Here is a 209,392-nt window from a genome sequence, read left to right as displayed (position 1 = left end):
TAACCTTACCCCGAAGGATAAGATCCGCTCGACTTGCATGTATTAGGCACGCCGCCAGCGTTCGTCCTGAGCCAGGATCAAACTCTCCATAAAAGATGGATTGGTTTGAGCGACCCGAAGGTCGATCAGCATTCCATCAAGGCAGCGGATTGGCTTGCGTGTACAACCGCGAGGTTGGACATGCAGCATTCCGCTACTTCGAAGGAGCTTGTTCAGCTCATTCTAAAAACTAGCTATAAAACATATCGCTCATTGTTCAGTTTTCAAGGAACAAGTGATGATTGATTCGAACGACTGACAAGACGTTCATCATTCATCAAGTGATGATTGATTTATAGGAAGTTCATCATTCATCAAACGATGATTGGCTTGAACGCTTACTAGATCAATCAGCATTCATCCAGTTCTTTATCGCTTTTCCGTATCGCTCTCGCGACCGGAATTAGAATATACCATACGCCTCTAAATGATTGCAACACCTTTTTTATAACAACTTTCGTTTTTTTGAATAAGCAGAATTAAACACTCCTGCAAGGACTGATAGGAATCAGCTTCTATAGCAGCTATAATAGATGCATAATCGTGCTATTAGTTGGAGGTAATCCGAATGGATTTTATGTTGGAACGACTAGAAAACAAGGTCGAGTTTTTTCAAGCTTACGATCTTCCGACGCTGGAGAAGCAAATTGCAGCGCAGATCGATAATAATAAGGCGATGCTTCTGGATGTCTATTCGGTAACCCACCAGGTGATTTTCGACCCGCGCGCAGAGAAAATGCTCTACTCCGCTGTCGTCCATTTCAAAGCCAAATAGGCATTCATCAGTTCATATAAGGAGCGTACCCCATATGTCATTGAAGCAGCATGTATTAAGCACAATCAATGAGCACAGCGATGCTTTCAAAACCATTTCTCGATATATTGGAGAACATCCGGAACTCGGCAATGCTGAATTTCTAGCCGCTGCCAAGCTTACTGAAGAACTAGAACGACATGGTTTCTCCGTTGAACGAGGCGTCCTAGACATCGAGACTTCATTCCTCGCAACCTACACCACAGGTAAACCGGGGCCTACAATAGCTTTCCTCGCCGAGTACGATGCCCTGCCTGAAGTAAGCCATGCGTGCGGCCATCATTTAATTTGCATGATGAGCATCGGAGCAGCCGTCGGCCTCAGATCCGTCATCGATGAGATCGGCGGAACGATCCGCGTGTACGGAACGCCAGCGGAAGAAACCAACGGAGCCAAAGTAACGATGGCTGCGGCAGGAATGTTTGACGATTGCGATTTTGCCCTGATGGCGCACCCCTACCATTCCTTCGAGAAATCGGGTTCATCCTTAGCGATGGACGCACTTCATTTCGAGTTTTTCGGTAAGAATGCCCATGCCGCAGCGAATCCGCATGAAGGCATTAACGCGCTCGATGCTGTATTGCAGCTGTTCAATTCGATTAACGCCCTGCGCCAGCAATCTCGCAGCGATGCACGGATTCATGGCATTATTGATCATGGCGGAACAGCGCCGAATGTGATTCCCGACTATGCATCGGCGAAATTTTACGCCCGATCGGCTACTCGCGCTTACACGAACGAGTTGGTTGAGAAGCTGAAACGCTGCGCCGAAGGAGCTGCCTTACAAACAGGCTGCACGTGGCAATGGAATAACTACCAGTATTCCTACGATGAGCTTCTAACGAACGAAACGTTATCGGATGTATTCACATCGAATCTGATCGCTGGAGGTATTGTGCCTGAAGAAATTACGGTGGGCAAAGACCACGGTTCGCTCGATCTAGGCAATGTGTCTCTGCGGTGCCCAGCCATTCATCCTTATGTCAAAATCGTAGAAGAGCGGCTCATTCTTCATACGGTGGAATTCCGTAACGCTGCGATGACGGAGCGTGCGCTGGAACTGATGATCTTCGGTGCCAAGATGCTCGCTGCCACCGCTTATGACGTGTGCACCTCGCCTGAGCTGCTGTCCAGGATACGGGAAGAGTTTAACCATTCGGTTGGCGGACAAACGCGATGACCCATTAACACCTCCTTCTATATAAAAAAGCGCCGCGCGATCTGAACGATCACGCAGCGCTTTCTTTGTATTTACGTACAGCGGCTATATCCGCATGTACCGCAGGTTTTGCATCCTTCGATATGAACTAGCGTTGCTCCGCCGCAGGACGGACACAGATCTCTCGGATGAGCTTCCGATGGCTTGGCGGAATAACCTCCTGCCATAGGCAGCACTTTAAGCTGCTGCGTTGGAGCGCTGACCGCTTCAACTTCTTCCGCGGAAGCCGCTTCTTCTCCGCTGCCTGCAATATGCAGTTCCAACGATTTGGCGACTGCGTCCGCAATCGATTCAACTCGGTTCGCACCGAAGCCAATCGCGCCAGAACCGCCGATCCCTTTCAGATGCTTGATGAGCAATTGAACTTTGTTGCCGTGATCGCCGTAACGCAAGAAGAGCGAACATACGCGGCCAAGCGCTTCGGCCATCGCAAAGACATCCGACCCCGCTTTACCCACATTCAAGAAGATTTCAACTGGCGTTCCATCCAGATCATTGATCGTAATATATGCCATGCCAAAAGGCGTATTGATCTTATACGTTGCGCCGCGCAAAATAGCCGGACGGCGTTTGTATTGCTTATCGATGACCGGCTCAGCCTTAGCAGGCTCCAGCGCGGATGCCACGGCAGTCTCCGCTGCAAGCTTGAATGCGGCAGTGGCTGCATCGGATGCCGGCTCCTCGACCGCGGCAACGACTTCCGCCTCTTTATTCTTATCAGTCTCTTCAGCAGTCGCAGTGGAGAGTACCTGCACATCGCGGCTGCCGTCGCGATAGATCGTGACGCCCTTACAGCCTAGCTCGAATGCAAGCTCATACAGACGACCAGTCTCTTCAACGGTGAAATCATTCGGGCAGTTCGCTGTCTTCGAGATCGAGCTGTCCACCCAGCGTTGAATCGCCGCTTGTACGCGGATATGGTCTTCCGCGGACAGACTCATCGAAGTGACGAAGTAATCCGGAAGTTCATGGCCTGGATTCGCGTCTTTCCATGCTTGTGCGATCGGAACGTATTGCTTGTCGAAGCCCAGACGGCTTTGGCGATAGTATTCAAAAGCAAAGTAAGGCTCAATGCCGGTAGACGTGCCGACCATTGTACCCGTGCTGCCAGTCGGGGCCTGGGTCAGAATGGTCACGTTGCGGATCCCCCGCTGTTTCACCGCTTCATCCAACTCCGGATTCGCTTCGATCATGTGCTTCATGAAGCCGCTCTGAACGAATTTGTCTGCTTCGAACGCTTCGAATGAGCCCTTCTCGGCTGCAATTTCCGTAGAGGCCAAATAGGATTCACGCGCGATAAATCCGTATAGCTTATCCAGGAACTCCAACGATTCCGGACTGCCGTAGCGAACCTCTAATTTAATCATCAGTTCCGCTAGACCCATCGAGCCAAGGCCTACTCGGCGCTCGCGCTTCTGGTTCTTCTCGTTCTCTTCGAAGTGATAAGGCGTAGCGTCAATAACATTGTCCAAGAAACGAACGGAGTAGCGCGTCACCTTCGCCAGCTCATCCCAAGCGACGTCATGCTTCTCCTCATCATAGAACTTCGACAGGTTGATAGCGGACAAATTGCACACGCCCCAAGCCGGAAGTCCCTGCTCGCCGCACGGATTCGTCGCAATGAGCGGGTTGAAGTACCAGCTATTGGACATTTGGTTGTAGTGCTCCATGAACACGACGCCCGGTTCTGCCGACTTCCACGCAGACTCAATAATGGTGTGCCAAATATCGCGGGCACGCACGGTTTTGTAATGGATGACGCGACGGCCTTGATTACGCCATTTCTCCAGATCGCCATCCCATAACTCATCGTAGCCGGGTTCTTTGGTATCCGGGAAAACAAGCTCCCAGTCCAGATCTTCCTTCACCGCTCGCATAAAGTCGTTGCTTACGCACACGGACAGATTCGCATTCGTAATCTGACCCATCGTCTGCTTCACGGTAATGAAGTCCAGCACATCCGGATGCCAGTCGTGAATCATGAGCATGAGCGCGCCGCGGCGGCTGCCGCCCTGCTCGATCAGTCCCGTCGTGTAGCTGAACAATCCGCCCCAGGAAACAGCACCGCTAGATGAACCGTTGACGCCTGCGACAACGGCACGGCGTGGACGAAGCGAGGACAGATTAATGCCTACGCCGCCTCCGCGGGCCATGATCTCCGTCATTTCGGTCAATGTCTCCATTATGCCGCCCCGGCTGTCTTTAGGAGACGGAATCACATAACAGTTAAACAAGGTCAGTTCATCGCTTGCGCCTGCGCCTGCTGCGATACGTCCGCCCGGAACGAGCTTCCAGTCATCCAAGATGTAACGGAATCGTTCCTGCCATAACTGTTGTTTCTCTTCCGTCTCTTCAACGGCGGAGATGGCCTTGGACAATCGATTCCACATCTCATCCGGCGTACGTTCGACTGTGAGCGTCAACTTCTCGACCGGCGAATTGACGCTCTCCCCGCTGCGCAGAAGCACAGTTACCTCATTCGCTGAACGCGCGATGACTTCGCCGACTTCCTTCGTCGGGAATTTCGGATCGTCCTTCGTCAGCACCAGCACCGTATCCCCTATTTTGACCGACTCCGGCGAAGCATGCTTCCATGCATAACGGTCCAAAAATATTTTTTCACTTAAACCTTCTAAACGGCTGCCGCTCATCGTTCCCATGTGCGATCGCTCCTCCCCATAAGCTACATTCACTATATCTTGTGTCTAAATAGCATTTTACCACACCATATATGGACGTAAATAGTGAAAAACAGCCTTTTGGGACAAACTATGGACTAGCTGCTTCATCTAGCGCCCGCTTGCTATGGTTTTCGCATGTTTACCAGATTCCAGCAGTGCCTCGCCTTTTTTCATGCGGCCTTCTTATGAATTGTGACAGGCAAGGTCATACTAGTACAACGAAGTTAATCCCTTCCTTGGAAAGGAGTTCCTCTATGACACAAACCAGCAATGATCGAAAAGGGGATCAGCCTTCCTCCATTGTAGCCCGTAAGCTGAACAATCACGTTGACATTCATTTCGACCGGACTTGGTTCAACGAGCTGCAACAGCGGCTGGACCGTAACGGGCCTTGGGATGATTGGACCATGTATCAGCTGGCCGTCGAAGCCGAGCAGTCCAAGCTGATTGGAAGCTTCGATGACCTGCAATGTATGCGGACACTGCCAACGCTCGAACCGATGCCTCATCAGATCAGTACCGCGCGTAAGGTACTGCACGAGATGAGCGGCCGGGCGATTCTAGCCGATGAGGTCGGACTTGGCAAGACGATCGAAGCCGGTCTCATTCTGAAAGAATATATGATGCGCGGACTTGTCAGCCGGGTGCTCATTCTAGTGCCCGCTTCGCTCGTTCTGCAATGGGTACGCGAGCTCAACCAGAAGTTCGGCATTCCTGCGATTGCCCAAAAGAAAGAGCATTCCTGGCAAAATGAAGTCGTCGTCGCGTCCATCGATACAGCCAAACGCGATCCGCATCGCGATATTCTGCTGAACCATGATTACGATATGCTTATCATCGACGAAGCGCACAAACTGAAGAACAAGAAAACGACCAACTATCAGTTTGTGAACCAGCTCCGCAAAAAATATTGTTTGCTCCTGACGGCTACACCGGTTCAGAACGATCTGGATGAACTGTATAACCTCATCACGCTGCTGAAACCGGGCCAGCTCGGCGGCCAGAGCGATTTTGCCGCGAATTTCGTCGTGGATAAGCGGGTGCCGAAAAATGAAGACCGGCTTCAGGAAGCGCTCTCGAGCGTAATGGTCCGCAATCGGCGCGGCGACGGAGGGATTCAATTCACGAAGCGGATCGTCAAGAACATTCCGCTGCCGCTGTCAACCGAGGAACAAGCACTCTATGATGCCGTTACCGGATTCGTTCGCGACCGTTATAACGAAAGCAACGGCGACTGGACGAGCATGCTTGCCCTGGTTACGTTGCAGCGGGAAGTATGTTCAAGCCGTGATGCCGTGTTCGTAACGCTCGTCAATCTGTTCAAAAAGACGGCTGAGGATTCACCGCTCCGGGCGAAAATATGGGAGCTCGTCGAATTCATCCGTAACATCCAAGCTAACACGAAAGCCGAAAAAACGATGGAGCTTATCCGGGAAATGGACGATAAGGTGATCATCTTCACCGAATATCGGGCCACGCAGGAGTATCTGCTCAATTATTTCCGCTCCCATAATCTCATAGCCGTTCCTTATCGAGGCGGCATGAATCGCGGCAAGAAGGACTGGATGATGGATCTGTTCCGCGGACGCGCCCAAGTGCTCATTGCGACCGAAGCCGGCGGCGAGGGCATCAATCTGCAGTTCTGCCACCATATTATTAACTTCGATCTGCCATGGAATCCGATGCGAGTCGAGCAAAGGATCGGCCGCGTTCATCGATTGGGCCAGCAGAACGACGTAAAAATCTATAATCTGTGCACGCTCGGCACCATTGAGGAGCATATCGTCAGCCTGCTCCATGAGAAGATCAATCTGTTCGAGCTTGTCATCGGCGGTCTTGACCATATTCTCGAACGCTTCGAGAAGGAAGACACGCTGGAACAGCGGCTCAGTAAAGCGATGCTCGAAGCAGGGGATTCTACAGACCTGCGCAAACGTATCAGCGATCTTGGCGACCAGTTGAGCCATCTGCGCACGCAAGTTGCAGAGGAGGACCCTATACCAGAGACGCCGATCGGCGCGATTTTGGACGCCGTCGGACAAACCGTGGAGGTGCGGCCATGAACGAACGGCAGGTGCACAAGTTTGTTGGGCGGTATCTGGATGCGACGGACAGCCGGATCATCGAGAAGTCACCGGCACATTATATCGCCAAGCTGTCTCCGCATGCCGACCGGGACTTGACGAATCGTCCTTTCTATTGGAGCTTTGTCGAGCGGACGGGCGCCGAGCCGGAGACGATGACGATGCTGCTGATCACCGACAAAAAGAAATACGAAACGCAGACGGAAGAAGCCAACTCGCCTGCTGCCGGTCCGACTGCGCAAGGAGGAATCGGCGCTGCTGCCGATGCGGCCATCGGTCGTTCGATGGGATTCGTGCATGGAACGCTCAATCCTACCGGCCGGATGCCGCGGGAAGAGCTGCATTTTGGCTCCCGGAAGTTGGAGCAGCTGTTCGCTTCGGCCAAATTAGGCGGCAGCTATGTGTGTCTATTCCAGGAGCCCGAGCGCAAAAGCGCCCATCCTCTGCAATCGACAGCTTATACCGCGTGGCTCGGATTAAATATGAAAGTCGAATTCGCCTGCGACATGAAACGCGAAGAATTCCATTCGCTCGGCATTTCGCTCGCAACGGGTCAATGTGTCGAAGGGTTCCATGACTCTTTATCCACCTTGCGGATGACCCCTCGCTTACCGCCCAATGTGCATACCGCCAAGAATGCCATTACCTTCAATAAGGCTGCCACGATCGGCGAACAGGCATTGGAACGAAAACTGAAGGCCTACGACTATGCCTGGGCGCAAGGCGCTTCGAAGCGGCTTGAGGAAGAATTGGCGACGGTGCAGCATTATTACGAACCGCTCATAGCCGCGGCTGAGGACGATGAAATCCGAGCCGCCATGCAAGAGCAATTCGAACGCCGGCAGGCCGAAATTCGTTGGCAGTATGAACCGCGCGTGACGGTTTCCGCCATAAACTGCGGTATTTTCTATTTGGCCGGAATTGGGTAACGACAAGAAGAAGGGATTTGACCGCTAATTCGCATCATTGCGGCAAAAAAAGAACGGGGCTTGTCCCAATCTGTGCGACAGGTTCCAACAGCCTTCTTCTCTTCCGTACCGTACAATAACGTTACTCAATCTTGAGGAAGTGCAGGTGAACGCCATGCTCCGATCATTTTCGCTAATCAAGTTCCTAACTGTCTTGCTGCTAACGTGCAGTTTGCTTCCCGTCTCAGTCACGGCGGCCACGCCTACGAATGCGACTGCGCCATCGGCTTTGGAGAACCAAGTGCAAACATGGGTGGAACAGTTAGGCAAACAGCAAGGCTTCACGGCTTGGAAGCAGTCTACAACGTCGATCACTCCGATCGGCCCAGGCCAGCACGGATGGCTCGTTACTTTGCGGGATAAGGCCGCAAAACCGGTCGGGTATTTGATCGTCCACGCCAAAGAGGACGGCGGCTTCCAATTGAGCGAATACGGAAGCGGCAGCCATCCTGCTTATGATCCAAATACGCTGTATCAATCCATGATACAGCAGGGACTTATCTCTTCTTATGCAGACGCCCTGCTACACCCGCTGAAGCTTGAGCGACTCTATATGAATCCGCTGTTAGCGGTCTGGAAGTGGGATTCGCCTGATGGACAAACCTATTATCTAGACGCTTGGACCGGTGAAGCGTTGCCGATCGATGATAAACAGTGGTTGTCTGCAGGCGTGAAGCTTAAGAAACTTACCGCCGACGGTTCTTCCGCGCCATCTGCTGCCAAGTCAATCTCACTTGTACGAATGAATCCGACTTTCGATGCTTACGAGCAGATGCCTTGGCTGACGAAAAAGCCGTTGGAAACAAATAAAGTGAATCAGTTGACCCAGCTTCTCGATAGACAAGCTAAGATCCGATTCACTTCAGAGCTGTATGACCGCACTGTTCTGTTCGTCTGGCCGGCAATTGGCTATCATCAGTGGAATGATCAAAAGCTGTATGTGGCGTTCGACCAGTATGGCATGCGCTATGTCGCCTTGGCGGATATTCAGAGTCAAGGTTTATTTTTCAACGAGTAGATCGTGCTGCTGTTCCAGCTCATGCGTCTTTCTCGTCCTGCCTTTCCACCACAATGCGATTCCGATCGGCGCCATGCCGAACCATCTCGTCAGCCAAGGTTCCCTAGCGGCCTTGGCTGCTTGGCGTTTCTGCTTACGCTGCTCTCCCGGAGTGTCCATGTACGTAACAAGCTGCTGCGTCACATATTTGATTAAATCATCGCGTCCTGCCATCGTTATCCCTCCTAAACCATATCGGTTATGCCCACTACTTCCTAGTGTCTCCGGAAGGGGAAAGCTTCAAACATGCATGAATTAACAGCGTCTGAGCCACGATATAAAAAGCCATGACCTGTTATGGAGGTATTGAATGAATATGTTCTTGCATCGCTTGAGACGATCACGATGGCTACGGCAACTACGGCCCTTGCTGACCGCTGTAACCTTGCTCTCGATGGTCGGCCATGCTGTTCCAGCTTCTGCATCTCATGCTGTTTCTTTGACTATGCTGCCTGCAGCCGAGGAAGCGTCTAATGAGGCCGTCGACAATCAACGGCTTGACGATCCCCGTTACAGCCGCGCCCTTCCAAGCGCCGAGGTACTCATTGATATCGGACATGGCGGTGTTGATGGCGGCGCAGTCTACCAAGATACGTTGGAGAAAGACATTAATCTGGCGATCGGCAAAAAGCTGTACCTGTTGCTCCGTTCCAGCGGCATTCGCGCGATCCTGAATCGGGATGGCGACTACGCCTTAAGTGACGATAACCGTTGGCACGGAAGCCGTTCCAGGCATCAGCGCGACTTATCCCAAAGGTCCCAGCTGAGCAAAGAGATTGATACCGCGCTCGTGGTCAGCCTCCATGTGAACTGGTCCTCGAGCGAACGCGTGCACGGTCCGCTCGTCCTTCATCAGCCGGAGGGGCAAAGCACCCTGCTGGCCAGCTGCATTCAACTCGCCTTGAATGAGCAGCAGCATAAACATGCGGTTCCGAGATTGGGAAAACCATTTTACCTGCTGAAAGTCGTTCAGTCTCCGGCTGTCATCGTCGAGATGGGTTACATCAGTAACGGGCATGACCGCGCGATGCTGACCAATCCCCGAACCCAGCTGGCCGTCGCGGACGCTATCGCATCAGGGGTGAGGAATTATATCCTTCTCCGTTGAAGGGATCAGCATCTCGGACAAACGGACGAAGACCGCTTTCTCCGATAGTTGAGGAATCGAATCTCGCAAGGCTGCGGCCGTCTTCTTCCCCGGAGGACCGACATGGCCGATCGCAACGCATGCTTCATGGGAAGATAAATATTTCTCGAGCACCCCGATCTGGCGGCTGATATGCTGAGCCGTATAGATATCATCCAGGAAGACATCGTTGGAGAGCAAATGAACGCCCAATTCCGCGGCCAGCTTCGGGATCACCGACTTCCCCGTAGTCCGGCTGTCGAGGAAAAACATGCCATGGTCGCGCACGACAGACAACACGTTGCGCATAACTCGCTCGTCCGCAGTCGCCTTAGACCCCATATGATTATTCATGCCGATCGCATAGGGAACTTCCGCAATCGCAGCCTCCACACGATTGCGGATCTCCGCGTCGGATAGGTCGGTCGTAATCGCGCCAGGGCCAAGCCACTCCTTCTTGCCGCGGTTCGGTTCCATTGGCATATGCACGATAACGTCCAGCCCCCGCTTGTGCGCGAGCTCCGCATCTTTTTTCGTCGTGGGCATAAAAGGCATAACAGCTGCAGTAAACCGGATTGGCAACTTGAACATCTCCTCCGTACCGGTCATCCCGTTGCCGAAGTCGTCGATAACGACCGCAACCTGACGATTCTCCGCCGGTTTCGCATCCCCTGCTAGCACCGATGCATCCGAACCCACTCCCCACACGAGCAGACTGAACGCCCCAATAGCAGCCCATTTTGCCTTCAGACTCATATCGTTCTCCCCTTTGCTGCATGATGATGGTCTCATTGTGTGTGCAGTCGCAGGAAAATATCCGTCTGCGCCCTGCTTCTTCCCGCGTCTAAAATGTTGGGAACGAAGGCGAAACGGCTATCTTCATCTCACCACATAGCGATCCGCGTCTCGCTCTAAGAAATACAAGCTGATTGATAAACGTGAAACTATAAATTTTTGTAGTTGCGCAAAACAAATAACCCTTTCGACCATAAAGGTCAAAAGGGCATCCGTATATGGATGTATGAACATTAGGCAATATAGGCGTTAATCTTGCGATACTTCCGAGACTGCCGTCAGATCCGTTCGCGGCGCCGAAAATGGTTCGTATAGATATGTACGGCTTAACTTTACGACCCGCCGATTATGTCTGCGGATTAGGACCGTACTCTCATCCCAAGCGACGACAATACCAATCACATCATTCATCTCCAGCCCATCGCGTACGACGCGAATTTTCGTTCCGTCCTGACGGTAGGCATTCAACTGCTCGTCGTTAATCATTACGGCTCACCTTCCTCTCGATACAAGGTGAAGCGGCTGACGCCGTCAATCATGGCCAGCGCGTTTCATTCCGGAGAAATACAAGATGATTGATAAGCGTGAAACTTATAAAGTTCTTGTATTTAGAAAAAAGCCCCATGTGCCTAGTATCGGCAATCCATGAGGCCTTGACATTATCCTGCTCTGATAACTGCTGGCTGATACTTAGCCTACATGTTCCTTGGAATCATTCGTCTCATACCATTCGTCCAAGACGCGGGATGACATGACGCGGCTAACGATATATTCGGCCTGCTTCGCCGAGAATTGCTCGTTCCAGGCAATCTCCAACTCTTCGCACAGGTTAACGATCGTAAGCAGTTCCGACCAGGCAACATAGCGCTTGTACCAGAAAAATTGCGGGTGTTCAATCATATAAGGATAAAGATCATCAAACTCGGTATGTTTACAATCGAGCGCACGCTCGAAATGAACTTTCGCGGCGGACAGCTTAGACTGCAAATACTCTACTGAAAATTTCCCCATGTTCTTGCGCCTCCCCTCAGTTCTCAAAAACATTATAAAGGATATCGCCCGATCAGGAAAGAGATTTGACGTGGTACATTTTTGCTAGGCTAGGATTCGAAGCGAATGACGCCATCCTCGAGCGATGCGATACGGACCAAAGACTCCACCCGGATCCCTTGTTCCCGAATCGTTCTTGCTCCTGCCTGGAATGCTTTCTCCACCACGATGCCGACGCCGGCCAGCTTAGCTCCAGAGCGCTCGATGATCTTGATCAAGCCTCTGGCGGCATCTCCATTCGCGATGATATCGTCGATGAACAGCACGGTGTCATCCGCTTGCAGGAATTGACGCGACACCATAATATCCGTTACAATGCCTTTGGTAAAAGAAGGAACTCGCTCCGTATACGCGTCCGGATCGGCGATCAGCGTCTTCTTCCTTCTCGCAAACACAAGCGGTACGCCGAGCGACAATGCCGTCGTGAATGCCACGGGGATACCCGAAGATTCCACAGTGATGACCTTCGTTATACCAGACTCCGCGAACAACCGCGCAAATTCCTTGCCCATATCAACCGTCAATTCCGGATCCACTTGGTGATTCAATAATCCGTCTAGCTTCAGCACCTCATTGTTCATGATGGAAGCTTCTTGTAAAATGCGATCTTTCAGTTGATCCATTGCTTTCCCTCCACGGAAAACCTTTTTCCGATAAGTTACCATAGGTGAGGCAGCCTGCGCAACAGCGAAACAGGATATTGATCACCTTGGCGAGTGAAACTTTTTATGAAAACCTGCGTCAAACCATACAATGGTGGCTAATGAGTGGATAAGGAAAATGATGTTTCTTATCTGTCTAAAAATCGAGGTGATCGTTCTATGCCAACCCGTATACACATCGCCGCCTATACCCTGGTCCTATCAAGTTTCTTGCTAGTACCGATACTGTCCGGTTGCAGCCAGACGGTAGAAGCGCCTTCCCTTTCGACCCTGCCGGGCGCTGCTTCTTCCGCTGCTCAGTCTTCAGATGCCGACAGTCCTCAAAAATCGTATACCGCCGCACAATCCGGCAATATTCCTGTTACGAATGCGATCGCTGACGAGGAGCACCCCAAATCAGCTACAGCCGGCACCCAGTCCGATTCGGCAGCTGATAGCAACGCCGATGCCGCAGATTCGTCCGTCGGTCAAATCGAAGCGCTATGGGATCCGGATAATCCCCAACTACATAACATTGCACTGGCAGAAACCGAAGAAGCGCTTGATCTCAAGGTCGGCGAACCACTTGATGAATATGTCCTCCAGGATGAGGAAGAATCATTGTCCGTACGTGAATATGACGGCTTTGCCATTGGTCTGAGCGAGAACGATACGGTGCAATATGTCGAGGTATTCGCTCGCGCCGTATCTCCTGGATTAAGCGGTCTGCGCATCGGCGACCAGGCTGAGGCGGCGCTTAAGCTGCTCGGCAAGCCGACGACGCAAACCGCGAACGTTCTTACCTACAAGGCCGGCAGCACGCTGTTGAAGCTCGATCTGGATCCGGAATCGGACAGTATTCTGTCCATGAAGCTGTTCTATGACAATTCGCGCGCTTAATCCCATCACCTCAACCCCAATTCCACCCTTTCCTTACCAAACGTTAACTTACGCACACGTCCGATAACTTGTCATGCCTGTCCGTACTCCAACATACCTATGGATATAGACTATAAGAAGCTGGAGTCGGAAAGGCAGGACGAGCAGGATGAGAAGAACCGGAGTCGTCATACAAATCGCTTTCACTTATATGGGGACAATAGTCGGAGCTGGTTTCGCAACCGGTCAAGAAATATTGCAATTCTTCACCCGATTCGGCTATTGGGGAGCAGCCTTGATCGTTGTCTCCACCATGATGTTCATCTGGCTGGGCACCAAAATGATGCTGATCGCTCATGATGTATCGGCCAGATCCTATGAAGATGTGAACAAAGTTTTGTTCGGTGAGCGCTTTGGCCAATGGGTGAGCCGCTTTATGCTGGTCGTCCTTTTTGGCGTTACGGCCGTCATGCTTGCAGGAGCTGGCTCCATCTTCAATGAACATTGGAACATCTCTTATCAAACCGGGCTGCTCATTACGCTGGTGGCTTGTTTCTTGCTGCTGCGCAAAGGCATGAACGCGATTCTGACCGTCAACTCCATTGTCGTGCCCGCGATGCTCATCTTCACCGTTCTCATTATCATCGATACGCTGCGCGTTCCCGGCTCCGACCGGTGGCTGATCCTCTCTTCGGATTTGTCCCCGCTCGCCGCTTGGACTTCCCCCTTCTTGTACACTGCCTTCAATCTCTCGATGTCTCAGGCTGTCCTCGTACCGCTCGGGGCCGGCACCAAGGATCGAAAAGCCATCATCTACGGTTCGTGGGCCGGCGGCATCGGAATTGGCTTCATGCTCTTGGTCGGCCATATTGCCTTGTCAGTCTATATGCCAGGCATTCAGCAGTTCGCGATTCCGATGGGCGCGATTGCCCGGGAGCTCGGCAGCAGCGTGCAATGGATCTATATCTTCCTGATCTTCTCCGAGATCTTCACGACCTTGATCGCGAATATCTATGGATTGGCGCTGCAGATCGTCGAATCGGTGAAATTGTCCAAAAGCATGGTCATTCTGTTGATTCTCATCATCTGCTATCTGCTAAGCCAAATCGGGTTCGGCCCCTTGTTATCAACGCTGTACCCGCTGTTCGGCTTGATCAGTCTCGGCTGGCTGGTTTTGCTGATGAAATTCCGCAAATCTTGAGCTGCAAGCTCACAGCTTCGCTGATGCGAATGGCTGCGCTATGCCAGCGTAATTAACTTCGCAGCAGGAAGCTTCTCCATGATCCGATCCCGTACATGGTCATGGCAGGTCAATAAGATAATCTGCCTGCCCGCTGACATTTCCCTTACTACATCTATGGCATTGTCGAGCCGCGAACGGTCAAAGTTGACGAATAGATCATCCAGAATCATAGGCAAACCGACGGTAGCAGCCGCTTCGTCCGCAAGCGCGAACCTCATGGCCAGATAAACCTGTTCAGCCGTCCCGCGGCTGAGGTGAATACTATCGATCCGCAGATGATCGGAAGTCTCCAGGATGATGGATTGCTCTTCCGACAGCAATCCGATTCTCGAATACTTACCGCCTGACAACAGCTGAATCCAGCGGGAGGCTTGACGGAGGACAGCCGGTTGGCGTTGCTCTTCCATCGTCTGCTTGGTGCGCTTTATTAAGGTCAGCGCGGCCGAGCCGATAATATAGCGCGTTATCATATCGTCCAGCGAGGCAAGCGCTTGCTCACGGTCATCGGTTAGTTTGCGTTTCTGCTCATCCTTGATCAGTTGGGCTAACTCAAGCCGGTAACGTCCCAGCTTCTCCATCCGCGTCCGTTCTTGCTGCTGCTCTGAACGCGAGTGTTCCTCGCACTCGTCTCGTCGGTTGGCAAGCTCGGCATAACTATAGCGCTTATACCATATCCCAAGCTCCGCCAGTTGCTCTTGCGAATGTCCCGCGCCGATCTCGACCTCCAAGCGGTGCATCTCGCGTTCCACTTCCCGCAGCCGGTTCGCCCCATCCATGGCTTGATGGAACTCCAACTCGCTTCCTGCTTGTGCGGCTGAGAGCCACTCCTCCCGCTGCTGCAGCGACGCTGTGTATTGGCGATCCAGCAATTGTGATTGGCTATCCCATTCTTCAATCTGCTGGCGCACAAGGTCGGCTTCGCGGCTTGCAGCGGCAGAACGCCCCGCTTCGACATGTAACAGATGCAGAACGGTCACCGCATCCTTACCCGCTTGTTCTACCTCGACTCCGGAATAAGCAGCGATGTCGCCGACTGCATCCTCAAACTCAATAATCTGCTGTTCGATCGCGGATCGTTTGCGTTCAAGCCGATCGGCAGCCAGCTGTCTGGCGCGTGCTTGTTCAATCATCTCCATTGTTTCAAGCGTTCCTTCCGGAGATAAATCCTCATCCAGTTCCCAATGACGCAGCCGCTGCTGCCAAGTGAAGTTCAGCGCCGCTTCGCGTTCCTCGACCTGCCACAGGTTCGCCTTCACCTCATTTGCCTGTTCACGCAACCGGATTGCTCTGCCTTCAAGCTCTTCATAGCGCTCACGTTGGCGCATCTCGTATCGCAGTTCACTTTGCCTAGCGTCAACGGCCGCAACCAACCGCTCCCGGACGAATAACCGCTGTTCCTGCGTGCCTGCTGCGGCGATTTCTGCCATCCCTTGGTTCATGGACTCGACTGCATGGTTCCGCTCGGATGGACGTCCTCGCGAACCGCGGCTCCGCGACGGCAAAGTCACAAAAGAGGCCGCTGCTTCCATCTCCGAGGACGCATGTTCATTTCGTCTCTGTGCATGGAATAAAGCGTTGATGAGCGGATCTGGATCCGCAACGAGCGCCCCCAACGCTGAGGTGAGACGCGTTCTGGCAGCGCTCGGGTTCGAGGCGACATTCAGCTGCCGACCATCACTCGGCGGGCTAGACTTGGATGTTCGTGACCCGAGATGTCTCCAGGCGGCAATTACCGCCGAGATTACTCCCGCAGCACCGGTTATCGTCGCAGCAAGGCCCTGATCCGCGACAACCAATCCCAGGCTAAGAAAAATGAATGCCGACGCAGCCAGCCAGAGGCGGATCGAAGCAGTTTTGCCGGCAACGGATCCTATCTCCGGCTTGGCCTCCTGACGCTGATCGGTCCGAACCTGCTCCACCTCCCACTCCCTCCATGCATCCTCGAATGCGCGGTATGCTGAGGTGAGCGACTCTACCGTTAGCGGCAGCAGCTCAAACTCCGCATGGACCTTCTGGCCCTTTTGTTGCTGCAGCGAATCCATCTGCTGTTCCAGCTCCCGCAGTTGGGGCGCTAAGCTTCGCAGCTCCGCAGCGCCGGTTTCTTGCGCTTTGGTCAGCTGAAGCAGCTCTTCCCGCCACTTGCGAACTGCTTCCCGATCCGCCACCGTCATCTGGCATGCCGCCACTTGCTCCGGCGTCCAGCCAGGGCCAATACGTTGAATGACCTGCAGGCTTCGTTCCAGCTGTTCCTCCAGGTCGGCCGTGAGCTCTTGCCGTTCGAATCGGAGGTTCTGAATATGCTCGGCTGACAAGACCAGGCGGCCAAGCTCATCATAACGGTCCAGCAAGGCTTCCTCATAGGCAAGTCCTGCCAGCTTGTGCTCAGCTTTCAGTTTCGCGGCTTGGCTGTGCAGGAGTTCGGCATGCAGACGTTCATGTTCGGCTACGTGAGCGTCCCACCTGCCACGAAGATCCTCGGGTAACGCAGACCAACGTTCAAGCGTACGATACTCCAGGCGAAGCGCTTCGAGTTTCAGCCAAGATGGATGCAGCTCGCAAGCCCTCGCGAGTAGGGCAGCCTCAGCCTTTCGTTCAGGCAGCATTAGTTCCGCCTGTTGCTGCTCCTGTTCGAGACTGGAGATCGTATCCAATAAAGCGCGATACCGTTCGATTCCATCCTCCAGACTTCTTAGCTCCGCTTCAAGCTCCTCTAACCTCTTGAGTGTCCTGTTCATCGGATGCGTACTTCCGCGCGGCCGGAATAGAGAATCCAGCTGGGCAGCGAGCTGCTTCTCGGTCTGCGCGACCGCCGCACCGCCGTTCCAGCTGGCATGATATAGCTGTTTGCCGAGCTCATCGCCTTCCAGCATACCGATCGCTGCAAGCTCGGAGAGCGTGATGGAGAACAACTGACGGTAGACGCGCTCATTCAATCCGCCAAGATACTGCCTTTCCCATTCCTCCTGGGTGAGGAGCTCGGTCGTCATCGCCTGTTCGCCGTCGTATTCAGTTGCCTGCCTTCTTAACGTAATCTTGCCGGATTGGGAAGCATAGCGTTCAAGGACGTAATGACTGCCAGTCCCCTGCGCGAAAAACAGTCTGCCGCCATGCTTGCCGCCGTTCACCGGTTCCTGCCGTTCTGCCGGATTCGCCCTCGTCGCAAACCCGTATAGCATACTCCGGATATAGGAGAGCAGCGTACTCTTCCCCGCTTCATTCGGCCCGTAGATAACGACGACCTGATCATTCAGCTCGCACTTAAAATCGTGCCACTTGCCAAAACCGTCAATATGTATGCCCGTCCACTTCATGACCGCTGTTCCTCCTTCGAGGATTGTTCGCGGTCCGTTTGCCGCTGATCATCGGCAAGCATGCCGCAGGCCATCTCCCCGGCCGTATTCAGCAGCTGGGCAAGCTGTTCCTCGGAATAACCGCGTACAAGGCGACGCAGCCTTGCATTCGACATCAGCGGCGCTGTTGCTTCATCCAGCACTTGTTGGCGCAGTTCATGGTGTTGTGACAGATCAAGCAGCATTCGGTACACCTCGCCGGCAAAGCTGTCTTCTTCCGCCAAAGTCTCGAGTTGAAGCTCTGCGCCTGTACGGACTTCCAATGAAGTCACCCATACCCAATCTCCGGCGGTCCCTCTGTCCGAATCGTAGGCTAATTGTTCCCTCAGACCTTCTAAGAGTTCCTTGCCGAACGTCGCCTCCATCAGCTTCGCATGTAAACCGCTTCGTCCGACGAGTCGGACACGTATCATTAACCGGCAGCCTGCATGCTCCATGACAGCAGCGCCGATCGCCGCCTCCATTGCATCGAGGAGCCCCTGTTCCGACTTCTGGCCTGTAAGATCGACGCTCACCGTCTCGAATCGGACGGTATCCAGCGGGATAAAAGCCAACTGCGTCTGCTGCTGCGGTGTGACGTCAACCAGATAGCAGCCTTTCGCGCCGGTCTCTTTGGCATGGCGCCCTTGCGTATTCCCTGAATAGACCACATAAGGGTCCTGATGCATGATATGGCGGTTATGGATATGCCCCAGCGCCCAATAATGGAATCCGGAGCCGACGAGCTCGGTTAGCGAGCAAGGCGAATACGGATCATGCGAAGCATCTCCGTCCACATTCGCATGCAGCAGACCGATTTGATAGGTCTCATTGCCGAGCGCCTGATAACGCTTGGCTAAATTCTCGGAAACTGCCCGATTCGCATAGGAAATCCCGTGGACATATGCGGCAAGCTCGCCTGTTCGCGTATAAGCCGGCTTAACGGTTACCTCGTCGGCACCGTAAATATGCACATTAGGCGGCCATGCCAGATTCGCTCGCGAACCGGACAGATGGTCGTGATTCCCATGGATGACAAATAGCTGCACGCCATATGCGTGCAGCCTCTCCCATTCGCGCTGCAGCGTCAGCTGCGCCCGCAGCGAACGATCCGCGCCGTCATATAAATCGCCGGCGATCACGACAAAGTCGACCTGATGCGCGATCGCCGCTTCGGTGAGCTTCTTGGCAGACTCGATAGTCGCATCGGCAAGCGCCTCCCTTACATAATCGGGCGCTTCCGATAACCCTCGGAATGGACTGTCAATATGCAGATCGGCAGCGTGTATAAATCGGAATCGTATACCCACACGCGAGCACCTCCTGCACGTTATGATTCTGGTTTCAATTCAACATAGACTTGCTTCAGCTGCGAGATGACGCGCTGCAGCGAATAAACCTTCTTCGCCTTATTCCAGGCATGGCGAGCCATGTTGTAACGGAATACGGGGTCGGTAATAACCTTCTCGAGCGCCTCGCTCAGCGCAGCCGGATCTTCAGGCGGTACGAGCAAGCCGTTAACCCCGTCGTCGATCTGCTCTGCAATGCCGCCTACATTCGTCCCGATCAGCGCAAGCCAGCAGAGCGCCGCCTCGGCGAATACCGAACCGAATGCCTCCGCCCGGGACGGCAGGACGAACACATCGAAGAACGGCATGAACTCTTCCGGATGAAGCATATAGCCATAAAAAATAATATCATCGTATAAGTCCAGCTGCAGCGCAAGCTGCTCCAGTTCGGGGCGGATCGGCCCGTCACCAATGATATGCAGCACGAAAGGATGTCCCTTCCGCTTCAAATCCGCACAGGCATGCAGCAGAATATCAAGTCCTTTGGCAGGAACAAGGCGGCATACGGTAATTAGTTGAACGACCTCGTTCTCATGGGAGATCGGCTTGAATCGCTTCTCGTCGAATCCGTTCGGTATGACCTTAATTCGATCCACATCTTCCATATACGGCTTCAGATATTGCCGGAACGAATCGGATACGGTCAGAATCTTGTCTGCCTTCACTTCCAGCTCCCGGTAGATCGAGGTTAGAAACCGATGTTCCGGGCTGCCTTCTTCAATCTTGCCGTTCAAGATCAACTCCCGCTCATAACTGGAGTGGATCGTCATGGCCAGCGGCGTATCTGGATACAGCTGCTTCATGACTAGTCCGGCAATCGGATGATGCGCATGGATAAGGTCGAATCGCTTCGTCATTCTCAGCTTCGTCCACCAGACGTAATCCTTATAAGTCTGCAAATACTTATCCACGATCGGATGCCCTTCGAACGCCTTGGGATCAAACGTCTCAAACACAATCTCTTCCTGACCTTTGCCGCGCACGCGCTTGGGCAAAGAGAACAGCTCCATCGGCCAGCCGATCTTGTTGAATCGTTCTTGAATGTAAGGGATCATCGATGAGACCCCGCCGGGCTGCTCTGGTGGAAAAAACAGCGCTTGTAATATCCGCATACGCGTCCTCCTAAACGACAGATGGTTTGCCACCTGCCTCAAACATGATATAATAGAACATATGTTTCTGTAAAGCTAGCTTATGATGTTAGCGAATACTAGATTGGGAGATACCACCATGACTACTTTGCAATGGCTCGCCGGCCATGCTGGACGAACCTTCGCGACCGGAGGCGTCATGACGCTGGTCATGATGATGCTCTTCATGGCCATCCGCCTGCACCGGATGTATCGGCGCAACGGAATCTATCGGCTGCTGATCGGGGTTCTGCCCGTAATACTGATCCAACAGGGCATGCTGCTCGCCCAGCACACATCAAGCTTGTCTTCCTACCCTGATCTGCAGCTCATACAATCGCTATTAGGCCTGCTCTCATTCATCATTATAAACTTTGTGTTCATGAAATTGTATACTCAGCCGTCTTCCAGATTAAAACGGCAGCCCTTCATCCTGCTCGGAATCGGCATGTTCCTGGCAGCCGGGTTCGGATTGCTGCTCAATCCAACCTCTCTTGCGGCGGATAGCAGTCCCGAATGGCACCCGACGCTTATACTCGATCTGTATGGCATTGCCGTCATTCTCGCCATACTGTTGAACAGCCGGGGCATCGAGCAGCGGCTCAACTATTCCGCGAGCCTGATCGTCTATTTTTTCTACCATCTGACCGGGTTAGCCGAACGCTATGTGTTCGAGGGCTCGTCGCCATTCGTCCTTATGCTGAGCCAATGGTTGCCTGTCATCTATTATACGCTGCTCTTCCTTCTCTTGTTCGAATGGGTCGTGGAGCGACTGATGACAACCTTCCATTCATCGATTACGGATGGCTTAACTTCGCTGTATAATAGGCGGCATTTCAACAAGAAAGCCGAGCAGGCACTTCGTGAGATCGGACGAATTGGCATTATCTTTTGCGATATCGACAATTTCAAGCGGCTTAACGATACGCATGGCCACCACAAAGCAGACGGCGTCTTGAAACAAGTAGCCGAGATTCTGAAGGAAGAGACTAGCGGAATCGGCATCGCCGGCAGATACGGCGGCGAGGAATTGCTCGCCCTGGTGGTCGGTGAAGAGACGAAGCCCGAAACTGTCGCCGAAGCGATCCGAGCCAGGATCGAGAAGGAAACGATCGTCACCGTCAGCATCGGCGTCTGCAGCGGCTTGCAAGACACATCTGTGGAAGAGATCGTCAAACGAGCCGATGAAGCGATGTACCAATCCAAGACGACCGGCAAGAATAAAGTAACGCAGCACCACGCTTCCGCGAAGACACGCTCCAAGACGAAAGCATCCGCGAAATCTTCGGCTGAGAGCCACAAACTTTAGCTCAAGCGTCAGCATCTTTAAGTAAGACTGACATAGCCAAAAAGCCGCAGACACAGGGTCTGCGGCTTTTTGGCATACAACGATCATTAATCTGGAATGAAACGCACAGATCGCCATCATAGACGCTGCTGCTCGCTGTTTCACCTTATTTATCTCGATTTGTATGGAACAGGGTCAGTCTGTCCCGCCTCGGCAAACCCCTTCAAGCGAAGACGGCAGCTGTCGCATTCGCCGCAGGCCTCTTCTTCCCCATTGTAGCAAGAGGTTGTGAGCTCATAAGGAACGCCCATTCGCGTGCCTTCACGAACGATATCCGCCTTGGACAGCAGGATCAACGGGGTCTCGATGGTGATCGGCTTGCCTTCTACGCCGACTTTGGTCGCAAGCGCCATGACCTCTTGCACTTTATCGATAAACTCCGGACGACAATCCGGGTACCCGCTATAATCGAGCGCATTCACGCCGATATAGATCGCTTCTGCACCAACTGCTTCTGCGTAGGAGGTTGCGATGGACAGGAACATCAGATTGCGGCCGGGCACATAGGTGATCGGAATTTCGCTCTCTTCGATCTCCCCTTGCACATCTACTTTGGGTACCGCTATGTTATCATCGGTCAACGCGCTGCCGCCAAACTCGCGCAAAAAGCCGAGTTTGATCTCTTTGAATCGTTCGGCAACCCCGTAGAATTCCGCGACTTTACGCGCATTCGTAAGCTCGATGCGATGGCGCTGGCCGTAATCGAATGTAATCGGGTATAGTTCATAGCCTGATTCGCGTGCGAATCCCATGCACGTAGTGCTGTCCAGGCCGCCGCTTAGTATAATGACCGCTTTCTTCGCTTGTGATGTCATCCTAAATGTCACTCCTCACTTAAACGCCCCGCTTGGCAGGGTCCCAAATAATCTTGTGCAGCTGCATATTCAACTTAATGCCCGGCCTGCCGGCTGCCAGGATTTTCTCTACAAGCTTCGCTGGCGGCATGCTCTCCCATACCGGCGAGAACAGCGGCACGGCAGCTGTCGGATATTTGTCCAGCACCTCTAACGCGGCTTCAAAATCGCGGTCGGAAGCAATGACAAACTTCACTTCATCCTGCGGCCGAAGGAGCGCAAAATTGTCGTGCAGCATCGCATCGTTCTCCCCGGAGTCGGGCAGCTTATAGTCCATGACGTATCTGGCCTTGGGTGAAGCGATGCTGTTAAGGAACGGTGCCAAATCAATCGCGCCATTCGTCTCCACATGCACATCGGTAATGCGCTCGATCGCACATAATGCTTCAAGCAGCGCGCCGGATCGTGTGCCGTAGAGCAGCGGCTCTCCGCCAGTCATACAGATATGGGTGGCTTTATAATCCTGTTCCACCTTCTGCACGATCTCGCCGATCGTCATCGTGAATTCCGCTTCAGCCGGCGGATAGCTGTACTTCGTATCGCACCACACACAGCGCAGGTTGCAGCCGAATAAACGCACAAAAACGGTCGGATAGCCAGCGCGGGTCCCCTCGCCTTCGACCGTTTCGAATATTTCGACCATCGGCAGACGAATCGTACGCGGGTCCTTCGTCTCTTGCCGAATTTTAGCTTGCGTCATCTTCCGCCTCCATGAGCGCCCGGGTCACCGCAGCATAGCTGGTTGGCGTCTCCCACAGCCGCGCTTCCTCCAGCCGTACATTCGGAGCATAGCCTTCCTCGCGAAGGGCTGTGTCTACCTGCTCATAGATCCATACGACCATATTCTCGGCAGTCGTGTTCATCGGCGGGAGTACCTCATTCAAGTAACGGTGATCCAATCGGTCGATCACCCGTTCTTTGGCAATCCGCTTTATATCGGAGAAATCAATGGCGAGCCCGCGATGATCCGTCTTACCGGACATGACAAGCTGCAGCTTGTACGTATGGCCGTGCATGCTCTTGCATTTTCCGTCATATAAGTGCAGATGATGCGCGCTGTCGAACGTAAATTCTTTGGACACGAGCACCCGTCGATTATGATAGCGCAATTCATGAGCTTGAATGTCAGTGCCAAGCTGTTGAATATGCTTCGGTATTTCGTATGTCACGTTAATCACACCTCGTCCATCCTAGGAAGTAGGCTCATTATAGCATGGTTCATCGCGTCAGGGCTACCCGCAACCATTACCTGCTCTTCCTCCTGCCCGGTCTGATTCATAACCGCTCCGATAATCGGGCATAGTAATACAGCTGTGCATGCACTCAATTTGACACTCGGAGGGTTGAAACATGAAAAGGCAAATTGCAGCTGCTTTACTAGCAACCAGTCTCCTTCTTGTACCCGTGACAGCCTCTGCAACATCCGCGACTGATACGGGAGCTAACCGCAATACGCAAACGTATGGTACCGATAATGCGCATAGGCTCAACACCTATGACACGGGCGCGAACTATTATCGTATCAATGCTGCCCAAGACGATGACGGCACCGATTGGGGATGGCTAGGTCTACTTGGTCTGTTAGGACTCGCCGGGATGCGGGGACGTAACCGGGATCGAGATCGGGAGCGCGCTTAACTCCTTATTAACCGCAACAAACGTTAAAAGCCCTTGACCGAATTGGTCAAGGGCTTCCTTCGCAAGCAATGAAAATTAGATCCGTAGCCGGCCGCTCATTATCGTCACAGCTTGTCCAAGCAACGTAACGTTCTCACCATCAACCCGAACACGAAGTTCGCCTCCTCGCGGAGATGCCTGATAAGCGAGAAATTCGTTCTTCCTCAGTCGTTTCTCCCAGTAGGAGGCCAACAGGCAGTGAGCCGATCCGGTTACAGGATCTTCATCGATCCCGATCGATGGGAGGAATACGCGCGATACGAAATCATACGGGCTTCCAAGCTGACTTGCGCCGCGGCTCGTCACGATAACGGCTTGGACAGGCAGCTGAGCGATGAGCGCTAGATCCGGTACCAAGGTTCGAACGGTTGTCTCGCTGTCGACCTCTACCATATAACCCATTCGACTAAGCGATACATAACGTGGAATAAGGCCTAAAGCTTGAATCAGCTCTTCCGGCGCTACCGCCGGCTCTCCTCGCTCAATCGGAAAATGGAGCGTGATCCCCTCGTCCGAATACCGTGCGGTTAACAGACCGCTTCTTGTGTGGAACCTGCCTTCGACTTGCCGATCAAGAAGCCCGTGCTCCCATACGAAATGTGCGGAGGCCAATGTGGCGTGTCCGCAAAGATCCACTTCGGTAGAAGGCGTGAACCAACGGAGACTATATCCGTCCTCACGCTTTACTAGAAAGGCGGTCTCCGACAGATTCATCTCTTGCGCGACAGCTTGCATCCAATCATCCGGCCGTTCTTCCTCCAACAGACAAACAGCGGCCGGATTTCCTTTGAACGGATCGGACGCAAACGCATCGATGATGGCCATTAATGCTGACATCGGCGCTTTCCCTCCTTGCATTATTCGCTCACATTCAGTGCGGTTGGTTGTACCGCTTGTTTGGTCCGTTTGCGCCGATTCACGACGACTATGCCCAGACTGACAAGCAATAGAGCGACCAAGACGACCGCATGCAGCTTCTCGGACAATAGGATTGCCGATTGGATGACGCCGAAGACAGGGATGAGGAACAGGTACATCGAGACGCTGCCGACACGATTGTATTTCATGACATTGTTCCACAGCATGAAGCCCGCCGCCGACACGATCGCCAAGTGAAGCAACATAAACGCCGAAGCCACATGAAAGTGAAAAGGCGCGATGCCGGTCTGCCACGCCGAAATCAGCAGCAGCACGACGCCGCCAATGAGCATTTGATAGCCATTAATATAGGATACGCTGTACAGTCCGGCACCTTTGCGCGACAGCAGATTAGCTGCGGCCGAGCAGAAGGCGGACAGAATAAGCAGAATCTCACCAAGCGAGAAAATAAATCCGCCTGAAGCCGAATTCGATAAACCCAGCACCAGTAAGCCTGTAAAACCGATCAACAAACCTGTCGTCTTGGTACCGTTCAGCTTGTCATCCGGGTAGACGATATGCGCCAATACGATCTGGAAGAACGAGATCGTTCCGGCGATAACCGCGCCAACGATCCCTTGGCTCATCGCCATCCCCGCATAGAAGAACGTGTACTGCAACACCGTCTGCAATACGGCGATCGGCATCAATGTTCGCATACTGCCTCGCTGATAACCGAGCGACTCCCGGCGAACGAGCATAAAAAGAAGAATGAGCAGCCCTGCCAGCGTAAATCGGTAGCCGGCAAACAAAAGCTGCTCGAACGTATCATTACGGCCTATCTGAAGCTCGTAATAGCTCCATTTGATAAAAGGATAAGCGCTGCCCCACAGCAAGGTTGCCAAGCCGGAGGCGGCTAATACACCCAGAGGGGGCCGATAAAACTGAGCTGCTGTCATAATCGTAAAAGTCTTACTCCTTCAGTTTATCTTCTATTGGGATAAGCAGGTCAACGGGCTCTTCCTCCAAATGCTCATCGATGTAAAAAATCTCGAGCGACACGGCATTGTCCCGTTTGACCAAACGCTGGTCGTTCATCCATGCAAACAAGGTCTCGTACCCTTCCCCGATCCGTTTGTTCGTACATCGTACCATAGCGTACGTTCGCTCCGGTATGGTGAATTGCACCATCCCTTCGGGGACCGTTGACATGTGGGCTACCTCGTAGCAAGCCCAGTACGTCGCGAACACCTCATTGCCGAAATACGGACTGTGCATCGCCGTCGAGAGCACTTCGCCGTTAATCTCATGCCTGCGGGAAAGGAAATCGCTCTGTAATCGAATGGCTTCATCCGGAAACGTTGAATAAGGTCCGCAGTAGCTGATTCCGACCAAGTTGATGGCGGGCTTAGTTACCACTGCACAATTGTTCATCGCGATAGACCTCCCTGAGCGTTGTAAGCGAGCACGCTGGCCGGCAAGCAGCCATCTTGCGAATGCTTCACCCGACTTTAAGTGTACCATGAGATGCAGCCGCGCGGGTAACATTTTCTGGAACTACATATATGCCCGCCGGTTACGAAACGAATGCGAATCGCCCCATAGATTTACAGTTCAATCCGCTCGTAATGCTCGACCACCGGGAACGGATCGTAATAGTGATGAAGCAGCTTCCGCCACTGCTGATACTGCTCCGACTGGCGGAAGCCTATCTCGTGATCCTCCAAGGTCTCCCACCAGACCAGCAAGATATATTGACCCTCCTGCTCGAGACATCGCTGCAGCTCATGCTTGATATAACCTTTCATCGAGGAAATAATGGCGGAAGCCTGCTTGAACGTGGGAACGAAGGTAGCCACCAATTCGGGCCTCACCTTCAGGATTGCAACTTCTAGTATCATCGTGTGCCTCGCTTATTGGTTAGACTTGTCCGTAATAGAGCTCGGTCGTATAGTGGAACGGCACCCGTCCCTCTGTCTGATGCTGGTCGAACAATCCGTACAGCTCGCGGATAAATGGTTCATAGTGCGACGTGCCCGGACTTGGCGTATAGGAAGATGAGGCAGCGCGGCCAAGCAGTTGTTCACGCGATATGAACTGCTCGTGCGGGAATTCAACCTTGTTGTACACTCGTTCGCGGAAAAATCGCCGAAAGTCGTCATCCGTCAGCTTCATGTGACCGACATCCTTATAATCCGGCGCGTATCGATGCAGTAACGCCTCATACTCAACTGCGAACGGCGAGCCAATCGTATCGCGTTTGTTCCAGACGAGCGCGACCGCTCCATCCGGCTTCACAATCCGTTGGAATTCCCGTTTCGTCAACTCCGCATCGAACCAATGGAACGCTTGCGCGCAAAAGATGGCAGACACGGACGAGTCGGGCAAGGTTGAATGCTCGGCCGAGCCATCCACGGATTGATAGCGGCCCTTGCGCACGTTCACCGCTTCGGCCTCCGCGGCCTGACGCATCTTCTCATTCGGCTCTACGCCGTACACCGTAAGGCCTCGTGCCAAGAGCAGCCGCGTGAAGATCCCTGTTCCCGAACCGATATCCGCGATCGGCGTCTCAGGCGCCAATCGGAACTGATCGATGACATAATCGATTAATGGGTCCGGATACGTCGGCCTGAATTTGACATAATCGTCGACTCGGTTGGAAAACCGGCTTTTGCTATCCATTTGCGTCCTCCTCCTTACCGCTCAACTCTGATCCTTATGCCTCGCGGCAAAAATCCACGACTTCCCGATAGGACAGATTACCGCCGAAAATATCCAGCGCGCTGCCGATCGTAATCCCGAGTCTACCGCCTGTCAAGGAGCGGAAACGTTCCAGATCCTCAATCGACCTCGCTCCGCCCGCGTACGTTGTCGGTATTGTAACCGAATCGGCCAGCAGCGTTACCAGGCTCTCGAGAATTCCGGTCCGTTTGCCTTCGACATCGACCGCATGAACCAGATACTCGTCGCAATATTGCTCGAGCTCGCGCAGGTTGTCCGAATTCACCTCGAAGCTGCTGAACGTCTTCCACTGATTGGTAACGACATACCACCGGCCGTCCTTCTGCTTGCAGCTAAGATCGATGACGAGACGGTCCTTGCCCACGACTTCGGCTATTCGATTCAGCCGGTCCATATCAAGGATGCCGTCATGGAAAATATGCGACGTTACGACGACATGCGAAGCGCCGGCTTCCAAGTAACGCCATGCGTTATCCGCCGTAATCCCGCCGCCGACCTGCAAGCCGCCTGGGTATTCCTTCAACGCCGCCAGCGCCGCCTCTTCATTGCCGCCGCCCAGCATGATGACGTGCCCGCCGCGCAGTCCGTCCCGTTTAAACATGGCCGCATAATAGCTTGAGTCATGCTCGGAGACGAAGTTCTCGACGACTCCGCCCTCCGCTGCCGCGGCTGTCAGCGTCTCTCCGACAATCTGCTTTACTTTGCCGCCGTGCAAGTCAATACAAGGTCTGAATTCCATTCTACTGTACCTCTTTCTCCTCATTCTTCGTTGCCGCTGCGGATGATGCAAGCTCTTAAGCTAATCGCCGCTTCCGATAATCGCGGCTTCGCCTACAGCTTGTACGTTACGCGTTTCACGATCATCCGGTACAAGCCAAATCCAATCGCTGCGCCAATCGTGTTGAGCAACAGATCGTCTATATCTAAGCTGCCCCGTTTGCTCACCAGCTGAAGGCTTTCAAGCACGATCAGCACGCCCATAAATTGAAGCACAAAGCGCAGCCACGTCTGTTTCCACAAGACGGGCACAGCCAGTCCGAAAGGAACGAACACCGCTATGTTGCCGATGACGTTGATCGCCCACGTGCGAAGATCGAAATGGTCCGCATGCTTAAAATACATCTTGATCGTGTGAAACGGGATCAAATTATAATGATAGGATGTCGTATCCAAATTCATCCGGCCAAAGCCGATAAACATCCAATACAACAGTAACACGGTATAAGCGGTAATGATCCATGCTGTCCCGCGCCTCATCGATTCTCGCCGCCTCCTTTACTGGGACGGACATGCCTTCGATCGTTGTATCCATTCTTGCGCTATTCGTTAAAGGCCCTATCCCTTGTCCACCTTATCGATATGCCGCAATCCAGCCGCTCATGCCTTTCGCGCCTTGATTAAATGAACTTCTGCAGGCAGATCAAATCGAGCCAACGGTCGAATTTATACGCGACCTCTTTATAATGGGCGACTTGCTCGTAACCATGGTTAGCGAAAATGCGCAAGCTCCCTTCATTGCTGCTGCAGATCGAAGCGACCAGCGAATGCATCCCCTGCTCCTTGGCTATCTGCTCGATGAACGGAATAGCCGCCTTGCCGATTCCCCGTCCTGTTGAAGTCGGCTCCAAATAAATCGTCACCTCGCCGGTCACTTTGAAGGCTGCTTTCTTCTTATGCTGCGTAATGAGGACATACCCCGCGTATTCCCCGTCATCCATGATGACATAGGAACGGTAGAGTTCGGAGGCCGGCTCGATCAGTTGGCGCATCTGCTCCGTCGTATACAGCTCCAGGTCATAAGAGACCGTCGTGTGCGCGACATAGTGATTATACGTGCGTGTTACCTGCTCCAAATACTGTTCATCGTAGGTTACGAATGTCAACTTCCCCATCATGATGTCACCTTTCCTGGCCATACGCCTAACAAAAATCTAATATTTTTTACTGCAAATTCCTAACGCTTCCTCTTTATACTTGGCGTTGCCTTGCAAACTTGTATACAGGTTGCGCAGCTTAGGCTGCCAATACACATAATATTACTATACGAAAGGTGCGACCACTATGATTTTCCGCAAATTTGTACAGATTAAGAGTCTCGCTCTCGTAAGCCTCATCGTAACCTCGCTCCTATTCATCGCCGTGATCGGCAGCATGGCCGCCGTCAATTATGTGAGCGGCAAGCGAACTTATATGAGCGAGATGACTCGGATCGGAACCACCCTCAGCGGGCAGATGGATGCGAATAACGCCCTGCTCAACGATGCTCATAAACTAGTCGAAGCGAACAAAACCGACGAGATGCTGTTCACCGCGCTGAAACGCCAATTCCAAGCGATGACGCATAACACCAGCGCTTCCAACGCCTACATGATGTTGACCGACAAAATCGAGAAAGACGGCAAAACGTATTTGACAACGATACAAGATGCCAGCGAGCCGCCAGGTACGTTATACGAAATGCCTCCGATCTTCCTTGCTGGTTATGACGAGGTGATAGCGGGCAACTCCACCCTGACCGCGCCGTATACGGACCAGAATGGCATGTGGATCACCTATCTGGCGCCCGTAATCGACGACAAAGGCGAAGTGCTTGCGCTGTTCGGCTTGGATTTTGACTACGATCAGGTCGAGCATGACCTTCAGATGAAGCTATTGAACGCTGTCGGTATCGGTCTAATTGCAGCAGCCATAGCCGTTGCGCTTATGTTATGGCTCATTCGCTCCGCGATCAAGCCGCTTCGTACGCTTGCCCATGTTTCGAAGCAAGCCGCTTCCGGAGATTTGACGGTATCGATACCGGTTAAAGGGCAGAATGAGATCGCTCAAGCCGCGCAATCGTTCAATCAAATGATTCACGAACTCGGCCAGCTTACCGCGCACATTAAAGAGACATCAGGCGAAGTCTCCCGCTCCGCAACCGATCTGCAGCAGAGCGCGGAACAGACCGCATTGGCCACGCAGGAGATTGCCGAATCGATTCAGGAAGTAGCAGGCGGATCCGAGACTCAGCTGCAAAGCTCGCAAGATTGCCAGCGGGCCATGACCGAGATGGCTGTAGGCATTCAGCGAATTGCCGAATCTTCATCCGTCGTCTCCGACCTGGCCGCCGAGACCAGCTATAATGCGAGCGAAGGTCAAGCCGTCATGCGTTCCACCGTTGCCCAGATGCAGGCAATCGAACAGAATCTGGTCGAATCCGTCGAAGCGATTAACAATGTCGCCCAGCTCGGCAGCCGCATTAACGAGATTCTGGCGATGATTAGCGATGTTGCGAATCAGACGAATCTGCTCGCATTGAATGCTTCGATCGAGGCCGCCCGCGCGGGCGAACATGGCAGAGGATTCGCAGTCGTGGCGACGGAAATCCGCAAGCTTGCCGAACGTTCCAAGGAGTCGTCCGAGCAGATCTCCGCCATTCTCAAAAATACGGAAACGAGCATCAAGGAGTCTGTCGTTTCCTTGACGCACACGACGACGGAAGCGCGCGCAGGATCCGATATCGCGCACCAAGCCGGCGAAACGTTCCGAACGATCGTCGAATCGATCCGCCAGGTATCCGAACAAGTGCAGGAAGTCTCTGCGGCTTCCGAAGAGATGTCGGCCAGCAGCGAAGAGATCGCCGCTTCGTTGATGGAGCTTGAGCGTATCGCCTCCGGCTCCTCCATGAACGCCACGCGCGTCGCTGCCTCCTCGGAACAGCAGTTGGCTACGATGGAAGAGGTCGCGAGTTCGTCCGATCATCTGCGTCACCTAGCCGATCAGTTAAATCATGCCGTAGGCCGTTTCAAAGTCTAGTCTTAGTAAGCAATCACCGTTAGAATACACCCGGATCCCGGAGCACTTGCCAGTGGACGATCGGCTGACCATCGGAAGCGATCGACATCGTCCCTGTATAAATGTGCGCCTGATCCGGGTTTTCTTGATAATGCCGGAGGACGGCGTGATGTATGTGCGAGGAATGAAGGGAGGCTAGTTCTGCTATTTCATGCCACCCGAGCTCCCCCTCATCCGAGGCGACGACCTGATCATGCTTCACGCGGCCAAAATAAATAAACTGCTGGCGGATCTCGTCTTCCTTCAGCCGCAGCAGCACATATCGAAGTTGCAGGTTCTCCAAGTCGGATGCGGCAAGGCCAGTCTCTTCTTCAATCTCCCGCAAGCATGCCGCATAAGGATCATTCAGTTCCTCCGGCTCCAAATGTCCGCCGATGGCACTATAGAAGGGCACTGTCTGCCGCTGCCAGCGCGAACCGCGCTTGTGCATGAGCAGTATCTTCGTGCCATGGAAGAGAAAGGCCGCTGCCATCTGCCTTGTTCGAATCGCCATTACGAAACTGCCTCCCCGCCGCTTTCTATCACTCGATCTCCCTTGGTGGTCGGATTCGAGATGACGAGAAATTCGACCGGCAGCTGCGAGCGGTTATGGATGCAATGACATAAACCCCGTTGCACTTCGATGCCTTCCTGGGCATTCAGCGTTATCTCCTCTCCTTCGATCTCCATGACCGCCTCACCATGCAGTACAAAGAAAAATTGCGTCGCTTCCCGATGATAGTGACGGACCTCCTGCGTTCCTGGCGGCATCAGCTCATGGATGACACTCTGTTGCAGGCGCTGCACCATTACCCAGCCGTCGCAGTCCGCTCCCCATTTGTAATGTTCGGCATTATGTTTGCTGATCTTCATCTCGTTCACCCTTCTTCACGTCGTTAAGCTGGATCGTTAATATAGCCGCTGCTCGTAGCTTTCTCTCAGACCATCGGCAACTTGCTGCTCCCGAATGCCTGCATCGTTCACATGGTCGGCAATGATTCTTGCCGGTATGGGCAAGTCCGCCTGATCAAGCCATTCCTGCGGGTTCCATATCGCGGAACGAATGAATGCTTTACCGCAATGCATATAACACTCTTTCACCTTCACGCCGATGCCGAGTTTCGGTACTTTGTCATGCGCGGCCGTCGCTGCCATAAGCGATGGATCTTGCGTCAGACAGGCCTCCCCGTTAATACGAAGCACTTCCTGAAGCCCCGGGATAAGAAAGATCAGACCAATATGAGGATTCGATAACAGATTAAGATACGTATCCATTCGACGATTGCCGGGACGTTCAGGGATGACGAGATATTGCTCATCCACCACGTGCACGAAGCCCGGCGCGTCTCCTCGAGGCGAGACATCGCAAGCGCCGGATGCATCCGGGGTCGCCGCGAACAAGAGCGGGGACTGTGCGATAAAATGCCGGCAGTGTGCATCCAACCGATGAATCACTTTTCGCTGTACGATTGCATTGGGATGACCGAGCAATTCGCGGAGTTCCGCTTCGGATTCGATACGCTGCTGGAATGGACCCATTACGACTCGCCTCCTTCCAGCTCCTGCAGGAGCGGCCAATCCGCCCGCCAGTTCTTGCTACTTACTCGTTGCCGATAGTAGTCCCGGTTAAGGAATAACGGACTCTGGCGCAGCTTCAGCGCGAATAAGTCTTCTAGTCCATAAGGAGCGCAGAAGTGAATACGATCTTCTTCGTCGATTCTCGCGCCTATCGCGGTAGCCGTCTCCGGCCAGCGGCTCAGCGCATCTTCAAGCGAGTCGTACGGCGCATCATCGTTGCGCAGATGCATTCGCGCTTGATTTTTGACCGACCAGCTCGGTCGTCCCGTCGCTTGGATCAACCGCTGCTCGTAAGCAAGATCGCGCTCTTCCCCGAGTTGGTCGCGATTATAATAGACGACATCGATATCGGTATGCTTGTCCCTTGCGTCGTATCCGTGCAGAACATCCCATGCATAGTTCCGAATGTAGCCTGCGCTGATATAGGCTTCTTCAGGAACAATCTCCCGCACCAAGCGCAAATCTGCCATCAATCGCGGGTTCGCTTCTATCAGGGATATTAGCCGCTGCTCTTGCATCTTCATCTCTCCTTCTCCAAGCCCTCTTACTAGACTGCATTTTTTTGTAATATTCGAAATACTATCATAGCTCGTAACATTTGGAAACCGGCTGCCCAAGGACGTTTAGGCAAAAAATAAAAACAGCCCCTTCGCTGAACCACGGATGCATGGTATGCGAGGGAGCTGCCTGATTACGCCTTAAGGCGTCTATACAATTATAACTTCGATCGCTTTCTCCTTCAGTTGCGCAAGCGTAAGCTCGTCGATGCCGCGATCCGTGATCAGCGTATGGATCTCCTGCAGATTAGCGACATGGGTGAACGCCTGTACCCCGAACTTGCTGGCATCCGCAAGCAAGTAGACATGATCGGCCATGCCGACCATCTTGCTCTTCACGCGCGCCTGCAGCTCGTGGGACTCGCTGATCCCCCGCTCCATATGCACGCCTTTGCAAGACAGGAAAGCTTTGTCGACATGATAGCTCTCGAGCGACCGCTCGGCGAGCGGCCCGACGAACGATAAGGAGCGCTGCGCCAGTTGGCCGCCCGCCGCGATCACTTGAATCTTCTCTTTGGTGCTGAGCTCGGTGGCAACCCGGATCGAGTTGGTCAATACCGTAAGCGGCATATCCGGCAGACTCGCCGCCATGTACCAAGCCGTCGTGCTGGCGTCCAGCAGAATGCGATCTTTCGGCGAGATACAATTGACCGCTTCGGCGGCAATCCTTCTCTTCTCATCGGCGTGGATGATCTCACGCTCTGCGTACGGGGTTTCGCTATGCTGTTCCTTCACGCTGACCGCACCGCCGTGCGAACGCCGCAGCTTGCCCGTCGCCTCTAACTTATCCAGATCACGCCGGATCGTCTCTTCGGTCACTTGACAGATCTCGCTGAGTTCGGTGACTCGAATGCTGCCGCGTTCATTGACCAGCTGCACAATTCGCTCATATCGTTCTGCTACGAGCATCGCTTCATCAACCTCTCTTCCCCCTGCCTGCTGTCTCACGCGGCATGTTCGTTGCCTGCGCATGCCATAACGCTAGCTCAAGCGTACACTAAGCAAGCGGATGAGCCATGACCGACATAAGCGCGTTCTCCGCCTGCGTGGCATCCAACCGGCTGTATTGGACAACGACAGGGATATCGCTAATAAGTTCTATCGCATAGGGAACACCGACAGGAATCGATTCCCCGTTCTTGGCTAATGAGCTTGTGCGGACATGCTTCGTTCTCCGTCCGGGTATCACGACCAGAATATCCTCAATCGGTTCGCGGTCCTCGAAAAAAATCGTCAGCTTCAACAGCGCTTCTTCCGAAGAACAGTTCAATACGCAGATCGATTCATGGCTAAGGAGCGTGCCCGCGCTAGTCGGTGGGATATATCCATCCGGAATAATCCAGTGTTTCATGCCTTTCGCTTGCTTCATCGCTTAATTCCTCCCGTATAATAGCATAAGAAAATGGCTTAGGCATAGATGAGGTTGTTTTTATTTTTGTTAACATCAGTTTAACATCTTTGAATATGTTTGAATATATTTATTTACTGCTATTTTACATTGAAAATCAGATCTGAACGATAAATAAGAGCGGTAACCGCATCGGTCACCGCCTTGCATCCACAGATTCAGCTGTAAAAAATCAAATTGATTCCTCCCTGATCCAGAATGGAGGAAATGCGGTCCCGCAGCAAGGAGCCTTCGCCGATATCCCATCTGGCTCTCAAATAGGTAATCGCCTCGCGTCGCAGATCGTCGTACTTCTGTTTCTCCTTCTTATGCTCCTTCGTAACATGACCGGAATAGATGAAGGATGAGATCGCCACGAGCAAGAAAAAGGTTGAGGCGGTGCTGCTGCCCAAATAACTGATAAGCTCAAAGACGTTCACGTTCGATACCAGACTAAGCTTGTACAGCCAGACCAAGATGATAATGGCCACGCCGCTGTTGATGATGGCCAGCAAGATCTGCATCCTTTTTAGGCCATCGACTTTTCCTTTGCGCTTAATGACTTCATGAATAACGCCTTTGGCATCTTCGGCAATCGGCAACGCCTCGATTTGCTCGCGTATAGATGGCATATCCATCACCTCAATGGATATATATGCGGCTTGGCCGAAAGCTGAACCGCTCTTTGACGTTATTCCATTTTCGTATTGCGAAGCACCATATGAATATGATCTTCCCACACGCCATTAATACGCAAGTACTTGATGGCCCGGCCTTCCTCATAAAAGCCTAACTTCGCAACGACGCGCAGCGATGGTTCATTGTGCGGCATAATATTGGCTTCGATCCGGTACAAGCCCATTTCCGTGAAAGCATGCTCGATCAGCGCTTGCAGCGCCTCCGTCATAAGACCTTGATTGGCCAGCTCCCCATCGATCCGGTAACCGAGATAACAGGATTGGAACGCACCGCGAACGATATTGCTCAGTGTAGCCGTCCCGATCACCGTCTCTGGCGCATCCTTGTGGAATAACCAGAGTCTAACCTGCGTCCCCACCGCCTCAAGCCGCTGGTCAATGCCCAGCAGCTCTTCATGATGCTCCATCGTATAGAAGCTATCGTCCCGTTTAATCTCCCACGCTTCCAGAAACTCGCGGTTCCGATGATAATAATCACGTACAGCATCTGCAGCCGAACCATCGAGACTGCGAAGAATCAGGCGTTTCGTTGTCAGTGTAGTCGTCATGACGTTCTCCCTTTATCTTATTGTTTATCAATGACATTCAGGCTACTTCAATCGTTTGACGAATCGGATGCCGTTATTGCGATAGCCCAAATGCTGATACATGCCGTGCGCACGCTGCCGCTCCGGCTTATTGCCGCTCGTAAGCATCATATCGCCGGCGCCTCTTTCCCGGCCCCAGCCTTCGGCGAAAGCCATTAACGCTTTCCCGATCCCCCGGCCCTGCATAGATTGCTTCGTCACGATTAGCGCAACCTGCGCGGTCGGATTGTCATATTCCATGTTCCAACATAATCGCAGGGCGATCAGCCCAGCTACTTCTCCGGATGCATGCGCGACATAGACGTGAAGCGAGTCGTGTGCTTGTATATGACCGAGCCGTCTGGCTACTGCTTCGTGCTCCGAAGGATATCCCAGATCCGCCATAAGCGCCGCGACGCCGGCCAAGTCCACCTCTTCATAAGGTTTAATGGAGATCATCGTAGTCCTCCCGCTTGTTCTGCTGCTTGATTATTTCTTTGAGCTCCCGTACTTCTTCCAATAGTTCTCTAACATAGTGCGTGTTCTTGGAGTTGTCAATCCCTACCTTGACGACCAGCGCGCCAAGAATGAAATAGATAATGATCATGGCGAGAACACCCAAGTCTGATCACTCCTTTGCTCGATAACGAGATTCGGACGAATCGAACCGCCTATTGATTATACATTCCTCACAGTAAATACAGGATATATTTTCCATAACCAATTAGAACACGAGGTGCATTCCGCCCTGTTCGTCCTGTTATGGTATAATGATGCGATTACGATTTTCAGACGAAAAGGAGTATCTTGCATCGTGCGTGCCTCATTACCTAAATCCTTCATTAATCAAATGCAGCATCTGCTTGGACATGAGACGGAGCGTTTCCTCCAAAGCTACGATGAGCCTCGGACATACGGACTGCGCCTCAACCCGCTTAAGTACGATCAGCACGAAGAGCTGCTAGGCGAGCTCACCTCGCTGTTCACCCTAAGCCCGATCCGCTGGTGCAGCAACGGCTACTATTACGAAGAATCTGCAAGGCCAGGCAAGCATCCCTACCATGATGCCGGGCTCTACTATATTCAAGAACCGTCCGCGATGACGGCCGCCGCGCTGCTCGATCCGCAGCCGGGCGAAGTCATCCTGGATCTTGCGGCAGCCCCAGGCGGCAAAACCACGCAAATCGCAGGCGCCATGAAAGGCCAAGGCCTGTTGATCGCCAACGAAATCCATCCGGCGCGCGCCAAGATCTTAAGCGAGAACGTGGAACGGTTCGGCATCGCGAATGCCATCGTCACGAATGCCGCTCCCGACGAGCTGAGCCGCCGCTTCCCCGCCTTTTTCGACCGGATCATGCTGGATGCGCCTTGCTCCGGCGAAGGGATGTTCCGCAAAGACGAACAAGCCATTGCCGAATGGTCGCCTGAACATGTGGCGATGTGCGCCGCTCGTCAAACTGATATTCTGGAGCATGCGGCGATCATGCTGAAGCCGGGTGGACGTCTCGTCTATTCGACCTGCACGTTCAACCGCTCGGAGAACGAAGAGGCCATCGCAGCCTTCTGTCAGCAGCATCCGGAATTCTCCGTCGTGGAGACGGAGCGGGTGTGGCCGCATCTCGTCAGGGGCGAGGGGCATTTTGTTGCCGTGCTGCGCAAATCTGCCGAGGCGAACGATGCGCTGCCAGCCACGAGTGAAACGCGAGCTAAGAAATCAGGCAAAGCCAAACGATCGGAAAGCAAAGAACGGCCATCTTCCGATATGGCGTTCGTCCAAGCATTCGCAGCCGAATCGCTCCCCGGCGGGCTTCCCATCGGTCCCGGTGAAACGGTTCGTTACGGCGAAGCGCTCTATTGGCTGCCTCAAGGAGCAGGCAGCAGCTTAATCGCGGCAGCTGATCTGAACGGACTGAAGGTCCCGCGTCCGGGCTTGCATCTAGGGGATATGAAGAAGAACCGGTTCGAGCCAGCCCATGCGCTCGCGCTGGCCATCTCAGCCAACCATGCAGCATGGGTACAGTCCTATGCGGCGGAAGCGCCGGAAGTTCACGCCTATTTGCGCGGCGAGACGCTGCCTGCTGAATCGGGTCATACCGGCTGGGGGATCGTAGCCGTAAACGGTCTGCCCCTCGGATGGGGCAAAGCAAGCGGCGGGATCGTGAAGAACCATCTGCCCAAAGGTCTGCGCCGCTTCAAATAACCTGCGCAGCCATCATGAACGGTTAGCAGCCCACCCTTCGTCTCCAGACGAACGCGGCAATGGCATATGGACATTCGCCTAATTATGTTCGCACCCGGGCTAATGTCCAATCGCCAACGGCGGTATGGCATATATTATCGTATACCGAGTGCCGAGAGATGAGACAAAGGAAAGCAACACGGCGTCGGAAATTTCTTATATGGGAGGAATTTCAATGTCCGGTGTACACGGTGGAGGCTTCTCAAGCGCAGGTTTGATCTTGGTACTGTTCATTCTGCTGGTAATCGTAACTAAAGGCGTACTGTACTAATCAACACCTTGCCATCGCAGTGCAAAAGCCGAAGGGGATCTCCCCTTCGGCTTTTCGCATTCAAACGGCTATGACCACGCATAACCGCGCAGCGCTTGCGCAACGCCGTTCTCTTCATTCGATGACGTGATAACGTTCGCGGCCGCCTTGACCGCTTCGGGCGAGTTGGCAACGGCTACGCCAAGTCCGGCGAAGGTCAGCATGCCGACATCGTTGTAGTAGTTCCCGATCGCCATAACACGGCTCGGGTCAACGCCTCTAAGGTCGGCCAGCTGCTTCAATGCCGACGACTTGCTCGCGAGCGGATGCTGGACGTCGATGAAGAAATCTCCGCTGCGGATGTGGTTCAGCCCATGCGACCAACTATTCCATGCGTTTTCCACTTCATCCATGACATCCTGTGTGCCGAATACGGTAAACTTCACGAGCCCTTGCGGCAGCGGGGAACCGAACGGTCCTAAGATCGGTTTAACATTGAACTGGCTGTACATGGCTTCCGCCGATGGTCCGATAGATTCCGTCATCAGCTCGAACGCCGTATTGATATCAAAATGATGCCCGCCCTCGCGGCAGTAGGCGATGAACCGCTGTAATTCATCGGGTAACAGATCGTACTGGTGAAGCACCGCCTTGCGGGCAGCATCCACCGTAGCGGCGCCATTGTGCGTAATAATCGTGCCGGACAAGCCCAGCTCCTCGAGCACGGGCAGCGTATTGATCGGACCTCTGCCTGTACAAAGGACGATCTCGGCTCCTAGCTTGGCCGCTTCGCGTACGGCTGCGCGCGTCTCCTCAGTCAGCTGATGGGCGTCGGTCAAAAGCGTGCCGTCGACATCAAGCGCAATCATGTCATAATGTAATGCCATCGATATGCTCCACTCTTTCTATTTGAAGGTTTGCAGACTAACGTTTGGATTTCGCGGCGTGTTCGCCCCGAACCGCCATCAGCTGCTCCAGCTCGGCTTCGGTCAACAGCCGATAGGATCCCAGCGGCAACGATTCGTCCAACTGCAGTGGCCCCATGGATATTCGGCGCAAGTAAATCACCTTTTTGCCGACTGCCTCGAACATCCGTTTCACCTGATGGAATTTGCCTTCGTGAATCGTAAGCGTAATGCGGCTAACGACCTCATCCTGCCGCGTCTCTTTATCGTTAATGATCAGCTGCGCCGGCATCGTTTCGTAGCCGTCGTCCAATGTAACGCTCTGCGCGAACGCCTCGATATCCGCTTGTCCGACATCGCCAAGGACGTCTGCTTCGTAAGTCTTGGGCACATGCTTCTTCGGCGACAGCAGATCATGGGCGAGCTGGCCGTCATTCGTGATAAGCAGCAGCCCTTCGGTATCCTTGTCCAACCTGCCGACCGGGAACGGCTGCAGCACTTGATCCTCCGGGTCGAGCAAATCAATGACCGTCCGGTCGCGGTTGTCTTCCGTCGCGGAGATTACGCCCTGCGGCTTGTTCATCATGACGTAGATAACATCCCGGTACAATACTTCCTCGCCGTCGATGACCACTTTCGCCTGATCGGGATCGAGCTGCATCCCGCTGTCCTTGGCCTTAACGCCATCCACGGTGACTCGCCCTTGCTTGACCGCCAGTTTCACCTCGCTCCGAGAGCCGAAGCCCATGTTCGAGATCAGTTTATCGAGCCGAATTCGTTTCGCCATTTACATCCACCTCCATCCGGCCGGCAGCTCGTTCTTCAGCATACCGTCACCGCTATATTTGCCCCAGCCAATCGGCTGATGGTCGACGCATACCAATACATATCCTTTGGCTACGGGAAGACGGTCTGGCTCCAGCGCCAGCGTCTCACCTTTCAAGTATCGAAGCGTATCCGATTCATCCGATAGCAGCTCAAGAATCGAGCCAGCCTCCATCTCGCGCAGTCCCAACGCAAGCGGATGTGAAGGGCTGAAGCGATGCGCTCCCGCTTCGCCTAAGTACCAACCGGCACGCACCACGTGCAATCCATCCAATGACGGGATGCCGTACGGCTGCAAGTAGAGTCTCGAGCCAAAAGCGACCAATCGTCCCGGCCAATCGGATGCGGTTGGCAGATGACCGCTCGCAAAAGCTTGCCACGATGCGACGGGATCGACCTCCGCAGCCTCGCGTTTATGCAGCTTCTGGCCGCTGTGGCGGTCACGGCCGCCCTTCGCGCCTTTGGCCTCGGAGCGAAGGGAACGATCGCGTCCCGCCGGATTGGGAGCAGACTTCGACTTGCGCTGCCCGCGACTGTCCTGCTTGGCGGACTCATCCGGCAGATCGCGATTCGATTGACGTTCTGCGATAGGTTGATCGGACGCGTCTGTAAGGCGTTTGCGAAGAACTGCGGCATAGTGCCCTTCGCCTTCGGTCAAATGCGGCCACAATCTGACCGTTCCGGCCACGCTCGCCAGACGCTCCTCGCTTAAGGGAGCCCGCAGCTCTTCGCTGATCCAGTCGGGACGGCCTGCCGCCCAACCGTAGCGAAGTTCAACCGCTTCTACCTCCATCTCCGGATGATCAGCAAGCAGCCTTGCGATCTGCCACTCATTCTCTTCCGGCGAGAACGTACAGGTCGAATAGACGAGCGTTCCGCCGGGAGCCAGCATCGCGGCGGCATGTTGCAGGATGTCCTTCTGCATAAGCGAGCAGCGCTCGACGGAATGCTTCTCCCATTCCGCGATCATGGACTCGTCCTTCCGGAACATGCCTTCGCCCGAGCAAGGCGCATCCACCAAAATGCGGTCGAACCAGCCCTCGAACACGCGTGCGATAGCGGCAGGTTCCTCGTTCAGTACGATTGCGTTACGTACGCCGGCCAGCTCCACGTTCTTGGCCAGCGCCTTCGTCCGTTCTCTGGCATTATCGTTGGTCACCAACACGCCACGGCCCTGCAGCTTCGCGGCTAGTTGCGTCGACTTGCCTCCCGGGGCAGCGCACAGGTCGAGTACCCGGTCTCCCGGCTGGACGTCCAGCAGTTCCGCAGGAACCATGGCGCTCGGCTCCTGGATATAATACAGCCCCGCATGGTAATGGGGATGTTTGCCCGGACGGTCCTGTTCTTCGTAATAGAAGGCCTCCTTCGTCCATGGCACAGGCGTTAGCCGCTGCGCGAAGGGCGATATGCGCAGAAACTGGTCGGTCTCAAGCTTCAATGTATTCACGCGAAGGCCGTACTTCCGCGGTCGTTCATAGGAGGCCAGGAACGCCTCGAACTCTTCGCCGAGCAAGCCTTTCATTTTATGCCGAAATTTCTCAGGTAGCAAGATGCCCATGATGATAGGTAGACTCCTTTATTAAACTTCGATCCATGCTGCATTCCCACTCTTACGATTGTGAAAGGCAAGTCAAAGATCGCAGCGTACATATTGACTAAAGTTGGAAACTAACGTTTTTTTATTGATTCGTCTTATTGTATAATAAAGCCGTTAGCTTGACCAATATTACCTGTCCATTCGGAGGTCGATCATCATTTCCACGAAGAAGAAAACACACACGTATGCAAGCAGCAAGAACAAGAAATCGAGCAGCAAGCCTTTCATTATTTTCGCAGTCATTCTGGTCGTTATCGTCGCACTGCTCGTCGTCGTGAATAACCAGACCAAGAACAATGTTTACGGCAAGAGTACCTCCGAACTTCAACCCGATACGAAGGCGCTTCTTGATGACGAGAATTATCAGAACATCATTCTGCCTGACGAGCTTGAACAGCTGAAATCGGACAAGAAGAATTTCTTCGTCTACTTCTTCTCGGCCAGCTGTCCGCATTGCAAGTACACGACGCCTTTCTTGACGCCTCTGACCGAGGAACTGGACGTAGATATGAAGCAGTTCAACTTGCTCGAATACACGCCATACTTTGGTAAAGAAAATATCGAATACACGCCGACGCTCGTCTATTACGAGAATGGCGTGCAAGCCGACAAAATCGTAGGCGGTATCAAAGAGCCGGGAACCGACACCGGCAACACCATTGAAGATTACCGCGCCTTCTTCGAGAAGTACAAAGCGAAGATCAATGCGCCCGTAAAGGATGATGCCGCGTGATGAAGCGCCTTACGCGCGAAGCCGATCGGCAGCCCGAAGCTCAATCCCGCCGCAGCGCGGTCAAGTGGCTCGTCTCGTTGTCAGCCCTAACGATATCCGCTGTCGTCGTTCTCTCTGCATGCAGCAGCAGCGGCGACAGCAAGCAGCACCAGCACGGTTCCGAGCTGTTCGAGACGACGGAATCCTTTGCCGTAGCCCCAAGCTTCCTGACCGATTACAGCAAACTGACCCAAGATCTGTATGCGCAGGTCGGCAGCGTCGCAGAGATCTTGAAGGAGATCAACTGCTATTGCGGCTGCATGGACGACGCGGAGCGGAAGCATGACTCCCTCTATCGTTGCTATATCGGGGAGACTGACGAAGATTCCATCACGTGGACCAACCATAGCGCTAGCTGCGGGATTTGCATGGAAGAGCTTGAGGACATCATCGAGATGAACAAGGCAGGCAAGACGACGGACGAGATCCGCGATGCGATTGACGCCAAGTTTAAGCCATCCATCTGAATCTCGTAGCAGGCCAACAACCCCCGGCCGCTGGTGATCGCCAGCAGTTCGGGGGTTGTTCTTGTTTTGCTTCGTGACCTTAAACTAACTGTCTGCCGCTTCAGTCGCCTGAACGGATTCGCGAACGATCAGATCGCCATAGAGCAGCACTTTCTCGATCGGCACGTCCGGATTGCTAAGCCTGCGCAACAGCGTCTCCACAGCTCGTCTGCCCAATTCTTCCTTCGGCACATTGACCGTGCTTACGGCCGGCTCGCATTGCGCGCTCTCCTCGGTGTTATCGAATCCAGTAACCGATATTTCCCCCGGCACGTTCACGCCTAGCGAAGAGAGTACGGCAATCACTTGAATCGCATGCGAGTCATTGGCGCAGACGAACGCGGTTGGCAACTGCTGATGTTCCATCAATGACCGTATACCAACCTCTATGTCGCTTTCCAATTCAATTGCCTGCATAGCCTCGATTTCCCGTGGCAGCGGAATCTTGTATTCTTCCAAAACCGCTCTATAGCCCATATAGCGGTCATAGAAGCTGCGAGAATAGAACGGGCTGCCGACGAAACGGATATTACGATGGCCAAGTCCGATCAGATGGGTGGTTACCCGCCGCATACAATCATAATTGTTCATGAAGATCGTATCGCACGGGACCAACGCTTCCTCATGATCGATCAGCACAAACGGAATACCCGCATTGCGTACGTCAAGCAGGACGCGGTTGGCGATCAGTCCGATCCCGATCATGCCCAGCACCGCGTTCGGATTGATGACATTCAAGAAGTAGTCCGTGTTGTATTCCGTCACCATCATGACGCCCAGTCCCTGTTCCTCGAGCGCGATCGTGACCCCGTCGATAATTCGGCCCCAATACAAGGAATCCCTGTTCTGGAACCTCACATTCGGTATGAGCACAATCACCGTCATCTTGTTGACCGTCCCTGACGTTTCGCGTTCCTGTGATACGCCTGTCCCCTGCTTCAATCTTGCATGCCGCTGAGAGTAATAGCCCAGCATGGCAGCCGTCTGCACGATTCGCTCTCTCGTCTCATCGCTGACGCCGGGCTTGCCCGACAGGGCTTGGGAGACGGCGAATTTCGATACGCCGACTTGATCGGCGATTTGCTGCATCGTAACCTTCTTCATGTGAACACTCCACTTGTTTGCTTAATGTAGCTAATTTTATCATAACAAATGAGAGAAACATAGAAAAAGGTCTAATGTTGCCCGATGCTTGTCGATCGCGCCTGGAAATACGTGACAGAAAACGCAAAAAAGCTTGGAACCTTCGCATTCCATGCTGCCAAGGTCACAAGCTTCTTGTCCGTTCTTATCCATTATTGTTCTTCTTCGCGCGGCTGATCGCCACTTTAATCTCATCGGCCAGCATTCGAATGCCATATGCATCCTCCTGCTCCCACAATTCGTTGAACCGAAGCTGGAATTGTGCGGCTTCGCGAACGCGATGGAAGAAATACAGATCTTGAATATCGCTAAGGACGCTGGATACCATATTCGACTTCTTTTCGAAATCCATTTGGGCGTCCAAAATTTCTTGTCTGATGCTAGACATTTCCGTATCCAGCATAAAGGCGGCCTCGGATGCTTTCTTCAGCCGCTCGCGCACCTCGTCCGGCAAGCTTTCCTTATACTTGTAATTGAGCGAATGCTCGATCGTCGCCCAGAAATTCATCGCGAGGGTACGAATCTGGATCTCAGCGAGTACATTCTTCATCCCCAGCGCCGTCTGAACGGGATATTCGACGATCATATGGAAGCTCCGATATCCGCTCTCCTTATAATTCGTCACATAATCCTTCTCATAAACGAGCGTTAAATCTTTGCGGGCGCGAATAATATCCGCCACGCGGCGAATGTCGTCCACGAATTGGCACATAATGCGAATGCCCGCTATATCTTCGATCCCGGTATCGATTTTCTCGGCCGGAACGGAAAGCCGCTTCGCTTTCTCCAGAATGCTCGAAATCTTCTTCACGCGCCCTGTGACGAATTCGATCGGCGCATACGCCTCGCGAACTTTAAGCTCCGTCCGCAATGTCTTCAGTTTAACCTTCAATTCTTCTACCGCTTGTTCATAAGGCTGTAAAAACAGGCTCCAGTCTCTACCGTCCATCCAGCCGCCTCCTGTTCGTTACCGATAATCTGCTCCAACCGCCTCTGTGATGGAGACGAATCCGTCTTCCGCCAGACGCTTGCGAAGACCAAGCGCCAGTTCATTCAGCAATTCGGGTCCTCGATATATAAGCGCAGTATAAATTTCGACTAAACTCGCACCAGCGCGAATTTTATCGTATGCGTCATCCGCTGTAAAAATGCCGCCGGAACCAATAATAGGCAGTTTGCCGCCCGTCTGTTTATAAACCGAACGAATAACGGCCGTCGAGCGGTCTTTGAGCGGCAATCCGCTTAAACCGCCGGTCTCCTTGGCGTTCGGATGGCCTAGCCCCTCGCGGCTGATCGTCGTATTCGTAGCGATAATCCCGGATACTCCGCTCTGCGATATGGTATCTACGGTATACGCCAGCTGCTCATCCGTCATATCCGGTGCGATCTTAACCAGAACCGGCTTCTGACCTCTGCCGCTCTTCTTCGCTTGAATGGCCATCTCTTCCATAACGGTTGTAAGCAGCAACCTAAGCTCATCGCCGTGCTGCAACGCGCGAAGGTCCGGCGTGTTCGGGGAACTAATATTGACAACGAAGAAATCGCCGTACGGATATAGTTTCTGCAGGCAAGCGCGGTAATCCTCGTGCGCAAGCTCATTAGGCGTTACTTTGTTCTTGCCGATGTTGACGGCGATCGGTATTCGGCGCTCGCGTACGGCTGCCAGGCGCTCGGCCATCGCATCCGCACCGTCATTGTTAAAGCCCATCCGATTAATCAGCGCTTCATCCGACGGGAGCCGGAACAAACGCGGCTGATCATTGCCTACTTGGCCTTTAGGCGTTACCGTGCCAACCTCTGCGAAGCCAAAGCCGATGTTCGCGAACATGTCGACAGCCTTCGCATTCTTATCCAATCCCGCTGCCAGACCAATCGGATGCGGAAATTTCAGTCCGAATAAATCTACTGCAAGCTCTTGGTAGTCTTTAACCCCCCACATGCCCCGCGCAAGACCAGGTATACCAGGAATCTTCCCTGCCGTATACAGGCCGTCAATCACCATATGGTGGGCTTTCTCCGCATCCAGCCTGAAGAAAAAAGGCTTGGCCAGCTTCGTGTACAACAACTTAACATCCACTCCGTTCTCGTTAGCTCTACCTGACAGTTTATCGTGTTCTGGCCTAAAAAGAAAGAGCTATACCCATCTAATGCCTTTTTTGCGTTGCAAAATGCGACAAACGATATTGCCCATCTTTGCGCAAACGGTTACAATATAGACACATGTACCAATTTTTAAGAGAAGGGTTGATCCGCATGAGCCATCCGAAGAAAAGACCGCCGACACTTAAAACCAAACCGAAGGAGCAAGTGAATAAGAAGGCGTTGGTATGGATCATTTCGAGCTTTGCCGTACTTGTCATCCTCATGGCCGTGCTGCTCCTCACAACGTAACACTTCTTACTTCTAAACCGATAGGGCCGTCCGTTAATCCAACGGACGGCCCTCATTTGTTTGATTCCCTAATTCGTGGCGAATAGCTTCTCGCGAATCAGCACGGCTTGCGCTTCGGGCAACCATTGCACGTCCAGCCCCGCTTCTTCGGCGAAGAAACGAACCGGTAAGAACATCCGGCTGCTGTGCGTGAATGGAGCATTGGCAAGCGTAATCACGCTTTCGGTCTGTCCCGATTTCTTGCGGATCGTTGTGGCCCCCGGAACAACGGTATAACTGAGATCGCCTTTGGACAGTACCGTACTGGCCTTCGTATAGGCAACCTTAAAGCCCAGTTTCTCCGTTAGAATACGCAGCGGCACGAATGTCGTGTTGTTCACGATCAATGGCTCAACATCGCTCGCCAACTCCTGCTCATTGAGCAGCAAATGGATGGAAGCGTCCGCCTTCAAGTTCGCCGGCACTTGGTACTTCTGCACGATGCGAACGACGTTATTGCCAGCGTCGGCAACGGCAAAGCTATCATTCCCGATCCATGTGACATCGGTAGGCGAATGGAAGCCTGCCGCGGTTGCAATGCCCTCCTGCTCGCCGTCTTCATCCGGCGTTCCCGCAACAGTCGTTACCATGCCATCCTTTAAGTAACGAATGACGTGATTGAGCGAATCGGCGATAAGCAGTCCGCCTTCAGGCGTAACAGCCAATCCGCGCGGGGCGTGGAAACGGGAATCCGCGGCAGTCCCGTCTGCGTAATCCCCTTCCGCGTAGAAGTCGCCATTGTAGCTAACCGCTGATCCCGAGGCGCCGCCGGCGACGGTCGTTACCGTACCTTTGGCAAAATCGATATAACGAATGCGCTGATTCCCCGTATCGCTTACATACAAGTTTCCGCTGCTGTCCACTGCCAGACCGCTTGGTTCGTTGAACTTTGCTTGACTAAGCGAACCGTCCGCAAAGTCTCCCGCGTATTCAAAATCGCCAGGCTGCACTTCAATGACTCGTTTCGAAACGTTGCCGATGGTGGTGACAAGATTTCCTTCGATTTTGCGGATGACATGATTCAGCGTATCGGCGACATATAGGATTCCGCTGCTCGAAACGGCTACATCCAACGGATGATAGAATTGCGCCGATGTAACATTCCCGTCTGTGCGTCCGAGAACGCCATTCCCCGCAATAGTCATCACGTTGCCGTTCTTATCGAGTTTACGGATCGCATGATTGTCGGAATCCGCGAAGTAAATGTTGCCTTGACCATCCTTGGCAAGTCCGGCGGGATGATTCAACACCGCCGCATCTTTGCCCCCGTCATTCATCCCGCCAAAAGGAACGTTCAACTCGTCCTCTCCCCATGATAGGCCGGCTAACGTGCTCGTCGTCCCGTTCTTCACCGTTAAGCGAATACGCTGATTCTGCGTATCACTGACGATCAAATTTCCGCCGGCTGAATCATAGATCAGCGAAGTCGGTTCATGGAATGCGGCTTGAGCAGCATCGCCATCTTGAAACGCATATTCGCCTGTGCCGGCAAGGGTATGGATTTCAAGTAAATGGCGGCTTGCCAGCAGCGTGCTCGTCGAAGCCGCGCTTGCAGTCGTTAAACTCCCGGTAAGGAGAGTGACCGCTGCCGCCGTCATAATGGATGTCTTCCACTTCTTCATGTCGTTGTCCTCTCCTTATACGCGGGGTAGATAGATTTCTAACGATAGCGAATTGCCGGCAATCGTTGTAATTGTATTACCATCCTTATCGAATACTTTCAGCGACTTGATGCTGAAAACGGCTGTTCCAGCCTCCGTGGCTTGGAAAGGAACGCGAAGGACGATGGAGTTATTCGCCACGTTAACGGCCGTGCCGGACTGTACGAGTACAGCGGAGTAAACCAACGTCCCGGTGGCGGACCCCGAATTAATCGTCTTGATCTGGTCTACGCCGAGCGCATCGTTGACGATTTCGCCTTCAGGCTCGATTTTGAATGGGCTAAGTTTGCGAATGCTCGTATAGGCCTCTGTCGCGTACAATGCGGAGTCGAATGCCGCCACATTGGCGTTATATTGCAATTCAAGTTGGTAACCATAGACTGGCTTCGAGGTAAAGTCTGTGAAATTCACATTGAGCGGTATGGTCTGACCGAGCGCAACTCGATTATCCGTATAAGAATTGGCGAACGCAAGTGATACTGTCGGCTGTACACTTCCACCATTACTCGATGAACCGGAGTTTTCGGAGGTATCCGATTTGTCTGGATCATAGTCTTTGTTATAGCTGGCTTGGTTGAGTTCCGACAGCTGTTGCTTCTTATCTTGAAGTTTTTTAAGCAGATCGTCCGCAATTGACTTCTGCTTCTCGATTAGTTCTTGCTGCTTTCGGTTCTGTTCTTCCTTTGCCTTCTCTATCAGCTTCTGTTTCAGTTCCTGCGCTAATTTATCTTTTTCCGATTGGATCATCTCCGCGGGAGCCGTTAAATCTACAATGACTCTACCCGCTTCTTTGTTCGCTTGTTCGACCAACTTCTGAAGGTCGGCTTGCTCAATCTTCTTCTGCTGCAAGGCTTGCTGAGCGATCATGGAGACGAACGACTCCATATTATGTTTGAACCGTTCCAATTCGCCGGGATCTGTGATCGAATAGCCTTCCAGGCCATCCGGTTGCCCTAGCTCTTTTTTCCACTTCTCGATCATTTGCTGCTGTTCTTCATAGATCGAAGCCGCATTGGCGATTAGCGCAGCAATGACCTCTGGCGAAGACTCTGCTACCAGCGATTCGATATCGACGATGGACGTGATCGATTGAACGCCATCGGACTCTGCTAATTGTGTGATCTGCTGGGTCGGGTAAATGAAGATTTGACCGTCTAATTGCTCCGTCTTCCCTACGTTCCACATTTTTTTCGCCGTGGTCGACTCAATTACGCCTGCCGCCAAATAAACTTGAGTCACTCCTGTCGCCGGATTCACGTTCACTAAGAAATGGGTTCCGCGGACACCCATGATCGACGTCGGCGTCTCTACCTCGAACCGGTCGTCGGCATTGGACACCGACTTGACCTTCACCCACAAGGAACCGGCCCACACGGTGAGCTTGGCCTTCGTTCCCTTCTCGTCCTTGAGTTTCGTGAACGAAACTTCCGAGTTGGCGCCGATGGTAACCGAGTCTTGATCCGCCACGTCACTCGCCAATTCAAGCACGATTGAACCGTCCTTACCCGTCCGGATCACGTCGCCTTCATTTAATGTCATGTTCTTGAACGCTTTGAACGCCTTAGCCCCGCCGGATTTCAATACCGATACGGTTCCGCTTACTTTCGTAGCGATGGCGACGCGGCTGACTTTTGCCGACGCTTCGCTTGCCCCCACCAGCAAGGCTAGCGGACCGGCTAGCAGCATGAGGCACAGCGTAAGCATTACGCCTCTCATTGTCATGGTCTTCAATCCCGTTCTCCCCTTATGTCAATTGTTGTCCGCAGCCTGCTTGCGGGTATCGTGCACCTGCGTGACAAGGACCGGCATTTCTTTGCCCTTCACCTTGATCTCGCCGATCGTTTCGGTCTCGAACAGACCTTCTACGCGCGCTAGAGTCTCTTCACTGATCAGAATTTGGCCCGGTTTGGCATTCGCCTCTAGCCGTGCCGCCAGATTCACGGTATCGCCTATGGCCGTATAATCAAGACGAAGCATCTCCGATCCGATATTGCCGACAACCGCCGGGCCGCTGTTAATGCCGATACCGAAACGCACCGGGAGCCCGATCTCACGCAAGCATCTTTCTTCCAAATCAGCCGACTGCCGCTTCATCTCGAGCGCCGCTTGTACCGCGAGCTCCGGATGGTTCGGCAGATCGACCGGCGCGCCGAAGATCGCCATGACGCCATCGCCGATAAACTTGTCCAGCGTTCCGTTCCACTTGAATACCGCTTTGGTACAGATGTCCAAATACTCGTTCAACACCTGGATAACCTGTTCAGGCTCCAGCTTCTCCGACATCGGCGTAAACCCGCGAATGTCCACGAACACCACGCTGATATCGCGGCGCTGTCCGCCGACCTTAATTTCCTCTCCTGAAGCCAGCATCTCGTCGACAACCGTACGCGGGACGAATCGCCCGAATATATTCGTGACCCTGCTTCTCTCCCGCCGCTCTAGCACGAAATGGAGGACGACCGACCATAGGAATGCCGTCGTCAATGCTAGGAACGGATAGATGAAGACAATGAAATGATGATAGAAGAAATAAATATTCATCCAGAGCGCGACGAATAGGATAACGAGAATCCCGTATACGATGAAGGTTCTGGTCCCCTTGAATCGTTCGAACAAGAACATGGCCAGCAAGGTTAACACGAACAGGGTCGTATAATTGACCGGCTTGCCCGTATCGAAATAAAACTTGCCCGCCGCCAGCGACTGCACCATATTCGCATGGATCTCGACCCCGTACATCTTGAGCGTCTCGCTAAGCGGCGTAGCATACTCATCCTGCATGCCTGGCGCATACGGTCCGATCAGGATAACGTCGTCCTGATAGTAATCTGCCGGGATATTACCCGCCAGCACATCGAAGAACGACTGCGCGTCATAGCCGGTGTCCGCACTCGTCTCTTCCCTCGGCTTCGTATAATACTCGGTCGTCACTTGTTGCCGTTCATTCGTTGGAATCCGGTCATCGCCATGGTACCAAGCCTGTTTCGCTTCATCCCAGCGAATCTGATCTTCTTCCTTCAATAAATAGTTGGCGAGCTTCACGCTAACGGCGGGAATCATATTGCCTTGTTCATCCTTAGCCCCGAGCGTCACCATCCTGACGACGCTGTCGCTGTCTTGCATAACGTTAATGTGGCCGAACTGATTCTGGCTGGCGCCGATCGTCGCCGAAGGATAGTCGATCGATTCGGTCTCCATCCTGCCTGCCGCTTCCTGTTCCGCCTTGAAATTAAAAACGACGGGCAGCACGATATTGGGGTATTTTTGCAATACCCGAGCTAGTTCAGCGTCGCTCGCCGGATCGGCTCCTGGCTCAGCCAGCACGATGTCCAGGAATATGGCCTTCGCTCCAGCGCTCCCGAGCATATCGATCAGTTGCGCATATAAGGCCCGGTCCCATGGGAATTGGCCTAGCTGTTCCAGAGAAGCCGTATCGATCTTGATCAGTTTGATTTGCGGATAGGGCTCTCTTTCCTTATCCGATTGTTTGCGTATCGCGTCTCGCAGCGGGGTTTCCACAAACCCGAGCATACCGCCCGATCCCAGACTGTACAGGAACGACCAGAACAAGCTGATCAGAACTCCCGCAATAAGCAAACGAATCCAGCTTTTTCTAAGCATGGCGCTTTTCCACGTCCCCACTGTTATATAGGTCTTTCGTCTATGATTCTATGACTCTATTGTAGTGGAGTATAGCGGCGACTGGCAATAAGAAGCTTGTCGAAACAAGGTGAATGCTCTCGAATCATCTCAGAAAAAAATAAGAGACCCCCGCGCTTGCGTTATGCAAGCACGAGGGTCTCGTTAGGAACGTTATTGAGTTCGATTAGTTGAACGGCGAATCCGCGATCTTAATCGAATCCGTAGGACAGCCATCGCAAGCGTCCTGCATGTCATCATACAGATCTTCTGGAATTTCTTTCACGCCCAGGTTGCCGTCGCCATCAAAGATGGTCTCCGCCAGACCTTCATCATCGTAATCATAAATGTCAGGCGCCGTTGCACCACAAGCTCCGCATGCGATGCATGTATCTTTATCAACGTAAGTAAATTTCGACATGTGATACCCTCCTATTATTGAGATAAGCCAATCCACTTATCTGAGCTGCGTTAATTAGAGTAATTATAACCTTCACTCATCACTATATAACAAAAGATCGTCCGTTTGCAAGGATGTCCCCCGAATTCGCTTGTTGCGGATGAGCGCTGACGGATCGTCTCCAAGCATCCCGGCCGTGAGCACGGCGTCCTCGCCGAACTTATCCCTCAACTGATCCATTGCCTTCGTGAGTGCTTCCTTGCGTGGCTGCTCCTCGTAGTTAAACAGATCCAGCTGCACGGCAGTATCGTCTCTCGGCGAAAGATTCTGCAAGGTGACCCCAAGCAATCGAAGAGGATCCCCTTCCCGCCAGTAACGATCAAAGATCGTCGTCGCTTCCTTGAAAAGATCTGCCATTACGTCGGTCGGCACTTCCATCGTCGAGGAACGCGTAATCGTCGTCATGTCCGGCTTGCGGATCGTAATCTGGACGGCCTTGGCCATTAGCTTCTGCCGTCGCAGCCGCCTTGCAGTCTGATCCGTCAAATTAAGCAGAATCCGGTGAGCCTCCTCACGCTCGGTAACATCGCGGGGCATGGTTGTCGTGTGGCCAATCGATTTGTTCGGCTCACGCTCGGCGATGACGGGGGAATGATCGATGCCGTTTGCAGCGGCTTTTAGCCAAGAACCAACTACCCCAAATTGCTTAATTAGCAAATTTTCGTCAGTGGCAGCAAGCTGTCCGATGGTACGAATGTTCAGTTTACGCAATTTCTCGGCTGTTTTGCGCCCTACGCCAAACAAGGTGTCGCATGGCTTGTGCCAGAGCAGCTTCGACACGTCGCGAATGCGCAGTACCGTGAATCCATTCGGCTTCTGCATATCTGAGGCCATCTTCGCCAACAGTTTATTCGGCGCTATACCGATCGAGCACGGGAGCTGCCATTCTTGCTGAATACGGGTCTGGATCGTACGCGCAATTTCAAGCGGCTCGCCGAATACCGATGAACCCGTAATATCTAGATAGCATTCGTCAATTGAGGTCGCCTCTACTAGAGGTGTATATTGGCTCGCGATGGACATGAAACCTCTGGAGTATTTACGATACAGGTTGAAGTCCGGCTGAATCAGGATCAGGTCGGGACAAAGCTTCAGCCCCTGCCTAACCGTCATGCCGGTCTTCACGCCTCGCTGTCTCGCGGCGTAAGAAGAAGTCACGATAACCCCTTTGCGCAGCTCGGAACTGCCGGCGACCGCGGTCGCCTTTCCTTTATATATGTCAGGTTGTTCCGCTTCGTGAACGGAACAATAGAAGGCATTCATATCCAGATGAATAATAATTCGTCCGGTTCGATTCGTTGCCATGAACCGCTCACATCCTCTTACCTCATAGGCATTCATTTTGCGTAACCACAGCATACCTAACCGCCGCCCGAAGCGTCAACTTGTCCATCGGAAGTGGACACTCGTTCTCATTGGATACACACAACTTCGTTTACGCCCACCGTATTACATGCTATAATGAACCAATTATATAATTGTGTGATTCTACATGAGGAAGGAGCGTCCAAGCATGGCTCAGGAAATTTCGATCTTCGACACAACGCTGCGGGACGGTACGCAAGGCGAGGGAATCAGTTTATCTGCGGAAGACAAATTAAAAATCGCCCAGAAGCTTGATGCTCTCGGCGTCCATTATATTGAAGGCGGCAATCCGGGCAGTAACAGCAAGGACATTGAGTTTTTCGAGCGCGCGAAGCAGCTGCGGCTGCAGGCCAAGCTGACCGCATTCGGCAGCACCAGACGCAAACATAGCGTGGCTGAGCACGATACCAGCTTACTACGAATCGTGGAATCCGGTGTGCCTGCGGCGACTTTGGTCGGTAAATCATGGGATTTCCATGTTCATACGGCACTACAAACAACGCTCGAAGAGAATTTGGCGATGATCTACGACTCCTTCGCCTTCTTGAAACGCAACGATGTCGAGGCCATTTTCGATGCCGAGCACTTCTTCGATGGTTACAAGCATAATCCCGAATATGCCTTGTCTGTGCTTCTTAAGGCGCAGGAAGCCGGTGCGGACTGGCTCGTTCTCTGCGATACGAATGGCGGAACGCTCCCGACCGAGATCCATGAGATCGTCTCCCGCGTACGCGAGGAATTGATTGTTCCATTGGGCATACATACCCACAACGACTGCGAGCTTGCTGTCGCCAATACTTTGGCAGCGGTCCAAGCCGGCGCTCGGCAGGTCCAGGGTACGATTAACGGTTACGGCGAGCGATGCGGCAATGCGAATCTATGCTCCATCATTCCGAACCTGCAGCTCAAGATGAACTATGCCTGTCTGTCAGCCGATCAATTACAATCGCTTACAACGACGGCCCGCTATATCAGCGAAATCGCCAATGCCCACATGCCTGTCGGACAGCCATATGTCGGCAATGCCGCATTCGCGCATAAAGGCGGTATTCACGTCTCCGCGATTATGAAAGATTCCAAGACGTACGAGCATGTTCGCCCGGAATTGGTCGGCAACAAGCAGCGGATTCTGGTATCCGAACTGGCCGGACAGAGCAATATTATTTCCAAGGCGCAAGAACTCGGCCTAGACATTAATACGAACAACGATAAGACGAAGAAAATTATGGAGCAAATCAAAGAGCTCGAGCATCAAGGCTACCAGTATGAAGGCGCCGATGCTTCGCTGGAATTGCTGCTGCGTGACGCGTTCGGCGAGCATAAGGCGATTTTCACGCTAGAATCGTTCAAGATGATTATGGAGAAAGCAGCCGGCCAGATGAATGCTGAAGCGATCGTTAAAGTGAATGTCGATGGCGAGACCGTCTATACGGCAGCGGAAGGCAACGGCCCCGTTAATGCGCTAGACAACGCGCTGCGCAAAGCGCTTGTCCAATTTTATCCGAAAATTAACGCGATTCATCTTACCGACTATAAGGTCCGCGTCATCGATGAGAAGGACGCAACTGCCGCCAAGGTTCGCGTTCTTATGGAATCGACGGACTTCGAGAGCTCCTGGAGTACGGTCGGCGTCTCCAGCAACGTCATTGAAGCTAGCTGGGAAGCACTGGTAGACAGCTTCCGTTACGCCTTGCTCAATATGTCCAAGGTAGAAACCGCACATGACGTACCTCGCGTGCGACTAGGTCTCGTTAACCACTAAATAATGAAAAGTCAAAAACGCCAAGATCTAAAGGCCTTCCCCTTTAGCGCTTGGCGTTTTTTTGGTCATGCAGCTAAGTTCCCTTAAGAGCTTGAACCGTTTGATGTTGGAAGCCATTTGTCAATTTTCTCTTTCCAGGCGGCTTTGGTAATGACACCCGTTACCCGCTCACGAACAATCCCGTTCTGGTCAATGATTAGGCTGGTCGGGAATGACGTAATCTTATACTGCTCCGTTGCAGCCCCCTCCCGGTCCATAAGAATCGGGAACGTAAATTTCTGTTGATCGACGAACTCACGCGCTTGACGTTCTTTATCATAGCTCGTGGCGTTAACGCCTAACAGGACCATCCCATCCTTATATTCCTCGGACAAGGCTTGCAGATCCGGCGCCTCCAGCTCGCAAGGTCCACACCACGAAGCCCAGAAATTGACCAGCACCAATTTATCGTTCTGTCCGCCTACAACCATATTCTGATCCGCCAGATCCGGAAGCGTAAGGACAGGTGCCGTATAGCCCGGCTTAGGTTTAACCTCAACTGAAGCCGCATTGGCTGAACTACTTTCCTCTAGCGCCGTAGTAGCTGATGCGAGCGGCTTGGACTTCTCAATATTCTGGTATACAGCCACACCAATCATTACAACTACGACAGCCAACAGAATAAGTGATCGCTTCATTGTAAGCCTTCTTTCTTTCCATATATGTCTAACGTTGTCGTTAGCCACTTAATTGCCATGTTACCATGCAGCAGAATTAACCTCAAGTTTATGGGCACATTACGAAAGGGAAAAACAACAATTCATGGAGAGTGGTTCGATTATGAGCGGCACGAAAACACACGGGGGAACCTCTCCCGGCAAAATGCGAACCGTGGAGAAGCAGACGACGAAAGACGGCAGTAACGGCAACAAGTCCGCCTCAGGAAAGAAATGGGTTCAATACTTCGCACTTGCCACTGTTCCGCTCGTCCTCGTACTAGGCAATTCCATGCTCGTACCTATTTTACCCGATATGCAAGCCAAATTGAACGTGAGCGACTTTCAGTCCAGCTTAGTCATTTCCACGTTCTCCGTTGCAGCAGGGCTAATCATACCCCTCATGGGTTATTTGTCCGATCGTTTTGCCCGCAAAAAAATAATCCTCGGCTCCTTAGCGCTCTATGGCGTAGCTGGGATCGTCGCCGGGCTAGGTGCTTTATGGCACTCTTACGCACTCCTTATTACCGCTCGAGCTTTTCAAGGGATCGGCGCTGCAGGCACATCGCCTATCGCAATGGCTTTAGTGGGCGATATGTATAAGGACGGGGAGGAAAGCGAAGCACTCGGATTAATCGAAGCCTCGAACGGATTCGGTAAAGTACTTAGCCCCATCATCGGTTCTCTATTAGCGATGATTGTTTGGTATGCGCCTTTATTCGCCTTTCCGTTGTTCTGTGCCGCTTCGTTCGCAGCCATGATGTTCTTCATCAAAGAACCTGAATCAAAACAGGAACCGCCATCGATTAAGGAATATCTCGGCAATATCGTGAAACTGTTCAAGCAGAAAGGGCGTTGGCTCATCTCTGCCTTCGTCTCTGGCTCACTTGGCCTCTTCATCCTGTTCGGCGTTCTGTTCCGCCTGTCCGATATTCTCGAGAAACCGCCTTACTCGATTGAAGGTGTGGCCAAAGGCGGCATTCTGGCGATCCCTCTGCTAGGACTGGTCATTACCTCCTACATGACAGGCCACCATATCAAGAACAATGGCACGCTGATGCGGCGCCTTATGGTGATCGGACTTGCGCTAATGGCCGTTTCTTTGGCTGCTGCGGCCTTCTTCTATAAGAACGTCTGGGTCGTTATCGGACTCGCAAGCTTAAGCAGCGTGGGTACAGGGCTTCTATTGCCTTGTCTCAACACCTTAATTACGGGCGCCGTCGACCGTCAGCATCGGGGGATGATTACTTCCCTATATAACAGCCTTCGATTCTTGGGTGTCGCATTCGGCCCTCCATTATTCGGATGGCTTGCCAGCAAGTCCGATATTCTGCTCTACAGCGTCATAGCTGGCCTAAGCCTTGCTGGACTCGGTCTTGTAGCCGCATTCGTCCATCCGCCTAAGCAAGCCGGTGACACTGGCGGTTAAACCGCCGTATGGTATACTAAAGGGCAAACGAACGGCAAGCGAGGCTGATACCGTGCAAGAGCAACCATTGAACCTCCCGGATTCCACCATTCTCATCCATTCACAGGCCCTCTTGCGGATGATCTCTCTCTCCGGCTCCGCACTGCCTAACGAGGCGTGCGGAATACTGGGAGGCCAATTTATCGATACCGAATCGACACGTCTGTCGATCGAAACCGTCTATCCCATCGCGAACCGAGCGACAAGCAGAAGCTTCACTTTTTCATTCGCGCCTGAAGAATGGGTTAGCGCCTATTATGCCATGCAAAAAAACCGACAATCCCTTGTCGGTTTCTTCCACTCTCATCCAACGACGCCGCCTATCCCGTCACAAGCCGATCTAGCGGGCATGCAGTGGTCCTCTATTCCTACCTATTGGATTATCTCTTTGGCTGATCGCGATGCCTCTAATATTGCCCATGTGAAGGTATATCGGAAGGCAGGACAAACATGGCTCCCTTCAATGTTTACTCAGATAAGCATATAAGTCACCTAACGTTGTAATATTGCGCGCCAGAATCCGTTTCAAGTAACGTTGCCACAACCGCGCCGTCATCAAGGAGTCTTCAAGCGCATGATGCCGCTGCGTGATTTCGATGCCGCCGTCCGTCAACAATTCATCCAGGCCGTACCCTTCCCGATTCGGTTCCAGCCACTTGGCCACCATCATCGTATCGAGTACGCGATGGGTCAGGTTTATTTTCGAAGTACGCCATAAGGCCGCATTCAGAAACTGCTTATCATGACCGCTCGCGTGTGCGACGAGCATTCTTTTGCCGACAAACTCCATAAAGTCATGCAGCACCTGCATCAGATCCGGGGCATCCTCGGCCATATCGTTCGTAATGCCGGTTAACTCGGTAATATGCTTCGGAATTCTTCGCTTCGGATTAACCAGGCTGTAGAAAATCTGCTCTTCGTGCAGCTGCATGCCCGTCAGCTTAACGGCACCGACGGAGATGATCTCATCGCCGTTATAGGGATAGAACCCGGTCGTCTCCAGATCAAAGACGATCACTTCCATCTCATCCAGAGGTTGCTCCATGGCGGACTGCTTGCGCTGCTCTTTGGACATGGAGCGGATAAATGCCATTTGCTGCGCATTCTGCGCCCCAAGCATCGAAGCAATCGCCGGTGTAATGCCACCCATTTTATACAAATGCCACATCCGTCCGACGCCTTTTTGCTCTTTCATGGATTCCCCATACACCTCACATTTTGCCGCCCATTAGGCGATGAACCTGCCGTTGGAGTTTCTTCCCTACGCGCAGGGCGGTTTTCAGCTCATCGATCAACTCCTTCGTTAATCGACGGCTCGCTAACTTGCCATTGTTCCCATACATCGCGTCCACCTCGCGCTCGGTCGTCATTAGACGCAACCGAAGGAACAGCTTGAATGCAACCGTATACGCCTGGGCATCCTCATCGGTCAATCTGCCCCTAGCTTTCAGTTCTTGAATGCGGGCCAATGTCGAGGTCTCGTGCAGCTCGGCCTGGATAGCTAATAATCGAATGGAATTCACCATCGGAATATAGGCGCCGTATTTCACATCAAGGCTGCCAGCATCCTCGCCATACTGCTCTTTCAGAAGTTGTCCGAATACACCGATAAGCACCTTATGCCGCATCGTATTGCTCAACATATGATTGACAATGACTGGATTCTTCAACATGTCGGAATAAAAATGACGTTTGAGCGCACTGAGCAGTTCTTCTTGCCCGTATACGCAGCGGCCATCCGCCACAATAAGCAGGTAACGAACCCGCTCCCAATTCGGATCCTCGAACCAACCGTTAAGCTTATGCTGCCATTCGGTCAGCGAATGGTTCCAATCCAGATTGTTGCTAATAACGTTGCCTTCGCATGGCGGATAACCCAATTGTTGCAAGGATTGCACGATTGTAACTGCGAATTGTTCAAAATACCGTTTGACTTCGTCCCGTTCGAATTCGTCCTCTGGATCGCGATAGATCAATCCACTATCTTGGTCACTGGAGAATGTCTGCTCTTTTCTGCCACCGCTGCCGAACAATATATATGCATAAGGCACGGGCGGGGAACCATTCCCCAACCGTGCCATTTGCATTTCTGAAAGTGCGATAGTCCGCTGAATCAGCGCATCATGCACGTCATTCAGATGATTATAAAATTGTTCAACCGGTTGTTCGGAGAGCAGAGACCCCATCTGGTCATGGAATTGATCCCGTAATCCACGCAGCGTCTTCATATCGTCCGCTGTTCGAATCAATGTCAGCAGCTGCGTACCGACCGGATCGTTCATGCTGCCCTCTCCCTTTCTTATCGCATGAAAATCTAGTTCGATTTTAACATGGAATTACAGGTTTTGTTGGGCTTTTTTCATTTGTTCCGGGTAGCCGTAAGTGCCATGCTCGGAAAGGTCCAGACCAATGATTTCTTGCTCTTCTGTTACACGGAAGCCCATAACCAGCTTCATGACGCCAAGAATCAGGAACGAGGCTGCAAGGACGTATGCGCCGCAGACAACAACGGATTCGAATTGAACCCACAGTTGGTGCCAGCTGCCCGTATCGATCAGACCGCCTTGGCCAACGCCAACTTTCTCAGCAAGTTCTTGCGTAGCGAAGATACCATTTGCAAGTGTACCCCAGATACCAGCTGCACCGTGTACGGACAGCGCGTAGATCGGATCGTCGACTTTCATCTTTTCGAAGAACTTGACGCTGAAGAATACGAGTACGCCAGCGACCAGACCAATAACTACCGCTGCCCATGGAGCAACGAACGCACAAGAAGCTGTAATGGCAACGAGACCGGCAAGCGCACCGTTCAACATCGAAGTAATGTCCGCTTTACCCGCTACGAGCCAGGAGATCAAGAGTGCTGCAACCGCACCGCCAGCGGCGCCAAGTTGCGTGTTGAAGGCAACGTAACCGAAGAAGCCATCGCCTACGCTAAGTGCAGAACCAGCGTTGAAGCCGAACCAACCTACCCACAGGAGCAATACGGACAATGCGCTGAACACTTGGTTGTGACCCAGAATTTCGTTCGCCGAGCCGTCTTTATTGAATTTGCCGATACGGGGTTTCAGTAGAACGGTTGCCGCGAATGCAGCAAGCGCGCCTGTCAAGTGAACGACGGTGGAACCGGCATAGTCTTGCGCGCCGTCTTGTGCAAGCCAGCCGCCGCCCCAGATCCAGTGAGCTACAACGGGATAGATAACGGCCGTGAATAGAATCGTAAAGATAAGATAGGAAGAAAGTTTAGCGCGTTCCGCGAAACCGCCCCATGCGATGCTCAAGGAAATCGATGCGAAAGCAAGTTGGAATATGAAGAAGATCGTCGAAGGATAATTGTCGCCTTCGCCAGCAGAGATCGAAGGATCGAAGAAGAAGCTGCCGGTACCGATAAACTTATTCAAGGCTTCCGAGCTGTCAGCGCCGAAAGTGAATCCATAACCCACTGCCCAATAAATCAACGAACAAAGACCAAGCGTGAAGATTGTTTTACCTGCAACGTGTCCGGCGTTCTTCATTCTCGTCGAACCGGACTCCAGCAGGATAAATCCGCCTTGCATCAATAGGACTAGAATAGCAGCAACCATAACCCACAGGGCATTAAGACCCATGTTCAATTGTGCTGCTGAAGGATCATCCGCGTACGATAATGCCGGGAACAACAAGGATAATGCACCTAATGAAAGCAAAAGTTTCTTGACCACAACGACCACTCCCTCAATGTGATGATTCCTTACACTCTAGGAAAGACTTAATGTCATTATAGTCAGAAGAACCTGATTTGACAATACAGTTTTTAGTTGAACTGAAAAAAATTCTAACATTCGCTTGTTCAAACAAGACGAATGTTAAGTTTTTTCACAGTTTGAATGAATTTTCTGCAAAAATCCGCGTTTATCCTTCGCATTTCGGCTTGTCTAATGCACAGCTGTCCACTCTGGAAGTGCAAGAGGCTCGCCTGTTACGAATTCCTATGTCAGGTTTAATAAAAATCATTGGCCGAAAGCATCACGTTTGACTGTATGGTTCATTTTTCGGTATCATAGATAATAAGTAATCTTGTGTTTGAAAGAAGGTGAGACTATGGAAGAGAAACCATTGTACCGTATTGGCGAGCTCTCCAAACTTGCAGGTGTCAGTCCCCGAACGATTGATTTTTATACTTCCTCAGGACTTATCGAGCCAGAAGCCAGATCAGCCAAAAATTATCGGCTCTACAGTGATGAAACGTTGCACCGGCTCAAACGTATTGAACAAATGAAAAAAGACAAGTATTCATTAGATGAGATTAAAGCCAACCTGAACGGCTGGCAAAAAATTTCATCTGAAGAGCAGGTTTCCGGTAAGCTGACAGACCTTCAACTTCATCTAGAGCAGCTTCAGCGCGAAGTCAAAGAGCTTGAGCCTGTATTGAGTCAACTGAAGCCAAGTCAGGCGCAGAAAGTCATCAAACGATTGGTGCCATCCACTGCAGCCTGTGTCGAAGCGCTAATGCTACTGATGAACAAAAGCGGGTTTATGTAAGCTGCTGCCGAAGACCTTCATTAGAATGAAGGAGGAACGCATATGTTTTTTCACCCGATGGACTTTCTCATTCTCATCGCCTTTGCCGTCTCGATCTGGGCGCAATTCCGCGTTCGCGGGACATTTAAGAAATGGTCGGAGGTCAGAGCGATGAGCGGCCTAACAGGCTATCAGGCCGCACGCCGCATGCTTGACAGCAACGGCTTGCACGATGTGCCGGTTGAGCCCGTGCCAGGGACACTTTCGGACCACTACGATCCGATCCATAGAGTTGTACGATTATCGGAGCCTGTATATTATGAAAGCTCCATCTCGGCCATTTCCGTTGCGTGTCATGAAGTTGGCCACGCGATTCAGCACAAAGTCAGTTACCCTATGCTGACGCTCAGGCACAAAATGTTCCCGCTCGTTAATATCGCATCGGGAGCAGCCCCATTCCTCTTGCTAGCCGGTTTTCTGTTCCACTTTACCGGCCTGATCGGACTTGGCATTATCTTCTTCTCCGCGGCGGTTGCTTTCCAGCTCGTTACGCTGCCTGTCGAATTTAACGCAAGTTCCAGAGCAAGAGATCTTATGGTCGCAGAAGGATTCATAACGAACCAAGAGGAACGAGGAGTAGCCAAAGTATTGAATGCGGCGGCACTAACGTACGTTGCAGCTGCGTTGATTTCACTACTTGAGCTGATTAAATATATTATGATTTTCAGAAGCAGTGACGATTGATCCGATAAACAACAAAGGAGACCGGCTTATGCCGGTCTCCTTTGTTGTTTATGCCTCTAGTTCTATTACGTACGGAATCGTTGCAGAGCCTCCGATAACCCATTGGATACCGTCTCCAGCTTGTCTGACAACCGTACGAGACCTTCGGCAATTCTTGTCTGCTCATGGCTCAGAGAAGCAACTTCCTCCGAAGTAGCCGAAGATTCTTCAGCTACCGCGCTGACATTCCCCATCGCTTCGGCCAATACCTTCTGCGATTGTTCGAGCGTGCCTACCGATGCGGTTACCGATTCCAACTTATCGACGAACTGACTCATCTGAGTTTGCACCGAAAGGAAGATCTCATTGGCGTCCTTAACCGATACAATCTGTTCCTGGAACATCGGATACGCCTCTGTCAGAACGCGTACGGTTTCTTCGACTTCATGCTGAATCGTCACTGTAATTTGGCCGACGACGTCGATCGAATGCTTGGATTGGTCGGCCAGCTTGCGAATTTCATCCGCGACGACCATGAATCCTTTGCCGGCAGCGCCTGCTCTTGCAGCTTCAATCGTTGCATTCAACGAAAGAATGTTCGTTTGCTTCGTGAGGCTCTGCAGCACCTCTAATATTTTGCGGATCGAATTCGTGCTTTCCTTCAACCGATCTACTTTATCGACCATCGAGCGTGTCATTTCTTCCGTAGCACCGGTTTTGGAGATGAGCACATTCATATAGTCGGCGCCTTGCACGCTCGCCCGCTCTACCTCTTTGGCCGAGCGGCCCATCATGACATTATCCTCGAGCACCTGCTTCATCTGATCTTCTATCTCGCCAGTCAGATCAGATCCGCGTTCCGACTCCACCGCCAAAGATGTGGCACCGCCTGCGATCTCTTCCGTTGCGACGGCAATCTCCTTGGCCGAGGCAGCGGTCTGTTTCGAAGCTTCAGCGAGCTCTCCCGCTGTCTGCAGCACCTCTGTGGCGGATTGTGTCGTCTGCTTCACTAGCGTCGTTATTTGCTCCATCATCTGGTTAAAACTACTCGCCAATTGACCTATCTCATCCTTACTCTTGTTATCCGCGCGAACGTTCAGATTGCCAAGCGCACCTTCATTCATCAGATTGCGCAATCTAATGAGCGGCATGGCGACAATCCGAATAACGAACAAGCCGATAGCAATGGCAAGCAAGGCTGCAATCGCCGCGATAATCCATGTTGTCGTTTTAATTTGCCCGGCGTCCTTCACCAGATGTTCAACAGGCACGGTACCGAGCAAACGCCAGTCCATCACCTCGAATTGGTCGTAGAACGCGAGCACATTCTCGCCCGATAGCCCTTTTCCTTCCAATGTTCCCTTGGCGGATCCTTCAGGCAAAGCGATCGTAGAAGGTTTGCCAACCAAAGCTAGATCTTCGTCATAGATAATATTGCTGTTGCTGTCCACGATCGAGACCCGGCTGCCCTCGCCAAGCTGGAGATCTTCAAGCTGTTTGGCCAAGAAATTAACATTAAACTCCATCACAAGGACGAATTTGCCTTCGTTGGTCGTTGTATTCTTAATTACCCGTGCTAGTCCTAACGTTGGATTCGAGCTAGAACCGCTTAGACCTTTATCCCGAACCCCGATCCAACTCACTTTGCCGTCAAGCGCGAGCACCTGCTTGAACCATTCTTCACTCTGCGCCGAACTGATCGTACTGCCGACGGACATTGGCGGTAATGATCCATCGATGGCAATCATGTTCGTGCTTACGATCGACTGATTACCGACTACATAACTTTGCAGCATCTTTCCGATGTTCATCGTAGCCTGGAAACGCTCATAATCTTCTACCGCGGACCGCACGATGTTGAGCTGATCTTGTACATTGTTGTCCAGCATGATCTGCATGGTCAAGTCTTCGAAATTCTGGAACATCAAATTTAATTTGCCGTTCGATTGATGAAGCGCAACCTCATTCGATTCGGACACTTTCTTCTTGATGATCGATTTCGAAGTGGAATACGACGACAACCCGACGACGAGCACGCAGACCAGAATGGCCGAGAAAATAATTAAAAATAATTTAAGGCCGACCGATTGAACCGGGTTCTTCATATTAAGTTGTTTCGTCGTTTCTTGCAGTCTGGCATAAAGCGCTTTCAATTTGGACCCCGCCGCTGATGCTTTCTTCCCCTGTTTCGCAGCGCTCTTCTTATCTTTAGTTGAATTCGCAAACCACTTGCTTTTCTTCATGCTACGACACCACCCTCTGTAATATGTAGTCTGCTAGTTTGGGGGCGAATTGAATTTGCTTCGGTACCCGATTACGCGGTCCGTGGAAACGCTTGCTTTATTACATAAACACAATTGCCAATTCCCCTACTCGTGTATATCGGCATCCCTTACATTCATATTAATAGCAAATTAACAAAAAAATTAAAAAGCCCGATTCCAATTTTCGGGAAATTGGGAATCGAGCTTATAATACCTTATGGACGAATCCGTTTACGCATCATATCCATCGGCTGCACAGGTCGTTCGACCCGCATCACGATTGGCTGAAGCGGATGTCTCGCCGCATCGAGCGGCTCACCGGCTTCATTCTTCAGCTCGCCAACGATCTGTTTGAACGATGTACCGTTCGGCCCGAAGAATTCAACTTCCTGTCCCGGCTTGAAATGATTCCGCTGCTGCACGACCGCTAAGCCCGTCTCGGCATCATAAGACAAGACAACTCCCGCGAAATCGTAAGGAGCGGCTTTATCTTCCGGACCATAGATGTGGTCTTCAGCGCCCGGCGTATCATAGAAGAATCCGCTGTTGAGCGGACGATTGGCTGCCTTCTGAATGTCATGGAGCCACTCTTCCTTCAACTCATAGTTGTCCGGATCGGCCATATAGGCATCGATCGCTCTACGGTAAGCATGAACAACGGTCGCGACATAGTGCAGACTTTTCATTCGGCCTTCGATCTTGAAGCTGTCGACGCCAACTTCAATCAGATCCGGAATGTTCTCGAGCATGCACAAGTCTTTGGAGCCCATCGTGAACTTGTCTTCATCCATGCCGAACAGCTGAATGTCGTCTTCATAAATATCGTATTTCCAGCGGCAAGACTGGCAGCAGCCCCCGCGATTGGAGTCACGATCGGTAAAATGGTTCGACAATACGCAGCGGCCTGAATACGAGGAACACATCGCGCCATGGATGAACGCTTCGATCTCAACATCGACATGATTCTTAATCTCCGCGATTTCTTCCAAGCTTGCCTCACGTGCCAATACGACACGCGGCGCGCCTTCATCTTTCCAGAACTGTACGGCCTGCCAGTTCATCGTCGATTGCTGCGTGCTGACATGAACCTCGAGCTTTGGCGCTACGCGCATGGCCGTGTCCATAATAATCGGATCGGCAGCGATAATCGCCGCGATTCCCGCCTCTTCAAGACCCCGAAGATAATCTTCGATCCCATCCAAGTCTTCGTTATGAGCATAAATATTCGTAGCCACGAACACTTTGGCGCCGTAACGAGCCGCGAATTCCACGCCTTCCTTCATCTCTTCGAATGTAAAATTATCTGCGTTCGACCGTAGACCGTACTGCTGACCGCCAATATAAACCGCATCCGCACCGTAGTGCACGGCAAATTTCAGCTTTTCCAGATTACCTGCTGGCGCTAGCAACTCTGGTCGGTCCAGACGATGACGTTTACCCGTATATTGCGGCTTGGTCTTCGTTGCCATGGTCGTTCACCTCCTGTTATTCTCGTCCATCCTGATGTCTGACCATCCGACCAGCGGCCAAACGGTCAATAAACTTGCTCTTTATAGAAGAATCCGTACGATAACTCGCGTTTCGGATCTTGTACGTCTTGAATCGCCTCAAGCCATTCTTCATTGAATTCATAGCCGTCCGGGTCTTCGTAGTAGGCGTCAATCGCACTGCGGTAGGCTCGGATAACGACCTCATTGTATTCCACCGACTTCAGAATCGGTTCAATACGGAAGCTGTCCACATTGCCTTCCATCAGCTCATGTAAATTCTCGATCATGCACAGATCGTCCGAACTCATGACATGCGTGCCATTCAAGTCTTCATATATCGGAAAACGCTCTTCAGGACGTTCAGCCTCAATCAGATACATACCGTCTTCTTGGGTGCCTACCGGAACGCCATCGATCGGCAAATGATCGCCCTCAGCGAACTTAGCTCCCGCTTCCTTCTGATGATCCATATAGTTGCGTACTAGCGGCCGTTTCGAATGATAGATATTCGTCATGCCGTGTACTTGCACTTGTACCTCAAGACTGCCTTTCGCTTTCGCTTCCAGTACCTGCTCCATGTTAAGCTCTCGCGCGAGCACGACTCTCGTTGCGCCCCGCTTGCCCCAGTAATCCGCCGTCGCATAGTTCGTGGAAGTCATCTCCGCATTCCAATGAAGCGGAATGCCTGGGGCCTTCGAGCGCGCGTTCATCAATATCGCCGGATCGCCGAATACAATGGCGTCGATGCCGATCTGAGCAAGCTGTTCGAGGTAAGCTGGCAACGAAGCTACCGTGTGATTATCCATTACATTGTTGAGTGCAGCATAGATCTTCACGCCGCGCGGCTTCGCGACCTTCACGGCCTCTGTCAACATGTCGATCGTGAAATCGCCAGGCATCCTGACGCCATACGTGGCTTCGCCAAGCAAGAACGCATCTGCGCCGGCATCCATATAACGTACCAGTTCCTCAAGCGAAGAGGCGCTGGTGATAAGTTCGGGCTTTGTTGCCATAGACGAACGCCCTCCTTAAATCATCGTTGTGGTCTTATTCATTCGTTGAAGTTTTCGCCGTTTCATTGCTCTTGCGAATATTTTTATTATGCTCGCTATAGGTGCGCGCAAACAGATGCTCGTTCGTGCCATCCTTCTTGGTGACGTAGAACAGATAATCCGTCTCCTCTGGATAGAGCGCTGCCTCGATCGACTTCAAGCTTGGCGAAGCGATCGGTCCGGGCGGCAGGCCTTTCACTTTATACGTGTTATAAGGGCTCTCGACGTCCAGATCGCTCTCAAGCAGCCGCTCTTTTTGTTTGTCTAGCAAATATTGCACGGTGGCATCAATCTGAAGCGGCATCTCTTCCTTCAACCGGTTGTAGATGATACCCGCGACGATCGGCCGTTCCTTATCAACAACAACTTCACGCTCGATAAGCGATGCTATCGTTAGAAGTTGGTGAAAATCAACGTTGCGCTCTGCCATGGCTTCTTCCCAGTTCTCTGGTAGCGAGTCCAGCTTGCGATCCAGCTCCTTCAGCATCCGATCGATGAGTTGCTCCGCTGTGCTCCCTTTCTCCATCTCGTAGGTCTCCGGGAATAAATAGCCTTCCAAGCGATGCTCCAAGTCAGCCGAATCGGGAATATGCCCGGCTTCATCCGTGTCTGCCCACGTTCGGCTCGTATCCGCCAAGGTCAGGAATGCGGTTTTATCCACGATGCCGTCCACGCTCAATGTATCGGCAATTTGTTCGATCGTGTATCCTTCAGGAATGGTAAACCGTACCGTCTCCGTCTTCATCGTCTCGCCTGCATTCAGCTTGTCGATGATGGCTTGCTTGTCCATGCCCGGAGTAAGCTCGTACACCCCGGCTTGAAAGCGATCTCCCTCGTCCTTAATCCGCAAGTAGTAGCTAAAAATAATAGCATCCCGTATGATCCCCTGATTTTCCAACTCATTCGCAAACCGGGCCGGTGACATGCCGCTCTTCAATTCAACTTGCTTCACTTCACCTTCAGCCGTTGGGCGCAGCCCGTTCCATATATAAAGCGCCACGGCTGCTACAACAAGCAGCATACACCCCAGTATTGATGTAATGACCCAAAATGTAATCCGACCTTTGCTCGGACCGCTTCGAACCCTTCTGCCAGCGGCCGGCTGCTTACTCTGATCCAATCTGAAGTCCTCCGTTTCACGGCATCGTCTCTCAACTATTATAACTAAGTGAGCTGTACATAATAACGCACACATCAAAAGGGACGGCCTTGGACCGCCCCTTAAGACACTCATGCGATTAGGTTCGATGCGAGATGATCGGGGGTCGAGCTACACCTTATTAAGGCTGCTCGTCACCAGCGAACATCAGATCATCGAATGCTTCTGATGCCGCTTCCCACTCATCCTCATCATCTATGGACTCCAGTTCCGGCTCTCCGCCCTCCTGCGTCACGATCCGGAAGAAAGCTACCTCATCTTCCTTGCGCATAGCAGCGGTCTGAAGACCGGCATACCCTTGCCCATCCAGCCGGAACTCGGCAACGATACGGAACACTTCCGTACTGCCGCTGTCCCCGACCAATTCGACTTCGTTACCGTAGATTGGACCTAATACGGAAATGCGTTCAAGATCGTTCAACCGGCATTAGCTCCTTTACGTACTCGACAACGACTAATCGTTCTCGTCGATTTCGCCGAGAAGCGTATTGAACGTCTCCTCGACCATATTCCACTCTTCTTCATCCTCGATCGTATACAGCTTCAGATCATCGCCTTCTTCTTCGTAACGGAAGGCGTATACCTCTTCAGCCTCTTCATCGTCTTCATCGGGATTGAGTGGAACGACCATCATATATTTTTGATCGGACCCGTCTACCTCAAACTTCATGACAACCTCGAATTCTTCCTCGTTGCCTTCTTCATCTGGAATGTAGATGATTTCCGGCTCTTCGTACTGCATGTCGTCCTTTGCCATCGTAACCCTCACCTTTTCGTTTTAGAATCGAGATAATTTTGCAAAATGAGCTGAGCCGCCATTTTGTCTACATTCAATTTTCGCTTCTTCCGGCTGACGTCTGCTTCAAGGAGCGTACGCTCGGCTGCTACTGTCGTTAGCCTTTCGTCCCAAAGGTGAACGGGTAAGTTTAGCTTTTGCTGCAAATCTTGTGCGAATGCGATGCAAATTTCGCCACGCGGACCGATGGTGCCATTCATGTTCTTAGGTAGACCAACCACGATCTCGCTTACTTCACGCTCAGCGACAAGCTTGGCAATCTCATCAAGCTCGCCATTGTCTCGCCGCTTCTGTACGACCCCAACACTTTGCGCGGTCCAGCCGAATGCGTCGCTGACGGCAACTCCGATATTGCGGTCGCCGTAATCCAATCCCATCAGACGCATACGACCTTCATTCCTCTCTTGTTCAACAATACTTAATTGCGGTGCTGACTTAAATAAGATCGTACAAGCTCCTCAATCAACTCGTCGCGCTCTTTTCTGCGAATAATACTTCTGGCATTGTTATGTCGCGGAATGTACGCAGGATCGCCAGACAGCAAATATCCAACGATCTGGTTAATCGGATTATAGTCCTTCTCCTGCAGTGCATTGTACACGGATAACAAAATGTCCTTGGGAGAAGATTCAAGCCCTTCTGCCTTGACGTCGAACTTCATCGTCTTGTCCATGGAATTCATCGCCAGCACCTCACTTTCCAAGCCGCTTAACAGCCGATTGATAATCTTATCATATCACATTTGCATGTGAGAGAACCAGTTCTTCGGCAATTCGAAGTGCTTCTTCCAGCTTCGAAGGATCCTTGCCGCCCGCTTGTGCCATGTCCGGACGTCCACCGCCTCCGCCGCCGCATGCCGCAGCTGCTTCTTTGATGATTTTGCCGGCATTGAAGCCTTGCTTGACGAGGTCAGGCGATACAGATACGACGAGATTGACTTTCTCGTCCGCGACTGCGCCAAGAACGATAACGGCCGATTGCAGCTTCGTCTTCAACTCATCGGCGATACCGCGCAGCGCGTCCATGGATGGCGCGCTCACTTTAGCTGCCAACACGCTTACGCCGCCGACAGTCTTCACCGAGGACTCCAGGGAGCCCGCTTCGATCCGGCTTAATTTGCCTTGAAGCGATTCGTTCTCGCGGCCAAGTTCCTTCACTTGAGTAAACAGGGCGTCGATCCGTTTCGGCACATCCGCCACGTTCGATTTCAGTGCTCCGGCCGCCTGTTTCAACACGTCCAGCTGACCTTCCACATATTCGTAAGCCCCGCGGCCAGATACGGCTTCGATCCGGCGAACGCCCGAGCCGATACCGCTCTCGCCGACAATCTTGAACAACCCGATCTGTGCCGTGTTCGTCACATGGCAGCCGCCGCACAGTTCAAGCGAGTACTCGCCGACGCGCACGACGCGAACCGTATCGCCGTATTTCTCACCGAACAACGCCATCGCGCCCAGTGCTTTTGCTTCCGCAAGCGACTTGTAGTCGATTTGCAGCGGAGTGCCGAGCCAAATCTGTTCATTCACCCGGCGTTCGATGTCTGCCAGTTCCTCAGCACTGATGCTGCCGAAGTGGGAGAAGTCGAAGCGCAGACGATCTGGCTCAACGAGCGAGCCCGCTTGGTTGACATGCTCGCCCAACACATCCTTCAATGCGCGGTGGAGCAAGTGCGTTGCCGTGTGGTTCTTGATGATCGCGTCACGGGTTACAGCTGTTACGGCTGCATGGACCGTAGCGCCCGAACGAACGGTTCCGCTCTTCACAACGGCGTGATGGACTGGCTGGCCATGCGGCGCCTTCGTCACGTCTTCTACTTGAAGGACAAATCCATCGCCGCTGATCGTGCCTTTGTCACCGATCTGGCCGCCGCTTTCCGCATAGAAAGGCGTACGGTCCAGCAGTACGAGGACTTGGCTGCCTTCTGGTGCCGAATCTACGAGCGAATCGCCCGCTACGATGGCTTTGATCTGAGCGCCTTCGAGCACGAGCTCCTGGTAGCCTACGAACTCGGATTTGTCCGTATAATCGGCAAGCGGTCCGCCTTGAACATTCATGCTGCCCGTATCTTGGCGAGCAGCCCGCGCGCGCTCACGTTGCGCTTCCATTGCCGCATCGAATCCGGCGCGGTCAACCGTGAAGCCTTGCTCTGCCCCATAGTCTTCCGTCAAGTCGAACGGGAAGCCATACGTATCATAGAGTTTGAACGCATCCGGGCCAGTAATCTCGGTTTGACCCGCTTCACGGGCATGTTTGACCAGATCGGCAAGCAGAGCCAGTCCATCGGACAGCGTCTCGTGGAAGCGTTCTTCTTCGGTACGAATCACTTTCTCGATGAATTCGCGCTTCTCGACGACTTCCGGGTAGTATACGCCCATCACATCGCCGACCGTCTTCACGAGCTCGAACAGGAACGGACGGTCCACGCCAAGCGTCTTGCCGTAACGGACAGCGCGGCGGAGCAGACGGCGGATAACGTAACCGCGGCCTTCATTCGACGGAAGCACGCCGTCGCCGACTGCGAAAGTAACCGTGCGAATGTGGTCGGCAATGACTTTCAGCGCCACGTCGTGGTCCGCATTCGATTTGTAGCTCACGCCAGCGATCGCGCAAGTCTGGTTGATGATCGGCATGAACAAGTCGGTATCAAAATTCGAATCCACGTCTTGCAGAATCGAAGCAAAACGCTCAAGGCCAGCGCCTGTATCGATATTCTTGTTCGGAAGCGGTGTATAGCTGCCGTCTTTATTATGATTATATTGCGAGAATACCAAATTCCATACTTCGAGGAACCGCTCGTTCTCTCCGCCCGGCCAGCATTCCGGGTCGCTCAGGTCGCCGTACTTGTCGCCGCGATCGTAGAAGATCTCCGTACATGGTCCGCAAGGACCTTCGCCGATATCCCAGAAGTTCTCCTCGAGCTTGTAGATGCGCTCAGCGGGAACCCCGATCTTCTCATTCCAGTAACGGAACGCTTCTTCGTCTTCCGGATGGACCGTGACGGACAGACGGTTCGGGTCGAATCCGATATACTTCGGATCAGTCAGGAACTCCCATGCCCAAGTAATGACTTCTTCCTTAAAGTAGTCGCCGATCGAGAAGTTACCCAGCATCTCGAAGAACGTATGGTGACGGCGGGTTTTGCCGACATTCTCGATGTCGTTCGTACGGATACATTTTTGCGAGTTCGCAATCCGCGGATTGTCCGGGATGACGCGTCCGTCAAAATAGGACTTCAGCGGAGCCATACCCGCGTTGATCCACAAGAGCGATGGATCGTTGTGCGGCACAAGCGATGCGCTTGGCTCGATTTTGTGTCCTTTGCTCTCGAAGAACGCGAGCCACTTGGACCGGATTTCAGCTGCCTTCATAAGGTTCATGCCTCCAATATGTTACTTAGGTTAAAAACCAAAAACGCCCCTGTCATAGACAGGGACGAATGATTCGCGGTACCACCCTGGTTACTGTCCGTCTGAAGCCAGCTAATGCTCGGCCCCATATTGTGCGGTCAGTCTCCTTGTTAGACGTTAACGGGTCCATCCGGTGAAGTTCGTCCACTCTCCGAAACCAGCTTTCCACCATTCTTCTTCATTGGAGCTCTTACAGCCTATGCGGATCTGCTGCAACTTCACCGCATAGAAGCTCCATCTCTGGATGAGGGCTATGGTGTACTTATGTTTCATCCACGATTTGCATGTATGAAAAATCGTCGTATAGAGTGATTATATTGTTTTTTGCCTTTACCTGTCAAATTATATCGTCTTTCGTCTGACGTAATAAGCGAATATATGCTGGATGACGACCTTCCCCGCGGCGAAGATCGGTACAGCCAGAATCATGCCTACGATCCCCGCGATCTCTCCGCCCACTAGCAGCGCGAATATGATGGACAACGGATGCATATGCAGCGTACGTCCGACGACCTGCGGCGAGATGACATTCCCTTCGAGAATCTGGCAGGCCGTGTTGATGACGACAACGAACAACATCATTTTGATCGAGATGGTAGAAGCCACTACGAGTGCCGGCGCTGCGCCGAAGAACGGACCCAAGTAGGGAATGATGTTCGTTACCGCCACGATCGCCGCGAGCAGCAACGGATATGGCATCCCTATGCATAGATAACCGATGTATGCCAGACCGCCGACGATCACGCAGACGAGAAACTGGCCGCGGATATAGCTGCCAAGCGCATGGTCGATATCCTTGATCAGACGGACGGCATGCTTGCGATGCGGCTTCGGTACGTAAGTGAGCACCGTTCGCTCGAACACTTCAAAATCTTTCAGGATATAGAAGGCCAGGAACGGAATGATGAACCCAATAAAGACGACATTCAGCATCGCGCCAATATTGTTCAGAAAGCTGAAAATGGCTTCAGAAGCGTACTTCTCCAGCTTGTACAGCGAGTTATGGATTCCTCCTCGTATGCTTTCAGGCAGGAAGGATGAATTATTGAGGTCGTTCACCAGACTCTGTGCTCTCATCGTCAAATCCGGCATATGTTGATTGAGCTCCTGCAGCTGCTCCATGAACATGGGGATCGCATTCATCAGAATGACGGTGAGCGACGCCAGAAATACGGCATAGATCAACAATACCGCAACCGTCCGCGGCACCTTGCGTTCATGCAACAGACTAACGATCGGATTGAGCACATAAGATATGATCATAGCGATGAGGAACGGGGCGAGCACCGCTTTCAGAAAACTGTAGATATGAATGATAATCGGCTTGATCAGGAGAAGCAGATACAGTGCGATTAAAGCTAAAATAACGATAATCAGTCCGCGAACCAGACGACTGCTTGTTAAACGATCCATACTTCTCCCCTCTCCACTGCAGCGTTAGGCAATATCGCCCTAAATTGGCAATTGGCCGAACTAACTGTTACAGTATATGTACAAGTCTTCAGTTTCATCCAACAAATACAAAAAGACGCCCTCCATAAATGAGGACGCCTTCGGTTATGCATGATGTCAGTTCGCGTGTACTTGAGGAATCTCATCCTCAAAGAACAAATCATCCAACGAGCTGAGGGTGCCGTCTTCTTCGACTTGGAAGACCGACATCTTGTCGCCATTCACCGTTAGTTCGATAAAGCAGCCCCAGCAGTAGAACTGGTGGGAACCGATTTTGCCAATATCTTTAGAGTTGCAGTTGGGACATCTCATATTCATTTCTCCCTATATATCCGAATCAGAAGCAGTGACCGGCTCTAATAGCAGTTCACTGCCGGCCGGAACGATTATTGCATTCTCACCTAATGTGACGGTATCGAGATCAGTCGGAGCCGGCAACCACTTACGCCCGTCCATAACATCTGCGATAAATCCGTCAGTTAGCTCATAGCCTACTATCTGTGTACCCTGTTCGTTGCTAAAATAAACATCTGATACTCGGCCAAGTTGTTCCCCATCGGTCGTAACGACGATGAGATCCTTAAGCCTTATCGCTCCGGTGTGGAAGGATCGTTGAATATCTGCTGGAAGCGCCTTGTGAACCGCTTGCTCGCTCATAATGAATACGACATCTTCCCCGCACTTGACAACATCCGACCAGAGGATGGATCTGGTGGCCGATAAGAATCGCCTTCCCACATCCAGGATGATACCGGATAGCTCCCAATGTTCGTCGAACCATGCATCCTTCACATGACCAACCTGTTGACCTGTCGACATGATAAGAACAGGCAGGCCAATCATATGTTGAAGCTTAATCATGTTATGAGGAAGCCTCCTAGGCGTTAGTACGAACGCGACTTAAGAATGTTTCAATTTTTTGCGACGCGCGTTCCAGTTCCTCCAGAGTATTCCCCAAACCGAAGCTAAATCTTACTGCGGAAGTTAATCTTTCCTGCGACAGATTCATGGCCTTCAGCACATGAGACGGTTCGATCGCTCCAGCCGTGCAAGCGGATCCCCCGGAAGCGGCGATTCCTTGCAGATCCAAGTTCATCAGCAGCGTCTCCGTATCCGTTCCCAGGAAGCTTAAATTGGCGATGTGCGCCAGATGTTCGGTAGGATGACCGTTCACTCGGATACGGTCCTCCCCGTATAGTGCTTTCATACGTTCTATCCAGTTAAGACGAAGCTTGTCCAGAAAAAGTTTCCGCTCCATCATGGAATTCACAGTAATTTCAACCGCCTTCGCAAATCCAGCTGCTCCAGCCAAATTTTCCGTGCCGGCGCGGCGTTTGCGTTCTTGAGAGCCGCCGTGTTGCAAGGGCTCAAAGGCCAGATGTTTGGCGATAAATAAGGCACCAATTCCCTGCGGCCCATTCAGCTTGTGCGCAGAGAAGCTCATCAGGTCGACAGGCAGTGTCCGAAGATCAATCGGCAGCGAACCGAGCGCTTGTACGGCATCAACGTGAAAAGGAACGCCGAGTCTTCTTGCGAGCTCGCCGATCTGTTGAATGGGTTGTATCGTCCCTGTTTCGTTATTGGCATACATCACGCTAATGAGCGCGGTATCCGGGCGAATGGCTGCTTCAACATCTGCCACGTCTACCCGGCCATTCTCATCAACAGGCAGGAGCGTAAGCTCGAAACCTTCTTTAACCAAAGCCTCACAAGCCCGTACTACGGCATGGTGCTCCGTCGAAGAAGTAATGACATGGTTCTTACCCTGCTCCCGTCTTGCTCGTGCCGTGCCGATAATGGCCGCGTTGTCACTCTCCGTACCCCCAGACGTGAAATAAAGCTCGGAGGAAGTACAACCAATTGCGCGTGCAATGGTGTCCCGCGAGCGACTGAGCAGCTGTTTGGCCGAGCGGCCAAAGCTATGTGTACTAGAGGCGTTGCCATAGTTGCCGGTATATACAGCCATCATCGTCTCTGCAACATCCGGATGGATGGGCGAGGATGCGGCATGATCGAAATAAAATCGTTCCATGAGGATCCGTCCTTACAAAGGTCCTCAGCTTGAGGCTAACGGACCATCGGCTAGTATACTAGATATAAAACATGTATGAATCTTGCTGGCCTTCTTCCTTGTACGTGACAAGGTCAGCCAGCGTTGTGGAATCCAGCACTTCAGCGATGCTGTCCCGAATCCGCAGCCACAAATTACGCTTGGCAGGATCATCTTCTTCCGTAAAATCAACCGGCGAAATCGGTCCTTCCAAAATGCGAATGACATCGCCTGCTGTAATTGTTTCCGGGTCACGCGATAAAATATACCCGCCGTATGCTCCCCGGATACTCTTAACCAAGCCCGCATTACGCAGCGGTGCAATCAATTGCTCCAGATAGTGCTCCGATAATCCGTTACGTTCGGCGATGCTCTTGAGCGAAGTAGGACCTTCGCCAAACTTGCCGGAAAGCTCCATCATAATGGTCAGTCCGTAACGGCCTTTAGTCGATATCTTCAACTATGACACCTCATCTTTCGACTTGTGAGTGAAATCCATAGGACCAACCATCCAAGTCTGTCTTCGCGTACCCATATAAACCATGGTATTCCCATAACATATATATGTTAACATACTCTGAAGCCTTTTGGTTAAAAAAGCATGACATAATCATGAAAATAGGTCTCATGTATGCTACAATAGAGAAACTTGCGGCACCTTGCCCTCATTTGCAGCTTTATTCGCTGCTTCTAGAGCTAACGGAGCCGTTTCATCATATAAGGTGGTGTAGTTTCTCCATGAATCAAGATAACAGCTCAACTCGGATCGTTGTCGGCATGTCCGGCGGCGTTGATTCCTCGGTCACTGCGCTGCTGCTCAAGCAGCAAGGCTATGACGTGATCGGCATTTTCATGAAAAACTGGGATGACACGGATGAATTCGGCCACTGTACGGCCGAAGAAGATGCGGAAGATGTCCGCCGCGTCTGCGAGCAGATCGGCATCCCCTACTATACGGTCAACTTCGAACAAGCATATCAGGACAAGGTATTCGCTTACTTCTTGGATGAATACCGCCGCGGCCGCACGCCGAACCCCGATGTCATGTGCAACCGGGAGATCAAATTCGGCGACTTCCTGAGAAAAGCGCTCGACCTTGGCGCGGACTATTTGGCAACCGGCCATTATGCTCGTGTCGAACGCCAAGCAGACGGTACGACGAAGCTGCTTAAGGGCGTAGACGGCAACAAGGACCAAACGTACTTCCTGAATGCACTGAATCAGGAGCAACTCGGCAAAGCGATGTTCCCGATCGGTCATCTGCCGAAACCGGAAGTACGGAGACTTGCGGAAGAAGCCGGACTTGCGACAGCCAAGAAGAAGGACAGCACAGGCGTCTGTTTCATCGGCGAACGCAATTTCAAGGAATTCCTCAGCAACTATCTGCCGGCTCAACCTGGCCCGATGATCGATATCGCGACCGGACAGACCAAGGGCCGCCACGACGGTCTTATGTACTATACGCTTGGCCAACGGCAAGGCCTCGGCATCGGCGGATCAGGCACAGGCGAACCGTGGTTCGTCGTCTCGAAGGACCTGAAGGAGAATATTCTCTATGTTGTACAAGGCGACAAGCATCCTAGCCTGTATTCGCACAGCCTGACGGCTACCGATGTCAACTGGATCTCGCCTGCGAAACCGGAAGGCCCGCTCCACTGCAAAGCCAAATTCCGTTATCGTCAGCAAGACCAGGGCGTGACGATTACGTTCCATGCAGACGGAACTACGGCCGACGTTGTATTTGATACGCCGCAGAAAGCCATCACGCACGGACAGGCAGTCGTGTTCTATGACGGCGACGTCTGCTTGGGCGGGGGCACGATCGATCAGGTGCATGTAGGCGAATAAAACAAAAGACCGAATCGGATATCCGATTCGGTCTTTTGTTTTGCCTTTCTTTTAGCCCGTCTCCGCTTGCAGCTCGGTTCCGGACTCATCCACGTTTCCCCTTTTGCGCAACAGCACCCGGGAGATCCGGAGATGGTCTGTTTCTTCAATAATGAATTCTTGACCGCCTGGAATCGGTACCCGCTGGTCGCGGGATGGCGGAATCTCGATCTGCGAGTACAGCCAACCGCCGATCGTATCGTAGTCATCCGTCTCGATCTCGAGTCCGAAGTAACTGTTCACTTCTTCAATCAGCATAAGTCCGTTAATGGAATACGTATCTTCATCACGGCGTTCGATATTGGGACGCTCTTCGTCGAATTCATCCTGAATCTCGCCCACGATCTCTTCCATGATATCTTCTAATGTAACTAGCCCCGAAGTTCCGCCATATTCGTCGATGAGAATCGCGATTTGCGTCTTCTTCTTCTGCATGAGCTTGAGCAGCGTACTAATCTGCATCGACTCAGGGACCGTCGTCATCGGTCGCATAATGACTCGAATATCCGTGATGCTCTGCGTGGGAACCTTGAGCAGGTCTTTAATATGAATAAAGCCGATAATGTTGTCCTTATCCCCATCCGCCACTGGATAACGGGTATGCATCTCTTTGAGGGCAATCTCCCGATTCTCTTCGAACGGCAAATTCGTAAATAAACAGGTCATTTCGGTACGCGGAATCATAATTTCGCGCGCATTCGTCTCGGCGAAATCGAAAATATTGTCCATTAAGGTTAATTCTGTGTTGTCGATCAATCCGGATTTGTGGCTTTCCTTCATCAGAATACGGATTTCTTCCTCCGTGTGCGCGGAGTCATGCTCGCTGGCCGGCTCGATGCCTACCAGTTTCAATATCGCATTGGCCGTACCATTTAATACCCAGATGAACGGATACATGATTTTGTGAAATACGATGAGCGGCATAGCGGTCCACAAGGTAACCTCTTCCGATTTCCGGATCGCTACCGTTTTTGGCGCCAATTCCCCTAAGACGATATGAAGCAGCGTAATTATGGAGAAGGCAATAATGAATGCGACAGTATGAATGAGTGTTTCGTTAAAATTCAGCTTTAATAGCAACGGTTCAATCGCATCCGCAATCGCAGGTTCACCAATCCAGCCAAGACCAAGCGAAGCAAGCGTTATTCCCAACTGACAGGCGGACAGATAAGCGTCCAAGTGGTTAGTTAGATTAGATGCAAACCGTGCGCGCCGGTTACCGCCCGACACAAGCGAATCAATTCGACTGCTCCTCACCTTCACCATCGCAAACTCTGCGGCGACAAAAAAGCCGTTCAAAAACACAAGCACTAAAATCAAAATACCATTCAACAATATGGGTAACGGGTCACTCAACGATTCCCTGCCAACCGAGTGACGCTTCGAAAGCGACTGTCGGTGACAGGTACACCTCCTTCTGGATCAAAAAATATAAACGATACTTATATAGTATAAGATTAGTCGAATCAGCACCTCCGCGTCAAACATCAGGAAACCACCGGTATCCCCGTTTTCAGGTTATATTGTATGTTTATTCGGTAAAGGTCGGCCATTATGCGCTGTTTCCTAAGGTATGCTTACGTTTTTGAAGTGATACCGCTACTTTCCGCCACGTTTGAGCTGATTGTGCCTGATTTTATCCTCGGTTCCCTGTTGGGAAGCGGTATAGAATGTTTTGCCGTCCAATCGGTCCGGCAAATATTGCTGCTTCACATAATGCCCGGGAAAGTCATGCGGATATTGATAGCCGACATGACCGAGCTTCTGCGCCCCGCTATAATGGGCATCCCTTAAATGCAGCGGAACCTCCGCCGTGCCTGTCGCTTCGATCGCATTCATGACCGAACCGATCGCGAGAGCCGTAGCGTTAGACTTGGGGCTTTCCACCGCGAAAAGGATGGCCTGCGCAATGTTGTATTTGGCTTCCGGCCAGCCGATCTTATGATACGCATCCATCGCTGTGACCGCCTGCACCATCGCCTGCGGGTTCGCAAGCCCGATATCTTCGCTGCACGCAACGATAAGCCTTCTTAGGAACGTCATCGGGTCCATTCCGAGCCGTTCGACGGCGTACAAGAACCAGAACAGCGCTGCGTCGCTTGAGCCTCGCACGCTTTTGTGGAACGCCGAGAGGACATCGTACTGGGTCGATTCATCCGCTCGAATGGTCGGCTTACGAATGGATTCCTCAGCCACGGCAAGCGTGATACGCACCGAGCCGTCCAATTCGCTTGGCGTCGTCACCGCCGCGAGTTCGATGGCATTGAGCGCCCGACGGATATCTCCTCCCGCCATCGACGCTATATGCGCGAGCGCCGCCTCTTCCACCTCCAACTTCATAAAGCCTAGACCGCGGCTCGAATCCGAGATTGCCCGGCGCATGGCCTCTATGGCGTCATCGCGCGTTAATGCTTCAAGCTGGAACAATGTCGATCTGGACAATAAGGCGCCGTTCACGAAATGGAAAGGATTCTCCGTAGTTGCACCTATAAAAATAATGATCCCCTGCTCAACGGCGGGGAGCAGCGCATCCTGACGCGAGGCATTGAAGCGATGCACCTCATCGAGGAACAGGATGGTCTTGCGGCCATACATCGCCTTGTTCGTCTTGGCCGATTCTATAACGTCGCGAACGTCCTTCACCGACGCATCCACCGCGTTCAGCTTGACGAAATCCGCCTTCGTCCGCTTGGAGATGATATGCGCCAGCGTCGTCTTCCCGCAGCCCGGAGGACCGTACAGAATGATCGAGGATACCTGGTCCGCCTCGATCGCCCTCCGCAGCAGCTTGCCCGGCCCGAGAATATGCGCTTGGCCGATATATTCATCGATCGTCTCCGGCCTCATCCGGTCGGCCAGCAGTTTCGCACGCGGCGCTTCCGTTTCGTCCTGATAAGAGAATAAGTCCATGAGATTCAACACACCTTCGTAAGCAGTTGTTTATTCATGATAGCACATTCGTACACATGTTCGCGACTAAGAGGAAAGATGTGCCGACGCCAAAAAGCTTCCCTCGTTGCAGAGAGAAGCTTCATAGGGTATTTAGGTGAACGTCTGAATCAACAAGACGATATTTAATACAGCGATGACTACCGCGATGGTCCATGCCAATAGCTTAATCCAGAGCGGATTGACGAACTGGCCCATTTTCGTTTTGTCGCTCGTGAACTTAACGAGCGGGAAGACGGCAAAGGACAGCTGCAGGGACAAGATCACTTGGCTTAGAATGAGCAGATCCATCGTCCCTTGCTCACCGTATAAAGCCGTTACGATAACAGCCGGGATAACCGCAATAAGGCGAGTCACAAGCCTGCGAATCCAAGAAGGAATGCGAATGTTCAGGAAACCTTCCATCACTATCTGACCGGCGATCGTGCCCGTTAACGTCGCATTTTGACCCGAAGCCAGGAGCGCCACGCCGAACAGGATGCTCGCAGCCGTCGTTCCCAGCAGCGGGGCAAGCATATGGTACGCTTCTTCAATGTCGGCGATCTCTGTATAGCCCTGCGCGTGGAACGTTGCCGCCGCAATGATCAGAATCGCGGCATTGATGAACAAAGCGAAGAATAGCGCGATCGTCGAATCCCATGTGGCGTATTTGATCGCTTGCCGCTTCCCAAGCTCGGTCTGTTCAATTTGCCTAGTTTGAACGATTGAAGAGTGCAAATACAGGTTATGGGGCATTACCGTGGCACCGAGTATACCTATAGCGATATACAGCATCTCCGGATTGGTCACGATGTCCGCGGTTGGCACGAAACCTTTGGCAATGCCGCCGAGATCCGGTTTGGCCAAAATGATCTCCATGAGAAAACAGCCGGCAATCGTTGCAATCAACGTGATGACAAGCGCTTCAATATACCGAAAACCTTTGTTTTGCAGCAGCAGGATGAGCAGCACATCCAACACCGTAATCATGACGCCATAGATGAGCGGGATGCCGAATAGCAGATGAAGCGCAATAGCCGCACCAATGACTTCCGCCAGATCGCAAGCTGCAATAGCAAGTTCTGCTAGCGCCCATAGAACGAAAGATACCGGCTTGCTGTAATGATCCTTGCATGCCTGAGCCAAATCGCGGCCGGTCACGATCCCGAGCTTGCCGGCCAACGCTTGCAAGAGGATTGCCATTAGGTTGGAGATCAGAATGACCGACAGCAAGGAATACCCGAACATGGAGCCGCCGGCGATATCCGTCGCCCAGTTGCCGGGGTCCATATAGCCAACTGCAACCAAGTAGCCCGGCCCGGCGAACGCGAGAAATTTGCGCAGCCACGAGCCATGCTTGGGAACTTTCATCGTACCGTGCACTTCCGCAAGCGAGAGTTGACTGCTCTTCGTGCGCCAGCCTTTGTCCTGCGGAGCCTCTGATGTTTGATCCGTCATGTGTGTTCACCTCAAACAGATTGGTTTGCATCCATAAGATGAGGATGCAGCATTCTGGTTAGTTGATTGGTTTGCATTCATAAGATGAGGATGCAGCATTCTGGTTAGTTGATTGGTTTGCATCCATAGATAGGGATGCAGCATTCTGGTTAGTTGATTGGTTTGCATCATCACCCCTTCATTGTACACCTCCAACAATGTTTGTCAAAGGCAACTTTTCAGAAGAAACCGTTCTCTGCAAAAATAAAAAAAGCCTTACCTCTGAATTGAACAGCGGTAAGGCTTCCTATTATAAAATTATCGTTAACGATCTAGACCGCCATTAACGAGCAAATCTTTCACCACGACGCTAACCATGATCAATCCCGCAACAGGCGGAACGAAAGCGTTGCTAGCCGGCGGCTGCTGCGCCTTGCGGATCTCCGGCGCATTCTCCGGCACGATGCGCTGCGTGACATCTTCCCGCGGCTTCATCGGCTCCTCGGTCGAGAAGACGACCTTAACCCCTTTCTTAATCCCGTCTTTCCGCAGTTTCGTGCGGACGACGCGCGCGATCGGGTCCATCGATGTCTTCGAGATGTCGGCTACCTGGAACTTGGTCGGATCCATTTTGTTCGCGGCACCCATGCTGGAGATAATCGGAATTTTCCGCTCCAAGCACTGCTTGATCAGATGAATCTTGTAAGAGATGGTGTCGGAAGCATCCAATACATAATCGAGCGGATACTCGAACAGCTTCTCGTAGGTTTCCTCTGTGTAAAACATCCGCAATGAGATGACATCGCATTCCGGGTTAATCAGCTTAATCCGATCCCGCATCAAATCTGCCTTAGGTTGTCCAACGGTCGTCGTGAGCGCATGGATCTGGCGGTTCACGTTCGTTATATCGACGACATCCTTATCGATCAGGATGATCCGTCCTACGCCGGTACGCGCCAACGCTTCCGCAGCGATCGATCCGACGCCGCCGATCCCCAGAACGGCAACGGTGCTGTTCTTCATCAGCTCTAGACCTTCGGGACCGATCGCAAGCTCTGTCCGGGAAAATTGGTGCAGCATAAATGGCCTCCTTTGCTCCAATCGAATAGGCAAGTTGAAACGTCTACCGTCGTCTTAATGACGTGGGCGCGTTTCATTGCGGAGAAATGCAAGCAGCTTTATAAGCGGGAACCTTATAAACGCTTGAATTTCAAAGATAGCGGCCCGGTCTATAAAGCGACCGGATACCGCCACCAAGTGTTGAATTAGTTGTTCGCGCTGCTTGCCGCGCCTGCCGGCTCAGGCTGCTTGCCTGGCTTCGGCATCGTGCGAATATGCAGCTGTTGCAGCTGAGACAGATCGACTTCGGAAGGTGCGTCGGTAAGCAGATCCGTTGCGCTCGCCGTCTTAGGGAACGCGATCGTCTCACGCAGGTTCGTACGGCCGGTCATCAGCATGACGAGACGGTCGAAACCGAACGCAATGCCGCCGTGCGGTGGCGTACCGTAGTCGAACGCGTCGAGCAGGAAGCCGAACTTCTCATGCGCTTCTTCCATGGAGAAGCCAAGCGCCTTGAACATTTGCTCCTGAACGTCGCGCTTATAGATCCGCATCGAGCCGCCGCCGACTTCATAACCGTTAAGGACAAGGTCGTATGCTTGCGCGCGGATTTGGCCCGGATCGGTATCGAACAGCGCCAGATCCTCTTCGTTCGGACGCGTGAACGGATGATGCTCAGCCACGTAGCGCTTGGCCTCTTCGTCCCAGCCGAGCAGCGGGAAGTCGACAACCCAAGCGAACTTGAATTCCGATTCGTTGATCAAGCCCAGGTCTTTGCCGATCTTCAGGCGCAGGTTACCCAGTACGTCTGCGACAACCTTCTTCTTGTCCGCGGAGAACAACAGCAAGTCGCCTTCTTCTACGCCTAGCTTCTCCGTTAATGCTGCAATTTCTTCCGGCTTGAAGAATTTAACGATTGGACCGCGCCATTCGCCTTCCTTCACCGTCACCCAAGCCAAGCCTTTGCCGCCGTAGCGCGCTGCGAACGGTTGGAGATCATCCAGCTCTTTGCGGCTCCAGGATGCACAGCCTTTAGCGTTCAGCGCTTTAACGACGCCGCCGCCAGCAGCTACGGATGCGAATACTTTTACTTCGCTGTCTTTGACGATGTCCGTAATATCTTCCATCTCAAGGCCGAAACGAAGGTCCGGTTTGTCGGAACCGTACTTATTCATAGCATCGGCATACGTGATGCGTTGGAACGGTCTTGCGATCTCGACGTTGTTCGTCTCGCGGAACAAACGCACGACGAGTTGTTCCATCAGATCCAGCAATTGGTCCTGCGACAGGAAGCTCGTCTCGATGTCGACCTGCGTAAATTCAGGCTGACGGTCTGCACGCAAGTCCTCGTCGCGGAAACAACGGGCAATTTGATAGTAGCGCTCGAGGCCGGAGACCATCAGAAGCTGCTTGAAGATTTGCGGCGATTGCGGGAGCGCGAAGAACTCGCCTGGATGAACGCGGCTTGGCACCAAATAGTCACGTGCGCCTTCCGGCGTGCTCTTGGTCAGAATTGGCGTTTCTACGTCGATGAAGCCTTCGCCGTCAAGGAAATCGCGGAATACTTTCGCTGCTTTGGAGCGAAGCATCAACGTTTTTTGCATCTCTGGGCGGCGCAGGTCAAGGTAGCGGTATTTCAAGCGGATCGATTCATCCACTTCCACTTCGTCCTCGATTGGGAATGGAGGCGTTTTGGCCGCATTCATAATTTCGATTTCGGTCACGCGAACTTCGATCTCGCCTGTCGCCAGGTTGTCATTGACCGTAGCTGCGTCACGCTCGACGACTTTACCTTTTACCGCAAGGACATACTCGTTACGGGCACGGTCAGCGATTGCAAGCGCGTCACCGGAGAAGTCCGGGTTGAATACGATCTGAATGATACCAGTGCGGTCGCGCAGGTCGATGAACAATACCCCGCCTAGGTCGCGTCTACGCTGCACCCATCCATTCAACGTTACCGTTTGGCCAACGTCCGCTTTGGTAAGCGTTCCGCAAGCATGTGTCTTAAGCATCATGATCCTTCGACTCCTCTATGATTAATGAATTGGAACTCCATTATTTATTTCAAAATCGCTTCGGCCAGCTGGTCCAGCTTCACGAATTGCTGCTCACCAGTCGCCATGTCCTTCAGGGCAATCTCGCCCTTCGCCAATTCATCGTCGCCGAGAATCGCCGTGAACCGCGCCTGCAGACGGTCTGCAGACTTCATCTGCGCCTTCATCTTGCGGCCCTGGTAATCCCGCTCCGCGCTGACGCCAGCAAGGCGCAGCGAATGCAGCAGCCTCGTTACTTCGCGCTCAGCCGCCTCGCCGAGTGCAACCATATACACGTCGATTGCCGAAGTGATCGGCAGATCAACCTGCTGGTTCTCGAGCAGCAATACCGTACGCTCAAGTCCTAGGCCCAAGCCTACGCCAGGTTGGTCAGGTCCGCCAATCTCGGACACAAGGCCGTTATAACGACCGCCGCCGCCGATGGTATCGATCGCGCCGATCCCCTCGCATTTGTACTCGAACGCGGTATGCGTGTAATAATCCAGGCCGCGAACGAGGCGCGAATTAATCCGGTAAGGAATTTGCATCGCGGTCAGATGTTGCTGTACCGCTTCGAAGTGCGCTTGGCATTCCTCATCCAAGCTATCGAGAATCGAAGGCGCCCCTTCAAAATGCGCTTGATCCACTTTGCAGTCAAGCACGCGCAGCGGGTTGCGATCGATTCGAGACTGGCAATCCTTACAGAGCAGCTCCCGCTTCGGTGTCAGGAATTCCAGCAGCCGCTGGCGGAATGCGCTGCGAACGGCCGGCGTCCCGACAGAGTTGATCTCGACGGTTACGCCTCTGAGTCCCACCTCGGAATAGAACGTATAGCCAAGCGCAATAACTTCCGCATCCAATGCTGGATCGACAGCGCCTAAGGCCTCGATGCCGAATTGATGGAATTGGCGGTAACGGCCAGCCTGCTGGCGCTCGTACCGGAACATCGGACCGATGTAATACAACTTCGTCAGATCCGGTTCACCATACAACTTGTTCTCCACGTAAGCGCGAACCGCGCCTGCCGTACCTTCCGGACGCAGCGTGATGCTCCGGTCACCGCGATCGGTAAAGGTGTACATCTCTTTCTCGACAATATCGGTCGTCTCGCCTACGCCTCGTTGGAACAGCTCCGTCGATTCGAAGATCGGCGTCCGGATCTCGCGAAAATTAAATCGGCGGCAAATATCTCTTGCCTTGCTCTCGACGAACTGCCATCGTTCAACCGGGCCAGGCAAAAAGTCTTGTGTACCCGGCGGTTTCTGAAAGCCCATCGTAACCCCTCCTTCTATAATCGCTTGCACTAACTTACGAGCGGCATCAAAAAAGCTCCCGCCCCGTCTGCGTCAACAGACAAAGGGACGAGAGCTCGCAATTGCGCCGCTACCGTGGTACCACCCACATTCCGAACCGTATATGCGTAAGAGCATCGGTTCGCTTCATTCGGTTAACGCCCGACTACGCATATCGGCTATTGAGAATGTGCAGGTATCGCACATAACCGTTCACCGATTGTCCTCCGGGAAGTCTGTTCGTTCAGGTCACTAAGGATTCTTGCAGCCAAAGGAATCCCTCTCTGAGTAGGTACGATTGAACGACGCGGTCCCATCAATGGATCGACAGAATATAACAGTTATTGTATCGGGGCAGATGTTTCCTGTCAAGTGAGAATCGTGCCATCTCCACAGGATTAGTCATTGTTACAATTATATCCGATCCCCATCCTTTTCAATCCTCGATTCGTCAATGGATGACAAACGAAAAATGGACAGAAAAAAACCTACAAACAGGTTGTAGGTCCAAAGTAATTGTATATTCAAAAAAGGGGGTCGAGGTTTATTATAGGCCCATCATGTTAAAGCAACATTGAAAACAAATTACAGTTGGATTACAAGAAATGAAGCGTTTACTCGAACAATGGTTTGGAATGGGGATTCCATTCCAGCATTGTGAGCTATATTGCAATGGTTTGTTCGAACAAAAAAAGACAGCCGATCGCTCAGCTGCCTTCCTCATTAGCGGGAACTGGGCTCCCGCCTCGCCGACATCATTCCGCCGACAGCCCATTCTGCGGCTGCCTCGATATCTTCCTCCAGATCAGCGAAAATCATCGCTTCTCGTCGATCCGGCTGCAGCAGCCGCCGAGATGAACGCTCTAAGCCTTGCTCCTTGCGGGATTGATGCATGAATAGCGCCCCCTTCACCGTAGTCCGATCGTACGGTTTCTAGTGTTGCCTATATGCCTCAATCTAACCACAATTCGCATGAATTAAGCTTTGCTGTCAATGATTAGCGTAACAGGACCGTCATTCACCAAGGCTACATCCATCATCGCTCCGAATTTCCCCGTCGCCACCGTCAGCCCAAGCTTGCGCAGTGCGTCATTAAAACTTTCATAGAGTGGCTCTGCTTGTTCTGGGCGTGCCGCTGCCATGAAATTAGGGCGCTTCCCCTTCCGGCAATCGCCGTAGAGCGTGAATTGCGAGACGGACAAAATCTCGCCGCCGACATCGACAACCGAATGGTTCATCTTGCCGTCCTCATCTTCGAATATACGCAGTCCAGCGACTTTATCCGCAGTCTTCGCGATGTCGGCCTCCGTATCTTCGTGCGTAATGCCGACCAACAATACGAGACCAGACTGGATGGAGCCGACCACTTCATGATCTACCGTCACCGAAGCCGCTTTGCTCCGTTGTACGACAACTTTCATACTTGGATTAAACCTCGCTTTACTATTGCATGATCCGCTGCACGGAATAAACGTCTTTCACGCGCTTGATTTTCTCGACCACAGACTGAAGATGCTCAATATTGCGTATGAGGATGGTCATATGGATCATCGCCAGCTTGTTCTTATCCGAACGGCCGGATACAGCCGATATGTTCGTCTTACTCTCCGACACAACCTGCAGCACTTCATTCAACAAGCCATTGCGGTTGTAGCCCGTAATCTCGATATCGACGCTGTAATTCGCTTCGACGGATTGCTCCCATTCCACTTCAATAACGCGGGCTGCCTCTTCGCCGTCGGTCTCCATCGCAATATTCTGGCAATCGACGCGATGGACGGACACGCCGCGCCCTCTCGTAATATAGCCGACGATGTCATCGCCTGGCACAGGATTACAACAGCGGGCGAAACGAACGAGCAGATTGTCCACGCCTTTGACCGAAACGCCGAGCGTCGGACGAGTCTTGCGCAAGGAAGGAGCGGTCTTCACTTCCTTCTTCTCGTTCGTAAGCTCGATTTGGTTAGCTTCCTCGGCTTCTTTGCGGAGCTTCTCCGTAAGCTTCGTTACGATCTGCGCGGCGGTAATGCCGCCGAATCCAACGGCTGAGAGCATATCGTCAATATCGTTAAACGTGAATTTATTAGCAGCTTCAAGAAGCTTATCATCCGCCAAGAATGCGGACGGCTCCAACCCAAGACGCTTGAGCTCGCGCTCCAGCAGATCTCGGCCTTTAGCCACGTTCTCTTCACGCTTCTCTTTTTTGAACCACTGCTTGATCTTGCTGCGAGCATGGGACGACTGGGCGATCTTGATCCAATCGCGGCTCGGACCGTAGGAATGCTTCGACGTCAGAATTTCGACGATATCCCCGGTCTTCAGCTTATGGTCTAGCGGTACGATCCGGCCGTTTACTTTGGAGCCAATCGTACGGTTGCCGACCTCGGTATGAATCCGGTAGGCAAAATCGAGCGGAACCGATCCTGCAGGCAACTCGAATACTTCGCCTTTTGGCGTAAATACGAATACAAGGTCCGAGAAGAAGTCCATCTTCAGGGACTGGACGAACTCGGATGCGTCGCTCGCTTCATGCTGAGACTCGATGATTTCACGGAACAGCGTCATCTTATCTTCGAAGCTGCCGCCTGGTACGACGGCACCTTCCTTGTAGGCCCAGTGCGCGGCGATACCGAACTCGCTTGTCTTGTGCATGTCCCATGTCCGAATTTGAACCTCGGTCGGTTCTCCGGTCGGACCGATCACGGTCGTATGCAGAGATTGGTACATATTCGCCTTCGGCATGGCGATATAGTCTTTGAACCGTCCAGGCATCGGCTTCCACAGCGTATGAATAATACCGAGTGTCGCGTAACAATCCTTGATGTTATCGACGATGATCCGAATGGCTAACAGATCGTATATTTCGTTGAACTGCTTATTCCTGTCCACCATCTTCTTGAAAATGCTGTAGATGTGCTTGGGACGTCCGGAAATATCGCCTTCAATTCCCATTTCGTCGAGCTTCTCCGTAATCCGGTCAATGACATCGGTGATATACTGCTCGCGTTCCACCCGCTTCTTCTTCATCAGATTCGCAATCCGATAATATTGCTGCGGGTTCAAGTAGCGCAGCGCAATATCCTCCATCTCCCACTTGATGGCGGAGATACCGAGCCGATGCGCGATCGGGCAGAAAATCTCGAGCGTCTCGTAAGCGATTCTACGCTGCGCTTCCTCGGATTGATATTTAAGCGTTCGCATATTATGAAGCCGGTCGGCTAATTTAATTAGAATAACCCGAATATCCTGCGCCATCGCGAGGAACATTTTGCGATAATTCTCATTCTGCTGCTCTTCCTTAGAGCGGAACTGGATCTTCTCCAGCTTCGTCAAGCCGTCTACGATCATGGCAACCGTCTCGCCGAAGCGCGTACGGACTTCAGCCAGAGGGACTGTCGTATCTTCGACAACATCATGCAACAGTGCAGCAATAATCGACAGCACATCCATCTGCATGTTGACGAGCACTTCAGCCACGGCAACGGGATGTAGAATGTAAGGCTCTCCCGATTTGCGAACCTGACCATGATGCGCTTCCTCAGCGAATGAGTATGCTTCCTTAATGCGTACCAGGTCCTGCTCCTTCAGATAGGTTGACGCCTTTTCAAGTAATTGCTCTATGCCCATGAAACGTCCCTTTCGGATTCCTGCCTGGCCGCTTCTTCCTATCGTGCAAAAACCGGAGGCAGTGCGTATTTCCCCTATTATGCCCCCATAGACCATATCGCGTCAACTGTTACTCCATCACATAAAGCGACGAAATATGCACTTTTTCATCATAAGATGAAACGCCCCGATTGTTGGCATCCAAAATAAAAAAAGAAAACCCGCCTGCGCCCGGATTACTCCGTAGCTCATGCGGGCTTGCGTCTCTAATTAATACGTCATAAGGGAGAAAATATCGATGCCGTCCAGCTTCTGGCGACCGTCAAGGTAACCAAGCTCGATCAGGAATGCCGCACCGACCACTTCGCCGCCGAGTTGGCGAATCAGGTTAATCGTCGTTGCAATAGTGCCGCCTGTCGCGAGCAGATCATCGGCAATCAGCACACGCTGACCTGGCTTGATCGCGTCCTTGTGCATAGCCAGCTTATCAGCGCCATATTCGAGGTCGTAGCTAGCTTCAATCACTTCGCCCGGCAGCTTGCCGCTCTTGCGAATCGGCACGAAGCCGACGCCAAGCGATACCGCAAGCGGTGCGCCGACGATAAATCCGCGCGCTTCCGGTCCTGCTACCAGATCGATTTCTTTGTTGGCTACGGCTTGTTTAATCGCTTCGATCGCGGATTTGTACACTTCGCCATTGTTTGTTAACGTCGTAATATCCTTGAAGCGAATACCTGGTTGCGGGTAGTCCGGGATAACGCGAATATAATCTTTGAAATTCATGAAACTGCCACTCCTTCTTCTTGTTCAATCATGTGATGTTGGGTTCTTGATGCTTGCGTCTGTTCTGTCAGCCATGCGCCAAGCTCCTTGGCTGAAGCATAGAGAATCTTCTCCTCCTCGGCCGCATGCATTCGCTTGCGGTAAGCAGGCGATTCTGTCAGTTCCCTCTTGGCCGGCGATACGGGTAGTGTGAGCATATCGGAACGGATCTCAACCAGTTCCAGCTCAATAAAGACGTTCACCATAAATTCGACCGTCTCGACTGGCCAGTCTAGCATTACGGCCAGCCTCTGGGAGCGTTCGCTATCCTGAAGCGGTCCAACACGCCGCAAGGTTTGATACAGTTGTGCAAAATGTTCTCGTCCTGGCATACCGGTTCCGCCGCTCGCGGCTCTTCCTTGGCGTCCTGTCGATTTGGGCTGACTATATAAAGCATACACAGATTCGAGCCGGACGCAACTACGAATTATTCCGGCCAGTTCCCTAAGCGACGGTTTGCCAAGCAAAAGTAACGTTCGCTTGCCCTCGATGTTAGCTTGCTGCCAATCTTCATAGCTCGCAATAACCAGTTGGGAAGCAGCATCACCAGCTGCTTCAATACCCGCCTCGCGCCAAGCCGAACTCGCAGCAACTATAAGCGCCTGGGCTGGATCGATTTTGTTGCTCTCGATTAGCTGCCTGAATGCCTGCATCGGCGACTGCTCCGCCCGCAAATCGACCAAGCGTAGTTGAGCGACGCTCAGATCATGGATCATGAACTGCGCCTTCCGTTGTCCATTCCACTCATTCATCGCCAATTCGCCGACAAGCTGTGCTTGCGCCCCTTCGGTCAACCGCTCAGCAAGATGGCCGAGCCCAAAGCCGACCGCATCGAGAAGCCGCTTGCCGCCGCCGAGCGTAAGTTTCAGATGCTTGCTTTCTTTGCCCATCGTCCGCTTGTCCGCAATATCAGTCTGCTGAAGCAGCAGCTTGGGGGGCGAATTGCCAATACCGAAAGGCTCGAGCAGCGCTAATTGCTCCAGCACCTCTATCGTAGCTTCTTCGATCGTACATGCCAAATCAATCGTCGTTTTCGGAATCCAATCGTCAGGTTGCAACCATTGATCGGCAAGCTCGCACAGTCGAGTCTCGAAAGCTTCCAGCTGATCGCGATGCAGACTCATGCCGGCAGCGGCTTGATGGCCGCCATAGTGATCGAGCAGCGCATCGCATTCCGTTAATGCGGCATGCAAGTCATAGCCGTCAATCGATCGTGCCGAACCTTTGCACATACCGGTCTGAGCATCGATACCCAGGATAAGCGTCGGCTTATAGTGCCATTCGATAAATTTCGAAGCGACGATACCGACAACACCGGCGTTCCAGCCTTCACCTGCCAACACAATGACCGACGGCTCCGGTTTGCCCGCTTCTTGGGCCGCCAGGCATTTGTCCGCCCATTGCGCTTTAGCCTCTTCCACGATCGCTTCCACAACCTGCTGGCGTTCCTTGTTGAGCGCATCCAACGCGTGAGCCGACGCTAGGGCTGAATCGTCGTTATCGGCGACGAGCAGCTCCACCGATTGATTCGCATGGGCAAGCCTTCCGGCAGCATTAATCCGGGGGGCCATGCCGAAGGCAATATTGGTGGACGTAACACGGGTCAGATCAATCCCGGCCACATCGGCAAGTGCGCGGAACCCGGGTTTCTCGGTGCGTTTCAATTGCTCAAGCCCATAGCGGACCAATATGCGATTCTCGTCGGTAAGCGGCATTAGATCCGCGATCGTACCAAGCGCATAGATATCCGTCCACTCGATAGGCGGACGTTCCAGCATGGCTGTCGCCAGCTTGAAAGCAACGCCTACCCCTGCGAGACCTTTGAACGGATACGGGCAGTCTTCTTGCTTCGGATTAACGAGAGCCAGCGCTTGAGGAAGTATCGCGGGCGGTTCATGGTGGTCGGTCACGACTACATCGATGCCTAGCGAATTGGCATAGGCGATTTGCTCGACTGCGCTAATTCCCGTATCTACCGTTACAATAAGCGTTACGCCAAGCTCGTGCGCCATATCGATCGCTCGATCATTAAGACCGTAGCCCTCAATGGTTCGATGGGGAATATAATGATCGAACTTAAGGCCAAGCTCGCGGAATAAATAGGTCATAAGCGTCGTCGAAGAAACGCCGTCAGCGTCATAATCGCCGTAAATCCGGACGCGCTCATCGTGCTCGACGGCCTTGCGAATCCGCGCGACGGCCTTGTCCATATCTTTGAGAAGATAGGGATCGTGCAATCGGTCTTCTCCCGCATTCAAGAAAAGATGTGCTTCCTCAGCGGAACGTATCCCCCGTTGAACGAGCAGCCGGGCTACGAGCGCAGGCAATTTAAGCTGCTTGCTTAGCTGGGCAGCCAGCTCTTCATTCTCGTGACCTAGCCGGGTCACGTTCCATCTTGTCTTCGCATGAATCAAAAGCTCACGCTTCCTTCCTTCGGGAATCAAGGTGAAACGGTTTTCGCCGTCTTTAATGGCGCAGCGCGTTTCATTCCATAGAAATAGAGGATGATTTATAACCGTGAAACTTATAAATTCCCATATTTCAAAAAACAAACCGCCGCTGCTATTGCAGCAGCGTCGGCAATTGTTGTTCCTGATTCGGATCGTGATTCGTTTTGTACGGATAGCCGGGATCGTAAGGCTGTACGTGAACCGTTACGTCCGTGACATGGCTGAACCGTTTCATCAAGAAATATTTGACTCGCTTGGCAATCTCATTGCCTTCCATCACAGTAATGCGCGGGTTCACTGTGATGACAACATCTGTTATGACATAGTGGCCGTGTTCTCTGGCCCGCAGCTCCTCAACCGTAACAACCCCTTCAATCCGCTGAACAGCAGCTTTGAATTCGTTGATATCGGCAGGCTGCTCTTCGCAATAGCTGCGCTTGAGCACCGAAGCCGTCGCAACCCGGTAACCGTTTGTAAGTACAACAACGACAATAACGATCGATGAGGCCGGATCAAAATAATAAAGGATCGGAAGATTAAGCGGTTCGCCGAGTGCGGCAGTTCCAGTACCGACAAGTGCAGCCAGTGTAGCGTACAAGTCCGTTCGGCGTTCCTTCACAGGGAAGAAAATCTCCTTGATCAGGAAAGCGATCAGCACGGTCGTAACAGCTGACCATCCTGGACCTTCGTCGATGCCATCAGCTATGGACTTGATCGCTGATATGCCAACCTCAAGCCCCATAATCATCAGCATCATTGAGATCATAACGCCAGTAACGGACTCGACGCGCCCTTTCGTCATCGGAACCGGCGCATCGTTTGCCCCGAATTGACGGCGGCGACGTAAAGCAGTTAGCGATACGAACGCCGCTGACGCATCAGAGGCACTGCGGCAGGCGTCGGCAAGAAGCGCTTTACTGCCCATCATGCCAACGCCCATCTTAATTGCAGCAATACCAACATTACCGAGCAGACTCATCCAAGCAGCCGTCTCCGCTCGTGCATAACGTTCATTAGTTGTCATGAATGAATATCTCCCCCTGAACCCCCTAGTTCGGCAAGGGGTATTACTGATTGTCATTAACAACTGGTTGTCACTTTCGTTTATGGAGCTGTTGTCACTTTCGCCGGCGTCTTCGGCTTTTGTCTCTTCTTCATGACCAGCCACAGCGGGCTAGCAATAAAGATAGACGAATACGCGCCGCAGAAGAGACCGAACAAAATGGCCAGTGAGAACATTTTAATCGATTCGCTGCCGAAAATAAACAAGCATGCTGCGGCAACAATTACCGTCATGACGGTGTTGATCGAACGGGTCAGCGTCTGCCATACACTATCGTTCACGACGCGTTTCAGATCTTCGTACGATTTTATTTTCGCAAAACGCATATTTTCACGAATCCTATCGAAGATAACAACCGTATCATTGATAGAGTACCCGATTATAGTGAGTACCGCGACTATAAACGGCAGATTGACCTGCAGGCGGAAGATCGAGAACAAACTGATGACGATAAAGGCGTCATGCAGCAAAGCGACTACGGCAGCAACCGCAAATCGCCATTCGAACCGGATGCTCACGTAGATAATGATCCCGAGACTTGCGAGTAGCACCGCTTTCAGCGCGTTGAGCTGCAACTCACGCGCCATCTCGACGTCTACCGTGTTCACCTCGAAGGAGGCTTCCTTGTCGAACTTGGCTGCAAAGTCGGTTTTGAGCTGTTGCTCTTTCGTATCGCCGAGTACTTCGTCGAAACGAATCGTGATTCGGCTTTCGCCCATGGTCAAATGCGAAGTTCCATACTCGCCGTCGGCAAGGAATTGCTCAATCGCTTCCTTCTGATCGGACAAGTTCTGCTTGACCGCAACGTCAACGTTCGATCCAGCACGGAAATCAACGCCGTAATTCAAGCCCATCGCTGCCAGAACAATGATCCCGAGAATCGTAATGGCGATCGAGAATATGAAGAAGTGACGGCTTTTATCTACGAAGCTAAACGTCCGTTTGTTCTCACCAAAGTAATTATAGCGCACGGATCTCGTCCTCCCTCACACCAAGAAGTGTTGTTTTCTTAACAAGATTGCTACGAATGAGCAGGCTGAGGAGGAAACGCGAGAAGAATACGTTCGTAAGAATACTAACGACTTCCGTAAGCAGCAATACAACCGCGAAACCTTTAACTGCGCCTGTACCGATGAAGAACATCACGAGCGCTGCAATAATCGTCGTCACGTGCGCATCGATGATCGTTAAGAACGAGCGTTTCGACCCCGCACGATGAGCAGACAAGATGCTCTTACCGCTGCGAATTTCTTCTTTAATCCGCTCGGCCATAATGATGTTGGCGTCAACCGCCATCCCGATTCCGAGGATGAACGCCGCAATACCTGGCAAGGTCAAGGTCGCATTGATCAGCCAGAATCCGAGCAGCAACAGCCAAATGAACGCAATGATCGTGAAGCTTGCAATCAAGCCTGGCAGTCGGTAGAACACGATCATGAAGATCAAGATCAGAACCGTGCCAAGTCCACCAGCGAAGAGCGTTTGCTGCAACGATAGCTTACCGAGCGTCGCGCCTACGCTTTGCGTATATTTCTCCGTCAATTTCAGCGGCAGTGCGCCAAGATTGATTTTATCCGCAAGGTCCTTAGCTTCTTCGCGCGTGAAGTCGCCCGTAATGACCGCGTCGCTGCTGTTAATTTGCTGCGATACGTTCGGCGCGGATACTTGCGTCTCGTCCATATAGATCGCAAGCTGGTTCTGACCGTTCGTCAGAGCGGCGATCGATTTCGTTACCTCGCCGAATTTGCTGGCATCCTTCAGCTTAATCGTAATTTCATAGCCGCCAAGAGTCGTCTGTTGGTAGCTTGCGCCGCCTTCGACGAAGTCCGTGCCTGTAAGCTCGGTTTTGCAATAACCGGTTCCTTCGGTGCATCCGACAGCACTGCGGAACGTCAATTGCGATGGCGTCTTCAGAATTTCCCGTACATTCGCTTCATCCGTAACACCGGCAATCTTGACCCGTATACGGTTCGCTCCTTCTGGCGTAATCTCCGGCTCCGCGACTCCCGTTTCGTTCGCGCGATGCTCGAGGCTCTTCGCCGTCTGGCGCAATGCATCCTGGGTAACTTGTCCACCTTCGGTCAGTGGCTCCGCTTCGTACAAAATTTCGAATCCGCCCTTCAGATCGAGTCCTAATTTGACTTGATCGACGAGCCATGGGCTTGTAGCGGCAACGACGCCAAGTGTTACGACGACGGTGACGATTAGTGCTAACAGACGCTTCATAATGCCCTTTGCTCCCCCTTGTATGTAGTGAAAGTAGGAAAGGCTTGGCCTTCCGCCTTTCATCTGACGATTTGGGGCCATTTCGCCATGTCGAATGATGGCAAATTGGCCGTTGCTTGTCTTTTGTTATTATAGCCCTGCAGGAAAATCGAGTCAAAAAAAAGAGCCCATCTGTTAAAAATGGGTTCCCCGATATGCGCTTATTGTCAGAAAATTCATAAACTTTGTCACCTTCAGCGACAAAATATCATTCACCACTTCATGCCTGGCGGGTTCTCCCGTTTTGCGGTAACGATCGCTTACGCACTGCCAGATATCTTGCCCCGTTACATGTTCGTACCCCACCAGCCGAAACTCGTATGCCTTACTCTCGCATAACTCCTCGATCGATTCTATCCATTCTTCTTGCGTCATTGCTGCTGCCCCCTCACGCCACTTCCTCATGCCTTTCTCATTCGCTAACATGCCATCATATTCCTTTATTTCTTCTCAAAACTAGCGTGTCAAATTTGTGTGACATGGAACAGGACATCCCCTGCATAGTTTAGAGTACCCGGACATGTTCTAAATAAGAGAGGGAATCGACGTGACGAAGCAAACCTTTATTAAAGGAGCACTTATCCTGCTCGCAGCCGGCATTCTGAACCGGATACTCGGCTTTGTCCCCCGCATTGCACTGCCACGGATCATGGGGGCCGAAGGGGTGGGGATTTATCAGCTGGTATATCCCTTTCTGATTGTACTTCTCACCATTATTACCGGAGGCATCCCGCTTGCAGTGGCCAAGTGGATTGCGGAAGCCGAATCCAAAGGCGACAGCCGCCGGGTCAAACAGATTTTCCGAGCGGCGATGGGGCTTACGGTCATGCTGTCATTGCTGCTCACTGTGCTGTTCGTTGCGCTTATTCCTTGGATCTCGACCTCCTTGATGACGGACGAGCGCGTTTACCGGACGCTGCAGGTCACTGTACCGCTTCTGCTCATTATCGGCATCGGCTCAGTCTATCGCGGATACTTCCAAGGGATGCAGAACATGATTCCGACAGCTGCCTCGCAGACCGTAGAGACGATGATCCGCATTGTTGGCTCGCTGCTCTTTGCCAAATGGCTGTTGCCCTACGGACTGGAATGGGCCGCTGCAGGAGCGATGCTCGGCGTCGTCGCGGGCGAGATTGCAGCCTTGCTCGTCTTGCTGTCTCACTATGTGCAGCGCCGCAAGAACTCATCTGACACGCCTATATCACAGCAGGAAGAACAAGAGGAAGCCGGCACGGAAACCAACCAAGTCCCGCGCAATCAGGTCCTGTTCAAACGGCAGCCAATTCTACGCAGGCTCATTGGGCTGTCTGTACCCGTAACCGCAAGTAAGCTGATTGGCTCATTCTCTTATCTATTCGAATCCATTCTGACAACCCGGGCTCTGGTCGCCGCCGGTCTGACGATAAGTGCGGCAACCACTCAATATGGAGCGCTGCAGGGGATGATCATACCGATCCTGCTGCTGCCTACTGCCTTAACGTATTCCCTTGCCGTATCGCTAGTCCCCTCACTCTCAGAAGCAGCTGCCAGAGGCGACCGGAAAATGATCCACAAACGGCTGCATCAATCCATGCGGCTCTCGCTCGTAACCGGAGCGCCTTTCATCGTGGTGATGTCGCTGTTCGCTGCACCGATCTGCTTGATCGTTTATGACCAAGCCGACATCGGACATATGCTGCAATGGATGGCGCCGATCGGTATCTTCATTTATTTGCAGGCCCCGCTGCAGGCAGCGCTGCAAGCATTGGACAAACCAGGCACGGCACTGATGAATACGCTAATCGGCGCGATTGTGAAGCTGATTCTAATCGTCCAGCTCGCGTCCGATCCCGCGCTTGGCATCAAAGGTGCGCTCATTGCCATTAATGTCAACACGGCGCTGGTCACCATTTTGCACGGCATCAGTGTCATGCGCTTCGTCGGGTTTCGCATTCAGCTGCTCGACTTCGTGAAGGTCGGCGCTGCCATGACCATCATGGGCGGTAGTGCCCTGTGGGTAATGAATCAAAACGCCCTGCCTAGCTTATGGCACAATCTGTTGCTCGCATGCGCTGCAGGTATCATTATTTACCTTTTGTTGATGATCAAAATGGGCATCATCGACCGTCATGACGTCTCAAGGCTGCCCGTCATCGGCCGCTATTTCCGAACGAAGCATTAATGCCTAGGTCGGCGATTCGTGTCGATGAACAGCTTGCCTTTATGATCGATCGTACAGAGAAACACCTGCTTTACATCTGTGATCCCTTTTTGCTTCAATTGACTATTCAGCCAGAAACGGTCCTTCCCGATCATGTGAATATTGCCTTCTTCGATTTTGCCATCCATAATGAGCGGCACCGGCAGTGACTCGAACCGATAATTCTTCGGGAACACTTTGCTCGGCTTGTCTGGTTTCGGCGGAGGTGCATAACCTCCGCCTGCATGTCCATCCACTTTGTTTTTATCTTTTGGAAAGATGGACAGCTTGCCGGTTGTCTCCAGTACAGCAAATTCAACATCCGCCACACTAGGCATTTTGTTCTCCCTCAACTGCAGCAGCAGGTCATCGAGATTATAGCGCTGCTTCCTCATGGCGTCACGATTCAGCTTACCTCGATCAATGAGTATGGTTGGCTTGCCATCGAACCAAAGTCGCAGCTTGCGGCTCTTTAACGTGATGAGCGCCAGCAATACCTGTACCCCTGCCAGCACCAACATCGGCGTGACACCGTCCATGAACGGGCGCCTGACATCTTCAATAACAATAACGGCAATCTCTGCAACCATGATGGAGATGACCATATCGAAGACGGACAGCTTGCCTATCTCCCGCTTGCCCATCAGACGCACGACGATAAACACGATAAAGTACATCCCAAAAGTTCGGATAACGTGATCCATATCCAACCGTCAGCCGCCTCCTTCGTCTTACCGTGCCACGGCAGCAGACGAGCTCTTTACTTGCTCCTTGCCGTAGTACAGCTATTGTCACCGCAGACATTTCACTCAATACGAAGCAGAACATACCGATTTTAGGTAACCGTTGAACCTTGTACTAAATCCGGAAGCAGCGCCATATGGTGTAATAACAGCCTTGTCCATTTGTCTAATTATGGGAGGGATTCATCGGATGAAAAAAGTAACCACGGTTCGGATACCATCCCCCATGCTTTCCGGTATCCTCTATGCATCCATTTGGCTTGCTCTTGGCGCAGTACTCTTGTCCCTGTTGTTGCGCTTCGGGAGCATGCAGGAGGAGCAACTTTCATTGTACAGTCTATTCGTACATGGTTTTGCCGCATTGGCCGGCGGATTCGTATCGGGCAAACGATCTGGCAAGCGAGGCTGGTATTATGGGGGAGCGCTGGGTCTGGCGTACGGTCTGCTAATCCTCTTGGTCGGCTTCCTCGCTTCCAATGCAGGACTGACGGCAGACACGCTGACCATGATGGGCACTACACTCGCAACAGGAGCCCTTGGCGGAATTTTCGGGGTAAACATGCATCGCTGAAGACAACCCATTTGTTAACATTTTTGCCCGTTGTAAACTCCCCCTGCGAATGTGATATACTAAACCGAGTGTTTCACGCGCAAACGCGCTTGCACGTTTAGGGGGATATACAATATGGTTTTGTTTGACAACATGACGACGGTTGCGATATACACGACGCTGACCGTAATCGTTCTACTATGGTATGGCGCTCGTACCAACCCGTTTCGGATTGGCGGCTTGTTCGTCAAGGAGCTGACGACATCGCGGTCATTCCTGCTTCACTTTGCCGGACTGCTGGCCATTCTGTTCTGTAATAAGATCGAGCTGAAGATAGAGAATGCGTATATTGACAATTCGGTTAATTTCGCAGGTCTGTTCCAATCTATTGAAGGAAACTTCGTCAGCAACCTGCAGCATACGTTCGAGAATCCGATCTTAACAACGGTACTGTCTTTTATTTATGTCGTGGTCTTCCAGTCGTTAATGATCACTTCAATCGGCATTTACACGTATCAGGACAAGACAAAACGGATGTTCTATGCGATCTGTTATGCGATCATGATCAATTACTTCATTGCGATCCCGTTCTTCCTGTTCTTCCCGGTCGATGAAGTATGGTATCACGATCCAACCGTACGTTTCCTGATGCTCGATGTGTTTCCGAACTTCGAGACAGAGTATAGAGCGTTGTCCGGCCTGAACAATTGCTTCCCAAGTCTACATACGTCCATCTCCGTAACGATTGCGGTACTAGCTATTCGTTCAGGCAATAAACGTTGGGCTTGGTTCTGCAGCATCATCTGCCTATGCGTACTCTTCTCGATATTCTATCTCGGCATCCATTGGTTGATTGATATGTGCGGCGGACTAGTGCTTGGCCTGTTCGCTTCTACCGTGGGATTGAAGCTGAGCAGCACGACAATTCGCTTCCGTACCAAACGTCGCGCCATTGTCGCTACCTCTCCTTCGAGCCGCTCGCTCGTCCATGAAGAAGCAAATTAATAATCCATGCGAACGAACAGTGCTTGTTCCCATCAGGGAACAAACACTGTTTTTGTGTGCACACACGCAAACGCAAGGCAACAAAAAAGCGGCAAGGAGAGGATCCCTCTTCCTGCCGCTTCTAACCTTTTGCTTAAGCTTTAACTTCTTCTTTTACTTCTTCCTTCTTCTCCAGCACTGGAGCAGCTGCGCTAGCGGACGTTACGCTGTTGATCGCGCTGCGATCAAACGTGATCTTCGTTGCATCGTTAACGCGAAGAACAATCGTGTCATCCGTAATCTCGTGGATGGTGCCGTGCATACCGCCGATAGTGACGACCTTATCGCCTTTTTTCACTGCGTTCAGCATAGCTGAACGTTGTTTTTGTTTGCGCTGCTGCGGACGAATAAGAAGGAAATAAAAGACCGCAAACATGAGCACAAATGGCAAAATGGAACCTAAACCTGCCATGAAACTAACCCCTTTCTAGAATCCTTTATCATTGTCAAACAGTCCGTACTTCGCGAAGAAGTCATCCCGGAAATCGAGCAGCCGGTCGTCCATAATCGCTTGTCGTACATCCCGCATGAGCTGCAAGAGGAAATGCAGGTTGTGGTACGTGGTCAGTCGCAGTCCGAATGTCTCATCCGCCTTAATGAGATGGCGGATATACGCTCTGGAATAGTTCTGGCACGTGTAGCAAGTACATTCCGGGTCCAATGGGCCGAAATCTTCGGTGTACTTCGCGTTCTTGATTACAACACGCCCACCGCTTGTCATGGTTGTACCATTACGCGCAATACGCGTAGGTAATACGCAGTCGAACATGTCGACACCGCGGATCGAGCCCTCGATCAACGCATCAGGCGAGCCGACTCCCATCAAATAGCGTGGTTTGTTGGAAGGAAGAAGTGGAACCGTAACGTCCAGCATGTTAAACATCATGTCCTTCGGTTCACCGACACTTAGTCCACCAATAGCATAACCCGGGAAATCCATGGAAGTCAAATCTGCCGCGCTCTGCTTGCGGAGATCCTCATACATGCCGCCTTGCACGATCGCGAACAATGCTTGATCATGCGGACGGGCGTGCGATGCAAGACAGCGTTCTGCCCAGCGAGTCGTCCGCTCCAGCGATTGCTTCACGTAGCTATGATCGGCCGGGAAAGGCGCGCATTCATCGAAGGCCATCATAATGTCCGGTCCGAGCGCGTTCTGGATTTCCATTGCTTTCTCCGGCGAGATGAACAGCTTGTCGCCATTCAGATGGGAACGGAAATCGACGCCTTCCTCTCGAATCTTGCGCATGTTGCTCAAGCTGAATACTTGGAAGCCGCCGCTGTCCGTTAAGATCGGGCGATCCCAGTTCATAAACTTATGCAGACCGCCTGCCTTGCGTACGATCTCGTGACCTGGCCGGAGGAAGAGATGGTACGTATTGCTCAGAATGATATGAGCATCCATCCGTTTGAGCTCCTCTGGGCTCATCGTCTTCACCGTAGCCTGTGTGCCTACGGGCATGAATGTCGGTGTTTCAATAACGCCATGAGGCGTATGTACACGGCCGAGCCGTGCGCCCGACTGTTTGCAAACCTTGATCAATTCGTACTTAATCGCCACTGTGCCCTCGTCCAATCCTTGTTAGTAGATAAACATCGCGTCGCCGAAGCTGAAGAAGCGATATTCCCGTTCGATCGCTTCCTGGTAAGCTCGCATGATCGCCTCTCTGCCAGCCAACGCACTGACCAGCATCACGAGCGTTGACTTCGGCAGGTGGAAATTCGTCAATAAAGCATCCACCAGCTTAAAGTCATATCCCGGATAGATGAAAATATCTGTCCAACCGCTGCAAGCTTCGATTACCCCATCCGCAAAGCGGGAAGCGGCCGTTTCTAACGTCCGCGCGGAAGTGGTGCCGACCGCAATGACTCTTCCGCCGCGCTCCTTCGTCTTGCGAAGCAGCTGCGCTGTCTCTTCGCTCAGCTCATAATACTCGGCATGCATCTGGTGTTCCTCGACGCGATCTACCGACATCGGACGAAATGTACCTAGACCAACATGTAGTGTTACGTAGGCAATATCGATTCCGTTTCGAGAAATTTGCTCGAGGAAGGATGTTGTAAAGTGAAGCCCCGCCGTAGGCGCAGCTGCGGAGCCCGCATGTTTGGAATATACGGTCTGATACCGTTCGCGATCCGGAAGCCGTTCCTTGATATACGGGGGAAGCGGCATCTCGCCGAGTCGGTCGAGCAGTTCCTGGAAGATTCCTTCGAACTGAAATTCGATCTCACGCGCTCCCATATCCCCTTCAGCAACAACGACTGCGCGAAGCAGCGGTTCCCCGTTGTCGTCGCTCCCGAAGACGAGCTCCGTACCGACTTTTAATCGTTTCGCCGGCTTAGCCAGCGTCTCCCACCGTTTGTCCCCGGTCTGCTTGAGCAGCAACAGTTCCGCCTTCGCTCCCGTATCCGGCTTAACGCCGAATAGTCGAGCAGGAAGAACACGGGTATTGTTCAGTACGAGCGTATCTCCCGGCTGGAGCAAGCCTTCAAGATCGGTGAACGTGCCATGTTGGATCGACCCGCTCTCCTTATTCAGCATAAGCAGCCTGGAGGCTGTACGCTCTGCAAGCGGAGTCTGCGCAATAAGCGACTCCGGCAATTCAAAATCAAAATCTTCTACATTCATGTCAGTTGTCAGTCCTTACCGATCGTTACGTCTTTATAGTAGTATTGCAAAATATATTTGTAGTCATACCCTTTATCTGCCAATCCGCGTGCGCCATATTGAGACAAGCCTACACCATGTCCATAGCCGTTGCCGACGAACCGGAAGGTAGGTTCTTTGGACGCCGCCCTAACTTCGCCTTTGCCATTCATAATATAGATGTCTGAATCCGAATAAGCAGTTGCAGCGCCGTCACTTCCGAGAACCGCTAGCGATGAACTATTGCCTGTACGTTCGCTAGTTTTGTTGTTAGCCCCTGCGATCGTCATTCTCGCAGTCTCATCGATCGTGAAGAACGTGCTAGGAAGCCCGCCCAACGCGGAGCGGTAGGCATCCGGATAACTGACATCCAGCTTGGCGCCATTGACGAGAATTTCCGTTGGCCTGCCGGATGGTCCCGTCTTACTGACCGAAAGCGTCGTGATCGGCCCTTTGACGGCGGTTTTAACTTTGCCGGTAATCGTCGCAAGCAGCTGGGAGGAGGTAAACGGTCCACGTATCCATGACATCTCGTTCGATTGTACGACACGCTCGATCATAACGACCATCGTGCCGCTATTGACTGTCGCGACCGGCGTGACCGAATCTTGGATCAGCGGAATCGGACGCACCTTCACGCCATCGCCTTTCACGCGCAGAATGGCGCTGCCCGCAGCCGTCTTCTCCTCGGTCGTCGCTATTAGATCCTCGCGGATATAACCGTTCTTACCATTAGGCAGCACGACCCGATACCAATCGTACAGCCCCTTCTCTGAAGATTCATCCGGGCTTGGGACTGATTTCAGATAGGGAACCGCATTGCCCCAAATTTCTTGCGCGTCAGCGGATGCACCGCCGGCGCTGGAAGAGAATAAGGTCTCGATTGCTTTGCCGTTGTACATCGCGATCTCGCTAGTTGTCGCATCGACAGCGGCAATCGTTGTCGGTTTCTCTGCCGTGATGCCGTTATACGCTTGGCTTTGGACCGAATCCACGACATGGGCGATTTGAAATCCGAAGCCTTGATAGATCGCATACGTCCTCGCCGCCACAGCTTGAGCTTTAAGCGCTTCGGCCGGCCAAGAAGACGGCATCTCTGCACCGACTACGGAATATAAGTATTGCTCAAAAGGCAGCTCATTGACAATAGCCAGTTTACTATTCAGTCCGCTGATCTCGAATTGGCCGCGATAGCTTCGACTGTACCTTTCCGCAAGCTTAATGCCGTTTGCGGAGTTGCTTTGCAGCCATACTTTTGTCCCCGTTAGTGGAACCGAAATCAGCTTCTGCGGTGATTTCGCCGATTCTGTAACCGTGAAGTCATCTCGCAATCCTACATAAGAAGCTTTGGTATCCATCGTTTTGAGGCCAGCGCCCCCAGTAACTGCCGCCGCAAGTTGTTTAACCGCCGCAAGTCCTGCGTCATCAGAGGCTGCACCGACCAAGACGGTATACTGGCCCTTGCCTTCGCCAGATTGCTTCATGGCTGCAAAGGCAGGAATACCTGCGTCTCCAAAAGCAGCAACAGCCTTAACCGCATCTGCTTCCGAACTATAGACACTGCCCTCCAAGTGAAGAGGACCCGCCGGCAGAGCTTGAGCCTTGCCGGTAAGCGAAGCGAGCGTCGCGTCCTTCGTCCACTTGTCAGCCGCGGTTTTGGCCGCGGCAGCCGTCGTATACGCGCCTTCCATTACGCTATACATCGCAGCGCCTGTCCGTGGCGATGAGGTGAGGAATGGCGTACCGCCAGCCGTCTTCAACCGTTTGGAGACGGATACCGCCTTCGCGAAGTCCGTTGTTTCCATGACCGTAACTTTGTAATCATCCATCGTAAGGCGAATAGATTCTCCTGCCTTGGTCTGAAACAAGGATTGCACGCCTGAAGGCTGCCTAATGCCAACATCGATCGGCGCTGCTGAACTGAACGTTCCGATGGCCGTATTCACCTGATATTTGCTGAGATTGATGAATATCGCAACTCGGATCGTATCGAGCTTCGGGACAGCTCCGTACGATGGCCAGACCGTCCATACGGAGACTAGCACAAGCGCAGCCAATAATGCTACGGTCATACGCCACATGCTTGACCTCTTGACGTTCCTGCTTCTGCTGATTGACACCAGCATGGGATCGCCCTCCTCCTTGTCAGCCATGCGGCTTAATTATTCTCATTCATTCTTGTCTTTGTTCGGCAAGACCCGTTGCATCCCGCATCTACGGTTCCGAACCAAGCATATCTTCGTTTGGCGATGAACCGGTACAAGGCCTCTGCTGCACGGCCAAGACCCGGCACCCGGTATAGCCCGTTCAACCAAGCGAATCCTTTCACGTTCTGCAGGATCCGTATGACGGCAGCAGCGCCTTTCTCGATATTCCCGTAGGGGTCGACAATATGCAACTGATCGAGCAGTTGCTCATGACCGCTTCCAAGCAACCAGGTTCGAGCAGGTTCAGCGATGCGGCTCAGATCCACCGCTTCGTTCCGCAAAGATTGAACCGCCATGAATCGAAGATCTGCCCGAACGCGAAGTTGGCGGATCTGGCGGACGACATTCAAGCACAAGTTGCAATTGCCGTCATAGAGGACGAGCAGCTCTTGATTATGTCGACTCATGGCTCCCGTGTCGCCTCCTCGCACATGCTTCGCCGCTGCTCAGTCTAGTTATCCCCGCTGCCAGGCTGTTGCGGTATAGGCAGCCCTAAGTGCTGGTAAGCCTGAGGCGTTACGATCCGCCCCCGCGGCGTGCGCTGCAGGAAACCGATCTGCATCAGGTATGGCTCGTACACATCTTCGATCGTCTGGCTCTCTTCGCCGATGGTTGCTGCCAACGTGTCCAGTCCGACCGGGCCGCCGCGATAATTGTTGATCATGGCCAGCAGCATCTTGTGATCGATCTGGTCAAGACCGAGCGGATCGACTTGAATGAGTTCCAGCGCATAACGAGCAAGGTCATGCGTGACGATCCCGTCGCCTCTAACCTGGGCAAAATCGCGAACGCGCTTCAAGAGTCGATTGGCTATCCGCGGCGTTCCTCTGGAGCGCATCGCAATCTCTCGGGCGGCCTCGCCCATAATATCGACGCCGAATATCTCAGAGGCGCGCGAAACAATATAAGCCAGCTCGTCGATCTTGTAGAACTCGAGACGGCTGACGACGCCGAAGCGATCTCGAAGCGGCGCGGATAGCAGGCCTGCCCGAGTCGTCGCTCCGATCAGCGTAAATGGCGGAAGATCCAGTCTTACCGAGCGGGCGCTTGGGCCTTTGCCGATCATAATATCGAGGGCAAAATCCTCCATCGCCGGGTAAAGCACCTCTTCTACCGTCCGATGCAAGCGATGAATCTCGTCGATGAAGAGAACGTCCCCTTCTTGCAAATTGGTCAGCAGCGCCGCCAAATCTCCAGGCCGTTCGATCGCAGGACCGCTCGTCGTGCGCAGATTGACGCCGAGCTCGTTGGCGATGATGTTCGACAAGGTCGTCTTCCCGAGCCCCGGCGGACCGTACAGCAGAACATGATCGAGCGCTTCCTTGCGCAGCTTGGCCGCTTCGATGAATACCTTCAAGTTTTCTTTCACTTGCGACTGGCCGATATATTCGGCCAGATAGCGGGGACGTAAGCTAAGCTCCACTGCCTGATCTTCCATCATCAGATTAGCGGATATTATCCGATCATCCATATGCTCATCCCCCTTTCAATTTAACCTTTAAAGAGTTGTCCGAGCGCTCGCTTCATAAGCGCGTCCACCGTCTCATCCGGCGTTACTTTATCCTTCATTCCCTGCCAAGCCCGATCCAGCTCGGCCGACGTATACCCGAGGGCGCTAAGTCCCTCTCTCGCTTCGCGCCATGCGATGCCGCCTTCACCCGCAACTTCGAATGCCGGCTGCGGCGTATCGAAGGCAACACCGTCGGCTGTGATACTGAAGCCGCCCGACACCGCTTCGAGTTTGTCCTTCAGATCGAGGATCATCCGCTGCGCCGTCTTCTTGCCGATGCCCGGCAGTTTGGTCAGGAACGATATGTTCTCTTGGCGTATCGCGGCTGCGACTGCGTCGGGCTTACCTCCTGCCAAGATACCTAACGCTACCCGCGGACCGATCCCGGATACGTCCAGCAAGGTGCGGAACATGCGCTGCTCCTCGCGCGTCGCAAAACCGAACAGCAAGGTCGCGTCTTCGCGAACGTGATGGTGCGTGTAGACCGTTATGGCCTCATCATGCTTGGCAAATTGATACGGATTGGGCGTATACACCTGATACCCGATATCGCGAACGTCCACGACGATATATTCCGTATCCAGATGGACGACCCGACCTTTAACATAGTCGATCACGGTCTGTTCACCTCGTTTATTTTTTGAGTAAGAACCGATGAATGCGCATGGCAAATCGCCACTGCGAGCGCGTCCGCAACGTCATCGGGCTTCGGGACGGCCGACAGCTTCAAGAGCATCCGTACCATCTCTTGAACTTGGCGCTTCTCGGCCTTGCCATAGCCGACGACGCCTTGCTTAACCTGCAGCGGCGTATATTCGGTAACGGGCAATCCCCGCTGAGCGGCAGCGAGAATAATGACGCCTCTTGCCTGACCGACCGAAAAAGCCGTGGTTACGTTCTTGTTAAAGAACAGCTTCTCGACGGCAACCGTATCGGGCTTGTATTTATCCATAAGTGCACATGCAGAATCGTATACCTGCAGCAGCCTTGTTTCCTGCGGCGTATGCGCCTCGGTCTGGATGGAGCCGTACTGAACAGGAACGAGCTTACTGCCTATTTTATCAATGAATCCGAACCCCACGATCGCAATCCCGGGGTCAATGCCTAGTACGCGCAACAACCTTCTCTCCTCACGCCAACGTATCGCTTCCCAAAATGGCTACTCCATTATAGCAAATGTTCGCCTATATGAGAACACGTGTGAGACGTTCGAATGCAAGCGATCCCCCGTTCTGCGGCAAAAAAGAAAAGAGACGGCTTGGAGCGCCATCTCTTCGCAACAGTTAATAGGTGGATTTCATTACGCGTTCACTGCGGCCGACCGCATAATCGCTGAAAGTCGACAGCACGCTGTTATACTCGTCTTTATCCGTGACCCGGATGCCGGTCGTCAATTGTTCGACCTGTTCCTTGGGCAAGCTGCTCTCCATGAAGTTGACGTCCAGCTGAAAAAAGGTACGCAGCACCTTCTCCTTTTTCGGCGGTCCGTCGAACAAGGAAAGGTTCCCGCTCTTGTCTACCCCGAAGGTTGCGGACTCCTTGCAGGCATCCGACAAATCATCGATCCATTGCTGCATGACGACGGTCCCGTCTTTTTCCAGCACCGCCGTCCATCCCGGATGTTCCTTCAGAAGTCGCAGCGTCTCGTGACCTGTCATCCGACCGAGTGTCTGCTGCTCCTCGCCGCATAAGTAAATTCGTTTCACCACGACGGCGAACGGCTCCATGCCGCTCGCGAGCTTGTCGATGACGCTGCGGGTCTGCAGCTTTTGCCCCGCCTCTTGCTCTTGTTCTTCGTCGTAATTCGAATTCGCGGCCTCCGAATGTTCAACGGGAATATAGACAACATCGGCATAGGTTGTATGTGCAGCATAGAGCATGGAAAAAGCAGCTAAACATCCTAGCGACCAGGTCGGACGCCGGCTACGGCGAAGCCGTTTCTTCAATTGCTTCCAAAGGCTAAATTTCACCACCTGCGAAAGCACCCCTTTTTTCCTTTTTTGCTAGTGTCCCGCTCCTATTGGGGAATTATGCATGAATAACCTGCAAGTTGCATCTTCAACGCAAAAAGACCTGCCGCTTATTAAGCAGCAGGTCGAAGTCTCTGTTGCATTACCGGTTAATCCAAGGCAGGCTTGCACCGTGGCGCTTCGATTGCGAAGAACGCGAGGAGCGGGTCTTGGCGGCCGCTTTCTTGACCGGTTTACGCGCCGGCTTGTGGCTTGCTTGCGGCAGATCCAGCTTTAATTCAAAATCGTCTTCGGCCTGAACCTCAGCCTCTTTTTCCCTATTATCGCCGCATCCGCAATCGTCCAGCTTTTTGCTGACTTCGAGCGTTTGGAGCGGCGAAATTTGGCCATATCCGGAATAGCCGTACGTCGGAACGCCCCATGGTCCGGCAGCTTGAGGTGCGACATTGTGCGCGTCATAACCATATCCGCCATGAGGCGCTTCGATCGGCGATTGGCCCCCGTGCCCGTAGCCATAGCCGTAGCCATGATGAGCCGACTCGACCGGCGAAGCCAATGTCGGACCATAACCGTAACCATAATGCCCTGTCTCCTGCGGGGAAACAGCCGTCGGTCCGTGACCATAACCGTGTTGCGCATGATCGACCGGCGAAGCTGTCGGTTGACCATATCCGTAATGACCTAAATTAATCGAGCCAGTGGATGTCTCACCGTAGCCATAGCCTGCATGGCCTGACTCCGTTGGCGATACCGTCGGGTTATAATCGCCGTATCCGGTGTGACCGCCATACTCGATCGGCGAAACATGGCCCGAGCCATAGCCGTAACCGCTGCCGTATCCCGCATTGTCGGCAGGCGCGGAAGTTTCATAACCGTATCCATGCGGCGGCGTAATCGGCACCGGAGCTCCCCATGGAAGCGTCGATGCTCCCAATCCTGTAGGAGGGCAATCATCTTCCTCTGCAGGGCTCACATAGGTAGGCTGAGCTTGCGGGCCGTAACCATATCCGTGATGGCCATGCTGCACAGGCGCAGTCGGACCTCCATATCCGTACCCATGACTAGCCGGTTTCTCCTCCGGATACTTCGGCAGCTCCTGAAGCGCCAAGACCTCCGTAGCTGGTATTCCATATTGTTGGAACAGATCAATATGCTTCTCGTGTTCATGCGGCGCCTGATAGCCATAAGACGGCTTCGTTTCTTGCGGTAGCCCGTATCCATAGGTCGGTTTCTCTTGCGGTAGCCCGTAGCCATAAGTCGGCTTCATCTCTTGCGGTACTCCATAGCCATAGGTCGGTTTCGGCTTCTCGATAGGCAGCTCGATCTCGATGATCGGCAGTTGGACCGGCGGTTCAACGACAGGTACCTCTTCGACCGGCGCTTCAGCTACAGGCTCTTCCACAGGGGCCGGTTCAGGCTCTGGCACAGGTGTCGGCAGCGGAATAGGCGCGGTGTCGGCTTTGCCTGTGATTGGAGCCGTATCTGCTTTGCCCGGAATCGGGGAGGTATCCGCCTTACCGGCGATCGGCGCGGTCGACTTTTTGCCTACGAACGGGATGGAAGGCAGTACATCTGTCGGAATCTTGTTCACCAGACCTTGCACGCCCTGCATGACAGATAGCGGATGCAACGGATGATGATGCGTACTGCCTGGATGTGCGCCGTTCTCGATCTCAGGCACAACGATCGGCGAGCCCGGTTTCGGAACGTTAACGACTTCGCCGGTCAACAGCACGTTCGGGTTTTTCAACTGCGGGTTAGCCTTAATCATGTCGCTGAGCGGAACGCCCCAAGCCTTGGACAGCTTCCACAGCGTATCCCCCTGCTTGACGACATGCTGATGCATGATGTCGACCTGGACCGGTTTCCATGTCGGCACCTTAACCTTTTGCCCAACTTCAAGCTCATTCGGATCCGTTATGTTCGGGTTAAGCTTCAGCACTTCCTCCAGCTGAACATTGTACTTCTTGGCAATGAAGTACAGCGTGTCGCCCTTCTTGACGATATGGATTTTCACTCGCACTTACCTCCTAGCGCCTCTCATACGTTCGCAACAGGCAAATGCCCGTTGTTTATCCTTACATCCTATGCAGGAAATAGGCGAGTGTCGCCCATCCGGGGCAAAAAAAAATGAAGAGCCCGTCTCGCCGATAGCGAAAGCCGTGCTCTTCAACCGTCAATCCTGTCTTATTCAGCTGTCGTAAAGGTGAAACTTGGATAACTGCCCAGAATGCGGACCTGGCAGCCCAGCGCCTCAATCTCGGCAATGGCCGCCGTCAGCAGCACAGACTCCATCGACAGATTAATATCGATAAAGAAATAGTACGTGCCGAGCTTCTTCTTCGTCGGACGGGATTCGATCCGCGACAAGTTGATCTTCCGCCATGCGAAGGCAGACAGCACTTGATGCAGCGCGCCCGGGAAGTCTTCCGGCAACGTGACCAGAATGCTTGTCTTATGTGCGTCCGATGTGCGCTCGGTAAATGGCCGATCCCCCACCAATAGGAACCGAGTGAAATTATTATCATGATCGGTTACGCCGCGATCGAATACCTGCAGCCCGTTGTTGCCGGCCGCAATCGTCGTCCCGATTGCCGCCCAGCCCAGGCCGGGATTATCGCGAACGATCCGGACCGCTTCGGCCGTACTGCTCACATGCTCTTGATCCGCATGCGGCAGATTCTCCTTCAAGTACTGCTGGCATTGCGCCATGGCGACCGGGTGGCTGAGCACTTTTACGATTCTGCTGTAATCCAGTTCGCCTTGCCCGCTCGTGAGCTCGCTTTGATGTCCAATCAGATTCTGGATGGACGGGTACACCCATTCCGCCTGAATCGGAAGGTCGACCTCATGGACCAGCCAATCGCTATGTAGCGTGACGGAGCCCTCAATCGTATTCTCGATCGGAATGATGCTGTAATCCGTCGTTCCGTTGTCCGTCGACACGAACACGTCGGCAATCAGCTTATGATAGACATACTGCGCCTCTTGGCCGGCGAACAAATAACGGGCTGCTTCGTCCGAAACCGAGCCAGCCGGCAGCAGAGCTACTTTAATCATGAAACGATTTCTCCTTTAATGCGATCCATGAAGGACAGGCCGTCATGCTGTTCCCGTACTGTCACCTGCGGTCCTTGCAGATCCGGACGCAGCCACTGAATCGTCGATGTGATCCCTTCGCTTAGGAGCGTATCTTGCAGGAAGCTCTCAAGCTGCGGCTTGCTCGTGCTGCTGGCTGCCGAGAATGCAAGCAGGGTAGGACCGGCGCCGCTGAGCGCTGCGCCTAAGGCGCCATGCTCGCAAGCCTGATCCAGAATCGCAGCCATGCCAGGAATGAGTGCCGCCCGGTATGGCTGATGAAGCCGATCTCGCATCGCATGCCGGATCAAATCCAGCCGTCCGCTGGCGAATGCGGCTACCAGCAAGGAACTGTTGCAAACGTTGAATACCGCGTCTTTCATCGAGATCTCGGTCGGCAGCGCATGTCTGGCCTTCTCGGTGGACAGCTGGAAGTTCGGAATGGCGACCAACACGTCGAGCTCCTGAGGAGGCTCGAGCCTTACATGCTCCGCACGCTTGCCATCCCAGGCCGAGACCACGATGCCCCCGAACAAGGAGGCTCCGACATTGTCGGGATGCCCTTCCAGCTGGGTTGCAATCTGGAATAGACGGTCATTAGACAGCACATTGCCAATCAAAGCGTTCGCCGCAGTCAAAGCCCCGACAATCGCCGAAGCGCTGCTCCCTAATCCGCGCGTAAGCGGAATCTCGCTGTACATCGCTATGTGCAGCTCAGGGATTACGACGCCAGCTTCCTCGAATACAAGCTGAGCGACTTTATAGATCAAATTGGATTTATCGCGAGGCACGCCATCCATCCCGTGGAGATCGAATGTCGTTTCACCGGATTGCGAGATGCTCATCTCCAGCCAAGCATACAGCGATAACGCCATGCCCAGGGTATCAAAGCCTGGTCCCAAATTCGCCGTGCTCGCCGGGATTCTAACTAGTACGTGACGCTCAGACATCTTTATTTCACCTTCCAACCTGTGAATAACTGCTGCTCTTGCGGTTAACCTTCTACGCGATAGACGCTCTTGACGCTCTTGACGACGTCCATCGATTCGAATGCAGCCAGAACCTTATTCACAGCCGCTTTGCTGGCATCATGCGTAATGATAATGATCTCCGCCTCAGGGAGCGTAGCATTAGGCTGCTGGACAACCGACTCCAGACTCACTTCGAACTCCGCGAATGCTTGCGTAATGCGCGCGAGTACGCCTGCACGATCATCCACGTGCAGAAGCAAGAAATACTTGGAGGCGATCTGTTCGTCCGTCTTCAGCTTCTTCTCTTTGTAGGTCAGCGTCAGCTGCTTGCCGTTCACGCCGAGTCTGAGATTCTTGACCACGGCTACCAGGTCAGCGACAACGGAGGTCGCCGTCGGCAGCTCACCTGCGCCCGCACCGTAGAACATTGTCTCGCCTACCGCTTCGCCGTATACGTATACGGCATTGAACACGCCGTTAACGGAAGCGATCGGATGGGAGTTCTTGACCATCGTAGGTTGAACCGCGACGCTGATATAGTCATCCTGGCGCTCAGCGATCCCGAGCAGCTTCATCTCGTAACCAAGACGCTTCGCATAAGCGATATCCTCGCGGCTGACCTTCGAGATGCCTTTCACATCGACATCTTCGAGCGATACGTCGGAACGGAAGCCGAGGGACGCCAGAATCGTCATTTTGCGAGCGGCATCGAGTCCCTCAACGTCGGAGGTCGGATCAGCTTCGGCATAACCGAGCTCTTGCGCTTCTTTCAGCACCACGTCATAAGCCGCGCCTTCCTTGCTCATCTTCGTCAAGATGAAGTTCGTCGTGCCGTTCACGATGCCCATAATCTTCGTGATCCGGTCCGAAGAGAAACCTTCGATCAACGTACGAATGATCGGAATACCGCCGGCGACACTTGCTTCATAGAGGACGTCACAGCCATGCTCGTGCGCCTTGGTCAGAATCTCGGGACCGTGCACGGCCATCAGATCCTTATTCGCCGTTACGATATGCTTGCCGCGAGCGAGCGCCTCAAGAATATAAGTTCTTGTATTCTCGATGCCGCCCATTACTTCGACGATAACGTCGATCTCCGGATCGTTCACGATATCCCATGGATCCTCGGTCAGTTTATCCGGGTTCACATGAATGCCGCGCGATTTGCTCTTATTCTGCACGAGCACTTTCTCGATGACGATCGGCGAGCCCACCTGGCTTTGCAGATCCTCTTGATGGCCTTCCACAATACGAACGACCCCTGTACCAACAGTACCAAGGCCAAGCAAGCCTACTTTGATCGGTTTCATTAGTTCTCCTCCATCTTCCTTCAATTATCCTTGTCCGATGATTGACGCCTTGCGCACGCCCGCGAGACTGCGCATGTTCTCGAGCAACTCATTAGGCGTCCCGCTCATTGGCGACGTATCAACGGAAATAACGACGTTAGCGAATCCTTGCAGCGGAATGGACTGGTGAATCGTCAGCACATTGCCCTCGGATTCCGCTACTAATCCGAGCACTTTGGACAACAAGCCGGCGCGATGCTCCAGGTCAACGGATATCGTTACGATCTGCTCCCGCTTCAGCTGGTTCAACGCGTAGACACCGTCTTTATATTTGTAAAAGGCGCTGCGGCTAAGACCAACGCGCTCCACGGCCTCGTGGACGGTCGCTGCTTCGCCGCGTTGGAGCATCTCTTTCACCTGAATCGTCTTCACGATTCCTTCCGGCAAAATGTCCTCCCGAACGACAAAATATCGTTCCGACACTGATCGTCCTCCTAATAAAGACATCTGTACACTTATAGTGGACATTATAGCGGATAAACGGCTCAGCGGCAATAGGTGGATTGCTGCATAATGCCCCTATTATAACGGAAAGGGCTCCCAGTAGGAAAAAAAGTTACCGTAAATCGGCGAAAATTCGGAGATCTTGGAAGCCGATTAGCCGAATCAATCAAAAAAAAGCCGCCTTGCATACCGGTAAACCGGATATACAAGAGCAGCTTCTACTTCGCTTACTCGTAAAAATAATCGGTGCCTTCAAAGAATTCAAACGAGAATTCGCCGATGTGAACCAGATCGCCGTCCTTCGCGCCGATCTTGCGCAGCGCCTCGTCGACGCCCATCTTGCGAAGCGTCCGTCCAAAACGCATGACCGCATCGTAGGAGGTCAGGTTAATCCGTTTCATGAACTTCTCGATCGCCTCGCTCTCGACGACGAACCAATCGTTCTCGCGGCGTACCTTGAAGGAGGTGTCCTCCTTCTTCTCGAGCGTATACACCTTACGCTCGGCGACATCCTTCACTTCTTCCAAGAGCGGCATCTCCGGCACGGTCTCAAGCAGGTCCGCCGCCTTATACAACAGTTCCTGGACGCCTTGCTTGGTCAAGGAGGACATGGCCATGATTTCATACTGCTGTCCGCCCTCATGCCCCGCCAGTTGCTCGCGGAACATCTCAAGGTGCGCTTCAGCATCGGGCATGTCCATCTTATTCGCCACAATGACTTGTGGACGTTCCGCCAGAATCGGGTTATAGAGCTTCAGCTCTTCGTTAATCTTCACCCAATCCTCGAACGGGTCTCGCCCTTCCGAACCGGACATGTCGATGACATGCAGGATGATCCTTGTCCGTTCGACGTGACGCAGGAAGTCATGACCAAGGCCGACGCCTTCATGAGCACCTTCGATGAGACCCGGCAGATCCGCCATGACGAAGCTGCGGCTGTCGCCGACGTCAACGACGCCAAGATTCGGCGATAGCGTCGTGAAATGATACGCGCCGATCTTCGGCTTCGCGCCCGATACGATGGAGAGCAGCGTGGACTTCCCTACGCTCGGGAAGCCGACAAGACCGACGTCTGCCATAACCTTCAGCTCGAGAATAACCCAACGTTCCTGACCTTCTTCGCCGTTCTCGGCGAAATCTGGCGCGGGGTTGCTCGTCGTCGCAAAACGCATATTGCCGCGTCCGCCGCGTCCGCCCTTCGCGATAATAACTTCTTGACCGTGGCGAGTCATGTCCGCCAGCACTTCCTGCGTATCCTCGTCGACGATAATCGTTCCCGGCGGAATCCGTACAACCATATCTTCTGCGCCGGCACCATGCATGCCTTTCACTTTGCCGCGTTCGCCGCGCTCTCCTTTGAAGTGCTTCTGATAGCGGAAGTCCATCAGTGTGCGCAAGCCTTCATCTACGCGGAAAATAACGTCCCCGCCTTTGCCCCCGTCACCGCCGGCCGGGCCTCCGTTCGGAACATACAGCTCCCGACGGTACGATACGATTCCGTTCCCGCCGTCGCCGCCTTTTACGAATATCTTTGCCTTATCTACAAACATGTAAGTCCTCCGTTCAATTTCCGAGCTTAGCCGCAAGCTGCAGCCGCTCCGTAGACTGCTCGCCTCCGATTGGAGCGAGCATCGTTCCTTTAATTCGCTGTTTCCATCCTTGCTGCCATTCCGCCACATCGTTCACTTCACCGATAAGTTCGTAGGTAACGAGAAGCGACTTCTCCTCCCTTACGAAGGTGACGATGAGCTGAGAAGCTTCGCCGCCGGTCGATTTGTTGGCGAAGCGGTACAAATTGATCAGATCCATCACGGTATGCGCAAGCTTGTCGCTGTCGAGCGGGAGCTCAGAAAGGTTGAGTTCCCCTTCGATTCGCACATCAAGCGTGAGCGCATTCGTCAGTGTTCGGAAGGATTGTATAAAAGCAATGAGGGCAGGAATGCCCAGCTTGGCAATCTTGCTTTCCTCCGTCATTCTTTCTCTTATCTGTTCCACGTACTGAATCGTTCTATCCATCTTCTGTAGGCGGATATATCCGTATAAGACCTGCAAATCATTCATCCAATCATGGCGATGGTGATTGAGCGTCCGCACGGATGCGGATTGAAGGGCATGGATCGTGCGGGCTGTCCGCTCGGCCTGCTCCTTGCGCTCGCACCAGATCCAGATCGCGGCTGCCATTATACTCCAGACGATGAAGACAGCCAGTAACCATAGCTCCGATCGCCAAACAATTACCGCTGCTGCAGGGAGTACAATAGATGCAGCAGCATACAGCTTAACCGACGATAAGCGACTCATCCATACTGCCCTACTTTCCTGTTCTTTCCTTGACCTCACCAGTATAGCACGATGGCGCGCAAAGTTCACTCCCCGTGGCATGTTGGTCAAAAGGAGCACAGTTTGCGCGTCATCGCATGCACTGCCCGTAAGCGGCAAAAAACCCCGGCCCTGCAACCAGGACCGGGGCGTTCGCTTGTTCCTTACTCAACTGCTGCCGCTACCGGAGCAACTGCGATCGGGTAGACGCTGACTTTCTTACGGTCACGTCCCCAACGTTCAAACTTAACAACGCCTTCCACCAATGCGAACAGCGTGTCATCTTTACCGATGCCAACGTTGTTGCCTGGGTGAATTTTCGTTCCGCGTTGACGGAAGAGGATGCTTCCTGCCGTTACCGCTTGACCGTCAGCACGTTTAGCGCCAAGACGTTTCGAATGCGAGTCACGACCGTTCTTCGTGGAACCTACACCCTTCTTGGAAGCGAAAAGCTGAAGATTCAGTTTCAACATGGTTTTTCCCTCCTTTATTCCTAAGATTGAGATTGTTCACGAACCTCAACATATTTCCGATAGGAAACTGCAATCGATTGGAGCATAACTCGCATCGATTCCAGTAAAAGTTGTATTCGTTCATTCACCGAATCATCCGCTTGAAGCGGAATGTCCGACTGCAGCCAGCCGCTCTTCATGGAAGCCGGAAGGGCTACGCCGGTCAACTCCTCAATCGCGTTCACCGTTCCTACCGAAACCGTCGATACGCCGGCGCAGACAATGTCTTGGCCGCGTTTCGCAAAGTTAGCATGTCCCGTAATCGCAAAAGATGTAATTCGGTTGTCATCCGCCGATCGTACAATCGTAACTGTAATCATCTCGCATCATCCTTGCGATTAAGCTTGGATTTTGCCGATTGTTACTTTTGTATACGGTTGACGATGACCTTGCTTACGGCGGTAGTTTTTCTTCGCCTTATATTTGAAGACGATAATTTTCTTGCCTTTACCGTGCTTCTCGACAGTTGCTGTTACAGTTGCGCCGGATACGACCGGAGTACCTGTTACCAGACCGTTCTCGCTAGAAACAGCCAGTACACGATCAAACGTGTAAGTGCCGCTCTCTGGAGCGTCCAATTTCTCGATGAAAAGAACATCGCCTTCTTGAACTTTGTATTGCTTGCCACCAGTTTCGATAATTGCGTACATTGTGGGTGCACCTCCTTGTTTCGAAGACTCGCCTGATACAGGTGCCGCTTGCGAATAACGCAAATCGATCTTGATACCTGTTCTGTGCGGTATGTGTGCTAGAAAGGAACCTTTCATAGGCACTCGAGCATTGTAACACAGTTTAGAACCCATTAGCAACAGCTATTCTACTAATATCGACCATTATAGCCCGAATTATGACTAGATTTGCGGCGAACTTTGCACTTTTCCTTTGCCTTTGCAAATCGGACATGTCTCCAACCGGTGCGAACTCGCATGTTCGCGTACTTTTTTTCGAGTGAGCTCCAGCAAACCGAGGCGCGTCCAGCCGACGATTTGACACTTCGTTCGGTCGAGCCTCACGAGCGATTCCAGTCGCCGAAGCACCTCCTCGCGATGGCCTTCGAGCTCCATATCGATAAAATCGACGATGATAATGCCGCCAGTATCGCGCAGGCGCAGCAGTCTTGCGATCTGCTCGGCTGCTTCCATATTCGTCCGGAAGACGGTATCCTCCAGATGGCTTGTCCCAACGTATTTGCCCGTATTGACGTCAATGACCGTCAGCGCCTCCGTCGTATCCCAGACCAGATCGCCCCCGCTGATAAGTCGAATGCGACGGTCGAATGCTTCGTGCAGCTGATCTCGCACCCGGTAATAATCGAATACGGATCCGTTCTGGCGATGCAGCTTCAGCCTCGGCGCAAGCGACGGTGCCATCTGTTTCACCATTAATTCCATCTCCGCATAATGATTCCGGTCATCCACCCAGATTTCGTCGGTTTCAGCAGTCAGATAGTCGCGCACGATGCGCAGAGACAGCCCCGCTTCGCGATGCAACTCGCTCGGAGCCGTGTGATGTACTGCTTGCTGCTCGATGCTGTGCCATCTCTGGCGGAGAAAAGCCACATCCGCTTCCAAGGCTTCGACCGCTTCCCCGCCTGCTGCCGTGCGCATAATGATGCCTTCCCCGGCTTGCCGAATGGCTTCAGCCGTACCGCGCAACCTTCCCCGCTCCGCCTCTCCGTTCACCTTCTTGGATACGCCGATGTAGTCCGCATGAGGCATATAGACAAGGAATCGTCCCGGCAACGAGTAATGGGTCGTCACGCGTGCCCCTTTGCCGCCAAGCGGCTCCTTGACGACCTGAACGATCAACTCCTGCCCCCGCGTCAACAGATCCGTAATCGGAGGTTTCTCCTTCGGCTGCCGTTCAAGATGCGGATGAAGAACGTCATCAATATAGAGAAAAGCATTCTTCGCCAGGCCGATGTCCACGAAGGCAGCCTGCATGCCCGGCAGCACGTTCATCACTTTGCCTTTATAAATACTGCCGACCAGTCTGCCGGCAGCTTCAAACTTCTCCATGTCGAACTCCATAAGCCGACCGTCTTGCAGAATTGCAGTTTGCAGCGAGTCGCGCCCGCTGTGCACCAGCATTTGTCTCATTGCAGCTCAACCACCTGTCTTGCCCATTCTATCATACAGGAACTATTTTACATGAAAAGGTCGTAAACTGCACGATCAGGCTTGCCGTCCTCCAAATACCCGTTAACTAGCTGCTGCTCCGGCAGAACCGCGAGAACCCGCCCCTGATCTTCCATCACGACGATCAGATGGTAACTGTCCCGCTTGAACATCCGCAGCGCGGACGAAACCGTATGGCGCTTGGACACAATGATCGGAAGCGCCCATGCGCCTCTCACCAAATGTCGGCCGGAGGCAGCAGATCGGGTGGTCAGGAAACGCAGGAACAAGAATGGAATATGACGGTTATAGGTCCAGTTGGTCAGAAACAAGAACAGTCCGACGACCAGCAAATTCAGCTGAATGCCCGACTCGCCGGCATGCAGCCACGGAATAACGGCATACAGCACCATGCACCCGCTCAGCACCAGGCTAATCCTCGCTCCCCAGCGCAGCGTCCGGTGATAGGTCATCGAGCGGCTGAGCATCGCATGCATCAGCTTGCCTCCGTCCAGCGGCAGAATCGGAAGCAAATTGAACAACGCGATAATCGCGTTCGCCGAGATCACGTAAGCGGTCCATTCCGCGTGCCAGATCCCTAACTGTCCGAGCCCCCACGCAGCTAAAGCCATCCAGACATTCTGCAGCGGACCGGCAATCGCGACGAGCGCCTCCTCCCGAGCAGGAACGCTGCCGCTGTCTTCGACCTCCGCCACGCCGCCGAACGGCAGCAGCTTCACTTCCCGAATCGTCCAACCGAATCCATGGGCTACGATGACATGCCCCATCTCGTGGACTAGCACAATACAGAAGAGGGTCATCAGCTCTGTAAAATACCCGGTAGCGACGGAAGCGAGCATAATAAGTACGAACAACGGATGGACAGAAAACCGAATCCCCTTCCACTTAATCAAGCGGAACGACGCCGGCAGGATCGACGTACTTTCCTTTCTCTTTGACAGCAAAGAACAATAGGCTCGTCCCGTTGTCCGCCGCATCCTGCAAATTCCCGACCTGCTGGCCCGCTTCCACCCAATCGTTGGCAGCAACGCTAGACGACTTCAGATGCCCATACATTGTTACCCGTTCATTCGCATGTTGAATGACAACCGTAGTACCTGACTGCGGATCTTCGGTCACGAGCGTTACACGCCCTGTCTCCGCTGCTTGAACAGCCTCGCCGGGCTTGACGGCGATCTCGACACCCGAGAGCGTCTCCGCAAAGGAACGTACGATCGAACCTCCCGATACAGGCGCCAATACCGGCAGTTCAATTTCGCCTTCGGTATAAACGGAATCCTTCGATCCACCTTGGTTAAAAAGCGGGATAAAGGACGGCGCGCCTGCAAAAGTTTGCCGGTACCAATCCGCCGCTGACGCAAAATCAATCGTATCGGTCAATGCGGTCGTGACGACCTCTTGCCCACGCTTCGCAAGCGGATGATCCACCTTAAAGGCCCCATACACCATCGCGAATAATGCAACGGCGATGACGGTCTGAATGAACAACCCTCTGAGCACGGCACTAGAGTTCGTATCAGGCGGGTACGAGCCATCTTCCGGATCGATGCGCTTGCGATCTACCTCCTTGAGCTTCGTAGCCGTGCTCCAGGAAACTGTCTCTTCCCAAGGACTTGGCCGCTCCTTCCAAGCCCGCTCCGGATCCGTATACATCGTATGCCCGGTCCTGCTGCGGCTCGTCCCCGTGAACGGCTGATCTTCGATAGGCAAATCTATGATCGGCAAATCCGCTAATGATATTGGCCCCTGCCCCTCAACATGTATAGGTGGCGGATCGTCGGCCGCCTGGGGCCGCTTGGCCTGCTGCTCCATAATTTGACGAATTCGTTCTTGACGCCGATCCCGGACACCGTTTGTTGCCCCCATTGATTATCCCTCCATACCTTAGCGTCAAATGTAGTGCTTGCCTATGCCCGCAGACTTGTCCCGGACTCGTGGTCCTCGCCGCGGAGCAGGCATCAGCTTGTTCGCTTCATGTATATGAAAGGAGAGGCTTGTTTATGTTTGGCGCGCAGATGAGCGGAAGGTTGTAACTGAATGCAAAAAACCGCTCAGCGGGCATTCCGCTGAACGGCTACATGATCAAGCTCATACTTCTCTTGGTGGGCTCTTACGGAGAATACGAGCCCAATACACAGCATATTGAGCAGTAGCGAAGTACCGCCATAACTAATGAACGGCAGCGTGATCCCGGTGATCGGCATCAATCCGATCATCATGCCGATATTCTGGAAAATCTGGAAGACATACATCGATACGATCCCTATAATGATGAACGATCCACGTATGTCGTAACAGTGGAAGGCGATAATGATCATCCGATAGATCAGCAAGAAGTACAGAAGCAAGACCACGGCTGCTCCCTGGAAGCCGAACTCCTCGCCGATGACGACGAAGATGGCGTCCGAATACGGGTAAGGAATGAACCGACGATTCTTGGAATCGCCTTTCATGTAGCCGTCTCCGGTCAAACCGCCGGAACCAATGGCGATCTTCGCCTTGTTCGCTTGATACACTTCCTTGTCGGAGGCTGATTCCGGGTTGATGAACCCATTAATCCGCTCATACCAGTGAATCTTCTCTTTCTCTTGCAGAAAATCGTGAATCTGCTGGTTGTACTGGTTAAACAAGAAGACGAACAGCATAAGTCCGCCGACGACGATCGTTAAACCGATCATTACGTGCGTATATCTGACATTCCCGATCCAGAGCATGCCCAATACGATGATCAAGTAGATGATCGCGTTCCCTAGATCCGGCTGGATCATGACCAACGCGAACGGGACGAACGAGAAGGCCGCTACGATCAGCAAATCCGAACGCACGCGCAGCGGATCGCCTTGCCTTCGGCCCATTAAATACGCAATGGTGATGATCAGGATGATCTTAACCATCTCTGCCGGCTGGAATTGCAGGCCCCCTGGCAGCTGAAACCAGCTGCGGGCTCCGTTAATTTCTTCCGCAGTGAAATAAACGACGACCAGCATGACAATGCCGAATCCATACAAGTAGTACCAGCCTTTGAGCAAGAGCCGGTAATCGAACAACGTAACGGCAGCGGCTGCCACAAATCCAATGCCATAGAAGATAAGCGTCTTCGTATCGTAACTGCTGTAACCCGGGTTGCCGAAGGTGGCGCTGCGTACGAGCAAGGTGCTGACCACCATCAGCAGCATCAGAATGACGATGATGCCCCAGTCGATTTTTTTAAGTTTTAAGAGCACTGCTGAATCATCCTATTCCAAGAAACTTCCGGAATCGTTTCATGACGCCTGTTTTATCCTCAAGCGGCATAAGCGGGACCATGTCCCCCAGAATTCGGCGCGCGATATTCCGATAGGCGATCGCCGCTCGCGAAGACGGATCCATGACAGTCGGTTCGCCAGAATTAGCCGCTTTGATAACCCGCTCGTCGTCTGGTACGATGCCGAGCAGATCAATGGCCAACACTTGGCAAATCTCATCGATATCCAGCATCTCGCCCGAGCGTACCATCGTTGCACGAATCCGGTTAATAATAAGCCGTGCAGGCATGCCTGCCTGTTCCAGCAGACCGATGACGCGGTCAGCGTCGCGGACGGCAGCGTTCTCGGGCGTCGTCACGATGATCGCCTTGTCCGCGCCCGCAATCGCATTACGGAAGCCCTGCTCGATCCCCGCCGGGCAATCGATAATGACGAAATCATAGTCCTTCTTCAATTCAAGAATAATATCCCGCACCTGCTCCGGCGTGATGGCGTGTTTATCCTTCGTCTGAGCTGCCGGAAGCATGTACAGCTCGTCGAAGCGCTTATCCTTCACAAGCGCTTGCCCTAATCGGCAGCGTCCTTCGGCGACATCGATCAGGTCATAGATGATCCGGTTCTCCAGACCCATGACGACATCGAGGTTGCGCAGGCCAATATCCGTATCCACCATGCACACCTTTTTACCGAGCAATGCCAATGCTGTACCCAAATTGGCCGAAGTCGTCGTTTTGCCGACGCCGCCCTTGCCCGATGTAACTACTATCGCCTCTCCCATGGCAGACACTCCTTACTGCAAATTCGTAATCCTCACAGCTGCAGCCTTCTTGCCCGGCTTGAAGCTATACCCGAAATAGTAACGGCTCTTTGCGCAGACGGTTCAAATGAGTCATCTTCTCGATCTGCATCACGCCTTCATTCAAATACGCAAATTCCATCATCGCATCCCCCGTCATCCACTCGTCCGGGGGTCTGCTGATGACCTCACCGATCCTAAGCTGGGTAGGACGCATTAACGAAGCTGCAATGACAACGTCCTCTCGCCCGTCTTTGCCTGCATGAGCTAGCCCGCGGAGCGCGCCGAGCACATAGATATCTCCTGTGCAATGGATCGTTCCGCCTGGGTTCAAATCTCCCATGAGCAGTAAATTGCCATCGTGCTCAACCGTTTGACCCGAGCGGATTATGCCGGTAAGAATCTTCAGATTCTCTCTTGAATCCACCACAGGAACCGGCGGTGCTTCCCCTTCAATCGACTGCACTAGCAGATTGCCGCGTGCGCGTATGATCGCCCTGATTCGTTCCTTCTCCTCTTCGGTGACAACACGTGCGCCTAGCTTGACTTGGACATGAACGATCGGACCTGTCAGCAGCTGTTGATGCGACTTTTCCAGTTTGTATTGAAGTTCAGCCAGTAATGCGGAAAAATCGCAGGCGTCGTCGAGAAGAAACACGAGTCCTTCCTTTACGCCTTTGATCGTAATATGCTGCTTTTCGGTCACGCCCGTCCCTCCCTCTTTCTCTAGTATACGATTCTTGCCAAGACGCGCCGATTCCTGCTTGCTGAACAGCTATTCTTCTTTCTCTTCCGATTTCTTTACGCCGATATTCTCGAACCAGCGTCTGGCCGGCACATAGATAAGCAAAGAAAACCCCAATTGAAGAAATACGCTTGGCAGCATAAAGCTGACCAGCGCCCAATCGTAATCCAGATGGTTCAACCGAAAGACCTGATAGATAAAGAAGACGACATTGTCATAAACAAAAGTCGATAGGCTGATCATCGTCAAGGCCATCAGCATGGTGCTTCTCCGGCGTTCCATTAAGAGACCGGTCAAATAACCGACTAGCGCTCCGGCAAAAGCATGCGCGCCTAAGATTTTATCATAGAATACGATGTCTTGAAGAAAGCCGAACGCAAATCCAAGAAAAAGCGACGTATGCCGTCCTCTATACAGCGCTGCGAAAAGTACGAACGCAAGGGCAAAGTGCGGAACAAGGCGGTTGGTCCATATGTCAGGCACTAGCCAATAGAAAATAGTGCCTTCCGCATAGAAGAAGAGCAGCATAATGAGAACAATCCTCGTTAGACTCATTGTGCGCTCTCCTTCGCGTTCGGCACTTCCACGACGAATACTTCGGTCAAGTGCTCGAAGTCTGCCGCAGGATCAATTAATGCAGTATGAGTCAAGCCATAGTCTCCGACTTGGCGCGATTTGACCGTACCGATGACCATCCCCTTAGGGAATACTTCGCCTAGGCCGGATGTGATGATCGTGTCGCCCTCTGCAAGCGGATCGGTCTCTGCGATACGGGACATCGACAACATCCCGGTCTCTTGGTCGTAATTGTCTACCATGCCGAAGGACAAGAGTTCTTTGCCTTTGACCGTTGCCGCTATGGACTTGGAGACCGACGACTTCTCGTCGAGCTGCGTAATCGGCATGACATTCGAATAGAATGGATCGACTTTGCTCACGATGCCGACAAGACCATCGATCGACACCACGACCATATCCGTCGTGATTCCGTCCTTAGAGCCGAGATTAATGCGAATCGTCTGATTGATCGGGCTATTATCCACCGCGATGACTTGCGCGATCAAATAACGATAGTCATACATATTCTTCTGCCGCTCCGTAAACCCAAGCGCTGCTTGCAGGCGTTGGTTCTCCTGCTCAATAAAATTATATTTGTTCTTGTCTCGCGCATAGGCCGCAGCCGTCTTGCGCAGCTCCTCGTTCTCTTGATAGAGATGACGCAGATTGGCGATATCTTCAAAGAAGCCCGCTATGTAACCAGCGGGCTTGTAGAACCAGTGCTGCACAACACCGGATGCGTCTAGGATGAAGTTCTCCGGCCACGTCAACTTCTTCCGGTCACTAATCGAGAACCCCATCACAGCAACGAACAAGACGACTACGATCATCAGCACAATGATTCGTCTGTTGCGCATCCAATTAAACAATTATTCGTTCACCCGCCCACTTTTCGTTTCCATCAACCGTTTCCCCAAGGCTGTCAGCTTGTGTTCCCCCTCACCGCGAGGGAGGGGAAACACAAGCTGATAGCGCCAATATCGGATGTTTAACGTTTGGAACGGGAAACCGGACCTCCGCGTGTCTTGAACAGATCGATGTTGTCCAATGCGCGCCCAGTACCGATTGCAACGCAGTCCAACGGATTCTCGGCAACAATAACCGGCATCCCTGTCTCGCGGGAGAGCAGTTTATCCAGATTCTTCAGCAGCGCTCCGCCGCCCGTCAATACGATGCCGCGGTCCATGATATCGGCCGACAGCTCAGGCGGACATTTCTCCAATGTTACCTTCACAGCATCGACGATGGAATTGACCGTATCGGCAAGTGCTTCGGCAATCTCTTCAGACGAAATCGGCAGCGTCTTCGGCAGGCCGGTTACGAGGTCGCGTCCGCGAATCTCGATCGTCTGCGGTTTCTCCATTGCCAGTGCCGATCCGATCTCCATCTTGAGCTGTTCAGCCGTACGCTCACCAATCATGAGATTGTACATCCGCTTGATGTATTGGATGATCGCTTCATCCATCTCATCGCCTGCAACGCGAATGGAACGGCTCGTTACAATCCCGCCGAGCGAGATGACCGCAACTTCAGTGGTGCCTCCGCCAATATCGACGACCATGCTGCCGGTCGGCTCCCATACCGGCAAATCCGCGCCGATGGCAGCTGCGAACGGCTCCTCGATCGTGAAAGCTTCCTTCGCGCCAGCCTGCTCGGTTGCATCCTTAACCGCACGTTGTTCAACCGCGGTAATCCCCGACGGTACGCACACCATAACGTTCGGATGTCGCGGGAATACCGAACGGGCCTTTTGCGCTTGGCGAATGAAATATTTGATCATCGTTGCCGTTGTTTCAAAATCGGCAATAACGCCGTCCTTCATCGGACGAACAGCACGAATGTTGCCTGGCGTCCGGCCGATCATTTTCTTGGCAGATTCGCCGACGGCCTCGATGGTTTTGGTATCTGTACGCAAGGCGACGACAGAGGGCTCTCTGACGACGATGCCTTTTCCTCTTACATAAACTAACGTATTCGCTGTTCCCAGGTCGATCCCGAGATCTTTGGAGCCACCAAACATATTCAACTCTTCCTTTCTATTGACAGGCAATCTTACTTATTATATTACATCAAACCTTGCTCCTTCAAACTGACGAAGCGGTTATCTCCAATAACGACATGATCCAGAATATCGATTCCCATCAACTCGCCAGCTTCTTGAAGCCTGCGGGTAAGGGCGATATCTTCCGGACTCGGCGAAGGGTCGCCGCTAGGGTGGTTATGCAGACAGATGATGGAGGCGCTGCTGCACTTGATTGCGGCGCGAAACACCTCTCTTGGATGAACAAGCGACGCGTTCAGCGTACCGATCGACAACGTTTCTTTGCCAATCACATGATTCTTCGTATTGAGGAACAAACAGACAAAATGCTCCTTCTTCAAGTAACGAAGCTCCTCCATCATATAATCCGCGGCATCTTGGGGCTTACGAATCGTATAGACTTCGCCCTGCCGGCTCTGCGCCAGTCGTCGGCCCAGCTCAATGCTGGCCAACAGCTGGATCGCTTTAGCCGGACCAATGCCGTGAATATTGGTGAGCTCTTCCACGCTCATATCGACAAGCCCTCGCAGGCTGCCGCATTCCTTCAGTATACGTGAAGCCAACAGGACGGCCGACTCCCGCTTCGTCCCTGTACGAAGCAGGATGGCCAGCAGTTCTGCATGGCTCAATGCTTGTGCCCCGGCAGTCATCATGCGCTCTCTTGGTCTGTCTTCGCTCGGGATATCGCGCATCACATGGCTATGCGCTTCCATGCCCTCTCCCACCTTCAACTGTAATGCCAGCCTAGAGAACGTCTACGCCGAATTCGGCCAGCATGTCCGACAACAGAGACACCGGCAAACCAACAACATTAAAATAACAGCCGTCAATACGCTCGACCAGCACGCCGCCGCGGCCTTGAATGCCATAACTGCCGGCTTTGTCCATCGGCTCGCCTGTTGCGATATAACGATGAATGGCTGCGTCGTCCAGCGTCTTCATGGTCACTCGCGTGAGCCGGTGCGACACGGATTCCTGAGATTCGTCGCGGGCATGGATGCAAGCTACGCCTGTGTACACTTCATGCTCCGTCCCCTGCAGCCCGCTAAGCATCCGATGCGCCTCGGCAACATCGACAGGCTTGCCCATCACTTCGCCGCGAAGCACGACGATCGTGTCCGCGCCGACAATCACCGATTCACGGTCCGCACTATTCGGCAGCAAAGTTCTTGCCGCCCTCGCCTTGCGCAGCGCCAGCTGCTCTACGATCCGGACCGGTGACCAATCCGCGGGCGTGGACTCATCCGAGTCAGGCGACAAAACGAGAACCGGCAAGGAGAGGCCGAGCATTCCGACCAGTTCCCGCCGGCGCGGTGATGAGGAAGCCAGTACGAGCTGGCGTACGGCTGTTGTATTCGTAAATCGACGATCGGCCATCGTGCAAGCACTCCTTGAACAGCTGTATAATGGATAGGATTCCCTACATTTTCCGGTATAACCAAATTGCGATAATTAGTCCGATAATACTAATGAGGCTGATATCGATCTTGATCGTAAGGTCATAGCTAAGTACCAGTAAGTCTGCTGCAGGCGACCAGCTTACCTGTGACGTCCGCGTCAGAAACGCAAGCCCAGGAACAGGCTCCAGCCAGCGCGCGACGAGCGTGCCGGTCAGCAAACCGAGTACGATAAAGAGCAGCAGCATCCAAAAATTTTTCTTCATCTTCCTACGTCCCTCGCCATAATTTGACACTCCATCATTATAAGCGATGAATGCTTTGCTTTACAATCCAAGGTTATCTGCCGGGCCAGGATTGAAGCGCAAAAACTGAATCCATGATCGAAGATTGAATCGCCCACAGCTCAGCGGCAGACGGCTCCTTCTGATAAGCTGTTGCCGAATTCGCGCCAGACTGTAATGCGGATGTCAGCTGCTGCAGCCTTTGCTGTCCAGCCTCATCTGCCATTCCCTTATCCATAACTGCTGCTGCGGCCGACCATGCTTTGTAGATAGACTGCCATTCAGACGCACTGACCGGCTGCTGGATTAACTGGCCGGACGAATAAGCGTTCAGTGCCCCTATTAGTGCCGTTGACTGGTCAAAAAAGACTTGCGCCTCTTCTGCCTTGCCTTTATAGGCCACGCTCGTAAGCGCCGGAATATCCACTTGCTTGATATAAACCTCAATCTCAGGGACGAGCGCTTTGATCACCGCAGCCCCCTCACGATCTGACGAGATGCCGGCATAAACCCGATAATCGCTGCCAGCGGCATACGAGGATGCTGCAAGCCCTTTGCCTCTTAGCTCCGTTACAGCCGCCTCCATCCCTTGCTTGTTGCTGAATACGCCGTATTGAAGCATGGAATAGGAAATCGCCGGCACATTGACGGTCACCTGGGTGGTTGCTGCATTGTTCCCGGTTGGTATGTTAGTGGACGTTTGACCGGTGTCCCCCCCTCCGTCTTGCGTGGCTGGTGCGGGATCGACGCTACTCGTCCCATCCGAAGACACAACGGCCTGACCATTGCCGGCTGCCGGAAGCGTACCCGTGTTTTCATTGGCTGCGGTTCCATTCGTGAAGAGGGCCAGAACCAGGTAACCGAACAACGCGCCAGTCGCCACTGCCCCCGTTACGGAAGCGAAAACTTTGAGCCAGGAAGGTCCGCGATGGGAGCGATAAACCGACGGCGTGTTGCTCATGAAAGAGCCTCTTGGTTTGGCTGTTTCCTTGGCTAATACCTCAGAATCGATGATCGGTCCTGTCTGCTCCGACTCTAATAGGTTCGGAAGAGTCGGCTTATAAGCGTCCGTCTGCGGCGAAGTTTCGATCCACTCGTCGCCAAGCGGAATGAGCTCGCGCTCCTTAGCTCCCAGCTGAATCTCTTCGTCATCCAGCTCAGGTCCGAGGGGCACTTCACGTACAGACAGTTCAGGCTGCACGAAGGTTTGGCTCGCTTTTTCCACTAACGGCACTTCCAGATGAACCGGTATCTCGTCATGCTCCATATTAAGCGGCAGCGCTCGAGCGTCTGCTGCAATAACGCCATCGGATTCACGGATCAGCTTCTCCAAGGCGTATGCATCGTCTTGAAACGGACTCTTCCACGACTCGATCTGCTGCGTAAATTTCATTTCTTCACGAACGAACGGCACGACATTCGGCGACTGAGCGCGTTCTGTTTGCTCTTGCTTTCGCTTCTCAAGCGTTCCATTTTCTTTATCGAAGCGGTACGTAATGCGTGCTTTTGTATTCATGTCACTCTCTCCTTGTCCACATACTCTAGTAAAGATTATGGTAGAGTTGAGAGATTTAGAACCGAATTTACGTGTTGCTTAATCGGGATAAGTCCGGCTATGACCCGCGCTTCTTTTTATATGACGAGAACCAGGATCGTTTCGTTTTGAATCCTGGCAAATTCGAGGTCAAGATGATCGGCGCACAAATGAAAACATCGGTTCACCCGCCTGATGCGAATGGAACCGATGTCTCATTAGACGCTATATTTGGCGCGAAGGGACTTGGCAAGGCCGTCAGCGGCCTTCCAGATGTCGCCTGCCCCCATCGTAATAACCAGGTCACCCGGTGCGACGCGGCTTGTCAACACGTTCTGTACTTCTTCCTTCGTCGGAATATAGAACGTATTCGCGTTGCTGTTCTTGATGATCAGCTCCACCAGCTTCTGGGAATGCACGCCCTCGATCTGCTGCTCGCCTGCTGGAGAATAGATGTCGGTAATAATAACCTCGTCCGCCTCCGAGAACGCGCGGCTGAACTGTTCCAGAAGGAAATAGGTACGCGTATAGCGCTGCGGCTGGAATACGGCCACGATGCGCTTGCCTGTCGCTCTGGCTGCGCTGATCGTCGCTTGAATCTCCGTCGGATGGTGAGCGTAATCATCAATGACAAGAATGTCATTCACTTCACCAAGCACCTGGAACCGGCGTTTGGCGCCTCGGAAATCGACAATCGCAGCGGCGATCGCATCGAAGGCCACACCTGCCTCCAGACAGGTAATGATGGTCGCCATGGAATTGTACACGTTATGGCGTCCTGGCACCGACAGATGAATCCGGCCGAGCAGTTGGCCGCCTTTGCTCATCTCGAATGAAACTTTTCGGTCTCCAAGCTGGATGTTCGATGCTGTATAATCCGCTTCGGTGTCGATGCCGTACGTGATCAGACCGCCATTGCGGAGCGGACCCGCCTGCAGTTGCGGCAGCAGCTCTTGAATCGTCTCGTCATCCGAGCAGACAATCGCCTTGCCGTCTTCTTTCACTTGACTTAAGAATTGCACATAGGCTGCCTTCAGCTTGCCAAAATCACCATCGTAGTTCTCCAAGTGATCCGGCTCTATATTCGTTACAATGGCCACCGACGGGTGATATTGAAGGAAGGAACCATCGCTCTCATCCGCCTCTGCCACGACATAATCACCTTTGCCCGCCTTTGCATTCGTCCCGACGTTTACGATTTCACCGCCGATAATATACGTAGGATCAAGCTTGCATGTCTCCATCACCAGCGCAAGCATGGATGAAGTCGTCGTCTTGCCGTGTGCGCCGGCGACAGCAACCCCTTTGCCGTTGTTCATTAGCCGCGCCAGCATCTGCGCCCGATGAAGAATCGGGATGTTGAGATCTTCTGCAGCCTTGCGCTCCACATTGTCTCTGGAGAGCGCAGTAGAATAAACGACGAGGTCTGCGCCTTTAACATGCTCGGCCTCATGACCGATGTAGATACTGGCACCTTTAGCCGCCAGTTTCTCTGTCAGCTCCTGACGGGCGACGTCAGAGCCTGTAACCTTGTATCCCATTTCCAGCATGACCCGCGCGATTGCACTCATGCCGTAACCGCCGATACCGATGAAATGAACGTGTTCTGCCGTATTCAAAGACGGTTCACCAACCTTTTTCAGAATCCGTATTGTAGAGCAATTGGGAGCGAACGTCCGCGATCAAATAAAGCGTACCGGTAACAACGGCCAGCTCGTTCTCACCAGTTAATTGTGTAAGCCGCGTTAACGCCTGCTTCCAATCCGGTTCCACGATAAGCTCGAAGGGACGATCCTGCTGCTCCCTTAACTGATGGACGATCTCGGCCAGCTCCTGCGACGGCATCGCCTTGCGGAAATCAGGCTCGGTCACGACAAGTGTATCCACTAGAGGTAGTATATGCCGCAATGTGTCGTGATGATTCTTATTTGCCAGCATGCCCATCATGAGATGGAGCTTCCCGTACCGGTAGGTGCTCTTAAGCGCCGCAGCGAGCATCTGCGCCCCTTCCGGATTGTGCGCGCCGTCGATCAGAATGCGAGGAGACTGACTCACGAGCTCCAGTCTTCCCGGCCACTTCGCCTGCTTCAATCCTTGTTGCAAGTCCTCATCGTCTAGGATGAGCGCGTAGTATTGACGCAGGACTTCAAGGGTCATGACCGCTACAGCCGCATTCAATCTTTGGTGCTCCCCGCTAAGTGTAATGCTGAGCGATTCCAAGTGACGGAACGGGCCTTCGAACCGGAAGGATTGCTCGCTCTCCGTGACTTCGATCGCTTCCTGACGGAAGGCTTCGCCAAGCAGATACAGCGTGCTGTTGCGTGATTGGGCTGTTGCCCGAATCACTTCAACGACTTCAGGCTGCTCCACAGCCGAGATGACCGGTACGCCGGATTTAATAATCCCGGCCTTTTCTCTAGCCACCTCATCAAGGGTATTACCCAAAATATCCATATGGTCATGACCGACATTCGTAATGACGGACACGATCGGCGTAACGATATTCGTCACGTCCAGACGTCCGCCCAGTCCCGTCTCCCATACCACAAAGTCTGGGAACGAGACGGTTCCGTAATAGAGAATGGCCAGCGCAGTCGCGACTTCGAACATGGACGGAGAACCAAGCTCCGTTGCTGCGATCTCTTCAACCTGCGGCTTCAGCTTGTTCGCAAGCGCGAGCAAAGTCTCTTCCGGGATATCCGCTCCGTTATACTGGAACCGGTTCGTAAACTTCGTGATATAGGGGGACGTGAACGTCCCGACATCATAGCCGCTCTTCAGCAGCACGCTTGTCAAGTAGGCACAGACCGAGCCTTTTCCGTTCGTGCCGGCAACATGGATGAACTTTAATCGCCGCTCCGGATGACCGAACTTCTCCATCAGCAGCTGAATCCGTTCCATGCCCGGTCTGATGCCGAACGGCACCAGACCTTCAATCCAATCTCTGGCTTCTTGATAAGACGCAAGCTGGCCGCTGGTTATCGGCTGCTCCTGATTACTCATGGCTTATCCTTCTTCCTGATTCACATTAAAAATGACCCCATTAAGCGCGCAGATCTTCCAGTCTCGCTTGAACCTTCGCGCGTTTATCCGCATAATCGGCCATCTTCGCTTTTTCTTCTTCGATCACCTTCGCAGGCGCCTTGGCCACGAAACCTTCGTTGCCAAGCTTCTTCTCGACGCGCTCAACCTCGGAAGTCAAATTCTTGATTTCCTTCTCGAGACGCACGATCTCTTGATCAATATCGATCAAGCCCGCAAGCGGGAAGTAGAGTTCCGCACCGGTTACAACGGCTGTCATCGCCTTATCCGGCGCAGTCTGGGCACGGTCGATCGTCAGCTTCGAAGTGCCGCAGAAACGGCTGACGAATTCCTCGTTGCGGCTGAGGATGGCCGCTTCCGCTTCGCCCGATGGCTTAATGAGCAACTCGATCTTCTTGCTCATCGGTACGTTCACTTCGGCGCGAATGTTACGGACGCTGCGGATGAGCTCCATGAGCAACTCCATCTCGCGAACGGCTTCCGGCGCTTCCAGAGCCGCGTCATAGGTCGGCCATGCCGCCAGGGTAATCGTCTCGCCTTCATGCGGAAGGTGCTGCCAAATTTCCTCACTGATGAACGGCATGAACGGGTGGATGAGGCGCTGCGTCCGGTCGAGCACATAAGCAAGCACCGATTGCGTCGCGCGTTTGGCTTCCGCGTCTGCGCCGTACAGGTTCAACTTCGCGAACTCAATGTACCAGTCGCAAAGATCATCCCAGATGAAATTATAGAGCAAACGTCCGGTCTCGCCGAACTCGTAGCTGTCGATCAGTCTTGTGATCTCGCGCGTCGTTTCGTTCAGGCGGTGCAGAATCCATTTGTCCGCCGTGCCGAGCTTCACATTAATGTCGATATCCGCTGCGGTAACGCCTTCTAAGTTCATGAGCGCGAAACGGGACGCATTCCAGATCTTGTTCGCGAAATTACGCGCCTGTTCAACCTTCTCCCAACGGAAGCGCAAATCTTGACCCGGCGTGCTGCCTGTCGAGATCATGAAGCGCATGGCGTCCGCGCCATACTTGTCGATGACCTCTAGCGGATCGACGCCGTTGCCGAGCGACTTGGACATCTTCCGTCCGTTCTCATCGCGAACGAGGCCGTGCATGAGCACATCCTTGAACGGAATCTGATCCGTAAATTCAAGCGCCGTGAAGATCATCCGAGCCACCCAGAAGTAGATGATGTCATAGCCGGTTACGAGCAGATCGGTTGGGTAGTAACGCTTGAAATCCTCGGTCTCTTCCGGCCAGCCGAGCGTCGAGAACGGCCACAGACCCGAACTGAACCAAGTATCCAGCACGTCATCGTCTTGGCGAATCTCAGCGCTGCCGCAAGCCGAACATGCCGTAAGATCTTCACGGGATACGTGCATCTCGCCGCAAGAATCGCAATACCAAGCCGGAATACGGTGACCCCACCACAACTGACGGGAAATACACCAGTCGCGGACGTTCTCGATCCATTGCAGATACACTTTGTCGAAACGATCAGGCACGAAGTTAACGCCTTTGCCCGACTTCTGGTCGTTGATCGCGCGTTCGGCAAGCGGCTGCATCGCGACGAACCATTGCGTCGACAGGTAAGGCTCGACAACCGCCCCGCTGCGCTCGCTGTGCCCGACTTGATGGACATGCTCTTCAATGCGGATGCATACGCCCTGCTCCTGCAGGTCAGCAACGATTTTCTTGCGACAATCCGAACGGTCCAACCCTTTGTAAGGACCCGCTTCATCGTTCATGATGCCGCTCTCGTCCATGACGACGATCTGCAGCAGGTTATGGCGTAGGCCAACCTCGAAATCGTTCGGATCATGAGCAGGCGTAATTTTAACCGCGCCGGAGCCGAAATCTTTCTCAACGTATTCGTCGCCTACAATCGGAATTTCACGGCCGATAATCGGCAGCACGAGCATCTGGCCGATCAGATGCTTGTAGCGCTCGTCTTCCGGATGAACCGCAACCGCCGTATCGCCGAGCATCGTCTCCGGACGTGTAGTCGCGACCGTAATAAAGCCGCTGCCGTCCTTAAGCGGGTACTGCAGATGGTACAGATTGCCGTTCACTTCTTTATATTCAACCTCGATATCGGACAGCGCCGTGCGGGCAGCCGGATCCCAGTTGATGATTTTCTTCCCGCGGTAGATCAAGCCTTTGTCGTATAGCTGCACGAATACTTCGCGAACCGCCTTGGACAGCCCTTCGTCTAGCGTGAACCGTTCACGGGAATAGTCGAGCGAGAACCCCATCTTCGCCCACTGCTCGCGAATCGTATTGGCATAGAGATCCTTCCATTCCCAGACTTTCTCCAGAAACTTCTCGCGTCCCAGATCATATCGCGTAACGCCTTCCTCGCGCAGCTTCTGCTCCACCTTCGTCTGCGTCGCAATACCCGCATGGTCGCTGCCTGGCAGCCAGAGCGCGTCATACCCCTGCATGCGCTTCGTGCGAACCATAATGTCTTGCAGCGTAAAATCGAGCGCGTGCCCGATATGCAGCATGCCGGTTACGTTCGGCGGCGGAATAACGATCGTGTACGGCTGCGCGTCAGGGCGCTTGCCCGCTTCGAAGAAATTGCCTTTCATCCAGTAGTCATACCATTTGGTCTCGGCTGCCTTCGGATCATAAGTCGTCGGCATCGATGTCGTCGTCGTATTGTCAGACATTGCGTTCTCTCCTTCAAGTAGATATTCCCTCAAGCTCAAGGGAAGAGCAGGGAAAAAGGGAAAATAAAAAAACCTTTCGTCCTTATGCAAAGGACGAAAGGTTTAGCTTCCGCGGTACCACCTTTGTTTCGCATGCGAATAAACACGCCCGCACACGACACTTGATGCAGATAACGGCTGCGCAGCCGTCCGTAACTTACAGAATCCTGCGATCCTTTCATTACGGCAACTCTGGGGCGACCCGTCGCATCAAGCATCCTACGGAACCTCACAGCGCAAACGGTTCCGCTCTCTGAAAGTGTTGCTGCCACTCTTCCCCTTCAACGTCTTTAGAAGAAAGTATTACCTTATAACCCCTATCATACACGTTCTTAATTCATGCAGTCAACCCGGGCGGCCGTCTAACCGCTAACAACGCTGCACGAAGCACGCAAAAAGCCTGAATCGCTCGTCAATGACGGCAATTCAGGCGTTCGGCGTAACATGAGCAAGGGTCTTACGGAATGTACAGGACCTGGCCTTCCGACACGTTCTGGTCGCCAAGCCGGTTATACAAAGCAATCTCCCGTGCCTGCAACTGGTAACGTCCCGCGATGGAGTCCAGCGTCTCCTCTTTTTGGACGATTGCAATCCGCATCTTCTTAAACTCGTTGCCTTCAGCAGGCCTGTTCAAGAACAGCCGCTTCCATTCGATCTCGTCCCCGTTTGACTTCTTAGCCTCTTCCGCCGCTCGCTTCGCACTCAGTTCGGCTGCCGCCCTCGCTTCTTGCTCACGTTGGCTGGAATGCAGCAAGGAACGGAAGCCGATCCCGCCGGCTGCGGCAGGCTCCAGCTGCTCTTGAACGGACTTGCTGCTGACGGCTACTTTCATTTCCTTGCGCGGTGCATCAGCTTCTGCCGTCTGTTCGTTAAAGCTTGTAACCGGTTGTCCTGCAGCGCTCTGCGGCTCTTCCGCTTCAATCGCCTGAGCATCAGGTTCCGGGACATCCGCTTCCGTTACATACGGACTGAAAACAGCTTCGCGAGTGGGTTCATCCGTCTGCGCGCCGATTGGCTCGTCTGCGGCAGCAGCCGTTGGTTCGGATTCATTCCTCGGAGCCGCTTCCTGCTCCCAAGAAGCCCGCTCTTGTTCAGCAGCCGCTTCGATGGCACGGGAGACAGCTTCCCGCTCCTGGCGCTCAAGTTCTTCCTGCTCGCGCTGCTTGGCCGCTTCCTGTTCAAGCCGAGCAGCTTCTGCCGCCTCTTGCTGAGCAATCGCCTGACGCCATTGCTCCTCTTCCTCCTGCTGCGCTTCTACCTGCCGCGCCTCTTCCTGCTGACGCCATTGCGCTTCCTCTTGCTCTCGCAGAAGCTGCGCCTCTCGCTCGAGCTGCTCGGCCGCAAGGCGCTGGCGCTCAGCTGTCTCCAGCTCGATCGCCCGCTGCGCTTCCTGGAATCGCTGCCCCTCGGCAGAAGCTATCCAGTTCGCATAGTAATCGTTCGATGCTACCGCTTCAGCCTCTTGCGCAGGCCGTTCATGGACAACCGTAAATGGCTCTTCTTCTACCCAGCTCTCAGGCTGAGGCGACGGCTCAATGCCAATGCCCAGCAACGAGAGGACACCGGTTATGTTCAATGTTCTTGCCGATAGCAAATCCACGTCAAAGTTATCAATCTCTACGGAAATATCGTCGAGACGGTTGATCCGATTCTGCGGAAGCGTAATCTCCACCGGAATCCAATGCTCGAGCGACTGCGCGTCTGAACGTTCATTCTGCGCACGATAGACACCAGACAAGAGCAGATGGCCTTTCAATAGCACTTGCTCGCCTTGCTGCAATACTTGTATACGGGGGACAAGCTCAATCTCTTCCAGCTCGTCGATCCCCAATACATCATCAGGCAAATGAACGCGTTCATACACATCAAAACGTAAACCGTTCGTTTGATTTGACACGCTTGTCGTCCTCCTTTCCCCTCCAGAACAGCTTGGATACAGTTACCTTCCCTATTCACTATATGGTTAGGAGGGGGCGGGCATGCCTAAGATTTTCTAGTTCCGGGACAACTTCTCCCGCAGCTGCGCAAACCAGGACGGTTCAGACGCTTCCACTTGAATGGGATCTTGGGCAAAAGGAGGGGTGAAGCTCAAGCTGACGCCTCGCAGCGCTTGATGCTTCAAATCCTTGTCATTCCCGCCATAGAGCGTATCGCCGACGAGGGGATGGCCGATATGGCTCATATGAACACGGATCTGATGCGTCCGCCCGGTCTCGAGCGTCAAGCGTACACGAGAAGCATGCGCATAACTTTCCATCAGCTCAAAATGCGTCTTGGCCGCATCGCCGGATGGCGATACGCGCCTGCGCGACTTATGATGCCGGTCCTTGCCGATCGGCGCATCGATCGTGCCCGCGCGATTCCCCAAACGGCCGTGGACGATCGCTTCGTAACGGCGGTCAATCTGCTTATGGCGCATCGCCTCATCCAGCAGAAGTTGGGCCGGCTCATTCTTCGCATAGAGAACCGGTCCTGCCGTATCGTCATCTAATCGGTGGATATGCTTGACGGGCTGCGGGTCGCCTTGGGCCAGCATGTAACGTGCAACAGCCTCATCGAGCGTCCCCCGATGGCCCGGCGCATTCGGATGAACCGGCATGCCGGACGGCTTGTCCATCACGAGACACCAGTCATTCTCATAGAGTACGACAGGCTCTAGCATCCCCGCTCCCGGCTTGACTGCTGACGCCGGCAGTTTAGCCATCGCATAGGTTGCGTCCTTCAACAAATTGGCAGGTGCAAAAGCATGCAGCCGTATCGCTTCTCCCTCCACCTGGATGCCGCCCACCGAGAACAGGCGGTTGATCCATTTGTCCGGGAAAACAGCAAGAGCCAGCAGCCGCTGGCGCACGAGGTGCGGGTGGCTGCCGGCCCGAAGCGGCTCCTGAAGCTCAATCGACTTCGCTTGACATTCGCGGTTCAGCGCTTCAATCGAAGTGACGAGCCATTCTCCTTCTCGAGTAACGATCAGATTCATATCGGATTCGCTCCAATCTCACGCCTACAGACGGCGAAGCGCTTCGTCATGAGCGGCAATCGTCGCGTCAATGGCTGCCTCGTCATGCACAGCCGAGACGAACATGCCCTCGTACTGCGAAGGTGCAACGCTGACGCCCAAGTCCAGCATGCTGGCAAAATATGCTTTGAACCGTTCAAGATCCGCCGTCTTGGCTGTCTCATAGTTAATAACATGCGTCTTGGTGAAGAACGGGCAGACCATCGACCCTACGCGGTTGATCGTGCTCGGAACGCCATGCTTGTTCGCGTTCGCTATGAAGCCCTGCTGCAGGCGGACCGCCATACGCTCCAGATGCTCGTAAGTCTCCGGCTTCAGCAAGCTCAGCGTCGTATACCCGGCTGCCATAGCCAGCGGATTGCCCGACAGCGTGCCGGCCTGGTAAATCGGACCGCTCGGCGCCATCATCTCCATGATTTCTCGTTTGCCGCCATATGCGCCGACAGGAAGGCCGCCCCCAATGACTTTACCCATGCACGTTAAGTCAGGCGTAATGCCATACAATCCTTGAGCACAGTTATAGTGAACGCGGAAACCCGTCATGACTTCATCGAAGATAAGCAAGCTTCCGTACTGCGTCGTCACATCGCGCAGCCCCTGCAGGAAGCCAGGCAGCGGAGGTACGACGCCCATGTTGCCGGCAACCGGTTCTACGATTACGCAGGCAATCTGCTCGCCGAATTTCTCGAACGCCAACTTGACGGACTCCAAATCGTTGTAAGGAACGGTAAGCGTATGGGAGGCTACGCTCTCCGGTACGCCAGGGCTATCGGGAAGGCCCAGCGTCGCTACGCCAGAGCCTGCTTTAATAAGCAAGCTGTCCGCATGTCCGTGATAGGAGCCTTCGAATTTCAGAATCATGCTGCGTTTCGTATATCCGCGCGCCAGACGAAGCGCGCTCATTGTCGCTTCCGTGCCCGAGTTGACCATCCGCACGCTCTCGACAGATGGGACACGGTCCACGACCAGCTGCGCCATGATTGTCTCCAATTCCGTCGGAGCGCCGAAGCTCGTCCCTTTCTCCGCCGTCTTCTTGATCGCCTCAATGACTTCCGGATGGGCGTGACCCATAATCAAAGGCCCCCAAGAAGCAACGTAATCGATATAGCTGTTGCCGTCGATGTCGAAGACGCGGTAGCCTTCGCCGCGCTCCATATATACAGGTGTAAGACCAACGGAACGGAATGCCCGGACCGGGGAGTTCACGCCACCGGGAATGACTTCTTTGGCTTTGGCAAAAGCCGCTTTGGAACGGTCGTCTTGCCGCTTCTGAACTTGCTCGCTCATCGTATGCACCTGCCTATTCTTCAAGATTTCGTCGCTCTGTTGCTCTTATCCGAGCAAATTATTGCTCACGCAGCCAACGCGCTGCATCCAGCGCATGATAGGTAATGATCAGGTCAGCACCCGCGCGCTTCATGCCTGTCAGCGTCTCGAGCACGACGGCACGCTCGTCGATCCATCCATTCGCCGCTGCCGCTTTGACCATCGAATATTCCGCGCTCACATTGTAAGCCACGACCGGAAGGTCGAAGTGTTCCTTCAACATGCGCAGCACATCCAGGTAAGCAAGCGCAGGCTTCACCATCAGCATATCCGCGCCTTCCACGACATCAGACTCGGCTTCACGCATCGCTTCGCGCAAGTTCGCCGGGTCCATCTGGTAGGTCTTGCGGTCTCCGAATTGCGGCGAAGAATGGGCGGCATCCCGGAACGGACCATAGAAGGCAGAGGCATATTTCACGGAGTAGGACATGATCGGCACATTCTCGTAACCTGCAGCATCGAGTCCTTCGCGGATCGCATGGACGAAACCGTCCATCATATTGGACGGTGCAATGATGTCCGCGCCTGCTTCTGCCTGCGAGATAGCCGTCTTCACGAGCAATTCTAGGGAGGCATCGTTGTTCACGTCAGCAGCGCCCGTCACCGGATGATGGTGGATAACGCCGCAGTGGCCGTGTTCGGTATAAGCACATAGACAGGTATCCGCAACGACGACAAGCTCGGGCGCCCACGACTTGATCGCCCGCGTAGCTTCCTGCACGATTCCGTTCGGATCATAAGCGGAAGATCCGACTTCATCTTTCGTCTCCGGCACGCCGAATAACAGGACCGATTTCACGCCGCTTGCAACAACCGCGTCGATTTCGGTTTTCAGTCGGTCCATCGACAAGTGATACACACCTGGCATCGATGGAATCTCGGATTTAATGTTCTCGCCGTAGGTGACGAAAATCGGATAAATGAAGTCATTCACGGTCAACACGGTTTCTTTCACCATCTGGCGAAGGGCCGATGTACCGCGCAGTCGACGCAGTCTCGTAATTGGATAGCTCATAATTATTGGACCTCCTTCTTGTTGTCGCGCCTCAATCGTAACCGGTATGCCGCGATCTCTCGGACAAGCGCATCGATCGTGGAATCTTCCGGCTGTATATGTACATGCAGTCCTGCTTCTGCGGCAGTCTTGGCGGTTACCGGACCGATACATGCGATCACCGATTGACTAAGCATGCTCACCGGGTCTTCCGCCCCCATGCGTCTAAGCAGGGTTAACAGGTTCGTAACGGTAGAGGAACTCGCGAAAGTAATGATATCGACCTTGCCATCCTGCAGCAATTCAAACATCTCCGGATCCTGTTCCTCGGCAATGACCGTCTCATACACATCCAGCTCGACCGGATGAAGACCTCTGGCTGATAATTCCCGCGGCAGAATCTCCCGGGCAAGATCGCCGCGGGGCAGCAGTACGCGCTGGCCTGGAAGCAACTCTTCTCCCAGCCGGTCAAGCAAGCCTTCGGCCTGGAATTTCGCGGGCAGCACATCGACGATCAACCCCCGCTGTTCCAGTGCCTCGGCGGTCTTCGGTCCGACTGCAGCAATCCGGGCACGATGGAAGCGGCGAATATCGATGTTAAAGCGCTTGAGCCAAGCAAAGAAGTAATCGACGCCGTTCACGCTCGTAAACATGATCCAGTCGTACGTTTCCGCTTCGGCCATCGCGTCCTTCAATTCACCGATCGCCTGTTCCTCATCCGGCACTCTCGTCTCTATCACAGGGAACTCGCATGGTTCCCCGCCAAGTTCCTCAATGCGGGCAGCCAGATCACTGCTCTGTGCACGCGCTCTCGTAATCAGGACACGCGTACCGAACAACGGCTTCTTCTCCACCCATTGCAGCTTCTCCCGCTGCTTCACAACTTCGCCGACCACGATAACGGCAGGCGGTTGGAAGTTGGCTTCTTGCACGATCGACTCGATGGTGCTCAGCGTACCGGTAATCGTCTGCTGCTCGACTCTCGTTCCCCATCGAATCAGGGCAACCGGCGTATCTGCTGGCTTACCGTGCTTTATGAGCTGCTGAGCAATATAGCCGATCTTGGCGACGCCCATCAGAAAAACAAGCGTCCCCGTCGCATGCGTGACCTTGTCCCATTGGATCGACCGTTCAAGCTTATCCGGGCTCTCGTGGCCGGTAATGATCGACAATGATGAGGCTAAATCCCGGTGCGTCACAGGAATGCCGGCATAGGCGGGGACTGCGATTGCAGACGTGATGCCCGGAACGATCTCGAACTCGACCCCATTCTCGCCTAGCAATTCCGCCTCTTCCGCAACACGGCCGAAGATCGTCGGATCCCCGCCTTTCAACCGGGTAACTACTTTCCCTTGCAACGCCAGGTCAACGAGCAGCTGATTGATCTCTTCCTGCTTCATCGTATGGCGGTCCGGCAGCTTGCCTACGTACACCTTCTCAGCGCCAGGCTTCAGTTCGCCAAGCAGCCTGGGGCTTGCAAGGCGATCGTAGACGACTACGTCACATTCCCGGATACATTCCAGTCCGCGAACCGTGATCAGCTTCGGATTGCCCGGTCCTGCGCCAACCAGATAGACTTTCCCTCTCCCGCGATCCATCTCTCTAGCCTCCAAGCTCGGCCAAAATACGGTCTGCCCCTTTATCTTTCAGCAGCGCTGCAACCTCAAGACCGAGCGCTTCCGGATCCGTGCCTTGACGCATTTCTTTCAGCAAGACCGTGCCGTCCGGCGTGCCCACGATACCGGTCAATGTCAGCATAGGCGCGTCGCACTGTCCTTCTGCGAGCGTCGCATATGCGCCGATCGGAATCTGGCAGCCGCCATTCAGTGCACCCAGGAAACTGCGCTCAGCCCGAACGGTCAGCTCCGTTTCCTTATCGTTAAGCAGCGCCAGCAACTCGAGAATGACCGGGTCGTTCTCTCGGCATTCGATGCCAAGCGCTCCTTGTCCAACCGCCGGTACGCATACGTCTTCCGTGATGTACGAGGAAATTTTGCTTTCCCATCCCATACGGTGCAGACCTGCTGCCGCTAACACGACCGCATCGAAACCTTCCGAGTCCAGCTTGCCGATGCGTGTATCGATATTGCCGCGAATTGACTCCAATCGAAGGTCCGGACGCGCATTCTTCAGCTGACTCGAACGGCGAAGGCTGCTGGTTCCTACTTTGGCGCCTTGCGGCAGCTGTTCGAGCGACCAACCATGCTTCGTGACCAGTGCGTCACGCGGGTCTACCCTGCGCGGGATTGCGCCATTCGTCAGTCCCTCCGGCAGCTCGTAAGGCATATCTTTCATACTATGTACAGCCAGATCGATGTCGCCGTTTAGCAGCGCTTCTTCGATTTCTTTCACGAACAGTCCCTTGCCGCCCACTTTGGATAGCGTGACGTCAAGAATTCGATCGCCTTTGGTTACGATCTTGCGAACTTCGAATTCATAAGGAAGACCATGCTTCTCGCTAATGGCCTTTAACTGGTCAATAACTTGTCCGGTTTGCGTAAGCGCCAGTTGGCTTTGTCTCGTTCCAACTACAATTGTTCGTCTCTCGCTGCGAATCGTCTCCATTACTCCTCATGCCTCCTGCTTGCTGCTATTCGTATCCGGTTCAGCCACTCTGCTGGATCCTCTTCCGGAATAAAATCATATTGCGAATGAAGCATCCGTTCCTCCATCTCCAAGGAGGCCTCCCTAAGCAGCCTTTTCCTCGACTCGGGATCCGGCTCTACTTCTTGTACATGCGCTCTTAGTGCTCCTAGTCTTGCGATTCCTTCCGCATACGCCTCGCCATAACGTCGTTCCAGTTCCTTCCGAATCTGAATCGCCATGGCAGGACTACTCCCGGACGTCGAGACGGATAACACCAAGTCACCGCGTCTGACCACGGCAGGGACGGCAAAGTCCCCCTGATCCGCGTGTTCGGCCATATTGACCAAGATGCCCCGCTTCTTGCAGTCATTCAGTACCCGAGCATTCACGGACGGATTGTCCGTCGCGGCAAAAACAAATCGCGCATCCAAAAGATCCTCTTCTATATATTCCCTACGGCGGATGCGGATAGACCCAATTGCCGCCAAACGCTCCAATTCCGTCGTATGCTGCAGGCTTACGACGACCAACTGATCGCCGCCAGCTTCAAGCAAACTGCGAATCTTCCGCTCCGCAATTCTGCCCCCGCCGATTACGACACACCGCTTACCGCGAAGATCGACCATTATCGGAAACATTGCTCCCATACCGGAACTATGCTCCTTTCATCAGATGAATACATGCTGACACCTACCTATGACCAGCTATGGAACGACGAAGCCTGATTCATCAGAACATTAAGCAGCAGCAGCGCATAACTGAGCAGTATCATCCTCGCCGTCTTCCAACTGGGCACGTCAAGCACCTTGCGCTTAAGCACCGTCCAGATGAATAAAGCTAATGCGATGAAGGACGCCACCACTTTGGGATCAAGCAGCAACGAATATCTGCCCTCCGTCAAAATCGATGTCACCGCCACGGCGAGCGATAGGGCGAGCAGCGGCGTACCCACCAGCGCGCTTCGATACATCCAAACATCGATAACGGCTAGACTCGGCAGCCTCCGCACCGATTGCGTCCACACTTTTTCTTTCAACCGATTATGTAAGAACAAATACATGCCCGCGAAGATCGCGGATATCGTCAGCGCCGCATAGGCGCAAATCATGAAGCTGACATGAACGTACAGCAGCTTCTTGGCGACTTCCCAGCGTTCGAGCGAAGTTCCTTCGCTAATTCCGAACAGATTCAAAGCGAGCACCGCAAATCCAATGACGTTGACGAAGAATACGATAAATTCGATTCGGAAAAACCGGCTCATGACGAGCGAAATCGTAACGAGCAGCCATGAGAACAGGAGCAAATATTCTGACAATGTAAAAAAGGACATGTCCAAGTGCGCGACGATCCGCATGACAAGATAGACGGTCTGCAGCACCCAAACGAAAACAAGCAGCCCTGTGCCCATCTGCTTCGCCCTCCGATTTCGATCTACAAAATCAGAGAAGTAAAACAGCAGGCTCAGGGCGTATATATACAGCATTGCATCATATAACCAGTTCTCTGTAACCATATGCGCCTCCACGCTTCACGGTATCGGCCCCGTGCAAGTGAGGCAGGCCGTATACGGGATACGGCCTGCCTCTCAACGGATTATGGCGTTACAACTGCCGTTCTGCCCGGCAATTGTACGGCTGGCTGCATTCCTCTGCCAACCGGCTTCGAGCTGCCTCCGTGCGCTGACCGTTCTTTGCCGGATGCCTGCTTCTGCTGTTCATCCCCTTGCGCGAGCGTATCCTCTAATGCGAATAACTTCACAAAGAGATCCATCGCTTCATCGCCGCGCTTCTCTCCGGCCATCTCTTTAATGCGAACGATAGGGTCTTGCATCATTTGATTCACAATGCTCTTGGTCAGCTTGCGAATGACCTTAAGCTCACGTTCATCCAGATCGGGCAGTTTATTCGTTAAGCTTGCCATCGTCTCTTCATGAATCGACGCGGCTTTTTCCTGCAACGCCCGAATCAGCGGCACAACGCCAAGCGTCTTATACCAGCTGCGGAACGCTTCAAGTTCCTCTTCAATGAAGGATTCGATCTTCGCTGCCTCTTGTCTGCGCAGTTCCAGATTGCTCTCCACGATTCCCTCCAGATCATCGATGTCATACAAGAAGACGTTCTCTACGGATGCGATCTTCGGATCCAGATCTCGGGGAACCGCGATGTCAATCATGAACAGCGCTTTGGACTTCCGTTTGTGCATCGCTGCCGCTACCTGTTCTCTACTGAGGACATAGCCGTCAGAGCCAGTAGAGCTAATCAGTATATCCGCCTCATGTAAACGGTCTACCGCACGATCCATCGAGCATGGAACACCGTTAAACTTCTCCGCCAATTCGACGGCTCGCTCATAAGTACGGTTCACGACAACAATTTGCTTCACGCCATTAGCATGCAGATGCTTGGCGGTAAGCTCGCTCATCTTGCCGGCGCCAAGGATCATGACCGTCTTCCCGCGGAAGTTACCGAAGATCCGTTTGCCCAGTTCCACGGCTGCATAACTGACCGATACGGCCGATTCTCCGATCGATGTCTCGGAATGCGCCCGCTTGGCCAAAGTGACGGCTTGCTTGAACAGCATGTTGAACAGCGTCCCCGTTGCCTTTTGTTCCTGCGCAAGCAGGAAGGCATTGCGAACTTGGCCTAAGATCTGCGTCTCGCCGATAACCATCGAGTCTAGGCCGCTTGTTACGCGGAACAGATGCTCAATCGCCTGTTCGTCTTCATACATATAAAGATGGTTCGTGAACTGATCCCTCGGTAACTTGAACCATTGCTCCATAAAGTTGCGTATATAGTGTCCACACAGCTGGTGGCGATCAACTACGGCATACAATTCCGTGCGGTTGCAGGTCGCTACAATGACACATTCCATGATGCTCTTGGTCTGCTTCAGTTGTTTGAGCGCTTCCGGCAATTCCCGTTCGGCGAAAGCAAATCTTTCACGAACTTCAACGGGAGCTGTCCGATAGTTCAGCCCGACAACGACGATGTGCATGCGCGTTCACCTGCCCCTCAATATTTTTAACATTAGTTATTATAGCACAGTTCGACAACCTGTACGCCTGCATTTATGAAAAATTCTTGAAGAAGCATACGCTACTATTTACACCAGCTTCGGCATATAAAAACGGTCATGGATATTACTCCATGACCGCTCATTCCGTTGTTTATATTACACAAACTGCGTTTGTTTCATCTCTGGTTCTACGACTTGCAATTCGCCCATGCCGCGTACCAATTTCTTCGCATGCGTCGTGGTCGGCTTAAGGACGGAAATCATGTAGTCAATCGCCAACTGCGGATCCACTGTTTCGCCGCAAGTGTAGCAATCGAGTGCAGCAAAACCCTTCTCAGGATACGTGTGAATGGAGAGATGGCTTTCAGACAGTAATACGAGCACAGTCGCTCCTTGTGGCTCGAATTGTTTGGCTTGCACAGAGAGTACGGTAGCACCACACGCTTCAGCGGCCTCCACCATTTGGGCTTGCAAAAACTCCGCGTTGTTGAGTAACTCGAAATCTACACCCCAAGTATCTACAGCAACGTGTCTTCCGAAAGTTGAGTATTCCATCTTTCGGTTCCCCCTTCCTAGGAATAAAATGTTTTAAAAATTTCATCCGCTAGGACCTACGTCATTCACTGCCCGAGGGAATAATCTCTCGCAACATTACCATGTCCTGAGTGAATCCTGGTTCCTATTATTTACTTGATTGTTTTCAACGAATCTAAAAATAACATCTATCGCACAGAAATGCAACACCTTTTTTTGCAATCCGGTATGAATATCTCTGCGGGATATTTCACCGTTATAAACGTATGTGGAATTACGCCATTCGGTGAAGGCTTCACGCGGTTTTACGAGAATAAAAAAACCACTGCATCTGCAGTGGTTTCATGAATGGAATGTAGTTGAAAAGTGAGGTCGTTGTTATGCTTCAAGGACAAAGAGTTGGTGCGTTGTCTGCTTAAGTTTCTCATCAATAAGCGCGATCTGCGCCGCATCCGAGCATTGATTCCGAAGATCCAGCAACTCATTGACCGCATTGTGCAGCAATTGAATCGTCTGTTCAACGTCGTTGATCCGGAACTGTTTCTCCAGCTGGCCGACGGTGTCCTTGAATTCGAATACCGTGCGGCTTTCGCCTTTGGATTGCTCGACGATCTTGCGTACAGCGCCTTGCACATAATGATAGGTCATCGTATAAGCTGGATAAATGCGGTTAACAATTGCATCCCCATGGAATTTAGCGACGGCTTTACGCATCGCATTCGTCAATTTGGGATGTACCAAGCGACAGGACATGATGCATACATATAGATCCTGCTGACGCTCAAAAGTTAAGCGGACTTCTTCCCGCCCTGCGTCGTCTTCGAGAACCATCTCGTGATTGCCGTTATCGAGCACGCGCACTTGCTGTCTCACATGTTGCTCTTCAAAAAACCGGACAAATCCCGTCATCTCTTCAGCCGTTAATTGCAGAGAAGCTTTGACATACTCCGTGGCTATCCGCTGAGCCATAAAAATCTCCTCAATTCTTTAACTTGCACGATCCTATTTGTTAAGATCGTTCAAACCGATTGTGTTGCTTAACAATATTATACCCGATCGGATTGTTTTATTCCTGCCGGCCGGTCGTGATATTCTCGCATATTTCTGAAAAATTCCGAGGAAATCGCAACTGTTACAGCCTTTTAACCGTTATCCTCACTTTTCAATCACAAACTCACTCGGATTCTTTCGTTTCCTCAATTCGATTCAAGAGAACCTGCCACAGTTCGTCGCGTCCAAGCCCGGTCTCCGAGGAGAAGAGCACAACCTTATCGCGCGGATCCGCTTCGAGTTTCTCTTTAATGATCTTGATATGCTTCTGCCATTGGTTCTTCGAAATCTTGTCCGCCTTGGTCGTTACGATCGTTACGGGAATTCCGTAGTGCTTCAGCCAATTGTACATGAGACAGTCATCCTGTGAAGGCGGATGCCTAATATCAATAATAAGCAGCACCATCTTAAGCGGCTCGCGGTCACCGAGGAAGGTCTCGATCATCTGCCCGAACTGCTCACGCTGCGTCTTGGACACCCTTGCGTAGCCATAGCCCGGAAAGTCGACCAAGTAGAGCATTTGATTCACCCGGTAATAATTGAGCTGTTGCGTCTTGCCTGGCTGCGAGCTCGTACGGGCTAGATTCTTCCGATTGATCATTCGATTGATCAGCGACGATTTGCCGACATTAGAACGCCCTGCCAGAGCAAACTCCGGCAAGGCGTCTTCAGGGTATTGATTCGGTCGGACCGCACTGATGACGAATTCAGCTTGTGTAATGTTCATAAAGGTACGTCTAACCTGCTTTCTGTATTCACTGCTACTATGTGTGATTCCAACGCTCAATGCGCCTCTACCGGCGCTTGCGCCAATGCGTGCGTTAACACCTCATCCATATGCGCGACCGGGATAAACGTCATGTCATTACGGATGCTATCCGGAATGTCACGCAAATCGCGTTCATTGTCCTTAGGAAGGAGAACTGTCCGGATTCCCGCGCGATGCGCCGCCAGCGACTTTTCTTTCAATCCGCCGATCGGAAGCACACGTCCCCGGAGCGTAATCTCGCCGGTCATGGCGACTTCACGAGACACGCGGCGTCCGGTCAATGCGGAGATCAGCGCTGTCGCCATCGTGATTCCCGCTGATGGACCGTCCTTAGGGATCGCTCCCTCCGGAATATGAATATGGATGTCGTTCTTCTCGTGGAAATCGGCCGCTATGCCAAGCTCAGCGGCCTTGGACCGCGTATAGCTGAATGCCGCTTGCGCGGATTCTTTCATGACATCGCCCAGCTTACCTGTCAGAGTAAGCTTACCGGTCCCCGGAAGGGCCGTTACTTCAATGACCAACGTGTCCCCGCCCACCTCTGTCCAGGCAAGGCCGGTAACGGCGCCAATCTGATCTTCTTGCTCTGCCATGCCATAGCGGAACTTCGGCGGTCCAAGCCATTCTTTCACTTGGTCGGGATCGACGTCCAGCACTTGCCGTTCTGGATCCGATACGATCGTCTTCGCCGCTTTACGGCAAAGCGAAGCAACCTGCTGCTCCAAGTTACGCACACCGGATTCACGTGTATACTCGCGGATGACGAGCATAAGCGCGCTTTCGCTAACATTGAGCTGCTCCGGCGTCAGGCCGTGCTCCTTCTTCTGCTTCGGCAGGAGATAACGCTCGGCGATTTGCATCTTCTCAAGCTCGGTATAGCCCGGAATATACAGCACTTCCATCCGGTCTAGCAGCGGTCTCGGAATATTGTGGATGGCATTGGCCGTCGTTACGAACATGACGTTCGACAGATCGAACGGCAGCTCGACGAAATGGTCGCTGAACGTGTTGTTCTGCTCCGGATCCAATACTTCCAGCAGCGCGGACGCCGGATCGCCCCTGAAATCCATCGCCATCTTGTCGATCTCATCCAGCAGGAAGACGGGATTCAGCGAGCCTGCCGTCTTCATCCCTTGTATCACACGACCCGGCATTGCGCCGACGTATGTACGGCGATGGCCGCGAATTTCCGCTTCGTCGCGTACGCCGCCCAAGGAGATCCGCACGAACTCTCGGCCCAGCGATTTGGCAATGGAGCGCGCCATCGATGTTTTACCCACGCCTGGAGGTCCTACCAGACAGAGAATCGGCCCCTTCAGCTTCTTGACGAGCTGCTGCACGGCCAGATATTCCAGGACGCGTTCCTTCGGCTTCTCAAGGCCGTAGTGATCCTCATTCAGAATATCCTCGGCATGCTTGATGTCCAGCTTATCCTCTGTCAAGTGATTCCACGGGAGGGATAACAACCAATCGATATAATTGCGAATGACGCCGCCTTCCGCAGATGTGGAAGGCATTTTCTCCAGACGGTCGATTTCTTTCTCGACCTTCTCCTGCACTTTCTCCGGAAGTTCCGCATTCGCTAGCTGGCTGCGGAGTTCTTCAACCTCTCCCGCGCGGCCTTCCTTCTCGCCGAGTTCCTTCTGGATGGCTTTCATCTGCTCACGCAGATAGTATTCCTTCTGCGTCTTCTCCATCTGCTTCTTCACGCGTTGGCTGATCTTGCGTTCAAGCTCGAGCACTTCGCGTTCATTATTGAGCAGATCGAGCAGTTTCTCCAGACGGGCCCTGACGTCAATTGTCTCCAGAATCTCTTGTTTGTCTTTAATCTTCAGAGAGAGGTGACTTGTAATGACGTCAGCCAACCTGCCCGGCTCATCAATGTCGGAGACGGCCGCATGTGTCTCTGGCGTCACTTTCTTCGACAGATTGATGTAATGCTCGAATTGATTGAGCACCGTACGCATCAGCGCATCAATCTCCGGATCCGTCGATTCGGATTCCGGCAGTTCCTTCACCGACACTTCGTAGAAGTCATCATTCGGCAAATAATCGATGACCTCTGCCCGCACAACCCCTTCAACCAATACTCGGATCGTTCCATTCGGAAGTTTGAGCATCTGTCTGACGCGGGCAACCGTACCTACCCGGTAAATATCCTCCTGCGTCGGCTCCTCGATATTCACTTCCGACTGTGAACACAGTAGAATCATGTGATCGTCCAACATCGCGCGATCTAACGCGCGAACTGACTTTTCCCTGCCCACATCGAGGTGGAGCACCATGCTGGGGTATACAAGAAGCCCCCTAAGCGGAAGCAGGGGCAGCCTACGACCTTTCCATTTTGCAGGTCCCATACCAGCACCTCCATGATCGCTGAAGTTTTCCGCAACTCAGATGGATTAGTTTGAACGACCCGAAGGTCGATCAGCATTCCATCGAATAACCTGTTAAAGCGGAAAACCTGCTGTCGCTTTCAACCTGTTTCTTTTCCATTTTATCACTCTACGGAATCCGCCTGCAAATAAGGGAGGCTCGAAGCGATAAATACGTCCGTTGCCGGGGTTTGCGCCGGCATCGCGATACGCGTTTCTTCCCCTTTGAACACTTGACGGAATACCTCTTCGATGTGATCTACCGGAATGACTTGAAGCCCTTGCAAATCAGCGAATACGGCCTGCCAATTCTCTCGAGGGATAATAACCCGATTGGCGCCGGCTTGAAACGCCGCCTCCACTTTGGCCAATACGCCGCCTACCGGCTTAACGTTGCCGTGGATGCCGACTTCTCCCGTCATGGCGAGCTTGTTGTCTACAGGCTCTCCATTGATCGCAGAGGCGATAGCAGTTGCCATGGCAATACCGGCCGACGGCCCGTCAATTGGCGTACCTCCGGGGAAATTGATATGCAGATCATAATTCTCAGGTTGGAACCCGTTCCGCCGAAGCACGGTAAACACGTTCTCCACCGAGCCTTTCGCCATGCTCTTACGGCGTAAGGTCCGGCTTCCGCCGCCAAGTTCTTCCTCATCGACGACGCCCGTGATCGTGTAGCGGCCTCTACCGGCCCGTGCAGGAATCGCACTGACTTCAATCTCTAACATGGTCCCCATGTTCGGTCCATATACAGCAAGACCGTTCACGAAACCGATTTGCGGCTCGGCAGGAACCTTCCGATCCGGGCGAGGTGGGATTTGGCTGCTGTTGACGACCCACTCCACATCGGCCGCGTTAATCGCTTCTCTTTTCTCCGATAAAGCAAGACCTGCAGCCAGCTGAATGACGTTGACTGCTTCACGCCCATTCGTCGCGTAACGTTTGACGACATCAATGGCCTCTTGGCAAGGCGGCAAACCGATCTTCTTGAGCGCGTTCATCGCGATCTCCGCGATTTCATCTGCGAGCAGCGGGCGGAAGTAGATCTCCATGCAGCGCGAACGCAGCGCAGGCGGTAATTCTTGGGGAGACCGTGTCGTTGCGCCAACAAGCCGGAAATCGGCTGGAAGGCCGTTTTGGAAGATGTCATGGATATACATCGGAATATTCGTATCTTCCGAACTGTAATATGCGCTCTCCAAAAACACCTTACGATCTTCAAGTACCTTTAACAATTTATTCATCTGAATCGGATGCAATTCGCCGATTTCGTCAATGAACAACATTCCACCATGCGCCTTCGTTACAGCGCCAGGCTTCGGCTGCGGAATTCCGGCCACACCCATAGCGCCGGCACCTTGATAAATCGGATCATGCACCGATCCGATGAGCGGATCGGCAATACCGCGCTCGTCGAATCGGGCCGTTGTCGCATCGATCTCAGTGAACTTCGCGTCGCCGCCGAAAGGCGACGAAGGATTCTTCTTGGCTTCCTCCAGCACGACGCGCGCGGCTGCCGTCTTCCCGACGCCTGGCGGCCCATAAATAATGACGTGCTGCGGATTAGCGCTGCACAGCGCCGCTTTCAGCGCGCGCAAACCATCACGTTGACCGACGATATCGTTCATCGTCTGCGGACGCGTCTTCTCGGCGAGCGGCTTCGTCAGCGATATGGAACGCAGCTTGCGCAGCTTATCCATTTCCTTGCGAGACTCTCGATCTACGGCTGTTCGATTCGTTTTCTGATTACGCAGTAAGTTCCAAAAGTACAAGCCGATCACAATCGCAAAAAAAACTTGAATAAGCATTAAAGCCAAACTTAGACTCATATAGAATCGACTCCTCTCCAAACAAAAACATCCGGCAATTCCGGGGCTATACTTGTCAGTATTGCCCCTTGCCGGATGTAATAATCGTGAAGAGCCATCTAAAGTTTTGATTACCTGTTCCTTACAGCGCAGCCGGGTGATGCGCCTTACGGCCCGGAATTTCGCCTGTTTCTTCGAATACGCGGACAATCTCATCGATTTCCTTCTTCAATTCGTTCAACAACTCTGCTTCCGGCACTTTACGGATCATCTCACCATAGCGGAACAACATACCTTCTCCGCGGGCTCCGGCAATGCCAATGTCAGCCTCGCGCGCTTCGCCCGGGCCGTTGACCGCACATCCCAAAACCGATACCTTAATCGGCACCTTAATCTTGCTGATGTACTCTTCGACTTCGTTCGCGATAGAGAACAGATCAATGTCCAACCGTCCGCAAGTCGGGCAAGATACGAGCGTTGCCGCATTCGTAATCAGGCCGAAGCACTTCAGCAGCTCGCGGGCCACTTTCACTTCTTCGACCGGGTCAGCGCTCAAGCTGATCCGTACCGTATTGCCGATGCCCATAGCGAGCAATGCGCCGATACCCGCGGAACTCTTGATGGTACCCGTATGAAGAGTACCCGCTTCTGTAATCCCCAGGTGCAACGGATATTTGATCTGCTCCGCAGCCATGCGGTACGCAGCGATCGCCATCGGAACATCGGATGCTTTAAGCGAAACGATAATATCGTGGAAATCCAGTTCTTCGAGAATACCGATATGGAATAGTGCACTTTCAACCATGGCTTCCGGCGTCGGATACCCATACTTCTCCAGCAGGTGGTTCTCCAACGATCCCGCATTAACGCCGATGCGAATCGGAATCCCGCGCTCTTTACAAGCCCGGACAACCGCTTCGACCTTCTCTCGTCGTCCGATATTACCCGGATTGATACGTACTTTATCAATGCCGTTCTCGATCGCCAGCAGAGCGAGACGATAATCAAAGTGAATATCTGCAACAAGCGGAATGTGGATGCGTTTTTTGATCTCTTTAATCGCTTCCGCAGCCTCTTTATTGTTCACCGTTACACGGACAATTTGACAGCCTGCTTCCTCCAGCCGCAGAATTTCTGCGACCGTCGCTTCCACATCTGCGGTCTTGGTCGTACACATGCTTTGAATAATGACTTCGTCGCTGCCACCGATCGTCAGCGGCCCAACTTTGACAGGTACAGTATCTTTACGTAAATACATCAGGTTTCCTCTCCCATCGAAGCATAGATCCAATCCCAAAACGTCAAAGTCCACCCCTGAATAGGGCATAAAACACCTTATTCGGGGGTGGAAATTTATAGACGGATATTAGGCGCTCTCTTCTTTCTTCTTGCCTTTCTTGCTTGTAAGCTCTGGCATGATCTTCTCTTGGACAACCTTCTCGGTGATTACGCACGTCTGTACGTCATCACGGGACGGCACTTCGTACATCACATCTAGCATAATGCCTTCAATGATTGCACGCAAGCCGCGCGCACCAGTGTTGCGCTTGATCGCTTCTTTGGCGATTGCTTCAAGCGCAGGCTGATCGAAGTCCAATTTCACGTTATCCATCTCCAGCAGCTTCTGATATTGCTTCACGAGCGCATTCTTCGGTTCGGACAGAATGCGTACCAATGCAGCCTCATCAAGCGGCTCGAGCGTCGAGATAACCGGCAGACGGCCGACGAACTCTGGGATCAGACCGAATTTGAGCAAATCCTCTGGCAATACCATGCTGAGGTATTCGCCTGGTTTCAGATCCTTCTGACCGTCTCCGGCCGAGTTGAATCCGATAACCTTCTTGCCGATCCGGCGTTTAATGAACTGCTCCAATCCATCAAAGGCACCGCCGCAGATGAACAAGATGTTCGTCGTATCGATCTGGATAAATTCTTGATGCGGATGCTTACGACCGCCTTGCGGTGGAACGGAAGCAACAGTGCCTTCAAGAATCTTCAGAAGCGCTTGCTGAACGCCTTCGCCCGATACGTCGCGCGTAATGGACGGATTCTCGGACTTGCGTGCTACTTTATCGATCTCGTCGATGTAGATAATGCCGCGCTCGGCTTTCTCAACATCATAGTCTGCCGCTTGGATCAGCTTCAGCAAAATGTTCTCTACGTCTTCGCCTACGTAGCCGGCTTCCGTCAAGGAAGTCGCGTCCGCGATTGCGAAAGGCACATTGAGGATCTTCGCCATTGTTTGCGCGAGCAGCGTCTTACCGGAACCAGTCGGTCCGACCAGCAGAATGTTACTCTTCTGCAACTCTACGTCTTCGATCTTGCTGCCCGAATTAACCCGTTTGTAGTGGTTATAAACCGCTACGGAAAGGGATTTCTTCGCTTGCTCTTGACCGATGACATATTGGTCGAGAATGTTGCGGATATCTTTCGGTTTCGGGATATCCTTCAGATCGAGCTCTTCTTCGTGGCCGAGCTCCTCTTCAACAATTTCCGTGCAAAGCTCGATGCACTCATCGCATATATATACACCAGGGCCAGCAACCAGCTTGCGCACTTGGTCCTGCGATTTGCCGCAGAACGAGCACTTCAGCTGACCTTTTTCGTCGTTGAACTTAAACATGGGATCACCCCTTCATATCGATGGTTACAGGATGGACGACGAGGTTACGATCTTGTCGATCAACCCATAGTTAAGCGCCTCTTCCGCACTCATGAAGTTATCACGGTCCGTATCGCGCTCAATCTTCTCGTAAGGTTGACCAGTACGATCTACGTAGATTTGGTTCAACTTCTGCTTCGTCTTCAGAATCCAGTCTGCATGGATTTTGATGTCCGAAGCTTGACCGCGAACGCCGCCAAGCGGTTGGTGAATCATAACCTCGGCATTCGGAAGCGCGAACCGTTTGCCCTTCGCACCTGCTGTGAGCAGCAGCGAACCCATGCTCGCGGCAAGACCCATGCAAATGGTGGATACGTCGGGCTTGATGTATTGCATCGTATCAAAAATACCCATACCTGCGGTGACTGAACCGCCAGGCGAGTTAATATACAAGTGGATATCTTTCTCAGGATCGTCAGCGGCCAGGAACAGCAGCTGTGCGATTACCGAGTTCGCGACATCATCGTCGATCGCACTTCCCAAGAAAATAATCCGATCTTTCAAAAGACGGGAGTAAATGTCGTAAGAACGTTCTCCTCGATTCGTTTGCTCAACGACAACTGGTACGAGATTCATGCGACCAACCTCCTTAAGTTTATTGCGCTCTCGTATGAGAGAACGCTCCCCCTTATTCGTAGTTCCAGAAGCGAACTTATAAGGTAATTGTGGGAATCTTCGTTATTCTATCATGTTCCGGGCACAAAGTCATTTTTATTGCGATTATGACCGGCAACAAGCTAAACAGGATGCTTCAACAAGCCGATTGTTACAGTATACGGTTGTTGTGCATGGATATGTACGGGGCAAGCCCCAAAGAAACGTTATGTACGTGCACAAGCAGTAATTCCATTAGTCAAAAGAAGGCACGTTTGCACGTGCCTCACCTAATGGTAGAACGAGCCGTCACGATGGACGGCTGCGTCTTGTTACGCTACTTCTGTAGCTACTTTGCTGTTGTCGAGGAGGAACTGGATCGTTTTGCGAATAACGATGTCCGCTTTAAGGTTCTCGAGGTTGCCGTTGCTTGCGAACAGTTGACGAAGCTCGTCCACCGGACGGTTATACATGCCGGACAATTTCTCGAGTTCTTCGCTCAGCTCTTCTTCGGAAGCGCCGATACCTTCGTTCTTGGAGATTTGCTCCAGAACCAGGTTGTTGCGAACACGCTTCTCAGCGTCTGTAGACATTTGAGCGCGCAGAACGGACTCATCTTGACCGGAGAACTGGTAGTACAGGTCAAGGTTCATGCCTTGCATACGCAGACGGTTCTCGAAGTCGCGCAGCATGTAATCTACTTCCGTATTAATCATAGCTTGCGGGATTTCAACCTCAGCTGTCTCGGAAGCTTTCTCAACAACTGCTACTTCGCGAGCTTGCTCGTTTTCTTTTGCTTTGCGGTCAGCCAACTTCACTTTCAGATCTTGCTTGAACTCGTCAAGCGTGTCGAATTCGCTAACGTCTTTGGCGAACTCGTCGTCCAGTGCAGGCAGGTTCTTACGCTTGATCTCATGCAGTTTCACTTTGAATACCGCAGCTTTGCCAGCCAGGTTCTCAGCATGGTAAGACTCAGGGAATGTTACTTCAACATCCTTGAAGTCGCCAGTAGCCAGACCGATTACTTGTTCTTCGAAGCCAGGGATGAACGAACCTGAACCAAGTTCAAGGGAGTAACGCTCGCCTTTGCCGCCTTCGAATGCCTCACCGTCCACGAAACCTTCGAAATCGATAACTGCAGTATCGCCGTTCTGTGCTGCGCCTTCGTCGATTACGACGAGTTCAGCATGACGCTGTTGCAGACGTTCAAGCTCTTCTGCAACTTCCTCTTCAGTCACTTCAGCTTCTGCTGCTGGAACTTCAAGGCCTTTGTAATCGCCAAGCTTAACTTCAGGTTTAACCGTTACTTTTGCTTTGAATTTGAACGATTGGCCTTTGCCGAATTGCTCAACGTCGATCTCAGGACGATCAACGGCTTCAACGCCAGTCTCAGTCAGCGCCGCGGAGTAAACCGACGGAAGCAGGATGTCGATTGCGTCTTGGTAGAGGCTCTCTACGCCGAAACGCTTCTCGAACATTGCACGAGGCACTTTACCTTTACGGAAGCCTGGTACGTTAACCTTCTGAACCACTTTCTTGAACGCTTTGTCAAGCGCTTCCGTAACTTGCGCAGCATCAACTTCTACGTCGATGGCGACAAGATTCTTGTCTATTTTTTCCCAAGTTGCTTTCATGTTATGCTTTCCCCTCCAAATTAACTCACGCTTTCAAGCGTACAGGTTTCGCGATCATAAACCATTACATTATAATCAAATCTCGCACGAATTTCAAGGCTAGCTTCCGTCCCGATTGTCAATGAACATCGACGCCTGCCGCAGGATCCGGCAAGCCTGCTCATACCGGAACCGGAGCGCGTCCGTAATGCCGTATGTATCCCTTACACTCTCGTCTTCGCTTCGTCCGTAAATCGACAACTCCAGCGTCTGATGGAGCGCCCCCGCGAAGCAATCCACCGTCTCATCGTCGTCCATCGTGACCAGATCATAGGCAGATGTGCCGTAGAAGCACTGCAAGCTTTCCTTCCAGAGCTCCCGGGCAAAATGGGGCATCGTCGAATCAATGACTTCTGTTACCGATTCTACCCGTTCTACGATCTTTATAACCACATCCGGAAAATCCGACATCGACAGAGGCGTCCGTTCGATCTCCAAGTCCGTACGTTCGCCAAGCCGTTCGATCACAATCCGGCCGGTAACTCCCCTGCGACGCAAGCATTGAAGCGCCTTGAATTGGAGTGCCGGATGCAGCTCGCCCTTCGTGATCCAAGAGACGATCGTCTCGTCTACAACCGGGTCATTCAGATGCGCCGCCCGTTCGAGGGCCAGTATCTGCTGATCGACAACCGGATGGTTCTGCATGATATAAAGCACCTGCTCGATATAGGCGGAATCGTGCTGGGTCGGAACGATCGCCTGCTTACGGAACTGCTCTTCGTTCTCTTCCTCATCGGCTTCTAGCCCGTAACCTTCTCCTTCGCGGGCACCTGACTCTCCGGGGAAAGCCATATCGAGCCAAGACAGCAGATTGCTCCATTCTTCGTAATGCCGCTGGTCTTCCCCTTGACATTGCATCAGGAAACGCAGCAGTTCCTTTGCTTCGCCATACCGCTCGGATTCCAGCATTCTCGTCAATTGAATCTGATATTGATCCAGCATCTTCGGGAACAAGTAGACATTATCCTTATGTTCGCCTGCTGGTGTTTTTGAAGTCGCTATGATTTCACATCCCTTGTGGCATTCGCGCCCTTGCCGCTTCACTTCACTCGGCTCGCCCTTAATACTCGCGTTATTATAGCATCTTGGCAACTTGATTTCCATGCATAGCTATGCTATCATAACTTCACTTTCATATGCGGGTGTAGTTCAATGGCAGAACGCCAGCTTCCCAAGCTTGAGGCGAGGGTTCGATTCCCTTCACCCGCTTCCCTATGTATACATAAACAAGGAGACCTTGAATGATTCAAGGTCTTTTTTTGTATGTGCAGGACCGTTTTAGCTAGTATTGCCCGTTTATCCCTACTTCTTGCACCCTATTCGGTTGAAAAAAACAGCCGTCTGCAGCTGACACGCGCCGCAGACGGCTTTCGTTAGGTTTGAACTTCGTTAATGCCGGCTTCGAGCTTCGCAAGCCGCTTGCGCAGTTCAGGCGCCTGAATGCTTTTGAGCAGCACAAGCATCCCCTTAACGACCACCTGCTGCGGCTGCGGCTTCTCTAACTCGGCGTATAGCACTTCAAGCGACGAATGGATTTCCTCAAGCGCGGACGGTTCCTTGACATACCAGGCCGCTTGCTCGCGAATCTCCTTCACCTCGAGCAGAAGCTCCGCTTTCAGACTTTTGCCTCGCCCATGTTTGTTGCTTGCGCTCCATTCTTCCACCATCTCGGGAGACAGAACATACGGCGCCCCTTCGGACAGCAAGTCAGCCGCCATCGCATCCAGCCGATTCATCAAGTAATCCGATAATTTGCTCGTATCGAACGACTTCTGCTCAATGACTCTCATCCCAAGATAATTCTGGATCATCGCCTCGAAAATAATCGTTAAATCACGCGCGGCCGGACGAATGGCTTCCCCATAGGTACTGCATATCAGTTCATGTGTCACGAACAGCCCCTGTCTTCGGAATCCCATGACCAGCTCTTGAATCTCGTCATTGATCTCAAAGCGTTCCTTCAAGAGCATCGAAAAGAAATTTTGGTTCTCCTCGTAAAGGTTGTAGCTCATGACGATCCGGCAAGCCAAAAGATCGCGGGAAGTAAGGTCCGTTCTTGCGTGCAATTCGGCGAACTCGGCGGCGATGTTATCCATGTAGTCTTTCATGATGGAATGAAGCAGGTCGCTCTTCGACTTGAAATAGAAGTAGAGCGAGCCTTTGGCTATACCGAGCACGTCCGCAATATCCTGGATGGATGTGCCTCTGTATCCCTTTTCGGAGAAACATTGAATAGCCGCCTGGATAATTTGCTGTTTTTTATTCCCCTCTACCATGGTGTCACCGCCTTACGCCTTCACCTCGTCGTCATGCTTTCTTCTGAAACGTACCAGGAATTCGTATACGACCGGCACGATCAACAAGGTGAGCAGAGTCGAACTAATCAAACCGCCAATAACCGTAACGCCTAAGCCTTTGGAAATAAGTCCGCCGCTGCCGCCCTCAAAGCCCAATACAAGCGGGAGCAATGCGCCGACAGTTGCGAGCGCAGTCATCAGGATCGGACGCAGACGCGTCCCGGCAGCTTCGATCAGCGCATCGCGCGTCGACATGCCTTCCTTCTCCATGTGTAGGACGCGGTCTAGCAATACGATCGCATTCGTGACGACGATACCGATCAGCATGAGCATCCCCATCATCGCCGTTGCACTGATGGTCTCTCCGGCAAGGAATAGACCGACCAACGCTCCGATAATCGTGAACGGCAGCGAGAACAGGATCGCGAACGGCGTCAGCGCACCGCCGAACGTAATGACGAGCAGCAGATAGACGATCGCGATTGCAGCAGCCATCGCAAGGCCCAGCTGCGTGAACGTTTCGTTGATTTGCTCCGTAACGCCGCCGAAGTCGACCGTAACTGTCTCCGGTTTCTCCATCTTCTCGACTTCGTCTTGAAGCTCGGTTGAAGCGGTGCCTACATCCTTGCTCGTTACGTTCGCGGACACTTCGACGTACAGCTTCCCGTCTTTGCGCGTAACCGAGTTCGCGGACGTTCCTTTCTCAACCTTGACGACATCCTTCAGCGGCACCGAAATCCCGAGCGGCGACTGGATCGTCTCATTCTCGATATCCGCGATTGTCTGGTAGGTTTTCTTGTCCACTTGAACATAGACATTATATTCCTTGCCGTCTTCTTGAACGGTCGTCAGAATCGGCGTCTCTCGGACAGGACTTAATTTCATCGCAATTTGGCCGGCAGTCAAACCGAGCTTGCTCAGCTTCTGCTGATCGGCGACAAGCGTATACTGCTCGTATTGCTTGGAGAGAGACGTATCGACCTTCTCAAACTCCTCGTTCTGCTCCATCAGCGTCTGAATCTTCTCTACAACCGGCTTGATTTCATCAAAACTGTTGCCGTAGACGAAGAGGCTAACCTTGGAACCGCCCATGCCGCCGGTGAAGTCCATCTCGCTCCAAGAGCCGGTAGGCTCAAGCGCAGTCAGTTCCTCCACAAGCTTATCCTTCACATCGCCAAAACTTTTGGTGTCGTTATCATACTGCACATAGAACAGGGCATTCTTGGTAGGACCGAAACTCATCGGACTCTCGCCGCCTACCGAGTATTGCAGATTCGTTACGCCTTCGCGGCCCAGGATCAGCTTCTCGGCTTCCAGCGCCGTCTTCTCGACATCGGAGATCAGCTTGCCAGGTCCCGGTGCATAAGTAACCATAACATACTTCTCTTCTTCTTCCGGCAGGAAGCTGGTACCGATAAGCGGTACGAGGAAAAAGCTCGCGACCAGCAGCACAATAGCGCCTAAGAACGTCATCAGTTTATGGTTAAGCGACCAGTTCAAAATTTTACGATAAGAGTTGCCCAAAGCGCCCGGCTTCTCTTCATGCGTCTGGTTAGCCTTCAAACCTCTGCGGAACATTTGGTGCGTCATCATTGGGACGACCGTAACCGCAACAAGCAGGGAAGCGAGCAAAGCGAATACCATGGTTAACGCGAAAGGCATGAACATTTCGCCGATTGGCCCGCTTACCGTCCCCAGCGGCAGGAATACCGCGATTGTAACCAGCGTCGAGGACAAGATCGGAATAAACATCTCGCGCGTCGCTTCGGTTATCAATTCCTTGCCTCTGAGCCTTTCGCCGCGAAGCGCCATTCGTCTATAGTTATTCTCAATGACGACAATGGAATCGTCCACAACCCGGCCGATGGCGACCGTCATGGCGCCGAGCGTCATGATGTTAAGCGTAATGTCCATCTGCTTGAGAATGAGCAGCGCGATAACCAGGGATAACGGAATCGACACGATCGAAATAATCGTTGTCCGAATGTTACGCAGGAACAATAGAATGACGATTACCGCAAACAATGCGCCGAACAGCGCTTTATCGATCATCGTGCTGACCGACTCTTCGATCGGCTTGCCTTGGTCAAGCAGAACGACCGTGCTCATGCCTTCATGTTCGCCTTCGAATTCCTCGGCCTTATCCTTAACTGCATTGACGACATCAACCGTGTTGGCGTCCGAGGCTTTGGTCGCATTGATGCCGATGGAAAGCTCACCGTTCGTACGCGAGATCGATTCAGCTCGGTCGATCATCTCGATCGTGGCTACATCAGACAATTTGATCGTAGGAAGACCAGCTGGACCCGCTTGTCCCGCGGACCCGTTCGTCACCGGAACTTCGATGTTCTTCAGTTGGTCAATCGTCGTTACGTTGCCGTCAACGACCAGCGATTTCTCCGATTGGTCGAGCTCGAAAATACCGAGCGGAGCTTTCAAAGCCGATGCTTGCACAATGCCTTGAACGGTCTCTTGGGTCAAGCCGTATTGCGCCATCTTGGCTTGATCGAACGTCAAATGGACTTCTTTGATATTCTGGCCGGAGATAGCCACCGTCCCGATTCCTTCAATTCCTTCCAGCGCCGGCTGCAGCTCGGTTTCCACGAGCTGGGTCACTTCTTCAAGGCCGAGACCTTTGGACGAAACGCTCAAGGAGACGACTGGGAAGTCATTCAGACTGATTTTGGAAATTTGCGTATCTTGTGCGCCGGATGGCTTCTCGAAAGAATCGATCGCGGCGCCAAGCTCCTCTTCCGCTTCCTTCATGTCTTTATCGTAGCTGTATTCAACCGTAATAATCGACACATTCTCGCTCGAGGTCGAGTTAACGGCCGTCACGCCGCTTAGATTCTGAATCCGCTGCTCCAGCGGAATCGTGACCTGATCCGCCACCTCTTCCGGCGCAGCGCCTGGATATACCGTGTTGACCGTTAAGATCGGCACGGAGATATTCGGGATCGTCTCTTGCTTCATGTTAAGACCCGAATACAAACCTGCGACAACAACGATCAACGTCATAATCCAGATCGCAAACTTGTTGTTCAACGAAAAACGGATTATTCCTTTCACTTTCCCACTCCCTGTCTCTTCGTTCATTTCGCAAGCGAATTTGAACAGTGTTCAAACCCCTATCAAATCGTATTTGACTGCTGTTCAAATGTCAATAAAACGAACGGTCAGTCATAGCTACGACAACCCTTGTTACGGCATATTTCATAAAATGTCTCAAACAAGCAGGCACAATTCCTAAAACAGACACAATCTTCAAGACCCAAAAAATAATTTTACAAAAACTATTGCGTTACATCTTCCGTATGTGGTAGGATACTTCTTGTCGCGTCCCGGTAGCTCAGTTGGATAGAGCATGCGCCTTCTAAGCGCACGGTCGGGGGTTCGAATCCCTTCCGGGACGCCATACTTATACAAGACCCAAGCCCTTTGCATCTTCAGATGAAAAGGGCTTTTTTGTTATTGTATTTCATAGCCATTTAGACATGAAGGAAGAGACTCCCAGATAAGTTTTGAGACTTTAGACTCACTCGTATAGGATTTAAGTATCATTGTTTACTTCTCTTCGACATTTTATGACAAATGAGGTGGGTACTCATGCGCAATGGGAATACTTATGAAGTTATGAGCGAAATATCGAGCCGAAGACCGAGCCAAGCTTATGATTCAACAATTGAAAAATTCGCTTGAGACTCAAAAGAACAAACGTTGGTACCAGAAGACACATTCCAAACCGATAACCGTACCGAAAGGTTGGAAATAAAACATGAAACCCCCGGCAAATGATCGCTCATTCGCCAGGGGTTACCATTCAGAGCGCCTCTAACCGATTCGCCTCAACAAATTCCGAATTCTCCAATGCCGATAAAGGAAAAACAAATATGCACCGACGTAGATGAATATCGTTAGCGCACCGCTTCGTATAACAAGCTCATCTTCGAAGTAAGTATCCCCCTGACCATTGACCCTAACTCGCATCGTATGTTCCCAATGGCGGATGAACCGGCCGGACTCCATCGTCTGGAATTGCCTGTTCCCGTCATCAATGCTTCTGAAATGGATCGTGTGGTAGCCAAGCGGCACAATACCAAACAAATACATATTCATCTGATAAGACCGCCCTTCCTGCCAGCGATCAGGGAACGACTCCGGATGTTCGCTGCGAAATTCCATGACCGGTGCCGTTACTTTGCGGAATACGGCCGGATCCCCGAGCCAGCCCCACAGCACCGCCGGATTCGCCTTCATCTTCGACTTCATTCGCATCCGCATCGTCAGATCGGCAGTTGGTCTCCGGCAGGATTGACAAAACCATGCTTGACCGGCAGCGGACGGACGCGCTCCAATAGACGCACCAACTGGCTCGCTGCTTCCACAGGGTCGCCTGGCGCCGCCTCACCGCCCATATCGGTCTTCATCCAGCCGGGATGGATGGCAAGTACCTGGAAGCCTTGAGGTTCGAGCTCTTTACGCAATTTTTCCGAGAAATAAGTCAACGCCGCCTTGGACAGTCCATACGGATAATCTCCGCCATAGACGACCGCATAGGAGCCCGCTTCCGACGAAATATTCATAATGGACGGCACCTTGCCTTTGCGAAGCATCGGCAACAGCGACTGGGTGAGCTGAATCGGCCCATACAAGTTCGTCTCGAATGAACGAATGATTTCGCCAAGCTGGACCGTATCGATCCCTTGCTCACGCTCAAGCAGGATCGCCGCATTGTTCACCAATCCATCGATCGCCTCGGTACGAGAAGCCAGCTGATCCACGAAACGCTGGATGGACGTCAAGTCCGCCACATCCAATTCTAGCAGCTCGATGCGCGAGGCCAACTTCTCTTCCAACGAATTGAACCGATGACTCGCTGCTTCAACATCACGAACGGCGGCATAGACGGTATGCCCTTTTCTCGCCGCTTGGACGGCAAGCTCATAGCCGAGCCCACGACTTGCTCCGGTAATTACAATTCTCACCAGCTTCTCCTCCGATCAGTTATATAATGAATGCCCTTTCATTATAACGCCTTCTTCTGCTAAAATCCCACCTTTCGTTTCCACTTGTTGGTTACTTGCCATACGATGCGGTTATAAGTCTTTGAACACGATGTGTAAAACACCAGTCGTTTCGGAAACCCTATGGCATTGAAAGGAGTGTTTGCTAATGTCAGAGCAAAACGCACAGCAAAAAAAAGTTCCACAGCCGCAGGATGGCCCTCAGCGCCCTACAGAGCTGCCCGCCCAACATCAGAACCAACAGCCGGGTATCGAGAGCGAGATGAATCCTCGACCGCTGTTCGATAACCCTTCTTATGCGGCAGCAGGAAAGCTGAAAGGGAAGAGCGCGATCATCACCGGCGGAGACAGCGGGATTGGACGAGCCGTAGCCGTTACCTTTGCCAAAGAAGGCGCCGACGTGGCCATCGTATACTTAAGCGAAGATAATGATGCTCAAGAAACCAAGCGGCTCGTCGAAGAAAAAGGCGTACGCTGCCTCCTCTTCGCGGGGGATATTGGCAATCCCGCATTCGCCAAGCAAGCAGTCGAAGAGACGGTCAAGCAGTTCGGCAAGCTTGATATCGTGATCAACAACGCGGCGGAGCAGCATCCGCAGCAGAAGCTGGAGCAAATTACGCCGCAGCAATTGGAACGCACGTTCAAAACGAATGTATTCGGCATGTTCTATCTGACGCAAGCAGCCATGCCGCATCTGCAAGCGGGGGCGTCGATCATCAATACCGCCTCGATCACCGCTTACAAAGGCAACCCTACCTTGCTTGACTACTCGTCAACGAAAGGCGCGGTTGTATCCTTCACGCGCGCATTGTCCCAGAACGTAGCCGCTCAAGGCATTCGCGTCAACGCCGTAGCGCCTGGCCCGATCTGGACGCCGCTCATTCCGTCCACGTTCGACGAGCAGCAGGTGGCGCAATTCGGTGCCGATACGCCGCTTGGACGCGTCGGACAGCCGGACGAGCTTGCCCCTGCTTACGTGTATCTGGCAAGCGGAGATTCCTCCTATGTCAGCGGACAAGTTCTCCATGTGAACGGCGGAGAAGTCGTGAACGGCTAAGAAGATACGCGGAACAAGAAGTTTGAGCGTAGTTGATTATAAAAGAAGCCAGCCGCATTCCAATGCGAACTGGCTTCTCTTTGTACGATGCTCTATTCTCGGACCGCTCGCGTTACTCCGTACCGATCGTAACTCCCAGCTCCTTCAATCTGCGCCGATACGCAATACTGACGCGGTCGCACTTGAGGTGCAGCTCGGCTTGCAAGTCCAGCGGCAGCAGCTCAGGTTTCTGCGCTTCGACGATCCGTTTGTCTTGCTCCAGCAGCGTATTCTGGAAGTCGATGAACACCTGATCCGGCACATTCGGCGCGTAATTGCGCAACTGCAGCATAAAAGCGGTGCAGGTTACGTCCGTCTCCGGCAGAACCAGGAGGAACAAATGGAAGATGTCATCCGAACCTTCGGTTCGCTTCAACAGCTTAACGACTCCGGGCGTATAGATTTCATAGATATACCGGTTATGAACGCCGATCCCCCGCCCGTCAGGGTCGGGCTGATAGACGACAATCTCGTCGGTCACCAGCTCGTCGCCATGCAGATGTACGCTGTAGTCATCGATCTCGGCATGCGCACTATCGCCGAGCAGCCCTTCATGGACGAACATGAGATGGGAGACATCAAGGAAGTTCTCGATCACCCGGGGAGCCGAAGCCTGTACCGGGTACGGTCCCATCCAGATCGGAAGCAAGCTGTCGTCGATTCGCCCCTCCAGAGCGGGATAATCGCACTTCGGTTCACCCAGACAGACCCAGACAAAACCATACCGCTCCTGGCAGGCGTAACTTGTGGTTCGCGCCTTCAGAGGAATAGCTTGCGTCGCCGGCAGCGAAGGGATACAGACGCACCGTCCGTCCCCATCGTATCGCCAGCCATGGTAAGCGCAGACGATCTCCCCCTGCTCTACGCGTCCCAGCGATAACGGAACTCCGCGATGAATGCACAGATCCCGCATCGCGTTGACTCCTTGCGGCCCACGGAACAACACAACTTTCTCGCCTAATACAACGATTTGTTTGGGCGCTTCCGTCACGTCGGAAACTAGCGCAACGGGATGCCATTCATGAAGCAGCACCGGATCCATAATCATCATTGCAGATGCAGCTCCTCTCTATTGCGGAATCGTACCGTCTATCCCTTGCACGAACCAAGTCATGTTCAAGATTTCATCAACCGTCATCGCACTGCCTGCGGCCACCTTCTCCGCTCCGGTTTGATCCTTGATCGGCCCAGCGAACACGTCGAAAGCATCGTTTAGAATTTCCTGCTTTTTCGCCTCGACCAGATCCTGAACGTCCTGAGGGACGTTCTTGCCGAAAGGCGCAATGTCCGTAATGCCGTCTTTCATCGAGCCGAAGTAGCTCTCTGGTTTCCAAGTTCCGTCAATAACCGATTGAACGGCCTCAATATAGTAAGGGCCCCATTTCCACACCGGATTCGTAATATAGGTATCCGGGGCGTATTTGCTCATATCCGAGTCGTTGCCGATCCCCCAGACGCCTCGTTCCGCGGCAGCCTGAATGCTGGCCGGAGAATCTTGATAGGCAGCCAATACATCGACGCCTTTATCCAGCAGACTTGTCGCAGCTTGACGCTCCGTCGTCGGGTCGAACCACGTATTGCTCCACACGACCGAAACATGCGCATCGGGATTGACACTTTGGGCACCTAAGGCGAACGCGTTGATCGTATAGATTACTTCCGGAATCGGGAATGCACCAACGTAGCCGAGATGATTGTTTTCGGTCATTTTACCGGCCGCCATACCGACCAGATACGCGCTTTGATATTCCTTGCCCAGATAAGTGCCGAGGTTATCCAGCGTCTTGTAGCCGCTGGCATGCATGAATTTGACGTCCGGATGCTTCTGCGCCACATTCACCATCGCGTCCATATAGCCGAAGCTTGTGCCGAAGACGACGTCATGGTCCTGCGACAGCTCTTCGAAAATCCGCTCGGCATCCGCGCCCTCCGGCACATTCTCGACCGTAGTTGCAGTAATCCCAAGTTCCTTCTCCATCATCAGGCGCCCTTGGTCATGTTCATACGTCCAACCGCCATCGCCCGGCACGCCCAAATAAACAAACGCGACGCGCGGCTTCTTCGCCTCCCCGCCAGCTGCAGCAGCAGATTCCGCGGCAGTGCCGTTGTCGGCCGGAGCTTCCCCTCCCGCATTCGCTGCCGGAGCATTCGTCTCCTTCGAACAGGCGCTCAGCACCATGAACACGCCAAGCAGCATGACGATCATCATTCTCTTCATCCGACCGTTCCCCTCTCGTCTGATCTATACTTACCCAAGATGTAACACAAAAGCTTAGAGAGAATATAGACCTACGTAATAATAACGTCAACTATCCTCACACAACTTCTGGGCACCTAGCCCAAAAAAAGAAGGCGGCAATTGTGCTTGATGCACATTTGCCGCCTTGCTTACGTAAGATTAAGTATCATTTGTAACGACTAACGCTTTCACTCGGCGCATTTTGAGCAGGCTGCTTGGCGTTTGCCTCCAGAACTTCCTCAGCAAAGTTCTGATTCTCAGCATACTTTTGCCCTCTATCCTTGGATTTGCCCGACATTCCCTTCACCTCCTCTCGAATGATTGGCGAGGATGGGGTTCGAATTACAACAGCCGCGCAATTCCATCACGTACGCCCGGGAATGCCAATACTTGCTCCTTAAAAAGGTCGCGTGCGCTCCAATCGATCTTCATCTCCACATTCTCGAACAGCTCGAAACTGACGTCCGCATAGGCGTTATGCGCGCTATTGTCGTACCAGTCGGTATCCAGACTCGCATCGCGATGCAGCACCGCGATCATCTCGTAGTCTTGCTCCTCCGAATTGGCGAAGTAAGCCAGAAGCCCGCGAGGACCGAAGGCTTCCGTACTCACTTCCGCCTCGACGCACCGGGTACCGTTACGCTCCGTTTCACGTGTAAGATGGACGTTCTGAACGCGCAGGCTTTCGCTCACGACAAGTACCCTGTCGGCTTGAACAGCCCCATTTTGGCAATATGTACCCTCGTCTCCGGCGTACCGAGCTCGTACAGCAATTTATAGACGTCCACGAGCAGATTATCGACGCCGTCGCTTAAGTGATCGGTATCCTTAGATCCGTACGGATGTTTGTGAAAATGGATGAATTCCGACTCGTCCTCTGTGGCGATGTCGTCAAAAAGTTCCTGAAGCTGATCGATTTCTTCTTCATTCGCGCGGATTTCCAGTTCAAATGAAGCAGCAGTCGGATCCTCCAGCACAGAACCTGCCTGGACCGATACATAATAGGTTTTGCGGCCCAAGGACACGGCATCCTCTGATGGATGGATTGCTTCTTCCCGTTGTATATTTTCATGCGGATCAAACATGTATACGGTCAACTCCTTTAGCCTTCCATGATCTGACCCGTATAGCTTCCCCAGGCGGACAGACATTTTATCCTTTTTTGTCGCATATTCATATTAGTACCCTGTTTGAAGTGCCTACTGCGAACTCCAAGAGCCCTGCATAGAGAGGAATGAGATATAATGTGTGGATTTACGGGCTGGATCGACTGGAATGCCGACCTTACGACACAATCGGCCATATTGGAAAAAATGACGGAAACGCTAGCTCTTCGCGGCCCTGACGCTTCCGGTACATGGATTTCCCCGAACGTCGCGCTCGGACATCGCCGCTTATCGGTTATGGACCCGGCGAACGGCGCGCAGCCGATGGTTCGGACTTCCGGCGACGATACCTATGTCATTGCGTATAACGGTGAATTATATAACGCGCCCGAACTTAAGAGGGAGCTTGAGAGCAGAGGACGGACGTTCACGACGACCTGCGATACGGAAGTACTGCTCGTTTCTTATATCGAATGGGGCCGTTCGTGCGTCGAGAAGTTCAACGGCATCTTCGCGTTCGCCATCTGGGACACGAAAGAGCAGCACCTCTTCCTCGCCCGAGACCGGCTTGGCGTCAAACCGCTATTCATCTCCCAGCAGTTCGGAAGATTCATCTTCGGTTCGGAACCAAAGGCGCTGCTCGCGCATCCGGCGATCCGTCCCGAGATCGGACCGGAAGGTCTCGCCGAGATCTTCATCGTAGGGCCGGCACGCACGCCGGGGCAAGGCGTGTATAAGGACATCAGCGAGCTGCTGCCAGGCCAATGCGCGACCGTGAGCCGTTCCGGCGTCTCAATCAGGCACTATTGGAAACTAGAAAGCAAGCCGCACACCGAGAACGTCGACGAAACGGCCGCCACTGTCAGGGAGCTGCTGCAAGATACCGTTCAACGTCAGCTGCTATCGGACGTTCCGCTCGGCACACTGCTGTCCGGCGGGCTTGACTCCAGCATTCTGACGACGTTGGCAGTCCGCCACTACGAAGAAACCGGCCAAGGCAAATTCAAAACATTCTCGGTCGATTACGTCGATAACGACAAGCACTTTAAAGCACATGCGTTCCAACCGAATTCGGATGCCCCTTGGATCGAACGGATGACCAAACATCTGGACACGGAGCACCACTACGTGAAGTTCGATACGCCGGACATCGCCAATGCGCTGCGTGCCGCGCTGCTGGCCCGTGACCTGCCGGGAATGGCTGACGTAGACTCCTCCCTGCTGCTGTTCTGCGAAGCGATCAAGAAGGAAGTGACTGTCGCGATCTCGGGCGAAGCGGCAGACGAAATCTTCGGCGGCTACCCGTGGTTCCATCGCGAAGAGTCGCTTAACGCCAATACGTTCCCGTGGTCGCTCGCCTCGAACATGCGTGCCGGACTCTTGTCCGAAGAAGCGGCCGCGTGGATTAAGCCGCTCGACTATATCGGCGACCGCTACAGCGATGCGATCCGTGAAGTGCCTAAGCTTGACGGCGAGGATGATGCGGCTGCCAAAATGCGGGTTATGTCCTATCTGAACATAACGCGGTTTATGCCAACCTTGCTGGACCGCAAAGACCGGATGAGCATGGGCGCAGGCCTCGAGGTGCGGGTTCCTTTCTGCGACCATCGGCTTGTGGAGTATGTCTTCAACATTCCGTGGGAAATCAAGACGGCAGGCGATCGCGAGAAAGGCATCCTGCGCAAAGCGATGGAAGGCGTGCTTCCGGATGATGTCTTGTACCGCAAGAAGAGTCCGTATCCGAAGACGCACAATCCGAACTATCTGAATACCGTCCGTTCGCGCGTGCTGGAGATTCTGGACGAAGGCACTTCGCCGCTTCTGCCGCTCATCAACGTCAAGAAAATCCGCGAGATCGCGGCTAGCGACAGCGCCAGCTCCAACCTGCCATGGTTCGGTCAGCTCATGAGCGGCCCGCAATTATTCGCTTATCTCATCCAAATCGATATTTGGCTGCGCGAATATCAAGTTTCCGTTCGCTGACCAAGCCAATCCCCTATACAGAAGGGGCCGTCCCCGATCCAATACTGGATCAGGAACGGCCCCCTTCTCTTACTCAACCCCAAGCTTTGCTAACAATGTTACAAGCGCCGAGCCCCTGTGGCTGATCGACTGCTTCTCGTCTTTGGTCAATTCCGCCATCGAACGTCGATGCGTATCCAACCAGAACAACGGATCATAACCAAAACCGCCTTCACCGCGCGGGCTGTTCATAATCTGGCCGCGGACTTCCCCTTCGGATTCAATGAAGGATTGTTCCTTCGGATGATAGAGCGCAAGGGCGCAAACGAACCGAGCATCGCTCAGCAATTCCGTTCCGTCCTCCAGCATGCCAACCTGCGTATCTCCAAGTTTCGCAAGCTCAGCCAGCAGCTTGGCGTTGTTTGAGGCGTCGGTCGCCCCTTCGCCGGAATAACGAGCCGAATACACGCCCGGCTCACCGCCGAGCCTCGCGACCTCCAGCCCAGAATCATCCGCTAATACCGGAAGCTGCAATGCGTCTCCAACCTGCTTGGCCTTCTTGCGGGCATTCTCGGCGAATGTGCGTCCGTCTTCATCCACTTCCGGCAAGTTCGGATAGTCGAACATGCTGACCACGTTCATCCCGAGTTTACCGAACGCATGCGTGAATTCTCGCACTTTGCCGGCGTTCTTCGTAGCGACGACTACCGTATCCCCGCTTCTCATACCGTGGCCGTTCCAATCCGCAGGCCGCTCTCGCCAAGCGCTTCTTTCTGTTTGGCGACCAGCTGGGCGATGCCGCCTTCCGCGGCGGCCAGCAGCGAATCCAGTTCCTCGCGCGAGAACGGCGATTCTTCGCCAGTCCCTTGCACCTCGACGAATTTGCCCCCGCCGGTCATGACGACATTCATATCGACCTTCGCCTTCGAGTCTTCCTCGTAATTCAGATCAAGCAGCGTGTTGCCTTGAATGACGCCGACGCTTACCGATGCAAGGAAATCCGTCAGCGGATACTTCGTAAAGTTGTGCTGTTTGTTCAGCTTATGTATAGCAAGCGCCAGCGCCACATACGCACCTGTTATGGAAGTTGTACGCGTGCCTCCGTCCGCTTGCAGAACGTCGCAATCCAATGTGATGGTACGCTCGCCGAGCGCTTGCAGATCTACTATCGAACGCAGTGCCCTGCCGATGAGCCGTTGGATCTCCATGGTGCGGCCGGTCAATTTGCCCCTCGCCGATTCACGCTGATTGCGCACTTGCGTAGCTCTTGGGAGCATTGAATACTCTGCGTTAATCCAGCCTTTGCCCTGGCCCTTCATGAAAGGCGGGACGCGCTCCTCGACCGTTGCGGTGCAGAGCACCTTCGTATCGCCGAATTCGATCAGCACCGAGCCTTCAGCATGTTTGTTCGGATTCATCGTAATGGTAACCGGCCGAAGCTCGTTCCATTGTCTGCCGTCATTTCTCATCGTAAGCGTAATCCTTTCGTCAAACGTATTCATCACCCTATTCTACCAGACCCGGAATGGAAAATCATCTTGGCCGGGAAATGAACAAGCGGCGCCCCCTTATGAAAGGGAACGCCGCTCTTCTATGTGCAGGTCAATTAGAATGCCGCAACGATCGAACCTTTGTATGTGTCTTCGATGAATTTCTTCACGTCTTCCGATTGCAGTGCCGCAACGAGTTTCTTAATCGCGTCGGACTCTTTGTTGTCCGGACGCGCTACGAGAACGTTCGCGTAAGGCGAGTCGTTGCCTTCAATGAACAGCGCGTCAGTCGTTGGAACAAGGTCCGCTTCAAGGGCATAGTTCGTGTTGATCAGCGCGAGATCGACTTCATCCAGAAGACGCGGCAGCATAGCTGCTTCAACTTCCGTAATCTCAAGTTTCTTCGGATTCTCGGTAATATCGGCTACCGTACCCGCTACGCCTACGCCATCTTTCAGCGTGATGAGGCCGTTAGCAGCCATCAGCGCAAGCGCGCGGCCAGCGTTGGACGGATCGTTCGGAATCACGACTTTAGCGCCTTCTTTCAGCTCGTCGGCCGTTTTCACTTTTTTGGAGTAAGCGCCGAATGGCTCGAGGTGAACCGGAGCTACGCTCACAAGGTCATAGCCTTTATCTTTGTTGAACTGATCCAGGTATGGAACGTGTTGGAAGAAGTTCGCGTCGATTTCTTTTTCATACAGCTGCACGTTCGGTTGAACGTAATCCGTGAATTCAACGACTTCAAGGTTAACGCCTTGCTCTTTGAGCGCTGGAGCGATATGCTTCAGGATCTCGGCATGCGGTACTGGCGATGCGCCGACTTTAAGCGTAACTTCCTCTGTCGTCTCGCCTGTAGCTGCATTGCCTTCTGTAGCGCCATTGCCTTGTGCAGCGTTATTCGCTGCATTGTTAGCCGTATTCTCGTTGTTCTTCGCGCCGCAAGCGGACACAACCACCGCAAGGACGATCGTAAGCAGGACCAAACTTAATTTCTTCATCTTGGGAATCCCTCCTAATAATAATGACTTGTCTCTATGTTCATGAATCCTTACTTACGGCTGTAGCGGCGCACAAGAAGGTCGCCGGCCGTTTGCAGGAGTTGAACCAATACGATAAGCAGCACGACGGTAACAAGCATAACGTCGGTCTGGAAGCGTTGATAGCCGTAACGAAGCGCCAGGTCGCCGAGACCGCCGCCACCGATAACGCCGGACATCGCCGTGTAGGAGACGAGCGTAACCGCGGTAACCGTAACGGCCGCCAAGAGGCCCGGACGCGCTTCACGAAGAAGGACGCGGGAGACGATGTCCCATTTGGAAGCTCCCATAGCAACGGCCGCCTCGATAACCCCTCGGTCTACTTCACGGAGCGCCGTCTCGACCAGACGGGCGAAGAATGGAGCAGCAGCCACGATAAGCGGCGGAATCGTCCCTGCAACGCCGAAGGTTGTGCCGGTAATCAGTTTCGTGAACGGCATGATCGTAATCATCAGAATGACGAACGGAACCGAACGAATGATATTGACGACGAACGAGAGCACGCTATATACAATCGACTGCTCCAGCAGCTGCCTTCGTGAGGTCAGGAACAGGATCAGACCCAATATAAAGCCGATGACAATCGTGAACGCAAGCGACCAAACCGTCATGCTAAGCGTATCCTTGGAGGCTTCCCATATCTCCTCCCAACGCACATTCTCAAAACTCATGTCAATTCCTCCACATTCAAACCGTCTTGCTTCAGCCGGTCAATAATACCGCCGATCTCGGCGTCAGGCCCGATCAACTCGACGATCAGCTCGCCGTAAGGGGTCTGCTTCATCCGCGAAATCGTTCCTTGCAGAATTGCGAACTGCACCGAAGTCTTCTTAACGGCGTTATAAAGGATCGGCTCATACGTTAATTCGCCGACAAAATGAACCCGGAATACACGTCCGCTGCGGGCTTTGACCAGCTGGCCGAGATCGCCTGCCGAGTCCGATACTTCATCGACAAAGTCCTGCGTTACCTTATGCTGCGGCTTCAGGAAGACGTCGATTACATCGCCAAGCTCGACGATTTGCCCATCGTCGATAACGGCAACCCGGTCGCATATGGAGCGGATAACCTGCATCTCATGGGTAATGAGCACAACGGTAATGCCAAGCTTCTGATTAATATCGAGAATGAGCGACAAAATCGCGTTCGTCGTCTGCGGATCCAGAGCCGATGTCGCTTCATCGCATAAGAGGACATCCGGGTTGTTCGCGAGCGCACGTGCAATCCCGACGCGCTGCTTCTGTCCGCCCGACAGCTGCGCAGGATATTTGTCGCCATGACCCTCGAGGCCGACAAGCTTAAGCAATTCATCGACGCGGTTCTTGATCTCCGTGCCCGACAGCTTGGCCAGTTTGAGCGGGAAAGCGATATTCTCGCGCACCGTAGCCATGGAGAGCAGATTGAAATGTTGGAATATCATGCCGATCTTGCGACGTTCCTTCTGCAGCTGACGGTCGGTCAGTTTCGTCAAGTCCACGCCGCCTACGTTAACCGTCCCTGACGACGGGCGCTCGAGCAGATTGATGCACCGCAGCAGCGTGCTCTTCCCTGCGCCGGAATGGCCGATGATTCCGAATATTTCCCCTTTGCGCACGGTCAAAGAAATATCTGTGACCGCATCAACGGAGGTTGATCCGACCCGATACTTTTTGGTAATACTTTCTAAATGTATCAGTTTTAAACCCTCCTGCATCATAAATTATGCATTATTATTGCACTAACAATCGATACCACGTATAATACCCTATTGTGCCTCTTTTGATTGCCTGACGTCTATGTAAAGCTTCAACCCCATTGAAGCCTTGACTTATCACAGTTTGTTCGACTTTCCACATTATTCCTATCATATTACACGGATATGAAGCATTTTACCAACCCCCGACTATATCGTCAATAACAAAAATAATCCAGAAGATACAAAAAAGCCCGACTTCACAAAGAAGTTCGGGCTTTTTCATGCAATCGTCACATTTAGGACTTAATGGCGTTCACTACCTCAGGTCTGGAGACCGGCTTGCTGTAATCCACATTGTTCGTATCCATAATATTCGAGCTGCCGTTGATGCTGATCTGTACCTTGCCAATACCCGTGTTCTCCGTTAACGAAAGAACGAGCGCTTCGAGCAGTTCAGCCGGCATCTTCTGTCCTTCCACATAAGCGCTGTCTTCAAGCGCGATGGAGACGACGTCGGCGCCTTTCTCGATCGACTTCACGACGACATCAGGCGTGGATACTGGAATCAGGCTGCCGTTCCCGGTAATGCTGTCCAGCGGGCCGGCGATCAGCTCTTGAATCGCGGATTTGGCTTTATTATCGGTACGGTCGATCAGGCGCGTTACCGGTACATAGTAGCTTTCGTCGCTAGGCGATACCGACGAGAAATACAGCGTTACCGGCGTCGATTGGCTGTAATCTACGCCTTCGTCCACCTCGAGGTTAATGCCTACCGCGCGCGTGAGCGGCTCATCCAGCGGGAAGCGGTCTACCGGCATCTCGCCAAGCTTCACGCCGTCAACGGAAAGCTGCACCTTATTCACGCCCGGAAGGCTTGTCAGCGTCCAAGTTACCGCCTCTACGATTCTGCGCTCTTCTTCAGGCGCATAGTTACCGAACGAGCTGGACAAATCGACCATAGCCAGCTTCTGATCGTCCTCAATGGTAAGATCGTTCACGATCGTCCCCTTCGGCAGCACCGCTTCGAATCCGATCGGCAGCTCGGCTGCATAAGGACCTTCCGCCACCATCAGCTCAAGCGCCTTCTGGCCCGCCTTCTGGTTGCCTTCAAGCGATGCTAGCACCGACACGGGAGCAAGGAGCTGATGCTGATCTTTCAGATAGACGGTGAGCTGCGTCTGATCACCCTGCACGGCCGTTTCTGTTCCAGTCGGCTGCGTAGTCGTTTGTTCGGTTGCGCCGGCTTGTCCGGCTGCAGTTTCGTTCGCTGCGCCCGTCGCGTTCTGCGATGTATTCTGCGGCGGGTCAATCTGCTTGCTCGCTTCCTGCGAGAAGATCCCGCAGCCAGTCGTCAGGATCGGCAGCGCAAGCGCTCCAGTAAGCGCTACCCGGCGAATCATACGGTATTGAGTCATGTTCATGTTTCCTCCCTTTTTTGATCATCCGATTGAGATGGGTGCGTATTTGGTACAAGTCTCCTTTTGTAGTACTATGTATACGAGCCCGTCCTTACGATTAGACCAGTTTTGTCCACTAATTTGAGACAAGAGGTGCAGCACATGACCAAGTCCAAACTTTACAGCTTAAATAGCAAGAGCGTCGCAGCCGCAACGAAGGAATGGCTTGCTCAGCGGGGCGTAACGAAGGCGCAGATCGCCGAACTCGTCCTCTTCCTCCAGAAGGATTATTATCCTGATCTTACGCAAGAGGAGTGTGAGAACTACGTCGAAGCCGTATTAACCAAGCGCGAGGTGCAGAATGCGGTGCTAACAGGCATTCAGCTGGACCTGCTTGCCGAAGAAGGCAAGCTGCTGCCTCCGCTTCAGGAAATGATCGAGAACGACGAAGGATTATACGGCTGCGACGAGATTCTCGCCCTGTCCATCGTGAATGTATATGGCAGCATCGGCTTCACCAACTTTGGTTATGTCGACAAGCTCAAGCCCGGCATTCTGAAGAAGCTGAACGATAAGAATGACGCTCAGTGCCATACCTTCCTGGACGATATCGTCGGCGCGATTGCCGCCGCGGCCAGCAGCCGGATCGCGCATCGCAAGCAGGCCGAGCGCGAAGGACGCACCGATCCGCCGCTTGATTAATCATGAATGATGAATACCGTTCGCAGAACAACCCATTGATTATATACATAACCGCCTATGAGCCGGAAAGGCGCTGCAGGGATGCTTCCTGCGGCGCCTTTTCCTTTTTGCATCCACTGAACCGCGCAACAAAAAAGAGGCGGCCCGTCGCAACCGCTACGGACAACCTCTTGTTCGATTACCTTATTATTCGTGGCCTCTTAAGCCTTCCATTCATCTTTATCCACGACGGATTCCGCGAGCGCCTCCATATAGAAAGCGTCCGTATTGAGCATATCGATCCGTTCGAAGTGAATGTCCAAGTCCGCCGATACGGCCTTCGCCTCGATATCGAGGTCGTAGAGCACTTCCAGATGGTCAGAGACGAAGCCGACCGGGGCAGACAGCACCTGCTTCATCCCTTGATCGGCCAGCTCCTTGAGCGTATCGAGAATGTCCGGACCGAGCCAAGGTTCGTGCGTGCGGCCCGCGCTCTGCCAAGTGAACGACCAGTCCGCTACGCCAGCTTTATTCGCGACCGCCTCGGAAGTCTCGAGCAACTGCTTCTCGTACGGATCGCCCATCTCGCGGATACGCTCAGGCAGACTGTGCGCACTGAACAGCACCTTGATCGGCTGGCTGCGGTCGAACTCGCCAAGCTTGCCGACGACTCGGTCGACGAGCGCCTCGATCAGTTTCGGATGCAGGTGGTAGCTCTCCACGAACGACATCGCCACGCCAAGCTCGCCGGCTTTCTCCTTCGCCCGCTTGATATAGCCGCCTACGCTCATCATCGAGTAGTGCGGCGCAAGCACGATGCCGATCGCTTTGGTTATGCCGTCCTTCGCCATCGCTTCTACGCCGTCCTCAATATATGGACGAGCGTGCTTGAGCCCCTGGTAGCAAACATAACGGCCAGGCGCCGCCGCATCCAATGTCTTCTGCAGCGCAGCGACCTGATTGTTCGTGTTCTCCCGCAGCGGGAATACGCCGCCGACTACGGCTTCATAGCGCCCCTTGAGCTCATCGAGCAGTTCTGGCGTTGGCGGGTTGCCGCGACGGATATGCGTATAGTATTCCTCGACGCCGTCAAGGCTCTCCGGTGTTCCGTACGACATGACGAGTACGCCGATTCTCTCATTAGACATGTTTAACTTCCTCCTTGCCGTTACGCGATGCGAGTGCATCTGCTGAATAAGCGTGAATAAAAGCGGTCAATTCCTGCAGCTTCTCAAGCGAAGCTTCCGGGAACAAACCATGTCCGAGGTTGAAAATATAGCCCGGCTCCTGAATGCCTTGATCGATGATGTCCTTGGCGTAAGCTTGGACGACGTCCATCGGAGCCGTCAGGATATAAGGATCGAGGTTGCCTTGAACGGCAAACGCTCCGCCCAGGCGCCGGCGACCTTCCGCGATCGGCACGCGCCAGTCCAGACCGATAACGTCCGCCTTCACATTGCCAAGCGTCGGCAACAGCTCGCCCGAGGCAACGCCGGGGAAATAGATTTTCGGCTGCGGCAGATCGGACAGCTCCGCGAAGATGCGCTCGATCGTCGGCAGCACGAATTTCTTGAAGTCAGCTGGCGATAGTGCGCCGACCCAGCTGTCGAACAGTTGGAAGGCCTTGCCACCTGCCGCCATGTGGGCGCGCAAGTAGGTGATCACCATATCGCCCAGCTTGTCCATCAATTTGAACCAGACGTCCGGATCGCCATACATGAGCGACTTCGTCCGGATGTACGATTTGGACGGACGGCCTTCGATCAGGTAAGAAGCAATCGTGAAAGGCGCCCCCGCGAATGTAATAAGAGGCACCGTCAGCTCACGGTCAAGAATGCGGATCGTCTCCAGCACGTGGGACAGATCGCCTTCGACGTCGATCGGCTTCAGCTTTTCCACGTCCGCCGCGCTCCGAATCGGATTATCGATGACCGGGCCGACGTTCGCCACAATATCGAAATCGATTCCGATCGACGCAACCGGATTCATAATATCAGAGTATAAAATCGCAGCATCGACGCCTAGTTTGCGGATTGGCATCATCGTCACCTCGGCGGCCAGCTCCGGTTGACGGCAAATTTCCAATAGCGAATACTTTTCTTTTATTTTTCGGTAGTCGGGATCGTAGCGACCCGCTTGTCGCATATACCAGACGGGTAAGCGATCGACGGATTCCTTCCGGCATGCCCGGATGAAACGGTCGTTATAGCTCATTCGTGTTCCCCATTTCTCTCGTTTTCCCTTCGTTTCCATTATGCCCTTTTTGAGAAAGGGTAACAACTGCAAACCATTCGCTATCGTTGACAAACATATGACAAATCAGCGGAGCTCGCGTTGAGAACGCATCAAATAAAACTCCATCTTTTACAATTTTTCCACATCCCCATAACGTCACCTTAACAAGCCGCGCTTAAGCTTGTCCCAAGGCAAACAAATTCGCTAAGGAGTGAGCTTACTTGAGCAAGAACATGGATCGCAAAACATTTCTATCCTATCTGGGAACGGGCGCTGCCGCATTGGCCGTAGCCTCTGCAGGACTCGGAACGCTGGAAGGCAAGGCTTCCGCGGCTACCGGATCGGCGAATCATCTGTTCGGATTCAAGACGAATAAAGTGAGCGGTTACTTCAACCCGATCGACCCGTCCAAGGAAGACAAGTTGATCCTCCCTCCTAATTTCAAATATGACGTCATTGCCGCCTACGACGACATCATTAACCAAGCTGGCGAGAAATTCGGCTCCGGTTCGGACTATAACGCATACTTCCCGATCAACGGCTCGAATACGCGCGGCCTGCTCGTGAACAATCACGAGTATACGACGATCTTCCAGATCGGCCCCGTCGTAGACGACAAAATGACAGCCGAACAAATCAAACGCGGCCTATACTACCAAGGCATGTCCGTCATTGAAGTGTATCGTGACGAGCAAGGCACGTGGAAAATGGATACCACGTCCAAGCATGCCCGCCGTATCAACGGCTTCACCAACTTCAATCTGACCGGTCCGGCCAAAGGAATCGCCGCCCTTGGCGGCAAGAGCGTTGCGCAAGGCACATTCGCTAACTGCTCCGGCGGCGTGACGCTGTGGAATACTGTACTTTCGTGTGAAGAGAACTTCGAAGAGATGGCGAAAGCCGCAAGTCTTCCGGAGACACATTACGGCTGGGTTATCGAGGTAGACCCATTCGACAAATCCTACCTGAAGAAGCATACCGCGCTGGGCCGCTTCAACCACGAGAATACGGCTATGGGCCTTGCCGCAGACGGCCGCGTCGTCGTCTACATGGGCGATGACAAGAAGGACGCCTGCGTCTATAAATTCGTCAGCAAAGGCAAATACAACGCTTCCGCAGGCCGCGCGAACTCCGCTCTTCTCGAAGAAGGCACGCTGTACGTCGCGAACCTGAAGAGCGGCAAATGGGTGCCGGTTACGCTCGAGGAAGTGAAGAAATCCAAATCCTATACAGACAGCGCCGATCTTCAGAAGAAGTACCAATCACTCGGCGACGTCGTTACCTACTGCCAAGAAGCAGCTAAGCTTGTCGGCGGCACGCCAACAGACCGCCCCGAAGATATCGAAATCTCGCCATTCGATAACACGGTATTCATTGCGCACACGAACAACGACAGCCATGGCAATATCCACGGGCATATTACCCGCATCTTCGAAGCGAACAACGACCTGGGCGCCCTGGAGTTCGATTTCGAGATTTTCGCAGCCGGCGGCCGTCAGTCGGGCTTCAGCTCGCCGGACAACCTTGCCTTCGATTCCAACGGCAATCTGTGGGTCGTAACGGATATTTCGAGCAGCAGCCAGAACAAAGGCGTGCACAAATCGTTCATGAACAACGGGCTGTTCGTCATTCCGACGAGCGGAGACAGCAAGGGCCAAGCGCTCCAATTCGCTTCGGCACCGGTCGAGAGCGAGCTCACCGGCCCATTCTTTACGCCGGATGAGCAGACGCTTTTCCTATCGATCCAGCATCCGGGCGAGAACACGACGGATCTGAACTATCCGACAAGCCTATGGCCGCACCGCCCTGGCGATAAAATTGCCCGTTGCGGCGTCGTCGCGATCAGCGGCTTCAAATTAGGTTAATCGGCACGAAGCCATTACGTTAAACTTGAAGGAGATGTCATCATTATGCCATTCGGCAATATCGGTATCGGCGGCTTAGTCTTAATCCTGATCATCGCGCTCATTATTTTCGGTCCGTCCAAGCTGCCGGAACTTGGCCGCGCGTTCGGACGCACCTTAAGCGAATTCAAAGGCGCGACGCGCGGATTGGTCGGCGGCGACGAGGACGAAGAGGCGAAGAAGAAGCCGGCTGCGGCCGCAGCTGCTGACGCCCCTTCCAAATGAGCAATCCGAATGACCTGAATCTGGTCGGTCACCTGGATGAATTGCGGACCAGGCTCATTCGCACGCTGATTGCGTTCCTGGTCGCCATGGCGGCTGCCTTCATCTACGTGAAGGATATCTACCGCTGGCTGGTAAGAGGAATCGATCAGAAGCTCGTCGTACTCGGGCCTTCCGACGTTATGTGGGTCTATCTCATGATCGCTGGCGTTGTGGCGATAGCCGTAACGCTCCCGATCGCCGCTTACCAGACGTGGAAGTTCGTTACGCCCGCTCTGCCTGCGGTCGCCAAGCGCTCGGCGCTGGTGTTCATTCCATCCATCAGCCTGCTCTTCATCACAGGTCTGTGTTTCGGTTATTTCATCCTATTCCCGATGGTTCTGCACTTCATGGACCAGATGGCCGGCGATGACTTTGCCGCGATGTATACGGCTGAACGCTACTTCCGATTCATGATTCACATGACCGTTCCATTCGGCTTGCTATTCGAGATGCCCGCGATCGTCATGTTCCTGACCAAGATCGGCATCTTGAATCCGGTGCGCTTAGCGAAGGCCAGAAAATTATCTTATTTCATCCTCGCCATTGTCGCGATCACGATTACTCCGCCCGATATCCTCTCGGATATCATCGTCATCGTGCCGTTGTTCCTGCTATACGAGATCAGCATGACGATCTCGAAGATCGTGTATCGCAATCAACTGCGCGCGCAATCCGAATGGCCCACGACGACGGCATGACGAATGCATGAAGAGCCTGTTTCCCATTGGGGAGACAGGCTCTTTTCCTTGACAGTCGACAGGCGTGATCAGCTAGGCGCGTCTCCTTGGCTAAGGTTCCCGGCCGTATTGTGCTATACTGTTCCCTGTTCTCTTGTTGAGACGCAAGCAACAATTACGCTAGCACACACGCAAGGCAAGACAGGAGGTATCATCGATTACATGGAACAGTGGAAGAAAAATTTAGCCGTACTCTGGGTCGGTCAATTCCTCGTGATGGCCGGCATGACCATGATCATTCCGTTCTTATCCCTTTATCTCCAGACCGATCTCGGTCTGTCCGATCCGCACGAAACCGCGACATGGGCGGGCATCATCTTTGCCGGCAACTTCGTCACGTCGTTCTTGTTCCAACCGTTATGGGGCAAGCTTTCCGACCGATATGGGCGCAAAATGATGCTGCTGCGCTCCGGCTTCGGCATGGCGATCGTCATGGTACTCATGGGCTTCGCCCAGAATCCGTGGCATCTGCTCCTGCTGCGGATGGTTAACGGCACAATCTCCGGCTTCAATCCAGCCTCGGTATCGCTCATTTCGGCTACCACGCCGAAAGAACGGATGGGCTTTGCCATGGGCACGCTGCAATCCGGCGGTATCGCCGGCACCATTCTCGGACCGTTCATAGGCGGACTGCTGGCGGACGCGATCGGCTTCCGGCCGATTTTCTACGTGACCGGTCTGCTGTTATTTCTCGCTTCCTTGCTTGCCATGTTCGTCGTCAAGGAAAGCTTCGATCGCACCAAGGCCGCAGCTAAGCCTAATGTGTCCATCATTCAAGGCTTCGCGAGTCTCAGCCGCATTCCGCAGCTGAAGTCGCTGTTCGCGGTTACCTTCCTGATCCAATTCGCCATGATCGGGCCGATGCCGCTAATGCCGCTCTATGTGCAGGAACTGCACGGAACGGCCGTGAACCTGGCATTCTGGTCCGGGCTTGTCGGGTCAGCCGCCGGACTGTCCAATATGGTGTCATCTCCGCTGCTCGGACGGTTGAGCGACCGGATCGGACAAGAGCGCATCCTGCTCGTCTCGCTCATCGGATCGGCCCTCTTGTTCATCCCGCAGGCAATGGCCGGCTCCGTATGGCAGCTGCTCGTGCTCCGATTCCTGCAAGGCGTCTTCCTGGGAGGACTGATCCCGTCGGTTAATGCGCTCATCCGCAAGCATACACCGGACGGCATGGAGTCGCGCTCATTCAGCTTCAACTCCAGCACATTGTCGCTTGGCAATATGATCGGCCCGATCGTCGGAGGCGTCATATCCGGCTGGATCGGCATCGAGGGCGTCTTTATTACTTCGGCGGTCTTGTTCGTCCTGAACGCGCTGTGGGTGAACCGGACGCTTCTGGCACATCGCAAGCAACGTCAGGGATGACTTGCTGCCTCTATGGCTTCATCAGTTCCCGTTTACGCTGCAGTAGCGCTTGGAACTGAAGGTCAAGCTGAATGGCATCCTCCTTCGATTGAGGCATCGAAAGGCGGCCCAGCGTATTCGCAATCGCGAGTTCAAGTTGCATCAGCTCCTGCTGCGCCTCATGCTGCTCGCGGTTCGGATGTGCAGGCGCTCCTCCCCCTGCCGGGATCGCCGCTTGCTCTTCATCACCGCATGGCATAAGCTGCCATCCGCTCTCGCCAAAGCGCAGCAAATGGGTCGCGACCGCGCGGACGAAGGCACGATCATGGGAGGCAAACAGAATCGTGCCTGGATATTGCGCGAGCGTCTCCTCCAGACTTTCTCTGGCGAACAGGTCCAGATAGTTCGTCGGTTCGTCCAGCAAGAGCGTATTATATCCTCCGAGAAAAAGCTTCGCGAGCGTCGTCTTCACGCGCTCTCCTCCGCTTAGATCCCTTACCGCCTTGTGCACTTCGTCGCGCTTGAAGAGCGTTCTCGCCAATACCGTCCGCACGTGAAGATCATCGTACAGCGCGGTGGACAGCACATTCTGCAGAATGGTCTGATCCTCCCTAAGCAGCGACAAGTCTTGGCGGAAATAGCCGAGGCGGCAGCTCGGCGAATAGCTGATGGCCGCTCCTCCCTCATGGATGAGCTTCAGAAGCGTCGTCTTGCCGATCCCGTTGCGTCCGACGAGCGCGATCCTCATGCCCGGCTTCACATTGAGATGAAGCCCTTCGAGCAGAATCTTGCTCCCGTATCCCAGCGTCGCATTCGCTAAGCGCAACACATGCTTGCTTCTGCAAAGGACATGCTTGCTCGCATCGAACAACGGCGATTCGGCCTCCCTCGGTTTCGATTTCACCTCGAGCTGGCTCAGCCGGCGCTCCAGTATAGAAGCGGAACGGTCCACCCTCGCCCGGCTGGACCCGGCTCGCGCGCGGCCGAGATTCGCTTCCTTGTAGCTCATCCTCGAAGGCTTGCTCTTCATGGAACGCGACTGCTCGCGCACCTCCATGAGCGCTGTTGTCAGACGATCCTTTTCTCGCGCATATTGCTCATATTCGAACCGTGCTCTTGCTGCCTGCGCTTCTTTGGCCTCCCGATAGGCGGAATAATTCCCTTCATAAAGAGCAAGCTTGCCTTCCTCCAACTCCAGAATCCGCGTACATACCTGATCGAGCAGCGTTCGATCATGGGAAACGACGATCACTGCGCCCGGATACCCGGCCAACGCCTCAGCGAGCGCTGCCGCCCCATCGATGTCGAGATGGCTTGTCGGTTCGTCGGCAATCAAGAGCTCCGCGCCTTGCGCCATCACCTTCGCGATCGACAGACGCGTCTTCTCTCCCCCGCTTCCATGCTCGGCAATTCCTTGCTCGTCGCTTACTTCCCAACGCTTCAGCATTTCGCCTGCCTGATCGTGCAGTTCCGGTCTCTGAGCCATCGAACTGCCGCGACGGCCTGAAGCCTGTTCGAGTTCAGCAACTGTTCCATAGCTTGCGATCGTCCCATGCTCGGGCGCCAACCGGCCGGCAAGGATGGCCAGCAACGTCGATTTGCCCGCGCCGTTGCGGCCAACGACGCCGATGCGGTCGCGGGTTCCGATGTGAAGCTGGCCTTCCTGTTTGAACAGCAATCGATCGCCAACGTAATATTCCAGATGTTGCAAGGTCATTATGGTCATAAAAAAACCTCCTCAGGTCGAATGGTTCGATCTGAAGAGGATTCGTGTGCTGCTTATATGGTTTCGGCTTTATGCAGGCGCACGGACGCCGAATACGCCTTGCGGCTGTCTCCCTCAACAGGAAGATGCGGGCAGAGCGAACAGACGTAGACAGGGATAACCGTAAGGCCTCCAAGCCGCGCAGCGATAAAAGCGAAGTACCATAAATGGACAGACGAATCCCGTCTTCAGAACAAATGTCCGCACGCAAACGTATAACGTGACGGCTAATCATGTTTTTGTTCGGAATGTTCAGGATTAGTTCTCCATTGACGGTTGCCCTCCACTTTCCCGCAGCTCAATCGGCTGTGTCTACACTAAAGTTGTGCTTATTATAAAGGTGTAAGCGGCAGTTCGTCAATCCACAAACTGCCTAGAATAGGTTAAAACTCCAACTCCTTATTTGACAACCGCCATCGTAAGCCCGTCATAGCCCGGCAGAAGCGTGCCTCTCAGCCGCTCGTCCTGAAGCATTCGCCGGTTGAATTCACGCATCGCGACGACGGACGGTCCATTCTTGTCAGCGTTGTAGATTCGTCCGCGCAGCAGCGTATTATCCCCCACAATGACAGCGCCGGGATTCGCAAGCTTGAGCGCCCAGTCCAGATAGACCGGATACCCTTCCTTATCCGCATCGATAAAGAAGAAATCGAAGCGCCTTCCTTCCTCCGCGAGCTTCGCCAGACTCCCCTTGGCGTCCCCGATCCGGTAGTCGACGAGATGGCCGAATCCGGCCGCCTCCATGTTACTGCGCGCCGCCTCCGCGAAATTCGGCAGCAGTTCGAGCGACGTTACGCTCCCCCCGCCTTGCAATCCTCGCGCAAGACAAATTCCGCTATATCCGCCTAGCGCGCCGATCTCCAGCACATCCTTCGCTTTCGACATCTGCACGAGCATCGTCAGCATGCGGCCATAACCCGGGGCAACCGAGATCTCGGGCATGCCAAGTTCCCGGATCGACTCCAGCACCCGATCGAGCTCAGGGTCCGTTCCTAGCATCTCTTCTACATATTTCTGGGCATCCATGGAATGATTCCGCTCCTTATTGAACTTGATTGTATTTCAGTCTTGGTTTGTCCTATACTTGATTGTATGATTTTTAACCGGCGCAATACAACCGGCAAGAAGACGGAGTGATATGTATTATGACAAAATTGCAATTGATTGCCACAGCGCCGATGGGGCTGGAGGCGATCGTGGCGCGCGAACTCAAGGAACTGGGCTATGAAGATTCGAAAGTCGACAACGGGAAAGTGACCTTCACCGGCACGCCGAGCGACATCGCACGCACGAATCTGTGGCTGCGTACGAGCGACCGCGTGCTTATCAAGATGGCGGAATTCCCGGCCACGACGTTCGAGGAACTGTTCGAAGGCGTCAAAGCCGTCGATTGGGCCGCTTTCATCCCGGGAGACGGCGAGTTCCCCGTGGAGGGTCGCTCGCACAAATCCCAGCTGACCAGCGTGCCGGCCTGCCAGAAGATCGTTAAAAAGGCAGTCGTCGAGAAAATGAAAATGACCTACGGTACCGAGTGGTTCCCCGAGGACGGCGCGCGATTCGTAATCGAAGTGATTATGTTGAACGATATTGCCACGATCACGCTGGACACGACGGGACCTGGCCTTCATAAACGCGGCTATCGCAAGCTGGTCACGGAAGCGCCGATCAAGGAGACGATGGCAGCAGCCATGGTCATGCTCAGCCGCTGGCGTCCCGACCGCCCGCTGGTCGATCCGTTCTGCGGGTCCGGCACCATTCCGGTCGAAGCGGCTATGATTGCTTGGAACATCGCCCCTGGCCTGCGCCGCACCTTCAACAGCGAAGGCTGGCCGCTCGTGCCTGATGAGTTGTGGGAGACCGCGCGCGAAGAGGCGTTCGACTCCGTCAAGGATGATATTCCTCTCGACATCAGCGGATCGGATATCGACCCGCAAGCGATCGAGATCGCCCAAGCTGCCGTGAAGAAAGCAGGCTTCGGACGCGAGATCAAGCTGAGCGTTATGCCGGTAGCCAAGATTAAGCCGGCTGGCGACTATGGCTGCATCATTACGAACCCGCCATACGGCGAACGTCTGGGCGACGATTCCGAAGCGGAGAAGGCGATCCGCCAGCTCGGCCTGATCGCGCAATATTTGCCGACGTGGTCCTTCTTCGCGCTTAGCCCGACCAAATCGTTCGAGCAGAACTTCGGGCAGAATGCAGCGAAGAAGCGCAAGCTGTTCAACGGCCGCATCGAATGTAATCTCTATCAATTCCTAGGTCCGCTTCCCCCGCGCAACTAATCTTTCATGCTGTAGTCGCGGGGTGAGCACCAACCATTTTGGCAAGTAGAAAGGAACCCTTTTACTTTCATGGCTAGACCACTAACCTCCATGGCGAAACGAGGGATGCGTGCCTCCCTCGAAGGGTTCGAGCGCATTAAAGCGATCGATGTTGTTATCTTCTTCGTCCTTATGATGATGAAGCTGATCATCTTCGATCGCTTCGTCGACGTGCCGAATATGGCGATGAACGTCGATGACGTGTTCGTTGCGCTCGGCACCATCGGTCTCGTTTCCTTCTGGACGCTGCTCCTCCCTCCGCGGGGACGGACAGTCGCACTTGTCGTTTTGAATCTTTTACTAACCTTCGTCATCTATGCGGATCTGATCTATTTCCGCTACTTTCAAGACTTGATCTCCGTGCCCGTCTTGCTGCAGGCCGGTCAGGTCGGCGAGCTTGGCGAGAGCATCTCGACGCTCGTTAGCTGGGCGGACTTGTCGTTGTTCTTCGACTGGCCGTTTATTATCGCCTTTGCCGTCTCGATCTTCGTTCGCAGACGCGATGAGCACGATTCGGCGGCGGCCATTACGGTTCAGGCTGTCCGCACGGGCAAACGGCTGATCTGGCGCAAAATGATTTTTCGCGTTTCCCTCAGCCTGATCGTATTCGCAACCGGGCTCACGCTTGTCTTCGTACCCGTGAACATCGCCAAGAAGACGTGGGCAGCGGGCTTATTCTCGGGCAACTGGTGGAATCTGTCGCTCTACAATGTAACCGGCGTACTCGGCTTCCATGGCTATGATGCCTATAAGTACACGAAGGAGAACATTCTGCATAACGAGACGGTTCCTTCGGAGCGAATTGCAGAGGCCAAGGAATGGTTCGAACAGCGCGGAGCCGTTCGCGGCGCTCTCGAATCCGACCCGCTCTTCGGCGCTTACAAGGGCAGCAACGTGATTCTCATTCAGCTGGAGGCTTTCCAGAACTTCGTCATCGGCCGGAGCATTAACGGGCAGGAAGTGACGCCGAATATGAACAAGCTCGTTCAGGAGAGCTTGTACTTCGACCGCTTCTACCATCAAACTTCCGGCGGACGGACCTCGGATGCCGACTTGGCCGCGAATATTTCGCTGCAGCCGCTGCAATCCGGATCGGTATTCATTCGTTATGCGCAGAATCAATTCGATTCCCTGCCCCGGACGCTGAAGGATAACGGTTATACGCCTAATGCCTATCATGCCTACAATGGCGGTTTCTGGAACCGGAATACGATGTATAACGGTATGGGCTACGATTACTTTTATAACAAGAAGGACTTCGCCATGGACGAGCCGCTCGGCTGGTCGCTCGGGGACACCTCCTTCTTCTCGCAATCCGTCTCTTATATGGAGAAGCAGAAGCAGCCGTTCTATTCCTTCTTAATCTCGCTCTCGAGCCATCATCCGTTCGAGATTCCCGAATCATACCAGACGTTGGATGTCGGTGAATTCCAAGGGACCATCTTCGGCAATTACCTCGAGGCGGCGCATTATGTAGATCAGTCGCTTGGGAAGATGATCGAGCAGCTGAAGGCGGCAGGATTGTGGGATACGTCGATTTTCATGTTCTACGGCGATCATGACAACTCCATCAACGACTGGGCTCCGTTCGAGACTTTCCTCGGCAAGAAGCTAAACGAGGTGGAGCGCTATAACATCCTGAAGCAGGTTCCGCTTGTCGTACACGTCCCTGGCGGCCAATTGACGGGCACGCACCCGGAAGTTGGCGGACAGCTCGATCTCGCGCCAACCATTCTCCACCTGCTCGGCATCTCCAGCAAGGACAAGTACATGCTGGGTACGCCGCTCGTCACGGAGAAACCGTTGGCGGACAAAAGAGTCGTTATCCGCAGCGGCGCCTATACGGACGGCAACGTCTGGTATTTCCCTTCCGGCGACGGACTGGAGGAGAACAGCCGTTGCCTGGATGCCACGACCGGCGAACCGCTGGATACCGGCGCCTGCCCGGCTGGCTCCGATGCGAGACTCGAACTGGTCATGTCCGATCTGGTGATCGAGCACGATCTGATCCGCGAGTTCCGCAAGCGCAATCCATAAATATACAAAACAAGAAGCCTCCCGTGGGATATGTCCCCTGGGAGGCTTCTTCGTTCATCCGCAGCGGCTTGACGCTTACCGGACTTTCTTCACATACTGACTAGCTTTCTCGATCGCTTCATCTTCCGTCGGACCCGTCACATAACGGCCGTTAATGAAGATGAATGCGCGCTTCGCGCATGGGCCGCAATACGACTTGCAGCCCACCTTTATCTCCGCGTCCGGTGCCATCTTCTGCAGCTTAGGCACCATCTTCTTCACCGAGATATGTTTGCACTTGTCGCAAATACGTATGTCGTTCGCCATTCTACCGTCTTCTCCCTCACATGCGTGCCCTTAAGCTTAACGCTTAGTGGTCGCCGTGGTTGCCTTTGTTCGGGTTCGTAACGGCAAAACCTTCTTCTGGCGAGTAGAAATAGTCGACGCGTACGCCGTCGAGGAAATCGTTGTCCTTCTCGAGAATAACCGAAATGCCGCTGTCCGTCTCGACAACAACGTCTTTCTCGCCCGGCTCATCGATGCCAAGGCCGTAGTGCGCATGGTCGCCATGGGAATGCGTTACGTATACGCGAAGCAATTTCCCTTCGTTCTCTGGCTTGTCCAATTCTAGACTTAATACTTTAGCGGCAGCGCGCGATATTTTGCACTTCATGATCCTATAGTCATCTCCTTCGTCATACCATCTATCCTATTGTAAAGAAAGCGGGAAGCAAGTTCAACCTTCACCGCAAAAGTCGATCATATTTGCGTTCCATGTAACGCGTGTACCATTCTGCAGCCAGCATCGTAACCGCGATATCATCGATCGGAAGATAAGGCAGCACATCCGGGAGAACCCAATACAGCAATACAGGCACGATATACAGCAGCTTATCCCGCAACCGGACTTCCTTTGCCGCGAGCAGCCGGAAGATTCGGGTGAACACATGGCTCCAATGCCGAAGCGATAACAATTTACGCATGGCAGTCTCCCTCCTTTGCGCCATTATAGCATAATTTGTCTTCGGGGCACATGAACATAGGGGCCGCTAGTTTAGCGCCCCCTTGTGAACGTAACGTCTGATCATTCATCACGTTGTTCCGCTTTCGATCGCCGCGAGAATGGTTGCCATCAAGAGCGGCTTAAGCTCCTCGTACAAGTCTTCGAAATTTTCAAGCGGCAATGGATTGACGCCGTAACCGAGTTCGACCGTGAAGCCCGGCTTGCGGAATTCATAAATAAACCAATCTTTGTAGCCGGCGTCGCTGCCAGTCAGCTTGATCGGCTTATAACCGCTTGCTCTGCCCAGACGCGCTGCCAGCTGCTCAGCTTCTACAGGCTCATAGCCGCGATAATTCCAATAGATTTCTTGCCCTTGCGTATGAAGCGCCACCGCAATGTCGAATTGCTCCGATTTCGTCAGTTCGGCCAAAGCCCTTGCTTCGGGCTCGCAGAGCGGCGCCGTGCCCGGATAATCGCGAGGTCCCGGTCCTTCGACAGCGCGGCGCTTGACCTCTTCCTCCCAGAAGGCGGGGAATTGGTCGTTCAGATCCACGCCTCGAATATTAGCCTTCCATTTGGAGAATCGGCGGGAGCCCTTGTTCCATCTCAGCAGCTCCGAATAGTAAGGATGATTCGGCCTTATGCCCTCCTGGACGAGTTCGACGCCATCGGGATTGACCATCGGGACGAACCAGAGCGTGACCCTCTCCAGCAAGTAACGAACATCGTATTGCAGGATCTGTCCGCCTTGAGCGCCGGCATCGGACAGTTCCTCGATAAATCGCATCAGAAGCGGCGCCGTAATCCATTCGTTGGCATGCATCGCGGCATTCACGTGCACCTTGGCTCGGCCTTCCCCGATTCGCAGCGCGAGCAGCGACTTGCCCATCACGCTTGTTCCGAATGGCCGAACCTCCAGGAAAGGGTATGTCTGCTCCATAATAGCAGCATCGCGCCTAAGATCCTCGGGACCATATTCGGCTCTCGGATCGACGATCGACGGATACTCCGTGTGCGGGATCGTAATAAGCTGGCCTGTGACGAGCTGCTTCGGATCAATATGAGGGTTGGCGGCCAGAAGCGTCGGAAGCGATAGCGAGAATTGATCGGCCAGCTTCAGTATGCGGTCGCCGGGCTGAACGCAATAGAAGGTAACGGTCTGGGACGGAATAAACAGAAGCAGCCCCGGTGCTAATTGAGCAGCCGGGGACAACCTTGGGTTAGCGGCGAGAAGTGAGGCGATGTTCACCTCAAAGCGTTTGGCAATGCGCAGCAACGTGTCTCCGGGCTGTACGACATAGGGAAGCATGCCGAACCTCCTTTTCCTTCATGTAGGAGAAGAACTAACGCTTCTAGTCACATGCTATGCGTCCTTGAACCGGGACATTCCAACTTCGCTGCATGCTGCATGGGAACACAAAAACAGCCCTCCGCATGGAGAGCTTGGCGATAAGGTTCACTATTCTGTCTTCCTCATTCCGTCCGTTAACCGATCTTCGGCACCTGCCATACAACGGGCGTAAGCTCGATCTGTTCGCCCAGCCACTGCTCGGCAATCGAACGGAACAGCCCGGAATCGCCGCTGCAGCAGAATTGATGGATCGGCTGATCGTCGCTGCGGGCAAGCTTGTTCATCTGGTGCAGAATCGTGCTGATCTCGCGGGCCGTTTCGTCTGCAGAGCTGATGAGCGCCACCTTGTGCCCCATCACTTCCGAGATCGTATCCGACAGGAATGGGTAATGCGTGCAACCTAGTATGAGCGTATCAATAGAGGATAGCCGGAGAGACGCGAGCCCCTTGTTAACGGTGCGATAGGTCTCCTCCGAACGGAAATTCCCCTTCTCGACGAGCGGCACGAAATCCGGGCACGCCTGGCTGATGACCGTCACATGCGGCGACAGCTGCTTCAACGCCGTCTCGTATGCGCCGCTGCGAATCGTACCTTCCGTACCGATAACGCCAACATTCCCGCTTAGCGTACGTCCGATCGCCGCTCTGGCTCCAGGATGGATGACGCCTACGACCGGCACGTTAACACGCATGCGAATATCTTGAAGCGCTACGGCAGTAGCTGTATTACAAGCGATAACGATCATTTTGGGACGATATTGAACCAAATAATCGACAATTTCACGGGTAAAACGTAATACCTCCTCGGCAGGACGCGGGCCATAAGGAGCCCTGGCCGTGTCTCCGAAATAAATCACCTTCTCGCGAGGAAGCTGGCGCATTACTTCTTTGACGACGGTAAGTCCGCCTACGCCGGAATCTAATACTGCGATCGGTTGTTGCACAAGCACACCGCTTTCTCGAACGTTTAGTCATAACCTTTATGTCTAGCGCTTTAATAGAATATGAATCGGCACGTCAAAACGTACCTTGCCAAGTTGTACACCTGGCGGCACAAGGTTCAATTATAGCGCAAAGCCGGGTCCTATGCCAAGGACCCGGCTTTCGTTCATAAACGATTACGTTCTTATTGTTCTGCAGCAGGAAGGACTACAAGCTTCCAAGCCGTTCCGATCGGAGGCAGACTCTTCGTCATCATCGGGCCGTAGAAGCCGATTACGCGCGATCCCTTGACGAGCGATTGCGCCGTTGCCGGCTCCCCGCTCGGCGTCGTCAGCAGCGTGTCAACTTGCACGCGCAGTATGATCTCGGATTGGGACGACTCGCTAAGCTTCTCGCCTTTAAGCAGGACCATCACCGTACCATCCTGGGATGTGGTCACCTCTTCAATCGTTCCGGCTGTGCCAAGCATATCGACAGGCGCTGCCTGGCCTTTCACTTTCAGCTCATAAACGGATGTCTGAGGCGGGAGGCTCAGCGTCATGGCAAGCGAGTGTACGGCTTCTACTTCTGCCCCTAACGATAGCTCGTCCCATGCCATAGGGCTGCCGTCCTCTGCAATCAGCTTCGTATCGTTGCTCACATTCAACACGATTCCTTCTGTGCCAATCCCGTTCAAATGCACTTGACCCTCGCCATCCTTGATGGAGATGCCCGTTACGAATCCGTCCGTCGTCGCCGTCTTCCGCTCAACCTGCATGACGCTCACATCAGCGCCTGAACGAGTAACCTCTGCTCGCAGTACTTCTGATGCGAACGTTATCGGTACAAAGATTTTCCCATTCTGAATCTGCGGTGCGATACCGAGCGTAATCAGCATACGCGCGAAGGAGTAACGGTCCTCGCCAGGCTTAATGCTTGTCCATTGATTGCCTTTGGCAAGCTCGACCGATTTGGTCGCGCTGTTCCATGTCACGCTATAGTCAAGCGCCTCGGCCAAGTCGCGCAGCGGCAGCATGATCGTGGCGCCGTCTGTATGTACATAGCCTTGCTCGGCAACAGCTGCTCCGTTCACGAGCAGTGTATATGGCTGTACCTTAACCGGTTCTTCGATCTGCGCGCTTATCGGCATTATTGTCTGAAATTCTTGCGCAGCTGCATAGCTGGAGCCTGCAGTGAGCATTACTGCTGTCGTTAATGCGGCCATCGTCATTCGTTTCGTCATCTTCATCTTCGGATCCTCCTGGTGTATTGGTTAGTTTGTTTTGTGCAGCCGTCATTCCTTTGTCAGCTGATCCAACCTTCTAAACGCCCTTCGCGAACAAAAGGTTGCAGCTACCAACAAAAAAATATACGACCGGTATGCAACCCGTACATAACCATCGCTACTTATGGACAAATGTCGTCTATTCCGCTAGCATGGAACGTAACGAGTCATTACGTCTATATGGAGTTGTAGCGCTAACATGGATCATTACCATTTCTCGGTCGGCATTCATTCGCTTCCGGTCCATGGCGAGCTGTCCGTTCTGTTCAGCGGCCATGGGAGGCCTCTCCCGAAGCATCAAGTGGGACCGGCCGTTCATAATTACTATCTCGTCCATACCATTCTATCCGGACGCGGTACGTACCAGACGAATAACCAGACGTACACGCTTGGCGCCGGGGATACATTCGTCATCTTCCCGGAAACGTTATTCACCTATACCAGCGATGAGCACGATCCTTGGACCTACCGATGGGTAGCCTTCCGGGGCGATTCGGCTGACAGCTGGATCCAGCAGCTAGGTTTTAGCCCTGCCCACCCCTTCGTCCAACTGACCAAGACCTCCTTCATCAAGCGCCTGTACCAACAGATGGAGCAGACGTTGAAACAGCAGTCGAACGTGGAACTCGCCGACTTGGAAGTGTCCGGCTTGCTGCGCCTCCTGCTGAAAGAGCTCGGCGAAGCGAATGCGGATAAGTTAACCTTGCCCGCCGCCTCTTCCGAGCCCGATATCGACCGGCAGATCAAGCAAGCGATTCGATGGATGTCCCTTCAGTACGCCGATCAGATCTCGATCGAGTCCTTATCCCGAACGCTTGGCTACCACCGCACGCATCTGTCCAAAATGTTCAAACAGGCAACCGGCTACTCGCCTGCCCAGTTCCTGCTCCGCGTCCGCATGGAACGTGCCCGCGAGCTGCTCGACAGCCAGCCGCATCTGTTGATCGACCAGGTCGCTTCCTCGGTCGGCTATAACGACGCGCTGCACTTCTCCAGACAGTTCCATAAGCTGGTAGGCTGCTCGCCCACCGCTTATCGGCATAGGCAGCGCGAGACTCCTGCGCCTCCATGACGCTTAGCACATCAAGAATGCCTCATCCACGCGGATGAGGCATTTCTTGATATGCTTTTAATTAGCTAATCGTCGTCAATTCTTTTTCTTGCTTCAGCGCAGCTGCTTCAACTTCTTCCACTTGTTCTTCGACCAGTTCGAGAACCGTCGTTTCTTCGCTGCTTCCTTTGCGCCAGCCGCGTACCGAATCGATAACACCTTCGGTCGATTGCTTCGCTTTCCCTGCAATCGTAACCGCGCCTGAACTGACTTGTTTAGCCAGACGTGTCGTTGACTCGCCCACTTGACCTGCGATTTTCGTCGTCGTATCTCCGACTTGCCCTGCCAGCTTGACGGTTTTCTCTCCTACTTGCTGCGCGCCGCTAGCAATATCTTGACGCAATTCCTTGCCTGGTTTCGGTGCGAACAGCAGCGCCGAGATCGAGCCTACCAACCCGCCTGCCAACAATCCATACAGAAACCCTTTGTTGTTGTTTTTGCTTTTTGCCATCGTGCATCTCTCCTTGACGTAGTTTTCATCATTGGCTTTTCCTGAAGTGCTTCCGATTGAACTATTCCTTTGTATCGTGCCCATTCTCATACTGGCAGCATTCGGAGGTACGGTCATCTTTACGCTTAGATTGCACAAACTGCCAAGCGGCATAGCCGACTTCCGCCCAGTCGAGCGCTTCCTTGATCTGCAGCTTATATTTGCCGCCGCCTCGTTCAACCTGTGCTTGTGCCTGTGACGTGAATACGCGCGTCAGCTTCTGTACCGCCGTCGATGCCTGGTCCGCCGATTCCCCCATGCGCCTTGCAGCATCGAATAACCGTGATGCGCCATCCACCTGCCGTTGCACGATTCGAACCGTTTCGGCTGCCGGCTCGGCAAGGCCGCTAATTTTCTCGGCCATCTCGGATGCGCTTTGCTGCATGGCCTTAGCTGATTCCGTCAGCATCGCCAGTTTGCGGTCAGCCGCCCGAAGCCACAGCAGCACACCGACCACCAGCGCGATAAAAGCCGCGACGCCCGCCGCCTGCAGCCAAACGTTCATCATTGTCCGTCCCTCCTTTACGCTTCAAACGTGGAAGGGCGAATGCCCATTTCGTACTGACAGTATAAGCAGCATAGGCTTGACCTGACACAACTGGCGGCAGCCGAATTCAAGCGGCTTGTCTAGCGCATGTGCGGCAATAAAAAAAGCCAAGCGATTCCCGCCCGCAGGCGTAATCACTTGACTTCTTCCTTCTCATTTTGCTTCAATCCGATTCATGCGGTAGGTACATCGCGACCCGCCTTTGGCTAAGCACTCCGTCCGGGCTACCTTGGTGCCTAGCAACGACTCGAACAGGTCCAGCTCGCACTCGCAAGCTTGCTGGTATCGGCTGGCCACCTGGGCTATCGGGCAATTGTACTCATGCAGCACCAGTTCGTCTTGCTCCTGCTCCAGCTGTACCATGTACCCGCCGTCATTCTGGATTAATGCCAACTCGCGAACGCGATCGGGCAGGCTCTTCCCTTCCATCCGACCTGCATAGCGCTCCAGCAGCTTGCGCTTGCGCCCTTCGAACATCCTCGTCACGAGCAGCGCCGTCTCGGGATCTTCATCCAGCTCCTCGAGCAAATCGAGCGCCAGCGTATGATACTTCTTCGGGAACAAATACTCTGCTTCTTCTGTCAGGCTGTACATATGAGTCGGTCGCCCCATCGCTTGCCTTACCATCGCCGGCTTCACCAGTCCATCGCGCTCTAGCGCATAGAGATGTCGCCGAATCGCCATCTCGGTTATGCCCAGTTCTTTGGCCAGCTCGCCCGCATTCATCTGCCATTTGGTCTTGAGCAGCGTCAAGATCGATTGGCGCGTCGGACCTTCCTGCCTAAGAAAAGGATTCGGGCTCATCGGTTCGCCAAGTGGTTCCACGTCTCATCACCGCCTTCATTCCGTTCAAGTCATTAATAGGGTCAATTGTATCTTATTTTCATGTGTTGCACCACCCCTAAATCCCCTCGAAAGGGACCCATAGGGCTGCTGCCCTCTGGACACCCGTTTAAATTCTCCTCGCCCCTTCCCCCTCCATTGGAGGGGAACCAGAGGGTCATCACCCTCTGGACTCCGATAATCGGCGTCGCTCAGTATGCGGCCGTCTTCGATGTACCTTTCGAGCGTGGCCCGCTTTTGTCCAAACGAACTTGGCGCGTACCGGGTCACGCCTATTTCTGTTCGGACAAAGCTCTCGTTTGGAGCTTCGTTCAGTACTTTGATGCCTTGTGGTGGAATGGACTTTATGTGGAATTCATGATGTCCCCCGCGTGCTTGGACCCGCTTTGTCCGCCTTGGCGGACAAGGCTTACTCGTTTCAGGAGAGCAGACTCCTAGGTTGCCGCTTCATACACACTGCCTGCTATCCCTCGCTTAACGTCCACTTCGTGGACACGCTTTACTTTTAAGCGCAAAGAAAAAGCCGCCCGTTGGGCAGCTTTAGGTTACAGCTCATTAATTATTTTGGCCTAGCTCCTGTAGCAAATACGCTTCCACGCTCGACTTGAATTTCGTCAGTACCGGCCCGATTGTGGTCGTCATTGCGTGCAGCTCTTGCGCTGGCCACGCGAAGTAATCTTGGACAAGCGGTTTGCGCAGCTTGACGAGTTCGAGCAGCGGCTCGAGCAGGTCTTGCTCGAACACGTTCTCGCCGGCGATGATCGTGACGATATCCTCATAGCTGCTCGCATCGCGCATGATGAAGCCGTCAATGAGGTAGCTGCCGACGTCCGTTACGGTCTCAATGGCAAGATGGAGCGCCCGCTCCTGCGCTAACCCTTGGAGCAGCTCGCCTTTCCAAGCATCCGACAATGAAGACAGCGCGCTCACAACATCCGGAATGACGGCAAGACGTACAGTGATTTGTTCCCGATTAACGTAGTACATCGCGATTAGCTTTCGTAGTCGACGCTAACCGCAGCTTCGCGCACTTCATTCATATGGGCAATGACCTTTTGGTGCTCCGGATGCACCTGGTAAGCGCCGAGCGCTTCGAGCGATTCGAACTTCGTGACGAGCGCAATGTCGTAGGAACGCTCGGAATGGAGAACGTCTGTCCCTACTTCGATCGACTTGAGTTCCTCAATCTTGCCTTCCAAGTTCTTCAATACCTCGACGGACCGGGCAATAGACGCTGGACTTCGGTCTTTGAGCTTAAACATGACGATATGGGTGATCATGGCTTCATTCGCTCCTCTGCTACGATTCTGGATCACTCGAAGTCATTCCCTCTGCCATCAAGGCACAGGGCTAGTCCTTCGAATGAGAAACTGCTCCTCTTGGCATAATAACCTAAGCTGACGGAGCTCGGCAATCTTCTCGCAAAGGGGATTTCTATCTATGCGGTTTCCGGTTACGATTATCGCGACGCTTATTGGCGTTGCGCTGTGCGTGTATAACTACACAGGGTATGACCCGCACAATATGGTCTTCTTCATGTTCAGCGTACCAGGCTGGTTCGCGGACATGGTGATGGATATTCACGAGGTCAACGTATTCACGATGTATGCCTTGACCATAATTAGCTGGGCAGTCCTCGGATTCATCTGCGATTGGATGATCGCTCGGGGCAGAAGCCGCAGACGCTCCTACTAACGATCTCCTTCGATCCGCAACGGAAGAAGGAAGTCCAGGCGAATTAGCTGCATCCCGGTTAAGCTCGGGTAACAGCTGGTTCGCTTTTTTGTTTGAATGAAAAAGGAGCCCTCAAGGCTCCTTTTTCATTTCCTATATTACTCTACAATCAGAACCGATTTCATATCCGCATGGCCGGTACCACACATAACCGAACAATGGATTTCGAACGTGCCTGCTTGGTCGAGCGTAATTTCAGTTTCCATCTTATCGCCTTGCAAATCAACGCCGAGGTCTGGAATCGCAATGCCGTGCACACCGCTCTTATTCACGAGCTTCAGCTTAACTGTGTCGCCTTTCTTGACCTTGTATTCCGTCTGATCGAATACGAAGTCGGCGGAAGCCTCAATCTTCAGCAGGGTTACGCCTGGAGGAAGGGATGCTGCTTCGTCCACCGGTTTGCCAGGCAGCTCATTAGCCATGATATAAATGCCTAGTGCCGATGCAGCGGAGAAAATAACGAACATAATCCACTTATACATTACTGCTTGCTCCCCTTTAACATCAATTGTCTATTGTTTATATTACCTAAATTCGTCTGAAATACTCAACATGAATCTCCAGTTTCGTCCAAAACTTTTTTGAGTTTATGACAAATTGTTGAACAAACTGTGACATTTAACCATGCGAATACGACTTCAGCAGCCGTTCGGCTTCTACCCGGACGTAACTCCACACGAGCGTAAACCGATGCTCATAACCCGAGCTCATATAGCGTACCCCAAGACCGTCTTGTTGATGAGTTTCTTCAATAATTCGAATTCCGATATCTCGGAATTGCCTGCGCATGGCCGCCAATTCCAGAAGAACCCGATCTTGCAGCCCGCGCAGCATCGACTCGTACAGCCTGGGCAGCTTCGTCTGGGAAGCGCCGACAACACGAATATCGTGGTTCAGGATGCGCGTCGTAACGCCTAGCAGGGCATAACGCTTCACAAGCTCCATCACTTGGTTTGCCTTCACAGACGGTGGAGATAAGGCATCGACGGCCACTCAAACCCCTCCAATAAGAACATTTGTTCTCATTATAACGAATGGATGTTCCCCTTGCAACTCCCCCGTGAAGGCAAAACAGCCGCCCCAGCAACGGAGCGGCATGCTTACGATGATTTATCCCTTAATTTATTAATAATGCCCCGCAGCCGAGGCGGAATCGGTACACCGGCTTTCCCCAAATTCTCTAAGATGGAGATCAATTCATTCGCCAAGTAAAAATAAACCGTACCTGACATGGCTACATTGTTCGTCCCGAGCACGATATCGATTCGATGGGCCAGCAGGATCACGAGAAAAATCAATCCTTTGCGGGCCAGCCCCCAAGCCCCGATCGTGCTGTTCAGTCCTTCCTTGCCTCGAATTGCTGCCGTAACACCTGTAATATAGTCGACTGCCATCGCAACAAGCAAGAGAGTGAGCGACTCTTCCCACATCCCGAACGCAAACGACTCAATGACCCCTCCCGCTGCAAAGACAGTGCAAAACAGCCAATTTGGCATCGTACATGCACCTCCCCCTTGCATCGCATACTTCATGATATGCAAGAGGGAAATAAAAGGATTGTCCATCTGTCACAGGGCCGGAAAATGCGGGCGTCTCTGTATCGCTATGTGCCCCAGCCGGGCACGGCGCAGATGTTCGCTATCCTAAGACTCGAGCGCGCGGAACCGATACACTTTGCTCGCAAAATCGCGATGCGGAAGTTTTACGGCAACACCAGCGTACATCAGCTCGTCGCCGCCGGACACAAGCCCGCTCTCCAGCTCCGTATATGCCAGATCCGGATTCAAGCCTTTCAGTCTCAGCTTGCTAAGCGGCGCATTCGGCTGAGCCAGCACCGTAACATGGACAACCAGCACATCCTTTTGGTCTGGCGAGACGAACATCCAGGCAGTCTCATTACCTTCGAACGGGCTGAGTAGGCGATAGAATTTGCCGAACAGCGTAAGCTCCCTTACGTCTTTGACAAGGGCGACCTGACGTTTGACCTCTTCCTTCTCTTCTTCGGTAAACTTCGTCAGATCCAGCTCGTATCCGAAATTGCCGGACATCGCCACGTCACCGCGAGTCTCAAGCGGCGTCACGCGTCCAACCTGATGGTTCGGCACGGCCGACACGTGCGCGCCCATCGAGCTGACGGGATAGACCAGGCTCGTGCCATACTGAATGCTCAGTCGGCAGATGGCATCGGAGTTGTCGCTCGTCCAGGTTTGCGGCATGTAATACAGCATACCCGGGTCGAAGCGCCCGCCGCCGCCGGAGCAGCTCTCGAACAGAACTTGCGGGAAAGCGGACGTAATCCGCTCCATGACATCGTATAAGCCGAGCATGTAACGATGCGCCGTCTCGCGCTGCCGCTCCGGAGGAAGGAGCGCCGAGCCGATTTCCGTCATATTGCGGTTCATGTCCCACTTGACGTAACTGATCGGCGCGCTGCCTAGAATAGCGCTTACCGACTCGACGATGTAATCCTGCACATCCTTGCGCGAGAGATCCAGGATGAGCTGGTCACGCCCTGTCGTGCGTCTGCGTCCCGGCACATGGAGACACCAATCCGGATGGGCCCGGTACAGGTCGCTGTCCGGCGACACCATCTCCGGCTCGAACCACAGGCCGAACGACATGCCGTGGCTGCGAACGCGCTCCACCAGATCAGGCAGCCCTGCAGGCAGCTTATTCAAGTCTACGACCCAATCGCCTAGCGAGCTATTGTCCGAATCGCGTCTGCCGAACCAGCCGTCGTCGAGCACGAACAGCTCGATGCCGAGTTCACTGCCCGCTTTGGCAATCGCTTCGATTTTCTCGGCGTTGAACTTGAAGTAAGTCGCTTCCCAGTTGTTGACCAGGATCGGACGCACCGCATCTCGGTAAGCCCCGCGGCACAACCGCGTCCGGTAGAGCTCGTGGTACGTATGGGACATGCCGCCAAGTCCTTCAGCGGAGAAGACCATGACCGCTTCCGGCGTCTGGAACGATTCGCCGGGCTGCAAGCGCCAGGAGAAATCGAACGGATTGATGCCGATAAAGGCGCGCGCTTGCGAATGATGATCGACTTCTACGCCGCCGACGAAGCTGCCGCTGTATACAAGGTTAAAACCATACACTTCGCCATGGTCTTCCGTCGAGCCTTCAGACAACAAGGCGAAGAAAGGGTTCTGATGATGGCTGCTGGAGCCGCGGCGGCTCTCGACCGATTGCATGCCAGGGACAAGCGTACGGCGGTGAATTTGGCGCTCACGCGTCCAATTGCCGGACAACTGGAGCATCTCGAACCGGTGATGCGGCAGGTCGACGCTTGTGCTCAGCGCGCGTCCAAGCTGAATAACCTGTCCGCCGGCATTGGTCAGGCGGCTGGAACGAATGATCGCATCGAAAGCTTCGAATACGGTATAGCTCAGTTCCACCGTAAGGCCGGTGAGCGCGTCGTGAAGCTCAATGTACAAGGTCTGCGCCTCTTCTTCTTGCTCCGCATACACGGCTGGGAGACCCTCTAACTCAGGCTTGCCCGAGACGATGCGGTATGAACGGTAGGACAGCTCCGCGACGCTCGTTCCGTTCTCGAGCAGCACCTCGTAGGCCGGGCTGCGGAAGTCCGAACTGCCGTATCCCGGATACTCCAGCTGGAGCGTACTGAGCGAGATCGTTTTGTCCTCCGGCACCGGGTTCGGATCGAACGAACAACGCTCGATACGCTGATGCAGACGCTTCGGATCGGCCTGCTTCAGCTTGCGCCCCCAATAGAGATGAACCGGATACCCTTCAATAATTTGAAAAGCGTAGCTCGAAGACTTCGACTGCAGATGGAAGACGAGCTGCTCTTGATTAACAATAACTGGCATCGTAATGACCTCCTGAACAAGTTAACAAACAAATATACCTCTATACGCTTTTTAGTATAGAGGCCGATCCGCATGTAAGGTATAGACGGTTTTAGCCGCCATATGGACAAATGTAGGATCACTCGCCACATGGCTAGTGTAGAATGAACCCGCCTGAACTTCGCAGCTTGAATTGAACTTCGATCTTCAGATCGTCCTTGCCTGGCAGCCATTCCTTCTTCTTAGCCTGTTGCTTCCACACCTTGTTCTGCTTGCGGTACAAGGCCGTCTCCAAGTTCAGCAGATCATCCCCCCGCTCCAATCCTGCGAGGTATGTAGCGCGAACCTCATCTTCAATCTTGGCGGACACGATATCGATAATCTTCTGTTTGTTCAAATTCCCGCTTAATTCGGCAACCTCGCCCGTCATTCGTAGTCGGATCGTAAATACCGGCTTACCGCCTTCGATCTTGACTTTGATTTTGTTGCGGACGTCTTGAAGCGCGACCGTAGCCTTGCCTTCTTCCCGATCGTTGATCGGAATGAGATAGCGCGTAAAATGAGGATTCATCCACTTCACGCCGCTAATCTGCTCCAACTTATAATACCCGCTTGTTCCTTTATCCTTAATCGCGAATACGCCTTCAATGACCTGCATATTCTGAGTCTTCTTGTCCATGCGCCACGTATTGTCTTGAACGCCTACGGCCGGGAGAATGACCGTGGAAGCCTCCTCATTATACATGGCGACGAATCGCTGCATATTCAAGGGCATAATCACGTTCGAGCGCCTCATTTGTTCGGTCGGGCTATAGATGAGGCTCGTCGTCTGCGGCATCCCGAAGAAATTGTCCGTCGTAAAAATATCTACGATGTCGCCCCTCGTCCCGAATACCCAGGACGTATACCTTGCGACGCGCACCCGATTGAGCGCATCGAGAATCTCATCCATCTTGAGCATAGCCGGCTGGCGGACGATTACGGTCTTGAGCTGTTCGATGTTCATCTCCGTCTGAGACGTCTTGAGCAGTTCATTGTAGGCGCTGTAGAACGTTTCACCGTCGCCTTTACCGATCCACACATTCGAAGGCTGGCCCATCTTCCCCTCCGTCTTGGCCACGGAAGCAAAATCGATCATCTGCGCAATGACGATAAACTTACCGTCTTTGTAGTCGATGCCAAGGGCCGTTGCATACTCGACCGATTCCAGATTCGTTGAATCCCAGCAGCCGCATAGCGCAGCCAACAGCAAGGCGGCAATAAGAGGCTTGAGGAACAGGGCCTTAATCCCGCTCATGGAGAACCACCGCGTTTCGCCCGATCCCTCCAAGGCCATTGCAGCAGTATGGTGACCAGTTCCTTGGCGTTACGCATCTCCGAGAAACTGATGAACGGTCTGCCGAACGATTCGAGCGTGCACATGTACAAGAGGACCGAGAATAAAGCGATGAAGAAACCGAACAGCCCAAGTACGCACGAAACGAGCATGATGTACAACCTTAGAATCGTGACGCTTCCGTTGAGCGACTGATTAACCAGCGTGAACGTTGCGACCGCGGTTACCGCCGAAGCGACCAGCATCGTCGGCGACGTGAGTCCCGCCCGAATGGCCGCATCCCCTACGATAAGCCCGCCGACGACGCTCACCGTCTGACCGACAGGACGCGGCAGCCGAACGCCCGCTTCGCGGAACAGTTCGAACATCAGCATCATCAGGAACAGCTCCAGCTGGGAGCTGATGGGCAGCCCGTTTCGCGAGATCGTCACCGTTGCCAACAGCGGAAGCGGAATCTGATCCGTATTGAAGGCGCATAGCGCGATCCAGAAGCCCGGCAAGCTTATGGCAAGCGCGAGCCCGATCAACCGCAGGATGCGTTCGAACGCGACATAGTAGAACGGAAGATGCGAATCCTCCGGCGATTTGATCAAGTGCGCCATATTGACGGGAGCGACGAGCGCTGCCGGAGATCCGTCGACCAGGATCGCGAACCGGCGGTTCATCAGCGACTGCACGACGTAATCGGGCCTGCCCGTGTAATTAATGAGCGGCAATAAGGAGAGCGACTTATCCGAGATGATCTCCTCCAGCTCTCCCGCTCCTTGCAGCGTAGCGATATCCAGCCCCTTCAGTCTCCGCCGCGCTTCATCGACGACGTCGGGCGGCGCCAGGCTTTTCATATACATCAGTCGAACGGATGTCTTCGAGGTTGTTCCTATGACGAAGCTCTCCACGTGCAGATCAGGGGTACGGAGCCGCTTGCGGATTAAGGCACAATTGACGTCGATCGCTTCGATGAATCCGTCGCGGGGGCCTTTCAGCGAGACCTCCATCGTCGATTCTTCCGGCGTACGGTTCGGCTGATCGGCAATATTGTAGACGTAGAACCGGTTGCTGTGATGCCGCCATAAGACCAAGTTCCCGCTGAATACGGCTTCGAACAAATACTCTCCTTCTTCGCCGGGTTCCATAACCGACATCAGCGGCGTGTTATGCTTCTCGGGCACAAGGCCGTCATGTTCCAGCATGATCGTCTGCAGGAGCTGCCGGCTTAACATGCCCTCGCAGTAGAGGATCGTCAGCGCTTGATCAGGATCGTCCTCATCCCGTACGGACAGATAGACATCCGCGCAACCCCGAAACTTTTCCCTAATCCATTCAGCTCGTCGCGTTATTGCCGCTTGCTCGATCATCAGCTACTCCCTCCTTGATCTTCCTGGAATGCGATAGCAGCCACAGCAGGAAGGTAACCGCACCTAATATGAATACATCCGCGATGAAGATGATTTTCGTAAAGCTCATATAGTTGAAGTTGTAGTGAGACAGCACCTGAAGCACGACGACGTAGATCAGGCATAGCGAAGCCAGCAAGACAGCACGCCGGGATTTTCGCCGGACGGGAAGCAGATCAAGAACGATAAACAGCGGCAGCGATATGCGAATGAACGCTCCGGATAACCACTGAAAAATGGCGAAGAAGTCCAAGTGCTCGATATATTTGCCGATCGTCACCAATCGCCACTGCGCAAAAGCCGGGTAACGGAGCTTGGCAGCCTCAATAGGACCAAATTCGGTCACGGCCCCAATCGCCGGGCCAAGCGTAAGCAGCGCAACGAAGAATAGCAGCAAGAGCATATACCGCCGCTTCAACTCCCCGCGAAGATGATGTTGGATGAGCAGCAGCAAGGAAAGCTCCAGAAGCGATCCGACGGAGAACAAGGTAGCCCGAATCAACCCCCCCGGCCCATTCTCCAAGATCGGCAGCAGGTAGCTGTAATCCTTATCCGGCATATTGGCGGTCATGACGAAATCGCCGAGCACCACAACGCTGGGCAGCAAAAGGCAGGAGATG

Annotated in this window: 202 protein-coding genes, 2 tRNA genes, 1 rRNA gene and 1 other annotated feature (1 of these 206 cut by a window edge); of the genes, 38 read left to right on the top strand and 167 right to left on the bottom strand. The window is 53.1% G+C overall.

The window, feature by feature from the left end; all coding sequences use genetic code 11:
- Nucleotides 1-93, bottom strand: a 16S ribosomal RNA gene (locus tag FHS18_RS10230); the annotation flags it as partial.
- A gap of 514 nt (nt 94-607) precedes the next feature.
- On the opposite strand from FHS18_RS10230, the gene FHS18_RS10225 reads away from it, so the two are divergent.
- Together FHS18_RS10225 and FHS18_RS10220 are read left to right on the top strand one after the other, a co-directional pair.
- Nucleotides 608-814: a DUF2536 family protein gene (locus tag FHS18_RS10225; RefSeq protein ID WP_183599637.1), complete on the top strand. Its 207-nt coding sequence runs from the start codon at nt 608-610 to the stop codon at nt 812-814.
- Nucleotides 815-848: 34 nt separating this feature from the next.
- On the top strand, nt 849-2,033 hold the full coding sequence (locus FHS18_RS10220; protein ID WP_183599635.1) for a M20 family metallopeptidase: 1,185 nt from the start codon (nt 849-851) through the stop codon (nt 2,031-2,033).
- Between the two features lie 71 nt (nt 2,034-2,104).
- Here FHS18_RS10220 and FHS18_RS10215 read toward each other — a convergent pair whose 3' ends face one another.
- Nucleotides 2,105-4,732, bottom strand: coding sequence for an adenosylcobalamin-dependent ribonucleoside-diphosphate reductase (locus FHS18_RS10215; protein ID WP_183599633.1), 2,628 nt, complete (start codon nt 4,730-4,732; stop codon nt 2,105-2,107).
- A gap of 275 nt (nt 4,733-5,007) precedes the next feature.
- Here FHS18_RS10215 and FHS18_RS10210 point away from each other — a divergent pair, with 275 nt between their 5' ends.
- The 3 genes from FHS18_RS10210 (at nt 5,008) to FHS18_RS10200 (ending at nt 8,823) form a co-directional block, all read left to right on the top strand.
- The gene (locus FHS18_RS10210) at nt 5,008-6,816 is read left to right on the top strand and encodes a DEAD/DEAH box helicase (protein WP_183599631.1); all 1,809 of its coding nucleotides are present in this window, start codon (nt 5,008-5,010) and stop codon (nt 6,814-6,816) included.
- Complete coding sequence (locus FHS18_RS10205) at nt 6,813-7,766, top strand: YqhG family protein (RefSeq protein ID WP_183599629.1); 954 nt, start codon at nt 6,813-6,815, stop codon at nt 7,764-7,766. Before FHS18_RS10210 ends, FHS18_RS10205 begins: the two co-directional genes overlap by 4 nt.
- Nucleotides 7,767-7,920: 154 nt before the next feature.
- Complete coding sequence (locus FHS18_RS10200) at nt 7,921-8,823, top strand: hypothetical protein (RefSeq protein ID WP_183599627.1); 903 nt, start codon at nt 7,921-7,923, stop codon at nt 8,821-8,823.
- On the opposite strand, the gene FHS18_RS10195 is transcribed toward FHS18_RS10200, so the two are convergent.
- Entirely contained in the window at nt 8,806-9,036 is a 231-nt protein-coding gene (locus tag FHS18_RS10195) for a YqzE family protein (RefSeq protein ID WP_183599625.1), read from the bottom strand. The genes FHS18_RS10200 and FHS18_RS10195 overlap by 18 nt on opposite strands.
- A gap of 136 nt (nt 9,037-9,172) precedes the next feature.
- Here FHS18_RS10195 and FHS18_RS10190 point away from each other — a divergent pair, with 136 nt between their 5' ends.
- The gene (locus FHS18_RS10190) at nt 9,173-9,970 is read left to right on the top strand and encodes an N-acetylmuramoyl-L-alanine amidase family protein (RefSeq protein ID WP_246427552.1); all 798 of its coding nucleotides are present in this window, start codon (nt 9,173-9,175) and stop codon (nt 9,968-9,970) included.
- On the opposite strand, the gene FHS18_RS10185 is transcribed toward FHS18_RS10190, so the two are convergent.
- The 4 genes from FHS18_RS10185 to FHS18_RS10170 form a co-directional block, all read right to left on the bottom strand.
- The gene (locus tag FHS18_RS10185; protein ID WP_183599623.1) at nt 9,938-10,744 is read right to left on the bottom strand and encodes a divergent polysaccharide deacetylase family protein; all 807 of its coding nucleotides are present in this window, start codon (nt 10,742-10,744) and stop codon (nt 9,938-9,940) included. The two genes, FHS18_RS10190 and FHS18_RS10185, sit on opposite strands and share 33 nt — an antisense overlap.
- A 288-nt stretch (nt 10,745-11,032) precedes the next feature.
- Nucleotides 11,033-11,269, bottom strand: a complete 237-nt coding sequence (locus FHS18_RS10180; protein WP_183599620.1) for a hypothetical protein — start codon at nt 11,267-11,269, stop codon at nt 11,033-11,035.
- A gap of 204 nt (nt 11,270-11,473) precedes the next feature.
- Entirely contained in the window at nt 11,474-11,794 is a 321-nt protein-coding gene (locus FHS18_RS10175) for a hypothetical protein (RefSeq protein WP_183599618.1), read from the bottom strand.
- An 89-nt stretch (nt 11,795-11,883) separates the two neighbouring features.
- Complete coding sequence (locus FHS18_RS10170; protein WP_183599616.1) at nt 11,884-12,456, bottom strand: xanthine phosphoribosyltransferase; 573 nt, start codon at nt 12,454-12,456, stop codon at nt 11,884-11,886.
- A 198-nt stretch (nt 12,457-12,654) separates the two neighbouring features.
- On the opposite strand from FHS18_RS10170, the gene FHS18_RS10165 reads away from it, so the two are divergent.
- On the top strand, nt 12,655-13,374 hold the full coding sequence (locus tag FHS18_RS10165) for a hypothetical protein (RefSeq protein WP_183599614.1): 720 nt from the start codon (nt 12,655-12,657) through the stop codon (nt 13,372-13,374).
- 148 nt (nt 13,375-13,522) lie between these two features.
- Nucleotides 13,523-14,554 (top strand): YkvI family membrane protein, encoded by a 1,032-nt coding sequence (locus tag FHS18_RS10160; RefSeq protein WP_183599612.1) that lies wholly within the window; start codon nt 13,523-13,525, stop codon nt 14,552-14,554.
- A 38-nt stretch (nt 14,555-14,592) separates the two neighbouring features.
- Here the strand turns inward: FHS18_RS10160 and FHS18_RS10155 are convergent, their stop codons facing one another.
- Genes FHS18_RS10155 through FHS18_RS10145 form a run of 3 tightly spaced genes read right to left on the bottom strand, consistent with a single transcriptional unit; the run spans nt 14,593 to nt 20,386 of the window.
- The gene (locus FHS18_RS10155) at nt 14,593-17,907 is read right to left on the bottom strand and encodes an AAA family ATPase (RefSeq protein WP_183599610.1); all 3,315 of its coding nucleotides are present in this window, start codon (nt 17,905-17,907) and stop codon (nt 14,593-14,595) included.
- Entirely contained in the window at nt 17,904-19,235 is a 1,332-nt protein-coding gene (locus FHS18_RS10150; protein WP_183599608.1) for a metallophosphoesterase, read from the bottom strand. Before FHS18_RS10150 ends, FHS18_RS10155 begins: the two co-directional genes overlap by 4 nt.
- 20 nt (nt 19,236-19,255) lie before the next feature.
- A complete protein-coding gene (locus FHS18_RS10145; RefSeq protein ID WP_183599606.1) occupies nt 19,256-20,386 on the bottom strand; it encodes a glycosyltransferase family 4 protein in 1,131 nt (376 codons plus the stop codon).
- Between the two features lie 118 nt (nt 20,387-20,504).
- On the opposite strand from FHS18_RS10145, the gene FHS18_RS10140 reads away from it, so the two are divergent.
- Entirely contained in the window at nt 20,505-21,713 is a 1,209-nt protein-coding gene (locus FHS18_RS10140; protein WP_183599604.1) for a GGDEF domain-containing protein, read from the top strand.
- Nucleotides 21,714-21,862: 149 nt separating this feature from the next.
- Here the strand turns inward: FHS18_RS10140 and queC are convergent, their stop codons facing one another.
- Genes queC through queD form a run of 3 tightly spaced genes read right to left on the bottom strand, consistent with a single transcriptional unit; the run spans nt 21,863 to nt 23,775 of the window.
- On the bottom strand, nt 21,863-22,567 hold the full coding sequence (queC, locus tag FHS18_RS10135) for a 7-cyano-7-deazaguanine synthase QueC (protein WP_183599602.1): 705 nt from the start codon (nt 22,565-22,567) through the stop codon (nt 21,863-21,865).
- Between the two features lie 19 nt (nt 22,568-22,586).
- Nucleotides 22,587-23,306 carry a 7-carboxy-7-deazaguanine synthase QueE gene (locus tag FHS18_RS10130; protein ID WP_183599600.1) on the bottom strand — a complete coding sequence of 240 codons (720 nt, stop codon included), beginning with the start codon at nt 23,304-23,306 and terminating at the stop codon, nt 22,587-22,589.
- Nucleotides 23,293-23,775, bottom strand: a complete 483-nt coding sequence (queD, locus tag FHS18_RS10125) for a 6-carboxytetrahydropterin synthase QueD (protein WP_183599703.1) — start codon at nt 23,773-23,775, stop codon at nt 23,293-23,295. Before queD ends, FHS18_RS10130 begins: the two co-directional genes overlap by 14 nt.
- A gap of 181 nt (nt 23,776-23,956) precedes the next feature.
- Between queD and FHS18_RS10120 the strand changes: the two genes are divergently transcribed.
- Entirely contained in the window at nt 23,957-24,244 is a 288-nt protein-coding gene (locus FHS18_RS10120; RefSeq protein WP_183599598.1) for a WGxxGxxG family protein, read from the top strand.
- Nucleotides 24,245-24,319: 75 nt separating this feature from the next.
- Here the strand turns inward: FHS18_RS10120 and FHS18_RS10115 are convergent, their stop codons facing one another.
- From FHS18_RS10115 to FHS18_RS10080, 8 genes are all read right to left on the bottom strand, one after another.
- On the bottom strand, nt 24,320-25,120 hold the full coding sequence (locus tag FHS18_RS10115) for a PhzF family phenazine biosynthesis protein (RefSeq protein WP_183599596.1): 801 nt from the start codon (nt 25,118-25,120) through the stop codon (nt 24,320-24,322).
- A 20-nt stretch (nt 25,121-25,140) separates the two neighbouring features.
- Entirely contained in the window at nt 25,141-26,100 is a 960-nt protein-coding gene (locus FHS18_RS10110; protein ID WP_183599594.1) for a DMT family transporter, read from the bottom strand.
- A 13-nt stretch (nt 26,101-26,113) separates the two neighbouring features.
- Nucleotides 26,114-26,575: a GyrI-like domain-containing protein gene (locus tag FHS18_RS10105; protein WP_183599592.1), complete on the bottom strand. Its 462-nt coding sequence runs from the start codon at nt 26,573-26,575 to the stop codon at nt 26,114-26,116.
- A 173-nt stretch (nt 26,576-26,748) separates the two neighbouring features.
- Nucleotides 26,749-27,042 (bottom strand): antibiotic biosynthesis monooxygenase family protein, encoded by a 294-nt coding sequence (locus FHS18_RS10100; RefSeq protein WP_183599590.1) that lies wholly within the window; start codon nt 27,040-27,042, stop codon nt 26,749-26,751.
- A 19-nt stretch (nt 27,043-27,061) separates the two neighbouring features.
- Nucleotides 27,062-27,823: a class I SAM-dependent methyltransferase gene (locus tag FHS18_RS10095; RefSeq protein ID WP_183599588.1), complete on the bottom strand. Its 762-nt coding sequence runs from the start codon at nt 27,821-27,823 to the stop codon at nt 27,062-27,064.
- A 34-nt stretch (nt 27,824-27,857) separates the two neighbouring features.
- A complete protein-coding gene (gene hisA / locus FHS18_RS10090; protein WP_183599586.1) occupies nt 27,858-28,622 on the bottom strand; it encodes a phosphoribosylformimino-5-aminoimidazole carboxamide ribotide isomerase in 765 nt (254 codons plus the stop codon).
- A 92-nt stretch (nt 28,623-28,714) separates the two neighbouring features.
- A complete protein-coding gene (locus FHS18_RS10085; RefSeq protein ID WP_183599584.1) occupies nt 28,715-29,140 on the bottom strand; it encodes a VanZ family protein in 426 nt (141 codons plus the stop codon).
- A 140-nt stretch (nt 29,141-29,280) separates the two neighbouring features.
- Nucleotides 29,281-29,778, bottom strand: coding sequence for a GNAT family N-acetyltransferase (locus FHS18_RS10080; protein ID WP_183599582.1), 498 nt, complete (start codon nt 29,776-29,778; stop codon nt 29,281-29,283).
- Between the two features lie 166 nt (nt 29,779-29,944).
- On the opposite strand from FHS18_RS10080, the gene FHS18_RS10075 reads away from it, so the two are divergent.
- Entirely contained in the window at nt 29,945-31,678 is a 1,734-nt protein-coding gene (locus tag FHS18_RS10075) for a methyl-accepting chemotaxis protein (protein ID WP_183599580.1), read from the top strand.
- A gap of 19 nt (nt 31,679-31,697) precedes the next feature.
- On the opposite strand, the gene FHS18_RS10070 is transcribed toward FHS18_RS10075, so the two are convergent.
- The 10 genes from FHS18_RS10070 to FHS18_RS10025 all read right to left on the bottom strand — a co-directional run bounded on the left by FHS18_RS10070 (nt 31,698) and on the right by FHS18_RS10025 (nt 37,104).
- Nucleotides 31,698-32,210, bottom strand: coding sequence for an NUDIX domain-containing protein (locus FHS18_RS10070; protein ID WP_183599578.1), 513 nt, complete (start codon nt 32,208-32,210; stop codon nt 31,698-31,700).
- Nucleotides 32,210-32,569 (bottom strand): cupin domain-containing protein, encoded by a 360-nt coding sequence (locus FHS18_RS10065; protein ID WP_183599576.1) that lies wholly within the window; start codon nt 32,567-32,569, stop codon nt 32,210-32,212. The genes FHS18_RS10070 and FHS18_RS10065 overlap by 1 nt, the downstream gene beginning before the upstream one ends.
- Nucleotides 32,570-32,605: 36 nt before the next feature.
- On the bottom strand, nt 32,606-33,235 hold the full coding sequence (locus FHS18_RS10060; protein ID WP_183599574.1) for a pyridoxamine 5'-phosphate oxidase family protein: 630 nt from the start codon (nt 33,233-33,235) through the stop codon (nt 32,606-32,608).
- Complete coding sequence (locus FHS18_RS10055; RefSeq protein WP_343060483.1) at nt 33,235-33,798, bottom strand: nucleotidyltransferase family protein; 564 nt, start codon at nt 33,796-33,798, stop codon at nt 33,235-33,237. The genes FHS18_RS10060 and FHS18_RS10055 overlap by 1 nt, the downstream gene beginning before the upstream one ends.
- Before the next feature lie 183 nt (nt 33,799-33,981).
- A complete protein-coding gene (locus tag FHS18_RS10050) occupies nt 33,982-34,740 on the bottom strand; it encodes a DeoR/GlpR family DNA-binding transcription regulator (protein WP_183599572.1) in 759 nt (252 codons plus the stop codon).
- Between the two features lie 88 nt (nt 34,741-34,828).
- Entirely contained in the window at nt 34,829-35,200 is a 372-nt protein-coding gene (locus tag FHS18_RS10045) for a sensory rhodopsin transducer (protein ID WP_183599570.1), read from the bottom strand.
- Between the two features lie 197 nt (nt 35,201-35,397).
- Nucleotides 35,398-35,850 carry a DUF2663 family protein gene (locus FHS18_RS10040; protein WP_183599569.1) on the bottom strand — a complete coding sequence of 151 codons (453 nt, stop codon included), beginning with the start codon at nt 35,848-35,850 and terminating at the stop codon, nt 35,398-35,400.
- Nucleotides 35,851-35,909: 59 nt separating this feature from the next.
- A complete protein-coding gene (locus FHS18_RS10035) occupies nt 35,910-36,464 on the bottom strand; it encodes a GNAT family N-acetyltransferase (protein ID WP_183599567.1) in 555 nt (184 codons plus the stop codon).
- A gap of 42 nt (nt 36,465-36,506) precedes the next feature.
- Nucleotides 36,507-36,941: a GNAT family N-acetyltransferase gene (locus FHS18_RS10030; protein WP_183599565.1), complete on the bottom strand. Its 435-nt coding sequence runs from the start codon at nt 36,939-36,941 to the stop codon at nt 36,507-36,509.
- On the bottom strand, nt 36,928-37,104 hold the full coding sequence (locus tag FHS18_RS10025) for a hypothetical protein (protein WP_183599563.1): 177 nt from the start codon (nt 37,102-37,104) through the stop codon (nt 36,928-36,930). The genes FHS18_RS10030 and FHS18_RS10025 overlap by 14 nt, the downstream gene beginning before the upstream one ends.
- Nucleotides 37,105-37,332: 228 nt before the next feature.
- On the opposite strand from FHS18_RS10025, the gene FHS18_RS10020 reads away from it, so the two are divergent.
- Complete coding sequence (locus FHS18_RS10020; RefSeq protein ID WP_221401272.1) at nt 37,333-38,682, top strand: RsmB/NOP family class I SAM-dependent RNA methyltransferase; 1,350 nt, start codon at nt 37,333-37,335, stop codon at nt 38,680-38,682.
- Between the two features lie 214 nt (nt 38,683-38,896).
- Nucleotides 38,897-38,992 carry a dihydroorotate dehydrogenase gene (locus FHS18_RS10015; protein WP_183599561.1) on the top strand — a complete coding sequence of 32 codons (96 nt, stop codon included), beginning with the start codon at nt 38,897-38,899 and terminating at the stop codon, nt 38,990-38,992.
- A gap of 68 nt (nt 38,993-39,060) precedes the next feature.
- Here the strand turns inward: FHS18_RS10015 and FHS18_RS10010 are convergent, their stop codons facing one another.
- From FHS18_RS10010 to FHS18_RS10000, 3 genes are read right to left on the bottom strand one after another with little or no spacing between them, the layout of a single operon-like run.
- Nucleotides 39,061-39,858: a Cof-type HAD-IIB family hydrolase gene (locus FHS18_RS10010; RefSeq protein WP_183599559.1), complete on the bottom strand. Its 798-nt coding sequence runs from the start codon at nt 39,856-39,858 to the stop codon at nt 39,061-39,063.
- Nucleotides 39,859-39,895: 37 nt separating this feature from the next.
- Nucleotides 39,896-40,663 carry a pseudouridine synthase gene (locus FHS18_RS10005; protein WP_183599557.1) on the bottom strand — a complete coding sequence of 256 codons (768 nt, stop codon included), beginning with the start codon at nt 40,661-40,663 and terminating at the stop codon, nt 39,896-39,898.
- Complete coding sequence (locus tag FHS18_RS10000; protein ID WP_183599555.1) at nt 40,664-42,259, bottom strand: RsmB/NOP family class I SAM-dependent RNA methyltransferase; 1,596 nt, start codon at nt 42,257-42,259, stop codon at nt 40,664-40,666.
- 313 nt (nt 42,260-42,572) lie between these two features.
- Here FHS18_RS10000 and FHS18_RS09995 point away from each other — a divergent pair, with 313 nt between their 5' ends.
- Together FHS18_RS09995 and FHS18_RS09990 are read left to right on the top strand one after the other, a co-directional pair.
- Complete coding sequence (locus tag FHS18_RS09995; RefSeq protein ID WP_343060481.1) at nt 42,573-43,031, top strand: thioredoxin family protein; 459 nt, start codon at nt 42,573-42,575, stop codon at nt 43,029-43,031.
- Complete coding sequence (locus FHS18_RS09990) at nt 43,031-43,537, top strand: PCYCGC motif-containing (lipo)protein (RefSeq protein ID WP_183599553.1); 507 nt, start codon at nt 43,031-43,033, stop codon at nt 43,535-43,537. Before FHS18_RS09995 ends, FHS18_RS09990 begins: the two co-directional genes overlap by 1 nt.
- An 84-nt stretch (nt 43,538-43,621) precedes the next feature.
- On the opposite strand, the gene FHS18_RS09985 is transcribed toward FHS18_RS09990, so the two are convergent.
- The 3 genes from FHS18_RS09985 to FHS18_RS09975 form a co-directional block, all read right to left on the bottom strand.
- The gene (locus tag FHS18_RS09985) at nt 43,622-44,680 is read right to left on the bottom strand and encodes a LacI family DNA-binding transcriptional regulator (protein WP_183599551.1); all 1,059 of its coding nucleotides are present in this window, start codon (nt 44,678-44,680) and stop codon (nt 43,622-43,624) included.
- A 184-nt stretch (nt 44,681-44,864) separates the two neighbouring features.
- A complete protein-coding gene (gene yjbM / locus FHS18_RS09980) occupies nt 44,865-45,668 on the bottom strand; it encodes a GTP diphosphokinase (protein ID WP_183599549.1) in 804 nt (267 codons plus the stop codon).
- An 18-nt stretch (nt 45,669-45,686) separates the two neighbouring features.
- Nucleotides 45,687-46,784, bottom strand: a complete 1,098-nt coding sequence (locus FHS18_RS09975; RefSeq protein ID WP_183599695.1) for a quinone-dependent dihydroorotate dehydrogenase — start codon at nt 46,782-46,784, stop codon at nt 45,687-45,689.
- A 188-nt stretch (nt 46,785-46,972) separates the two neighbouring features.
- On the opposite strand from FHS18_RS09975, the gene FHS18_RS09970 reads away from it, so the two are divergent.
- Nucleotides 46,973-47,110, top strand: coding sequence for a hypothetical protein (locus FHS18_RS09970; RefSeq protein WP_183599547.1), 138 nt, complete (start codon nt 46,973-46,975; stop codon nt 47,108-47,110).
- A 68-nt stretch (nt 47,111-47,178) separates the two neighbouring features.
- On the opposite strand, the gene FHS18_RS09965 is transcribed toward FHS18_RS09970, so the two are convergent.
- The 5 genes from FHS18_RS09965 to FHS18_RS09945 form a co-directional block, all read right to left on the bottom strand.
- Nucleotides 47,179-48,771, bottom strand: a complete 1,593-nt coding sequence (locus FHS18_RS09965; RefSeq protein WP_183599545.1) for an NHL domain-containing protein — start codon at nt 48,769-48,771, stop codon at nt 47,179-47,181.
- A gap of 15 nt (nt 48,772-48,786) precedes the next feature.
- Nucleotides 48,787-50,532 carry a FecR domain-containing protein gene (locus FHS18_RS09960; protein WP_246427578.1) on the bottom strand — a complete coding sequence of 582 codons (1,746 nt, stop codon included), beginning with the start codon at nt 50,530-50,532 and terminating at the stop codon, nt 48,787-48,789.
- 27 nt (nt 50,533-50,559) lie between these two features.
- The gene (locus tag FHS18_RS09955) at nt 50,560-52,431 is read right to left on the bottom strand and encodes a CHASE2 domain-containing protein (protein ID WP_183599541.1); all 1,872 of its coding nucleotides are present in this window, start codon (nt 52,429-52,431) and stop codon (nt 50,560-50,562) included.
- A gap of 205 nt (nt 52,432-52,636) precedes the next feature.
- Nucleotides 52,637-52,870 (bottom strand): ferredoxin, encoded by a 234-nt coding sequence (locus tag FHS18_RS09950; protein ID WP_183599539.1) that lies wholly within the window; start codon nt 52,868-52,870, stop codon nt 52,637-52,639.
- Between the two features lie 72 nt (nt 52,871-52,942).
- Nucleotides 52,943-54,214, bottom strand: a complete 1,272-nt coding sequence (locus FHS18_RS09945) for a DNA polymerase IV (protein WP_183599537.1) — start codon at nt 54,212-54,214, stop codon at nt 52,943-52,945.
- Nucleotides 54,215-54,422: 208 nt separating this feature from the next.
- On the opposite strand from FHS18_RS09945, the gene cimA reads away from it, so the two are divergent.
- Nucleotides 54,423-56,036, top strand: a complete 1,614-nt coding sequence (cimA, locus tag FHS18_RS09940; RefSeq protein ID WP_183599535.1) for a citramalate synthase — start codon at nt 54,423-54,425, stop codon at nt 56,034-56,036.
- A gap of 83 nt (nt 56,037-56,119) precedes the next feature.
- Here the strand turns inward: cimA and FHS18_RS09935 are convergent, their stop codons facing one another.
- Nucleotides 56,120-56,713 (bottom strand): TlpA family protein disulfide reductase, encoded by a 594-nt coding sequence (locus tag FHS18_RS09935; protein ID WP_183599533.1) that lies wholly within the window; start codon nt 56,711-56,713, stop codon nt 56,120-56,122.
- Between the two features lie 142 nt (nt 56,714-56,855).
- Between FHS18_RS09935 and FHS18_RS09930 the strand changes: the two genes are divergently transcribed.
- Together FHS18_RS09930 and FHS18_RS09925 are read left to right on the top strand one after the other, a co-directional pair.
- Nucleotides 56,856-58,160 (top strand): MFS transporter, encoded by a 1,305-nt coding sequence (locus FHS18_RS09930; RefSeq protein ID WP_183599531.1) that lies wholly within the window; start codon nt 56,856-56,858, stop codon nt 58,158-58,160.
- Between the two features lie 52 nt (nt 58,161-58,212).
- The gene (locus tag FHS18_RS09925; protein ID WP_183599529.1) at nt 58,213-58,686 is read left to right on the top strand and encodes a Mov34/MPN/PAD-1 family protein; all 474 of its coding nucleotides are present in this window, start codon (nt 58,213-58,215) and stop codon (nt 58,684-58,686) included.
- On the opposite strand, the gene FHS18_RS09920 is transcribed toward FHS18_RS09925, so the two are convergent.
- The 3 genes from FHS18_RS09920 to FHS18_RS09910 are packed head-to-tail and all read right to left on the bottom strand — an operon-like array spanning nt 58,660 to nt 61,900.
- Nucleotides 58,660-59,394: a 3'-5' exonuclease gene (locus FHS18_RS09920; protein ID WP_183599527.1), complete on the bottom strand. Its 735-nt coding sequence runs from the start codon at nt 59,392-59,394 to the stop codon at nt 58,660-58,662. The genes FHS18_RS09925 and FHS18_RS09920 overlap by 27 nt on opposite strands.
- A gap of 16 nt (nt 59,395-59,410) precedes the next feature.
- Entirely contained in the window at nt 59,411-60,481 is a 1,071-nt protein-coding gene (locus FHS18_RS09915) for a DUF294 nucleotidyltransferase-like domain-containing protein (RefSeq protein ID WP_183599525.1), read from the bottom strand.
- Nucleotides 60,482-60,535: 54 nt separating this feature from the next.
- The gene (locus FHS18_RS09910) at nt 60,536-61,900 is read right to left on the bottom strand and encodes an ammonium transporter (RefSeq protein WP_183599523.1); all 1,365 of its coding nucleotides are present in this window, start codon (nt 61,898-61,900) and stop codon (nt 60,536-60,538) included.
- 379 nt (nt 61,901-62,279) lie between these two features.
- Here FHS18_RS09910 and FHS18_RS09905 point away from each other — a divergent pair, with 379 nt between their 5' ends.
- Together FHS18_RS09905 and FHS18_RS09900 are read left to right on the top strand one after the other, a co-directional pair.
- Nucleotides 62,280-62,720 (top strand): MerR family transcriptional regulator, encoded by a 441-nt coding sequence (locus tag FHS18_RS09905; RefSeq protein WP_183599521.1) that lies wholly within the window; start codon nt 62,280-62,282, stop codon nt 62,718-62,720.
- Nucleotides 62,721-62,762: 42 nt separating this feature from the next.
- Nucleotides 62,763-63,443, top strand: a complete 681-nt coding sequence (locus FHS18_RS09900; RefSeq protein WP_183599519.1) for a zinc metallopeptidase — start codon at nt 62,763-62,765, stop codon at nt 63,441-63,443.
- A 65-nt stretch (nt 63,444-63,508) separates the two neighbouring features.
- Here the strand turns inward: FHS18_RS09900 and FHS18_RS09895 are convergent, their stop codons facing one another.
- The 14 genes from FHS18_RS09895 to cymR form a co-directional block, all read right to left on the bottom strand.
- A complete protein-coding gene (locus FHS18_RS09895) occupies nt 63,509-65,665 on the bottom strand; it encodes a methyl-accepting chemotaxis protein (RefSeq protein WP_246427551.1) in 2,157 nt (718 codons plus the stop codon).
- 236 nt (nt 65,666-65,901) lie between these two features.
- A complete protein-coding gene (locus FHS18_RS09890; RefSeq protein ID WP_183599517.1) occupies nt 65,902-67,155 on the bottom strand; it encodes a peptidase U32 family protein in 1,254 nt (417 codons plus the stop codon).
- Between the two features lie 65 nt (nt 67,156-67,220).
- A complete protein-coding gene (locus tag FHS18_RS09885; RefSeq protein WP_183599514.1) occupies nt 67,221-68,189 on the bottom strand; it encodes a peptidase U32 family protein in 969 nt (322 codons plus the stop codon).
- Nucleotides 68,190-68,223: 34 nt separating this feature from the next.
- A complete protein-coding gene (mltG, locus tag FHS18_RS09880) occupies nt 68,224-69,348 on the bottom strand; it encodes an endolytic transglycosylase MltG (protein ID WP_246427550.1) in 1,125 nt (374 codons plus the stop codon).
- A 160-nt stretch (nt 69,349-69,508) separates the two neighbouring features.
- A complete protein-coding gene (locus tag FHS18_RS09875; RefSeq protein WP_183599511.1) occupies nt 69,509-69,808 on the bottom strand; it encodes a DUF1292 domain-containing protein in 300 nt (99 codons plus the stop codon).
- A gap of 33 nt (nt 69,809-69,841) precedes the next feature.
- Nucleotides 69,842-70,144, bottom strand: coding sequence for a DUF1292 domain-containing protein (locus FHS18_RS09870; protein ID WP_183599510.1), 303 nt, complete (start codon nt 70,142-70,144; stop codon nt 69,842-69,844).
- A gap of 8 nt (nt 70,145-70,152) precedes the next feature.
- Nucleotides 70,153-70,569 (bottom strand): Holliday junction resolvase RuvX, encoded by a 417-nt coding sequence (gene ruvX, locus FHS18_RS09865; RefSeq protein WP_183599508.1) that lies wholly within the window; start codon nt 70,567-70,569, stop codon nt 70,153-70,155.
- A 32-nt stretch (nt 70,570-70,601) separates the two neighbouring features.
- The gene (locus FHS18_RS09860) at nt 70,602-70,865 is read right to left on the bottom strand and encodes an IreB family regulatory phosphoprotein (protein ID WP_183599506.1); all 264 of its coding nucleotides are present in this window, start codon (nt 70,863-70,865) and stop codon (nt 70,602-70,604) included.
- A 49-nt stretch (nt 70,866-70,914) separates the two neighbouring features.
- Nucleotides 70,915-73,551, bottom strand: coding sequence for an alanine--tRNA ligase (gene alaS / locus FHS18_RS09855; protein WP_183599504.1), 2,637 nt, complete (start codon nt 73,549-73,551; stop codon nt 70,915-70,917).
- A 381-nt stretch (nt 73,552-73,932) separates the two neighbouring features.
- Nucleotides 73,933-75,003 (bottom strand): AI-2E family transporter, encoded by a 1,071-nt coding sequence (locus FHS18_RS09850; protein ID WP_183599502.1) that lies wholly within the window; start codon nt 75,001-75,003, stop codon nt 73,933-73,935.
- A gap of 156 nt (nt 75,004-75,159) precedes the next feature.
- Nucleotides 75,160-75,354, bottom strand: coding sequence for a hypothetical protein (locus FHS18_RS09845; protein ID WP_183599500.1), 195 nt, complete (start codon nt 75,352-75,354; stop codon nt 75,160-75,162).
- 12 nt (nt 75,355-75,366) lie between these two features.
- On the bottom strand, nt 75,367-75,903 hold the full coding sequence (locus FHS18_RS09840) for a PRC-barrel domain-containing protein (RefSeq protein WP_183599498.1): 537 nt from the start codon (nt 75,901-75,903) through the stop codon (nt 75,367-75,369).
- Nucleotides 75,904-75,919: 16 nt separating this feature from the next.
- Nucleotides 75,920-77,074 carry a cysteine desulfurase family protein gene (locus FHS18_RS09835; RefSeq protein ID WP_183599496.1) on the bottom strand — a complete coding sequence of 385 codons (1,155 nt, stop codon included), beginning with the start codon at nt 77,072-77,074 and terminating at the stop codon, nt 75,920-75,922.
- 58 nt (nt 77,075-77,132) lie between these two features.
- A complete protein-coding gene (gene cymR, locus FHS18_RS09830) occupies nt 77,133-77,552 on the bottom strand; it encodes a cysteine metabolism transcriptional regulator CymR (protein WP_183599494.1) in 420 nt (139 codons plus the stop codon).
- A gap of 278 nt (nt 77,553-77,830) precedes the next feature.
- Between cymR and mnmA the strand changes: the two genes are divergently transcribed.
- Nucleotides 77,831-78,940, top strand: coding sequence for a tRNA 2-thiouridine(34) synthase MnmA (gene mnmA / locus FHS18_RS09825; RefSeq protein WP_183599492.1), 1,110 nt, complete (start codon nt 77,831-77,833; stop codon nt 78,938-78,940).
- Nucleotides 78,941-78,991: 51 nt separating this feature from the next.
- On the opposite strand, the gene FHS18_RS09820 is transcribed toward mnmA, so the two are convergent.
- The 15 genes from FHS18_RS09820 to FHS18_RS09750 all read right to left on the bottom strand — a co-directional run bounded on the left by FHS18_RS09820 (nt 78,992) and on the right by FHS18_RS09750 (nt 98,312).
- Nucleotides 78,992-80,335: a hemolysin family protein gene (locus tag FHS18_RS09820; protein ID WP_183599490.1), complete on the bottom strand. Its 1,344-nt coding sequence runs from the start codon at nt 80,333-80,335 to the stop codon at nt 78,992-78,994.
- A 243-nt stretch (nt 80,336-80,578) separates the two neighbouring features.
- Nucleotides 80,579-81,889, bottom strand: coding sequence for a replication-associated recombination protein A (locus FHS18_RS09815; protein ID WP_183599488.1), 1,311 nt, complete (start codon nt 81,887-81,889; stop codon nt 80,579-80,581).
- Between the two features lie 132 nt (nt 81,890-82,021).
- The gene (locus tag FHS18_RS09810; protein ID WP_183599486.1) at nt 82,022-83,365 is read right to left on the bottom strand and encodes an Nramp family divalent metal transporter; all 1,344 of its coding nucleotides are present in this window, start codon (nt 83,363-83,365) and stop codon (nt 82,022-82,024) included.
- A gap of 303 nt (nt 83,366-83,668) precedes the next feature.
- Nucleotides 83,669-84,424: a tRNA threonylcarbamoyladenosine dehydratase gene (locus FHS18_RS09805; RefSeq protein WP_183599484.1), complete on the bottom strand. Its 756-nt coding sequence runs from the start codon at nt 84,422-84,424 to the stop codon at nt 83,669-83,671.
- A 185-nt stretch (nt 84,425-84,609) separates the two neighbouring features.
- Nucleotides 84,610-86,421 (bottom strand): aspartate--tRNA ligase, encoded by a 1,812-nt coding sequence (gene aspS / locus FHS18_RS09800; protein ID WP_183599482.1) that lies wholly within the window; start codon nt 86,419-86,421, stop codon nt 84,610-84,612.
- A gap of 44 nt (nt 86,422-86,465) precedes the next feature.
- Nucleotides 86,466-87,713, bottom strand: coding sequence for a histidine--tRNA ligase (gene hisS, locus FHS18_RS09795; RefSeq protein ID WP_183599480.1), 1,248 nt, complete (start codon nt 87,711-87,713; stop codon nt 86,466-86,468).
- A gap of 741 nt (nt 87,714-88,454) precedes the next feature.
- Nucleotides 88,455-88,625 carry a hypothetical protein gene (locus tag FHS18_RS09790; RefSeq protein ID WP_183599478.1) on the bottom strand — a complete coding sequence of 57 codons (171 nt, stop codon included), beginning with the start codon at nt 88,623-88,625 and terminating at the stop codon, nt 88,455-88,457.
- Between the two features lie 83 nt (nt 88,626-88,708).
- Nucleotides 88,709-89,152: a D-aminoacyl-tRNA deacylase gene (gene dtd / locus FHS18_RS09785; RefSeq protein ID WP_183599476.1), complete on the bottom strand. Its 444-nt coding sequence runs from the start codon at nt 89,150-89,152 to the stop codon at nt 88,709-88,711.
- 22 nt (nt 89,153-89,174) lie between these two features.
- Nucleotides 89,175-91,358, bottom strand: coding sequence for a RelA/SpoT family protein (locus FHS18_RS09780; RefSeq protein WP_183599474.1), 2,184 nt, complete (start codon nt 91,356-91,358; stop codon nt 89,175-89,177).
- A gap of 249 nt (nt 91,359-91,607) precedes the next feature.
- Nucleotides 91,608-92,120 (bottom strand): adenine phosphoribosyltransferase, encoded by a 513-nt coding sequence (locus FHS18_RS09775; RefSeq protein ID WP_183599472.1) that lies wholly within the window; start codon nt 92,118-92,120, stop codon nt 91,608-91,610.
- On the bottom strand, nt 92,117-94,573 hold the full coding sequence (gene recJ, locus FHS18_RS09770; RefSeq protein ID WP_183599470.1) for a single-stranded-DNA-specific exonuclease RecJ: 2,457 nt from the start codon (nt 94,571-94,573) through the stop codon (nt 92,117-92,119). Before recJ ends, FHS18_RS09775 begins: the two co-directional genes overlap by 4 nt.
- Before the next feature lie 148 nt (nt 94,574-94,721).
- Nucleotides 94,722-95,633, bottom strand: a complete 912-nt coding sequence (locus FHS18_RS09765) for a cation diffusion facilitator family transporter (RefSeq protein WP_183599468.1) — start codon at nt 95,631-95,633, stop codon at nt 94,722-94,724.
- Nucleotides 95,634-95,713: 80 nt separating this feature from the next.
- Nucleotides 95,714-96,643 (bottom strand): protein translocase subunit SecF, encoded by a 930-nt coding sequence (secF, locus tag FHS18_RS09760; protein WP_183599466.1) that lies wholly within the window; start codon nt 96,641-96,643, stop codon nt 95,714-95,716.
- Nucleotides 96,633-97,898: a protein translocase subunit SecD gene (gene secD / locus FHS18_RS09755; protein WP_183599464.1), complete on the bottom strand. Its 1,266-nt coding sequence runs from the start codon at nt 97,896-97,898 to the stop codon at nt 96,633-96,635. The genes secF and secD overlap by 11 nt, the downstream gene beginning before the upstream one ends.
- A gap of 174 nt (nt 97,899-98,072) precedes the next feature.
- Nucleotides 98,073-98,312 (bottom strand): post-transcriptional regulator, encoded by a 240-nt coding sequence (locus FHS18_RS09750; RefSeq protein WP_183599462.1) that lies wholly within the window; start codon nt 98,310-98,312, stop codon nt 98,073-98,075.
- 172 nt (nt 98,313-98,484) lie between these two features.
- Between FHS18_RS09750 and spoVB the strand changes: the two genes are divergently transcribed.
- Complete coding sequence (spoVB, locus tag FHS18_RS09745) at nt 98,485-100,098, top strand: stage V sporulation protein B (protein ID WP_183599460.1); 1,614 nt, start codon at nt 98,485-98,487, stop codon at nt 100,096-100,098.
- On the opposite strand, the gene FHS18_RS09740 is transcribed toward spoVB, so the two are convergent.
- A complete protein-coding gene (locus FHS18_RS09740; RefSeq protein WP_183599692.1) occupies nt 100,095-100,820 on the bottom strand; it encodes a DUF421 domain-containing protein in 726 nt (241 codons plus the stop codon). The genes spoVB and FHS18_RS09740 overlap by 4 nt on opposite strands.
- A 229-nt stretch (nt 100,821-101,049) precedes the next feature.
- Between FHS18_RS09740 and FHS18_RS09735 the strand changes: the two genes are divergently transcribed.
- Entirely contained in the window at nt 101,050-101,430 is a 381-nt protein-coding gene (locus FHS18_RS09735) for a TIGR04086 family membrane protein (protein ID WP_246427549.1), read from the top strand.
- A 114-nt stretch (nt 101,431-101,544) separates the two neighbouring features.
- A complete protein-coding gene (locus FHS18_RS09730) occupies nt 101,545-102,414 on the top strand; it encodes a phosphatase PAP2 family protein (protein ID WP_183599458.1) in 870 nt (289 codons plus the stop codon).
- A 133-nt stretch (nt 102,415-102,547) separates the two neighbouring features.
- Here the strand turns inward: FHS18_RS09730 and yajC are convergent, their stop codons facing one another.
- The 54 genes from yajC to FHS18_RS09460 form a co-directional block, all read right to left on the bottom strand.
- Nucleotides 102,548-102,865 carry a preprotein translocase subunit YajC gene (gene yajC / locus FHS18_RS09725; protein ID WP_183599456.1) on the bottom strand — a complete coding sequence of 106 codons (318 nt, stop codon included), beginning with the start codon at nt 102,863-102,865 and terminating at the stop codon, nt 102,548-102,550.
- Between the two features lie 15 nt (nt 102,866-102,880).
- Nucleotides 102,881-104,014, bottom strand: a complete 1,134-nt coding sequence (gene tgt / locus FHS18_RS09720) for a tRNA guanosine(34) transglycosylase Tgt (RefSeq protein WP_183599454.1) — start codon at nt 104,012-104,014, stop codon at nt 102,881-102,883.
- Nucleotides 104,015-104,035: 21 nt separating this feature from the next.
- A complete protein-coding gene (queA, locus tag FHS18_RS09715) occupies nt 104,036-105,082 on the bottom strand; it encodes a tRNA preQ1(34) S-adenosylmethionine ribosyltransferase-isomerase QueA (protein ID WP_183599452.1) in 1,047 nt (348 codons plus the stop codon).
- An 8-nt stretch (nt 105,083-105,090) separates the two neighbouring features.
- Nucleotides 105,091-107,181 carry a SpoIID/LytB domain-containing protein gene (locus tag FHS18_RS09710; protein ID WP_246427548.1) on the bottom strand — a complete coding sequence of 697 codons (2,091 nt, stop codon included), beginning with the start codon at nt 107,179-107,181 and terminating at the stop codon, nt 105,091-105,093.
- Between the two features lie 77 nt (nt 107,182-107,258).
- Entirely contained in the window at nt 107,259-107,714 is a 456-nt protein-coding gene (locus FHS18_RS09705; protein ID WP_183599448.1) for a thiol-disulfide oxidoreductase DCC family protein, read from the bottom strand.
- 44 nt (nt 107,715-107,758) lie between these two features.
- Nucleotides 107,759-108,778: a Holliday junction branch migration DNA helicase RuvB gene (ruvB, locus tag FHS18_RS09700; RefSeq protein WP_183599446.1), complete on the bottom strand. Its 1,020-nt coding sequence runs from the start codon at nt 108,776-108,778 to the stop codon at nt 107,759-107,761.
- Nucleotides 108,779-108,798: 20 nt separating this feature from the next.
- Nucleotides 108,799-109,434, bottom strand: coding sequence for a Holliday junction branch migration protein RuvA (gene ruvA, locus FHS18_RS09695; protein WP_183599444.1), 636 nt, complete (start codon nt 109,432-109,434; stop codon nt 108,799-108,801).
- A complete protein-coding gene (ruvC, locus tag FHS18_RS09690) occupies nt 109,431-109,934 on the bottom strand; it encodes a crossover junction endodeoxyribonuclease RuvC (protein WP_183599690.1) in 504 nt (167 codons plus the stop codon). The genes ruvA and ruvC overlap by 4 nt, the downstream gene beginning before the upstream one ends.
- Nucleotides 109,935-110,100: 166 nt before the next feature.
- The gene (locus tag FHS18_RS35140) at nt 110,101-110,790 is read right to left on the bottom strand and encodes a BofC C-terminal domain-containing protein (protein WP_183599442.1); all 690 of its coding nucleotides are present in this window, start codon (nt 110,788-110,790) and stop codon (nt 110,101-110,103) included.
- Between the two features lie 139 nt (nt 110,791-110,929).
- Nucleotides 110,930-112,804, bottom strand: coding sequence for a LysM peptidoglycan-binding domain-containing protein (locus tag FHS18_RS09680; protein ID WP_183599440.1), 1,875 nt, complete (start codon nt 112,802-112,804; stop codon nt 110,930-110,932).
- A gap of 170 nt (nt 112,805-112,974) precedes the next feature.
- A complete protein-coding gene (pheA, locus tag FHS18_RS09675; RefSeq protein WP_183599438.1) occupies nt 112,975-113,847 on the bottom strand; it encodes a prephenate dehydratase in 873 nt (290 codons plus the stop codon).
- A complete protein-coding gene (gene thrB / locus FHS18_RS09670; protein WP_183599436.1) occupies nt 113,844-114,815 on the bottom strand; it encodes a homoserine kinase in 972 nt (323 codons plus the stop codon). Before thrB ends, pheA begins: the two co-directional genes overlap by 4 nt.
- A 44-nt stretch (nt 114,816-114,859) precedes the next feature.
- Nucleotides 114,860-116,146 carry a homoserine dehydrogenase gene (locus tag FHS18_RS09665; RefSeq protein ID WP_183599434.1) on the bottom strand — a complete coding sequence of 429 codons (1,287 nt, stop codon included), beginning with the start codon at nt 116,144-116,146 and terminating at the stop codon, nt 114,860-114,862.
- Between the two features lie 24 nt (nt 116,147-116,170).
- Nucleotides 116,171-116,608 carry an ACT domain-containing protein gene (locus FHS18_RS09660; RefSeq protein WP_183599432.1) on the bottom strand — a complete coding sequence of 146 codons (438 nt, stop codon included), beginning with the start codon at nt 116,606-116,608 and terminating at the stop codon, nt 116,171-116,173.
- 248 nt (nt 116,609-116,856) lie between these two features.
- Nucleotides 116,857-118,179, bottom strand: coding sequence for a GTPase ObgE (gene obgE / locus FHS18_RS09655; RefSeq protein ID WP_183599430.1), 1,323 nt, complete (start codon nt 118,177-118,179; stop codon nt 116,857-116,859).
- Nucleotides 118,180-118,192: 13 nt separating this feature from the next.
- The gene (locus tag FHS18_RS09650) at nt 118,193-118,930 is read right to left on the bottom strand and encodes a Spo0B domain-containing protein (protein WP_183599428.1); all 738 of its coding nucleotides are present in this window, start codon (nt 118,928-118,930) and stop codon (nt 118,193-118,195) included.
- A gap of 182 nt (nt 118,931-119,112) precedes the next feature.
- Nucleotides 119,113-119,421, bottom strand: a complete 309-nt coding sequence (rpmA, locus tag FHS18_RS09645) for a 50S ribosomal protein L27 (protein WP_183599426.1) — start codon at nt 119,419-119,421, stop codon at nt 119,113-119,115.
- A 20-nt stretch (nt 119,422-119,441) separates the two neighbouring features.
- The gene (locus FHS18_RS09640) at nt 119,442-119,780 is read right to left on the bottom strand and encodes a ribosomal-processing cysteine protease Prp (protein ID WP_183599424.1); all 339 of its coding nucleotides are present in this window, start codon (nt 119,778-119,780) and stop codon (nt 119,442-119,444) included.
- An 18-nt stretch (nt 119,781-119,798) separates the two neighbouring features.
- Nucleotides 119,799-120,110 carry a 50S ribosomal protein L21 gene (rplU, locus tag FHS18_RS09635; RefSeq protein ID WP_183599422.1) on the bottom strand — a complete coding sequence of 104 codons (312 nt, stop codon included), beginning with the start codon at nt 120,108-120,110 and terminating at the stop codon, nt 119,799-119,801.
- Nucleotides 120,111-120,311: 201 nt separating this feature from the next.
- Entirely contained in the window at nt 120,312-121,559 is a 1,248-nt protein-coding gene (locus FHS18_RS09630; RefSeq protein ID WP_183599420.1) for an Rne/Rng family ribonuclease, read from the bottom strand.
- A 47-nt stretch (nt 121,560-121,606) separates the two neighbouring features.
- A complete protein-coding gene (locus tag FHS18_RS09625; protein WP_183599418.1) occupies nt 121,607-122,491 on the bottom strand; it encodes a site-2 protease family protein in 885 nt (294 codons plus the stop codon).
- Nucleotides 122,484-123,464, bottom strand: coding sequence for a M23 family metallopeptidase (locus FHS18_RS09620; RefSeq protein ID WP_183599416.1), 981 nt, complete (start codon nt 123,462-123,464; stop codon nt 122,484-122,486). The genes FHS18_RS09625 and FHS18_RS09620 overlap by 8 nt, the downstream gene beginning before the upstream one ends.
- 185 nt (nt 123,465-123,649) lie before the next feature.
- A complete protein-coding gene (locus tag FHS18_RS09615) occupies nt 123,650-124,822 on the bottom strand; it encodes an FtsW/RodA/SpoVE family cell cycle protein (RefSeq protein WP_183599414.1) in 1,173 nt (390 codons plus the stop codon).
- 7 nt (nt 124,823-124,829) lie between these two features.
- Entirely contained in the window at nt 124,830-125,621 is a 792-nt protein-coding gene (gene minD / locus FHS18_RS09610) for a septum site-determining protein MinD (protein WP_183599412.1), read from the bottom strand.
- A 64-nt stretch (nt 125,622-125,685) separates the two neighbouring features.
- On the bottom strand, nt 125,686-126,345 hold the full coding sequence (locus FHS18_RS09605; protein WP_183599410.1) for a septum site-determining protein MinC: 660 nt from the start codon (nt 126,343-126,345) through the stop codon (nt 125,686-125,688).
- A 69-nt stretch (nt 126,346-126,414) separates the two neighbouring features.
- On the bottom strand, nt 126,415-126,939 hold the full coding sequence (gene mreD / locus FHS18_RS09600; RefSeq protein WP_183599408.1) for a rod shape-determining protein MreD: 525 nt from the start codon (nt 126,937-126,939) through the stop codon (nt 126,415-126,417).
- Nucleotides 126,936-127,811, bottom strand: coding sequence for a rod shape-determining protein MreC (gene mreC / locus FHS18_RS09595; RefSeq protein ID WP_246427547.1), 876 nt, complete (start codon nt 127,809-127,811; stop codon nt 126,936-126,938). The genes mreD and mreC overlap by 4 nt, the downstream gene beginning before the upstream one ends.
- Before the next feature lie 119 nt (nt 127,812-127,930).
- Entirely contained in the window at nt 127,931-128,962 is a 1,032-nt protein-coding gene (locus FHS18_RS09590; RefSeq protein WP_183599406.1) for a rod shape-determining protein, read from the bottom strand.
- A 44-nt stretch (nt 128,963-129,006) separates the two neighbouring features.
- Nucleotides 129,007-129,696 carry a RadC family protein gene (gene radC / locus FHS18_RS09585; RefSeq protein WP_183599404.1) on the bottom strand — a complete coding sequence of 230 codons (690 nt, stop codon included), beginning with the start codon at nt 129,694-129,696 and terminating at the stop codon, nt 129,007-129,009.
- A gap of 31 nt (nt 129,697-129,727) precedes the next feature.
- Nucleotides 129,728-130,360, bottom strand: a complete 633-nt coding sequence (locus FHS18_RS09580) for a Maf family protein (RefSeq protein WP_183599402.1) — start codon at nt 130,358-130,360, stop codon at nt 129,728-129,730.
- 43 nt (nt 130,361-130,403) lie between these two features.
- Nucleotides 130,404-130,646 (bottom strand): DUF4321 domain-containing protein, encoded by a 243-nt coding sequence (locus FHS18_RS09575; protein WP_183599400.1) that lies wholly within the window; start codon nt 130,644-130,646, stop codon nt 130,404-130,406.
- A 73-nt stretch (nt 130,647-130,719) separates the two neighbouring features.
- Entirely contained in the window at nt 130,720-132,180 is a 1,461-nt protein-coding gene (locus FHS18_RS09570) for an SPOR domain-containing protein (RefSeq protein ID WP_183599398.1), read from the bottom strand.
- 236 nt (nt 132,181-132,416) lie between these two features.
- Nucleotides 132,417-133,817 (bottom strand): UDP-N-acetylmuramate--L-alanine ligase, encoded by a 1,401-nt coding sequence (gene murC, locus FHS18_RS09565; RefSeq protein ID WP_183599396.1) that lies wholly within the window; start codon nt 133,815-133,817, stop codon nt 132,417-132,419.
- A gap of 7 nt (nt 133,818-133,824) precedes the next feature.
- Nucleotides 133,825-135,201: a bifunctional folylpolyglutamate synthase/dihydrofolate synthase gene (locus FHS18_RS09560; protein ID WP_183599394.1), complete on the bottom strand. Its 1,377-nt coding sequence runs from the start codon at nt 135,199-135,201 to the stop codon at nt 133,825-133,827.
- 40 nt (nt 135,202-135,241) lie between these two features.
- Nucleotides 135,242-137,902: a valine--tRNA ligase gene (locus tag FHS18_RS09555; RefSeq protein WP_183599392.1), complete on the bottom strand. Its 2,661-nt coding sequence runs from the start codon at nt 137,900-137,902 to the stop codon at nt 135,242-135,244.
- Between the two features lie 86 nt (nt 137,903-137,988).
- Nucleotides 137,989-138,235 (bottom strand) — a binding site (T-box leader).
- A 163-nt stretch (nt 138,236-138,398) separates the two neighbouring features.
- Entirely contained in the window at nt 138,399-139,838 is a 1,440-nt protein-coding gene (locus FHS18_RS35135; RefSeq protein ID WP_183599390.1) for a LysM peptidoglycan-binding domain-containing protein, read from the bottom strand.
- Nucleotides 139,839-139,934: 96 nt separating this feature from the next.
- A complete protein-coding gene (locus tag FHS18_RS09545) occupies nt 139,935-140,918 on the bottom strand; it encodes an RluA family pseudouridine synthase (protein ID WP_183599388.1) in 984 nt (327 codons plus the stop codon).
- Between the two features lie 24 nt (nt 140,919-140,942).
- Nucleotides 140,943-142,244, bottom strand: coding sequence for a glutamate-1-semialdehyde 2,1-aminomutase (gene hemL, locus FHS18_RS09540; protein WP_183599386.1), 1,302 nt, complete (start codon nt 142,242-142,244; stop codon nt 140,943-140,945).
- Between the two features lie 58 nt (nt 142,245-142,302).
- A complete protein-coding gene (hemB, locus tag FHS18_RS09535) occupies nt 142,303-143,298 on the bottom strand; it encodes a porphobilinogen synthase (RefSeq protein ID WP_183599384.1) in 996 nt (331 codons plus the stop codon).
- Nucleotides 143,299-143,300: 2 nt separating this feature from the next.
- Nucleotides 143,301-144,875, bottom strand: coding sequence for a uroporphyrinogen-III C-methyltransferase (gene cobA, locus FHS18_RS09530; RefSeq protein ID WP_183599382.1), 1,575 nt, complete (start codon nt 144,873-144,875; stop codon nt 143,301-143,303).
- A 4-nt stretch (nt 144,876-144,879) separates the two neighbouring features.
- The gene (hemC, locus tag FHS18_RS09525) at nt 144,880-145,842 is read right to left on the bottom strand and encodes a hydroxymethylbilane synthase (RefSeq protein WP_183599380.1); all 963 of its coding nucleotides are present in this window, start codon (nt 145,840-145,842) and stop codon (nt 144,880-144,882) included.
- Complete coding sequence (locus FHS18_RS09520) at nt 145,842-146,510, bottom strand: precorrin-2 dehydrogenase/sirohydrochlorin ferrochelatase family protein (RefSeq protein ID WP_183599378.1); 669 nt, start codon at nt 146,508-146,510, stop codon at nt 145,842-145,844. Before FHS18_RS09520 ends, hemC begins: the two co-directional genes overlap by 1 nt.
- Before the next feature lie 47 nt (nt 146,511-146,557).
- Nucleotides 146,558-147,124 (bottom strand): cytochrome c biogenesis protein CcsA, encoded by a 567-nt coding sequence (gene ccsA, locus FHS18_RS09515; protein WP_409348542.1) that lies wholly within the window; start codon nt 147,122-147,124, stop codon nt 146,558-146,560.
- 332 nt (nt 147,125-147,456) lie between these two features.
- Complete coding sequence (gene hemA, locus FHS18_RS09510; RefSeq protein WP_183599374.1) at nt 147,457-148,860, bottom strand: glutamyl-tRNA reductase; 1,404 nt, start codon at nt 148,858-148,860, stop codon at nt 147,457-147,459.
- A gap of 177 nt (nt 148,861-149,037) precedes the next feature.
- The gene (gene speD, locus FHS18_RS09505) at nt 149,038-149,436 is read right to left on the bottom strand and encodes an adenosylmethionine decarboxylase (protein ID WP_183599372.1); all 399 of its coding nucleotides are present in this window, start codon (nt 149,434-149,436) and stop codon (nt 149,038-149,040) included.
- A 357-nt stretch (nt 149,437-149,793) separates the two neighbouring features.
- Complete coding sequence (locus FHS18_RS09500; RefSeq protein ID WP_183599371.1) at nt 149,794-150,384, bottom strand: non-ribosomal peptide synthetase module; 591 nt, start codon at nt 150,382-150,384, stop codon at nt 149,794-149,796.
- A gap of 205 nt (nt 150,385-150,589) precedes the next feature.
- Nucleotides 150,590-151,192 (bottom strand): ribosome biogenesis GTP-binding protein YihA/YsxC, encoded by a 603-nt coding sequence (gene yihA / locus FHS18_RS09495; protein ID WP_183599369.1) that lies wholly within the window; start codon nt 151,190-151,192, stop codon nt 150,590-150,592.
- A gap of 56 nt (nt 151,193-151,248) precedes the next feature.
- A complete protein-coding gene (lon, locus tag FHS18_RS09490; protein ID WP_183599367.1) occupies nt 151,249-153,591 on the bottom strand; it encodes an endopeptidase La in 2,343 nt (780 codons plus the stop codon).
- A 143-nt stretch (nt 153,592-153,734) separates the two neighbouring features.
- Nucleotides 153,735-155,438, bottom strand: coding sequence for an ATP-dependent protease LonB (gene lonB, locus FHS18_RS09485; RefSeq protein WP_183599365.1), 1,704 nt, complete (start codon nt 155,436-155,438; stop codon nt 153,735-153,737).
- 121 nt (nt 155,439-155,559) lie between these two features.
- Nucleotides 155,560-156,675, bottom strand: coding sequence for a flavodoxin-dependent (E)-4-hydroxy-3-methylbut-2-enyl-diphosphate synthase (gene ispG, locus FHS18_RS09480; RefSeq protein ID WP_183599363.1), 1,116 nt, complete (start codon nt 156,673-156,675; stop codon nt 155,560-155,562).
- 108 nt (nt 156,676-156,783) lie between these two features.
- Nucleotides 156,784-158,040: an ATP-dependent protease ATP-binding subunit ClpX gene (clpX, locus tag FHS18_RS09475; RefSeq protein ID WP_183599361.1), complete on the bottom strand. Its 1,257-nt coding sequence runs from the start codon at nt 158,038-158,040 to the stop codon at nt 156,784-156,786.
- 24 nt (nt 158,041-158,064) lie between these two features.
- A complete protein-coding gene (clpP, locus tag FHS18_RS09470; protein ID WP_183599359.1) occupies nt 158,065-158,655 on the bottom strand; it encodes an ATP-dependent Clp endopeptidase proteolytic subunit ClpP in 591 nt (196 codons plus the stop codon).
- A 350-nt stretch (nt 158,656-159,005) separates the two neighbouring features.
- Nucleotides 159,006-160,307 (bottom strand): trigger factor, encoded by a 1,302-nt coding sequence (gene tig / locus FHS18_RS09465; protein WP_183599357.1) that lies wholly within the window; start codon nt 160,305-160,307, stop codon nt 159,006-159,008.
- 99 nt (nt 160,308-160,406) lie between these two features.
- Entirely contained in the window at nt 160,407-161,300 is an 894-nt protein-coding gene (locus FHS18_RS09460; protein ID WP_246427546.1) for a hypothetical protein, read from the bottom strand.
- Nucleotides 161,301-161,484: 184 nt separating this feature from the next.
- Between FHS18_RS09460 and FHS18_RS09455 the strand changes: the two genes are divergently transcribed.
- A tRNA-Gly gene (locus FHS18_RS09455) sits at nt 161,485-161,555 on the top strand.
- Nucleotides 161,556-161,719: 164 nt separating this feature from the next.
- Here the strand turns inward: FHS18_RS09455 and FHS18_RS09450 are convergent.
- The gene (locus tag FHS18_RS09450) at nt 161,720-162,622 is read right to left on the bottom strand and encodes a TetR/AcrR family transcriptional regulator (RefSeq protein WP_183599355.1); all 903 of its coding nucleotides are present in this window, start codon (nt 162,620-162,622) and stop codon (nt 161,720-161,722) included.
- A 12-nt stretch (nt 162,623-162,634) separates the two neighbouring features.
- Nucleotides 162,635-165,712 carry an efflux RND transporter permease subunit gene (locus tag FHS18_RS09445; protein ID WP_183599353.1) on the bottom strand — a complete coding sequence of 1,026 codons (3,078 nt, stop codon included), beginning with the start codon at nt 165,710-165,712 and terminating at the stop codon, nt 162,635-162,637.
- 269 nt (nt 165,713-165,981) lie between these two features.
- On the opposite strand from FHS18_RS09445, the gene FHS18_RS09440 reads away from it, so the two are divergent.
- Nucleotides 165,982-166,058: transfer RNA gene (locus FHS18_RS09440), tRNA-Arg, on the top strand.
- Between the two features lie 416 nt (nt 166,059-166,474).
- Here the strand turns inward: FHS18_RS09440 and FHS18_RS09435 are convergent.
- Complete coding sequence (locus tag FHS18_RS09435; RefSeq protein WP_183599351.1) at nt 166,475-166,912, bottom strand: SRPBCC family protein; 438 nt, start codon at nt 166,910-166,912, stop codon at nt 166,475-166,477.
- 14 nt (nt 166,913-166,926) lie between these two features.
- Entirely contained in the window at nt 166,927-167,628 is a 702-nt protein-coding gene (locus tag FHS18_RS09430; protein ID WP_183599349.1) for an SDR family NAD(P)-dependent oxidoreductase, read from the bottom strand.
- A 187-nt stretch (nt 167,629-167,815) separates the two neighbouring features.
- On the opposite strand from FHS18_RS09430, the gene FHS18_RS09425 reads away from it, so the two are divergent.
- The gene (locus tag FHS18_RS09425; RefSeq protein ID WP_183599347.1) at nt 167,816-168,724 is read left to right on the top strand and encodes an SDR family oxidoreductase; all 909 of its coding nucleotides are present in this window, start codon (nt 167,816-167,818) and stop codon (nt 168,722-168,724) included.
- 112 nt (nt 168,725-168,836) lie between these two features.
- On the opposite strand, the gene FHS18_RS09420 is transcribed toward FHS18_RS09425, so the two are convergent.
- From FHS18_RS09420 to FHS18_RS09405, 5 genes are all read right to left on the bottom strand, one after another.
- The gene (locus FHS18_RS09420; RefSeq protein WP_183599345.1) at nt 168,837-169,814 is read right to left on the bottom strand and encodes an aromatic ring-hydroxylating dioxygenase subunit alpha; all 978 of its coding nucleotides are present in this window, start codon (nt 169,812-169,814) and stop codon (nt 168,837-168,839) included.
- An 18-nt stretch (nt 169,815-169,832) separates the two neighbouring features.
- On the bottom strand, nt 169,833-170,981 hold the full coding sequence (locus FHS18_RS09415) for a BMP family ABC transporter substrate-binding protein (RefSeq protein ID WP_183599343.1): 1,149 nt from the start codon (nt 170,979-170,981) through the stop codon (nt 169,833-169,835).
- A 187-nt stretch (nt 170,982-171,168) separates the two neighbouring features.
- Entirely contained in the window at nt 171,169-171,300 is a 132-nt protein-coding gene (locus FHS18_RS34885) for a hypothetical protein (protein WP_281378694.1), read from the bottom strand.
- 44 nt (nt 171,301-171,344) lie between these two features.
- A complete protein-coding gene (locus FHS18_RS09410; RefSeq protein WP_183599341.1) occupies nt 171,345-171,695 on the bottom strand; it encodes a hypothetical protein in 351 nt (116 codons plus the stop codon).
- Entirely contained in the window at nt 171,692-172,087 is a 396-nt protein-coding gene (locus FHS18_RS09405) for a hypothetical protein (protein WP_183599339.1), read from the bottom strand. Before FHS18_RS09405 ends, FHS18_RS09410 begins: the two co-directional genes overlap by 4 nt.
- A 159-nt stretch (nt 172,088-172,246) precedes the next feature.
- On the opposite strand from FHS18_RS09405, the gene asnB reads away from it, so the two are divergent.
- The gene (gene asnB, locus FHS18_RS09400) at nt 172,247-174,091 is read left to right on the top strand and encodes an asparagine synthase (glutamine-hydrolyzing) (protein WP_183599337.1); all 1,845 of its coding nucleotides are present in this window, start codon (nt 172,247-172,249) and stop codon (nt 174,089-174,091) included.
- A gap of 69 nt (nt 174,092-174,160) precedes the next feature.
- Here the strand turns inward: asnB and rdgB are convergent, their stop codons facing one another.
- From rdgB to FHS18_RS09370, 6 genes are all read right to left on the bottom strand, one after another.
- A complete protein-coding gene (gene rdgB / locus FHS18_RS09395) occupies nt 174,161-174,796 on the bottom strand; it encodes an RdgB/HAM1 family non-canonical purine NTP pyrophosphatase (protein ID WP_183599335.1) in 636 nt (211 codons plus the stop codon).
- Entirely contained in the window at nt 174,793-175,539 is a 747-nt protein-coding gene (gene rph, locus FHS18_RS09390) for a ribonuclease PH (protein ID WP_183599333.1), read from the bottom strand. Before rph ends, rdgB begins: the two co-directional genes overlap by 4 nt.
- Nucleotides 175,540-175,676: 137 nt before the next feature.
- A complete protein-coding gene (locus FHS18_RS09385) occupies nt 175,677-176,558 on the bottom strand; it encodes a MetQ/NlpA family ABC transporter substrate-binding protein (protein WP_183599331.1) in 882 nt (293 codons plus the stop codon).
- 50 nt (nt 176,559-176,608) lie between these two features.
- On the bottom strand, nt 176,609-177,274 hold the full coding sequence (locus FHS18_RS09380; RefSeq protein ID WP_343060486.1) for a methionine ABC transporter permease: 666 nt from the start codon (nt 177,272-177,274) through the stop codon (nt 176,609-176,611).
- Complete coding sequence (locus tag FHS18_RS09375; protein ID WP_246427570.1) at nt 177,265-178,272, bottom strand: methionine ABC transporter ATP-binding protein; 1,008 nt, start codon at nt 178,270-178,272, stop codon at nt 177,265-177,267. The genes FHS18_RS09380 and FHS18_RS09375 overlap by 10 nt, the downstream gene beginning before the upstream one ends.
- Before the next feature lie 296 nt (nt 178,273-178,568).
- On the bottom strand, nt 178,569-179,687 hold the full coding sequence (locus FHS18_RS09370; protein WP_183599327.1) for a GerMN domain-containing protein: 1,119 nt from the start codon (nt 179,685-179,687) through the stop codon (nt 178,569-178,571).
- Between the two features lie 144 nt (nt 179,688-179,831).
- Here FHS18_RS09370 and FHS18_RS09365 point away from each other — a divergent pair, with 144 nt between their 5' ends.
- Nucleotides 179,832-180,371: a phosphatidylglycerophosphatase A family protein gene (locus tag FHS18_RS09365; RefSeq protein WP_183599325.1), complete on the top strand. Its 540-nt coding sequence runs from the start codon at nt 179,832-179,834 to the stop codon at nt 180,369-180,371.
- Nucleotides 180,372-180,571: 200 nt separating this feature from the next.
- On the opposite strand, the gene hemH is transcribed toward FHS18_RS09365, so the two are convergent.
- Nucleotides 180,572-181,498, bottom strand: coding sequence for a ferrochelatase (hemH, locus tag FHS18_RS09360; protein WP_183599323.1), 927 nt, complete (start codon nt 181,496-181,498; stop codon nt 180,572-180,574).
- Complete coding sequence (gene hemE, locus FHS18_RS09355) at nt 181,491-182,564, bottom strand: uroporphyrinogen decarboxylase (protein ID WP_183599321.1); 1,074 nt, start codon at nt 182,562-182,564, stop codon at nt 181,491-181,493. The genes hemH and hemE overlap by 8 nt, the downstream gene beginning before the upstream one ends.
- Nucleotides 182,565-182,818: 254 nt before the next feature.
- On the opposite strand from hemE, the gene FHS18_RS09350 reads away from it, so the two are divergent.
- From FHS18_RS09350 to FHS18_RS09335, 4 genes are all read left to right on the top strand, one after another.
- Nucleotides 182,819-184,450: a PhoX family protein gene (locus tag FHS18_RS09350; RefSeq protein WP_183599686.1), complete on the top strand. Its 1,632-nt coding sequence runs from the start codon at nt 182,819-182,821 to the stop codon at nt 184,448-184,450.
- Between the two features lie 45 nt (nt 184,451-184,495).
- Complete coding sequence (gene tatA / locus FHS18_RS09345; protein WP_183599319.1) at nt 184,496-184,714, top strand: twin-arginine translocase TatA/TatE family subunit; 219 nt, start codon at nt 184,496-184,498, stop codon at nt 184,712-184,714.
- Nucleotides 184,711-185,451 carry a twin-arginine translocase subunit TatC gene (tatC, locus tag FHS18_RS09340; protein ID WP_183599317.1) on the top strand — a complete coding sequence of 247 codons (741 nt, stop codon included), beginning with the start codon at nt 184,711-184,713 and terminating at the stop codon, nt 185,449-185,451. The genes tatA and tatC overlap by 4 nt, the downstream gene beginning before the upstream one ends.
- A 201-nt stretch (nt 185,452-185,652) precedes the next feature.
- Nucleotides 185,653-186,861 (top strand): MFS transporter, encoded by a 1,209-nt coding sequence (locus tag FHS18_RS09335; RefSeq protein WP_183599315.1) that lies wholly within the window; start codon nt 185,653-185,655, stop codon nt 186,859-186,861.
- 10 nt (nt 186,862-186,871) lie between these two features.
- On the opposite strand, the gene abc-f is transcribed toward FHS18_RS09335, so the two are convergent.
- Both abc-f and FHS18_RS09325 read right to left on the bottom strand, forming a co-directional pair.
- On the bottom strand, nt 186,872-188,566 hold the full coding sequence (gene abc-f, locus FHS18_RS09330; RefSeq protein WP_183599313.1) for a ribosomal protection-like ABC-F family protein: 1,695 nt from the start codon (nt 188,564-188,566) through the stop codon (nt 186,872-186,874).
- Nucleotides 188,567-189,004: 438 nt separating this feature from the next.
- Nucleotides 189,005-189,631 (bottom strand): O-methyltransferase, encoded by a 627-nt coding sequence (locus FHS18_RS09325; RefSeq protein WP_183599311.1) that lies wholly within the window; start codon nt 189,629-189,631, stop codon nt 189,005-189,007.
- Between the two features lie 119 nt (nt 189,632-189,750).
- Between FHS18_RS09325 and FHS18_RS09320 the strand changes: the two genes are divergently transcribed.
- Together FHS18_RS09320 and FHS18_RS09315 are read left to right on the top strand one after the other, a co-directional pair.
- Nucleotides 189,751-190,887: a THUMP domain-containing class I SAM-dependent RNA methyltransferase gene (locus FHS18_RS09320; protein ID WP_183599309.1), complete on the top strand. Its 1,137-nt coding sequence runs from the start codon at nt 189,751-189,753 to the stop codon at nt 190,885-190,887.
- A 69-nt stretch (nt 190,888-190,956) separates the two neighbouring features.
- The gene (locus tag FHS18_RS09315) at nt 190,957-192,963 is read left to right on the top strand and encodes an LTA synthase family protein (RefSeq protein WP_183599307.1); all 2,007 of its coding nucleotides are present in this window, start codon (nt 190,957-190,959) and stop codon (nt 192,961-192,963) included.
- A gap of 75 nt (nt 192,964-193,038) precedes the next feature.
- On the opposite strand, the gene FHS18_RS09310 is transcribed toward FHS18_RS09315, so the two are convergent.
- The 6 genes from FHS18_RS09310 to FHS18_RS09285 all read right to left on the bottom strand — a co-directional run bounded on the left by FHS18_RS09310 (nt 193,039) and on the right by FHS18_RS09285 (nt 197,466).
- The gene (locus FHS18_RS09310; protein ID WP_183599305.1) at nt 193,039-193,269 is read right to left on the bottom strand and encodes a YuzB family protein; all 231 of its coding nucleotides are present in this window, start codon (nt 193,267-193,269) and stop codon (nt 193,039-193,041) included.
- A gap of 43 nt (nt 193,270-193,312) precedes the next feature.
- Nucleotides 193,313-193,615 (bottom strand): iron-sulfur cluster assembly accessory protein, encoded by a 303-nt coding sequence (locus FHS18_RS09305; RefSeq protein WP_183599303.1) that lies wholly within the window; start codon nt 193,613-193,615, stop codon nt 193,313-193,315.
- 70 nt (nt 193,616-193,685) lie between these two features.
- The gene (locus FHS18_RS09300; RefSeq protein ID WP_183599301.1) at nt 193,686-193,925 is read right to left on the bottom strand and encodes a hypothetical protein; all 240 of its coding nucleotides are present in this window, start codon (nt 193,923-193,925) and stop codon (nt 193,686-193,688) included.
- Nucleotides 193,926-194,033: 108 nt separating this feature from the next.
- On the bottom strand, nt 194,034-195,254 hold the full coding sequence (locus tag FHS18_RS09295; RefSeq protein WP_183599299.1) for a M14 family metallopeptidase: 1,221 nt from the start codon (nt 195,252-195,254) through the stop codon (nt 194,034-194,036).
- Nucleotides 195,255-195,430: 176 nt separating this feature from the next.
- A complete protein-coding gene (gene racE, locus FHS18_RS09290) occupies nt 195,431-196,240 on the bottom strand; it encodes a glutamate racemase (RefSeq protein WP_343060477.1) in 810 nt (269 codons plus the stop codon).
- Between the two features lie 182 nt (nt 196,241-196,422).
- Nucleotides 196,423-197,466, bottom strand: coding sequence for a copper amine oxidase N-terminal domain-containing protein (locus tag FHS18_RS09285; protein ID WP_183599295.1), 1,044 nt, complete (start codon nt 197,464-197,466; stop codon nt 196,423-196,425).
- A 235-nt stretch (nt 197,467-197,701) separates the two neighbouring features.
- On the opposite strand from FHS18_RS09285, the gene FHS18_RS09280 reads away from it, so the two are divergent.
- Entirely contained in the window at nt 197,702-198,574 is an 873-nt protein-coding gene (locus tag FHS18_RS09280) for an AraC family transcriptional regulator (RefSeq protein WP_183599293.1), read from the top strand.
- 61 nt (nt 198,575-198,635) lie between these two features.
- Here the strand turns inward: FHS18_RS09280 and FHS18_RS09275 are convergent, their stop codons facing one another.
- From FHS18_RS09275 to FHS18_RS09255, 5 genes are all read right to left on the bottom strand, one after another.
- Complete coding sequence (locus tag FHS18_RS09275; RefSeq protein ID WP_183599292.1) at nt 198,636-199,064, bottom strand: YtxH domain-containing protein; 429 nt, start codon at nt 199,062-199,064, stop codon at nt 198,636-198,638.
- Nucleotides 199,065-199,125: 61 nt separating this feature from the next.
- On the bottom strand, nt 199,126-199,611 hold the full coding sequence (locus FHS18_RS09270; protein ID WP_183599290.1) for a DUF948 domain-containing protein: 486 nt from the start codon (nt 199,609-199,611) through the stop codon (nt 199,126-199,128).
- 192 nt (nt 199,612-199,803) lie between these two features.
- Entirely contained in the window at nt 199,804-200,454 is a 651-nt protein-coding gene (locus FHS18_RS09265) for a helix-turn-helix transcriptional regulator (protein WP_183599685.1), read from the bottom strand.
- A 594-nt stretch (nt 200,455-201,048) separates the two neighbouring features.
- A complete protein-coding gene (locus FHS18_RS09260) occupies nt 201,049-201,480 on the bottom strand; it encodes a DUF86 domain-containing protein (RefSeq protein WP_183599288.1) in 432 nt (143 codons plus the stop codon).
- Nucleotides 201,481-201,485: 5 nt separating this feature from the next.
- Nucleotides 201,486-201,773, bottom strand: coding sequence for a Dabb family protein (locus tag FHS18_RS09255; protein WP_183599684.1), 288 nt, complete (start codon nt 201,771-201,773; stop codon nt 201,486-201,488).
- Between the two features lie 160 nt (nt 201,774-201,933).
- Between FHS18_RS09255 and FHS18_RS09250 the strand changes: the two genes are divergently transcribed.
- Nucleotides 201,934-202,188 carry a hypothetical protein gene (locus FHS18_RS09250; protein ID WP_183599286.1) on the top strand — a complete coding sequence of 85 codons (255 nt, stop codon included), beginning with the start codon at nt 201,934-201,936 and terminating at the stop codon, nt 202,186-202,188.
- Between the two features lie 137 nt (nt 202,189-202,325).
- Here the strand turns inward: FHS18_RS09250 and FHS18_RS09245 are convergent, their stop codons facing one another.
- From FHS18_RS09245 to FHS18_RS09215, 7 genes are all read right to left on the bottom strand, one after another.
- Nucleotides 202,326-202,709: a cupredoxin domain-containing protein gene (locus FHS18_RS09245; protein WP_183599284.1), complete on the bottom strand. Its 384-nt coding sequence runs from the start codon at nt 202,707-202,709 to the stop codon at nt 202,326-202,328.
- Nucleotides 202,710-202,845: 136 nt separating this feature from the next.
- Nucleotides 202,846-203,220: a YhjD family protein gene (locus FHS18_RS09240; RefSeq protein WP_183599282.1), complete on the bottom strand. Its 375-nt coding sequence runs from the start codon at nt 203,218-203,220 to the stop codon at nt 202,846-202,848.
- 107 nt (nt 203,221-203,327) lie between these two features.
- Nucleotides 203,328-203,723 carry a phage holin family protein gene (locus tag FHS18_RS09235; RefSeq protein WP_183599280.1) on the bottom strand — a complete coding sequence of 132 codons (396 nt, stop codon included), beginning with the start codon at nt 203,721-203,723 and terminating at the stop codon, nt 203,328-203,330.
- A 147-nt stretch (nt 203,724-203,870) separates the two neighbouring features.
- The gene (locus FHS18_RS09230; protein WP_183599278.1) at nt 203,871-206,063 is read right to left on the bottom strand and encodes an alpha-galactosidase; all 2,193 of its coding nucleotides are present in this window, start codon (nt 206,061-206,063) and stop codon (nt 203,871-203,873) included.
- Nucleotides 206,064-206,196: 133 nt separating this feature from the next.
- The gene (locus FHS18_RS09225) at nt 206,197-207,339 is read right to left on the bottom strand and encodes a Ger(x)C family spore germination protein (RefSeq protein ID WP_183599276.1); all 1,143 of its coding nucleotides are present in this window, start codon (nt 207,337-207,339) and stop codon (nt 206,197-206,199) included.
- Nucleotides 207,336-208,733: a spore germination protein gene (locus tag FHS18_RS09220; RefSeq protein WP_183599274.1), complete on the bottom strand. Its 1,398-nt coding sequence runs from the start codon at nt 208,731-208,733 to the stop codon at nt 207,336-207,338. The genes FHS18_RS09225 and FHS18_RS09220 overlap by 4 nt, the downstream gene beginning before the upstream one ends.
- On the bottom strand, nt 208,699-209,392 hold the 3' portion of the coding sequence (locus FHS18_RS09215) for an endospore germination permease (RefSeq protein WP_183599272.1). It continues 428 nt past the right edge of the window; 694 of the gene's 1,122 nt are visible here — the last part of the coding sequence; its start codon lies off the right edge, out of view; its stop codon occupies nt 208,699-208,701. The genes FHS18_RS09220 and FHS18_RS09215 overlap by 35 nt, the downstream gene beginning before the upstream one ends.

The organism is Paenibacillus phyllosphaerae (assembly GCF_014192105.1).
GTDB classification, from domain to species: domain Bacteria; phylum Bacillota; class Bacilli; order Paenibacillales; family Paenibacillaceae; genus Paenibacillus_Z; species Paenibacillus_Z phyllosphaerae.
This window is presented reverse-complemented; position numbering and strand designations above follow the sequence as displayed.

Coding starts and splice junctions, on each gene's coding strand:
- queC (WP_183599602.1), bottom strand. CDS start 22,567: ATGACATCACAAGCGAAGAAAGCGGTCATTATACTAAGCGGCGGCCTG.
- FHS18_RS09920 (WP_183599527.1), bottom strand. CDS start 59,394: ATGAAAGAGCAAAAAGGCGTCGGACGGATGTGGCATTTGTATAAAATG.
- hemB (WP_183599384.1), bottom strand. CDS start 143,298: ATGAGCTATCCAATTACGAGACTGCGTCGACTGCGCGGTACATCGGCC.
- FHS18_RS10210 (WP_183599631.1), top strand. CDS start 5,008: ATGACACAAACCAGCAATGATCGAAAAGGGGATCAGCCTTCCTCCATT.
- FHS18_RS09260 (WP_183599288.1), bottom strand. CDS start 201,480: ATGTACTACGTTAATCGGGAACAAATCACTGTACGTCTTGCCGTCATT.
- FHS18_RS09270 (WP_183599290.1), bottom strand. CDS start 199,611: ATGATGAACGTTTGGCTGCAGGCGGCGGGCGTCGCGGCTTTTATCGCG.
- FHS18_RS09805 (WP_183599484.1), bottom strand. CDS start 84,424: ATGCTGCACCAATTTTCCCGGACAGAGCTTGCGATCGGTCCCGAAGGT.
- FHS18_RS09815 (WP_183599488.1), bottom strand. CDS start 81,889: ATGGACTTATTCTCTTATCAGGACGAAACGGAAGCGCCGCGTGCGAAA.
- FHS18_RS09235 (WP_183599280.1), bottom strand. CDS start 203,723: ATGCCAAATTGGCTGTTTTGCACTGTCTTTGCAGCGGGAGGGGTCATT.
- FHS18_RS09255 (WP_183599684.1), bottom strand. CDS start 201,773: ATGATCACCCATATCGTCATGTTTAAGCTCAAAGACCGAAGTCCAGCG.
- ispG (WP_183599363.1), bottom strand. CDS start 156,675: ATGTATTTACGTAAAGATACTGTACCTGTCAAAGTTGGGCCGCTGACG.
- lonB (WP_183599365.1), bottom strand. CDS start 155,438: ATGAGTCTAAGTTTGGCTTTAATGCTTATTCAAGTTTTTTTTGCGATT.
- FHS18_RS09560 (WP_183599394.1), bottom strand. CDS start 135,201: ATGAGTAATCAGGAGCAGCCGATAACCAGCGGCCAGCTTGCGTCTTAT.
- FHS18_RS09930 (WP_183599531.1), top strand. CDS start 56,856: ATGAGCGGCACGAAAACACACGGGGGAACCTCTCCCGGCAAAATGCGA.
- FHS18_RS09590 (WP_183599406.1), bottom strand. CDS start 128,962: ATGTTTGGTGGCTCCAAAGATCTCGGGATCGACCTGGGAACAGCGAAT.
- FHS18_RS10080 (WP_183599582.1), bottom strand. CDS start 29,778: ATGATGGGGAAGTTGACATTCGTAACCTACGATGAACAGTATTTGGAG.
- FHS18_RS10120 (WP_183599598.1), top strand. CDS start 23,957: ATGAAAAGGCAAATTGCAGCTGCTTTACTAGCAACCAGTCTCCTTCTT.
- FHS18_RS10075 (WP_183599580.1), top strand. CDS start 29,945: ATGATTTTCCGCAAATTTGTACAGATTAAGAGTCTCGCTCTCGTAAGC.
- minD (WP_183599412.1), bottom strand. CDS start 125,621: ATGGGAGAGGCGATAGTAGTTACATCGGGCAAGGGCGGCGTCGGCAAA.
- FHS18_RS09765 (WP_183599468.1), bottom strand. CDS start 95,633: ATGACAACTAATGAACGTTATGCACGAGCGGAGACGGCTGCTTGGATG.
- dtd (WP_183599476.1), bottom strand. CDS start 89,152: ATGAAAGTTGTCGTACAACGGAGCAAAGCGGCTTCGGTGACGGTAGAT.
- FHS18_RS10020 (WP_221401272.1), top strand. CDS start 37,333: ATGCAGCATCTGCTTGGACATGAGACGGAGCGTTTCCTCCAAAGCTAC.
- FHS18_RS10010 (WP_183599559.1), bottom strand. CDS start 39,858: ATGGCATTACATTATGACATGATTGCGCTTGATGTCGACGGCACGCTT.
- FHS18_RS09870 (WP_183599510.1), bottom strand. CDS start 70,144: ATGGCAAAGGACGACATGCAGTACGAAGAGCCGGAAATCATCTACATT.
- radC (WP_183599404.1), bottom strand. CDS start 129,696: ATGGAAGCGCATAGCCATGTGATGCGCGATATCCCGAGCGAAGACAGA.
- FHS18_RS10085 (WP_183599584.1), bottom strand. CDS start 29,140: ATGAGGCGCGGGACAGCATGGATCATTACCGCTTATACCGTGTTACTG.
- rplU (WP_183599422.1), bottom strand. CDS start 120,110: ATGTACGCAATTATCGAAACTGGTGGCAAGCAATACAAAGTTCAAGAA.
- FHS18_RS10170 (WP_183599616.1), bottom strand. CDS start 12,456: ATGGATCAACTGAAAGATCGCATTTTACAAGAAGCTTCCATCATGAAC.
- FHS18_RS10035 (WP_183599567.1), bottom strand. CDS start 36,464: ATGACGACTACACTGACAACGAAACGCCTGATTCTTCGCAGTCTCGAT.
- FHS18_RS09965 (WP_183599545.1), bottom strand. CDS start 48,771: ATGAAGAAGTGGAAGACATCCATTATGACGGCGGCAGCGGTCACTCTC.
- FHS18_RS10045 (WP_183599570.1), bottom strand. CDS start 35,200: ATGAAGCAAGCGAAAGGCATGAAACACTGGATTATTCCGGATGGATAT.
- mreD (WP_183599408.1), bottom strand. CDS start 126,939: ATGAGTCTAACGAGGATTGTTCTCATTATGCTGCTCTTCTTCTATGCG.
- hemH (WP_183599323.1), bottom strand. CDS start 181,498: ATGTCTAATGAGAGAATCGGCGTACTCGTCATGTCGTACGGAACACCG.
- FHS18_RS09335 (WP_183599315.1), top strand. CDS start 185,653: ATGGAACAGTGGAAGAAAAATTTAGCCGTACTCTGGGTCGGTCAATTC.
- FHS18_RS09500 (WP_183599371.1), bottom strand. CDS start 150,384: ATGGCTCAGCGGATAGCCACGGAGTATGTCAAAGCTTCTCTGCAATTA.
- speD (WP_183599372.1), bottom strand. CDS start 149,436: ATGGAATACTCAACTTTCGGAAGACACGTTGCTGTAGATACTTGGGGT.
- FHS18_RS09780 (WP_183599474.1), bottom strand. CDS start 91,358: ATGGGCATAGAGCAATTACTTGAAAAGGCGTCAACCTATCTGAAGGAG.
- FHS18_RS09295 (WP_183599299.1), bottom strand. CDS start 195,254: ATGCTTCCCTATGTCGTACAGCCCGGAGACACGTTGCTGCGCATTGCC.
- FHS18_RS10110 (WP_183599594.1), bottom strand. CDS start 26,100: ATGACAGCAGCTCAGTTTTATCGGCCCCCTCTGGGTGTATTAGCCGCC.
- FHS18_RS09450 (WP_183599355.1), bottom strand. CDS start 162,622: ATGGTAGAGGGGAATAAAAAACAGCAAATTATCCAGGCGGCTATTCAA.
- FHS18_RS09945 (WP_183599537.1), bottom strand. CDS start 54,214: ATGGCAACGAATCGAACCGGACGAATTATTATTCATCTGGATATGAAT.
- FHS18_RS09435 (WP_183599351.1), bottom strand. CDS start 166,912: ATGAAGTCGAAGATGAAGGCGAATCCGGCGGTGCTGTGGGGCTGGCTC.
- FHS18_RS09420 (WP_183599345.1), bottom strand. CDS start 169,814: ATGATGATTATGGATCCGGTGCTGCTTCATGAATGGCATCCCGTTGCG.
- FHS18_RS09630 (WP_183599420.1), bottom strand. CDS start 121,559: ATGAGACAAATGCTGGTGCACAGCGGGCGCGACTCGCTGCAAACTGCA.
- tig (WP_183599357.1), bottom strand. CDS start 160,307: ATGAAAGCAACTTGGGAAAAAATAGACAAGAATCTTGTCGCCATCGAC.
- obgE (WP_183599430.1), bottom strand. CDS start 118,179: ATGTTTGTAGATAAGGCAAAGATATTCGTAAAAGGCGGCGACGGCGGG.
- FHS18_RS09750 (WP_183599462.1), bottom strand. CDS start 98,312: ATGACGCAAGAAGAATGGATAGAATCGATCGAGGAGTTATGCGAGAGT.
- FHS18_RS09740 (WP_183599692.1), bottom strand. CDS start 100,820: ATGGATCACGTTATCCGAACTTTTGGGATGTACTTTATCGTGTTTATC.
- FHS18_RS09245 (WP_183599284.1), bottom strand. CDS start 202,709: ATGTATAAGTGGATTATGTTCGTTATTTTCTCCGCTGCATCGGCACTA.
- FHS18_RS09890 (WP_183599517.1), bottom strand. CDS start 67,155: ATGGCAACGAAGACCAAGCCGCAATATACGGGTAAACGTCATCGTCTG.
- FHS18_RS09265 (WP_183599685.1), bottom strand. CDS start 200,454: ATGAGCCCGAATCCTTTTCTTAGGCAGGAAGGTCCGACGCGCCAATCG.
- FHS18_RS10155 (WP_183599610.1), bottom strand. CDS start 17,907: ATGAAGTGGACGGGCATACATATTGACGGTTTTGGCAAGTGGCACGAT.
- FHS18_RS09385 (WP_183599331.1), bottom strand. CDS start 176,558: ATGAAGAAATTAAGTTTGGTCCTGCTTACGATCGTCCTTGCGGTGGTT.
- hemE (WP_183599321.1), bottom strand. CDS start 182,564: ATGAGCTATAACGACCGTTTCATCCGGGCATGCCGGAAGGAATCCGTC.
- FHS18_RS10105 (WP_183599592.1), bottom strand. CDS start 26,575: ATGAACAATTGTGCAGTGGTAACTAAGCCCGCCATCAACTTGGTCGGA.
- FHS18_RS10145 (WP_183599606.1), bottom strand. CDS start 20,386: ATGCGGATATTACAAGCGCTGTTTTTTCCACCAGAGCAGCCCGGCGGG.
- FHS18_RS09665 (WP_183599434.1), bottom strand. CDS start 116,146: ATGAAACCGATCAAAGTAGGCTTGCTTGGCCTTGGTACTGTTGGTACA.
- FHS18_RS09710 (WP_246427548.1), bottom strand. CDS start 107,181: ATGTGGCGTATGACCGTAGCATTATTGGCTGCGCTTGTGCTAGTCTCC.
- FHS18_RS10225 (WP_183599637.1), top strand. CDS start 608: ATGGATTTTATGTTGGAACGACTAGAAAACAAGGTCGAGTTTTTTCAA.
- hemA (WP_183599374.1), bottom strand. CDS start 148,860: ATGCACATCGTCGTTGTCGGGCTGAACTATCGGACAGCTCCCGTTGAA.
- FHS18_RS09860 (WP_183599506.1), bottom strand. CDS start 70,865: ATGAATTCCATGGACAAGACGATGAAGTTCGACGTCAAGGCAGAAGGG.
- FHS18_RS09935 (WP_183599533.1), bottom strand. CDS start 56,713: ATGAAGCGATCACTTATTCTGTTGGCTGTCGTAGTTGTAATGATTGGT.
- ruvB (WP_183599446.1), bottom strand. CDS start 108,778: ATGGATGATCGGATAATATCCGCTAATCTGATGATGGAAGATCAGGCA.
- FHS18_RS09955 (WP_183599541.1), bottom strand. CDS start 52,431: ATGCTTAGAAAAAGCTGGATTCGTTTGCTTATTGCGGGAGTTCTGATC.
- FHS18_RS09315 (WP_183599307.1), top strand. CDS start 190,957: ATGGCTAGACCACTAACCTCCATGGCGAAACGAGGGATGCGTGCCTCC.
- tatA (WP_183599319.1), top strand. CDS start 184,496: ATGCCATTCGGCAATATCGGTATCGGCGGCTTAGTCTTAATCCTGATC.
- FHS18_RS10065 (WP_183599576.1), bottom strand. CDS start 32,569: ATGAAGATCAGCAAACATAATGCCGAACATTACAAATGGGGAGCGGAC.
- cobA (WP_183599382.1), bottom strand. CDS start 144,875: ATGGATCGCGGGAGAGGGAAAGTCTATCTGGTTGGCGCAGGACCGGGC.
- FHS18_RS09220 (WP_183599274.1), bottom strand. CDS start 208,733: ATGATCGAGCAAGCGGCAATAACGCGACGAGCTGAATGGATTAGGGAA.
- yihA (WP_183599369.1), bottom strand. CDS start 151,192: ATGAACATTACACAAGCTGAATTCGTCATCAGTGCGGTCCGACCGAAT.
- FHS18_RS09305 (WP_183599303.1), bottom strand. CDS start 193,615: ATGAAGTGCAAAATATCGCGCGCTGCCGCTAAAGTATTAAGTCTAGAA.
- FHS18_RS09950 (WP_183599539.1), bottom strand. CDS start 52,870: ATGTCGAAATTTACTTACGTTGATAAAGATACATGCATCGCATGCGGA.
- FHS18_RS09425 (WP_183599347.1), top strand. CDS start 167,816: ATGTCAGAGCAAAACGCACAGCAAAAAAAAGTTCCACAGCCGCAGGAT.
- FHS18_RS09325 (WP_183599311.1), bottom strand. CDS start 189,631: ATGGATGCCCAGAAATATGTAGAAGAGATGCTAGGAACGGACCCTGAG.
- FHS18_RS10055 (WP_343060483.1), bottom strand. CDS start 33,798: ATGAAGATGCAAGAGCAGCGGCTAATATCCCTGATAGAAGCGAACCCG.
- FHS18_RS10205 (WP_183599629.1), top strand. CDS start 6,813: ATGAACGAACGGCAGGTGCACAAGTTTGTTGGGCGGTATCTGGATGCG.
- hisA (WP_183599586.1), bottom strand. CDS start 28,622: ATGGAATTCAGACCTTGTATTGACTTGCACGGCGGCAAAGTAAAGCAG.
- FHS18_RS09230 (WP_183599278.1), bottom strand. CDS start 206,063: ATGCCAGTTATTGTTAATCAAGAGCAGCTCGTCTTCCATCTGCAGTCG.
- FHS18_RS10200 (WP_183599627.1), top strand. CDS start 7,921: ATGCTCCGATCATTTTCGCTAATCAAGTTCCTAACTGTCTTGCTGCTA.
- FHS18_RS09520 (WP_183599378.1), bottom strand. CDS start 146,510: ATGGGAGCAATGTTTCCGATAATGGTCGATCTTCGCGGTAAGCGGTGT.
- FHS18_RS09900 (WP_183599519.1), top strand. CDS start 62,763: ATGTTTTTTCACCCGATGGACTTTCTCATTCTCATCGCCTTTGCCGTC.
- aspS (WP_183599482.1), bottom strand. CDS start 86,421: ATGATGCTTAAGACACATGCTTGCGGAACGCTTACCAAAGCGGACGTT.
- tatC (WP_183599317.1), top strand. CDS start 184,711: ATGAGCAATCCGAATGACCTGAATCTGGTCGGTCACCTGGATGAATTG.
- FHS18_RS09730 (WP_183599458.1), top strand. CDS start 101,545: ATGGTTTTGTTTGACAACATGACGACGGTTGCGATATACACGACGCTG.
- FHS18_RS10180 (WP_183599620.1), bottom strand. CDS start 11,269: ATGATTAACGACGAGCAGTTGAATGCCTACCGTCAGGACGGAACGAAA.
- FHS18_RS09705 (WP_183599448.1), bottom strand. CDS start 107,714: ATGAGTCGACATAATCAAGAGCTGCTCGTCCTCTATGACGGCAATTGC.
- rpmA (WP_183599426.1), bottom strand. CDS start 119,421: ATGTTGAAACTGAATCTTCAGCTTTTCGCTTCCAAGAAGGGTGTAGGT.
- FHS18_RS09555 (WP_183599392.1), bottom strand. CDS start 137,902: ATGTCTGACAATACGACGACGACATCGATGCCGACGACTTATGATCCG.
- FHS18_RS09640 (WP_183599424.1), bottom strand. CDS start 119,780: ATGATTACAGTTACGATTGTACGATCGGCGGATGACAACCGAATTACA.
- hisS (WP_183599480.1), bottom strand. CDS start 87,713: ATGGGCTTTCAGAAACCGCCGGGTACACAAGACTTTTTGCCTGGCCCG.
- FHS18_RS09960 (WP_246427578.1), bottom strand. CDS start 50,532: ATGACAATGAGAGGCGTAATGCTTACGCTGTGCCTCATGCTGCTAGCC.
- rph (WP_183599333.1), bottom strand. CDS start 175,539: ATGAGAAATGACGGCAGACAATGGAACGAGCTTCGGCCGGTTACCATT.
- FHS18_RS10060 (WP_183599574.1), bottom strand. CDS start 33,235: ATGGGTCCATTCCAGCAGCGTATCGAATCCGAAGCGGAACTCCGCGAA.
- FHS18_RS10130 (WP_183599600.1), bottom strand. CDS start 23,306: ATGACGCAAGCTAAAATTCGGCAAGAGACGAAGGACCCGCGTACGATT.
- FHS18_RS09850 (WP_183599502.1), bottom strand. CDS start 75,003: ATGGATCGTTTAACAAGCAGTCGTCTGGTTCGCGGACTGATTATCGTT.
- FHS18_RS09275 (WP_183599292.1), bottom strand. CDS start 199,064: ATGGCAAAAAGCAAAAACAACAACAAAGGGTTTCTGTATGGATTGTTG.
- FHS18_RS09365 (WP_183599325.1), top strand. CDS start 179,832: ATGACCAAGTCCAAACTTTACAGCTTAAATAGCAAGAGCGTCGCAGCC.
- FHS18_RS09300 (WP_183599301.1), bottom strand. CDS start 193,925: ATGCGTAAATTGTTATCGCTTCGGCATTGGAGCCATGTGTTCACCCGA.
- FHS18_RS09370 (WP_183599327.1), bottom strand. CDS start 179,687: ATGACTCAATACCGTATGATTCGCCGGGTAGCGCTTACTGGAGCGCTT.
- FHS18_RS10215 (WP_183599633.1), bottom strand. CDS start 4,732: ATGGGAACGATGAGCGGCAGCCGTTTAGAAGGTTTAAGTGAAAAAATA.
- FHS18_RS10175 (WP_183599618.1), bottom strand. CDS start 11,794: ATGGGGAAATTTTCAGTAGAGTATTTGCAGTCTAAGCTGTCCGCCGCG.
- FHS18_RS09620 (WP_183599416.1), bottom strand. CDS start 123,464: ATGGGGGCAACAAACGGTGTCCGGGATCGGCGTCAAGAACGAATTCGT.
- FHS18_RS10050 (WP_183599572.1), bottom strand. CDS start 34,740: ATGCTCGTAGCAGAACGATATGAGCGAATTGTGCAGCTGGTCAATGAA.
- thrB (WP_183599436.1), bottom strand. CDS start 114,815: ATGTCTGAGCGTCACGTACTAGTTAGAATCCCGGCGAGCACGGCGAAT.
- FHS18_RS34885 (WP_281378694.1), bottom strand. CDS start 171,300: ATGTCGGGCAAATCCAAGGATAGAGGGCAAAAGTATGCTGAGAATCAG.
- FHS18_RS09990 (WP_183599553.1), top strand. CDS start 43,031: ATGAAGCGCCTTACGCGCGAAGCCGATCGGCAGCCCGAAGCTCAATCC.
- FHS18_RS10160 (WP_183599612.1), top strand. CDS start 13,523: ATGAGAAGAACCGGAGTCGTCATACAAATCGCTTTCACTTATATGGGG.
- FHS18_RS10000 (WP_183599555.1), bottom strand. CDS start 42,259: ATGGGCATCTTGCTACCTGAGAAATTTCGGCATAAAATGAAAGGCTTG.
- FHS18_RS09580 (WP_183599402.1), bottom strand. CDS start 130,360: ATGGCCGATCGTCGATTTACGAATACAACAGCCGTACGCCAGCTCGTA.
- FHS18_RS09225 (WP_183599276.1), bottom strand. CDS start 207,339: ATGAGCGGGATTAAGGCCCTGTTCCTCAAGCCTCTTATTGCCGCCTTG.
- FHS18_RS10005 (WP_183599557.1), bottom strand. CDS start 40,663: ATGGCGAAACGAATTCGGCTCGATAAACTGATCTCGAACATGGGCTTC.
- alaS (WP_183599504.1), bottom strand. CDS start 73,551: ATGAAGGCAGCTGAAATCCGGTCCAAGTGGCTCGCGTTCTTCGAGAGC.
- asnB (WP_183599337.1), top strand. CDS start 172,247: ATGTGTGGATTTACGGGCTGGATCGACTGGAATGCCGACCTTACGACA.
- FHS18_RS10220 (WP_183599635.1), top strand. CDS start 849: ATGTCATTGAAGCAGCATGTATTAAGCACAATCAATGAGCACAGCGAT.
- FHS18_RS09405 (WP_183599339.1), bottom strand. CDS start 172,087: ATGTTTGATCCGCATGAAAATATACAACGGGAAGAAGCAATCCATCCA.
- FHS18_RS10185 (WP_183599623.1), bottom strand. CDS start 10,744: ATGAGTCTGAAGGCAAAATGGGCTGCTATTGGGGCGTTCAGTCTGCTC.
- hemC (WP_183599380.1), bottom strand. CDS start 145,842: ATGGAGACGATTCGCAGCGAGAGACGAACAATTGTAGTTGGAACGAGA.
- hemL (WP_183599386.1), bottom strand. CDS start 142,244: ATGAGCGAGCAAGTTCAGAAGCGGCAAGACGACCGTTCCAAAGCGGCT.
- FHS18_RS10165 (WP_183599614.1), top strand. CDS start 12,655: ATGCCAACCCGTATACACATCGCCGCCTATACCCTGGTCCTATCAAGT.
- queA (WP_183599452.1), bottom strand. CDS start 105,082: ATGAATGTAGAAGATTTTGATTTTGAATTGCCGGAGTCGCTTATTGCG.
- FHS18_RS09350 (WP_183599686.1), top strand. CDS start 182,819: ATGGATCGCAAAACATTTCTATCCTATCTGGGAACGGGCGCTGCCGCA.
- FHS18_RS09810 (WP_183599486.1), bottom strand. CDS start 83,365: ATGACGGATCAAACATCAGAGGCTCCGCAGGACAAAGGCTGGCGCACG.
- FHS18_RS09845 (WP_183599500.1), bottom strand. CDS start 75,354: ATGAGATGTCCCAACTGCAACTCTAAAGATATTGGCAAAATCGGTTCC.
- FHS18_RS09320 (WP_183599309.1), top strand. CDS start 189,751: ATGACAAAATTGCAATTGATTGCCACAGCGCCGATGGGGCTGGAGGCG.
- secD (WP_183599464.1), bottom strand. CDS start 97,898: ATGAAGCGTCTGTTAGCACTAATCGTCACCGTCGTCGTAACACTTGGC.
- FHS18_RS10190 (WP_246427552.1), top strand. CDS start 9,173: ATGAATATGTTCTTGCATCGCTTGAGACGATCACGATGGCTACGGCAA.
- FHS18_RS10095 (WP_183599588.1), bottom strand. CDS start 27,823: ATGGATAGCAAAAGCCGGTTTTCCAACCGAGTCGACGATTATGTCAAA.
- FHS18_RS09970 (WP_183599547.1), top strand. CDS start 46,973: ATGAGCCATCCGAAGAAAAGACCGCCGACACTTAAAACCAAACCGAAG.
- FHS18_RS09735 (WP_246427549.1), top strand. CDS start 101,050: ATGAAAAAAGTAACCACGGTTCGGATACCATCCCCCATGCTTTCCGGT.
- FHS18_RS09650 (WP_183599428.1), bottom strand. CDS start 118,930: ATGAGTCGCTTATCGTCGGTTAAGCTGTATGCTGCTGCATCTATTGTA.
- ccsA (WP_409348542.1), bottom strand. CDS start 147,124: ATGAGCCGGTTTTTCCGAATCGAATTTATCGTATTCTTCGTCAACGTC.
- FHS18_RS09985 (WP_183599551.1), bottom strand. CDS start 44,680: ATGAAGAAGGTTACGATGCAGCAAATCGCCGATCAAGTCGGCGTATCG.
- cimA (WP_183599535.1), top strand. CDS start 54,423: ATGGCTCAGGAAATTTCGATCTTCGACACAACGCTGCGGGACGGTACG.
- FHS18_RS09885 (WP_183599514.1), bottom strand. CDS start 68,189: ATGGCAACAAAGCCCGAACTTATCACCAGCGCCTCTTCGCTTGAGGAA.
- FHS18_RS09415 (WP_183599343.1), bottom strand. CDS start 170,981: ATGAAGAGAATGATGATCGTCATGCTGCTTGGCGTGTTCATGGTGCTG.
- lon (WP_183599367.1), bottom strand. CDS start 153,591: ATGGGACCTGCAAAATGGAAAGGTCGTAGGCTGCCCCTGCTTCCGCTT.
- FHS18_RS10100 (WP_183599590.1), bottom strand. CDS start 27,042: ATGATACTAGAAGTTGCAATCCTGAAGGTGAGGCCCGAATTGGTGGCT.
- FHS18_RS09790 (WP_183599478.1), bottom strand. CDS start 88,625: ATGCATCAATCCCGCAAGGAGCAAGGCTTAGAGCGTTCATCTCGGCGG.
- FHS18_RS09545 (WP_183599388.1), bottom strand. CDS start 140,918: ATGAATCTGATCGTTACTCGAGAAGGAGAATGGCTCGTCACTTCGATT.
- FHS18_RS09905 (WP_183599521.1), top strand. CDS start 62,280: ATGGAAGAGAAACCATTGTACCGTATTGGCGAGCTCTCCAAACTTGCA.
- abc-f (WP_183599313.1), bottom strand. CDS start 188,566: ATGACCATAATGACCTTGCAACATCTGGAATATTACGTTGGCGATCGA.
- FHS18_RS10015 (WP_183599561.1), top strand. CDS start 38,897: ATGTCCGGTGTACACGGTGGAGGCTTCTCAAGCGCAGGTTTGATCTTG.
- FHS18_RS10040 (WP_183599569.1), bottom strand. CDS start 35,850: ATGCCATCTATACGCGAGCAAATCGAGGCGTTGCCGATTGCCGAAGAT.
- FHS18_RS10070 (WP_183599578.1), bottom strand. CDS start 32,210: ATGGCGATTCGAACAAGGCAGATGGCAGCGGCCTTTCTCTTCCATGGC.
- FHS18_RS09250 (WP_183599286.1), top strand. CDS start 201,934: ATGCGGTTTCCGGTTACGATTATCGCGACGCTTATTGGCGTTGCGCTG.
- rdgB (WP_183599335.1), bottom strand. CDS start 174,796: ATGAGAAGCGGGGATACGGTAGTCGTCGCTACGAAGAACGCCGGCAAA.
- mnmA (WP_183599492.1), top strand. CDS start 77,831: ATGAATCAAGATAACAGCTCAACTCGGATCGTTGTCGGCATGTCCGGC.
- FHS18_RS09310 (WP_183599305.1), bottom strand. CDS start 193,269: ATGGCGAACGACATACGTATTTGCGACAAGTGCAAACATATCTCGGTG.
- FHS18_RS09285 (WP_183599295.1), bottom strand. CDS start 197,466: ATGAAGATGACGAAACGAATGACGATGGCCGCATTAACGACAGCAGTA.
- FHS18_RS09570 (WP_183599398.1), bottom strand. CDS start 132,180: ATGAATACAAAAGCACGCATTACGTACCGCTTCGATAAAGAAAATGGA.
- FHS18_RS09280 (WP_183599293.1), top strand. CDS start 197,702: ATGGATCATTACCATTTCTCGGTCGGCATTCATTCGCTTCCGGTCCAT.
- pheA (WP_183599438.1), bottom strand. CDS start 113,847: ATGATTAAAGTAGCTCTGCTGCCGGCTGGCTCGGTTTCGGACGAAGCA.
- FHS18_RS09915 (WP_183599525.1), bottom strand. CDS start 60,481: ATGAACGATCCGGTCGGTACGCAGCTGCTGACATTGATTCGAACAGCG.
- ruvX (WP_183599508.1), bottom strand. CDS start 70,569: ATGCGTCTGATGGGATTGGATTACGGCGACCGCAATATCGGAGTTGCC.
- FHS18_RS09775 (WP_183599472.1), bottom strand. CDS start 92,120: ATGAATTTCAAAGATTATATTCGCGTTATCCCGGACTACCCGCAACCA.
- yjbM (WP_183599549.1), bottom strand. CDS start 45,668: ATGGACGGTAGAGACTGGAGCCTGTTTTTACAGCCTTATGAACAAGCG.
- FHS18_RS10195 (WP_183599625.1), bottom strand. CDS start 9,036: ATGGCAGGACGCGATGATTTAATCAAATATGTGACGCAGCAGCTTGTT.
- clpP (WP_183599359.1), bottom strand. CDS start 158,655: ATGAATCTCGTACCAGTTGTCGTTGAGCAAACGAATCGAGGAGAACGT.
- FHS18_RS10030 (WP_183599565.1), bottom strand. CDS start 36,941: ATGATCTCCATTAAACCTTATGAAGAGGTGGACTTGGCCGGCGTCGCG.
- clpX (WP_183599361.1), bottom strand. CDS start 158,040: ATGTTTAAGTTCAACGACGAAAAAGGTCAGCTGAAGTGCTCGTTCTGC.
- FHS18_RS09835 (WP_183599496.1), bottom strand. CDS start 77,074: ATGGAACGATTTTATTTCGATCATGCCGCATCCTCGCCCATCCATCCG.
- FHS18_RS10140 (WP_183599604.1), top strand. CDS start 20,505: ATGACTACTTTGCAATGGCTCGCCGGCCATGCTGGACGAACCTTCGCG.
- yajC (WP_183599456.1), bottom strand. CDS start 102,865: ATGGCAGGTTTAGGTTCCATTTTGCCATTTGTGCTCATGTTTGCGGTC.
- FHS18_RS09895 (WP_246427551.1), bottom strand. CDS start 65,665: ATGAAGAAAAGCAAGTGGTTTGCGAATTCAACTAAAGATAAGAAGAGC.
- FHS18_RS10115 (WP_183599596.1), bottom strand. CDS start 25,120: ATGTCAGCATTAATGGCCATCATCGATGCGTTTGCGTCCGATCCGTTC.
- FHS18_RS09575 (WP_183599400.1), bottom strand. CDS start 130,646: ATGAAGAAAAATTTTTGGATGCTGCTGCTCTTTATCGTACTCGGTTTG.
- FHS18_RS09840 (WP_183599498.1), bottom strand. CDS start 75,903: ATGATTAAGCTTCAACATATGATTGGCCTGCCTGTTCTTATCATGTCG.